Below are 230,686 nucleotides of genomic sequence, written 5' to 3' on the forward strand. Positions count from 1 at the left end.
AGAGATTTTGGTCAAGACTTGGGAAAGTATCCCTGATAGTCAAGATATTGTTTTTGTTTGCTCGCTTTGCGAAGATCAATTTGGAAATTTGGTAGGCGATCGTTTTCCGAAAGATCCTTTAATCTCCAGCATTTTTGATATGCGTTACAAATTCAAAGTGAAGGGTGACAAATGGGGAATGGGCAAAACGGAGATTTATAAAAAGATGAAACTCAATTTTGATGATCTTTCTGGAAAAGGATTTATTCCAGAAGGTGTTTTTCAGTTTCAGTTTGATAAGCTGGGGCTGCATTATTTCATTAATAAAGTGACGCGGATTTACTTCCGGGACAAAGAAGATGAATTCTCTCTTGCCAATCAATTCTATGATGACAAAAATGCATTTGGCTTGGCAGAAAATTACAAGGCTTTTCTCAATACTTATCACAGCAAGTTTTTCAGCAATCCAAAAACACTTGTTAGAAACGTCGGCGGATATTTGAAGTTTTCTATTATTGATGGGAGATCATTTGCTAAAACTATCAACGAGCTGGACTCATCATTAATGAAAACACTGGCGTCATTCTTCTATCCAATTTTTAAAATCATTAATTAAATTATGGGAAAGAAATTGTTGTTCATTTATTATCAAAACATAAAAGCTGGAGGCGTTGCAAAAGTATTAGCTAATCTTGTGAATGAACTGGTGGACGAAGGTTATGAGATTGATATTCTTTTTCTAATGAGGAATCATGAGGATTTTTATCCCATAGATAGCCGAGTGAAAAAACACTATGTAGATTCCTTCGCTCATTGGGCATTTTCTATTTGTACCTTTAATAAAAAAAGACTGCATTTCATTCCAAAAATACAATCTATCAACGATTATATTTATCAAATAGGCGTTACCTTGGTAATGAACAAATGGCTAGGGGATCATCACAGAAATTATGACAACATCATCTCTTGCTGGTACAAGCTTTCCTGCACGTTGGCAATAAACAAAGATGTGAATGAGAAAACGATTGCATGGGAACATATCAGCCACAAGGTTGGCGGCTCGCTGTACAACCGTTTAAAAGCTAAATATAAAAATCTAGATCAAGTTGTCTGTCTTAATGAAGATGATTATGATTATTATAAAGCTATCAATCCGAAAAGCACTATCATTGGAAATATGATGGACAAAGAAATAGAAAGTCAATTGTTTATCCCAAGCGAAAAAAAAGACAATCTGATTACAATGATTGCTCGATTGGATGAAGAAAAAAATGTCTTAGAATTTTTAGAAATCATAAAAGAGTCTGATTTACCTACAGATTGGCAAGTCAAAGTAATAGGAGATGGATCACAAATGTCCGTCTTGAAAGATTACATCAATGACAATTCTTTGTCTAATGTTTCTCTACTAGGACAACTGAATTCTGACCAGGTAAAAGACATACTGTCCAAATCCAAAATCAGTTGTCTTACTTCTTTAAGAGAAGGTTTTGGTGTTGTTTTGATAGAAGCACTATTTTCGTCCAATGCCCTAATCGCTTACGACTGCCCTAGCGGACCATCAGAAATAGTAAATGAAAAGAATGGTTTTTTGATTCCACTTAGAGACAAAGCAACATTTATCGACAAATTAAATGGTCTTGTAAATGATCCAAATACATTAGACAGCTTAATGAAATCTTCTTTCGCAGAATCTCAAAAATGGAAGAAAGATGCGATCATAGAAAAATGGAAAAATGTTTTATCTTAAAGTGAATTTCTTCTTCAGTTTGTAATAATATTTGGGAAACAAATAATAGTAATCACCGTAAATTTTGAAGATTTTATACTTCAACAAATAAGTTTTCATTTTAATAGTCTCAAAACTTGAATCCTTGGAAGTTTTAAAATGATTGTCCTTCAAGAAATCTTTGAGTTGAGGAGAAATATGCAGAAAAAAGGGACCGACGCCAATGTTTTTTGTCAAGCTTTTATATTTCTCATAAAAAACATCAATGTAAGTAATCTCTGCCTTGTCAAAAACACTATGAATACTGATTAAAGCTTCGTGAACGATATTAGTTTTGTTCAAAACTACGAGATTTATTTTTTTTCTCGTAAAAATGATGTTCAGTGGCAAGGTCCCGTTGATACAGACAATATTCTTAGTTCGATTCCAAAGACTTATTTGCTCCCGAAGTGATAACTTTTCCGGAGAAACAGAGACAAATCCATTTTCTAAGAATTTGTTCTCAATCTCAGACTCGCCAAAATCCTTTATCTTGCTGTCTTTTACTTTCTTTCTTGATAGATAAATATTTTCATTAATAGGAAAATTGCAATTCTCATAATCAGAACCCGAGATTACTTTGTCGATCAGACGGATGTATTGATCAGAATAATGATATTCCGTAGCTGAATAGTCTGGTATGATCACTTTCGAAAAGCGAGTTGGTTTTTCAATTTTTATGATGTTCTCTTTCGGAACACCCAAATAACTCATAAATTCTAAGAATACGCCACCGAAATTATCGCCATCCTGACTGATATAAATAATTTTTTGATTGTTGTAATTATCAAGAAGAACCCACATTCTTCCAATTAATTCTATAATGAAATGTCCCCAATGGCTATAATGATAACCAAACCAAATAACTTCCTCATCTACAAATTCTACTTTCGAATCATCAAAGTCATAAGCTTTCCCATATTTTAGATAGCCTTCTCTGGATCCTGACTCTTCAACAAAATTATTTTCTTTATCTGAAACACCTCCTGCTCTTCGAATGGCTCCTGAATCAAGATATACAAATGGTAAGACAACTGCATCATCCAATTCTAAAATTTTCAGATCAGAATCTAAAACCTTTTTATAGTTGGTTTGATGTAAGATGTTAATGTTTGTATATTGTTTTGTTATCAAATCAGAACTTTAATCTCTAAATTTAAGACGATTTTTTATAAAATAAGTTAATTTTTTTATAAAAAGTAACACTCAAAGCATTCTATACATAAGATTATTTTAAGATGCTTATCTTTGCAAAAATTTACCCAACTCCGATATGATCAATATTGCAGCAATAGAGTACTATCTGCCAAAAAACATATTAACCAACGAAGATATTGCAAACGAATTCCCAGAATGGAATGCAGAAAAAATTACAGCAAAGATTGGTGTAGAATCCAGACACGTGGCAGACGCTTCGCAGACAGCATTGGATTTGGCTTATGAAGCTTGTGAAAAGCTTTTCCGAACTTATGACAAAAGCAAGATAGATTTCATTCTGTTTTGCACACAAAGTCCAGATTATTTCCTTCCAACCACAGCTTGTATCTTACAAGATAGACTAGACCTTCCAAAAAATATTGGCGCTTTGGATTTCAATCTTGGATGTTCAGGATTCGTGTACGGATTGACACTTGCCAAAGGATTGATTTCTATTGGATTAGCTAAAAATATTCTATTAGTAACTTCTGATACTTATACTAAGTTTTTAGATAAAAACGACAAGTCCAACAGAAGTATTTTTGGAGATGGCGCAGCAGTTACCATTGTAGAAAAAGACGATTCCAAGGCAGATTTCCAATACGTTGTAGGAACAGACGGAGCAGGATACAACAATCTGATTGTAGAAAACGGAGGCGCCAGAAATGCTTCAGAAAAGCCTGTGCTATATATGAAAGGTCCGAAGATTTTCACATTTGCAATAGAAAACATTCCAGCTCTGATGAATGATACCCTTGAAAAAAACAAACTAAGATTAGAAGATATTGATCTTTTTGTTTTCCACCAGGCGAGTTCTTATATGTTGAATTATCTAAAAAACCTTTGTAATATTCCAGACGAGAAATTTTTCTTGGATATGAAAGACATTGGAAATACGGTCTCGGCAAGTATTCCAATCGCATTGAAATTGGCTCTTGATCAAGGCAAAATAAAAGAAGGTTTCAAAGTGATGGTTGCAGGTTTCGGCGTTGGCTATTCTTGGGGCGCTGGGATTTTAGAATTCTAAGAAAAACTTTAAAATTTGATACAAATGAAGAGAAGAGATTTTCTTCATATTTTTGTTATTTTAGCAAAACCAAATTAAATTCCCTTCCTTCAGTTAATGGAAGAAAATAAAAAGAAAATCCTTATCAGAATTGGTTCTTTGCGTCACGGTGGCGCAGAAAAAGTTTTGGTGACTTTCCTCAAAAATCTTCCGAAAGACAAGTATGAAATTGACTTATTGCTCAATTTATACTCAGGAAAATACCTGACAGATGTTCCGGATTGGATCAATGTGATGTATCTCAACCGTGGCGAGATGATTACGACCAATCGTCCTAAGGACATTCCGACAAAAATATACCGTGTTGTCTATCAACGACTTTTGAAAAAATACCCAAAAATCCTTTACAAGAGAAAACTCAAGAAAAAGCAATACGACATTGAGTTTGCCGCCATTCACGGTTTTATGGATGAAGTCTTGAACAGCCCGTTGAAATCTTCGAAAAAACTGATGTGGATCCACAATGATCTCACACAAGTGAGTGGTTACACGCCGGAGAAAATCAGACGTTTTTTCCATTATGACAAAGTGATGGTAATTTCCGAAAAAATCCAGAAAACGTTTTTGAATCTGGCAAAAACTGAAGCTGAAAAACAGAAAATCGTAAGAATCTACAATCCACTTGACACAGAAGAAATCCTAGTGAAGTCGGAAGCTGGAAGTCAGAAGCTGGAAGATAATAAGACCGAAACCAAGAACTCGGAGCCTGTATTCATTTCCGTTGGCACCGTTTTTCCTCAAAAGGGATTTGACCGATTGTTGAAAGTCCACAAACGACTTTTGAATGGAGGTTTCCCACATAAAGTGCAGATTGTCGGCGATGGATACGATTTCGAAAATGTCAAAAAATTAAAATCCGAATTGGGCGTCGACGAAACCGCGACAATGCTCGGCTTTACAGACAATCCCTATCCCTATTTCAAATCGGCAGATTTTTATGTTTTAAGTTCACGATACGAAGGTTATCCAACGGTTTTATTCGAAGCGATTACATTAAAAAAGAACATTATTGCAACCGATGTTTCCGGCGTTACAGAAATGTTGGAAAATGGAAAATTGGGCTTGATCACAGAAAATTCCGAAGACGGAATCTACGAAGGAATGAAGCTGGCTTTGTCAAATCCCGAACATTTCAAATCTTACCAAGACGAACTTCAGAATTACGAAATGCCTTTCAACCTGAAAAATTCTGTGGATAAGATTATGGAAATCATTGATAATTTGTAATTTTATCCAATGAGTCATTCTACCATTCAAAAAGATTTTTACAGAGAAAGCGGGAAATACCTGTCACATTTTCAGATTCTTAAAAAATGTTTCAGCCCAAATCTGCATTATATCTATTGGCTCAGAAATGCACAGAAATATACCAAATCTTCTCTGATTGGAAAATTATACCGACTCATCCTTCGCCATTATCAAATCAAATATGGTTTTCAAATCTATCCGGAAACGGAGATTGGAGAAGGCTTTTATCTTGGTCATTGGGGACATTTGGTGATCAATCCGAAAGCAAAAATTGGCAAAAACTGCAACATTGCACAAGGTGTTACAATCGCTCAGGCAAATCGCGGAAGAAATGAGGGCGTTCCAATCATTGGAAATGAAGTTTGGATTGGCCCAAATGCTGTGATAGTCGGAAAGATAACGATTGGAAACAATGTTTTGATAGCACCAAATGCTTATGTAAATACAGACGTTCCAGACAATTCCATCGCATTGGGAAATCCAGCAATAATCAGCCCGAAACTGAATGCTACTGAGGGTTACATTAATAATAAAGTTTAAATAATTTTTATTTTTAAAATAGAATATTTATTATTTTCAATATTAAACTTTGTTAAAATCTTGGTTTTTCTAATTTTTATAGCATATTTTTGTTTAATTATTGATTTAGTCTATCAAATTCAAAAATAACTTCTTAGAATCAAATAATTATAATTCTGAAAAACGATTTTATTATGGGAAAATCTTATGAAGCCATTTTTGAAAACAATAGAAAATGGGTTGAGTCAAAACTTGAGCAAAATCCTGAGTATTTTCACGACCTTGCCAAGACTCAACATCCGGACTATCTCTACATTGGATGTTCCGACAGCCGCGCAACGGCGGAGGAATTGATGGGCGTAGGGCCAGGCGAAGTTTTTGTACACAGGAACATTGCCAATGTGGTGAACACTTTGGATATGAGTTCTACCGCAGTGATTCAATATGCTGTGGAACATTTGAAAGTGAAACACATCATCGTTTGTGGACATTACAACTGTGGTGGCGTAAAAGCCGCAATGACTTCTCAGGATCTTGGACTTTTGAATCCTTGGTTGAGAAATATCAGAGATGTTTACAGACTGCATCAGGAAGAATTGGATTCGATTGATGTCAATGATAAATATGATCGCCTTGTAGAACTGAATGTTCAAGAGCAATGCATCAATGTTATAAAGATGGCTTGTGTGCAAGAACGCTACATCGTGGATGAATATCCTATTGTTCACGGTTGGGTCTTTGACCTTAGAACTGGAAAAATTATAGATTTGGAAATCGATTTTGAGAAGATCTTGAAGGACATTCAAAAAATCTACAACCTGACAGATTCTGACTGGGTGATGAGCAAAAAGAACAATAAAAATCTTCTATAAGATTTGTTTTATGAAATATTGGAGTATTATAATGTTAACGGTTTTTCTCAATTTCACAGCGCTTCCAGGAGTGGCCGCGATCTTTGGATGGGAATTGCCGACAACTAATGTTATAATGAATGAGGAAGAAACTCACTCCAACACCTTTGTCCTCTACGAAAAAGATATTCCTAAAACGATGAACATCCATGACTTCCTAAAGTTTCATGAAGCTGTTCCTCAGAAAAAAACGGCGATCAACTGGGAAGAAGGTTCTTACTACTCTCCATTGCTCAGCATTTTTTCGCCGCCTCCAGAGGCATAATCTAAAATCGTTTTTCAATAAAACGTTGCACCTGTTTGCTGTTTCTATTACACAGCAGATCTTACGCTGTATTAAGTCAATCAACTTCTTAAAAGAACATTGGTACTCAGTATCAATCACATCTGTGATTCCTGTGTGGAATTTTCGTGTGGCATTTGCCGGTGAAATACGCCAAAAAATGATGCTAATCCTAAGGCAAATCATCAATATTTTTAATTTCTTATGAAAAAATCAACATCTTTGTTTGGAGGAATCAAGGAAAATTTCCCTTCCGGTTTGGTCGTATTCCTTGTGGCATTACCACTATGTCTCGGGATTGCATTAGCATCCGGAGCACCACCCTTGTCTGGTGTCATTGCAGGGATTGTAGGCGGTATTGTGGTTGGACTTATTAGTAATTCTAACATTTCCGTATCTGGTCCAGCGGCAGGACTTACTGCTATCGTTTTGGTGGCTATCACAGATTTAGGGGCATTTGAATTATTTCTTTGTGCTGGTATTATTGCAGGAGTTTTACAACTAATTCTAGGATTTGTTCGGGCGGGAAGTATCTCAAATTATTTTCCAAATAATGTTATAGAAGGCATGCTCGCTGGTATTGGAATCATTATTATTCTGAAGCAAGTTCCACACGCACTTGGTTTTGATAATGATTACGAAGGGAATCAAGCTATTTTCGACAAAGGTATAAATTTCGGGTATTTTTCAGAATTAGCTGGAGCAATTCACCCTGGAGCTATTGTGGTGACTTTGGTTTCTGTTGGGATATTATTGGCGTGGGATCACTTTTCGGTTCTTAGAAAATTAAAATTGTTGCCTGGGGCATTGGTTGCTGTAATTGCAGGAATTTTGTTGAATGAATTTTTCAAAATGTCGGGAAGTTCTTTGGCAATTACCGAGAAGCATCTTGTGAATTTACCAGTTCCACAATCACTCGATGACTTCAAAAACATGATCACGTTTCCAGACATCAATGGATTTACAAATCCTAAAGTTTGGATCGTAGGTGCAACCATCGCAATTGTGGCTTCTATTGAGACTTTGCTTTGTATCGAGGCTTCTGACAGATTGGACGTCCGAAGAAGAATCACAGATACCAATCTGGAATTGAAGGCCCAAGGCATTGGTAACCTCATCAGCTCTTTCATTGGTGGATTGCCGATGACTTCTGTGGTTGTGCGAAGTTCCGCCAACGCCAATGCAGGTGCCACATCTAAAATTTCAGCGATCATTCACGGGGTTCTGTTGTTGATCTGCGTATTGACTATTCCAATAGTTCTCAATATGATTCCACTTGCAACACTTGCCGCTGTATTGATTTTAGTTGGATACAAATTGGCTAAGCCTGCAACATTCAAACATTTCTGGCACAATGGTAAATATCAGTTCATCCCATTTGTAGCAACTGTAGTCGCTGTAGTGGCGACGGATTTGCTAAAAGGTGTTGGGATTGGGTTGGTGATTTCGATTTTCTACATTTTGCAAGGGAATATGAAGCGTGCTTATTATCTAAGCAGAGAAACTTTGGATGATGCAGATGAGATCACAATCAAATTGGCAGAAGAAGTGTCTTTCTTAAACAAAGCAGCCATCAAAAAAACATTGAAAAACGTAAAATCCGGATCTAAAGTAATCATTGATGCGCAAACGACTTCTTACATCACAACAGATGTTCTGGAAATGATACAGGATTTTGCCAACGTACGAGCGAAAGAAGAAGACATCGATGTAGAATTGATCGGATTCCGAACGTCTTACAAAGATTATGCTGATGATCAAGACTCTCACGTGGTCATCAATCACAAAAGGGCAATGTAATAAATTTATTGCGATTAGCTTTTGGCTTCTTGCTTATTAACAAAGTCATTAAACATTTAATACAATTATAAATCAAAAAATATGAAAGCACATACATTAGAAACACAAACGACCATCACACCTGCAAAAGCTTTGGAAATCCTACAAGAGGGAAATCAAAGATTTGTGAACAATCTCAAAGCAAATAGAGATCTCCTTTCTCAGGTAAATGATACGCGTGCAGGACAATGGCCATTTGCTGTAGTTTTGAGCTGTATCGACAGCCGTACTTCTGCTGAATTGATTTTCGACCAAGGTCTGGGCGATATCTTCAGTGTCAGAATTGCCGGTAATTTTGTGAATCAGGATATTCTTGGTTCTATGGAATTTGGTTGCAACGTTGCTGGTTCCAAACTTGTTGTAGTTTTGGGTCACACAAAATGTGGCGCTCTGAAAGGAGGCTTGGACGCTGCCGCAATCCAAGGAATGGGAATGGAAAACCTGAACCATTTGATTGGTCATTTTGATCACATCATCAATGATATCATTGCAGATGGCGAAGATCGCTCTTCCAAAAACGAAGATCTTTTGGAAAGACTGAATCAGCAGAACGTTAAAAACGCGATCGAGGATATTCGCAAAAACAGCACAACTCTTAAAAGCCTTGAAGATGAAGGCAAAATCAAAATCGTAGGTGCAAATTACGATGTTGAGACGGGCGTTGTAACTTGGTTATAAAAACATTTTTTTTCATACAATTAATTAGGTTCGTAGGCCGGGTAATTTATTTTATCCGGCTTACTTATTTCTTATTTTGAAAATCTGAAAATTAATTTTTGTGGATAGGATTGTTTGATTATCTTTGCAAAAACATACATTGATGAAAAAACTATTCTTCCTTCTGGGCGCATCTTCCCTGGCGTTCGGTCAAAATTTGCTTTTCGAGCAAAAACCTTTAGCTTCAGATTTCTTCGCTTCAATTGATGTCATTTCCTCAGCTAATTATAATGAGAAAATGGGAATCTACGTTGCTGATGATTTCGAATTACCAACAAACAGTACGATCAACAAAATTAAATTTACCGGACATATAGAAGACGGTTTTCTAGATTTACAGAACCTTCTGTCTTGGAGAGTTTCATTTTATAATGACAACGGAGGTAAACCATCCGGCATTCCTGTATGGGTAAATTCTGGAATGAAAATGAGTTTCACCAATTTTGCCACCAATGCCAATGTTGTCATGACAACAGACCCTGCTGATGCAAAAATATTGAACGTTGAGTGGAATATCCCAAGTTCTGTGGTTTACAATGCCAACACCAAATATTGGGTGGTCCTGTACTCTGTTTTAAACAATATGAATGATACAAGCTTCATGACTGCCAAAAAACATTTCTATTGGGCAGCATCTACTATGAATCTTCCAAAACTTGAAACAGCGAAAATCGTAGATCCTAACAATCTTTTGGGTTCAGGATATACAGATTGGACAAATGTGAATCAAGTTTCAAATATGGTTAGCGGAATGGCTTTTTCATTGTACGGCGCCAATGCTTTGTCAACATCCGAAACAGATGCTAAATCGAAAGTTGCTGTCTATCCAAATCCAACATCAGATGAATTAACAGTAACTTATGAAGACAAAAAACTAAAACAGGCTTCCGTGTTTTCCGCAGATGGAAAACTATTGCAAACCTCTTCCAAGACTTTGATCGATGTAAGAAAACTAAAAGTTGGACAATACTTGATCAAAGTTGATTTCCAAGACGGCACATCAACTTCTGCAAAATTTATTAAGAAATAATTTTATTTACCGTTGAAAGCGGTCATTGTGTTCTGAATGCCTGCAAAGACAAAAGATAAACTAGCTTGGGAAAACTTTTCGATTCTTTCGGAGAGTTTTTCTTTTTCCTCTTCATTCCATTTTCCGAGAACGTAATCCGCTTGTTTACCTTCCGAAAATTCTGCAGAGATGCCAAATCTCAACCTTGGATAATTTTGAGTATTCAATTGTGATTGGATGCTTTTTAAACCGTTGTGACCAGCGTCGGAACCTTTCATTTTCATTCTCAAAGAACCGAAAGGCAAAGCTAGATCATCTGTAATGATCAAAATATTTTCTAATGGGATGTTCTCTTTCTGCATCCAGAATTTCACCGCATTTCCGGAGAGATTCACATAAGTATCAGGTTTTAGGACAAAGACTTTTCTGCCTTTGTATTTCCCTTCTGCAAGGAGTCCAAAGTTCGAAGATTTGAAAGGTGCTTCTATCTTCTCAGCAATTTTTTCAGCTACTTTGAAGCCGATATTATGTCGCGTTTCTGCATACTCCTCCCCTTTGTTCCCAATGCCGACGATAAGATATTTCATTGATTACTGATATTTATATTCGATAAAATCTTGTCCTGCAGTACTTTTAGTTGGATAATTCTCGCTGTCGTAAGCGTGAGAAAAAGTCATTACTTCTGTAGTAACACCGCCGTTTGCAATGGTCACTTTTTCAGCATTGTTGGCAGAAAGATAATTCCCTCCTTGTGGCGCAATCCCTATCAAACAAAGATGGTACTCCAACGGAAGAAGTTTGTAAGGTGATTTTTTCGAATCGTAAGTAAAAGAAACAGTCTGCACATCAGGACTCATTTCCAGATCGCCAGTTACAGGATTATAAACACCATTTTTGATCACAGACTTGGCCATATTTTCTCCCTGAAATTCATAAGTCGTTTCAAAATAAGCTTTAATAGGAAAAGGCAAAGAGTATTCTTGTATGGAAATGATTTTCGAAAGCTTACCTCCACTGTATGTGTAAGTTGCAGTCATTTTTGCAACACCCTCCACATCTGTCACAACGGTTGAAAGATTTCCTCCAGAGTAAGAAAAAGCCGAAGTTTGTCCAGTACTCGACATTTTGGAAATCTTGTTGTTGCTATTGTAATCAAATCTGGTCACTTCACCAGAATCGTCTGTGTGCGACGTGAGCTTTGTGCCTGTATAATTGTAGTTAAAAGTAGCATCTTCATATTGTCCCGTGTCATCTTTGAGGTGGGATTTCAATTGTTTCAGCACTCTTCCAGATGTCGTTCCTCCGCCGGTATTTGTATTATTTTGATAGTCAACACCTATCAGAAAATCACCGTTTCCGTCCTGACTTGGATCACAAGACGATAGCATTAATATTCCGAAGACAAGCGTGAGATAATAAAATATATTTTTCATGGATTGATTTTCTGTTTGCAAAGTTAGTTTTTTAAAATAAATTTTAATTTGAAATTATTCAGTAAAATAATACTTGAATTAATGATAATCTGGCAGATAACTAAAATTAGAAATAACATCCTCATTTTCCTTATCAAAGAACAAAACCAAAACAACTTCTTCGTTCTTAACCTCTGTCATAAAATCTTTTAGCATCACAAAATTTTCTTTGATTACATTTTTGATCTCAGAATCTTTAGATGTTCCAAAATCTTGAACAACGGCGATAGATTCTACCTTAGATTGCGCATTGACTTTCAATTTATAAACTGCAAAATTATTTTCGGGTTTTAAGTTTTTGAATTTATGAAAGTAATCGCCTAAAAAATAGAAGCAGTTTGTATTGGTAATTTTCTGACTAATTAAAAATTCCAAAGCTTTTCGTTCTTTATGAATATTCTTACTATCTAAATTAATCTTTGGAGTACAAGCCGACATTCCAAAATTTTCTTCTGCATCTAAATAAATCAAAAACCTATCTCCTTTACTTACAGCAATCTCACAAGCAGATCGATATGCCTTTTCAATTTTTCCTCTGATAAGAATTGAAGAGATTGCCTCGCCTTTGTACAATTTTAAAATCTTAATATCGGCTTTATAAAATCGATCATCTTTATCAGTACTAGAACCAACATTATAAACGTTTAGAATTTCAATTTCTGCAACAAAATTATTGTTGGCAAAATTTTCCCCAAAACTTTGGTAATCGCATTTACACGCAAATCCAAAAATTGATATAAACAATCCGATAAAAACGAAAAACTTTCCCATCTTCAAGAATTAATGATTCAAAATCCTATTCAAAACCAGATTCACCTCATCCACATTTTTCACGTTGTCTTTCCTCATCATCAGCTGATTGTTCTTTTCTTTTAACGTGGCTTCCTTTGGATTTTGTGTGAGGTAGGCAATTATTTTTTTGAATTTATCACTTTGATAGAATTTGTCTTGAGGATTCGCTGGGAAATAACCGAGGAACACTTTGTTTTTCACGACCAACTTTTCAAATCCAATTTCCGCTGCCAGCCATTTCAGCTCCACAGATTTTAGAAGATTGATGGCTTCATCTGGCAATTCTCCGAATCGATCTTTCAATTCATTTTCGAAGTTTGCAAGGTCGTTCGCATTATTGATCTCAGCTAATTTCTGGTATAATGACAATCTTTCCTCGGTCGAACTCACATAATGATCCGGCAACATCAACTCCAGATCCGTATCAATATTCACTTCCTTCGTCGATTTGAATAACTTCTGCCGGTCTTCCTCATTTTCGAAAAGATTTTCAAAATCCTCATCATCCTTCAATTCCTCCAAAGCTTCCTGCATCATTTTCTGATACGTTTCAAATCCCATTTCATTGATGAAACCACTTTGTTCCGCTCCCAACAAATCGCCCGCGCCACGAATCTCCAGATCCTTCATCGCGATCTGAAATCCACTTCCAAGATCAGAAAATTGCTCAATGGCTTCCAGACGTTTCCTCGCATCGGAAGTCATCATATCAAACGGTGGCGTAATCAAATAACAGAATGCTTTTCTGTTGCTTCGCCCAACTCGTCCACGCATCTGGTGAACATCTGCCATTCCAAATCGGTGAGCATCATTAATGAAGATCGTATTCGCATTCGGAACATCTACTCCACTTTCGATGATTGTTGTAGCGACCAGAACGTCATATTTTCCATTCATAAAATCGAGGACGTTTTGCTCCAATTGTTTGCCTTCCATCTGCCCGTGACCAATCACGACTTTTGCATCCGGAACCAAACGTTGGATCAATCCTGCAATATCTTTCAGGTTTTCAATTCTATTATTAATGAAATAAACCTGTCCGTCGCGCTGAAGTTCATACGAAACCGCATCACGGATGACTTCTTCACTGAAACCAATGATACTTGTATCAACGGGCTGACGGTTTGGTGGCGGTGTTTTGATGACCGAAAGATCTCGTGCTGCCATCAATGAAAATTGTAAAGTCCTCGGAATTGGTGTCGCCGTCAATGTCAGCGTATCGACATTGGTTTTCATCGTCTTCAGTTTATCTTTTACCGAAACGCCGAATTTATGTTCTTCATCAATGATCAACAACCCTAAGTTCTTGAATTTCACTTTCTCCGAAGCCAATTGATGTGTTCCGATCACGATATCCACTTTTCCATCTTTCAATCCAGCTAAAGTTTCAGATTTTTGTTTCGCTGTTCTGAATCTATTCAAATAAGAAATATTGACCGGGAAATCCTTCAATCGTTCCTTGAAACTTCTGTAATGCTGGAAAGCCAGAATCGTCGTTGGAACCAAAATCGCCACTTGCTTGCTGTCCGTGGCCGCTTTGAAGGCCGCACGAATCGCAATTTCCGTTTTCCCAAAACCTACGTCGCCACAGATCAAACGGTCCATAACGCCTTCATCTTCCATATCGCGCTTCACATCAAAAGTTGCCTTTTCTTGATCCGGCGTGTCTTCATAAAGGAAACTCGCTTCTAGCTCATTTTGAAGATAAGAATCCGGCGAATATTGGAAGCCTTTTGCTGTTTTACGTTGCGCGTAAAGTTTTATCAAGTCAAATGCGATCTGCTTGACTCTCGCTTTTGTTTTTTGTTTTAATGATTTCCACGCGGGCGAACCAAGTTTGCTGAGGACAATTTCCTTTCCGTCTGGTCCGTTGTATTTTGAGATTTTATGAAGGGAATGGATACTTACATAAAGCAGGTCGCCATTTTTATAGGTCAGTTTGAAACATTCCTGGATTTTCCCATCGTTATTGACCTTCACCAAGCCCATAAATTTCCCAATCCCGTGATCGATGTGCGCAATGTAATCGCCCACTTTCAATGACATCAGATCTTTCAAAGTCAGTTGTTCGGATTTGGCAAACGTGTCTTTGGATTTGTAACGTTGATAACGGTCGAATATCTGATGATCTGTGTAAACCAGAAGTTTATGTTCCAAATCCACAAAACCCTGATGAAGTTCGGATCTAAAACTTTTAAATGGAATTTGATGTCCCAATTCTTCGAAGATCGACTGCAATCTTTCTCTTTGTTTTTCTGATGAGAAAGAGATCCAAGTGTCGAAACCGAGAATTTGTTTTTCCTGAAGGTCATCGATCAACAATTCAAAATTCTTGTGGAAACTTGGCTGTTGTGTTTGGTTGAGTTCCAATGTTGTGATCTTCGGAAGTTCAAATTTGTGTGAACTGAAATCGATGGTTTTGAACTTGATCAGTTTATTCTTGAATTCATTTTCGGAAATAAACAATTCTTCCGGCTTTCTATGACTGATCTCCTTGCTTAATGTTTCAAATTTCTCAAACGATTTTTCATAAAAATCCTTGACTTTCTTAACGCCGAGAAATAGATTCTTCGAAACGATCAAACTGTCATTAGAAAGCAATTCGAAAAAAGAAACCTTGTTCCCAGAAACCGAAAAATTCATGTTGGAAACCAACTGGAATTCCGTGATTTTGTTCAATGAAAGTTGAGATTCGATATCAAAAGTTTTGATGCTTTCCACCTCATTACCAAAAAATGTGATCCGGAAAGGTTTTTCATTAGAGAAAGAAAAAACATCGACAATTCCACCACGAACGGAAAATTCGCCTGGCTCGGAAACAAAATCGGTTTGATTGAATTGGTAATGATTCAGCAACTCATCCACAAAATCAAAATCCAACTGGTCGCCGACTTTTATCTGATGAGAAATCGCTTTGAAATCTTCTTTCTTCAACACTTTTTCGGATAATGCGCCAACGTAGGCCACAATGACTTTTGGAGATTTTCCGGAATTTATTTTATTGATAACCTCAGTTCTCAAAACCAAGTTGGCGTTCTGCGTTTTCTCAACTTGATAAGGTTCCAAATGCGTCGCAGGAAAATAAAGTATATTCTCTTTCCCAAGCAGATCTTCCATTTCTGAGTTCACATAAAGCGCATCTTCCTTGTCATCGACAACAAAAAGAATATTCTTTTTGTGCGCCAGAAACAATTCTGCCGTGAAAATAGAAACCGCCGAACCCGCGCTTCCTTTCACAGAAATATGTTGATTGCTATCTAATTGTGAAAAAATCTCACTCCCAAACTCTTTCTTGAGCAAATCGGGAAGCAGATTTTCATTGATTTTTTTTAATTCCATTCTGAAATATGTGTAAACAGGAAAACGATTCCGAGCTTGTTCCCGGAATCGTAATTCTTGGCAAAAATACGAAAATTAAGCATTCAATTATTAATCCATCTCCGTGATTTTGTGAATGAAAAAACGTTAAATTCGTAAAAAATTAACCTATGAAATCAAATTTCAATTTTGGTTCTATTGTGCTCGTTACACTACTTTCGTTTGTGAGTTGCGGACAAGATTACGTAGATAATTCCAGAGTTTTTGCGGAGGGAAAAATCACGTCCCAAAGTCAATCGGTGAGTAATCTTCCGGTGAGTTTGGAAAATTCCTATTACATCCTTTCGAAAACCACGACGGGAAATGACGGCTCTTTCAGATTGGGCGGACCCGATGCGACGTCCGAAACCGAATTGGTCTTGAACAAAAAAATCCTCAATTTCTCCACAGACCGCACAGGTTATGTATTGAGTTACGATTCACTTTCCATCGTCTTTCCAGAAGGCCGGAATTACGTTAAATTTTCTAACATCACCATAGAATAATGAGAAAAATTCTACTATTAACCGCATTTTTATTCAGCCTTTTTTCATTTGCCCAAAAACCAAAATTCACTTTAGGCGTCAATGCTGTTGGCGTTTTTCCGATGGGTGACAATTATCTGAAAGATGGCGTGAAAAATTTTACAGGCGTTGGTCTGAACTTTCAAACCGTGTTCAAAAACAATATGGGATTTGGAATAGAACTTAGCCGAGCCTTTAGCGAAGTAAAAGACAAAAGCGTCTTCGGAGAATTAGAAAGTCCGAAACTGACCAACTTCACAACCTATTTTCTTTACAAATATCCTTTTACAGAAGCCTTTAACATCGAAGGTCAAATCGGATACAGTTATATGGCATTGACGAGCCGATCTGATTATTTTTCAAATAATTATACAGAAAACGCAAGCGCATTTCTATTGGGAACGGAACTTTCCTACAACTTTCCAAAAGCAAAAATGGTGGAAATCTACGCTTCTCCAAAAATCTATTTCTTCGACTCCGAAGTCAAGTTCGAAGAACGAGACATTGATCGATATTACTCGAGAGCACCGTTGCTGAATCTCAATGTTGGCGTGAGGATCTATTTGAATTAAAAATATTTTTGTCCGGTAATAAATATCATAATTGGTTAATCTTGCGTTTTATAATAAACTTAACTTTGAAATTTACCTTCAAAATATTATCCGTTTTTTGCCTGATGTCGATTCTCTTGACCCAATGCAAAGACGATGATACGAATATTTTCCGTGCTTATGTGGAAGGAAAATTCACCTATTCCGATGGAGTATTTCTTGAGAATCCTATCCATCTTGTTGTTGATAACAAAATAATTGCAGAAACTTATCCGAAAGAAAGCGGAAGTTTTGTATTGGCTGGACCTTACAGCAAAGGCGCGTACAAATTGCAACTGAAAAATTTTAAAATCAAATCTTTCTCCACAGAAACTGCAGGTTGCAAAATCTCCGCAGATTCCCTCAGCATCGAGATTCCGGATGGTGTGACTTACGTTATTTTTAATGATATTACTTTGAAATGATAAAAAAATCTATTTTATTTTTCATCGTCATTTGTTCGATTTCGGTTTCTGCACAACGGAGAAAGCAGGATTGGACGGAGCAAGTAAAGTTTTCTGTAGATCCACACGTGAAAGTAATGGCTTCGCTTGGCAATAATTTCTTGAACGACGCTTTTGGATATTTCTACGGTTTTGGACTTGGACTCAATACCAATCTTTACAAGAATTTCGGGTTGGGTGTTGAATACACATATTTCCTCGCCAACATCAAAGACCGTGATAAGTTTGGTTACCTCGGCGCACCATCGATGAATAATTTTGATTGGTACGTTTTCCATAAAGACAAAATCTCGGAAGAATTTTTCGTCGAGGAAATCTTGGGTTATAGTACTTATAGAATGAAAAGTCCTTATTTGGATAATTCCGGTGATTTCAATGAAGGTAATGGTGGACTGAATCTTGGGGCAAAAGCCATATATGTTTTGGACGCAGAAGGTTTCCAAGAAGTGGTTTTCGGAGCAAAGCTGAATTTCTATAATTCTAAAATCGGAAACCAAAAGCCGGATATTGCGAAGTACTATTCCAAAGCGACTTTGCTGAATTTTAGCGTAGCTTATCGTTTTAATTTTTAATTGATTTTTGTTTCCGCAACCCTAAAGTGAGCAAAAGTTCATTAAAACTTCTAACAATTTAAGCATAGTTTCAAACTCATTATCAACAATTTTAAGGCATTTTTAAGTTATTATAATTTCTGGTTAAAGTTTATTATATTTGATTTTGAATCAATTAATCCTATAAATTTGTCTCATCAAAAACATAAACAATTCAAAATGAAAAATCTTTTAACATCACTTTTGCTGACATTCGGGATTGGAATGGCAAGCGCACAAGTTGCATCTACGGTTGCGACATCAGCTTCTACAACTGCTTTGACTGCATCTACTGTTGCAAAAGCTCAAAAACAAAAAACAAAAAAGGCAGAAGCGAAAGCAGAGAAAAAAGCGACACCAACAGCCGTAAAACTGAAGAAAGACGGAACGCCGGACAAACGATACAAAGCCTCAAAAACCTTGAAAAAGGACGGAACGCCAGACAAGCGCTACAAGGCTAACAAGTAATTTATCTCACTCTTCTGAAGAGAAGGATAATTTAATTTTTCATAACTTTTATTTTTTTAAGACTTTGCATATTTTGTAGAGTCTTTTTTGGTTCGTGATTTGTTTATCTAAACACAACCAATCTAAAAAATACTGTTATGAATAATCCGAAACCAATGCTTACACTGTCGGAAGTGATGGAAAAGCTAAGACAAAAAGGAATCACAAACGAAATACGAATGACCGATGATAAACGTTTTGTAATCAGTGGTACAGAAAAGTCATACCAACCAGAAGATTTGAAAATCATCCGAACCTACAGATTCGAAGGTGCAAGTGACCCGGCTGATAATGTGGCACTTTACCTCATCAAAGACAATTACGAAAATATTGCAATGATCATTGATTCCTACGGCGCCAACAGCAATTATGAAGGTCCGGAATTCGATAGATTCCTGAAAAGAATCCCAGAAGTAGAAGCGAAGGAAGAGTTTGATTTTTAAAATTTCGCTTCGCTTTTCAAAAATAGAAACCTTGTCCGTAAAAAGACAAGGTTTTATTTTTATTAAATCTTGATGATCAGCAAAGTTTTCTTGAGTCCATCCTCAATGCCTTTCCAGTAGAAATTGAAGAACGATCGTTCCTTGTTCCGTTCAACATAGATGTCCACAGATTCCGGAAATTTCTGAGAATCCTTTTTCACAAACAGATTGGCAACGCCAGAGAGGAATTTCTTTTTCTCTTTGGTATCTTTATCTATCAGCGCCACTTTCAAATCTTTATGTGTGATCTTGAATTTGCCATTCATAATATCATTGTTACCTTTGAAATTATAATTAAGACTCGTAATCGTTCCAGTCGCTGTGATATTCATATATGGTTTGATGAATGGATTGATGTCATTGGCCGGCAAATCATTGATATAACCACCAATTGTAAAGTTGTCTCGTAAGTCCGAAGTGTCAAAGTTCCAATTGACTTTCATTGGAGAAACGCCCATAAAATTGCAATTGATGACAATCGGAACTTTCGTATTGGCGCCTTTCTTTTTGTTGGAATTCAGATTTTTGACATTCAAATTGAAATTTGTGAAAAATACCTTTCCAGGTCCGTTGTTGTCTGGCTTGTCTTCTTCATAAACCAATTTTGAATCTATAAGATTCAGATTGTCAACAACTAAAGGGAATTTTATATTTCTAAGAACTTTGGAATAGAGCAACTTTTCTTTTGGATTGTCTTTCGGAATTTTACTTCGGAAAATATTGGCGTCCACATTGTGAAGTTTCGCGGATTTCAAATGAAGGTCGAGTTCTTTTTCAAAAGTCCAATCGACGCCAGAAAGTTGAATCCTGTTTGCTGAAATATTGAACTGGTCATCTTCCATCGGAATTGTTCTTACAAACTCAGCACGCGACATTTTTGGAATCATTTTAAAATTCATCAAATCAATCGATTGCGAAGACATATTGAAGCTTGACAAACTGAGATTGTAATATTTGCCAGAATCGTAGAAAAACGTGTTCCCAATAATTTTGTAATCTTTGAATTTGAAAGGTAATTTGTTTTTCGAAGTTTCGTCATCCATCAAAAATTCTTTCACATTCGCATCAAATTTTGCAAGTGACAAGGATTTTTCGCCGTTGGATTTCAGCATTGATAAGGTTCCATTTTTAATATCAATATTGGCAAAATTCAAATCGATGCCATTTTTCTTTGTATTTTTCGGTTTAATGATTTTCGCATCACGATTTTGAATCACAAATTCGGGATTGATGAACTGCGCATTTTTCAAATTCAGTTTCGTCTTATCAAAAACCAAATCATTGAAAGAAATCTTCTTGCTTTTGATACTGAAAAGACTTTTTTGTTTCGTGAAACTTTTCTCCCAATCTTTAAAGTCCAAAATTGATTTCAACTCAAAATCATTGATTTCCAGTTGGCCATTATTGGTTTTAACATCGCTGGAATTAATCGTATAAACATCATTTATTTTGGCGAAGAAATCTCTCGCGGTAATCTTGTAACTATCCAGCGCAAACGGCAATTCGTTCGGATTATCGTTTAAACTAAGATTCTTGATTTCGAGATTAAGGTTTTTAGCTGAAAAAGCTTTTGAGTCATCCGGATTTATAACATCGATGTTTCCTTTGGCAATGTCAATATTTCGGATGAGAAACGGCATTGGTTCTTTTACGGAATCTTTGGTTTTCTTTTGCGCCAATCTGATTTTGAGACGCGGATTCGTCAATCTAATGGAATTGGTATTGATTTTTTTATTTTTGATTAAATCAATAATACCCAATCTACTGACATTCAAGCCATCAACAAAGCCATCAATCGCCAGGACTTTTTTGTCATTCGGATTTTTGGATTTTATCAAAATATCGTCTGCCGAAATGCTACCACTGAGAATTTCGACATTCAAAGTTTTGTAGGTAATGGCGTAAGGTGTTTTGTTTTTGATGTAATCCGGAAGCTGATACTTGAGCCAAAGCGTGAATCCAACGTTCACTAACAGGATGAGAAGCAAAATACTTCCCAGAACGATTCCGGTAACTTTTAAAGTTTTTTTCATCAATTATTTTATTTTCGGTGGCGGAGGCGGTGGTTCTGGCTCTTTTGTGTTTTCAAGAAATTCAGTTTTTGTAAATGACTTTAAAATTTTTCCATTACTATTAATTTCAAAATATTGCATTCCTTTCCTCGCATAGATTTTATCATCTCCAAAACCTAAGCCATATCCTAAATTTGGTTTCAATTCATCATAAATCAACGGACAGATGATTTTATTATTCAAATCTATAATTCCGAATTTCTTGTTTTTTCCGACAAAAACTTTATCTCTCGCCACGAAAACAAAATCATAAATTGCCGGAATCTTTTCCTTGAAAGTCTTGTACTCCAACATTCCAGATTTGGAGCCGAGTTTTACAATATGTCTATTTTCGGGACCATATTCTACCCAATCGGAAAACTCATCATAAATAATTGGAGAAAGAATTTTATTGTTCAAATCAATAACACCGAATTTTTTATTTTTCTTAACCAAGAATTTAGAATGGTCATAAAAAAGCGGATGAATGGACTGATAACCGTTTACGATTGTTTTATTATTAATATCAACAATCTTTGCTGTATTATCATTTGCGACAATAAAGTAATTTTCCGATTCTTTTGGTTTATCATCAAGCCTATCAAAAACTTCATAGATGAACTGTTTTCCAAAAGGAATTAGAATTTTGTTTTTGGAATCGATGAGACCAACCTCATTATTGATTTTGGCAACTGCGTAATTTTGTCGTTCAAATTGGAGTTCTTCATCATAAACAAAAGGCACTTTTACAGTTCCATTTCTGTCGACAACGCCATATTTTCCTTTTAGATTTTTGAATGAAATTGCTGGATTGTCTGTGCGGAAATTATTATAAATAGGCTCCAAAGATTCTCCAATTTTCTTAAGGTTTTGATTGAAGATAGAATAAACCTTTCCTTTCCTAGCGTTGAAATATTCAGAATAATTTCCGTGGTTGCTGTCGTAAGCTTCAATAAAATCATATTCGAAAGGAACTTTGATTTGTCCATCGGATTTTATCATTCCGTACTTGCCATTTCTTTTTACAATTGCATTTTTAAATCCATCAAAAACCGTTGCAGAATCGAATTTATTATTTGGGAAAGCAGGTTCTATTTTTTCATTAAGGAACTCATAATTCTTTCCTTTCCTCACTAAAACTGCTCCATTTTTAAAATAGGTTGATTGACTCCTGTCAAAAATATCTTTAGAAAAATCATAATGGTTTGTGCTAAAAACCTCATCATAAAGAAAGCCTGACAGCTGTTTTCCTTTGTTATCGAAGAAAGCCCATTTCTTATCTTTCTGGACAATCACAATATCATCCAATTGTTCTGAGCGAGCATCATCGTAAATAACCGGGATGATTTCTTTTCCAGTTTTATCAATGAATCCTGATTTTCCATTTTTGACAACAGAACAAAGTCCGTTAGTTGTGAAATATTGAACCTCATCATAAATTGGTTGGATAATTAACTTTCCTTTCTCATCGATGAAGCCCCATTTTTTATTTTTACGAACCCCTGCTAATCCGAAAGAAAAAATCTTGACTTCATCAAAATCGCCTTCTAATCTTAAATTTCTCTTTGTGATGAAAAATTCCTTTCTTCCAATTTTTGCATAAGCAAGTCCATTTTCAAACGGATTCACAAAATCATACTCGAACGGAATAACGATAGAACTATCTTTATCTATGAAACCCCATTTGTTTTTCTTGTTGTGAACTCGGAACCAACCAGTTTCTTTGTCCCTTTCAATATAATCGATATCTTTCTTAGAAAATTTGGGAGAACTTTCTGTGCAGGAAAAGAAAATGAGCAATAGAAAAAGCAATCCGTTTTTCATACTAAAATTTTAAACCGTCAACTCCACCACATAACCTTCGTGCCCACGAACATTGATGAAATCATCGCCTTCAAAAGCAAGATACTGCCCTTTGATTCCCTTCAAAACACCATTGAATTCTGGTTTTTTGTCCAACGTGAAAACATTGATCTTCTCAGGTTTTTCGTAAGGAAAATCGAGTTTGATGATATTTTCCTCGCTCACCGCAAATTTTTTGAAATCGTTGGGAAAATAGTCTGCAATTTTGTTTCGGAAATCGATCAGGTCTAAAGTGTCCTCGTAATCATCCAAAAGCATTTTCTTCGGATTGGTTTTGTCGGCCACGTGTTTTTTCAGTTCCACCTCTATCATTCCAGCTTCGTAACGGTTTTCCGTGATGGCAATTGGCAACGCAAAAGTCGCCCCTTGATCTATCCATCTTGTCGGGATTTGCGCTTCTCTAGTCACGCCAACTTTCACATCGCCTGTGTAAGCCAAATAAACGATGTGCGGAACCAGTTGGATCTGTTTCTCAACTTCCAGATCTCTTTCGCCCACGCCAAGATGCGCGGTTGACAATTCCGGTCGGATGATCGAATCGCTCGCGTATGGACTTTCGAAGAAGCATTTTTTGCAGAATCCCATTCGGTAGATCTTCTCGTCGCTCCCACAATTCACACATTCGTAGCCAACGTGTTTGACGTGAAGTTCTTTCCCAAAAAGTTGATTCATATTGATGAGGTCGCCATTCAGGTTTAGGTAATATTGGATTGGTTTTCCGTTTTGAGAGATCATTTTCAGGATTTGTCCGGAGAATTGCATTTTGATGTGGATTTGAAATTGGGATTAAAAGTAAACATTATTAATTAATTTTAAAGTTCCCAACTAAATTTCAAAAGAATCGTTTCTGTTTTTGTTTAATTCTTATCTTCGCAACACATTTGATTTTATGAATTATTTAGTAACTGGAGGCAGTGGATTTATTGGTTCTCATTTGGTAGAACAACTTTTGAAAAATGGACATTCTGTCATTAATATTGACAATTTCGACGATTTTTACGATTACAAAATTAAGATTAAAAATACGCTCGAATCTTTAGCCACAAAATCTGAATTTAATTTTACGGACAAAGAAACCGATATTCAAAACTTATCAACTGAAACTAAATCAGACAATTACCAGTTTTACTTTCAGGATATCCGTGATAAAAAAGGTTTGGAAGAGATTTTTCAAAACCATAAAATTGATCTAGTCATTCATTTGGCGGCCTTGGCTGGTGTTCGTCCGTCTATAGAAAGACCTTTGGAATATGAAGAAGTGAATATCCGTGGCACTCAGAATCTATGGGAACTTTGCAAAGAATTTGGAATCAAAAAATTCGTTTGCGCCTCGTCGTCAAGTGTTTATGGCAATAATGAGAAAATTCCTTTCGCGGAAACTGATAATGTGGACAATCCTATTTCGCCTTACGCTGCGACAAAAAAATGTGGTGAAATTATCGGTCACGTTTATCATAGTCTTTATCATATTGATATGATCCAACTGAGATTTTTCACAGTTTATGGCCCGAGACAAAGACCAGATCTGGCGATCCACAAATTCACTAAATTGATTTTTGAAAATAAAGAAATCCCTTTTTACGGCGATGGTTCCACAGCAAGAGATTACACTTTCATTGAGGATATCATTGATGGGATATTAAAATCAATCAAACATCTTGAGACGAATGACAAGGTTTATGAGATCATCAATCTTGGCGAAAGCGAAGTGGTGACACTCAACGAAATGCTGTCTGTCTTAGAAACCACAATTGGCAAAAAGGCAAATAGAAAAATGTTGCCAATGCAACCCGGCGATGTTCAAAAAACCAATGCCGACATTACAAAAGCAAGGACATTAATTGGATATGCACCAAGGACAAACTTCCAAAATGGCATAAAAAAATTTGTGGAATGGTTTTTGGGAAATCCGCACTAATAACTTACGATGACAACAGGAATTTGAATATTAAATAAAATAATTTTTAAATATTGTTGAAAATCAGTAGAAAAGTGTATAAAGTATCACCTATTTTTTTACTTTTGCAAAAATTATAAATTATGTATTGGACATTAGAATTAGCATCTTACCTTAGTGATGCACCTTGGCCGATGACCAAGGCAGAATTGATTGACTACGCCATCAGAACCGGAGCACCTATGGAAGTTGTAGAAAACCTACAAGCTATCGAGGACGAAGGAGAGATCTATGATGCGATTGACGAAATCTGGAGCGACTATCCTACAGACGAGGATTACCTCTGGAACGAAGACGAATATTAAGATAGCAATTGGCTCTTGGCGATTAGCGATTAGCCTTTGAAAATAAAATTATTAATGCGATTAGCCAAATGCTAATTGCCAAAAGCTGAATAAATGAGTTTTTTAAATACCGTTCTTAAAAGTTTTTTGGGAGACAAAAATGCAAAAGATCTTAAAGAAGTAAAAAAAGTTGTCGCAAAAATCAAGACAGTAGAATCTGGAATCCAAGCATTGACCGATGATGGATTGAGAGATAAGACAGCAGAATTTAAAGATAAATTAAAAACTGCAACTGCTAAGTTTACAACCCAAATTGAAGAAACTAAAGAGCAGATAAAAAACTCAACCAACGTTGATGAGAAAGAAGCACTTTTCACCAAAATCGAAGGCCTTAAAAAAGAGTCTTATCAGGTTGAGGAAAAAGTATTGGCTGAAGTTCTTCCAGAAGCATTTGCTCTGGTAAAAGAAACATCCAGACGTTTGGCACAAAACGGAGAAATCCGCGTAAAGGCTACAGACAGAGACCGCGAATTGGCAGCTACAAAAGATTTTGTAGTTCTAGAAGGTGAAACTGCTGTTTGGAAAAACCATTGGGATGCGGCAGGAACGCCTGTTGTTTGGGATATGGTCCACTACGACACGCAGTTTATCGGTGGTGTTGTACTTCACGAAGGAAAAATTGCAGAGATGGCAACTGGAGAAGGGAAAACGCTTGTTGGAACTTTACCAATCTACCTTAATGCACTTCCTGGCCGTGGTGTTCACGTTGTAACCGTGAATGACTATTTGGCAAAACGTGACTCCGCTTGGATGGGACCACTGTATGAATTCCACGGCATGAACATCGATTGTATCGATCTTCACCAGCCAAATTCTGACGCTAGAAGAAAAGCTTACCAAGCAAGCATCACTTACGGAACCAACAACGAATTCGGTTTTGATTATTTGAGAGATAATATGGTGACTTCTCCAACTGAACTAGTTCAGGGAGAATTGAACTTTGCTATTGTGGATGAGGTGGATTCAGTTTTGGTAGATGATGCCAGAACCCCATTGATCATTTCCGGTCCGGTTCCACAAGGAGACAGACAGGAATATGATGTTTTGAAACCATCGGTTGACAGAATTGTTGAAGTACAAAAGAAAACAGTTTCAGTTCTTTTCAATGAAGCTAAAAAATTAATTGCTGGTGGTAACACCAAGGAAGGGGGTTTCAAATTGTTGCAAGCTTACAGAGGTCTTCCGAAAAACAGACAATTGATCAAATTCTTATCAGAAAGCGGAAACCGAGCATTGCTTCAGAAAGTTGAAGGTCAATATATGGCGGACAACAACCGCGATATGCCAAAAGTAGATAAAGATCTTTATTTCGTGATCGATGAGAAAAACAATCAAATCGATTTGACAGACAAAGGTGTAGAATATATGTCAGCTGGTAATGAAGATCAACAATTCTTCGTTTTGACAGACATCGGGACAGAAATCGCTGATATCGAAAAACAAAATCTTTCAAAAGAAGATGAGTTCGCAGCGAAGGAAGAATTGTACAGAGATTTCTCTATCAAATCCGAGCGTATTCACACAATGAATCAATTATTGAAAGCTTATACATTATTCGAAAAAGATGATGAATATGTGGTAATTGACGGCGAGGTGAAGATCGTTGATGAGCAAACTGGTCGTATCATGGAAGGAAGACGTTATTCTGACGGACTTCACCAAGCGATCGAGGCTAAGGAAAATGTAAAAATCGAAGCAGCAACTCAAACGTTTGCAACGGTTACTTTGCAGAACTACTTCCGTATGTACAACAAACTTGCGGGAATGACCGGAACTGCGGAAACAGAAGCTGGAGAATTCTGGCAGATCTACAAACTTGATGTAGTTGTAATTCCTACCAACAGACCAATCCAAAGGGATGACAGACAAGATTTGGTTTTCAAGACCAATCGTGAAAAATACAATGCCGTAATCGAAGAAATCGAAAGACTAGTTGCCGCTGGAAGACCTATTTTGGTTGGTACTACATCGGTTGAGATTTCTCAATTATTGTCAAGAGCATTAAGCTTAAGAAAAATCCCTCACAACGTATTGAATGCGAAACTTCACAAGAAGGAAGCTGAGATCGTAGCAGAAGCTGGTGGCGCTGGTGTTGTAACCATTGCAACCAATATGGCAGGTAGAGGAACGGATATCAAACTGAAAGGCGAAGTGAAAGCCAACGGTGGACTCGCGATCATCGGAACAGAAAGACACGATTCTCGCCGTGTTGACAGACAGTTGAGAGGTAGAGCTGGACGTCAAGGAGATCCAGGAAGTTCTCAGTTCTATGTTTCTTTGGAAGACAACTTGATGCGTCTTTTCGGATCCGAAAGAATTGCGAAAATGATGGACAGAATGGGTCATAAAGATGGCGAAGTGATTCAGCATTCTATGATTTCCAAGTCTATCGAAAGAGCTCAGAAAAAAGTGGAGGAAAATAACTTCGGTGTGAGAAAGAGATTGTTGGAGTACGATGATGTAATGAACAAACAACGTGACGTGATCTATAAACGTAGAAAGAACGCCTTGTTCGGAGACCACTTGAAGTACGACATCGTGAATATGATCTATGATACAGCGGCCGCGATCGTTTCTCAACACAAAGCAACTGGAATCTACAAAGATTTCGAATTCGATATCATCAAATATTTCACAATGGAAGCGCCTGTAACTGAGGCTCAATTTGGAAGCACACCAATTCCTGCGCTTACAGATTTGGTTTTCAAAGCCGCAAAAGAAGATTACGACTTAAGATTGAATCTTCTTAAAGAAAAAGCTTTCCCAATCATAGAGAACGTTTTCCTAAACCAAGGTTCGATGTTCAAAATGATCCAAGTTCCTTTCACAGACGGTACAAAAACGATGACGATTGTAACCGACTTGAAAGAAGCTTACGAAACCAATTGCGACAGTTTGATCACTGATTTTGAGAAGAATATCTCTCTATCTATCATTGATGAAAATTGGAAAACCCACTTGAGAGAAATGGATGATCTACGTCGTTCTTCCCAAGGAGCAGTTTACGAGCAAAAAGATCCATTGGTAATCTACAAGCAAGAATCTTTCTACTTGTTTAGCGAAATGGTAGAAAAAGTGAACAAAGAGATTGTTTCCTTCCTTTACAAAGGCGAAATCCCTGCATAAACAAGGATTTTACGATATAACTAAAAAGCTGTTGATAATTTCAACAGCTTTTTTTGTTTTAACATTTATTAAGAAATGACAAATATCATAATTTATTCTAATTTAGAATTAATAAAAATAATACATTTGCAAAAATTATTATATCAATGAAGAAAGTTATTGTAAGTGCTGTGGTTTTAGTTTCCACTTTTGCATATGCTCAGGAAAATGATTCTATTAACAAATCAAATGAGATTGATGGTGTTGTAGTACACGGATACATTACTAGAGACAGAGAATCGGCAAATAAAATGCCTCTTAAAGATATTGAAAATCCTCAGGTTTATAATACTGTAAACAAAAACGTTATCAAAGAACAAGTTGTTACGAACTTTAATGATGCTCTTAAGAATGTAACCGGTATTACAAGACTTTGGGAATCCACAGGTAGAGGAAATGATGGTGGAGAATATTACACTATGAGAGGTTTCTCCCTTCAGCCAACTTTGGTAAACGGAATGCCGAGCTTAAGCAACGGAACTTTAGATCCTGCAGGTATCGAAATCATTGAAGCAATCAAAGGCCCATCTGGAACTTTGTATGGTGGAAGTGTGATTTCTTATGGAGGTATGATCAATGTTGTTACAAAAAAGCCTTACAATCATTTTGGTGGTGAAGTCAATTATGTGAACGGAAGCTACGGTTTGAACAGACTTACAGCTGACGTAAACGCGCCACTCAGCAAAAACCTATTTGCACGAGTGAACACTGCTTATCAGAAAAACAATACATTCCAAGATGCTGGTTTTAACGAATCTTTCTACATCGCTCCATCTGTAAAATTTGTAGCCAACGACAGATTGACGTTCCACGTGAATACAGAAATCAAAACGTCGGAATCCTCAAATGCGCCAATGATTTTCTTGAACAGATATGCACCGCTTTCTTTTAATTCAATTGGTTTGTTCAAAGACAATTATAAAAAATCATACACCAGCAATGATTTAACTATCAATAACAATTCATTCAATATACAAGCTACTGCCGACTACAAAATATCTGATAATTGGATATCCAAAACCTTAGTTTCAAGAAGCAATACTAAAACGGAAGGTTACTATTCTTACTTGTGGGATCAATCCAATGGTGGAGATTTCGTAAGATTTATTGCTAATGTTGGTGGAGAGACCAATACAACAGGAATTCAGCAAAACTTTGTTGGAACTTTTAATTTTGGAAGTGTAAAGAATAAATTACTATTTGGTTTAGACTATTTCCAAAGAGATTTCATCCAAGGCGGAACAGGATGGATTGGACACGGTGTAGTGAACCTGGTTAATCAAACCGATACAAAAGCAGACCTTCTTACAAAATCTGCAGTTGACTATGAACTAAGAAACGCAGGACAAGAAATAGGAAATGCGGAAGCAAAAATCTACAGTGCCTATGTTTCAGATGTTGTGAACATTCTTCCAAATCTATCTGCAATGCTAAGTTTGAGATTGGATCATTTCACAGGAATGGCAACTGCTTACGCTACAGACAATTCTAAAGAAAAAACCACCCTCTCACCTAAGTTAGGTTTGGTATATCAGCCGATCCAAGACAAAGTTTCAATCTTTGGTAATTATATGAATGGTTTCCGAAATGTTGATCCTTCAACAATTCAAATCACCGATGATCTAGGAAATGTTTTGAATAGTGAGCTTCGTTATTTTGATCCAGAGCACGCCAATCAATGGGAAGTTGGTACAAAAGCAAATTTAGCCGGCGAAAAATTCTCTATTACCGCAAGTTATTACAACATCAATGTAAAAAACAAAGTGATGGGCAATGGCATTAATGTAAATCAAGGCGGAGAAGTAGAAAGCAAAGGTTTCGAATTAAGTGTTTTGGGAAGCCCAATTCCTGGGATGAATTTGATTGCCGGATACAGTTACAATGATAGTAATGTTGTAAAAGGTGACGAAGGATATCCTGGAAATAGGACAGAAGATGCGGGACCAAAAAACCTGATCAACTTCTGGGGAACTTACAAAATCCAAACCGGGACGCTTAAAAACTTCGGCATCGGTTTCGGAGGTAACTCTGCAAGCAGATTTTATACTTTGAACAGAGGTAATATCGGTGCTTTTCCACTTCCAAGTTACATCATTATGAACTCGTCACTTTCTTACACAGAAGATAGATACAGCATTATTTTGAAAGTGGATAACATTGCCAATAAGAAATATTTCTCTGGTTGGTCAACAGTTACGCCACAAAGATTGAGAACACTTTCAATCAGCTTGAATTACAAATTCTAAAAAATAAAAAAGCTAAGTTTGCAGCTTGGCTTTTTAAACTTTTATGAAGAAAAAACATCATCATAAAAAGAAACCCAGTTTCTTTAAAAAATGGACAGCCAAACTACATCTGTGGTTTGGCTTGTCCATTGGTATACTCATTTTCATTATTGCAATTACGGGCGCACTATTCGTGTTCAAAGATGAGATAGAAAACATTTCTCGCAAGGAATACATCTACCACCAAGAGCAAAACATCGATCAAAAACAGATCTTGCCCATCCGCGTCATAGAAAAACTGGTGAATGAGCAGACCAATGAAAAATATCCGATCCACTGGATCAATGTTCCTATTGATAAGAAACTTTCCTATCAGGTCTATTGGTACGAGCACCAGCCAGATCAGTGGAATTATTTTGATGAATTTCCGATTTACAAATTGGCGTACGTCAATCCTTACACAGGAAAAGTTCTTCAGGTTTATGACGAAAAAAACGGATTCTTTGCCATCGTAAAATCCATCCACTGGAGCTTTCTTTTGAAACAAGATTGGGGAACTTACGTCGTCGGGATTCCTGTTGTCATCTTCTTGATTATGCTGATTTCCGGGATCATTCTTTGGTGGCCAAAAAATAAAGCGGCGAGGAAACAAAGATTTGCATTCCAATGGAAGGACACAACAAGATGGAAACGTAAGAATTACGACCTTCACAATGTCTTAGGATTTTACTCTTCTATTTTCGCTTTGATTCTGACGATCACTGGTTTGTTCTACGCATTTTTTGCAGTTCAGGCGATGATTTATGTTGTCTTCTCGGGAGGAGAAACTGTTTACCCAGATTTCTCAGCTATTACGACAAAAGCGCCGATCGAGATGAGGAATGACAATACTTTGGACAAAATCTCTGACAAAGTGAAGGAACTTTACCCAACAGCGTACGCGTTCAGTCTGGATCTTGGACATCCGCATTTGGACGATCACGAACATCCCAATTTTTCGGTTTTTGTAAGACATCTCTCGTATTCTTATCATAAAAACAGCAGTTTGATTTTTGACGAAAACTCCGGCGAACTCTTGCACACACACGATCCGAAAGATAAAAACTTTGGTGAGAAAGTAGTTGCGGCCAATTATGACATCCACGTTGGCGCCATCTTAGGTTTGCCTACCAAAATATTGGCATTCATCGTCAGTATCATTATTGCATCAATGCCAGTCACCGGATTTATGATCTGGTGGGGACGAAGAAAGAAAACACAGATAAATAATTGATATCATAACCTGAATTTAATCATTCAGGTTTTATATTAATTTTAATTCATACTGTTTTAGTATGATAATAAAGTTTTATACTTTTGCTCTCTATTTTTAATAAACTATGAGCAGCAATTCTATTGTCTTGAAAAAGTGGTCATTCCTCTTTTTCACTTTCACATTCGTCCATTCCTTCGCACAGCATTCGATTTACGGAAAAATTCTAGACAGCATCAATGAAAAACCGATCAATTCCGTAAAGATCACTTCGAAGTCTGATAAAAATCTATCCGTACAAACCGATCAGGATGGACTTTTTGTTTTAAATAACATTAATGATTTTCCTTCAGAATTCAAGATTCAAAAATCAGGATTCGAAGTCAAACAATTAATACTAAAGGAAAATAATAACGACACCTTAATCATCAAATTACTGCCAAATGATTTTGTCATTACCGAAGTCATTGTGACAGCAAGACGTAGAGAAGAAACGGCTCAGCAAGTTCCAATTCCAATCAATGTCATCTCTGGCAAAAAAGCTGAGGAAACAGGCGCATTCAATGTCAATCGGTTGAAAGAATTGGTGCCATCGGTTCAGTTTTACAGTTCAACTCCTAGAAACACGAGTCTCAGCATAAGGGGATTGGGCTCTACTTTTGGTTTGACGAATGATGGTTTGGATCCGGGAGTTGGGTTTTATGTTGATGGCGTTTATTACGCAAGACCAGCAGCTACAACTTTAGACTTTGTTGACATCGAGAGGATTGAGGTTTTGCGCGGTCCACAGGGAACTTTATTCGGTAAGAACACAACGGCCGGAACTTTCAATGTGACTACAAAACAACCAAGTTTTACCACGGGTGGGACAGCGGAGATCAGTTTTGGCAACTATGGATTTATTCAGGCAAAAACTTCAGTAACTGGCGCTATCTCGGATAAATTTGCTAATAGATTCTCAGCTTCGGGAACACATCGTGATGGAACCATTTATAATTCGCGAACAAGCCAAGATCTTAATGATATCAATTCCATTGCAATTCGCGATCAGTTGTTATATAAACCAAATGAAAATCTGAAATTCATATTAACTGGAGATTACAACAGACTAAGAGCCAATGGTTATGCACAAGTCATCGCAGGCGTTGTGACCACAAAAAGGGCCGCCTACAGACAATTTGGAAATATCATTTCAGACCTTGGTTACACACTTCCCGCAATCGACCCGTTTAACAGAACTGTCGATACAGACACGCCGTGGAAAGCTGAACAAGATATGGGCGGACTTTCCCTGAATGCTGAGTACACTTTGGGGAAAGGAAAAATAGTTTCTACCTCAGCTTGGAGATTTTGGAATTGGAATCCGTCCAATGACAGAGATTTTACTGGACTTTCTGCTTTGGCAAAATCGCAGGCACCAAGCAAACATCAGCAATGGAGCCAAGAGATCCGTTGGTCAGGAAATTTCAACGAAAAATTAAGTGGTGTTTTTGGCGTATTCGGCATCTGGCAAAGATTACGAGCCGACAAGGAAGGACAGATTGAGGAAGCAGGAAAAGACCAATGGCGATTTTCTCAAAATTCAACGAGCACTTTATGGCAAACGCCTGGACTGTTGGAAGGTTACGGAATCAGATCCTATCCAAGTCTCAACTCTTTCAGTGGGGCGGTTTTTGGGCAGTTGGATTGGAACTTTACAGAAAAAATCAGTTTACTTCCAGGCATTAGAATTAATTATGACAAAAAAGAAATCGACTTCAAAAGATACACTTATGGCGGTCTACAGACGACTGACCCAGCTTTGCTCGCTTTGAAGAATTCAGTTTACAGCAATCAGGAATTCAATGCATCAATTGATGACACCAATTTCTCGGGACAATTGACCTTGGCTTACAAACCAACAAAAAACTACAACTTGTTCGGAACATTCTCTACAGGTTTTAAACCAGTCGGCCTTAATCTTGGCGGATTGCCAACAGATTCTAATGGAAATGCATTAACCGAGCTTGCAGTTGTAAAACCTGAAAGAATCCTTCATTATGAATTGGGTTTGAAATCGCAACCATTTAAGAATTTCATTTTTAATTTGACATTGTACAATTCCAACATCAAAGATTATCAAATTCAAGTGCAGGCGGCAGATCTATCCATCAACAGAGGTTATCTTGCCAATGCAGAAAAAGTAAGAGTACGTGGCATTGAGACTGATCTTTCCTACAGTTTTAGCAATTTAAATTTTTACTCCAACTTGGCTTACACAGAAGCGATCTATACAAAATTCATCAATGCACCGCCTGCTTTGGAAAATACTGGAGGCCCTACTTTTGTTGATATTTCGGGTGGCGTTTTGCCAGGTGTTTCGAAATGGGCAGGATCCACAGGTGGAGAAATCAATTTTTCTGGCAAATTTCTGAATTATAATGGCGATTATTTCTTCGCATTGGATAGTTACTACCGTTCGACATTTTCCTCCAGTCCTACGCCATCTCAGTTTCTGAATGTTCCTGGATATGCGCTCTTCAACTCAAGATTTGGTTTCCGGGTGAGAAGTGGCGTTACAACTTATCTTTGGGTGAGGAATATTTTGAACAGGGACTATTTTGAGCAATTACTTCCTGGCGCAGGCAACGCAGGACATTACGCCGCAGTTTTGGGAGATCCAAGAACGTATGGCATTACGATCAAATATAATTTCTAATTTTTAAAATTAACTGAATATTTAATTCATATTAAAATCCTTTTCTCTAAATTTAGGGTCTTAAAAATTTTGATCGATGTCATTAATTGATTTATCACGACAAATCGCCATAGGTATAGATATTGGCGGCACAAACACCAAATTCGGTTTGGTAAACCACCGCGGAGAGATCCTCGCGAAAGGAAGCATTAAAACTGAAGATTACAAACAGGTAGAAGATTTTATTGATGCTTTATATTCCAATATAAAACCATTGATAGATGAAACCTCTGTCACCAGATTAGACGGAATCGGCGTTGGCGCTCCCAATGCAAACTATTATACAGGAACCATTGAGTTGGCTCCTAACCTTCCTTGGAAAGGCGTAGTTCCATTTGCAGAAATGATGACGAAGAAATTCGGAGTGCCTTGCAAAATGACAAATGATGCCAATGCAGCTGCTCTTGGAGAAATGATGTTTGGCGCCGCAAGAGGGATGAAGGATTTCATAATGATCACGCTTGGAACTGGCGTTGGAAGTGGCATCGTAGCAAGCGGAAGTTTGATCTACGGTCACGACGGATTTGCTGGAGAATTAGGTCACACGGTTGTAAAACCAGGCGGAAGAAAGCATTGGAGCACAGGCTCCGAAGGAAGTCTTGAAGCTTATGCTTCTGCCACCGGAATTGCCATCACTGCAAAGAAATTCCGTGCTGAGTTTCCAGATTCTATGTTGAATCAATACCGTGAAGAAGACATTAATTCTAAAACTGTCCACGAATGTGCAAAAGCAGGCGATCCAACAGCGATAGAAGTTTTCCGATACACAGGTCAAAAGTTAGGAGAAGCATTAGCAAACTTCGTAATGTTCTCTTCGCCAGAAGCTATTTTGCTTTTTGGAGGTGTGATCAAAGCGGGAGATTTCTTGTTGAAACCTACAAAATTACATATGGAAAGAAACCTGTTGCCAATTTTCCGTTCAAAAGTAAAATTGGTATTCAGTGAACTGGATGAGGCAGACGCGGCAATTCTTGGTGCAAGTGCGCTCGTTTGGGAAAATAAATAATTGATATAGAGAAATCCTTTGGTTCTCATTTTTGATAGGAATACTATTTGCTATTAAGAACGAGGAAAATCAAAGGATTTTTCTTGTCTAATAATGAAACAGTATTTATTAATAATTCTAAGTTTTGTGCTCTTCAGCTGTAATGGTCAGGAGAAAAAACAAAACCCATTAAAAAATCAAAAAATGGATAAAAACAATTTGGAATATGCCACTCTGGCAGGCGGGTGTTTTTGGTGCGTGGAAAGTTGTTTCCATATGCTGAAAGGTGTTCATTCTGTAACGTCTGGATATTCCGGCGGACAAAAAGACAATCCAACCTATGAAGAAGTATCAACTGGAAATACGGGACACGCGGAAGTGGTTGAGATTGCTTTTGACCCGAAGATTATTTCTTACAAGCAATTGCTGGAAGTGTTTTGGTTTCTTCATAACCCGACAACGCTCAACAGACAAGGCAATGACATTGGAACGCAGTACAGATCTGCGATTTTCTATCATTCCGACAAACAAAAACAAGATGCAGAAGAGTCTTTGAAAGCATCTGAAGACAAACAGGAATGGAACGGAAAATACGTCACAGAAATAGTTCCTTTCGAAAAATTCTGGTCAGCGGAAGCTTATCATCAAGGTTATTACAATGCCAATCCAAACCAGCCTTATTGTAGTGCTGTAGTTGGACCAAAAATCCAAAAATTCAAAAAGCATTTTGGAGAATTGGGTTGGTTACAAGAAAAAGTGGAGCAATAGGCCCCACTTTTTTATATAAATGTTTATCCGAAATTAAGAGATCCTTCTTTCAAATGCAAAATTGGAATTGGTATTGAATGGTTCAACTTTGCGAAGCACGCCCCGACCTGAGTGGAGCTCTTTTTGTAAGCCTTGGGAAAAGCCTCGGCACAAAAAGCGGGAACGGAGGGCGGATATAGGCGCCCAAAATTTAATTCCCTTCAATATTTTAAATTTCTACTTGGTCTTCCAATCCTGATTGCGCTTGTCATCGGATTTTTTCTTTCCGTTGTCGATGTTGTAGGCAAAGCCAATTCCCAAGGTTTGTTTTAGCTGTGTTTTTCTGATTTGATTGTGGTCATAAAGCAAGTCCAAAGTCACATTGGTGGAGACAAATCGGTTGATTTTCATATTAAGAATCCCGCTGTAGGACAGAACCAGTCGCTCCGGATGATCCAAATAATTGGAGAAAACCGAGGCGTTGTTTTGAAGATTGATATTCTCCATCAACTTCACTTTGTACTGCGCCGTTCCCAAGAATCCGAATTGGAAAAGCATAGAATCGCCGTCGTTTTTCAAGCCATAATTACCTGCCCATTGCAAATCTTTGTCCGTCACGAAAGTGAATCTTGCGTTGGCTGGCCTTAGTGTCATTGTGAAATTTTCATTCGGTCTGTACGTAAAACCAGCGCCGACATTCACATAACCGGGCGACATAAAGCTTGAGATTTTCTTAGCTTCGGGATTGTTGCCATCTTCGTAGCCTGGCGCAAATTGAAAAATCAGGCCAGCTCCAACCGACGCATACCAATTGTCCGAAATCTTGCGTCCGTAATTGGTGGATAGACTGATGACATCCTGCGTTTTTCTGTTGCCGACGCCTTGGGTATTATTCATCCCATAGCCAAGAATGATGATGTTTTCCCAAAGGTCTTTGTCTTTTTCGTAAGTCAAATTGTAGTTGGCACCGGCTTGCCAACCGACGTTATTGGCTCCACCAGCAACCCAGTTTGAAAATGCTGATTGATTGAGCATCAAAGTGTTCTGCCCTACAACAGACCAAGCCTTAACTGAATCTTGAGCAGGCAACTCCTGCGCATAAGAATTGAAAGCCAGAAGCAGGCTTCCACCAAAAAGTAATTTTTTCATCATTGTGTGTTTTTAATTTATAAGAAAGGTTTTATGATTCCTGTTTTTGTGTCTCTTTCCATTTTGTAACCAAGGTTGTAAGTGACGCCTACGCCCAAAGTCTGTTTTCTCTGCAATCTTTTGATCTGGTCGTGGTCGTACATCATATCCAGTGTGATAACCGTCGTAATATATTTGTTGAATTTCAGATTGATGCTTCCACTGTAATTGATGTCCACTCTTTCCGAATGTTCCAGATAATTACTGAAGAGATTAAGTTGATTTACAAAATTGACATCTTTGAAAATTTTGATTTTATAAAGAATATTCATCATCGCACCCAGCTCGGCACGCATACTTTGACCATCGCGCTCCAAACCGTAAGTCCCTTTGGTCTGCAATTTTTCGTCTAATACAAAAGTGAATTTACCATTCGCCGGTCGGAAGATCACTTGGAAATTTTCATTTGGATTGTAGGAGACACCAATACCTAAGTTGAGATAACCTGGCGCCATAAATTTGGAAATTCTGTCATCATAAACAGGATCCGGATTGTTTGCGTAATTGAATCCCGGCGTAAACTGGGACAAAAACTGAAAACCTGTGGAGAGATAATAATGTTGCGCCAACTCATAACCGTAGTTGGTCATAACATTAATGTAATCGTCTGTCTTTCTGGTAGATTGCCCTGTCGAAGAAACAAATCCATAGCCCATCTGGATGTTGTTGTCCATATAATGGCGATTCTTTTTGTAGACGATGTTGTAATTAACTTTTCCGATGACACCGATGTTGTTATTTCCTCCAGCATACCAATTCGCAAAAGATGACTGATTGAAAACCAAACTGTTCTGCCCGAAGAAGAACCAGCGTTTGAGCGTCGGAAGGTTGATGATGGAAGAAGGCGTCAAAGGACTCGTGTCACTGCTATTGGAAACAATGACCATATTATTGGACAATTGTACAGAATCTTTTTTCAGAGAGCGGATGTCGATAATTTTCGGATTCGTCAAACTATCGATGTCCACAGCAATCGAATCCCATCTTCTTTGTGCAATGGAATCGATCAATTTCTGATAATCAGTAATTTGAGCTTTAGAAAAAAAGACCATCATCAATGCAAAAACTACCAATACCTTTCTCATTACTACAAAATTTTGCACAAAAATAACAATTCTAAATTTCTAAAAATCTGACTTTATAACCAAATTCCTAATTAATCGCATTTTTTTTGCGGACAAAATTACCTTTTCGCAAGAATGGCTGTAAAATTGTGATTTTCAAAACTATGTTTTTGAAAACCTTTCATTTAAGATCCTTTTTGGTTCCCATCGCAATGTTGGCGCTGATGTGGATTTTCTTCCTGCTTCAGAATATCGGATTTTTCAGTGGTTGTACAGGTGCAATCATTCCACTTGTGCCCGATGGTTTGAGTGGCGTCATCTTTGCGCCGTTGTTGCACGGGAATCTGGAGCACATCATCGGAAACTCGATGCCTATTGCGATTCTGCTATTTTTATTATTTGAATTTTATCCGAAGATTGCATTCAAAATCTTTTTGATAGGTTGGATCGCCTGCGGATTATTAGTCTGGATGTTGCCTCCCGTGGATATCATCACTGGGAAATGGAATTACAACTGCATCATCGGTGCGAGTGGCGTGGTTTATATGCTGGCTTTTTTCATTTTCTTCAGTGGCGTTTTCCGATGGAATATGAAATTGCTGACCGTTTCTCTTGTCGTGGCTTTATATTACGGAAGTTTGATCTGGGGAATTTTCCCGGAAGAGTTTTTCTCGCAGATGGAAGCGCCTAGCAAAATCAGTTGGCAGTCACACTTGGCAGGAAGTATCACTGGGATTATTTTGGCTTTCATTTTCAGAAAACAAGGCGATAAAAAAATCAAATACATCTGGGAATATCCTGATTACTACAGCGAAAAAGATGACAAAATGTGGCAGGAATATATTATGAATCATCCAGAAGATTTCGAAGATCTGCCTCAATACAAACAGGAAAACATTTGGGAATATCTGGACGAGATTCGGAAAAATGAAAAATAATTTCTAAATTGGTCATACACAAATGACCCTATGAATCCCGAAGAACATCTCTACATCCTTGCGCTGAAACAGTGCAAAAACATTGGCAACATCAATCTAAAAAAGCTGATAAAAAATATTGGCTCCGCAAAAAAGGTTTGGGAATCTACGCCAAAATCTTTGCTTTCGATTTCTGGAATCGGGAAAAACAGCATTCAGAATATTGGTAATCAAGATTTTCTAAATTCCGCCGAGAAAGAATTAAAATTCTGCGAAAAGCACGAAATCAAAATCATTCATCAAGATGAAGAATCTTATCCCAAGCATCTTCTAAATTGTGACGATGCACCGATGATTCTCTTTTACAAAGGCACTTTGAACAATAACCTAAATCCTGTAAGCATCGTTGGAACTAGAAAGTTAACAGCTTATGGAAAACATTTTATTCAGGATTTGACTGCAGAATTATCGGGTTCGAAAGTTTGTACCATCAGCGGGCTGGCTTTGGGCGCAGATTCTTGCGTGCACGAGGAATCATTGAAGCATCAAATTCCCACCATTGCCATTTTGGCGCAAAGCCTTGATAAAATCTATCCAGCTTCCAATAAAACGCTCTCCAAAAAAATTATCGAAAACAATGGCGCACTCATCACAGAATATGCATCATTCGAAGGAATGGCAAAGGAAAACTTTCTGCAACGCAACAGAATCATCGCCGGATTTTCGCCTCATTTGATTGTGGTGGAAACGGCTTATGGTGGTGGATCTGTGACAACTGTCACCGCTTCAAATCAATACAACCGTGATGTTTTTGCTTTACCTGGGAAAATCACCGATGTTTATAGCCAGGGTTGCAACCAGTTGATTGCGAACAACAAAGCGGAATCTATCGTTGATATCAAAACACTTGTCAGGAATTTGAATTTCATCCCGCAACCAGAACTTTTCCCAATGGAAGAGCCGAAAATCAAAATTGATCCTGACAAAAAAGACCACTTAAAATTATTGGAAATCATCACTGAAAATAAGAGCATTTCTCTGGACGAATTAGCGGACAAATCTGGGATTTTGCACCACAAACTTTTACCAATTCTTTTAGATTTAGAGATTTATGGCTATGTCAAATGTCTTTCCGGACGACAATATCAACCAAGCTGAGAAAACAAGACTTATGGAAATTTGAAGTAAATTAACATTAACTTCAAAAATCGTTAACGCAAAAGATGTAATTATACATTAAGCAAAAAACTAAGTTCATATCCTTAAATTTTCAATAAAAATCAAAATATTACTTGCGAAATTCGAAAATAAAATTAAATTTGTTGTCATAATAATCAACCTTTATGGAACACTATAATGTAGAGCAAAAAATTCAGGAGTTTATGGCAAAAGTAGAGGCCAAAAACCCAAATGAACCAGAATTTCTTCAGGCTGTGAAGGAAGTTGCAGTGACAGTAATTCCGTTTATTGCAACCAGAAAACAATACACAGGAATGAAACTTTTGGAAAGAATGGCAGAGCCGGAAAGAACGATTATTTTCCGCGTTCCGTGGGTAGATGACAATGGTGAGATCCAAGTGAACAGAGGTTTCAGAATCCAAATGAACTCGGCAATCGGACCATACAAAGGCGGCATCCGTTTCCATCCTACAGTGAACTTGTCTGTTCTTAAATTTTTGGCTTTCGAGCAAACTTTCAAAAACTCTTTGACGACGCTTCCAATGGGCGGTGGAAAAGGAGGTTCTGATTTTGACCCGCAAGGAAAATCGGATATGGAAGTGATGCGTTTTTGCCAAGCTTTTATGACAGAGATGTGCAAGCATATTGGTCCAGAGACCGACGTTCCTGCGGGAGACATTGGTGTTGGTGCAAGAGAAATCGGATATCTATTCGGTCAATATAAAAAAATCAGAAATGAATTTACCGGCGTCTTGACTGGAAAAGGCTTGGCTTATGGTGGTTCATTGATCCGTCCGGAAGCGACTGGCTACGGCGTTGTTTACTTCGCAGAGCAAATGTTGAGAACCATTGGTGAAGATTTCAAAGGAAAAACAGTGACGGTTTCAGGTTTCGGAAATGTGGCTTGGGGCGTTATCAAAAAAGTAGAAGAACTTGGCGGTAAAGCAGTAACGCTTTCTGGTCCTGACGGTTATGTGTACGACAAAGACGGAATCACTGGTGAAAAAATTGAATATCTATTAGAACTTCGTGCGTCTGGAAACAACCGCGCAGAAGACTATGTGAAAAAATACCCAACCGCAGAATTCCACGCTGGAAAACGTCCTTGGGAAGTGAAATGTGACGTCGCTATTCCTTCTGCTACTCAAAATGAGCTAGATTTGGAAGATGCTAAAAAACTGGTAGAAAATGGCGTAGTTTGTGTGACTGAAGCAGCGAATATGCCTTCAACTTTGGACGCGATCAATTATTTCTTGGACAATAAAGTTTTGTTCTCCCCAGGAAAAGCGTCTAACGCCGGTGGTGTAGCGACTTCTGGATTGGAAATGACTCAGAACTCCATCCGTCTCAACTGGTCTTCTGAAGAAGTAGATGCAAGATTGAAAGAAATTATGATCGGCATCCACAAAGCTTGTAGAGATTATGGAAAAGAGGAAGACGGCTACGTAAACTACGTGAAAGGTGCAAACATCGCAGGCTTTGTGAAAGTGGCTGAGGCAATGTTGGCTCAAGGTGTGGTGTAATCAGTAGATTAGAAGTTAGATTTTAAAAATTAGAATCTAAATAATCATAAAAAATGCAACTAAAAATATTTAGTTGCATTTTTATTTTAGTTGATTTTCAACACTAAAGTTGACTAAGTAATTATCTCGGCAAACCTCTTTTTAAAGCGTGGTTTGCTCTTTCGATGGCTTTTTTCTCTTTCCAATTCATATATTGACCTTTGAATTTGGTTTTCATAAAATTATCAAAACCTCTTTGCACTGTAAGATTCCAGAGAGAATTGGCTTTCACGCCCCAACTTTTGTCCCAAGCTCTCAACGAAAGTGAAAAACTGCCGTCCAGATATTTCATCCAGTGCCACCAGCCAGTAGGCATAAAAAGCGTATCGCCGTGCTCCAGGAAACATTCGATACCTTGAATACCATCCAAAGCAGGATATTTTTCAAAATCCGGATTTTCTATATCAAAATCTTCCAGCGCATAAGTCGCATAAGGCAAGCAGTACAATCTCTCTTTCCATTTTTGTTCGAAAAGCAAAACGTGCTTTCTTCCGTTGAAATGCGTGTGGAAAATGTGAGCCAGATCTATATCGTAATGTAGAAACGTCACAGAACTTTTCCCTCCGAAAAACATACTTGGATATTTGTCGAGAAAACCGCCCATCAATTCTTTTGGAGAGATATAATCATTCAAAATATCGGGTGCGTGTTTAATGGGATCGAAAAAGAAAATCCTGAGATCCGTTGGTTCTCTTTGTATCAGGTCGATGTAATCTGCAAATTTCATCTCCGTAGTTGGCGTATTGATCGGTGCTGCAGGATCTGCTTTTGCACTGTCATACAATGGAACCGTGACATCGCCTACTACTTCTTTGATATATTCCATCGTCCATTTCTGGTAAGCCGGCCAGTTTTTCGCCATATTTTTGATGACCAATGGTTTGCGTGGTTTCAGATATTTTTCGAAGAAATCTTCTTTAGAAATATCATCCACAATATCAATTGGCTTTAAAATGATTCCCATATTAATACAATATTAAGGAGCAAATTTATTAAAATTAAGTATTCATTGTTTATAATTATTTTAAATTAAATCATAAGACACCATAAATAATATATCACAATTTTTCTTTGTCATAGATTAGGGTTTTGCATTTAACTTTTACCTTTTTTGATACTCCAATAAAAACTTTGTAACATTCTGTAATGTTTCTTTACTAATACTTTAGTGATACATTTTAAATAACTATGAAAAAACTTTTATCTTTCATCCTCGTACTTTCATTTTCTTTGGTAGTTTTTGCACAAAAAACAGTTTCAGGAATCATCAATGACTCTGATGGAAAGCCACTTGCCAGCGCCAGTGTAACTATTGAAGAACCTGGAAAAAATGCCATTCTCGCTTATGGAATTTCAAATGCAAAAGGGGAATACAAAGTGACATTCACTTCAGCGGAAAGTGATTTGGATCTTAAAATCAAAGCTTTCAACCAAAAGCCAGTCACAAAATCCATCAAAAATGATGATCAAAAAATGAATTTCTCTATGGATTCTCAGGCAACGGAAATCCAAGAAGTAAGGTTGAAAACCAAATTGATCACGAAAAGAGGAGACACGATTTCTTACGATCTCAAATCTTTCGAAAATAAAAATGACCGAACGCTTGCCGATGTTCTGAAAAAAATCCCGGGAATCGAAGTTGGAAAAGATGGCGCCGTAAAATACCAAGGCGAACCAATTAATAAGTTCTATGTGAATGGAAAAGACTTGATGGAAGGTGGCTACGGAACCATCAACAACTCACTTCCGAAAGATGCAGTTTCAAAAGTTGAGGTGATGGAAAATCACCAGCCAGTGAGCATTTTGAGAGACAAAGTACCATCCGATCAAGCGGCATTGAATATTAAATTAAAAAAATCTGTGACGATGACTGGTCGCGGGGAAGTTGGCGCGGGTTTCAGTCCATTGCTTTGGAATGTGAAATTGACACCGATGTTCTTTGGCCAAAAAAACCAGTGGGTCGTAAATTATAAAGCCAATAACAATGGCGAAAGTGTTGAAAACGAAGGCAATCTATTAGGTTTTGGAAGTCGATGGGAAGGCAGAAGAAGCCAAGCTGGGCAGAAGTCTTGGACAAACATAGAAACGGCTGGTGTTCCAAACATAGGTGAAAAAAGATATTTGCTAAATAATGTGCATTACTTCTCTGCCAACCTTTTGACAAGCCCGTTCAAAAATAAAGAATGGGAGCTTAAGGCAAATGCTTCCTACACAAACAACAGCATCACGAGAGAAGATATACAAACCAGGGTTTACCAAGCGGGATCGCCGACAGTAGAAGAGGGAGGAACTTTTATCTCCTCTACCAACAACAGGTTTTTTGATAACGTGGCGAAAGGAGAATTGATCTTCACAAAAAATGCGAAGAAAGGTTTCTTCAAAAACGTTACAACTTGGAACAGCTTCTGGAATACATACCGCGCAAATGTGGACAACAACCTTCCACCTTTGGAAGGCACTACAGCACCAATCAGAAATATGGCTGATGAATCTCTGGAATCACCTACAGGAACGTTCCAAAACTCATTGAGCACGATAATTCCTTGGAAAGATAAGCTTGTCAACTTTATGAGTTACATCAAATATCAAAAAGACAGACAAACGTTGACTGTTTCTCCAGGTTCATATATGAGTCGATTTGGCTTCCAGGATTTTGAGACAGTAACGCAATATGCGAACTCAGAAACTATGGAGGTCAATCATTCTGCTTCTGTGGGTTTATCTTATAAAAAATGGACTTTCACACCAGAAGTTGGTCTGAATTTGAGCTTTAACAACTTGAAATCAGCAATCACAGGATCTATTGACAACTCAAGTTATTATTTAGGAGTAGATAAACAAAATGATGTAGATTGGAACGAGGTTCGTCCTTATACACAAGTTGGCGTGAACTTCAAATCTCAAAACTTCAACTTGAATTTGAATCTTCCTATGAATTTTTATGGGATCACTTATAAAGATAACATCAGACAAGATTATCTCGATAAAAGCAAAACGGTTTTTGAACCAAACTTGTTTGCAAGTTTAGATTTCGCATCATTTTTCAAAATCTGGGCATTTGCCAATCAATCTTATGATTTTGGAAACTTTGGATTCCTGTATGGTGGAAATATGTTGACAAGTCCTACCAATTTGCAAGTGAGATACAGTGACAATGTGGAAATGCCAGAATATCTATCGAGAATGGCAGGAACGAGATTGGAATATAGAAATCCGTTGAACAATTTGTTTTTCAATGTGAGATACAACTACTCTACCAACAAAAGAAACTTGCTAGAAAGTTATACAACAGATGGTTTCATCTCCAGACTTACATTAGAAGCTTTGGAAAACACAACCAAATCCCAAACAGAAAGTGTGGAAGTTGGAAAGTATTTTCCGAAATTCAAAACCAACTTGTCCATCAATGCATCCAATACAGACTCCAACACTTTTTCAAAATTTAATAATATTTTTGGAGAATCTACCAACAGCCGACAAACTTTGGGAGCCAAGTTCAACAATGCCTACTTCAGTTGGATCAGTGTAGATTACAATATCAGTATGAATTGGAACAAAAACACAAACAAAGTCTTTGACACAGTTCTGAACTCCAGCGGATGGAATCACAATCTAAGTACTTACATCTATCCTAGCGAAAATCATACGTTCGGTTTCAATTGGGACGATCTTTCTACCAGTGCGAGCGGAGAAAACTTTAGAAACTCTTTCTTTGATGTTTCGTACCAATACACTTGGGTCAAAAGAAAAATTGATTTCGAGTTTAAATGGCTAAACATCGCCAACAGAAAAGTTTATGAAACCGTGTCTGTAGATGCTTTCCAACAGCTCGTGACGACCAATCAGATGTACATTCGTCCAAGCCAGTTTATGTTCACTGTCAAATTTAATTTCAAATAACACACTATTTTATATTAACCAAAAAGGTAGCGCAAATTTTTGTCTGCCTTTTTATTTTTCTTAATTTTAAATCACTAAACTTTTAGGTATGAAGAAAACACTTTTATTATTGATGATTTCTTTGGGTTTAATGTCATTTGCCCAAGGAACAAGGATTATGTACGAATACAAATTTGCACCGAACATCGAGAAAAAGGATTCTTTGCAATCCGAATTGATGTATCTGGACATCCGAAAGGACGAAAGCAAGTTCTACAGCAGACAAAAATTTGTGAGTGACTCAACCCGCGAAGCGTACTTCCAAAAACAAATCGCCATGGGATCTACAAATTTCAAGTATGATGGTGGAAAAGAAGGCAAAGTTGCTTATTCTGTCACCAAAAAATATCCTGAATTTGCAACAGTTCTACACACATCGATTGGAGATTCCAAATTCGCTTTGAAAAATGAAAGACCAATAGAATGGAAAATACTTCCTGAGACAAAAAAGATTGACAAATTCGAAGCTCAAAAAGCAACTATTGACTTTGGCGGAAGAACTTGGACCGCTTGGTTTTCACAAGATTTCCCTTTTCAGGATGGTCCTTACAAATTCCACGGATTGCCAGGTTTGATTTTGGAAATGGAAGACTCTACAGGAACTCACGCTTACAAATTTGTAGGAAGCAAAAACTTCGATGATGTAGAAAAAGTCGAGAAAAAAGAAGAATTAGCAGGAATAAAACCCGGAACAGTAATAAGAACTTTTGGATTTGCCAATGGAAAAGAAATTGAAATATCTGAAGAGCAATTCAAAAAACAATGGAAAGATTACAAAAATGATCCTGTGAAAAATATGCGTCAAATGCTTTCTCAAGGCAATATGAAGATGACCGTCAACTACAATGGAAAACAAATGACAGATCCATCCGAAATGTTGAGAACATTGGAAAAATCTCAGAAAGAATCCATCAAAGCTGATAATAACAAAATAGAACCTGCGCTTTATCCTTAGATTAAATTAATTATCCATATTTTTATAGTCCTCTATTATGAGGACTTTTTTTGTGCTAAATTTTAAAAATTAAAAATGAGTTATCTACCCAAATTAAAAAATATAAAAGCCTTTGTTTTCGATGTGGATGGCGTTTTCACAGACGGAAGCGTTTACCTACTTCCAGATAAAAACATGTCACGCGTGATGAGCGTTTTGGATGGTTATGCTGTAGTGCAAGCCATTAAACAAGGTTATAAAATCGGAATCATCACTGGCGGAAACGACCCGATGGTGAAAAACAGAATGGAATATCTCGGCATCCACGATTATTACGCCAAGTCTTCTCACAAAGTTTCTGACTACGAAGATTTCAAATCGAAACATAATTTAAACGACTCCGAAATTCTGATGATGGGCGATGACATTCCAGATATCGGGATTATGAAATTGGCAGAAATTTCTGCTTGTCCTGCGAATTCGGTTGCGGAAGTGAAGGCGATTTCCGATTACATCTCTCCAGTTTTCGGAGGCAAAGGCGCCGTTCGCGATGTCATCGAGCAAGTAATGAAAGTTCAGGGAAAATGGAACTTGGACGAAGAAACAAAATCAGCTTAGTTTATTGATAATGAAATTATTACTAGCTTCCCAATCACCTAGACGAAAAGATCTTTTGTCACAATTGGGTTATCAATTTGAAACCGTCAGTATTGATGTGGATGAATCTTATCCTGATGACTTGTTGCCAGAAAATATCGCCAAGTATGTTTCAGCGAAGAAAGCTAAAGCGTTCGATGTAAACGACACAGAAATATTAATCACTTCTGACACGATTGTTTCATTAAACCAAAAAATTCTTCTCAAGCCAAAGAACGTGGACGAAGCATTTGGAATGTTAAAAAATTTATCCGGAAAAAAACATCAGGTTTACACAGCATTTACCATCAAAACAAAAAAATCCGAGATCAGCAAAACCAGCAGAACAGATGTAGAATTTGGAGAGATGAGTGATGATGAAATTAATTTTTATATCCAAAACTACAAACCGTTTGACAAAGCTGGGTCTTACGGAATCCAAGAATGGCTGGGAATGGCAAAAATCAAAAACATCTCAGGATCTTTCTACGCTGTTATGGGTTTTCCGGTGGATTTGGTCTACGAAGAACTTAAAAAACTGCACTGCTTTCCAGAGAATTTTCAAAACGCAAATCTTTAGATAATTTTCCTTGCAAAATTTCGTTATTTTTACAGATTGAATACTCAATTTCAAATTGGAATTACTTAGATGAGAAAATATTTACTAATCATACTTGCAATCGTCAGCGTATTGGCGTGTAATCCGCGCAAAAAAAAGAAGAAAACCAAAAGTGGACCTGTGAATAGATTCATGACCTATCACAATACTTTGTTCAATAGCAACGAGGCTTTGGTGGCAGAGCTGGAAAACAGAGACAAAGCTCATGTTGACAATTTTTATGACCCCTACATTTCGGTTTACACCACCGAGGACGAGCTTAATAATCCCCAAACAGCAACCTCTGGAAATCAAAACAATTCTGATGATTCCGAAGCACCAATGGGATTTAGAGGAGGCAGATCGGGAGACGGAAAACTGGCAAATAATAATGCTTCTGGTGGTACAAAAGGTGCAACAATTCTTCAAATCACTGAAGCTAAAGCTATAAAAGCCATCACAAAATATTCTGTGTTGGTGAATGGCGTGGAGAAAAACAAGAAAATATTTGATGCTTATATTCTTTTGGCAAAAGCGAGAATGTACCAAGGAAAACATTTGGAATCTTTGGATGCGCTCGGCTATCTCTTCAACACGATGGATAAGGACAAGAGGTTGCCTTTGGCCTATATTTATCGAGCTGCGAATTACACCAAACTACGAGAATATTACAGAGCCGATGAGATTTTCAAAGAGCTCGAGGAAAATCCAAAGATCAAACTTAAAAAAGAACATCTCAGAATTCTAAAAGTTTACCAAGCCGACAACTTCCTGAAATGGGGGAAAAAAGAATTGGCTGCAGAAGTTTTGGAAGAAGCTTTCACTTACAACAAAAACAGAAAGACCAAAAGCAGAATTGCCTATTTGAGAGGCCAAATACTTGCTGGACTTAACAAAAAAGAGGACGCGAGAGAATCATTTGCTGCAGCTTACAAATATGCAAACAGCTACGAATTTGAAGTGAAATCGCAAATCGAAATTGCCAAGACCTTTGACGGAAAAGCAGACAGCTATGACGAAGCGATGGCTTATCTTGCCAAGATTGCCAAAAAAGGAACGTATGCCTCTCGTAAAAATGAGTTGTATTATGCAAGTGGCATCGTTGCAACTTCTGCCGAAAAGGACTCTATAGCTGATTCTTTTTTCAGAAAAGCTTTGAAAGAAAAACAATCCGATCCGCAGATCCGTGGACTTACCTATTCCGAAATTGCCAAAAAATATTTCGCAAAAGACGATTATCTCACAGCTGGTGTTTTCTATGACAGCGCATTGGCAGTGATGACTTACAGACCGGAGAAAGAAAGATTAACGAGTCTTACTGCCAACATCAAAAAGCTTTCAAAAAATTACTATATCGTCAAGAAAAATGACAGTATCCTGAATCTCGCTAAAATGTCTGATAGTGAACAACGTGATTATTTCGCAAAGTACATCGATAAAATAAAAGCAAAAGAAGCAGTCGAAGAATTGGAGAAGAAAAAAGCAGAACGAAGCAAAGGCTTTGACAATGCGGATTACAACGCCAATTCTATTTTTGCAAACAATTCTTCTGATGCCAACAGTTTCCAAAACTTTGGGATAACAGGCGGATCTACATTCTACTTTGCAAATGCCAACAATATCCCGAGAGGTGAAAATGCGTTCCGACAAACTTGGGGAAGCAGAACATTGATGGACAATTGGAGATATTCCGCTAGAACAACAACTGTGGAAGAAATGAAAAATGAAGCGCTGGGATTAGCAAATGCGCCTGACCCAAGACGTTTGGAACCAGAGTTCTATATGGAGCAAATCCCAACTTCAAAAGTAGAATTAGCAAAACTGAAAAAGGACAGAGACACCGCAAGTCTTGGAATGGGAAGAATGTACGAATCGTATTTTGGGAATACAAAACTGGCTACCAAAACACTTTTTGACTTGGTAGATAACAAACCGGAAGAGGAAACAGATTTGATGGCCTTGTACAATATTTTCATTTTCAATTATGAGAAAAATCCGACAGAAGCTGAAAAGGCGAAACAGTTGATTCTGGAAAAATATCCGTACACATCTTACGCAGAATTTGTAAAAAATCCGAAAAGCAAAGACTTCAACAAGTCAACAGCTGATGTAGAAAAATTATATGCAGATGCCTACAAACTCTACGAAACAGAAAAATTTGCCGAATCATCCGCAATTATTGATAAAGCCATCGAAGACAATCCGAAAGATGCATTGGTTCCGAAATTCTATTTGTTGAACGCTTACAATTCTGGGAAAAATGCCGGAAAAGAAATTATGATTCTTCAATTGGAGCAGATCGTTCTCAACTATGCTAAAACACCAGAAGGCCTCAAGGCAAAAGAGCTTTTGAAATACCTGAAGAGCGATGTAAAGCTGGAACTTACAGATGACACTGGAAATGTGATCTCAAATACGCCTCAGCCAGCAACTCCAACCAATGAAGAGGAAGCAAGAATGAAGGAAGAAATTAAGATGAAAGAAGGCAGTTCCATTCCTTCACAAACAAGCGGACCAGGAATCCCTGGAGGCTCTGACCAACAAATGGAACCAGCACAACAAAGAAAAACCAGAACGAAAAAATAAAAAAAGAGAGCAAATATTAATTGCTCTCTTTTTTGTTGATTATATTTTATCCAATTGCACTGTGAAGTGTCTCAGAATTGCTGGTTCTTTAGTTATCTTGTAACCTTTTGTGATCTCGTTTCTCTTTTCAAAAACATTGATTACCGCGGCTGCCACATAATCCATGTGATTGTTTGTGTAAGTTCTCCTTGGGATTGCCAACCTCAGCAATTCCAATTTTGGATAACGGTTCTCTCTTGTTTCTGGATCACGATCAGCCAATAAAGTTCCGATTTCCACACCTCGAATCCCAGCTTCTTTGTAAAGCTCGATGGCTAAAGTTTGTGCGGGAAATTCTTCTCTTTTGATATTCGGTAAAAAGTTGAGCGCATCTATGAAAACAGCGTGTCCGCCAATTGGTTTTTGAACTGGGATTCCAGCTTCCATTAATTTATTTCCAAGATATTCCACTTGCGAAATTCTGCTTTCCAGATAAGGAAATTCTGTCGCTTCGTCTAATCCGGTTGCCAACGCCGACATATCTCTTCCTGCCATTCCACCGTAAGTGATGAAACCCTCGTAGATGATGGTGAAGTTGGAAGCTTGTTCGAAGATCTCTCTATTCTTCAAAGCGATAAAGCCACCGATATTGACCAGACCATCTTTCTTGGAGCTCATTGTCATTCCATCGCCGTAAGAAAAGATCTCTTTACAGATTTCTTTGATGGTTCTGTTTTCCTGTCCTTTTTCTCTTTTTTTGATAAAATAAGCATTCTCTGCAAATCTCGCCGAATCAAACAAAACCGGAATCCCGTATTGGTCTGACAATGCTTTCACAGCTTTGATGTTTTCAAGAGAAACAGGTTGTCCGCCAGAAGAGTTACAAGTGATCGTGATCAAACAAAATGGAATCTGTTCTTTCGGATGTGATTTGTAAACCGCTTCCAATTTCTCAATATCGATATTCCCTTTAAAAGGATGAAGATCATTAATATCAAAGGCTTCATCGATTGTACAATCGATGGCGTGGGCTTTTCGGAATTCGATGTGTCCTTTTGTGGTGTCGAAGTGTGAATTTCCTGGGCAAATGTCGCCTTCTTTCACCATTACCGAAAACAGCACATTTTCTGCCGCTCGACCTTGGTGTGTTGGTAATAAATAAGGAAATCCTGTGATCCTTTCAACGGTACTTTGCAACGCTTCGAAAGAACGTGAGCCAGCATAACTTTCGTCGCCGATCATCAGTGCGCCCCATTGTTTGTCGCTCATTGCGCCTGTTCCACTGTCTGTCAAAAGATCGATGAAAACGTGGGAACTTCTAAGATTGAACAAATTGTAATCGGCATTTTTCAGCCATTCTTCGCGTTGTTGTTGTGTGGATTGGTATATTTCTTCGACCATTTTGATTCTAAATGGCTCTGCGTAAGGTAGTTTCATGATAAATATAAATGATGATTGATAATTGATAAATGATCTTTTATATTGATAATTGATTAACAACAAACCACAATGGAAAACCCATTATAACTTACTGATATTTTAATATGATAAATAATGACTCGCAAGAAATCATTTATCATCTATCAATTATCATCTATGAAAACTACTCCGGTGCTTTGAAAACGTTGTCGTCTGAATGGAATCCGGCCACACCTCCACTTACAGCAAATTTCATTGCTTCGGCGGCGCTCATTCCCGTCACTTCCTTTACATTATCGAATTTGGTGATGATCACCCAGCCAGAAACGGCGTAGGAGTGTGGCAGATAAACGGCAATCATATGCTCGAGATCGACAACAGACATATCGGTTTGCGTCAAAAATCCGATTCGCCAGATCTCCGGTGCTTCATTGGTTTTTACCCAAACCGGTACATTGAATTTTTTCTTATCACCAACGAAAGATCCTAAAACGTCTTTCAAAGAAGTGTAAATAAATTTGATCCCTGGAATATGCTCCAAAACATAATCTACACCGTCGACAATCAATCTTCCGATGATGAATTTGTTCCCGAAAAAACCAATAAAAGTCGTTCCGAAGATAACAATGAAAAATACAAGTCCAGGAAACTTTTCTGAGACAGAAGGCACCAGATTATCGATGCTGAAAACCACGCTCCAAATGACCCAAACCGTGATGGCAAGAGGCCCAATGATAATCAATCCTTGGATGAAGGACCGTATGAAGAGTCGAAGATAATCGTTGAGATTTCTGTCCATTTTAGATTTTAGCCGTGGATGGTTTCTTTGTTTCCGTAGGATTTCATAATGTTGGCCTCATATTCCAGCCATTCTTCCCAACGTTTGTTCACCTTTTCCGGATCGCCCAATTGTCTTGCGAAACCGATGAAAGTTGTGTAATGATTGGCTTCGGAAACCATCAGGTCGTGGTAGAATTGCTTCAGTTCCTCATCCGTGATATTCTCTGTCAACACTTTGAAACGTTCACAGCTTCTTGCCTCGATCATTGCGGCAAAAAGCATTTTGTCGATGATCTGCTCATCGCGATGTCCACCTTTTACGAGGAATTTAATTAGATCATTCACGTAATCGTCCTTGCGTGTTCTTCCCAAAACACCACCTCTTTTCTTGATGATCTCGTGAACCTGGTTGAAGTGGTCCAACTCTTCCTGCGCAATGGCCAAAAGTTCGGTCACCATTTCTGTGTGCTCTGGAACCATTGTGATCAGGCCAATCGCGTTGGTTGCTGCTTTTTGCTCGCACCAAGCGTGGTCGGTTAGGATTTCTTCAAGATTTTCTTCTGCTATATTTGCCCAACGTGGGTCTGTAAGAAGTTTTAGACGGAACATTTTATATTTTTTGTAAAAATAAGGATTTGATAGCTTCTTATTAAATATTTTATTGACTAAATTAATTTTTCGAATTCAATCAATGTAAAGGACTACGATAATCAATTAAATTCATAATTGGCACACATATTGAAAATCCTTCAATAATCAAATAATAAAATTATGAAAAATTCAACTATTACCAATCTTGCTAAATTATTTTTGTTTAGCTTTTTAGCAGTGTTTTCTTCAGCATTAACTTACGCTCAAGATTCAACGGTTGTTAAAACAACAAATGTAACCACTTCTACGGAAGAGTGGCAGACGAATCCCACGTATTGGATTATTGGTGGCGTCGTTCTTATCGTGATCGTCGCAATTGTGGCGATGAGCGGAAGAAAAAGAAATGATTAAAATATTACAAAGCGCTTTTAGGAGCGCTTTTTTTATGGATTCTTTAAAGCTGTTTTAGCTCTCAAAAATTCCAAAGTTTTCCAACCGAGATCATCCACTTTCTTCAAACCAATCGAAATCAGGAATGCCAATAAAATATTAAGCGGATAAATAATCAAAACCAACAGCCACCAACTCATCGAATCTTTCAGAGGAACCACAAGGAAATAAATCAACGAAGAACTCATTCCTTGGGCGAAATAAAAGAAAATCGCATTTTGTCCGACATTGGTTATGAAATTTGGTTTCGTGATTTTCAATCGGTTGTAGAAGACGAAAAGAGTGACCAATGAGAATAAGGTCCAAATGATGTAAGGAATTTTCGGCGGGAATTTTTGTTTATTGATCTTATAGAAAATATCACTTCCATAATTCCAGAACATCCAAGCCAAAGCAACTGCGACCAATCCATACAAAATGGGAATCATTTTGGTTGAGATTCTCCTGCCTTTCATTCTGTTTCCAATCAGAAAAACAGCCATATAAAAAGCCACGTAACCGCCTTGCCCATTCGGATAATATTGGGGGAAAATATTAAAAATCAATGTTAAAACAACACAAATCCCTATAAACCAATTAATATGTTTTGGGAAGAATTTTAAAATCAAAACACCTAAAACCGTCAAGATATAATAAACTTTCAAATACCAAAAACTTCCCATCACCACAGGAAAAGTATCACAATTGGAATACTCGTGCAAATACCAATTTCCCAAAACCTGCCATTGCGGTTCTGATGAAATACTGCTTGGAACATACTTAGTTCCGAATGTAGAATAGAAATCCTTCAACCATTCAAACGAGAAAAAACTCAATCCAAAAACCTTGAAAAAGTAGTCGAGGAAAAAGAGAAATGTCACGAAGATCATATACGTGATCTGCAACTTCAATAATCTGTACAATGTTTTCTCAATATTATTCCCAGAAGTGATTCCGCTCAGCGCATAAAACAATGCTACATCGAAAACCAAAGAAAAAACCCGAACTTCCGTCGGAATGTAAAATTGTCCGCTCCAGAAAGCCGTGTGAATAAAAATAATGGAAATGGTCGCCAGTCCTTTGGCAAAATCAATATAGAGATCTCTTTGCATCGATGTGATTAATTATCTGAAAGTCAAAATTATCATTATTTTCTCAAGTTCTTTATAATTATTTAACTTTTACCACTCGATTGTTATCCTTATTTTTACAAGTTCAATCGTAGAAATGTCAGATATCATTCAGCTTTTACCGGACCACGTTGCCAATCAGATCGCTGCTGGAGAAGTGGTGCAAAGGCCGGCTTCCATCGTGAAGGAACTTTTGGAGAATTCTGTGGATGCCGGTTCCAGTAAAATCCAATTGATTATTCGTGATGCTGGGAAAAACTTACTTCAAGTAGTGGACAACGGCATCGGAATGTCTGAGACGGATGCCAGATTGGCATTCGAACGCCATGCTACTTCAAAAATCCGTTCGACGGAAGATATTTTCAAGATCGCGACCAAGGGTTTTCGTGGAGAGGCTTTGGCATCCATTGCGGCGGTAGCTCAAGTGGAACTTAAAACCAAGCAAAAAGACACGCCAGTTGGAACAAATATTTATATTGAAGGCGGCATTTTCCAATTTCAAGACCCGATACAAACGATTGAAGGTTCTAATTTTTCGGTCAAGAATTTATTTTACAATGTTCCTGCAAGACGGAAATTTTTGAAGAATGACAATGTAGAATTTCGTCACATTATCGATGAATTTCAAAGGGTTGTTCTGGCACACGAGAATATCGAGTTCGAAATGTTCCATAATGACGAGCCAGTTTTCAAACTGAGAAAAGGCGGTCAAATGCAAAGGATCGTGGATGTTTTCGGAAGAAAGTTGCAACCACTTTTGATTCCGATCAAGGAAGATCTTGGATGGGTTCATCTGCACGGTTATGTGGCGAAACCAGAAGGTGCGAAAAAAACACGAGGCGAACAATTTTTCTTCGTCAATGGAAGGTTTTTCCGAAGCGCTTATCTCAGCAAAGCCGTCCAGGAAGCGTTTGAAGGACTCTTGCAACCAGGTTACATTCCGTCATTTTTTCTTTATCTGGAAATGGATCCGGAGAAGATCGATGTTAATATCCATCCTCAGAAAACCGAAGTTAAGTTTGAAGACGAAGCGTTGATTTTCGCTTTGGTTAGATCGACCATCAAACGTTCTTTGGGAATTTATAATGTGGCGCCAAGTCTGGACTTCGAGAGAGATCCGAAAATGGAAGCTTTTTTCGCGCCAAGTAAAAGTACTTACAGTGCACCATCGCCTTCCGCCATTAATGTTGACCGAGATTTCAATCCGTTTTCTGTGGAAAAAACCACGGATGAAGAGCGGATCAATCTGGCTGAACTTTACCAAGCGACAGAAGCGGCGCCATCAAAAATCAATCTTTTCGAAGATGATGATTTGGATGAGGATCTTTTCCGATTGCCAAACGGTTATTGGCTTCTGAACAAAGATGGATTGACATATATGTTGGATCTTGGGAGAATGCACCGCGTGATTATGTCTTCGCATCAGGAAAATCTACCAACGAAAAAAGCGGGTCAAAGTCTGTTGTTTTCTTTAGAATATCATTTGAATGAAATCGAGAAAAACAAATACAAGTCCATCAAAAAATATCTGCCTGATTTTGGTTTCGAAATGACCTTGGCTCAGGAAAATGTCCTCAGAATCGAAACTGTTCCAGAAGCTTTGAAAGAGTCTCAAGTCATCAAATTCCTTGAAAAAATCTTCGAAGTTTTGGAATACCGAACCGAAGATGAGTTCTCCAAATATTTTGAATATCAATGGATTAAATTAAAAACAAAATCCAAGTTTGATTTCATTTATAAAACTGAAGTTGAGCAATTGGTCAAAGACTTTATCGACCTTGGTTTCCCACAATATACCGTAAACGGAAAAAAATGTTGGATGGAAGTTCCATTTGACGATTTTAAAAATAAATTTTAAATTATGTTTCCTCAAATAACACCAGTGACGCGAAATATCATCATTCTGAATGTGATTTTTTTCGTGGCAACACTTCTACTCACAAATATTAATATCAACCTTGAGCCTTTGCTTGCAGGATATTTCCCGCTGTCTCCGAATTTCAATTCTTGGCAAATCATCACGCATATGTTTATGCACGGTGGCATTATGCACATTGTTTTCAATATGTTTACGCTCTATAGTTTTGGGCCAGTTTTGGAACAGGTTTTAGGACAGAAGAAATTCATTATTTTATACTTCGCTGCTGGTTTGGGTGGTTTTGCTCTTTATAATATTTGGAATTATTACGAAGTAAGTCAATTGACAAGTTTCTTGAACAGTCAAGCTTATGACATTCATGAGATTTATAAATATGCTGATATTAATTATTCTGGAGAAATGCCGATTTCATCAGACTCGGAAGCAGTGAGAGATTCAGCTCAAAAGCTTTTCAACATTCTTAGAACCCCAATGGTCGGCGCTTCGGGTGCAATTTTCGGAATCGTTGCTGCATTTTCTACTTTGTTTCCAGATGCTAAATTGATGTTTCTATTCATTCCCTATCCTATCAAGGCAAAATATTTGACACCAATTATTATTGTTGTTTCGATATTCTTGGGATTAAGACAATTCAGTGGTGATAATATTGCACATTTTGCACATCTTGGAGGCGCATTGATTGGTTATCTATTTGTAGCTAACTGGAAGAAAAACCGAGACAGAATCCAATAGATGGGAATCATTAGACTTCTTTTGACGATTTTTCACCTCCTTGTTATTGTTCTTTTATTTGGAACAATAATGAACGCTTACATTCCGCCGAGTGTTTTCGGGATGTTGAATCTCTTGTCGCTGGGATTTCCAATCTTGATTATCATTAATATTTTATTGTTGATATTCTGGATTGCAAGCTGGAAAAAGCGAGCGGTCGTTTTTCTTATTTTGTCTTTATTTTTCATTATTCCAACAAGAAGATGGATCAATTATGCACCCACGAAAAAAGAAACGCCGAATATTAAACTAATCTCTTTCAATGGAAAATTTGGAGGATTGGGCAATGAAAATATTTATGAGTATCTGAACAGACAAAATGCAGATGTCGTATTTTTTCAGGAATATGATAACAAGAAGCCTCTGGATGGATTCCAGTATTTTGAGAACAGCCGGCCTATTGTGAAAATCCAATCCAAATTTCCAATTATTGAAAGTGGCGAAGTGAAAACGGATGTCAGCACAGGAATGTGTCTCTATGCAGACATTAAAGCTAATGGAAAGATCATCCGTTTTGTGAATGTTTATATGGAGCCTTTTTTCCTTGACAAGAAAATGGTAAAGCCGACTAACGACATGAATGTGAACGAGGAGAAAGCCAAAAAAGTCCTTCACATGTTGATTCCAACATTCAAAAAACATCAAACTCAGATTGATCAAATTAAGGAATTCATCAATCGATCACCATATCCGGTGATAGTTGCCGGTGATTTCAATGCAGTTCCAAACTCCTATGAATACTACAAAGTTTCCGAAAATTTGGAAGACACTTTTCTGAAAGTCGGCAAAGGAAGTGGAACCAGTTTCCACGATTTCAAATTCCCAATCAAAATCGATCATATTTTTGCTTCAAAGTCAATAATTCCAATCAGTTACAAAGTTGACAGAAGCGTGAAAATCTCTGATCATTTTCCTGTGATTGCAGAGTTTTTAGTAGAATAAAACCAAATGAACATTATGAAAAAAATATTACTTCCAACAGCAATTTTGCTTGTTAGCTGTTCCAAAGAAACACCCGTTCTGAACAATTCCGACAATCTGGATGCCTCACCAAAAATCACCTATGATACAATAGCGATAGATTCCTTCGGTCCGGGCGCAACTTCCGAAGCTGTGATGGCAAAAATAAATGCCGTTGCTATCAAACGTGAAAAAGACAGTTTAGCCAAAATCGCAAAAGCCGAGCAGGAAAAATTAGACAAAGAAAAAGCCAAGTTGGAAGCAGAAAAAGCCAAGGAAACCAAGAAAGAAACAAAAACCGAAACCAAAACAGAACAAACAACACAATCTACAAATCCATAAAAAAACCCATCAGAACAGATCTGATGGGTTTCTCAATATAATTCTATGAAAAATTATTTATTGTAAAGTTCCTCTACTTTATCCCAATTGATCACATCAAAAAACGCAGTCACATAGTCTGGTCTTCTGTTTTGATAATTAAGGTAGTAAGCGTGCTCCCAAACATCCAATCCAAGAATTGGCGTTCCTTGTTTGTCAGCAACCGGCATTAGTGGATTGTCCTGATTTGGCGTAGAAGTTACCGCTACAGAACCATCAGAATTTTTCACCAACCAAGCCCAACCAGAACCGAATCTAGTTTTCGCCGCGTTAGAAAAATCTTCTTTGAATTTATCAAAACCACCGATTTTCTCGATTTCAGTTTTCACATTTCCAACTGGCTCTTTGCTACCGCCTGGCGTCAAAAGTTCCCAGAAAAGTGAGTGGTTGTAGTGTCCACCGCCGTTATTTCTTACCGCTGGTTTGTCAGTTCCTGTTTTTTGGATTTCTTCAAGAGATTTCCCTTCAAGTTCTGTCCCCGCGATTGCGTTATTAAGATTGTCCACATACGCCTGGTGGTGTTTTGAGTGGTGGATTTCCATTGTTTTTGCATCGATGGTTGGCTCCAACGCATCGTACGCATAACTAAGTTTTGGTAATTCGAATGACATAGTTTGGTATTTATTTGTTAATAAATGAATTGTTCAAAAATAGTCAATTATTATTCCAAGAAGCAAGAATTAGACTTATTTTATAAATATTTAACATCGAAAAATATAATAAAATTTGCCGTAACTTTGACGCATTCTAAATAATTAATTATTATTTGGGCAGCTATTTCCGCCTTCCGCTCCCAATCTTTTTTGCAGACGGTTTCCAGTTCAGTAGAACGTAAGTACACGCAAAAAAGGATTTCCGCTCAAGTCGGGCTGCAAGTTTAGTTATCATATTAAAGCTTTCAAACAATTACAATGTTCGACATCAATCATATTAGAGCCCAATTCCCAATCCTAAACCAAGAAGTCAACGGCAAACCATTAGTTTATCTGGACAACGCCGCAACTTCCCAAAAACCACTTTCGGTCATCAAAACTTGGGAACAATATTACGAAACCATCAACGCCAATGTTCACCGTGGCATCCACACGTTGAGTCAATTAGCAACGGAAGAAATGGAGCTTTCCAGACAGAAAATCCAACGTTTCATCAATGCAAAACACGACTACGAAGTGATTTTCACCAAAGGAACCACGGAAGGAATCAATCTCGTGGCTTATGCTTTGACCAAACAAATCAAACCAAACGACGAAATCATCATTTCTTATTTGGAACATCATTCCAACATCGTTCCGTGGCAAATGCTTTGCGAAAGAACCGGCGCAAAACTCCGCGTCATCCCAATGGACGAAAACGGAATCCTCCAAATCGATGTTTTGGACGAATGGCTGAACGAAAAAACAAAAATCGTTTCTGTAAATCAGGTTTCTAACGCTTTGGGAATCATCAATCCAATCGAAGAAATCATTGAAAAAACAAGAAGACTTTCCAACGCTTACGTCTTGATTGACGGCGCACAATCCGCACCACATTTCAAAATCGATGTTCAAAAACTGGATTGTGATTTCTTCGTCTTCTCAGGACACAAAATGTACGCGCCAATGGGAACGGGAATCCTGTACGGAAAAGAATCTGTGCTTGAAAATCTTCATCCTTTCCATGGCGGTGGCGAAATGATTGCGGTTTGTAGCTTTGAGAAAACCACTTACGCAGGATTACCTTTCAAATTCGAGGCTGGAACACCCAATGTTGGTGGCAATATTGCGATTGGCTCGGCTGTAGATTTCATTGAAAATATCGGTCACGAAAATCTTCAAAACCACGAAAATGACCTTCTAAACTATGCTCAGAAAAAACTTCTTGAATTAGAAGGCATCAAAATCTATGGCGAAAAAGCCAACAGAACAGGCGTTGTTTCCTTCAATCTGGAAGGCGCAGGAATCGCTTCTGACACAGGAATGATTCTCGACAAACTTGGAATTGCAGTGAGAACCGGACACCATTGTACACAACCGATTATGGATTTCTTCAACATCGCCGGAACTGTGCGTGCAAGTTTTGCAGTTTACAATACTTTGGAAGAGATTGATATTCTAACAGAAGGTGTGAAAAAAGCGCAGAGGATGCTGGTCTAAAATTAAGTGACGTACGAACTTATCATTTTTATTTTTCGCCATTTTTTATTTTTATATTCATAAATAGCAGTTTCGTTACAACACATATTTGTGTAGGAAAAAATAACTCTTTTCTTATCAATTGTAAACAAAGGTTTTTCTATATATGCATATGGTGAAAAATTTTTCATTTGTTTACTGCGTTCCAAATTACTTCTGCTACTATGTTGTCTTGCCAATTCAGGATTTATTTTAAGCAATGAATCAATTACTTCTGATTGTCCTTCATAGAATTTCAAATTTTCCTTTTTAAGAGAATCAGAATTAAAAATCTTTTGTTTAAAGTATTTCTTTTCAAGGAAATAATTCTTTTTATCATTTATTTGCTTGGCAATAAACTTCAGGTCTTCTTTTGAAATCAAAGAATCAGATATTATTTTATTTAAAATCAATGAGTCTTTTCTAAGCTTATTACCAATACACTTATACCTAATGAGTAATTTCGATAGATTTTCTTCTTGACTAACTTCCTGATTTGATAAAAAGCTTTGGATGAAAATATTAATATCTTCATTAATAAAAATATCCAATTTATCTAAATTAAGATTTTCTACTGTTTGTTTTTTGGTGCTTTTTCCACAAGAAATGAAAATCAATAAAATGATAGCCAAATATTTCATTTTACATTAGTTTTGATTTAAGAACGAACTGTGACAAATTGTATTGCTTTTCCTATTGGCATATCTCTTGCGAAATTATAGATTCATTCGTAACAGTATTGTTTTTCCATTAAATTGGAGAAACGATTTTTATATTAATTAAGATTAATGACAATATGTCATTCAATATACTATGACAGAATTTGAAAATATCAGTTTTGAGGAAATTCTAGACGAAGGTTTCGGAATCGTGGCAGAAGAAATCAATCTGGACGAGCTCGGCAATCAAGATGCTGACAAAACCCAAACTGTTTTCCCAATTCTCCCTGTGAGAAATATGGTAATGTTCCCAAAAGTCATTACGCCAATCACGGCTGGAAGGGAAAAATCCAAAAAACTTTTGGAAGATGCTCAAAGAGAAAATAAACTCGTGGGAATCATTAGCCAAAAAAATCCTAACGAAGAAAACCCGACCGAGCAAGACCTCTACTCTGTTGGGACTTTGGCAAAGATTCTTAAAATCATCACCCTTCCAGAAGGTAACATCACAGCGATCACGAGAGGTGTTCAGAGATTCAAAGTGAAAAAATTTGTTTCCAATGAGCCATATTTTTTGGCAGAAATTACCAAACAAAAAGATACACAACCCAAAGATAAAGAGGAATTTTCCGCATTGATGGACAACATCAAAGATCTTGCAGAAAAGATCATCAACATCGACCCAAACATTCCGAACGCGGCGCAATTTGCGCTTAAAAACATTGATGGTCAAGAAGATCTGTTGAATTTTGTTTCCGCAAATGGAAATTTTTCTTCAGACAAAAAACAAAGATTGCTGGACGAAAAAACATTGATCGGACGTGCAAAAAACTTGTACGAATTGATGCACGACGATTTCCGTCATTTGGAACTGAAAAGTCAAATTCATCAGAAAACCAGCAAGGATCTGGACAAGCAACAGAGAGAATATTTTCTGAATCAGCAAATCCGAACCATCCAGGAAGAATTGGGTGGAGGCGCAGAATCTGATGCAGACGAGTTCAGAAAAAAAGCATCCAAATTAAAATGGAATGACGAGGTTGAAAAACACTTCGAAAAAGAATTACAAAGACTTTCCAGACAGCATTCCAGCTCGCCGGATTACAATGTTCAGCGTAATTATCTAGACTTTTTCACTGATTTGCCTTGGGAACATTATTCCAAAGACGCCTTCGATTTGAATAAAGCAGAAAAGCTTTTGGATAAAGAACATTTCGGATTAGAAGATATTAAGAAAAGAATTTTGGAACACATCGCTGTTCTAAAATTGAAAAATGATATGAAGTCGCCAATCCTTTGTTTGGTTGGTCCTCCAGGTGTTGGGAAAACCTCGCTTGGAAAATCGGTTGCTGATGCACTTGGCAGAAAATATGTGCGTGTTTCTCTTGGTGGATTGCACGACGAAAGCGAGATCCGCGGACACAGAAAAACCTACATTGGTGCGATGGCGGGAAGAATTCTTCAGTCTATTAAAAAATCGGGAACATCAAATCCTGTAATTGTGTTGGATGAGATCGATAAAATTGGACAAGGAATCCACGGCGATCCAAGTTCAGCTTTGCTGGAAGTTCTTGATCCTGAGCAGAATAATAATTTCTATGATAATTTCTTAGAACTCGGTTACGATCTTTCGAAAGTGATGTTCATTGCAACAGCCAATTCGCTATCTTCGGTTCAGCGTCCGCTTTTGGACAGAATGGAGATCATCAGCATTGCAGGCTACACTTTAGAAGAAAAGATTGAAATCGCAAAACGACATTTGGTCAAAAAACAATTGCTCGAAAATGGTCTGGATGCGAAACACCTTAGACTTGGAAACTCTGAATTAAGACACATCATAGACGCTCATACTTCTGAAAGTGGCGTGAGAACTTTGGAGAAAAAAATTGCAGGAATTGCCCGTTGGGTAGCGCTCCAAATCGCGATGGAGAAAGAATTTGACCCGAAAATTTCTGTTGATAAAGTTGATGAGATCCTTGGTGTTCCAAGACCTAAAACTTTGGCAGAAATCACAGATGTTCCCGGCGTAGTAACAGGTTTGGCCTGGACAAGTGTTGGTGGCGATATTCTCTTTATTGAAAGTATTCTATCGAAAGGAAAAGGTGCTTTGACAATGACAGGAAACCTTGGAAATGTGATGAAGGAATCTGCGACCATCGCTTTGGAATTCATCAAAGCGCATTACGAGCAATTGGGGATTTCTGAAGAAGATATCGAGAAAAAAAACATCCACGTCCACGTCCCGGAAGGCGCCACACCGAAAGATGGACCATCTGCCGGAATTGCAATGCTGACCTCGATGGTTTCAAGCTATAAAAACAAAAAAGTGAAACCGCATTTGGCAATGACAGGCGAGATTACCTTAAGAGGAAAGGTTCTTCCTGTTGGTGGAATCAAAGAAAAATTACTTGCTGCAACCAGAGCCGGAATCAAAGAAGTCATTCTTTGCGAAGCGAACAAAAAAGATGTGGAGGAAATTAAAAAAGATTATCTTAAACATCTGAAAGTCAATTATGTGAATAATATGAGCGAAGTAGTTGAGATTGCTTTGAAGTAAGTATAATTAAGATAATGCTCAAAATAAACATCCGTTCGGGAAATTTCTCGGACGGATTTTTATTTTAGACTTCAATTCATATTTTTATTAAATTCGTTGATTATAACCATTTTATGAAAAAAAATTACTCTGGATTTTTATTTTGTTTATTTGCTTTAAACCTTTTTAATGCTCAGGAAATACTTCCAAAAGGTTTAACAGTTGAAGAAAAGCTTCTTCTTCCTCATTATAAATTTTCTGAAGGCAGAAGAACGCCTGCTCCCGCAACGCCTGTCAGAACTGCAGCGCAATGGGAAGAAGTGGAATATCTGGTGATCCGATGGACTTCATAATACCAGAATGTTCAAAGACAAATCGTGCAGGCGGCAGTGAAAGAATGTAAAGTTTTGATTGCGACCACTTCCGAAGCTTCCGTTCGTACCTACTTGACAAATAACGGTGTTGATTTAACGAATGTTAGATTTTTAAACGCCAACACAAACAGTATCTGGATTCGGGATTATGCTGCCAATACAGTTTATTCTAATGATGTTGGGGAACGCGCTTTGGTAGATTGGATTTATAATCGTCCACGTCCGTTGGACAATACTTTGCCAACAAGTCACGCCGCCTACGCTGGTGTTCAGCTTTATGTGACGGATACTTCGCCGAATGATTTGGTAAACACCGGAGGAAATTTTATGTCAGACGGAATGGGAAATGCTTTTGCTTCAAAACTGATTCTTGATGAAAATAAAGCAGGAAATTCCTACAACGTCAGTGCAAAAACTGAAGCACAAGTTGACAAAATTCTCAAAGATTATATGGGAATCAATTCTTATCGTAAAATGACTGTTTTGCCTTACGACGAGATTCACCACATCGATATGCACATGAAACTTTTGGATGAAGAGACGATTCTAGTAAGCCAATATCCAGAAGGTATTGCGGATGGGCCTCAAATCAAACAAAACATCGATTATATTAAGAATACATTCAAAACACCGTTTGGAAATGATTATGACATCAAATGGATTCCTGCTCCGGCAAGCACAACTGGTGCTTATCCTAATACTGGTGGTGCTTACAGAACTTACACCAATGCTGTCATCATCAACAAAACTATTTTGGTTCCAACTTATCGTCCGGAAGTTGACGAGCCTGCTCTTAATCTTTATAAACAACTAATGCCAGGCTACACAGTTGTAGGAATTGACGTAGATAATGCGGGCGAGGATTTGATCAGCTTGAGTGGCGCCATTCATTGTATTACGCATACGATTGGTGTGGCTGACCCGCTTTGGATTACACATTCCAAACTCAAGAATGCTACCAGTTTTACAGTTCCAATCGAAGCACAGATCAAACATAATTCTGGGATTTTCACAGCCAAAGTTTTTTGGAGAGAATCTGGCGATATTGGTTTTCAGGAAACAAGTATGACGAATTCTGGTGATAATAAATGGGTTGCAAATCTTTCGTTACCGTCAACTTCAAAGCAAATCGATTATTACATTTGGGCTCAGGCCAACTCTGGAAAATCTATTGCAAGACCGATTGTAGCGCCTGATGGCTTTTGGACTTTTGATGTTTCTGCACTTTCCGTGGACGAATTAGCATTTAAAAATATAGAAGGGCCTTTCCCTAATCCAGCTGAGAATAAGGTTCAGTTCAATCTTAAAAATATTTCAGGAGACATTAATATTTCAATTCATAATGTTATAGGACATAAATTATCAGAACAAAAAATCAATAGCACAAATGGAATAATTTCACTTGATTTGAATCCAAAATGGAGTGGTGTTCTATTAATTTCATTTGAGGGAAAATTTGGAAAAGTGACCAAGAAATTAATAAAAAAATCAGACTTGAATTAATACTTTGATTTAATAACATAATATTTTTGTCATCAGATAAAATTAGCAATTATGGGAATTACTGCGCTATTTTTAATTTTACTAATTGTCCTGATATTCTTGGTTTCAAACATTCCCAGACTTTCATTAGGCAAAAAAATACTGATTGTGATTTCTGTCCTGCTGCTGTGTTTTGCCATATTAGCTTTACTTTTCGCAACACAGTTTGATGGTGGCAGAAGACCATTATTAGAGAATGAAGCAATCGAAAGAGATAAGTAACAATTAAAATTATATACTATGAATTACGTTAAGTTTATCGTGTGTCTCCTTTTCGGATTAATGTTTATTAATGCCGGACTGGACAAGTTCTTTCATTATATGCCAATGCCGGAACTAACTGAATCTATGAAAAAATCATTCGCTGCTTTTGAAGAATTGAGTTGGATAATGCCATTGGTTGGTGCAGTGGAAATAATTGGAGGCGCTTTATTTATCTTTCCAAAAACGAGAGCTTTGGGCGCTATTGTAATTTTACCAATCATGGTAGGGATTGTACTTCACAATTTCACCAAAGCACCAGAAGGAATTGTAATTGCAGTGGTTTTCGTCGCAATTAATCTCTGGATTTTAATTGATAACCGCAAAAAATATGAAGCTTTGATTAGTTAAAAGAATAAAGGAAATCAAATTTGATTTCCTTTATTAACTATAATGAGTTGATTGCTTTGAGAATCCTATCCCTATCAACAACCATTGCTTGGATATGTTCTCCAGAAAATTCGATGAATTGTTTTGGTTCCGATGCGTTGTCATAAACCAATTGTCCCTGCTCAAAAGGAATCGTCGAGTCACCTTTGCTGTAGATGAACAATTTCGGAAGGTCTCTAAGTGCTTTCACATCTTCTTTTGCTGAGTAAGGTGAAATTAGCATACTAGAAATCATTTCTTTGTACTGAGGCGCAAAATGAATCGCAATATCCGTGAACGAAGACATTCCGCCATCGATGATCAAACCTGAGATTTTAGACTGATTCTCCTTAGCCAAATGTGTTGCAATCTGAGAACCTAAAGAAGCGCCGTAAAGATAGATTTTCGTATCCCGGATATCTTTTCTGCGTAGTAAATAATTGAACATTTTTTGCCCGTCTTCTGCCACATTTAAGTGGGTTGGTTTTCCAGTGGATTTTCCATAACCTCGGAAATCGATCATTACAACTTGAAGCCCATTTTCAACCAATGGTTTTGTGATGTACTGATAAGTTGTAATGTTTCCCCCAGCGCCGTGAAAAAAGAAAACTGTTTTCTTGATAGACTTCGATTCAGGTTTCAAAACGACTGCTGTGATGGTGTCACTATCGATAGGAAAACTAATTTTCTCAATGTTTTTAAATTCCAAAGGTTTCATTTCTTTGTTCGGCTGGTAGAATTTGTCATCCATCTGAGCTTTGGAGAAAATAGATAGTAAAATGAGGAACAAAGAGAAGAATAATGATGTTTTCATAAGTTTGATTTTTAATTATGATTCAAATTTAGAACGCCAAATCTTCATTATGAAAAACATTAGACCGAATGGTAATTATTGTCGACCAAACCGTCAATTCTCAGGATTAAACAAAAAAAGAGACTTATAAATAAGCCTCTTTAAAATTTTATATTAATGTAAAAATTAATCTCTCATTCTTGCAATGACATCAATCCCTCCTTTTGTCTTGTCGCCGATTTTGCAAAGGATTTCTGTGTCCAGCGGTAGGAAAACATCCATTCTGGAACCGAACTTAATAAATCCAAATTCGTGACCAGCTTTCGCTTCGTCCTGAACATTACAATAGAAAACAATCCTTCTTGCCACATAACCTGCAATTTGACGGAAAACCACTTGATGATTCGTCAAACTTTTCACAGCAACCGTCGTTCTTTCGTTTTCAGTTGAAGATTTCTCGTGCCAAGCCACCAAATATTTTCCTGGATGGTATTTTTTATAAATCACATCGCCACTTACAGGATAACGGCAAATATGAACATTAAGCGGTGACATAAATATCGAAACCTGAATACATTTGTCTTTGATGAATTCATCCTCAACGACTTCCTTTATCATTACCACTTTTCCGTCAACCGGCGCAACCACATTTTCTGTATGATCCAAAATTGCTCTCGTAGGAACGCGGAAAAACCAGAAAACCAATCCCAACATTATCAACAATGGAATCAGGATTACCAATGCCCACATATGCAGATAATAAATTGAAATCGTGCCAATAAACGCAATGAAAAGTATTGCGACAACCAAGGTTCCTTTTGATTCTTTATGTAATTTCATAGTTTCTTATACTAGTTTTTCTAAAATAAAATATAAATAAACAACCGGCACGCAGATGATAAAACTGTCCAGTCTATCCAAAACGCCACCGTGACCCGGAATGATATTTCCACTGTCTTTAACTGCAAAACTACGTTTTAACTGACTTTCTACCAAATCTCCCAACGGAGCGAAGACTGAAACCAGGAATCCAACCATCATCCAGTTGCCTCTGAGCTCTGGAAAGTATTGCTCTACGAAGAATCCCAAAATCAATGTGAGAACTACACCTCCTGCAAATCCTTCCCAGGTTTTCTTCGGAGAAATCCTCGGTGCCATCTTGTGTTTTCCAAAGAATTTCCCTGTGAGATAGGCAAAAGTATCACTGCTCCAAATCAAAACGAAAAGCATAAAAATCTCCAAAGTGAAAGTTTTGCTTGGGTCCAGCGTGCTGAATTTCGGTAAGCCTAATGAAAATGCAAAAGGTAAAGTGACGTAAACGACCGTGAAAATAAGTTTTCCATTTTCGAAGTAAAGTTCTCGCGAATATTTGAAAAGGGTGACCACAGCAATCGGAATCAAGGCCAAAGCCAATATCTCGCTGAAATTAAAGTCAAAGAAAAAACCGTGGTAAAAAAATCGTTTTGTAAATCGGTAATAGATAATGGCGGCGATCGGGAAAACCAGCCATTTGTAAATGCTGTTGTCAAACTTCATTAGCCTGATACATTCGTACAATCCGACAACAAGGAACAATGTAATCAATCCGTAAAAAAGATACTGCTGTTGTACTTGTGGCAGGAAACTGCTAAAGAGATTTTCGCCAAGTGGCGTGGTGCAAATAGCAATTACGAGAACATAAATGACTCCGGAAATTGTACGCTGAATGAAATTTTTATCCAAAACTGAAATTTAATCTTCCAGCAAAAGTAAGAAAAGTTTGGTATTATCCTTATTAGGTGTGTCTAATTTGGATTGACTTCCACTGATTGAGGTCAGATTTTTAAGATTTCCGGCACGTTTTACTTTCATCATCGCCTCGTTCAGATTATTGGCAATCTGAGAAACATTGGCCATAATGATGATCTTACTCGGTAATCTTGAAGAATGGTAATGAAGAATATTGTTGTGAGAAAGCATAATTCTGCCATCAAAAGCGATCAGATATTCGCAAGTGATAAAAGCAGCGTCGTTTTGTTCCGTTAATTCTGGTGTATATGTCGTTTTGATGACATCCAAGAAGTTTCGAAGATCCTGGTCCCAACAGAACACGTCTTTCACCTGCTCAATCTTAATAATCTGATTGAGCGTCTGCAAAGCCTCAGACTCATCTGCGCAATAATTAAAAAATCCCCCAGAATGCGTGAATAGCTGCGCAAATTTATAATCCAAATCTGCATCACGAAGTTGATCCGCCAGTTTGGTAACATCTGGTTGCTCTTCTTCGGGCTGATTCATTATTTTATTAACGAGTTTTTTGAACAGACTCAATTTTTCTATGCTTTAATTAATACAAATGTAAAAAAATAATTATAATCGGCTAAAAACCAAAACTTTATTTTAACAAAAAATCCTAATCAAGTTAGGATTTTTTGTAGTTTATGATGCTTTGAGTATTTTAACTCTCTGTATTTAAGACGTTTCCAGCATCAGCAGGATTATCAAGACTTGATACAGGTTTTTCTGTCAATTCTGGATCCCAAGCCCGTTTTCCGAAAATCTCTTCAAGATCTTCGCGGAAAATCACTTCTTTTTCTAATAATTTCTGAGCAAGTGCGTCCAATTTGTCTCTGTTTTCTGACAGAATATTAACGGCTCTTGCGTATTGCGTTTCGATCAATTTGGAAATCTCTTCGTCGATCAATTTTGCAGTTTGTTCAGAATATGGTTTTCCAAAGCTGTACTCAGATTGTCCCGAACTGTCGTAGTAAGAAATGTTTCCTACCTTGTCGTTCAGACCGTAGATTGTAACCATCGCCTGAGCTTGTTTCGTCACTCTTTCAAGATCTGATAGCGCACCAGTGGATATGTTGCCAAAAACAACTTGTTCTGCAGCTCTACCGCCAAGTGTGGCACAAACCTCATCCAACATTTGTTGAGTCGTTGTCAATTGTCTCTCTTCCGGAAGATACCAAGCCGCTCCAAGTGAACGTCCTCTTGGAACGATCGTCACTTTCAGAAGTGGCGCTGCGTGCTCTACCAACCAAGAAATTGTAGCGTGACCAGCCTCGTGGAAGGCAACTCTTCTTTTTTCAGAAGGTTTGATGGCTTTATTTTTCTTCTCAAGACCACCGATGATTCTATCAACTGCGTCCAAGAAATCTTGTTTGTTTACAGATTCGTGAGAGTTTCTTGCCGCAATCAATGCCGCTTCATTACAAACATTCGCAATATCAGCACCGCTGAATCCCGGCGTTTGCTTTGCCAAAAACTCTCTATCGATGGAGTCGTCCATTTTAATTTTAGCCAAATGAACTTCGAAGATTTGTTTTCTCTCGTGTAATTCTGGAAGATCCACGTAGATAGAACGGTCAAAACGTCCTGCTCTCATCAATGCTTTGTCCAAAATATCTGCACGGTTTGTAGCCGCCATTACGATTACGTTTACATCCGTACCAAAACCGTCCATTTCTGTAAGCAATTGGTTCAATGTATTTTCACGTTCGTCGTTTCCGCCTTGCATTCCGCCTTTTCCTCTCGCTCTACCAATCGCATCAATCTCATCAATGAAAATAATGGCTGGAGATTTGGCTTTAGCCTGAGCAAAAAGATCTCTTACTCTGGAAGCACCAACCCCTACAAACATCTCAACGAAATCTGAACCTGAAAGTGAGAAAAACGGAACCTTAGCTTCACCAGCAACTGCTTTTGCCAACAAAGTTTTACCTGTTCCCGGAGGTCCAACCAAAAGAACACCTTTTGGAATTTTACCACCAAGTTTAGTATATTTTTCAGAGTTCTTCAAGAAATCTACAACTTCCTGAACTTCCTCTTTTGCGCCTTCCAATCCTGCAACATCTTTGAATGTCACTTGCATTTTATCCTTTTCGTCAAATAATTTTGCTTTGGATTTACCTATGCTGAAGATCTGTCCGCCAGGTCCGCCAGCGCCACCGCCCATTTTTCTAAAAATGAAGAAATATAGTAAAGCGAAAAGTCCACCCCAAAGTGCTAAGGTGAATAGCAATTCAGAGAAACCACTTTGGCTTTTACCAAATTCCATCCTAGCTTTGGTTGGCAAATTGGCATTGATACTTTCGAATCTCTCTTGGAAATAACGAAGATCACCATAAGTCAAAACAAAATCCGGACTCGGTTTGATGTTGATCACAGAAAGAGGATCATCTTTTTTTGCTCCTTTCTGCAATTCTGCCTTCGCCGCTTTCGTAAGGTAAACATCGGCTTTGAAGTTGTCTCTATAGACCATCACTTCGCCCACTTTCCCTTTTTCTACATAATCGTAAAATTCTTTCTCATCAATGTTTTTTACCATAGAATCTCCAAGAAGTCCTGGAAGAAATATAAGTAAAATAAGTCCCAGTATAACGGGTATAAACCAATTGAATCCTTTGTTATTCATTCTTATTTTTTAAATATTGATGATGCAAAATTGCATCTTTTAACTTTCTACTTTCGTGATTTTTGCATCACCCCAAAGCTCTTCGATATCGTAATATTCGCGGATCTCTTTTTGGAAAATGTGTACCACCACAGAAACGTAATCCACCAAAACCCACATCGAGTTCTCAGTCCCTTCTACGTGCCAAGGTCTGTCATTGAGGTCGTTTCTTACATTTTTTTGGATATTGCCTGCAATTGCGGAAACCTGCGTGTTCGAGTTTCCACTGCAGATGATAAAAGTTTCTGCTGCTGCGTTTTCTATGCCTGTTAAATCGAAGACTAAAATATCTTCACCTTTTGTATCTTGAATCGATTCTACGATCTTATCGATTAATAATTGTTTTTCTGTAATTTTACTCATTAAAAAAATTGTCTAATTTGCAAATTTATTGATTTTAATCTATTTATCTTTTGTTTCTGACTTTTATTATCTCTTAAAGTTTTCATAAATGAGCCAAATTTTCCACTTAGAAAATTGTTTTTCTACCAACGACGAAATTTTATCCCTTTTAAATGAAGACGAACCAACTGCTGTTTTTACTTTTAATCAAACAAAAGGTCGTGGACAGTATGGGAATATTTGGAAGGTGAATCCCAATCAAAATCTGGCTTATTCTATCGCCATCAAAACTTCAAACATCCGTATTTTCGATACATTCGTCAATTATTATACCGCGATCATCGTCCGAGATTTTCTTGCCAATCTGACCAATGCAAGCTGTAAAATAAAATGGCCAAACGACATTATACTAAATGGAAAAAAAGTCTGTGGCATTCTCATCGAGAAGAAAAAAGTTGAGAATGTGGAATATTACATCCTTGGAATTGGGATCAATGTGCTTCAAACCGATTTCTCAAATCTCCCAAAAGCCGGCTCTGTATTGACTGCCACAGAGTTAAGTTTTGATTTGAAGGAATTCGCCCATCAGTTCCATCAATATTTGATTTCAAGGATACAGGACATCAATCCAGAAGAAGAAATCCTGAATATCTATAACCAATCGCTCTTCCGAAAAGACGAAATCTCTGTTTTTCAGAAAAATGATTTGCGCCAAAATGGCATTATCAAAAATGCTGACAAAAATGGTTTTCTCTGGATTGATCTGGAAAATGAAGGCTTGCAAAAGTTCTTCCACAAGGAGATTGAACTTCTATATTGAATTCGGAAATTTTCCTATTGAACAGATTTTATAATTCTCGATTATGAAATTACTGATTCGCTCTTTTGATGTAAAGATAAGCGGCAATAGGCGCAAAAACGATGTTCGGAAGCCACATTGCCAAGAGTGGTGTCAAGGTTTTGTTCTCGGAAACCACATTTAAAACTTGGAATGAAAAGACAAACAAAAACGCCAAAGCAATTCCTAATGCGAGATTAAGTCCCAATCCGCCACGTTTTTTCTGTGATGATAATGAGAGTCCGAGAAACGTCAAAATAATAATGGAAACAGGCATTGAGGTTCTTTGATAAAGCTCATTGTAAAAGGAAGTTACGTTGTTGTTTCCTTTCATTTTTTCCCGCTCGATCATCGTCAGCAACTCGGGCGTGGTTTTGTTTTGAGCCACCAATTTGTCCGGAAACAATTCCGAAGGTGGCAACTTGAAATCCTGAATCTTCGTTGTTCCGCTTCCAAGGATTTCGGTGTCATTTTTTCCAGCCGTTCGTTCTGTATAATTATTAACAACAAAATGCTTTTTCTTCGCTTCCCACTGGATATCCATCGCCGAGATTTGATAAATAAGCTTTTTGTTTTTGTCAAATTTTTGGTACATATAGCCAGTTCCGCGATTTTCCTTCTTGTTGTAGCTGTTCACAAAAATGTAGTCGGTTGGACTGATGTTTGACGCGATGGTCATATTCCCAAGAAGTTTTTCTCGGTTCATACTGTTGTAAGTATAAGGTTCGAGGATATTTTTCTTGATGTTGGACCAAGGCAAAATGAAATGATTGACCGCCAAAGTCATTATAAATATCAAAATCGATGTGATCAAATATGGTCTTGCAAACCTGTGGAAACTCGCCCCACTGCTGATGACGGCAACAATCTCCGTGTTATTCGCCATTCTGGACGTGAAGAAAATCACCGTGATAAAAACCAGAATCGACATAAAGGTCAGAATCAAATTCAGGATCCAGAACGGATAAAAATTGAGCAAGAAATAACCAACCGTAAATCCATTGCTCTCGATCCTCGGCGTTTTTGCCTGCACATCCACAACCATAATGATGATAGACAAAAGCGCCAACATAAAAATGAGGGTTCCCAAATATTTTTTGATGACGTAAAGGTCTATGATTTTCATCGAGTTATAATTGATAAATGATGATTGATAATTGATTTTCGCTTGATTCTTTTTACTTTTTTCTTAAGTCTTCTAAAGCCTTGTCTTCAACTGTGGAATGATTGAATCTTTCCATTGATAGAAGTCGCCTGCAACGATATGTTCTCTCGCAACTTTCACCAAATCAAGATAAAATGCCAAATTATGGATTGATGCAATCTGCTTTGCCAAATATTCCTTGGAAACGAAAAGGTGACGCACGTAAGCCTTGCTGTAAGCGCTGTCCACAAAACTCGTCCCAAACTCATCAAGCGGGGAGAAATCTTCTTTCCAACGTTCGTTTTTCATATTCATCACACCTTGCCAAGTGAAGAGCATTGCGTTTCTCGCATTTCTGGTCGGCATTACGCAATCCATCATATCCACGCCAAAACCAATACTTTCCAGAATATTCCAAGGTGTTCCAACGCCCATCAAATATCTTGGTTTGTCTTTCGGGAGAATGTCCGTCACTTCATTTGTGATCCTGTACATTTCCGGTTCTGGCTCGCCAACGGAAAGTCCACCGATTGCGTTACCTTCTGCACCAGCCTCTGAAATCACCTCAGCAGAAATTTTCCTTAAATCTGAATAACAAGAACCTTGGACAATTGGGAACAATCGTTGTTTATGACCGTACAATTCTTTATTTTCCTCAGTCCAAGTGATGCATCTTTTCAACCAACGGTGCGTAAGCTCCATTGATGTTTTTACAGCGTTATAGTCGCTTGGATAAGCAATACACTCATCAAAAGCCATAAAAATATCCGCACCAATCTGTCTTTGGATTTGCATCGAAACTTCCGGCGACATAAAATGCAAACTCCCGTCGATATGTGATTTAAACTTCACGCCTTCTTCCGTGATTTTTCTACTTTTTGCTAACGAAAAAACCTGATAACCACCGGAGTCTGTCAAAATTGGCAAATCCCAATTCATAAATTGGTGAAGTCCGCCCGCTTTTTCCATAATGTCCATCGTCGGACGTAGCATCAAATGGTAGGTATTTCCTAAGATGATCTGCGCTTTGATGTCTTCTTTAAGTTCTCTCTGGTGAACGGTTTTCACAGAGGCAACCGTTCCAACTGGCATAAAAATCGGGGTTTGGATCTGTCCGTGGTCAGTATTGATAACTCCAGCTCTAGCTTTTGATTCTGAAGTTTTTTCGATTTCAAAAAATTTCATTCTTATGATTTTTAATCCTTTTTCGATGATTCTCGAATGGAAAACCAGACTGCAAATCTATCTTGCTTGTGGCGGAATTCCAGGATTGTCTTTTAATTTTTTATTGATAAAAGCCTCAGCTTTCGGGTCTTTTGCTTTAATAATTTCCTGCGCCTCGTCCAAGATTTCTTTCATTGTCTCTGGCTTGGTCATATAATATTGATAGCTATCCGTGAAAAGCTGGCCTTTGATTTTATATTTTTTCAAGATAAATCTTGTCGCGTTTTCAGAATTGATATTGGTTCCGATGGTGAATTGCTGTTCATTGATTGCAAAGTCAGCGATGATCTCGGACATCTTTTCTTCATCGAGAATATCTTTCGGTTTTTCTATCGCTTCCGTACAGGACAAAACGCTGAAAATCATCATTAAAGAAAAAACAAAATGCTTCATATTAATTTTTCCACCACATAGGCACAATAGATTTTTAGGAAGAAAATTTTCTTCAAAAGTTAAAATAGCTATTTGTCCTTTTTTGCTCATCTCTGATTTGAAATTTCTATGTTTCTATGTGGTTTTTATAATGTTATAATTTTCCGATCAGGTTTTTCCATTTCAAATTCAGAACACCAAAAATTGCTTCCTGGATGATTCCGCCGTTCATTTTGCTCACGCCTTCTGTCCTGTCTGTAAATATAATCGGCACTTCCACGATCTTCAGATCTTTCTTGAAAACGCGATATTTCATTTCAACCTGGAAACCGTAACCTTTCAATTTGATCTTATCGAGACCAATTGCGATCAAGGTTTCTTTTTTAAAACAAACAAATCCCGCCGTCGTATCGTGAATTGGAAGTCCGAGGACAAATCTTACATATTTCGACGCAAAATAAGACAACAAAACCCTTCCCATTGGCCAGTTCACCACATTTACACCTTGAGAATATCTGGAACCAACGGCCATATCTGCCGATTTGCAAGCTTCGAAAAGTCTTATCAAATCTTTTGGATTGTGCGAAAAATCGGCATCCATTTCGAAAATGTAATCATATTCGTTGTGAATCGCCCACTGGAAACCGTGAATGTAAGCTTTTCCTAAACCGTCTTTGATCTTTCGAACGGTCAAATGCAATTGAAGCGGAAATTTTTCACGCAGATTTTTGACGATCTCAGCCGTTCCATCGGGCGAAGAATCGTCCACCACCAAAACGTGGAAATCCTGTTCCAAAGCAAAAACAGCCGAAATGATCTTTTCGACGTTCTCTTTTTCGTTGTAGGTGGGAATAATGACAAGTTTCTTCATCCGGCAAATAATCCGCAAAGATAATCTTTAATCGTTAATGTTTATTTGGCGCGGTGGAAATTAACTTTTTTTAATAGAAAAGTGATTAATTCTCTACCAATTAATTTATATTTTTTTAATAATTAGCTGTGGCTTCGTTTAAAGAAAAAATGCCAATTATTGAAATTGGCATTTTAAATTATTTTTTTATAAAAGTTTTTTTAAATGTATTTTTTAATGTCACTATTTCAATGTAGTAAGTTCCCGACACCAAATTCCTTACATCTATTTTTTGATTATCTTTTTTATGTTTTACTGTTCTTCCAGATACATCGGCAATTCTCACGGAGAAATTAGATTCTTGAATTCCATCAAATATCAAAAAGTCATTTGTGGGATTAGGATAAACTCTCAAGTATGATGTTTTTGTATCATTAGTACTCAATTGATTATCTCCTTTAAATCCAACTATTGATAATCTGGAATTACCATCAGTCCCAGGAACTAAGCCCAAGCAAATCAATCTATTATTTGACTGAACAAAACCGTCTGAAAAAATCTGAAAAGAATCCTCCCTCTTAATTCCATTTTGGTTGAACGACGCATCAAGACCTGAATTATTAATTCTACTTACATAAGCGCCATTTCCCATCCCCACCAAATAAATTTCGTTATTATTCCTGAATGAGTAGGAATAATATACATTAGTTGATGTGTATGTAAAAGATCCTGTATTGTTGAAACTGATATCTTGCGTTCCGTTACTTTTAAGTTTTACTAATTTTTTGGTATCGTTAGAGTTGCTTGCTGATTTGGCAAGAAATAGATTAATGTTTCCATTTTCATCAATATTTGCAACATTTCCACTGGGAAGATAAAATTCACTATCAATTTCGAATACACCATTATTAGCAAATGAAGTATCCTTGGTTCCGTCCAAATTATACTGTACGAGAGCACTAAAATTATTAAAGACTGTAGGAACAACGCCCAAAATTTTGTCGTTTGAAAGTTTAGTATAACTTAAAGCATTATCTAATGTTAAAATTCCTGCCGTACCAAATACACTGTCAATACTTCCATTGAGATCAAAACGATAGACATTCGTTTTTTTATTATTGACATCTAATAGATTTATGTAGATTTTATTCTGATACAATTCTACTTTCCCATATCTCAAACCACTGGTAATTGACGTTTTCCCCTGGACTCCAAAACTACTATCTATTATTCCAGATGGTGTGTAGCGTTTCAAAAACCAGTCTTGTGTGTTATTTGCATTTTCCAATAGGTAGATATAGCCATTCTTATCAATCCTGAAACTATCCTGCGCATAATTCTGAGAAGTAATCTGTCCCAAATTCCCGAATGTCGTATCTAAAACCCCCTCAGAGTTGTATTTATTAATGCTATAAGATAAAGGAAAATATCCTGTTAGATAGACTACAAAAAAGCTGTCATCCAAATTTTTGTATAAACTTCCCGATCCCGCAGAAATTAGAACACTGCCATTATTAGCAAAGTTTGAATCAATATTGATATTCCCTTTTTGAGAAAAAAGCAAAGTTGAGACAAGTAAAAGAATAAAATAAATTTTCTTCATAATAATTTTTATAATACATATTAGATTACAAAATTATGTATTTGTATCTACATATTTACATTTCGATTCTTAACATTAATTTAGTCAATTATTATCCCCAAATACGTCTCTACTTCTCAAACTAAATTAAAAAGTGATTGTCCTCAAGACGACATAAAATCTAAAAACTCATATTACTCGTATCTAATCTTATCAATAAAATTGAAATGCAAAAACCAATTACAACATTCCTTCTTATAGCTTTAATGACAATCAGTTGCAGACCAACAAGGATTTACAAAGATATTTCCTACACCAAAAACCATAAAGGAGAAGATGTAAAACTGAATATTTTCACACCGAAAACCAGCAAGGACAAAAACTTTCCAATCCTCATTTTTATTTATGGAGGCAACTGGAACACCGGAAATAAAAACAAATACAATCTTCTCGGGAGAAACTTTGCCCGTAAAAATATGGTGGTCGTGATTCCAGATTACACTTTGAGTCCTAATGCCGATGTGAATGAAATGACCAAGGAAATTGCGTCAGCCATTCAATTCACAAAAGTCAATGCGCAAAAATATCACGGAAATCCAGAACGAATTTTCATCTCAGGTCATTCCGCAGGCGGGCAATTATCAACTTCCGCGGTGATGAATCCCAAATATGGAATTCCAGAGAAAACGATTTCGGGAATCATCTTAATTGATGGTGCTGGGATTGATATGAAAAATTATCTCGAAAAATATCCGCCAACTTCAGCAGATAATTACGATATCACGTGGAGCAAAGACCCTGAAATATGGAAACAAGCGTCGTCCATCTATTTCATTAATGAGAAAACGCCACCTTTTATAATCTATGTAGGCAAGAAAACTTATCCTTCCATAAAAGTCGCAAATGAAAATTTTTTGAAAGCATTGAAACCTTTCCAGCCAGATGTGAAATCAATTATTCTCAATAAAAAACACGTTCCGATGGTCTTGCAATATTTTTTACCTTGGAGCAATAGGTTTGATGAAGCTGTCAATTTTATGGATAGTGTGAAATAATTTTCCCATTTAAAATCCAAGCACCAAAAAGAATAGGATGAAATAAACCATAAATGTGATCTCAAAAAACTTCATTTTATATCTATAGATTGCAATGGTGTTGATTATCAAAAGAAAAAGACAGAATAAGGCAAAGAAAAACTTTGTAAAGGATTTGATGTTGTAATAGAACAAATCCCTCCATTTCGATTTCGACTCTAGGGCAATGTAAAATTTATCTTCCTCACTTTCTAAGGTTTCGCTTTCATTAATATAGAAAGTCAGTTTTTTATTGATGGAAGTATTCAAGATCGCTTGGTCATCTTTGAAATACGAAAGCATCCCGTTTCCTGAATTGTAAAAAACACCAGGATATTCCTTGGTCTTGAACATAAAATAAGCAACTCTGTTTCCGCTTTTCCTAACTTCGGTTACCGTTGCGCTGACTTGTTTTAAAGCATTATTCGAAATGAGAATTTTCCCAGGAATATAAAATATGCCGACGACAGACATTAATATGACAAAGGTTTTGAGGCTCATTTTGATTGCGCAAAGTTTTAATCGAATTAAAAATAGAAATAATATCGATGAGAATTAGGATTTCCCTTGAAAAATTATCTGAATGATTTAATAAACAAAATAAACCGATAACAATTTCTAATTCTTATTTTTGCAAAAAATTTGAAGCTTGGTAAGAATAGCAGAACATAACGATTGGGTGGTATATTGTATTCTCGGGAGTATTTTTGCCTATATCATCGTGCTTTCTGTTTTCAACCGAGATGCTAACATCAAGGATTTTCTTTTGCAAAAGATAGAAGACTCCAATAATCTCCTGCCATCTTGGGCGATTATTTCCATCGTGAGAGCGGTGATGATTTCTTTACTTTTATCTCAATTTGTACCGGTCGTTCCAAGGTTTATTTCTCATGTTCAGCTATTTGGATTTCAACTAAATAAATTTGGATTTACATTTTTAGCAGTCGTTTCTTTTGACATGATCAAAAATTTGCTCACGTTTCTTTTCTACAACAGTGTTGGCGATGGCAAAAATCTGAAAGGTCTGGCTCTGATTTCCAGCAAGTTTTTTTTCCTAGAGTCCATCGGATTGATTGTCGCAGGATTTGCACTTTACTATTATCCATTGGATTTGGTACGATATTTTTATGTCATCATTTTCGTATTAATCTCATTATTCGTATTAAAAAACTTGATCTATATTTTTCACAATCAAGCTATTTTGCCAGAAAAATGGTATTATAAATTTTTGTATATTTGCACGCTTCAAATAGTACCCGTTTTGGTACTTTGGAAGTTCTTGTTTTATTAAACATTTTAAGATGAAAATCAAATCTATTCTTGTTTCACAACCCGCTCCTAATGAATCATCTCCTTACTTGGAGATTGCAAAAAAAGAGAAAATCAAAATTGATTTCCGTCCTTTTATTCACGTTCAAGGGGTGGATGCGAAAGAACTCAGAACGCAGAAAATCGACCTTACTCAGTACACAGGCATCATTTTCACAAGCAAAAACGCGATCGATCATTATTTTCGTCTTGCGGAAGAAATGAGATTTACAGTGCCGGATTCTATGCGCTACATCTGCCAGTCTGAGGCAATTGCCAACTATCTGCAGAAACATATCGTTTACAGAAAAAGAAAGATCAGCTTCGGCGAGAAGACTTTTTCCGACTTGGCACCATTGTTCAAAAAACATCCTTCAGAAAAGTATCTTCTGCCATCATCTGATATTTTGACACCAGAAGTTCCAAAAGTTTTGGATTCTTCGAACATCGAATGGACAAGAGCAGTAATGTACAAAACAGTTGCCAGCGACTTGACCGATATCAACATCGACGATTACGAAATGTTGGTGTTCTTCAGTCCGCAAGGAATCAAGTCGTTGAAGATCAACTTCCCAGATTTTGAACAGAAAGAAACGAAGATTGCCGTTTTCGGAACCACAACTCAGGCGGCCGCAGAAGAAGCTGGATTGACGGTCAACGTAATGGCTCCAACGAAAGAAACACCATCTATGACAATGGCGATAGAAAAATACATCAAAAGCATCAATAAGTAATTACTGATAACATAAATCAAAGCCGTCCCGAAATTTTCGGGATGGTTTTTTGTTTAAATTTGTTAAACGGTAAGTTATTTAATAAAAATAATTTCTCGCAGATTTTGCAAATTTAGCAGATCATTTTTCCAAATTAAAATCTGCTGGATCTGCCGAATCTGCGAGAAAATTTAAGTATAGCTTAGTTAAAATTACCTTAAAAAATGAACGCTCCAAAAGCAAAAAAAATAGAAAAACTTCTCGAAATTCACAACGACCAAAGGAACGACCCTTATTTCTGGATGAATGAAAGAGAAAATCCCGAAGTCATCAAATATCTGGAGGAAGAAAATGCCTACACAGATTTTGTGATGAAGGAAACGGAAGACCTACAGAATGACCTTTACGAGGAAATGAAATCCCGCTACAAAAAAGATGACGAATCTCTGCCTTATTTTTTCAATCAATATTGGTACATCGTAAGATATGAGGATGGGAAAGAATATCCGATTTTCTCAAGAAAGTTTCAAACCTTGGAGAATGAAGAAGAGATTCTTTTGGATGCGAATGTTTTGGCTGAAGGAAAGGAATATTTCGATATTGGGAGCATTTCTATCAGCGTTAATAATGACATTCTATCTTTTTCAACGGATGTTGTCGGGAGAAGAATTTATAAGATTTTCTTCAAGAATATAAAAACCGGCGAAATTTTCGGAGACGAAATTGACAACACGACCGGAAAAGCGGTGTGGTCCAATGATAACAATTATGTCTTTTACATTAGAAAAGATGAAAGTCTGAGAGCTTTTCAAATCCATCGCCACGAGTTGGGAACTGAAACTGAAAAAGATGTTTTGATTTTCCACGAGGAAGATGAGACTTTTGACGTTAATGTTTATAAAACCAAGACTTTAGATTACATTTTCATCTCTTCATCAAGCACAAATGAAGACGAGCACAGATTTATTCCTTCCAATGATGTCTTTGCGGATTGGAAAATCATTCAGGAACGAACTGAGGATTTGGAATATTCTGTGGAGCATTATCAAGATGACTTTTACATCATTACGAATGCAGATGATTCGACCAACTTTAAAATTGTAAAGACGAAAGTAGAGAATCCATCAATTGAAAATTGGGAAGATTTTATTCCGCACAGAGAAAATGTACTGTTGGAAGGCTTTGAGATTTTCAATGACTATTTCGTTTTGGAAGAACGGGAAAGCGGACTTCTTCAAATCAAAATCATCGAAAGCAAAACCGGAGATTCCCATTATCTGCCATTTTCCGACCCGACTTACACGGCGTACATCGGAACGAATATGGAATTTGACACCGAAAAATTGCGTTTCGGCTACACGTCTTTGACAAAACCCGCTTCGACTTACGAATACGATATGAAAGAAAAAACCACCAAACTCCTGAAAGAACAGGAAGTTTTGGGCGGAAAATTCGACAAAGAAAATTATATCTCAGAGAGAATCTGGGCAACCGCAAGAGATGGAAAGAAAGTTCCGATTTCATTGGTCTATCACAAAGACACACCAAAATCCGAAAACACGCCACTTTTGCTTTACGGTTACGGAAGCTACGGTCACACGGTGGATGCGAGCTTTTCCAGCGTTCGATTGACGCTACTTGACCGACGTTACATCTACGCCATCGCACACATCCGAGGCGGAGAATATCTGGGCAGAGAATGGTACGAAGACGGAAAAATGCTTCAGAAAAAGAATACGTTTTTTGATTTCATTGATTCCACAAAATACTTAATATCAGAAAATTACACGTCGCCAAAGCACCTTTACGCAATGGGCGGAAGTGCCGGCGGACTTTTGGTTGGCGCGGTGATGAATTACAATCCGGAACTTTTCAACGGGATTGTGGCACAAGTTCCTTTCGTGGACGTGGTTTCGACGATGTTGGACGATACAATTCCTTTGACAACCGGGGAATACGACGAATGGGGAAATCCGAATGAAAAGGAATATTATGACTATATGAAATCCTATTCGCCTTACGATAATGTAGAAGCAAAAAATTATCCTAACATATTAATTACCACAGGCTTCCACGATTCTCAAGTTCAATATTGGGAACCCGCAAAATGGACCGCGAAATTGAGAGAATTGAAAACGGATGACAACATTCTGATTTTCAAAACCGACATGAGTTCTGGTCACGGCGGTGCGAGCGGACGATTTGAAAGTTTGAAAGAAATCGCTCTTGAATACGCGTTCCTTTTGAAGATAGAGGATAAATCTTGAGACTCAGTTCCGAATTGCAGTCAAAATAAAAAATTATATATTTGATATATGAAAACCATCACATTAAATATTCCGGATAGTATAGATATTGAAAACCGAGAGCTTGTCATGCATTTGGCATCGAATCTATATGAAAAAGGCAAACTTTCACTCGGCCAAGCTTCGGAATTAGCTGGCCTGACGAAGCGTAGCTTTGCCGAATTATTAAGCCGTTACAATGTTTCGATATTCAATTATCCATCTTCGGACTTGTCAAACGATGTGAAAAATGCATAGAATAATTATTTGTGACACAAGTTGTTTCATTATTCTATCAAAAATTGGGGAACTCGACATCTTACAAAAGTTGTATGGGGAAATCATCACCACACCTGATATTGCAGAAGAATTCGGAGAAATTCTACCAGATTGGGTAAACATCAAATCTGCAGAAAGTCAAAATACCCAAAGAATCTTGGAAACGCAGATTGACAAAGGTGAATCCAGCGCAATAGCTTTGGCTCTGGAGGTGGCAAATAGCACATTGATACTGGATGATTTCAAAGCGCGAAAGATCGCCCAAAATCTTGGACTAGTATTTACGGGGACAATTGGCATTATCATTAAGGCAAAATTAAATGGTGTAATTCCATCCATCAAACCTTTTTTAGAAAAAATAAAAGCGACCGATTTTAGAATTTCATTTGAAATAGAAATCCAAGCTTTGAAAGAAGCAGGAGAATGATTATGAGCGAAGCAGAAATCTGGAAAAAAGTAGAACGTTTTTTCGAAGTTAATTTTCAAACCGAAAAAAACCCGCCAATCGATACCTTACTTTTTATCATTGGTGTTCAGGAATTAGGAAGCGGACAGCAGAAATTCACGAAAGACGATAAGGTCAATCTTTTGCACATCGCGGTTTGCAGATTGTTGGAGCCTTTTGGTTATTATAAATTTACGCATTACGAAGATGGTTGGCCTCACTATGACAAACTCGACGATTTGCCAGAGTTGAAACCAAACGAACAATCGCTCTTGATGAAAAAAGCGATTATTCAGTATTTTCAGGATGAGGAGATTGATTTGGAGTAAGAATTAAAATTATTTCCCCAGCCCTAGAGGGAGTAATTTTAATTCTGTGACAGTAAATCTTCCAACTGATTCAATCCCATTTTGAAGCCTTCTTCAAATCCCATTTCTACAATTTGAGTCAGTTCTTCTTTTGAATTGAAATGCAGATTGAAGGTCATTCTTGTACCTTCATCGATTCCTGTGAAGCCTATTAGCCAAGTGGTTTGTGGTAAGTCGCTTTCACTTTTCCTTTGTCATCAGCGAAAGCATCTGTCCAGGAAATACTTCTGTGTGGCATTATTTCGCCAAAGTTTGCGATTGCAAATTCCTTCTCGCCTTCTGGGCCGACCATTGCGTACAGCCAATTTCCACCTTCTCGGAAATCCATTTTTTCGGTTTCGCATTTCCACGGTTTTGGCGCCCACCATTGGTCTATCAATTCGGATTGGGTAAAATAATCCCAAAGTTCTGTCACGTCTGCATCATAAATCTTAGAAATATAAGCCGTTGCAGAATCTAAATCGGTGTTGAAAATAATCTCTGAATTCATAACGTTATCTATTTTATAAACTTAATCATAAAAAATCACACCAAACTTTTCTTATGGCAACATATTTGATTATTCACAAAAAAATGTTAAATACGTCGATTTTAAGAAAAATTTAATAATTTCAAACGTGATTTTTTATCACGACATTCTTAAAATCAGTAATTTTAACTTTTCAAACTTAAAAATTAATATGAATAACAAATTCATTCCGATTATTTCTGTATTTATGACAATCTCGCTTATCGTTTTTGTTTCTTTGCAGTTGTATTGGATCAAAGAATTGTATACGTCTTTGGAGCAGGATTTCTCCAACAAAGTTTACTCAGCCCTGGAAACTTCAACTCAAAAAGTAAATCAAATCGAGGTAAACAAATACTGGAACGAGACTTATAACAATGTTGGGAAAGAAGTTTTAGCATCATCAAACCAACCTACGAAAACTTACATTCAGCAAAGTTCTGACTCTGCAGATAGAGCTAATATCCTTTTCCAGACCAGCATTGTTGAAAAACAAAACATTCCGGTTTCAGCGAAAGGTGACACACTATTCACTACAAAACTTTACAAGGACGAAGGTCAATTAAAACTGAAAAGAAGCTCGCCAGAACCGTTGACTACCAACCTCAGCAGAGATATTGACAACAATTCTTATCAGATGAAAGAGTTTGCGAGACTCAGCGCAACCAATCTTCCAATCGAAAAACGAGTTGATGGCAAGATCATCGATTCTGTTGTAACTAAAGAATTGAGACTCAAAGGAATTACCACAAAATTCGGTTACGGTGTCATCAATAAAACAAATAAATTGACGACGGTTGCCAACAACATTTATCTAGACCAAAAAGAAAAAACAAATTATACTTATCCGCTTTTCACAGATAGTAAAGACAGAACATTATACACACTCGCGATCGTTTTCCCGAGGAACGATTTCTCTTTGGTGAAACACAATCTGCCGATGCTTTTGGGAACTTTCATCTCGTTGCTGACGATTCTTGGGATTTATATTATCTCCATCAATTATATGATGCGTCAGAAGAAAATTGCGGAAATCAAAACGGATTTCATCAATAATATGTCGCACGAGTTCAAAACGCCTTTGGCAACCATTTCCGTTGCGGCGGATTCTTTGGCAAACGACCTGATCGCAACCAATCCCGATAAAGTGAAATATTACTCCGGATTGATAAAACAGGAAAATATCCGAATGAAAAAACAGGTAGAAACGGTTCTGAATATGTCCAAACTGGAACGAAACGAAATGCCGTTGCACCTGAAAGAAACCAACGTGAGACAACTGATAAAGAATGTTGCAGAATCTTTCCGATTGATTGTGGATGAGCGAAAAGGAAGCTTGACGACAGATTTTAATGCGACAAAATATAATTTCTTGGTGGATGAGTTTCACATCTCAAATGCACTGATCAATCTTCTTGACAACGCCAACAAATATTCACCAGAAACGCCGGAAATTAAGGTAAGCACAAGAAATGAAGGCAACTTCTACGTCATCGAAATATCTGACAAAGGAATGGGAATGGATGCAACGAATAAAACCAAAATTTTCGAAAAATTCTTCCGAGAAGAAACAGGAAATATCCACAACGTAAAAGGGCAAGGTCTTGGATTGTCTTACGTGAAGAAAATCATTGAAATCCATAAAGGACAAATTTCCGTAGATTCTCATAAAGGGAAAGGAAGTACATTTACCATCAAGTTACCAATGGTTTAAAATATAAATAATAAATGGTGGTTGATAAGCGATTCTGAAAATCAATTATCATTTATCTCTAATCAATTATTAATCAAAGTAAAATTAAAAATATGAGTAATAGAATATTATTAGTAGAAGACGACCAGAGTTTTGGTGCAGTTCTGAAAGATTATTTGACGATAAACAACTTCGAGGTTACCTTGGCAACCGATGGAGAAATGGGACTGAAAGAGTTTACAGAGAAAGAATTTGACATCTGTATCTTCGACGTGATGATGCCGAAAAAAGACGGATTTTCATTAGCAGAAGATGTGAAGAAAATTGATAAAAACACACCAATCATCTTCTTGACAGCAAGAAATATGCGTGAAGACATCTTAAAAGGTTATCAACTTGGCGCAGACGATTATATCACAAAACCATTTGATACTGAACTACTTCTATACAAAATCAAAGCTATTCTACAAAGAAGTGCTGTGTTGGAAAATGAAGACCAAGAGCAATTCAAAATCAGTAATATTTTCTTTGATTCTATGTTGAGACAACTTCGCGTTGGAGAGAATGAATATAAATTGTCTCCAAAAGAAAACGAACTACTGAAGTTGCTTTGCATCCACAGAAACGACTTTATGCCGAGAGATTTGGCACTAAGAAAAATCTGGAAAAAAGAGAATTACTTCACGGCAAGAAGTATGGATGTCTATATCGCAAAATTGAGAAAACTGTTGAAAGAAGATGACGGATTGGAAATCATCAACGTACACGGAGAAGGTTTCCGTTTGTTGGTTAAAAATCCACAGTAAAATATAAAATCCCTTCAGAAGTTCTGAAGGGATTTTTGTTTCTATTAAATTTTATTACAATTAATTCGTCGCCATTTTCTGCTCAGTAGAATTCAGAATCTGGTCTTTTTGTTCGCTGTTTTTCAACCATTCCGAACTTGAAAGATAATTCTGGTCCGGATAATAGATGAACAAACAAGTTCTGTCTTTTATCGTATTGATGATTGGTTGCGCCAATTCTCTCGGCACTGCCGGACAACCCCAACTTCTACCCAATCGCTTTTCAGCTTTGATAAAATCTTCGCTCACATAATTTGCGCCGTGCATCACGATGCATCTTTCCAGCGCCGCGTCGTTGTAACCTTTGTCAACTCCGAATAGTCTTAGCGAATAGCCGTTATCACCATTGTAAGTTTGCTCTGTGATGTAGAATCCGAGACTTGACTGGTGCGAATCCTCCGTGTTGGAAAAATTCATTGCGAACTCTTCGCCTGTTCCCTTTCCGTGCGCTACCAAGGAATTGAACAATAATTTTTTCTCATCAGTATCGATCACCCAAAGGCGCTTCTTGTTGGAAGAAAGGCTGAAGTCACAAACTGAAAGCAAATGCGCTGTTGGTTGCAGTTTGCCAGATTTTTTCAAATTTTGGAATCCTAAAAATGCTTTTTCAAAGACTTCAAAATTCAATTTTTCTCCTTCAAACTGTAGGTTTTTGTACACTTCTTCTGCTTCGTTCACTGGTGAGAAATTCTTCTTAGGACTTAGTTTTGTTTCTTTTACGACTTTTTTTGATTGAGAATGATTCTCAGAATTGGATGGATAAAATGAAGTGGCAATCAAATAAAACAGGCCTAATAACAATTGGAATTTCTTCATAAATTAATAATATTTTTTATTTTTTTAGTGGTGCAAAATTACAATTATATCATTTTCAATAAGTTAATATGACCGTTTTTAACAATTCTTTAGGATAGTTTAACTTAATAAGGGATTTTTGCAGGTGATTTTATTAAGACTTTGTTATGATAATCTTTCATTAAAAATTTTAATGAAAGATTAAAGTCTACCATTAATCATAAAAACGAATTTTAAATTAATAAATTGCATTATAAATATTTAAGAAATGTCAACACTCAAAATCGCAGGTCTAAATCTAGACATCGTCTGGAAAAATAAAGAAGAGAATTTCAGAATGATTGAGAATGAATTTTCAACGATTGAAGCCGATATTTTCCTACTTCCAGAAATGTTTTCCACCGGATTTTGTATGGAGGCTGATGAAGTTGCAGACCGAAATAATGAATCATCGACCTGGATGAAATCTTTTGCAAAATCAAAAAACTCAGCAGTTGCAGGAAGCGTTTCTGTGGAAGACGATGGTAAATTTTACAACCGTTTTTATTTCGTTTTCCCGGATGGCAATTTTGAATATTATGATAAGAGACATTTGTTTTCCTACTCTGGGGAAGATAAAGTTTACACCGCTGGAACCGAACGCAAAGTTGTAGAATACAAAGGTTTCAGAATTCTATTGCAAGTTTGTTTCGATTTGCGTTTCCCAGTTTTCTCCAGAAATCAAGATGATTATGATGCGATTCTTTATGTTGCGAATTGGCCAAGTTCCAGAGTTGAAGCTTGGAAAGCTCTATTAAAAGCGCGTTCCATCGAGAATCAAGCTTTTCTTTTCGGCTTGAATAGAATTGGAACAGATGGCTATAAAAATGATTATGAAGAAAGTTCATTGGTCTATTTCCCCGATGGAAAAGAAATTTCTGAACGGGAAAATAATGTTATTATTTCTGAGTGGAATTTGGACAAATTAAAGGAATTTCGAAATAAGTTTCCGTTTTTGGCTGAGAGAGATAGGTTTGAAATTGAGCATTAAATATGAAGTATTCTGCGACATCAAAAGATTTTAATTATAAGTTGAAAATATTAATAGCAAAAGAAAAATTATTCTGGTTTTTGACACCTAAAATATTTACAGACAAACCTTTCTGTGGTAGTTATGATAAAGATTCTTTTGATTTGAATTTGAATACTTTTATTCCATCATTAAAACCATTTAGAATAAGAGGTACGTACAAAAAAAACAAATCTAATTATAACATTGAATATGAAATTGATACAACAAAGGCATCGAAAATATTTAGCATAATTGTTATAATTATTTCTTTCTTCGTTTTCAATTTATTAGCTTATTCTGAAACAAAAGAACTGTCAATTGCACCAACTATTCTAATTTTTGGATTTGCTTTGTTTGGAATTGTAATGCGAACCTTAATAATTAATTATTTGAAAAGAAAATTCAGAAAAGAATTTAATTTAGAAAATATTAAACAGATTTAATCTTAATTAGAATACTGCTCCAACACGCCAACCAAAGAATTCACATCGTGAACACCGCTTTCTTTCCACAGCATTTCTCCATTTTTGAAAACAGCTAACGTCGGAACACCTCGAACATTATATTGATTGGCGATGGACGGAAATTGGTCGATGTCAATTTTTACGATTCTGGCTTTTTCGCCAACCTTTTCTTTTACAGAATTCAAAACTGAGGATTGAACTTTGCACGGCTGACACCAAGTGGCAAAAAAGTCAATAAGAACAGGTCGTTCGGATTGGATGAGTTCTTGAAATTTTTGTGACATTTTTTAAAGATATTAGAAGTTAGAGTTTGATTTTGCGTTGTCAGGCTGAGGTTCTCGAAGCCTTTATTATAAAGTCTTTGTTTGACAAACAAAATTACTCGTCGGAACATTATCGAATTTCTTGATGGCATTGAAACCGCCCTCCACTTCGGTAAAATTCCTATAACCTCTTGACTGCAAAATACTGGCCGCAATCATACTTCTGTAACCACCTGCGCAATGCAGATGAAAATGCTCAGAATTATCGATGGAATTGACCCAATCATTGATGTAAGCCAACGGTTTGCTGTAAGCCTCATCAATGTGTTCTGCTTCGTATTCTGTCTCTTTTCTAACGTCGATAACTTTTTGATTTTGAGAATATTCGGAAGCAAATTGTTCAGCAGAGATTCTTTTGATCTCATCAATTTCTTTTCCAGAATTTTTCCAGCTTTCAAAGCCTCCTTCTAAAAATCCAACCACGTTATCAAAACCAACTCTACTCAATCTCGTAATTACTTCCTCTTCAGTTCCCAAATCTGAAACCAGAATAATCGGTTGTTGCACATCCACGATCATCGCGCCGACCCAAGGTGCAAAATCACCTTTGATGCCGATGTTTATTGAATTTGGAACAAAACCTTTATGGAAATCTCCCGCACTTCTTGTATCCAAAATCAAAGCGCCGGTTTCTTCAACCGCTATCTCAAAATCTTCTACTGCGATGGGATTATTTCCTTTTTTAAGGACTTTTTCGAAACTTTCGTAGCCACCTTTGTTCAAGGCAACATTCATCCCAAAATATTTTGGTGGCGCTGTCAAACCATCCAAAACCTCAGCAATGAAGCTGTCTTTAGTTGGTTGGTTAAGAGCGTAATTGGTCTTTTTTTGATTTCCCAAAGTGTCCACTGTTTCCTTCTGCATATTTTTCCCACAAGCAGAACCCGCGCCGTGAGCAGGATAAACTGTGATAGAATCATCCAAAGGCAAAATCTTGCTGTGGAGACTTTCATATAACATTCCAGCCAAATCTTTTTCTGTGATTTCGCCGGCTTTTTGAGCTAAATCAGGTCTTCCAACATCACCTAAAAACAGTGTGTCACCAGAAAAAATAGCGGTTTCCTTTCCATTTTCGTCGATCAAAAGATACGTTGAACTTTCTAATGTATGACCTGGTGTGTGAAGGACTTTGATTTGGACTTTACCGATTTCGAAAATCTGATTGTCTTCTGCAATGATCGCTTCAAACTCTGGTTTTGCAGTTGGTCCATAAACGATTGGAGCCTCAGTTTTTTTGGAAAGATCTAGATGTCCAGAAACAAAATCTGCGTGGAAATGCGTCTCAAAAATATATTTGAGTTTTACCTGGTCTTTCTCCAAACGCTCGAGGTAAGGTTTGATCTCTCTCAGCGGATCAATGATCGCCGCTTCGTTTTCGGAGACGATGTAGTACGCACCCTGCGCAAGACAACCGGTATATATTTGCTCAATTTTCATTGTGAATCAATAGGTTATATTTCAAAAGTCAAATCAGTAGATAAGTTTGAACTTTCGTGATTACAAATATGAGATTATTTAAAATAATTATAAATAAATTTCGAATGATATTATTTATGATTCCGATTTAAAATTAAACAAATGCTTGATTTAAATAAACCGAATTTTGAATCAAAGCCGATTATTTTACTAATAAATAAATTCCCACACCAACAGATGCGTAGGCTGCAACTGTGATGATGTCCGCAGTTGGATTTGAGAATTGTCTTTCCGCAATCGTTGATTGGTTGATTTGATTTTTGTGAAATTTCAGAATCTTTTTCGGTTTATGGATCACGTGGGCTACCAGCGTATCACTTTCCCATTTATCAACCTGGATCTTGTGCGATCTTCCCGCCGCTTCGATTTTATAAAACTTGCTTGGTTCAAGCTTGGCTTCAATGCCCGTTCCTGTTGGCGCTTTGGCCTTAGTCTTATTCCTGTCGATTTTAGATTTCTGTGCCACCGCAGACTCAATTGCAGTAAGACTTGCTTGAGGAGAAGCAACGCTTCTTTCAATACTTTCAATATTTGTAGCAGATTTCACGGGTGTTTCACGCTTTTCCTGTGGTTTTTCCTCACCTTCTGCCTTGACTTTGTAGGTATAACAGCTTATCAGAGAAAATGATATAATAAGGAGATAAATATTTTTCATTAGCCAAATTTAAGAATTAAACGGATTATTTCTAATTTTCTTTTAATTAAGAGTAAGCTTATGACTGAAAATTCTAAACACGACAATTATCTCGGTCATATAATCTCTGAATTAATTCGTATTTTAGCGCTTCTAAAATCAAAACTTTGGCTAAGAAAGAAACCCCGTTAATGACGCAATACAACACCATCAAGGCAAGATATCCTGATGCACTTTTGCTGTTCCGCGTGGGAGATTTCTACGAAACTTTTGGACAAGATGCCATTAGAACGTCTCAGATTCTTGGCATTGTTTTGACCAAAAGAGCCAATGGCGAAGGTCATATCGAGCTGGCAGGATTTCCGCATCATTCTGTGGATTCCTACTTGCCAAAACTCGTGAGAGCCGGATTGCGTGTTGCGATTTGTGACCAATTGGAAGATCCGAAAACCGTCAAAGGCATCGTGAAACGTGGTGTGACAGAATTGGTGACACCTGGCGTGACGTTCAACGATCAGGTTTTGAGTTCCAAGAAAAATAATTTCCTGCTTTCTCTTCACAAAGAAAAAGAGAAATACGGATTGGCTTTGGTAGATGTTTCCACCGGGGAATTCTTAGTGAGCGAAGGCAATCTTGAGAAGTTGCTTCATATTGTTCATACTTTTGATCCGAGCGAAATTATCTACCAAAGAACTACTGAACTTCCGAGTCAATTAAAAAACAAAAGCGCTTTCAAGCTGGAAGATTGGGCTTTCCGATATCCTTATGCTTATGAAAAACTGACTTCGCATTTCAAAACGCAATCTTTGAAAGGTTTTGGGATTGAGGAACATAAATTGGGTGTGACTGCAGCGGGAGCTATCTTTGCTTATCTGGTGGAAGATACGCATCACGCACTTTTACAACACATTACAAGAATCAATCTGATTCCGCAAGATGATTATCTGATGATGGATGGTTTCACTTTGAGGAATCTGGAAATCGTTTATTCGGCAAGTCAGCAAGGGAAATCGCTTCTGGATATTATTGATAAAACTTCTACGCCAATGGGCGGAAGATTGTTGAGAAGACGGATCATTCTTCCTCTTAAAAATATCGGTGACATCAACAGAAGACTTAATCTCATCGAGTTTTTGAATAAGGAAGATGCTTTGAAATATGACATCAAGGATCTGTTGAAAGGCATTTCTGATTTGGACAGATTAATTGGAAAATTGGCCGCCGAAAAGATTTCACCGAAAGAATTAGGTTATCTCCGCCAATCGGTTGTCAACATTCAGGAAATCAGAACAAAACTTTTGAAATTTCCAGATGTTTTGGCTTGGCTGGACCCGATTATCAACCTTGATGAGTTAATCGATTTCATTAAGAATCATTTGAATGATGAGCTTCCCGTCAATATCAGTAAAGGCAACGTGATCCGAGAGGGAATTTCCGAAGAACTGGACCATCTGAGAAACATTCAAAGTAAAGGTCGAGGTTTCCTGGATGAGATGTGCCAGCGCGAAATCGAAAGAACTGGAATAACAAGTTTGAAAATCGATTTCAACGGCGTTTTTGGATATTACATCGAAGTTCGAAATACCCATAAAGATAAAGTTCCGGCCGAATGGATCCGTAAACAAACTTTGGTGAATGCCGAACGTTACATTACGGAAGAACTTAAAGAATATGAAACTCAGATTTTGGGCGCAACGGATAAAATCAGCGCGCTTGAATTTAAACTTTACAGAAATGTTTGCGACAATGTGATGATCTATATCGATCAGTTGCAGGAAAATTCAAAATTGATCGGTGAATTGGATTGCGCGGTTGGTTTATCGGAATTGTCGGTTGAGGATAATTATACAAAACCAATTCTAAACGATTCTTTCTCCATCAACATCCAAGAAGGACGACATCCGATCATCGAAAAATCTTTACCTCTTGGCGAATCTTACATTCCGAATGATGTTTTTCTGGACAGAGATTCACAACAAATCATAATGGTCACCGGACCGAATATGGCTGGTAAATCAGCGATTCTGAGACAAACCGCGATTATTTCTCTGCTCGCTCAAATCGGAAGTTTTATTCCGGCGAAACACGCTGAGATTGGAACTTTAGACAAAATTTTTACGAGAGTTGGTGCGTCGGATAATCTATCGGCTGGCGAATCGACGTTTATGGTGGAAATGAATGAGGCCGCGAATATCCTTAATAATATCTCGGACAGAAGTTTGATATTGCTTGATGAGATAGGGCGTGGAACTTCCACTTACGACGGTGTTTCCATCGCTTGGGCGATTGCAGAATATCTCCATCAACATCCAACGCAACCGAAAACGCTTTTCGCAACGCATTATCACGAGTTGAACGAAATGTCCATCAACTTTGAAAGAATCAAAAATTTCCACGTTTCCATCCAAGAAGCAAAAGGAACAATTATTTTCTTAAGAAAATTGATTTCTGGCGGAAGTGAACATAGTTTCGGGATTCACGTGGCAAAGTTGGCTGGAATGCCGTCGAAAGTGGTGAATCGTGCGAATGAGATCTTGAAAACTTTGGAATCCAACCGATCAACACAAGAATCTGGCGACAAAATAAAACGTGTGACCGAAGAAAATCTTCAGCTTTCATTTTTTCAATTGGATGATCCGGTTTTGGAAAACATCCGAGAAGAACTCACAAAAATTGACATCAATACTTTGACGCCAATTGAAGCTTTGATGAAACTGAATTCCATCAAAAAGATGATTGGTAAGTAATTCTGATTTACTTTTTTTCCACCGCGACTGTATCTACTTTTTCATCCGTAGAAACTGCACTCGAATCTACGCCTTGATTTCTCATATGTTCTGCGCTGTGATCGTCTTTGCGTTGTTCGCGCTTGTCTTTATCGGGAATACAACTGGTTGCAAATAATGCTAAGGAACCGATTAATAATAACTTTTTCATCGTGGTAAATTTTATGGTTATATAATCATTAGGTCAAAAATCAAACCGAACTGATTTATCTATCTTATTACATTAATTTCTAATGGTAGTTTAAAAACTTGACTTACAACAGCTCCATTTATTATTGCTGGGTTCCATCTTCCTTTTATTTTTGAAACCGCACGAATCACTTCTTTATTTAAAGATTCATTATCACCAGTTACATTAATGTTACTAATTTTCCCGTTTGTTTCTACAACAAATGAAATCTCACAAAACATGTTTTCTTTTTCTTTGATTTTCTTGAAAGAAATTTTTTCTTTAACTCCTTGTATGAATCCTTCGTTACTTCTAAAATAGGTTGGTTGCGTATCATTCTCAAATTTCATATCTAAAGGAACTTTATATCGAGATCTCACAGCAACACCATTTATCTTTCCTGGAATCCACTTTTCTTTAATTTGTGAAATAGCATTTACTGCTTCGTCATTGAATTCCTTATTATCACCAAAAGCTTTGACGTCTGTTATATTTCCTTCTCTATCAATTACAAAAGTTAATTCGCAATGAATATTTTGATTTCCATTGGACACAATCTTGTCCGTTCTTATGTTTTTAGAAATCATTGTTCTGAATACTTGATTACCTTTGGGAAAATAGGCTTTCTCTTCAATTGCATTCTTTTCTTCACTTTGGGAGTACGCAAAAATGCTTAAGAGAACTCCAAATAATAAAATAAGTTTTTTCATAGTTTTTTTCAAAAGATATTGATTTACAGAATTTGATGGAAGTGTCAAAAACTATTTTTAAATTTGAACATGAAGATTTTATTAAAATTCCTTTTGCTGATTTTCCCTATGATGATGAATGCGCAAGTTCAAAGCGAGGTTTCATTAATCAAATATGAAGATCTCGAAAAACATCTCCAACAGTCAAAAGACAAATTTGTAGTTCTCAATTTTTGGGCAACCACTTGCGCGCCTTGTGTAAAGGAATTGCCAAATTTCATGGAAGTCAACAAAGAATATTCCCAAAATCCGGATTTCAAAATGCTGTTGGTTTCGCTTGATATGGCGAGAGACAAAGAGAAAGTCCTTAATTTTATAAAAACCAAGAACCTGACCGCCGAAGTTGTGATTTTGGATGATGTCAAGCGGATGAACAATTGGATCCCGAGATTCCAAAAAGATTGGGAAGGCGAAATTCCGGTTACGCTATTCTACAAAAATGGGGAAAAAGTCTTCTTCAACAACGGCGAAATGTCGCTTCAAGAATTGAAAACAGCGATCGATAAAAATTATAAGTAGCTTATGGCTGTTGGCTTTTAGCAATTGGCTTTTGAAATTATGATTAATTAAATCAATAAATTATAATATTATGAAAAAAATAAAATGGCTATCGTTTGGATTAATGATGATTTTAGGATTGTTAAGTTTTTCATCAATTAAAACAATCAATTCAGGATATCAAGTTGGTGATGAAGCCACAGATTTCAAATTGAAAAACATCGATGGAAAAATGGTTTCTCTCAGCGATTATAAATCGGCGAAAGGTTTTATCGTGATTTTCACTTGCAACCATTGTCCGTACGCGAAGAAGTACGAGGACAGAATCATCGCGCTAGACAAAATGTTCAAAAGCAAAGGTTATCCGGTGATTGCAATCAATCCGAACGATGCGACGGTACAGCCTCAGGACGGTTTTGCAGAAATGCAGACGAGAGCGAAGGAAAAAGGTTTTACGTTCCCATATTTGGTGGACGAAGGTCAGAAGATCTATCCAATCTATGGCGCTACAAAAACGCCTCACGTTTATATTCTGGAAAAAGAAAATGGAAAAAATATCGTGAAATACATCGGCGCCATCGACAACAATTACGAAAATCCAAATGATGTTTCCGAGTTTTACGCGCAAGATGCCGTGAATCAATTATTAAAAAATGAAGCCGTGAAAACGGAGAAAACTGTAGCCATTGGTTGCACGATCAAAGTGAAAAAATAAAACAATCGAGGTAATAATTGCCTCGATTTTTTGTTATGATTTATAAACTATTCCCGTGAAAATTAATTTTAAATTCAGTCTAAAAAACCTTCTGATTGCCATCGCCATTTTCTTAGTAGAGATTCTGATTGCGACCAAACTCAAAGATTGGTTTTTCGTTAGAGCCTACCTGGGCGACGTTTTCGTGGTGATGCTGATGTATTATTTCATCAAGGCGTTCTTCGATTTTGAACCTGTGAAATTGATCATCGGCATCTTTATTTTTTCTTGTTTGATAGAATTTCTCCAATATTTCCACTTTGCCGAAGTTCTCGGTTTCAAAGACAATCGGTTGATGATGATTGTCTTGGGAAATTCATTTAGTTGGCTGGATATTCTTTGTTATTTTGCGGGATGCGTGGTTTTATTCTTGATTGAAGGCAAAGCCTATCGCCCAAAAGTATCATAATGGTCTTCCGCATACTTTTCGAAACGAGCTAATAGCGCAACATTTTCTTTTTCAAGTGGCGTCAAGTCGGCATCCACATTGTTTGAAACCGGAACATACCAATCTGCATTTTCAAAAAAGCTGCGGTAAGTTTCCTTTTTGAATGAATAGCCGTGACGGGCAAAAACCGTATTTCTGATAATTTGAAGATCCAGTTTTCTAAGGTTCTTCAAATCTTTCTCAGTCAGTTTTTGCTTTGAGGCGTTGATTTTAAAAACACTATCGGAAGCGCTTCTGTAAAAAGTAAGTTCGGAAACTTGCGTTTCGCCTTCATTGTTCACATAGGTATTTTTCTTCGCTTTTCCGTCATTCCAATCCACGGGATTTTCATAATCACTGTCTTCAGAATTATCCTTAGAAAGCATAAAATTTGGATTGTAGGCAAACTCTTTTCTTGTCAGTTTCAAAGTTTTTTCAGGCGATTTGACCGATGATTTATTAAAGGCGATCCAATCTCCAATCAAGCTATCTTGTTTCAATTTCAATTGGAATCTCCCATCCGATTTGTCATTTCCTGGTTCATCAAGAACAAATCCCAATGTATTTTCATTTAGAATTCCTCGGAAAGGTCTTTGATTCCCATTCACAACAGAATAGCCGTAAACACTGTCTTTTGTGATCCGGTTGATCTTCACAGAGATTCTTTTGTACTCTTCTATTCCCTTGTTATATTCTATTGAATTTTCTCTTGTATTGAATTCGCCGGTGTAAATGCCGTACCACTCTTTATGAAATTCCTGCTCTACCTCTTTTTTAGAAACCACAGAATCGGTTTTGATGTTTTCGTTTGTTTTCTCTTCTTTCTTACAAGAAATTATAGAAATTGCGAAAATCAGACTTGCGAAAATTAGATTAATGCTTTTCATCGTTTTTGTTTTTTGATTAGATATTCCACAAATAATAAGTTCGGAACCCAACCAAGCCAAGCAATAATTTGATAAACATCCATCGGATTGGGATGGAATAAATATACTAAAATTACCTTCCACATCCGCAACGTAATTGCAGAAAGCGCCAATGCGTAACTGCGCCACATCCAGAATTGATGTTGCTGAATATTGCCTTTCCTGATTTCAACATAGGATTTATAAGTCGTATAAAACCAAAGTATTCCGAGGATAACAAACGACACTTTCGCCACCAATCCGCCATTAGCAAAAACACCGATGTAAACTCCTGATAATGAAGATAAAAGCAAGGTTGTAAAAACATAGATCCGCCCAGAAAACCGATGCAGATATTTCAGCTTCTTATCAAAAAAAACAGCAATAAATCCTGCCATCAAAGCGAAAATACTGCTGTAAATGTGTATGTAAAAAATGGGAAGATATTCTGGCCGGGAAGTGACTTCCGTTTGTTTTATCATCAGAAAACTTACATTAGAACTCACGGGAACGTAGTCTAAAGTAATTTTCAGCATTAGCCCAAAAAAGTATATAAAAATAATGGCAAGAATCATTCTTACCATTAAACCTTTGGACTTTATAAGCGGGAGCATTGCTCTGGATTAAATAGGAATAAAAACAACCGCTGCAATCGCTGCAATTGCAATAATAGCAGAAACCAAATAATCTGGTTTTTTGATTTCTCTAACTTCGCTTTTCTCAATTTCCACCATTTCGCCTGCTCTGTTTTTTCCGTAAATCTTGGTTGCATCTACTTTCAAAACTTCCACTTTTTGAGATTTTGCATCCTTGGTCTGGATGGTATAAGTTTTATATAGGTCCAGCGAGTTATCCTTCATCGGTTTGTTTGGAGAAACCACTCTCGTAGAGCAAGAAGCGAGAATAAAAAACAGTGATAAAACTAAAGCTTTGGTAATATTTTTTGAGAATTTCATTTTATTTTATAAAAATTAATTATGATGGTAAAGTTAGCAAAAGATTTTATTTATAATGTATTAAGATGTTGCGAAATCAACCAGCCTTCGCTCCAGCAAGCTTGAAAATTAAAGCCACCTGTAACAGCATCTATATCAAGAACTTCGCCAGCAATGTAAAAATCAGAAATAATTTTTGAAGACATGTTTTTAAAATTAATTTCTTTCAAATTTACACCTCCCGCGGTTACGAATTCATCTTTGAAAGTCGATTTTCCTGTGACTTTTAATTTTTTCGCACAAAGATTTTCCAGAATCAAATCTAATTCTTTTTTTGTGATATTAGCGATCTGTTTTTCTGGATTGATATGACTAATTTCAAGGATCTTGTTCCAAAAACGATTCGTCACATCAAATATTTTTGATTTCTCGATAGATCTTTTCGGATTGCTGTTTTTGAATTCCTTCAATTCTTCCTCAGCTTCCGAAAGTGGTTTCGAAATAAAATTCACCTCGATCTCAAAATTATATTTCAGCTTAGCCAAATTTCTCGCTTCCCAAGCCGAAATTTTCAAAACCGCCGGACCAGAAAGTCCCCAATGTGTGATAAGAAGTGGCCCGGATTCTTCGGTTTTCAAACTCGGAATGCTGACTTCTGCATTTTCAAAACTCGTTCCGGGAAGATCTTTCAGCAAATCATCCTTAATATTAAAAGTGAAAAGCGATGGAACTGCCTCCACAATTTTGTGCCCTAGATTCTGAATCAACTTTACAGATTTCGGAGAACTTCCAGTCGTGTAAATCACAATATCTGCTGTGAAATCGCCCTGTTTTGTTTTAATCAAATAAGTTTCTTCTTGTTTAATAATCTCAGAAACAGAAACCTGCGTTTTGACTTCGAAGTTTTTATTTCGGACTTCATCAATCATCGCATTAATGATGCTTTGCGAAGAATCTGTGGTTGGAAAAACGCGATTGTCTTTTTCAATTTTCAAAGGAACATTTCTGGTTTCAAACCAATCCATCGTGTCGCCTGGTTGAAACTTGGTGAAAACACTCAGCAATTCTCGATTTCCCCTTGGATAAAAATTCACCAATTCTCTCGGATCAAAGCAAGCGTGCGTCACGTTGCATCGTCCCCCACCGGAGATTTTCACTTTCTGCAAAACATCGGAGTTTTGCTCGAGGATTGTCACGTAATATTTGTTCTCATCAAGATTTGCCGCGGTGAAAAAACCAGCTGCGCCTCCACCTATGATGATTATTCTTTTCTTTTTTGACATTAATTTAATCTTATAAACCAAGATGTCGCTACGCTGGAGCTTTAAGTTGGTGCTTCTAATTTTTTCTACAAACATATCGCATCTACGTCGATATGTTCAAAACAAAAATTATATTATCTAATTATTCTACCAATATGTCACGACTTCGTCGCTATTATTCTATGCACAAAATTACATTTTTAAAATCCACCTCAAATGGTTAATTTTGAAGAATATTAAAATCAGAAAAATGTCTGTGTATTATCATAAATTTGAAGTGAGATGGAGCGATATCGACGCCAACCGTCATTTGGGAAATTCAACTTATGTTGATTATTGCTCGCAAACGAGAATGGCTTTTCTCAACAAAAACAAAATTGGGTTGACACAACTCAACCGTTGGGGAGTTGGACCTGTGATGATGCACGAGAAATATTCTTTCTTCCGAGAAATCTATGCAGATCAGACGGTTTTTGTAGGTTTGGAAGTGGCTTCAATTTCGGAAGACGGTTCTATCTACCAGTTTGTTCACAAATTTTATCTGCCAGACGGAACGCATTGTGCAACTGCAGAAGCAACTGGCGTTTGGATTGATATTATGCTAAGAAAAATAACAACGCCACCAGAAGATATCATCTTGGTAATGAATGAATTCAAATCTGAGAACGTGAACATCATTACTAGAGATTTTCTGAAAACTCTGCCTTTCCGACCGGAGAATGTTAGTCCGGAAATATTTAAATAAATGATTGATGACAATCGATAAAAGATTTTTTTCGCTTGTCATTGATCAATCATCATTAATCAATTATCATTTATAAAAATGCTCGAAGATAAATCACAAGAACTAACGCCCATTTCCAAATTGGGAGAATTTGGTTTGATAAAACATTTGACGGAAAATTTCCCAATTGTTCAGAATTCTACAAAACTTTCCATCGGCGACGATGCGGCAATTATTGATGCTGAAGGTCAAAAAGTTGTTGTTTCCACGGATATGTTGGCGGAAGGTGTTCATTTCAATTTAGGCTATGTCCCATTGAAACATTTGGGCTACAAATCTGTTGTTGTCAACCTCAGCGATATTGCCGCAATGAATGCAACGCCTACTCAAATCTTGGTTTCTGTTGCTGTTTCCAGTCGTTTCCCGGTGGAAGCTTTGGAAGAAATCTATGACGGAATATCTTTGGCTTGCAAAAGATATAAAATTGACTTAATTGGCGGAGATACAACAAGTTCCAATGCTGGATTGGTGATAAGCGTCACAGCAATCGGACTTGAAAAAGAACAAAACATTGTCAAAAGAAGTGGCGCAAAACCAAATGACCTTTTGGTGGTTACCGGAGATTTGGGAGGCGCTTATCTTGGACTGCAGATTTTGGAAAGAGAACATTCGGTTTTTCTGGCAAATCCAAATATGCAACCCGAAATGGAAGGATTTGATTACATCTTAGAAAGACAATTGAAACCGGAAGCAAGAACGGATATCAAGAAAAAATTAGAGGAACTGGATATTTTACCAACGTCTATGATTGATGTTTCTGACGGTTTGGCTTCGGAGGTTCTTCATTTGTCGGATCAGTCGAAGGTTGGTTTTAATCTTTATGAAGAGAAAATCCCGATGGACGAATCCACGATTCATACAGCTGATGACCTCAACCTGAATCCTGCAATGGCCGCACTAAATGGCGGTGAGGATTATGAATTACTCTTCACAATCTCACCTAATGATTTTGATAAAATCAAGAATCATCCAGACTTTACCATTATTGGTCACGCAACTGAAAACAACGACGGTAATTTCCTGATCGCCAGAGGTTCAAACCAATTGATTCCTTTGACTGCCCAAGGTTGGGACGCGTTCCTGAACAAAGAATAATTTTTGGAATAGAACTTGTAAAACACAAATAATATTTAAAATATAAAACGATGAAAATTTTAAAAATTTCAACATTATTATTAGCTGGTCTGGGAATTACGGCTTGTGTTACCAATCCGGTTACAGGAAGGTCATCCATTCAATTTGCAAATAATGCAGAAATCGCAACCGCTGCCTCTGGCGAGTACAGAAAAGCACTTTCTAGTGGTAAGGTAGTCACAGGAACAGCTGATGCAAACAGAGTTAAGAACGTAGGTGGGAAAATCAAAAATGCCGCTTACGCTTATTATAAATCAATTGGTAGAGAATCTGACTTGGCAAATTACAGCTGGGAATTCAATCTTATTGAGGATAAGCAATTGAATGCTTGGTGTATGCCGGGCGGAAAAGTAGCTTTCTATACAGGAATTTTGCCTGTTTGTAAAGATGAAAACGGTGTTGCCGTAGTGATGGGACACGAAGTTTCGCACGCCCTTGCAGGACACGGAAACGAAAGAATCTCGCAAGCAATGTTAGCGGAATATGGCGGTGCTGCTCTCGGAGGCGCATCCGGCAATTCAAAACTGATGGGTGTTGTGAAGCAGCTTTATCCTTACGGGGCTCAAGTTGGTTTACTTTCTTATGGAAGAAAACAAGAATTGGAAGCTGATAAGATGGGTCTTTACCTAATGGCAATGGCCGGATATGACCCAAGAACTTCTACATCATTTTGGCAAAGAATGCAACAAGCATCTGGTGGCGGAGGAAAAACGCCTGAGTTCTTGTCCACGCACCCAAATCCTGAAAACAGAATTGCCGATCTAAACGCTGATATGCCAAAAGCTTTGGAATATTACAAAGCTGCTGGGGGTAAACTTTAATTCACTATATTAGTAAAAACATTTAGAGATGAAAAGTTTAGTTGTAATAGGAATTATTTTACTGGGACTAGGTGCATTGCTGTTCTATCTTAATGATATGGCAATTGACCTTAGAGTTATTTACGGTGCACTTTCCGGCATAGGAATCGGATTGATCATTGGCGGATTGGTTGGCTACGTCAGCAAAGGCAACGCTGTGAAGGAAGCACAATTGAGAAGAGAATTCAAAACACTTCAGCAAGAAAAGGCGGAGTTGGAGTTGGAAAAACAACGTGTTGAGAATAATCCGAACAGTGGAAGTTATTAATCAAAGGCTTCTAATGAATTGACCAGGCGTCGTCTTGGTATACTTCTTGAAAATTTTATTAAAATAAGTAATATTATTAAAACCTGTAGCATAGCAGCTTTCTGCTATGCTTTTTTCTTGTGAAAGCAGGATGCAGGCTTTATCAATCCTATATCTGTTTACAAATTCCACAAAAGTAATGGAAGTAGCTTTTTTGAAAAAGTTGCAAAATGCTGGCTTTGTAAGATTTGCCAAGTCTGCCGCTTGTTGAATATCAACCTCATTTTGATAGCCATTTTCTACATAGGTGAAAACCGCTTCCAATCTGTTTCTATTTCTGGAAACGATGGTGTAAGGCATTATTTCGGTATTCAACAATTCGTAGTCTTCTGTTTTCGCAAGGTCGTGCAGAAGATCAAGAAGTAGCAAATATCTCGAATAGCCTTCTGTTTCAGTTATTAATTTAAGTTTAGGAATAATTTGATTCTTCACCTCCGACGAGAAAAGAACGCCATAACGTGACATTTCCAATAATCGTTTGATTGAATTGGTTTCTGGCTCCGTATCAGGTAAAGAGAGAATTTCTTCTTTGAATAATATTACGATTTCCTCGTGTGGATCTGTGGCATTAAGTCCAAGCCCAGAGTGAGGAATATTAGAACCAATAAGAGCCAACGCACCATCTTCGAAGTGACTTTTGTGGTAACCAACGTGTCGAGTCCCTTTTCCTTTCAGTACACAAACAATCTCAATCTCAGGATGATAGTGATATTTCCAATGAAGTTCCGAGATCGGAATGTCCTTAATATGGAATACTTTGAAGGAGCTATTGTCGTCCGGCGAAATATGTTCTAGAATTACTTTCATTCCAGTTAATGCTAATTTTATGTAAAAATAAACAAAACATATTAATATTGTTATGTTTTTTATTTATTACGTTAAAAGAAAATTCGCTCAGACCGTCTACTTTTGTAATACAAAATCAATCTCTCACAAGAATTGAGTTTGTGAATTTTTAAGGTCTATATATGAAAAAGGCTGGAAATTAATTTTTCCAGCCTTTTTATTTTTTGTTGTTGACGTTTCTTAGTTGAAGTTATATCCAATACCTAGGATGAACATACTTGGACGGTTGTCATATCTGATCTCTTGTCCTGCAACAGAAGTGAAGATTCTTGTATCTTTGGAAAAAGCACCTTCATATCTTGCATTCACTACAAATTTGGAAAGCGTTGCCTGTGCTCCAAATTGGTAACCTACAGTGAATTCATTTTTTGCATTCTCTTTGAAGCTTGCATAAGTTTTGTCTGTCCCTAAATTATAAGAAGCAACGGGCCCTACAAAAGCGGCCAACTTTCCTAGAAGGAAATTATGACCGACCAACACAGGAACATCTATTCTATCGCTTTTAGCTTCCAATTCAACACCATCTACCGTGTTTTTATTCTTGATAGATGTATAATAAATCTCCGGCATTACAAACCATCCTCCAACTGGAGATCCGATTTTTGCAGCCAAACCTACGTTAAATCCTGTTGCATTGTCGCCTTTGCTATCAATAGCCCCGTTGAAGGTCCCCTTCAGGTTGTCCCAACTTGCAGATGATGTATTGAATAACGCGTTTGCTCTCGCTCCAAATGTTACCTGCGAATAAGCAAATACACTTGCCAATACGCCAATTGTACTAATCAGTTTTTTCATTGTCTTCTGGTTTATCGTTAATTAAACTTGTTTGATGATTTTCTAACATAAATTCTCTCAATTGCTTGAATAATTCTGAGGAATAAACGAAATCTATAAGATTTTTATTTTTTGCTGTCGTCAACATATTTTTGTCACCTTCCCATTCTTTGATTCCTTGTCTCAGATAGAGGATTTTTTCACCAATCGTCATCACAGAGTTCATATCGTGTGTATTGATGATGGTGGTTGTGTTGTATTCCCTTGTGATTTCCAAAAGCAGATCATCAATCACATTGGAAGTGTATGGATCTAATCCAGAATTGGGTTCATCACAAAAAAGATATTTTGGGTTGTTGACAATCGCTCTCGCAATGGCAACCCTTTTTTGCATCCCTCCAGAAATCTCGGATGGATATTTTTTATTGGCTTTATCGAGGTTTACTCTTCCAATTACCTCAAGCACTTTTCTCTTTTTCTCGCGATAAGTCAGATTGGTAAACATATCCAGCGGAAAGCTGATGTTCTCCTCCACAGTCATTGAATCGAATAATGCACTTCCTTGGAAAACGGTTCCAATCTCCGAACGGAGACCTTGCTTCTCTTCCCTTGACATTGACATAATATCTCGGCCATCAAACAAAATCCCACCACTGGAAGGCTCATAAACATTGAGAAGCGATTTTAAAAAAACCGTTTTTCCAGATCCACTTTGCCCAATGATAAGGTTGACTTTTCCGGTTTCGAAAGTTGTCGTAATGCCTTTCAAAACCTCAACATCGCTATTGAAGCTCTTTCTTAATTCTTTAACTTCTATCATTAGCTTAGGAACATCTGGGTTAATAATAAATTCATAATAATTACAGCAATCATTGTCCAAACTACCGCTTGTGTACTTGCACGTCCAACTTCTAGAGATCCACCTTTCACATTATAACCAAAGTAGGCTGGAATGGTTGCAATCAAAAAAGCAAAGACCGCTGTTTTGAGAAATGCATACCAAATAAAGTATGATGGCATATACATCTGGATTCCAGTAATATAATCTCCCGTTGTCCAGCTTCCAGTCGCCCATCCCGCAATATATCCGCCCCAAATCCCAACGACGATACTAATTGCAATCAATATCGGGTTGAAAACCACGCTGGCAACAATCTTTGGTAAAATCAAGAAATTGGGAGAGTTGACACCCATAATATCCAAGGCATCAATCTGTTCCGTAACACGCATTGTTCCAATACTGGAGGCAATGTACGAACCTACTTTCCCAGCAAGAATCACGGAGATAATCGTTGGCGAGAATTCCAAAATCAAAACTGTTTTTGTAGCATATCCTACAAAACTATTGGGAATAGGAAAAGAGGAAGCGTCGAAGTTATTAAACATCTGAATCGCCACAACTGCACCTACGAAAAACGAGGTAAACAGCACCAATCCAAAGGAGTTAACTCCCAAATCATAAAACTCTCTGACGAGGAGCTTGAGATATACATTCCGCTTTTGCGGTTTGCTGATGGCTTTTCCCAGCAACAAAAAATATTCTCCTATGGATGTAAATAGTCGTTTTAACATAAAACAAAATTAGTTCTTTTTCTGATAAAATATCAGCGCGCATTTTTGTCGCCGACGATGAGTAGAAACACGGTTTTTAGAATGATAACAATATCCATACTAAAGCTCCAGTTTCTCACATAAAAAGAGTCGGCAAGGATTCTTTTTTTCATTCCGGTGTTCATATCGCCTTCATCGCCTCGAAATACACTGACTTTAGACGCTTAAAAAAATTAAGGAATGTTCAGGTATTTATGCGTTTGGATGGATGATCTCCATTTCGGGTTTTCCAAAATGAAATCTGTAATTTTCGGATACATGGCATCGCGCTTGCTCCATTCGCTTTGGAGATAGAGTTCGCAATTTTCATTCACTTTACTGCCTTGTTCTGTCGCGAAGTTAAAATCATTATTATTAAAAATAATCATTTTCAATTCGTGTGCTTTGGTATAAATCTCTGCTAATGGAAGTCCTGTTTTCTTTGGCGAAAGCGTGATCCAATCCAAATGGCCGCTCATCGGATAAGCGCCGGAAGTTTCTATGTGAATGGTGCAACCAAGTTCTTTCAGCTTTGAGGTCAATATTTCCAGATTCCACATCAATGGCTCTCCTCCGGTCAAAACGATGGTTTTGCAATGTCTGGCCGCGGTTTCTGCAATTTCTATTGCATTCATCACTGGATGAAGCGTCGGATCCCAACTTTCTTTCACGTCGCACCAATGGCAACCGACATCGCAACCGCCAAGACGAATGAAATATGCCGCTTTCCCAGCATGAAAACCTTCTCCCTGGATGGTGTAAAAATGTTCCATCACAGGGAGAAGGTTTCCTTCTTTCAGTAAAATATTTTCCTCTTCTTTTGTCATTATCCTCTCCCTAAATTCCTTTCCTTTGGAGAGGACTTTTCAGTATCTCCAATATTGAGAATTGGTTATTTTTTAAATTTTAGTCATTATAAACAGACGTTTTGTAGGCAATGATGGTATTCTTCATCAACATCGCCCGCGTCATTGGTCCTACTCCACCGGGAACAGGCGTTATCCACTCTGCTTTTTCTGCACAGCTATCAAAATCCACATCGCCAGCAAGATGATAGCCTTTTTCGGAATCGTCTTCTACACGGGTAATTCCAACATCCACGATCACTGCACCTTTTTTAATCATATCGGCTTTAAGGAAATTTGGATCTCCCAAAGCGGTGATGACGATGTCTGCCTGTTTTGTATATTCTTCTATATGCTCTGTGTAAGAATGCGTAAGCGTAACGGTAGAGTTACCTGGGAAATCTTTTCTCCCCATAAGGATGCTCATTGGTTTTCCCACGATTCTACTTCTTCCGATAATCACACAGTCCTTACCTTTCGTTTCAATATTATATCTTTCCAATAAGGTGAGAATCCCGAATGGCGTTGCTGGTAAAAATGTATCCATCTCTAAAGCCATTTTCCCAAAATTCTCTGGATGGAAACCATCAACATCTTTTCTTGGATCAATTGCCATAATGATCTTTTCCTGATCAATTTGCTTTGGCAAAGGTAATTGAACGATAAATCCGTCCACTGCTTTTGACTTATTCAACTCATCAATTTTTTCCAACAATTCCGATTCTGAAACTGTGCTTGGGAATTTGATCAATGAGGACTGGAATCCAACTTCCTCACAATCTTTCACTTTACTGTTGACATAGGCTTTGCTCGCTCCATTGTTCCCAACTAATATTGCTACCAAATGTGGCGCTCTTCTATGGTTGGCGAGGATTCTTTCAACTTCCTCTTTGATTTCAGCTTTTACCTCTTTTGAGACTTTGAGTCCATCTAGAATTTTTGCCATTTTTACTTTCTTTTTACTTTTTAGATTTATTTACTTTAAGCTTTCCTCATAATAGCGATATCTTGAAAATCGATTCCATTTTTATCTAAAGTGAAGTCACTCCAAAATCCCTTTACATAATCCACTACCTCCAATCCACTTTTTTGAATCATCTCCGAGAGGTAATCTTTTTCTATTGCAATATTTGCCTCTTCTACCTTATCATCTATCAATCTGTATCTATCTTTCAGAACGGGAAATTTGAATCCTGGAAACTGCGTAAGATCTGCATCTTTGTCATAGATAAAAAATGTGGCCAAACAAACACCGTCCTTTTCTAAAACTCTATGAATTTCTGATATATAATTCTTAATATCTTCAATTTTCATATGCGTAAAAACCGAGAAGAGATAAACTTTCTGAAACTTATCATTCTCATACGGAAATTTGAAATCCACCGCTTTTTCAGAATAACTGTTGTAAAGTTCATTGTTAAGCGGAACAAACTTGAAGTTGAAATTCGGAAATTTTGAATTGATGTTTTTGTTACACCAATCCACACCTTTTTTCACCACGTCAAATCCTTCATATTTGCCATTGGCATTCAAATATTTCGTAAGCGCAAAAGCAGTTCTTCCAATCCCCGAGCCAACATCCAAAACCTTATCATCTGGTTTTAAGCTGGCATATTTTTTTAACAATTCTACTTGATGTTTTCCCTGTTTTTCAAAATCTCCGGAGCCAATGAAAATCTCACCTCTGGAAGGCACACCTTTTCCCCTTTTGCCCGTTATTTTTTCATAAAAATCTATTGGGAAATAATAGATTCTACGTGCAATATATCTGTATTCCGGCGGGAGTTTGTAGAAGAAATTACGTTTGTTGCTCATATTACCTGGTTTTTTTGTAGAAATTGATCAAACCATTTGTAGAGCTATCATGTGTTTCCACATTTTCTTCTGCTTCCAATTCCGGAAGGATTTTTCCAGCCAAGACTTTTCCTAATTCGACACCAAATTGGTCAAAGCTGAAAACATTCCAAATCACACCTTGAACGAAAATCTTGTGCTCGTAAAAAGCAATCAATTGTCCTAATGTGAATGGCGTCAATTCTTTGAACAAGAATGAGTTCGTTGGTGTATTTCCTGCAAAAACTTTGTATGGCAAAAGGAATTCTGTTTCCTCTTCAGATTTTCCAGATGATTTTAATTCATTGAAAACCTCATCTTCTGTTTTCCCAAAAGCCAAAGCTTCTGTCTGCGCAAAATAGTTTGCTAGCAAAATATCTTGATGCTCGCCCACTTCATTGGGGGATTTTGCATAAGCAATGAAATCTGCAGGAATCAATTCTGTTCCTTGGTGGATCAATTGGTAAAATGCGTGCTGACCGTTGGTTCCAGGTTCCCCCCAGATGATCGGGCCAGTTTCGTATTCTACAAATTCGCCATTTCTGTCTACCGATTTTCCGTTGCTTTCCATATCACCTTGTTGCAGATATGCAGAAAAACGATCTAGATACTGAGAGTAAGGCAAAATTGCATAAGTTCCTGCGGCGAAGAAATTACGGTACCAAATTCCTAAAAGTCCCATCAAAACGGGAACATTACTTTCTAATTCTGCAGTTTGGAAATGAACGTCTGTATCGTGAGCGCCTCTCAACAATTGTTCGAAGTTTTCATAACCAACAGATAAAACGATACTCAATCCAATCGCACTCCAAAGTGAGTAGCGACCGCCAACCCAATCCCAGAATTCGAAGATGTTCTCTTCCGCAATTCCGAACGCTTTAACCGACTGAATATTAGTTGATAAAGCTACAAAATGTTTTGCAACATCCGCTTCAGTTGCGCCAGATTTTAGGAACCAATCTTTTGCAGATTTGGCATTCGTCATTGTTTCCTGAGTCGTAAATGTTTTGGAAGCGATGATGAAAAGTGTGGTTTCTGGATCAAGGTCTTTCACCACCTCAGCCATGTGATTGCCATCAACATTGGAAACGAAATGAACGTTCAATCTTGTTTTGAAATGCTTCAACGCAGAACAAACCATCACTGGTCCAAGATCTGAACCTCCGATTCCAACATTCACAACATCTGTGATCTCTTTTCCTGTAAAACCTTTGTGAGAACCAGAAATGATGTTTTCCGAAAAAGCTTTCATATGATCCAAAACCTTTTTGATTCCAGGTTTGATGTTTTCGCCGTCTACCAAAATCTCTTTATCAGAAAAATCTCTCAAAGCTGTGTGAAGCACTGCTCTACCTTCCGTTTCATTGATCTTGTCTCCTGCGAACATACTTTTGATCGCCGATTTTAATTCGGTTTCTTTCGCTAGATCAAGCAACAATTCAATAGTTCTGGAATCAGCTAAGTTTTTGGAATAATCGAAAAGATAATTTTCTGTCTCTAATGAAAATTCTTTGAAACGGTTTTCGTTGTACTGAAAGAGAGTTCTCAGTTCAAAATCGTTGTTTGCAAAGTGATCGTTTAGTGCTTTCCAGGCGGAAGTGTTGAGTGGATTTATTTTTGGTAACATTCTTTGATATTTTTAATTAAAAAATAAGCTTACAAGAAATCCTTATAAGACCTGCAAATTTAAGAAAAATTAGCCACTTGATTTTCATTAATTTTTGCATATAAAGACTGCGAATTTCTTAAGAAGTAATTAAGATTTTAATGTCGTAAACTTATTTAATATTGAGATTATCGATAAAACTTTTATAATTAGTCTTAGTTAAAACATATTTATTCCCGCCTCTAAATAATAAATCCAATTCTATTTTACAACGTTTCCATTCATCATCTCCAGATGGAGGTCTAGGAATAACTTCATTAGCTTTATTATCCTTATAAATTGGCTCTAACTCTTGAGTAATTTTAGAATATAAAGTGTCCATCTTTTGTTTTGAAATTTTAGTGGTATCAAAAAGTATTTTATTATTTACATTTTTTTTACAATAAACTAAAAGGCTATCTTTTTCCAAATTTTCAATACCTTTATATTCATAGCTCTCTACGACACCGTATCTTTCGTCATCAACTTGAATCAGAAATTTAAAATCGTAAAAAGACTTTAGCTTTTCATTTTGTTTGTCAACAACTTGTTTTTTGGAACAATCAATAAAAATGAAAATTATCAATAGATACGTAAACTTATTTATCATCGTGCTAAATGCTTTAATTTGACATGAAACTATAATCGTCTGGTTTTCATTATCTGTAAATTTAATAAAATCTAAACATTTCTTTTGCTCAAAATATGACAATTGTCTTGACAAATCACAATTGAAACTTTGAAATTAGAACTAACTTTACCATCAAATAAAGATTATGGATGATTTTATGGCTGCTCGTTCGCAGATGGCAGTTTCTCTGGGATTCCACATCATTTTTGCCTGCGTTGGGATGGTGATGCCTTTCCTGATGGCATTTTCTCACTACAAATACCTCACGACCAAAGACGAAGTTTACAAAGGACTCACCAAAGCCTGGAGCAAAGGCGTTGCGATTCTTTTTGCAACCGGCGCAGTTTCCGGGACAATGTTGTCTTTTGAGCTCGGTCTGCTTTGGCCAAAGTTTATGGAACACGCAGGTCCTATATTCGGAATGCCGTTCTCATTGGAAGGAACAGCGTTTTTCATTGAGGCGATTGCGATTGGTTTCTTTCTTTATGGCTGGGAAAAATTCAACAAATGGTTTCATTGGTTTTGTGGCGTTGTGGTCGGCGTGAGCGGATTAGCTTCCGGAATTCTCGTGGTTGCAGCGAATGCCTGGATGAACAGTCCAGCTGGTTTTGATTATATTAATGGCGAATATCTGAACATCGATCCAATCAAAGCGATGTTCAACGAGGCTTGGTTTCCGCAGGCTTTTCATATGACGGTGGCCGCATTCGCAGCGACTGGATTTGCGGTTGCAGGAATCCACGCCTTGATGATTTTAAAAAAGAAAAATATAGTTTTCCACACCAAAGCGTTCAGGATTGCGGCAGGATTTGCAATCATCGGAGCCGTGTTGGCACCGATAAGTGGTGATGTCGCGGCGAAATCTGTCTCTAAAAGACAACCCATCAAATTGGCAGCGATGGAAGCGCACTTTGAAACCGAAAAAGGTGCAAGCTTCGTCATCGGCGGTATTCCGGATGAGAAAACAGCAGAAGTAAAATACGCGATAAAAATCCCGAAAGTCTTGAGTTTTCTTGCAGATGGTGATTTTAATTCTGAAGTGAAAGGTCTGAAAGATTTTCCAAGAGACGAATGGCCTCCGGTTGCGGTGGTACATTATGCTTTTCAGATTATGATATTTTTTGGAATGGTGATGATGGGCATTGGAATTTTGTATCTCACTGCCAGTTTTTGGAAGAAACATTGGCTCACGAAACCTTGGTTTTTGAAGATGTTCGTAGTGGCAATTCCATTCGGATATATTGCTTTGGAAGCAGGTTGGACAGTGACCGAAGTTGGAAGACAACCGTGGATCATCTATGGGATTATGCGAACAATTGATGCTGTGACACCGATGCCGGGAATCCAATATTCGTTTTACTTTTTTACGTTGATTTTCATTTCGTTGTCGATGATTATTGTTTTTCTTTTATTAAGACAAATCAAAATGGTTCCGAAGTTATATGACCCGACCGATCCGAATTACAAGCCAAAAGAGCATTAGACAAAAGATAATGGACGAATAGATGAGAGACTGTGAGATTACGGTTGAAAAATTAAATTAATGATTTAAAAAATTCAAAATGATATACGTTGTAATTGCATTTCTTTGGGTGGCGATCTGCTTGTACCTCATCACTGGAGGTGCGGATTTCGGAGCGGGAATCATCGAATTGTTTTCGAGAAAATCTTACCGCGACAAGACCAGAACCATAATGCTGAAATCGATTGCACCGATTTGGGAAGCGAACCATATGTGGCTGATCATCGCGGTTGTGATCCTTTTTGTCGGTTTTCCCACAATCTACACTTGTGTTTCCACTTATCTTCATATCCCATTGGTTTTGATGCTGGTAGGAATCATTGCGCGGGGAACGGCTTTCACCTTCCGAAACTACGATGCAGTGGACGATAGTTGGCAAAAACTTTATACTCAGATTTTTTATTACTCCAGTTTGTTGACGCCTTTGTTTTTGGGCATCATTGCGGCGGCCACGATCTCTGGCTCAATTGATACGGAAGCAAAGGATTTCTTGAGCTTGTATGTTTATAGTTGGCTTAATGTTTTTGGGATTTGCGTGGGACTTTTCACCGTGGCGTTGTGTGCTTATCTGGCATCACTTTTCATTCTGCACGAGGCGAAAGACAACGATGCGTTGCCCATTATGATTCGCAAAACCAGACAAACGGCGCTTTATGTTGTCGTTACTGGGATTTTAGTTTTTGTAAGTGCTTATTATTCTGATATTCCTTTGTTGAAATGGATTTTCTCAAAAGCATTGGGAATCATTGCTATTACATTGGCAACCATTAGTTTACTCTTCACCAATGAGGCAATCAAAAAAAGTAAATTTCTGATTGTTAGGATTTTGGGAGGTTTCCAAATTGTGATGATTTTGGTAGCAGCCACTTATCAGCATAATCCCGACGTCATCCTTTTTGCCAATGGTTCGTCTTTGTCTTTGTTTGATGAAAGTGCGGCGTCAAAAACGATTGAAGCCTTGGCCTGGGCTTTGCTGTTGGGAAGTATTTTTATTTTGCCATTTTTATTTTACCTTCTGTTTTCATTTGGTGGCAAAAGAAATAAAGTCTGAAAAAATCCGTTTCTGTAACTATATTTTTAACTTGACTAAAACGAATTATCATAGTACATCAATGCTAAAATTTGGTGCAAGGTGACCATAGAATTTTCAATCAATACTTTAAAATTCTCGAAGCTGTTAAAACTCAGCAAGGTTTTTGTAACGATGATAATCATTAAAAAAAATAGAGATTTGCTTATGAAAAAGATTTTTGCAATTGCAGCAATTAATTTGAGTGTATTTGGCTTTTCACAGGCTTGGACAGGCGCTGGCGACCAGAAAGCACAAGGTGGAATCAATGTCTGGGGATTTGGAACCGGCCCTACCGCAACTTATGACTATGGACTGACCAGTTTGATTTCTGTAGGTGGAGGCGCAAATGTTTACTTTAATGAAGATGATGACAATCCATTTGTGTTTGCCAGAGTAGGTTTCCACTTGCAGGAGACGTTGGCCTTGCCGGCAGAATTAGACATCTATCCAGGCGCTAACGTTGGTGTTGCCGGCAGAAACTTTGGTTTGGCCGTTTATATTGGCGCCAGATATTTTTTCACAGAAAATTGGGGAGCCTTTGTAGAAGCGGGTAACAACGGGAGTTTCGGAGTTTCTTATTCATTCTAAATCAAAAAATTTAATCATATTAAAGCATCTGATAATTCGGATGCTTTTTTTTGTGTTTGATTCTTGCATTCTTGGGGTTTAAAATATTTTTTGAAGGCTTTTGTTTCAAAAAAATATTAGTATTTAAAATGGCCGTTTTATGTATTTTTTGATAAGCAAACCTTTGAGTTTTTATGAACCTTTTAAATAACAATGATTTTTATCATTTTTTCAACATTTTATGCAATTTTCATTTCTCACTTGTTTTTTGAGTGATTTTTTTATCACAATTTTTTATGATAATCCACGATTTTTGAATTAAAACACATAAAATCTGTTAATGCTTCAAAATTTTTCAAGTTGAAAATCAACACTTTATAAAATTAATATTGTTTGTGTTAACATATATGTAACAGTATATTGAAAAAGTGTTAATATAGAAAAAACATTTTTTAGTGCTGTGCAATCGATTGCATCGAATTCAAATTTTAATGAAAAACTCAGAATTATGCCACAAGAAAAATTCACGAAAACAAGTTTACATTTTCGGAAAAAAATTGCAGTTTTCTTTTTATTCTCATCAACAGTTGCTTTTGCCCAAGAAACTATTCCAAGCGACACCGTAAGCAGTCCCGCAAAAGAGATTGAGCAGGTTGTTATCGTTGGTTACGGTAGTGTTAAGAAAACAGACGTTACAGGATCTGTAAACACGATTGATTCTAAAACGATTGAGGAAAGAAACACAACAAGCCCATTGGAAGCCATCCAAGGTAGTACACCTGGAGTAAACATTAATTCTAATACAGGTAGATCAGGAGACGGATTCAGCATGGTGATTCGTGGTAACAATTCTTTGATTGGCAGTAGTCCTTTGTATGTTGTAGATGGTGTTCCAATGGATAATATTGATTTCCTAAACCCGAGAGATATTGCGAGAATGGATGTTTTAAAAGACGCTTCATCTGCTGCAATATATGGATCAAGAGGAGGAAGTGGCGTTGTAATCGTGACAACAAAAAGTGGTTCATCAGCTAGAAGAGGACTTTCTGTACAGTTTGATACATCTTATGGTGTTAAAAACGCAACACGACTGCCAAAGATGATGACTGGAGCTGAATGGTGGAAGTTTCATCAAGTTGCCTATATGAGCGCTTCTCCGGCGACTCAAACGGCAGAAGCATTGGCCAACTTGTACAGTCTTAGAAGCCCCGTAATGGTTCAAAGGGCAAATGCTGGATATAGTTTTGACTGGTACGATGCAGTCCTGAGACCGGGCGCAATGCAAAACCATTATCTAAATCTCTCTGGAAGGTCTGACAATGGGCTAGCATATAATTTGGCGTTCGGAGTTCAAAAAGACGAAGGTTTGATTGATAATGATTCTCAGGAAAAGTACAATTTGAAACTAGGGATCACTCATAAAATCAATGATAAATTTTCAACGGGAGCAAACATTACTGTTGCAAAAATCACTACGGAACTAGGGAGTGATCTCGCTATGCAAGAAGCTTTCAGGCTTAGTCCATTGATGTCGCCTTGGGCGATAGATGCCAATGGGAACGAACTTGTAGGGACAAGATTTTTTCTTCCGGGCAAATTAACTTACCCTAATGGAACTTGGGCAATAGATAAAACAAGTACTCCAAACCCACTTAGTGAAATCGCTAATTCTAGTCAAACTGAGAGAGTCTGGCAAGGTATAGCCAATGTTTTTTTTCAATATCAGGCAAAAAAATGGTTATCCTTTAAAACAACATTCGCCACAGGTTTTACTAATACTCAGCTTGGCGCTGCTTATGGAGCAGAAACCAATGCTGGAGTAGCTTTATCAGGTCTTAGATCTTCTTCCATCAGAAGAATGGACAACTTTAACTACACTTGGGACAATCAAATTGACATGAAGCATACCTTCGGAGATGATCACGATTTCAGTTTACTATTGCTACAAAGTCAGTACTATACAGAGAATGTATCATCATACTCGTATTCAAATGGTCAGCCATTTGACACCGGCATCTATAATTTAGGATCTGGCGTTCAGACCAGCTTTCAAATAAACTCAGGTTATGATAAGAAAACCTTAAACTCATTTGCAGGAAGATTGAATTATGCCTACAAAGGCAAGTATTTGTTAACTGCTTCTACAAGATATGATGGTTCTTCTGTGCTTTCCGAAGGTAACAAATGGACCAACTTCCCATCCGTTGCATTAGGTTGGAGAATTAGCAAAGAATCTTTCTTGGAAAATAATAACATTGTTTCTGATTTGAAACTAAGAGCCAGTTTGGGATATACAGGAAACGACAATGTAGATCCTTATACCACACAAGCCTATCTTAATCAGCAAACTTTTTATGCAAACGGCGCAAATCTAGTGTCCGGATGGCAAACTGAAGCATTGGCGAACAGTAATCTAACCTGGGAGAAGACGCGTGAACTAAATTTCGGTTTAGACTTTGGGTTTTTGAGAAATAGAATCACCGGTACGGTAGATGTGTATGACAGACTTTCTAAAGATCTGATTTATCAGCAACAATTGCCAGCGGAAACGGGCTGGAGATACACCTTCTCTAACGTGGGATCTGTAAGTAACAAAGGGGTTGAAGTTTTATTAACAACTAAAAACATCCAAAGCCAGAAGATATCTTGGGAAACCACATTTACATTCACTAAAAATGTGAACGAGCTGGTTTCTATCTATGGTCAAAATCAGGTAAGCGATATTGGAAATAACTTAATTCTTGGAAGCAGTTTGAATCCAAATTATAATTATGTTTACGATGGTGTTTGGCAGGAAAGCGAAGCCGCAATAGCCGCAACATTTGGTCAAAATCCAGGAATGGCAAAAATAAAAGATCTAAATGGTGATGGTAAATTTGATGCAAGCGACAGAACTGTCATTGGTAGCTCTGTACCAAAGTGGCAAGGTAGTTTTTACAATAAATTGACATTTGGAAACTTTGACTTTAACTTCTCAGTAATTACTAATCAAGGACAAACAGTTTATAGTACATTTCATGCCAACTTTGCAAACGTCACCGATAGAGGAAGACAAAAAATTGCAATGGACTACTTCATCCCAACCAACGGCGCAGGGATAGAGGCTAACCCAAATAATCAAAATCCTAGACCAGGACCGCAAGCAACAGGAGCTGGTGCATTCTGGGCTTCTGGAATGGGATACTACAGAGATGCTTCTTTTGTAAAAGTTAAAAACATATCTTTGGGATACACATTCAGCAATAGTTTATTGAGCGATTTGAAAATCAATTCTTTAAGGATTTATGTAAACGTTCTGGATCCATTTGTGTTCACAAAATTTGATGGTTACGATCCAGAATGGGCAGCATCACCCTTCGGTGTCAACAGACCGGCTTCTATTACGACTCAATTTGGTTTAAGTGCTAAATTCTAAAATATTAAATCTCATGAAAAAATCAATATTCATATTAGGTATCATTGCCACTTTATTCACTTCTTGCAATGATTTTATAGAGGAAGATAACCTATCTTTCGTTTCCGCAGATGACACTTACAAAACAGCGGCAGGTTTCCAATTGCTCGTCAACACAAACTACGCATGGCAAAAAGGAATCTACGGCGGCGATCCTTGGTTGTTTGTTTCAGGAACAGATATGTATGCAGAAGGAAGAGCTCCAGAACCGGCAGGACTCAGCCAATATACCCAGCTGATACCAGCGGCAGAAGGCGTAGAACAACTATACACCACTTGCTATCAACTGATACAGTCGGTCAACAAAACGATCTATTATTCTACGGTTACACAGCAGACTGCAAATCTTCCAGTTTTGGTTGGAGAAGCTAGATTTTTGAGAGCGAATGCTTATTTCTTGTTGGTTCAGACTTACGGAGGCGTTCCTCTTGTGACAGAAAACTTCACTTCGCCTGTGCTTCAATTTGACAGAAACACTGCAGAGCAAGTTTATGATTTCATCATCGCAGAGTTGGAAGCATCTCTTGCAACTGTTGGAACATCTGCCTATAGCAGCACAGGAAAAGTAAACAAAAGAGCGGTAAATGACCTTTTGGCGAAAGTATATCTAACTAGAGGGTATGAAACTTTTGGAAAACCAACAGACTTTGCAACAGCGGCAACCTATGCAGATGCCGCAATTGCAGGACAAGCACTATCTGTTCCATACGACCAAATATTTATGCCCTCAAATAAAGATCTAACAGCCGAAACCATTTTTTCTGTTCAATATGATCTGGCATCAACCTCTACGTCTCCTACTACACTTGGGAATAAACAATTCTATTTTTTTAGTTCCTACTTAGGAGGCGCTGCAGAAACAGGTGCGCCACTTAGAAGCTACAATCTTTGTCCTACAGATTATGCCCTGGGTCTTTTTGAAAAAGGCGACTTAAGATGGAATGCAACTTTTATGACCGAGATATTAGAATTAAAACAAGGTGATAAAACAATCCTGTATTACCCTTACTATCGAAACGCCGGAGATGCGAATTTGAAGGTTCGTCATTTCTATGCGCCGAAATGGTTCACTGCGGCAGACAAAGCAGCTTGGATGACAGCTAATGCCTCCAGATTATCTTCGTTATTTGTCTATCATGACTGGGGAACATACTCTGCCGCTTATACTTTAATAGTAAACATTGATGCCCAAACAATTCCTGTGAAAAAATTTGATGATCCATCAACAACTACTCCGGCAACTACAGGTCCTGTAAGCACAAGAGACATCATCACTGCAAGATTGGGAGAAACTTATTTGGTTGCAGCAGAAGCTTATCTTAAAGCTGGAAATCCTTCTGTAGGTTTACAAAGACTGAATGCCGTGAGAACAAGAGCCGGCGTAACGCCTGCAACAGTTGGTGAATTCAACATCGACTATATCTTGGACGAGAGAGGTAGAGAGATGCTGGGCGAATACACAAGATGGTTTGACCTGAAAAGAACTGGAAAATTGGTTGAGCGCGCAGTTCTTCACAATTACAAAATTCCAAGTGCTGCAAACTTCAATGGAAATGGTGGAAATTTAAAGATCCTTAGACCTATCCCACAAATTGTGATAGACCTTAATCAAAACAAAAACTTCCCGCAGAATCCTGCTTATTAATTTGATTTCATAATCATACCCTATTTTATATTAACAACAAAAGCATTCCAAATTTGGAATGCTTTTGTTTGTTTTATATAATTGGGGAAATTTTATTTACGGATTTCTTTCTCGATTTTTTCTATCATTTTTTCTGCATTTCCATTGGTTCCACCAAGACTGATCGCTTTTGTATAACTGCCTAATGCCAAATCGTACTGCTTATTGGTAAAATAGGCTTCTCCCAAACTATCGAATAGATTAGCATCTTTAGGAAATTCTTCTGTGGCCAATGTGAATATGATTATGGACTCATCATTTTTTCCCAGTCTTAACAGTTCATATCCTAATTTATTAAGTTCACCTGAGTTTTCAAAACTGTAGTCATTTTTAGATTTTTCTTTGAGTGAGTAATAATGCTCAACAGCTCTATTCACATCTTTGAGAGATTCCTTTCTTATCGCTTGATAAACAGATTTTTTAGGAATATTATAATCTTTCCCTAACATCAAATCGTGTACAATATGTCCCAAATCCCAAACTCTATTGAGGTTGTTGGAAACTAGAATTATCGTCATATTATTTTTAAAATCGTTTAAAAAGATGGATTCAAATTTATACGAAACGCCATTGTGCCTTTGCAATTCTTCCTTTTCAAAATATCTACCAAGTGAACCGCCTTCGTCTTTGGCGTAGGGATTATTCAACAGCGTTTGAAAGGATTCTTTGGATATTAAACGGTTATGATTCATCGCATCAATCCATTTGTATAAATCATTGATGTCAACCCAAAGCCATCCACTAATGAAATTCATTTCCGGGCATCTGACATTGTCAAAATCATAGCAAGAGGTTCGATTTTTATAACCAGATTTGGGGTCAAAAACCGAATTTGTCATTTTCAAAGGTTTGACAATATTTTTAATGACAAATTCTTGGAATGACATTCCGCTTACCTTTTCGATGATTCTTCTTTGCAAAAATACGTTGCCATTGTCATACTTGTAATTGGTTCCTGGTTCAAACAATAAGCTATCACTGCTTCTCAAAATTTTCCAAGCATCTTCATCGGTTACTGTAGTCAAGCCTGATTCTATTTTAGGAATACCACTGGCATAATTAATGAGATGACGTATGGTGACTTTCTCAGCCCACTTTGGTAACCCTAAATTAAATTTGGAAATGGGGTCATCAAGCTTCAGAAGGTTTCGTTCAACCAAAATCATTATGGAAACTGCATTAAATTCCTTTGCGATAGAGCCAATGTTAAATATTGATTTCTCAGTTAGAGCTGTCTGTCTTGTTTCATTAGTAAAACCAAATGATTTTTGATAGATGATTTTATTATTTTTAGCAACAAGGACATTTCCGTTGAATAAACCTCTTTCATAAGATTTTGCAATTACAGAATCAATTTGATTGATATAAAACGATTCATTTTCCGATATGCCTCTATTTTTTAAGTCATTCACAGTTTGTGCAAAAGCTTTGATAGATAGAATAAGGATAATGATTAAATGTAGTTTTTTCATTTTACGACTAATTTTTTAGTTATCAATATGACAACTCAGAAAAAGCTTTTATTACATACAGACCTGCAATTTTTTCATTTAATCAATATTAAAATGATGCAACCAAGAAAAAGGAAAAGCATTCCAAAATTTGGAATGCTTTTGTTTGTATCTAATTGATCTCAATCGGATTGTTATAAGATGAAATCTGCTTTTTAAGTCGGGTTTCTTCTTCCTTTAGTTTCTTCATTAGTATCGCATCTTTTTCATCAAACATTTGCATCATCTGTCCCATCGGATTGTTACTATATTCCTGCTGGCGTTTCAAGAAAGCTTTCTTTGTGATTTTTTTAGATATCATTCCCTGTTCTTCAAGATAATTGAGCTTGTTGGAATTGATGTTCTGTTTTAGTTTTTTATTGCCTTCCAAATTCCAAATGAAATTTTTTCCAGAATCTTCCATTTTAACGATCAGACCGGGCAAACCTGAAAATTTATAAGGACCATCTTGAATCGGAATTTCCGAAGTGAACCAAGCCGTCCAACTTCTTCCTCCATAATCTGTTGTTGCTTTTTGCACGTTATAAGATCCTATTTTTTCTTTATCTGATGAGATTTCCCATTTCAAATCTGGATTTTCATTATAGTTGTAATTTTCGGAAACCCCGACAATATCTTTATAATTGAGATTTCCTGATTTCAATTTAATGATTCTAAAACCAAGATGCGGAGGATTCGCAAACTTTGACATATCAAAACTAGAACCTAATTCTTTTTGTTTTTTGATGCTGGCTGTTAACAAAGAGTCATACTGTAGTTGCTTATAAGGCAAAAAAACCGACTCATCTTTTGCAACATCCAAGACCATCATTTCCTTCTCTGTCTTTACAGAATCTTTGTTTGGCTTATAGGTCAATTCATAGTAAAACCGGTGAACTTGCGAGTTCACAGAAGTTAAAGTTACTAAAAAGGTTATGGTTAAAAGTTTCTTCATCGTCTATTTTAATTTAAGATTCTTATGCTGTGGCGGAAGCGGAACGTAGCCGTCATCATTGATGACTTTCGGGAACTCGTGGTTTTCCCATCTCGTTTTGGCTACCTCGATTTTTTCTTTTTCTGAGGAAACGAAATTCCAATAGATGTTCCGAGGTTCCGGAAATGGCTCGCCTCCGAAGATGTAAACCGTAGATTCTGGCTTCAAAATGAAATGACAAAGTTTTGCATCTTTCGCGATTAGGATGTGTTTCGGATTGTAAAGATTGCCTTCACTTTCTATGTTGCCTTCTAATATATAAAGAGAAGATTCACCAAAAAGGTAATCCCCAAGAATGATTTCCTGATCTTCCACAGATGTATTTTTCACTTCCAGAAAGTAAAGTGGCGAATAGGTGGGAACCGGTGATTTGCGACCGAGGATTTCGCCTGCAATCAATTTGTAATCTACGCCATTGTCTTTCCAGCTCGGGATGTCTTCTTTATTGATATGAAAAAACTCCGGCTCCATATCTTCCAATTCTTTTGGCAAAGCGACCCAAATCTGCAATCCGTGGAGATTCTTGTCGGTGGTTCTAAGATATTCCGGCGTTCTCTCGGAGTGTGCAACGCCTTTTCCTGCGGTCATCCAGTTCACAGCGCCTTCTTTGATTTCAATTTCTGTCCCGATGGAATCTCTATGCATAATGCTTCCTTCGAACAAAAAAGTCAACGTGGAAAGTCCGATGTGCGGATGCGGTGGAACATCCAGATTTTCATAATCTTTGAGTGCCGCGGGCCCCATATGGTCGATGAAAACAAAAGGTCCAACACTTCTTTTCTGGGAAAACGGCAACAATCTGCCAACCAAAAAATTCCCAATATCTGCGGCGCGCTCCTCAATTATCATTTGAATATTTGACATAATTTCTATTTTGATTTAAGATTTAAAATTAATGATTTTATAGTTACTATTTGTTTTTAGAAAGGTTATTCGGTTTTTTGTGTTTTTGGGACAAATTGTTGTTTGTCTACTGAATCTGCAGCCCGACTTGAACGGAAATCCTTTTTTGCGTCATCTCAAGTTCTATTTAAAATGAAATCGTCTGCAAAAAAGATTGGGAGTGGAAGGCGGATAAAGCTGCCCAAATAAAAACGGTGATTCTGAGATTGAAAATGACTTTCTGACAACAATTTTACTTTGGTAAAGTTTCTTACTAATTGATTACCTTTGCCTACTTATAATTTTAAAACATATTAATGGAATTAGCATTAAAAATATTTCAGTTCGTACTGAGCATTTCTATCCTTGTAACATTACACGAAATCGGGCACTTCTTGCCAGCGAAATGGTTCAAAACCAAAGTAGATAAATTCTTTTTATTCTTCGACCCGTATTTTTCCATTTTCGCGATGAAAAAAATCAACGGAAAATGGCAATATAAATTCCTTTCTAAAAACCAACCGACGGAACAAGAAGTTGAAATCGACGGGAAAACCGTTTTGGTCCCTATCGATGTTTCAAAACTTCCGGACAACGACTGGAGAAAACACGAAGGTGTGAAATACGGAATCGGATGGCTTCCATTCGGAGGTTATGTGAAAATCGCCGGAATGGTGGACGAAAGTATGGACACGGAACAATTGAAAAAACCGGCAGAACCTTGGGAATTCCGCGCAAAACCGGCTTGGCAACGATTGATCATCATGCTTGGTGGTGTAACGGTCAATTTCTTTTTGGCTTGGTTGATTTTCGGTTCGTTATCCTATTTCTATGGCGAAGAAAATTACGATACCAACCGACTTGGTGGCAAGATGTACTATTCTGAACCTTCTTTGAAAATGGGTTTTGAAAACGGCGATAAGATTTTGAAAGTTGATGGCAAATCGCAAAAGGATTTTGACAAATTATCTTTGGATGTTTTGTTGAGTGACAACATTACTGTTCTCAGAAACGGAAAAGAAGTGACTTTCCCAACTAGCGACGAAGGAAAAGCGATGGTGTTGCAAGCAGACGTTCCGAAAGCTTTCCTGATGCCGAGAATTGCGCCAACGGTTGACACAATTATACAGAAACCAACGCTGGATGCAGGTCTTAAAATTGGCGATAAGATCGTGAGCATCGACAATCAGAAAATCGAGTACTACGATGAGTTAGCGCCGATCGTTTCCAAAAAAGCAGGCTCAAACGTTGATTTTGTTGTTGAGCGTGGGCAGACTTTGGTTCCATTGTCGATTCCTGTAGACAAAGAAGGAAAAATTGGAGTTAACTCCTACAAAGCCTACAAAAAAATGATGACGCTAAATCATTTTACTTTTGCGGAATCCATTGGCAGAGGTTACACAAGAACTATTGAGAGTTTGACTTATCAGGTAAAGCAATTCAAATTGATCTTCAACAAAACCATCAAAGGTTACAAAAAAGTTGGTGGCCCCATTGCGATCGTAAACAATATGCACGTGGACAAAACCAAAGATGGCGACCTGTCTATCAACTGGCAACAGTTTTGGTCTTTTACGGCTAAGTTTTCGATCTGGTTGGCATTCCTTAATTTGATTCCGATTCCAGGCTTGGATGGCGGTCACGTTCTGTTTACATTGTGGGAGATCATCACAAGAAAACCAGTTCCGCAGAAAGTTTTGGAAAATGCGCAAATGGTGGGTGTAATTTTCTTGTTGGGGCTAATGGCGTTAATATTTGGAAATGATATAGTTAAGCTGATAGTGCAAGCTATAGGCTAAAAAAATTAAAAAAAGTTTCAAAAAAAGTTTTGGAGTTTTTAAAAAAGTTTCTATATTTGCACACGCTTAAAGCAAAAAGAAACATTCCTCTTTAGCTCAGTTGGTTAGAGCATCTGACTGTTAATCAGAGGGTCGCTGGTTCGAGCCCAGCAAGAGGAGCAAAACCATCACAGAAATGTGGTGGTTTTTGTTTTTATATAATATTAAATCTCACAACTACAATTTTAACATAGATTGGCAAAGAAATTGTGTAGTCCATTATGTACTTAATAACTAACAATTTAAAACTGACCACTATGAATATTTCTTACTACGATTTCAAAAATTTGCCGAATGAATCTCAGTGTGACATCGTTTTGAACCAAGGTCATCTGATGAACGAAACCATCAAAAATGAACTGAAATTTGTTCTGTACGAGATTTCGTCCTTCACCGTTGAGATTGTTTACAATAAAAACAACAGGATTGCGTCGATGAACGTCTTCCAAAACAAATCAGCCTACGCTAACTAAATATAGAAAACACTATCAGATTTTGATAGTGTTTTTGCTTTCATAAAGATTCCGATTTCTAAAGTCGCTTCTGCTCGTCCGTCTTGTTTCCAGCCTTCGCCTCTTTCACTTTTTGATTTCCAAAATTATATTTCAGATTGATGATGAAATACCGCGTGTCCCGATAATCCTTGAAATATTGATTCTGATTCGCATAATTTGTCGAAATTGTATTTCTATCTGTTTTGAAAATATCATTGAAAACCAATCCCGCTTCCAACTTCTTATCAAACATTTTTTTATTAATGATAACGTAAGTATTCTGCGAAGAACTGATATCAAAAGAACCTTGAATCGTCTTCGAATTATAGACATAACCCACATTCAAATCCCAGGTTTTTGCTTTGTCCAAAGTGATTTGTGTTGATAGATTCGTATTGTAGAAGAACACATCATTTTTGTAAAGGATTTGGTCCACGCCCAAAAAATAATTTTCCTGAAATTCTCCCATCACAAAAACATTCAGCTTCCAATATGGCTTTATAGAGAAGCTTTTAGAAACATTCGCACCCACGTTTTTCCCGTGGTCGATGTTTGTGAAGTTATAGACCGTTTCAAAAGTTTCAGGATTTTGGATTGAAATTTCCATCGACGGGTCTTTGATGTAACTGAAATACGTTTCGAAGTTCCAGTTTTTCACCGTGTAAGTCAAACTCAAGTTGTGAATGATGGTCGATTTCAAATTCGCATCGCCTTGAAAATAAGAATACAAATTATAATAAGACCTCGATGGATTCAGGAAATCGTAATTCGGTCGGTCGATTCTTTTGCCGTACGAAAATCCCAATTGCTGGTCATCGTTCAAAGTGTACATCGCATAAAAAGTTGGGAAAAGTCCAGTTCGCGTTCTGTTGTTTTCAACTGTTGGATTGTCAGATTTTGTTTTGATAGCGGTTGTTTCCGACCTTAATCCAGCTTTTAGTTCCCATTTTTTCAATTTATACTCTGATGAAACGTAAACGGCAAAAATATTCTCTTTATAATCAAACAAATTGCTTTTCAGAGGATTATAGATGATGGATTCCCGAGTTCCATCAAAAAAATCAAGGTCATTTTCATTGTGCACAAAACTATATTTAATTCCACCTTCCAATGTGAATTTTTCCTTTGTCAATCGGTAATCCAACTGCGAAGAGTACAGCGAAATGTCCTGCATATTCTTACTTCCAAATCGGTTGTAATCTTCAGGCTGGTCCACAAAATTGAGTTGCGTTTCAATGTCCTGATTTTCCTTATATTTTTTCGTACTGAAATTATTTGTCCAAGTCAAATTCTGGTCACCCAATTTCTTATCAAAAACCAGATAGGAATTAAAACTATTATTAAACTCATTTTTCTGATTCGATGTCAAATAATTGGACTGCAATTGACCATCTTCCGTACTATAAATATTCGTCGGAACCTTGTAATGACCATTATTATTCGGGGCATTGTAGCCATCAAAACCAAACTGAACGGTTGACAAACTATCCAAACTGTATTGCCCGGCGAAATTGTAAATATGTTGTTCGTGCGCGTGCGTTTTCCTCGTCATATCGCTTTCCCAGCGTGTTTTGTCATTGTTAAAAGTGACGACATCGAAATTTTTCCGAACGTAATCGCCCGTCACAAAATTGTAATTCCCGCTCAGTTGCCATTTTCCCGTGTTGTAAGATTGCGCCGTTCCAATCATTCCTTTCGCATAAATCGATTGATGATAACGCGTCGAAATCCGTCCTTTGTAACCAGAAAGGACATTTTTTTTCATTTTGATATTAATGATGGCGCTTCCCTGAGCTTCATACTTCGCAGGCGGATTGGTGATGACTTCCACAGACGAAACGTTGTTGCCATCGGTGTTTTCCAAGAGTTGTTTCAATTGCTCCTGCGTCATCAAAGTTTTTTTATCATTAATGGTCACGATGATTTGCGAATTCCCACGAACACTCAATTCTTCATTTTTCACCAAGACATTTGGTGTGCTTTTCAAAATATCCCAAGCGTTCAGATTTTGAAGTGGCGTATTATCGATATTGAATTCCAATCGGTCGATTTGCCTTTTCAGCAAAGGTTTATTTGCTTTGATTGTGACAGCTTCGATGTTGTTCAAAGTATCTTTTTTAAGGATAATATTCAACGACAAATCACTTTCCTCGAGCGTCAATTCATAATCCCGAAAACCAGATTTTTTGATGATTAATGAAACTGGAAACGCTGAGATTCCATCAATCACAAAATTTCCTTGCGCATCAGAATTGTAAATTTTATTTTCATTGATTTGAATAATGCCGTCCGAAATCGGTTCCTGATTTTCATTTTCAAGATGTCCTTTGATGCTTTGACTCCAAACCAAAATTGGGAATATCATTAAAATTGTGATGTAATATTTCATTTCATTAATTTTCTCCAAAATTGAGACAGTTTGCATCAAAGTTTTGTTAATGAAGGGTTAACGGACGGTTAATGCTATTTTTGAAAGAAATTTGATTGTATTTTTGACCTTAGAAAATTTTACACAAACCAAAGTCCCATCGGGACGACCATATCCCAACATAGGAATTCATTCCTATAAAGAACTATGAATCGCAAGAGAAACATCACCATCATTTTGTTCACATTCAGCCTGATTATTTTGGTTGCGCTTCAGGCGTATTACATCCAAAACTCGTACAGACTGGAAGAGAAGGACTATAATAGGCAAGCGAAAGAAATCGCCGGTAAGGTAATGGACGAAATGGACAAATTCGACACCGATGCCAATGACAATCGACTTGTGGGTGATTTTGAACGGTTAAAATTGGGAGTTACTTTTCAGGATGAGCAAATAAAATTTCCCGATAAGATTTACTCATCAGAAATCCAATACAGCCAAAAAATGGAATCTCTACTAAAGAAAAATGTTGGAAATTCCGGATTTGAAATGGCGATGAAGAATGAGATTTATTCAGTTTTGGATGAATTGAAGAATGAAGAACTTCTTCCAAAAGGTAAATCGATTACGCTCTTCCAAACGATTAACAAGGTTGAAAAACCGATGTCGCTGACGGAAAGTATTTGGTCAAGCCACCAATCAAAAACCAATACTGATTTGAATGTTGATGAACGTTATAATTATTTGGTGAAGTCAAAAGCGACTTATCAATTGTTGAATATTCAGTATTTGGTTTTGAGGAAAATTATTCCTTTAATTATCATTAGTTTATTGATTATAATTCTGATTATTTATTTGTTCAGAAACAGTATTAAAAACTTAAATAGACAAGAGAAGAAAATCTCGCAACTTCACACCACCATCGATTCCATCGCGCACGAACTGAACACGCCAATCACAACGTTGAAATTTTCAATCGTCCAAACCTCAGATTCTGAAACCAAAGCTCTGCTGGAACGTCAAATCAAACGTCTGGAAAATATTGTAAAATCCATTCACCATTCGGATTCTGAGGATATTTTGATTGATAAGATTGAAATAGAAAATTACTTTTCAAACATAAAAAAAACTTATAAAGACATTAACTTTAAGATTAATCTGGATTTATTTAAGAATAAAATTCTTCGTCAAACTGACTTCACACAAATGATGGACAATCTTATCGATAATTCAGTAAAATACGGCGCGAAGAACTTAGATATTATCATTAATGACAATCTTGAAATCGAAATCTCCGACGACGGAATCGGAATTCCAAAAGACGATTTGAAATTTATTTTTGACAAATATTACCGTGTTTCCAGAACCGAAAACCTGAACATCAATGGTTTGGGCGTTGGTTTATTTTTGGTGAAATCTATCGTTGATAAATACAAAGGGAAAATCTCTGTAAAATCCAATCCTGACAAAGGCATAACTTTTAAAATCCAGATTCCAAATGAAAACTAAAATCATTTTGGTAGAAGACGATGCAGACTTGGGAATGGTTTTGAAACAGTATCTGGAATTCTCAGATTTCGAGGTCAATTGGATTCCTAATCCCGAACTTATCATTGATAATAAAGAAATCATCCAAGATTATCAATTGGCGATTTTGGACGTGATGCTTCCTTTTATGGACGGTTTCGAACTGTCAAAAGAAATCAGAAAAACCTCTGATATACCATTCCTGTTTCTAACCGCAAAAGGTCAAAGTATTGATAAAATCTTAGGTTTAAAACTCGGCGCCGACGATTATATCACAAAACCCTGCGAACCGGAAGAACTGATTCTGCGCATCAAAAACATTCTGAAAAGACAGCGAAATTCAACAAATGAAATTATTAAAATTGGGCATTATTCCTTCATTCCGTTGCAATTCCAATTAAGATTTGAAACCGAAATTTTTCAATTGACAGAGAAAGAATCGGAGCTTTTGCTTTTACTTTCAAAGAACAATCACAAAATAATCAACCGAAAAGAAATCCTAGAAAATCTCTGGGGCGAAAATGATTATTTTCTCGGCAGAAGTCTGGATGTTTTTATGACCAGACTTCGGAAATATCTTCAAAAAGATGAAAGGATCAAGTTCGAATCCGTGCGTGGAATCGGCTTCAAAGTAGAATTTCCTTGATTATTAATTAAAATTGATAATACAACATCACCGCCAACATCATCAGAATAAGCATTATAATGTGACTTAAAATTGACCGGATAATGACATTTCCCATTTTCATCTGGTTGAAAAACTGAATATTGGTCCAAAAATTCAGCCCCAAATCTACCAAATAGATGAACAACATTATGGTTCCGATGCTCATCGAATGTTTTAGCACGAAGATGAAAGGCAGGAATGCAAGCTGAACTATCAGCCTCTGTCCCGCCTTGAATGTGTTCAGAATCAAATATTCTACGAAATTGTAACCTCTGTTGTAAAAACACAAAAATGTCCCTGCCGTGTAAAGTGGAATCGTTGCAAGCGTGAGCCAGCCGTAATGTTCCAACATCCATTCATTTAGCAGAATCGTTTTATCATCGGACAAGATCTTATCAGAAGAATTTGCAGATAATTCGAAAAGGTTGATGTGGAACAAATGGCAAAGCAGAATGTAAAATCCAGCCAATATCAAAATGAAGGAAAGCGGTTGGCTGTGATTCACCCTTTTCCCTTCCAGATACTCGCGGATTGCGTGTCCAGGTCGTATGAACAGTTGTTTACTGGTGTAGAAAAGTCCAGCATTCACGTGGAAAAAACTATGCGGAATCTCGTGTTTCAAATAATGAAAATCGATTCTTTCCGTTTCCACTGTTTGTCCGCAATTGTTGCAGAATTTCCCTTCAAAACGATGTCCGCAGTTTTTACACGTTTGCATAATTTTCAGTTTTAATTTGTTTTCTTATTCTTCTCCTCGATCCAGCGACTCATATATTTCGTCGAATTCAGTTGATGATGTTGCAGGATTTTTCCAAGATAATTTTCAGTTCTGTGACTTTCCAAATTTTCCATTAATTCTGAAACTTTATTAATGAAAGAATCGACAAATAAATCTTTTCTAAACAAAGAATCCAAAATTCGATAACCATTCTCCTGAGCAGGATTCCAAAGATTTTCATTTTGATAAAGTTCAATTGCTTTCAACACAAAAACCTCATCAGAATCTTTAATAAAACCGTTCCAAGGCAAATCTCTATGCATCGCTTCTGCACCTATTGAACTTGTCACATTGGGTAAACCAAATTTCATACTTTCCCAAAGTTTACCTTTTAAACCTGCTCCAAAAGGAATAGGCGCAAGAAGAACTTTTACTTGATTAAAAACATCTTCAACAGAATTCGCTCTTCCTTTCACCAAAAATCCATCTTTCTCATTGTGAAGTTCCAAAACTTTCTGACTGGTGTAAGCACCATAAATATGAAGTTCGGCTTCCGGAAGTTGTTTCTTGATCGATTTCCAGATCTGTTTCAACTTCAAAACCGTTTGCCAATTCGGTTCGTGCAAGAAGTTTCCGATGCTCACAAAATGTTTTCTGTCTTCAAAAGGTGTTTTACTTCTCTCAAAATGTTCAGTTAAAAACGGAATATAAAACAACATATTTGGATTGATTTTAAAATCATCAACCAAAAAATCATATTCAAATTCCGAAATAATCAGCGACAGATCACAACGCAAAATCGACGCAATTTCCCGCACAAAAATATCATTAATGAAATCCTTCTTCTCAACATTTCGTTTTTCAACAAAAACCTTTCGCCTTGCTTCTCTCAGAAAATGCAAATCTTCCGTATCAACGATTTTTAAAGCATTCGGACAATTCTCAGAAACACGCCAACCGAACTGTTCCTCAGTCACATAGCGATCAAAAAGAACAACATCAGGATTCAGATCTCTGATTTTCTCATCAAAACTCTCATTATTGATTTCAATTTTTTGAATCTCAATTTTTTCTGAAAATTCGATATTATTTGAAGCGGTCAAAAAAGTGATTTTATAATCTGCTTCAGAAAAAACCTGGATCAACTGCATCATCCGATGACCAGCTGCAGTAGAAGCTGGCTCAGGAATCACAAGACCAATAATAACGAGATGTTTCATGTGGAACAAAAATAGAGATTCTTATTTGAATATTTTGGGTAGCTATTTCCGTCTTCCACTCCCAAACCTAACGAAGTGATTCATCGATTCAAATAAAAAAATATAAACTCTGAGATAGGTCGGGCTGCAGGATTCGATAAAAAAACTTCGGTAAAAAACCCAACTTTGTCATTTCATAGAAAATCTAACGTAGTAGTTCGACTAAGTCAATCTCAGCTATATAGATTCCATAGGATGACAAAAATGATCGTTAGTTTAGTGTTAAAACTGAAAACGGACATTTACACAAGCTATTTTTATATAACTTTTTGAAGCTTTAATTTTAAATTTTCTTTTGTGACTTTTGTGGTTCAAACTCTTACTTTCTCTTCAAAATCTCCCGATTGATTTCACTAATCAACTCCGGACCTTCGTAAATAAACCCTGTGTAAAGCTGAACCAGACTCGCGCCAGCATCAAGTTTTTCAATCGCATCTTGCGCTGTGTGGATTCCGCCAACGCCGATGATTGGGAATGCTTTTCCACTTTTTTCGGATAAAAATCTAATAACTTCTGTCGAACGTTTTGTCAATGGTTTTCCGGAAAGTCCGCCGGTTTCGGTTTTGTTTTCTGAGATTAAATTTTCTCTTGACAAAGTCGTATTCGTCGCAATCACGCCAGCGATTTGAGTTTCTTTAATGATATCAATAATATCCAAAAGTTGCTCATCTGTCAAATCTGGTGCGATTTTCAGAAGAATTGGCTTTTGTTTTGGCTTTGCAAGATTGAGGTTTTGAAGCGTTGACAACAATTCTGTCAAAGGTTTTTTGTCCTGAAGTTCGCGGAGATTTGGTGTATTCGGCGAACTGACATTCACAACGAAATAATCAACGTACGGAAATAATTTATCGAAACAGATTTTATAATCGTTGACGGCTTCTTCATTTGGCGTCACTTTATTTTTTCCGATATTTCCGCCGATGAGAACGTTTTTGTTTTTCTTCAATCTTTCGATTGCTTCGTCCACACCGCCATTATTAAAACCCATTCGATTGATGATAGCAGAATCTTCCTTCAATCGGAACAATCGTTTTTTATCATTTCCAGCCTGAGCTTTCGGTGTCAAAGTTCCGATTTCTATGAAGCCAAATCCGAGGTCAGAAAGTTCATTGAAGAGTTTGGCGTCTTTATCAAAACCAGCCGCCAAACCAACCGGATTTTTGAATTTCAATCCGAAAACTTCACGCTCGAGACGTTTGTCAACAATTGGTTTTGGTAAAAATAATTTGGCCAGAAAACCGAAATTCTTGAGAGCAGAAAATGTAAAGTGGTGAACTTCTTCTGGGTCGAATTTGAAAAGAAGCGGACGAATTAGGCTTTTGTACATCGGAGAAAAGTTTTACAAATCTACAAAATCATAAACGAAAAAAGCCCAATCGCGTGATTAGGCTTTGATTTTATTTGTTTTTGATTGCGTTGATAATGCCCTCAAGATTTTCATTGAATTCTAAAAACTGGGCAAATACTTTGTCGTCTTTTCCGAGTCCGCCGTGCTTGTTGTTCTTTTTGAAAATCTCTTTGATGTCTTCCCAGCGTTGTTTCTCATCATCGGTCATTAATCCCGCTAATTGTTTCAATTTCAATAGATTGCTTTCCGTGTCCGCGGTCAAAGTCTGTGACTCGTTTTCGTAATGGGAAAGGATGAGCTGGTCTATTTCCTCGTCATTCATCATCGGAACGACTTGCGTAACCAATTTGCTCATATTCCTGTAAGAACCTTGCATTTTGAAAGGCGGTTCCGTTCTGTAAGAATCCTGCATCGCCGCAGATTGGATGTAGTTCTGATTGACTTTGATGACCACATTTCTGATTTTCAAAATATGTCTCAAAACTGAATTAAAATCGTCGATTTCCTGCTTCTGATAATTGCCTTCCAAATCCGGAAGTTGTTCTGCTCCAGATTCTACAAAGTTGGTCAAGGCGTAAAAATCTTTGAAGGATTTGCTGGCGATTTTTTCCAGATTCGGATTTTCAATCGACGCATTTTCAATCAAACTTAAATTGAACAAATGTTCCGTATCACCGATGACATCACCCAAATTGTACACATCTGCACGGTTTGCAAGCATATCCGGAATTTGGAATTTCGAACCGCTTTCTGTGTACGGATTTCCCGCCATCACGATGCAAAATCGCTTTCCACGCAAATCGTAGGTTTTACTTTCACCTTGGAAAATCCCGTCAATTTTTCTTTGTCCATCGGCCAATGAAATGAATTTCTGCAAAAACTCTGTGTTCAAATGCTGAATATCATCCAGATACAACATCACATTATCCGCCATTTCGAAAGCGAGATTGATTTTTTTCAATTCTTCTCTTTCGCCGGAAGTTTTGGCTTCAATCGAGTCAATGGAAGTGATGGAATGTCCGATGGTTGGACCATTGACTTTCACAAAATGAAGTCCCATTGTTTTGGCAAGATATTCCATCAAGGTTGTTTTTCCGTAACCTGGAGGAGAAATCAAGAGCAACATTCCCATTCTCGCCGTACGTTTGTTGTCTCCAGCTGTGCCCAATTGCTTTGAAAGATTGTTTCCTATCAATGGAAAATAAACCTCGTTGATTAATTTGTTTCGAACGAATGACGTTAAAACTTTTGGCTCGAACTCGTTGATTTTAAGTTCCTTTTCGTAATTTTTGCTGAGCTGTTCTTTTAGTTTTAAGAAAGATGCGAAACGAGGAACTTTAACAGTTTCAAAAAAATGTAACTTATGAATGAAAGCATAATAGTCAAGTTTTAAATTTCCGTTTTCCAGCGTGGGATGATTCCCTTTCAAGTCTGTGATTTCTGCTTCATCTTTTCCAAAAATCAGTTGATATTCGTCCTTTGGGAAGAGTAAAGAAGTGGCTGTCTCTTCTGTGTATTTTCGGTAAATTTCCAGATTTTCGTTTTCATCGATGAAGGAATTGAGCCAATTCAAAACGAGATAGAAACGGTCTGTCAAAGAAAATTGCTCATTCTCCAAATCATTTCTGAAATCTGTCAAAGCTTTTTTCGATTCCAAAAGGCGAACAAATTCCTGATTAAAATGGTCGGAAGATTCGCTAATCGCAAACTTTCCGAATTTTGTCAACGTTTCAAAAAGATATTTTGCAACAATTCGCGAATCCACGTTCGTCAAATCCAATGTCGTTTGCCAAGCTAAAAACTCAGTCGATACTTCATTAATGACAGATTCGAATCTGGTCGAATTTGGGAAAGTCTTCAAAACGGCATTTGTGGAATTCATCAACGCTTGCAATTTTGTTCGTCGCTCCTCTGGAAGATGATGCCAAAACAGTTGCGAAGTGGCTCTCAAATGCGAATCGTAGCGCAAAAGGTCTAACTTTTCGTCCATCGCTTTCAATGCATTGTAGATTTGCAACGCATCAAAATTGTGAACGCCTTTCACATAATTCTCAGAATAATTCTGCTCAATGGTTTGGTTGATGAACTGCTCTGCGTCGAAATCTTTAGAATTCTTGGAAGCCAGAAATGTTTTGTAAGCCAAATATTCGCTTCGATAAACTTCTCCATTTTCCGAAATCAGCTCCTGCTCCCAAATATCCTTGAACGCTGTAATCTCATCATTATTGACTTTCTGATAAAAACTGGTTCCCGTCAAATGATAAAACAACTCGCCGTTTCGGTTCAGCAAAGTGAGGCTTAATGATTGATTATTGACCGAAAATTTATGTTTTCCGAGTGCAATAATATTTTCGCCGTCAACGTACAATTCGGTTTTATCTCTCAGAATTCTCAATGCATCTTCCTGAGATTTTTTGATTAAGTTTTCGAGGTTTTCTGCCTTCGAAACATCATCCAAAGTCTTAAGCTCGGAAACCAACTGACGGATTTTGTCAATCATTAAATCTGAAGCGTAGAAACTCAGGATTTCTTCCCTCGTAGCAAAGGTTTTGGATTTGTTCTCGATGTTTTTGAGAACGCGAAGTCCAATCTGCTCCAAAGAAGAAGTTCGCTTGTTGACTTGCTCGACGATTTGCTCTCTTCTGGTGTTGAAAGCCTTGATGACCTCATCTCTTTTATCTGCAATCTTCAGCGCAAAATCATCAAACTCAGAAAACTTGCTTTCCAATTCTTCGAGCTGAACCACAATCTTGGTGTAATATTCATCCACTTTTTCTGTAGATGTGGAAAGTTCCATATAATTGGCAACGGATTGTTCCAAAAGCGTCATCTGCGCTGTAAACGAGGCAACGGCTTCGGTACTTCTCAGCGACGTCAATTTTCTGGAAAGCGATGCCCGAATTTCATTCAACGAAGAAAAAATAACAGCAATCTTCTCAATGATTTTCGTGGTTTGTGTGGCGTCCTCGATTTTCAGGCTGTTGAGAATATCAATCAAAAGTTCCAGTTCGCCGGAGATTTCGTCGTTGATGGTTTCTACTTCTTTTGCATCAAAAACTTTGGTGATTTCCAGAACTTTCTGCTTCTGAAGTTCCACTTTTTGCTCATAAGGTAAAAGCGCTTCCTCTCGCAAAAGAAAGGCGATGGTTTTGTCCGACAAATCGGTGTTGATTTCGCCTAATTTTTCAAGAAGCGCGTCAACTCCGGAAATATCAATGTAGCGCACATTTTTCAAATCAATCACTTCGCCCTGCAATTTTCTGGCATCGGCAAGCTGATGAACCATTTGGTCCAAAGTTTCGACCGTGGTGCTATTGATTTTGAAAATTAATTCTTCTAATTTCTTATCGGTAACAGACAGAATTTCTTCCGCGTGTTTCCGCTGGGTCTGGACTTTTACAAATTCATCAATCGCTGTGTTGGCAATTTCTTTGATCTGTTTCAAAGGTTCACCTAAATTTTTAAGTGAAGCATCTTTGATCCAAAAATAAGAATCCAAAAGCGTGTTCGATCTGCGAAGAATATCCTCGTACAAACCTTCATACGAATCTTCTTTATTGATCAACTGAATCACCTCCTGCGCTTCCGCCATTGCCTGAACAATCTGCTTGTTCCCCACTTTGTAGAGCGGGTCGTTTTTCTTTTCAAGATTTTCCTTCAGAACAGCCATATACGGCGTTTCCCAAATCTGAACCTGATGATGTCGCGTTGCTTCGGCCTCGGTTCGGAAATAGATCATATTCCCATCATTGAAAACCGTAAAACCATTGCAGATAATCGGTGTTTCTACGGATTGCTGAATGATGTTGTACGACATCAGAATGTAGGTATTGCTCTCCGGCTGAGTAAAGATGTAAAGAAAATCTTCCCCATTTGGCGATGCAATTTTGCGCAGGAACTGGACGTTTTCCAGATGCGCATCGAAAATCTTGTGAACGCCATTTTGCAAATAATAGCCATTCGAAAAAATGATGCCTTGATTGTCCGGAAGCAGAATCGCCGATTCCTTCAGCGAAGGTAAATTGATGACTTCCTTTGTTCTGACATTGAAAACGTAAGTCCGAAAATCCTCCTGATATGGCTTGATTCTAATGGCAATCAGATTTCCGAGGTCTGCGTAATAGTAATCTGCATCGTCCAATTGCTGATCAAGATTGGTCACTTTTTCAGAGTAGATTCCTTTGCCAGAATCTGTGTTGTCCTCGATTTTAAAAGTGATATCGCCCCCCATCGCTTCGATAAAAACCTTGTCCAGAATAGAAACGTGCGGGAATTTGCCCAAACGTCTGTCCTCCAACGTCGTTTTTTTCCATTCAAATTCCAGTTGAGCCGGCGGTTTTACCTCGTGGATGCTTCTATCGTCCTGATAAATCAGTTTTCCATCTTTGATGAGCCATTTGAATGCTTTTAAGTCATCCGTATTTTTGCTGATCTGGAAAATCATATAGAGATAATTCTCCGTTCTTCTGAACTTGGAGAAAATAGAATCGCGGTAATATTTGTAAAGATTCTGATAATCATTAATGAAATTGGCATCAGAGATCACATCCAAAGACTGAGGGATAAATTGCTCTCCATCAAACTGATAGATACTGAAAACATCTTCCAGACGAATCTCTGTCCGAAGTCCAAAATGAACATTGTACCCGAAGATGCAAATGCGGTCGATCGCGATAATTCCTCTCGCTACGCAAGTGTTTTCTGTGTCAATTCTTTGGTTGGCCTTTAGAACAAAATTGGTAGAACTAAAGACTTCTTTTCTTGAAACATTCAGTTCCTGCAAACGTGAGATCAGATCATCTTTCTGCGTCTGCAAACGCTTTCGGATGATTTCGTACGCACCGGAATCCAACTGAATATTTTGATTTTTTGTTTCTTCCATTATAAACAATTTTGAGAATTGTTCTTTGAATTTTTGTCGAAGTTTAATTTGACAGTCGTGCAGTTTCTGTGCGCTTTACCGATTGAAAAGCACACAGATATTTGCACTGGCTTAATATGGTTATCCTAATTTTCTATTGGAAATCCCAAGGTTTTTTGCCATTCCGAAAAGGGAATTGATAAAATTGGTATCCTCCGTATTTTCAGCTGATGAGGAGGCTTGTTGAAGTTTGATCAACGCTGCAGAAACTGTCAGGTTTTTGATGTCGTTGGATGAGATTCCATATCTTTCTGCAAGATTTCTGACTTTTTCTGCCAAGTCACCTTTTCCGTCTGGTCCCATCAAAGAACTTTTGATGTCCAAAGCGTGTTGTGAATTGTTGATCAAGTGGTCAAAACCTTTGGAGTTGGAAACTTGTCGCACGATATTCTCAAAGAACATTGTCTCACCACCAACGATGTCTATCTTCGCAGTTTTCAAAGCTTCAGAAAGCACTTCAGCCTGTGCAGATGCGATATCTTTTTGGATGTTGATTTGAGCCAATTCCACGTCTTTTTCTTTCTGCAACTGTAGCTTGAACTCCTCGTGAGATTGTCCCGCTTCGTTAAGTTTTTTCATCGCGTCAGCTTTTCCTTCGATGCCTTTTGCCTCTGCTAATGCTTTTTCACGAACAACCTCAGCCTGAGCCAAACCTTCCTTGCGAACAGCTTCAGCTTTTTTCTCGATCACAGATGCTTCTTTTTCACCCTGAACTTCCTGAGCTTCTGCCTTGGCAATCATTACTTCTGCTTCTGATAATCCAATTGCCGCTTCTTCTTTAGCTTGTGCTTCCGCGATGATTTTTCTTGCTTCTGCTTCTTTCGTCGCCGCTTCTTTTTTCGCCTCGGCATCAATGATTAATTCTTGAGCCTTTCTTTCTGCAACACTTTTCTGTGCATCGGCATCAATGATTTTCTTTTCCTTTTCCTGCTCGGCGGCAATTCTTGAAGCTTCTGCCGCTTTCACCGTTGCAACCAATCTTTCTTCTGCCTCCTGACTTGCAGCGATAACGCCAGCTTGTTTCTTGCGTTCTGCATCGCGGTAGATTTCTACATCTTTCACGTTTTGTTGCTCTTCTACCACGCCCTTTTCCAATTGTACGCGTTCTTTAATGACATTTTGGATGGATTTTTTCTCCGTTTCGATGGTTCTTTCCTTTTCGATCTGAGCCAGCGTCACGATTCTTTCTCTTTCGGTTTGCTCCAATGCGCGGTCTTTTTCAACTCTTTCGGTTTCTACGGCATCTGTACGCAATTTGTTTTTTTCTGCGATGATGATTTGGCGAAGTTTATTTTCTTCCTGCACTGCAAGCGTTTCCTCGGTTTGGATCCTCACGGTTTCGGATTTCAAACGCTCTTCTTCGTTCACTTTCAGAATCTCGGCATTTTCTCTGGCTTTGATATTTTCGATTTCACGTTTTTGACGTTCTTCTTTTTCTGCCAATTGTCTTTCCAGTTCCAAAATCGCCTCGCGCGCCTCCACGTTTTGTTTTTTGATGGTCTTTTCTTCTGCTCTGCGGATGAGATTGGCGTTCATATTTTGCTGTGCGGTCAATTCTGTGATCTTTCTGATCCCCTCAGAGTCCAAGATATTCTCTGCACTTAGGAAACGCAATTCTGTCTGTTCAAGATAATCAATGGCGCAATCATCTAAGATATAACCATTTAAATCTGTTCCGATGATATTCAGAATCTCATCTCGGAATTCTCTTCTGGCTTCATACAATTCAATAAAATCGAATTTTTTTCCTACTGTTTTCAAAGCTTCAGAAAACTTAGCCTCGAAAATACTTTTCAAAGTTTCTGGGTCAGAGGCTCTTTCGCAACCCAAGTTCTGTGCAACGCTGATGACATCATCCACAGATTTGTTCACTCGCACGAAAAAAGCCACTTTGATGTCTGCACGGATATTGTCTTTACAGATCAATCCGTCGTTTTCCATACGGGCAATGTCAATTTTCTTAACGGAGATGTCCATTATTTCCATCTTATGGAAAATCGGAACCACGTACATCCCTTTGTTGAAGGCAACATTGGTTCCACCAACTCCGGTTCGGACAATGGCTTTTCCTTGCGGAATTTTTTTATAGAATGAACTTAATACTACCAAAAAGGCAATAAAAAGGAAGACGATTATTCCAACGATGAGTAGCATAATATTGCTCCCACCAATCGCTAAAATGGTCATTTGAGTCATAGTTTATTGATTTTTAATGTTATGAATGTTAATTTCTTTTTTTACTAGATATATTCTTTTGTCCTTAGTTTCATCGATGATGATAACGTCGTCATTATAACCAATAGATGCTCCATCGATGCTTTTTACATTAAGCCGAATCACATCTTTGTTGATGACAAATTCTGCAGAACCAATCTTCTCACCTGCAAGACTGGATTTCATAATTCCCGTTCTTCCCAAATAATCGTGTGGTTCTTCGCCTTTGTAGCCGATGCTTTCGTAGAATTTCGCAATCGGTTTTGTGAGCCAGTGCATAATGAAGTAGGTCACGAGAAATATGGGAATCAAAATCAGCAAAGACCAAAACCCGAATTGTCCAATTGAAATAAACAACGATGAGACAATCGTGATAATCCAACCGATGAATTTAAATAAGGTGACAATCACCATCAACGGTGCTTTCCCGATATTGATGAAATCCAAAGCCTTGGAAAAAAATCCTGGCTGGTCGTGATGCACGTCGCCGTCCACATCATTCACATCACCGATTCCCTCAGCGTCCAGATCCGCATCCATCCCGAAATCCAAGCCGTCTCCGGAGAAAAGCACGAAAACCCAGTACAGCAATGAAACACCTGTAAGTACGGTCATTACGCCATTTGGAAGCGGATGAAACAATAGATTAAAGAGTTCTGTCATAGTTTTATTTTTGTGATTTCAATGATACCTTAAATCTCTCTCTTGAACGTGTAATGGAATCCGTAAGCCGTTCCGCTCATATCCCGGCTGGCAACCGAAACCAGTTCCCAGCCGTCCATTCCATACTTGTTAAGCACCTTGTCAATTTCTTCGATGTCGAATTTCCAAGACCAAGTTCCCTTTGGTTTGATCTCTATCGTTTTGTATTCAAATCTTTTTTTCATTATTTATAGTTTTTGTTGTTAAATTCCGAGTTGCCTTTTCAAATCTTCCAGATCTTTGTCCACAGAATTGGTTCCGAGCGCTTCATCTATTTCATCTGTCACGGTTTTGTTTCCCGTAGCCATAGAACCATAAGCCTGTGACAAAGCTTCGTCCTCTTCCACTTTTTCCTTCATTCTCTCCAACATACTGATGGTGGAATTTGAATCGATCTTCGCCATTTGTCGGTTCACTTCTTTGGTCGCGTTGGAAACTTTCACTCTCGCTTTCAAAGTCGAAAGTTCATTTTCCCATTTGTTGATGTTAAATTTAAGAACATCAATATTCTTTTGCAACTCATTGACAGATTTATCATGAACCTCAGCTTGTTTTGTTAATTCCTCAGATTCAGAGACCAATTGTTTTTTTAGCATCAAAGCCTCTTTCGCCAGAGCTTCCGCTTTTTCAGTTTCCAACTCGCTGGATTGTGCTTTTTGCAACAATAGAATTGCTTTTTGCTCAAACTCTTTTGCTTCTTCGCCTTTTTTATCCGCATTGTTTTTGGTGCGGATCGCCAAGGCTTTCACTTTTGCATAAGCTTCCAGAGATTGATCAAGATCATCTCGCATTTCGCGGATTCCTTGTTCCGTCATTTTGATCGGGTCTTCCATCTTTTCGACTACGGAATGAATCTCCGCTTGTCCTATTCTAAAAATTTTTTTAAAAATATTCATTGTATTTGGTTTTAAAGTTTTGAAAATTGAATCAGTTGCTCGTAATATTCACTTATTAGGAGACTCAATGAATTGATGGCTGCCTCGAACTCATTGAAATCCAAATTGTGAATCTGCAAGGTATATCGGAAAATCACTTTTCTACCATCTTCCGTGATTGCAAATGCACCGTGGATCATGTCTCTGTTCTTCATCAGCAGGGATTTGAACATTTCCATCGAATCTGTCGTAATCGTAAAAAGATACTGCTCAAAAATGATGACCGGCGGTGCGATGCCCACAATCAGATTATGGATGCCATCCAAAGAATTTTCTATGACGAAAACTCCCGATTCTTCAGACTTGTGCACTATTTTGTAGTCAAGATTACGAATATATTGCTCTACAGTTTTAAAGTCCATTGTTAGTTACTTTTATAGTTTTTGTTTGTATGTTTGATACAAATATAATACATTTGCTAAAATAATTAGCAACTTTTTATAAATATTTTTGCAAAATGAGCCAAATTGGACATAACATCAAGAAACTCAGAAAGGTCAAAGGCTTTAGCCAACAGGCTTTTGCGGAACTTTTTGAACTTTCGAGAGGAAATATTTCTTCTTATGAGGAGTTAAGAGCCGAACCAAAGATTGACGTTGTGACAAAAATTGCCAATTATTTTAGCATTCCGCTTGACCACTTGTTGAACAATCAACTTTCCGTCAATGAAATATTAAACTTCAACGACCATTTTGAAACTAAAGAACAGGAAATTATTTCAGATTTCAAGACCATTCCCTTCATCGACCGCAATCATATTTCTCAGATTTTGGATTTCCACGACAGTCTGGAATCATTAGCAAAAATCCAATTTCCGATTTACAGCCCGAAAGATTTTCTTGCCCTGGAGTTGGATGAATCTGTGAATCACCATTCCGATTTTCAGTTTCGTGAAACAGATATCGCCTTCTTCAAAAAACTTGAAGTGGATTTGCTTCATACGTTGGACAATCAATACGGTTTATTTTTCAGCAAGGCATCTTTTTTCATTGGGCAATTCCGAGTGAAGGAAAAGCAGATTTTCCTCGTTTTGAATGACTGGCACGAAGAGGAATTTTCAATAGATGACATCGATAATTTCTGGAAATATTACGGCAAATTTGAGAAGTCTGTTTAAGGCTGAAATTTCACTCATAATAATTTATTTTTAGTTCCATTAATACAATTCAAATAATGCAGGAACTAAATCTTTATTATCTTTACTTGTTTTTAGCCAAAAAAGTAAATGATTCCAAAGTGTTTTCGTAGAAATTTAGTTCTTATAATATTTCTGCTTTTGTTGCCTTTTCAGATTTTCGCCATCGACCAAAAAGATTGCGAGAAAATGATCATTGAAGGTGTGGAAGCGATGAACAAAAAGGATTACGCCAAATCTCTTCAAATCCTTACCAAAACCCGAAAAATAGCTCAGGAAAACAAATGGTACCGAGAGGAATTCCTGGCTACGAACAACATCGGCGCGAATTATTATATGCGATTGGACTACGGCGAAGCACTCAACAATTATCTTGATGCCTACAAAATTGCCGTTGCCCATTTGGATGAAAAATCGGAAATGACGGTTCTCAACAACATTGCGATTCTCTATTCCCGAGACAAAAAACAGGACAAAGCGGAAGATTATTTTTTGAAAGCTTACGAACTCGCAGGAAAGGTTAACAATAACATTTCCAAAGGATTATACGCCATCAATCTTACCATCGTTTCCAATGAAAAGAAAGATTACAAAACGGCGAAGAAATATATTGATGAAGCATTGAAACTCACGTCAGACTCACCGTATTATCTTTTGGCGAGATCTACATACGTCGAAACGCTTGTGAATCTGAAGCAATTTGATGAAGCTGAGAAGATATCCACCGAACTTTTGCCCAAGCTAAACGGCGTAGAACATTCGGAATATAAAACCCAAATTTTCTACAATCTCTCTACCATTGCGGAACAGAAAAATGATTTGCAGAAATCTTTTCATTATTTGAAATTGGCGGAAGCAAGCAATCTGAATTACGATTTCAAGGAAAACATCTTCGAGAAGTTCAGCCAATTGTACAAAAAAGAGAACAACATTGAGCGTGCTGTTTCTTACAAAGATTCCATTATGGTCATCAAAGATTCTGTGAACAAAATCAAGAATGGACAGCTTTTCGAAAATAGCAAGATTAAATTTGAACTTCAAAATTCACAGAAGAATTTGGCGGAAAGTCAGGAGAAATTGACAACCGAACGTTCATTTTTCATCAAAGGAATTTTGCTCGCCATCTTTGTATTTGTGATTGTTTTCTGGGCGTTGCGAAACAGCATCGTTAAAAACAAACAGCAGAAGATCATCGAACAAAGCAATGCTGAGATTGCAAAACTGGAACTTGAAAAAGAGAAAAAGAATAAGGAAATCCTTGAAAATCAATTAAAAGAAAAAGAAGTCCTGGCATTGTTGGAAGAAGAAAAATACAAGAATGAGATCGAAGCCAAGAACAGGAAACTCACAACCAAAGCGCTCCAACTCACCACAAAAATTGAATTGATAGACGACCTCGTGAGAACGCTTTCTAGACAAACAGATGATTTTGAGAATCAGGACGTCAGTAACATCATCAAGCAACTTAAGATTTTCCAGAGACAAAGCAGAGAAGAGGAAAGTTTTTTCATCCATTTCGAAGAGGTGAATCAAGGTTTTATTTCGAAAATTAAAACGCTCCATCCAGATCTTAATTCTAATGACATTCGGTTTCTTTCCTATGTTTATATGAACTTGTCGATGAAGGAGATTTCTTCGCTGTTGAGCATCACAACAGAGGCTTGCAGGAAGCGAAAAGAGCGGATCATCAAGAAAATGGAGCAAGATGATAACCTTGACCTATATAACTATATTACAAGCATTTAGCAAATTTGTCACACTATTTCTGATTGCTCGTCCTACTATTTCCGCCCTTAATTTTTGAATTGCTAATTTTTATCACAACATTTGAGTATAAAATTAGATATATGAGAAAATTTACTGTTTTAGCTGGCCTTTTGTTTGCGCTTTTTGCAACGAATGCCAATGCCCAGACTGACGTTTTGGGAAAAAATGAGTTCGGAAGAATCTTCGACCTTACTTACAGCGTACAAGAACAAAACACGATCTACGCCATCACGCTTTCGAGTCACATTGTGGTTTCCAAAGACAACGGAAACACTTGGGAGGTTTTCTATTCTCTTCCAGAAATTGGCGGAGGCGTAAGTATTTCAAAATTGAATATCAGCAAGGACGGAAGTTTCCTCTCATTTACTACCGTGCAATATGGTGTTGGCGTTTTGCATATTTTGGATATCCCAACCAAAACCATTACGAAGACTTACACCTTACCAAATTCATCTGAAATCCCTTACGTTAGCGCCTACAACTTCTTCGAAAGCGACAAAGACAATTTGATCATCAGTTCTCAATTTCCTTATGGTTGGGGAACTGCTAACCGCGTTTACACAACCACAGATGGCGGTGCAAATTGGAAAGAAATCTACTTCTCCGCAGAGGATAACAACAATATCATCACGAGTTACGTGGCATTTGCACCAACCGACAAAAACAAAATCTACCTTGCCAACGGAAACGGAAGCGAAGGCGTTTCGGGAGGATTGATGATTTCTAATGACGCTGGAGACACTTTCACAGAAAAATTGTCTGGAAGCGTTTTGAGCACTTTGGAATTCAATCCAAAAGATCCCAACGAAATCTATGTTGGAACGGGAATCAGCTTCGGAATGGCACCTGAGAAAGTTCATCATTCTAAAGACGGAGGTGAAACTTGGGAAGATAAAAACATTACGTTCGGAACCAATGGAATACTGAACGACATCATCGCCATCAAATTCAATCCGTACGATACAAAGCACGTGATCGTTTTGGAGGAAGACGAGATCATCTCGACAAAAGATGGCGGAAATACTTGGCAAAATGTAGAATATCCGTACGACAACTTGGACAGCTACTACTACGGAATCAAGGCGAGTTTCAATCCTTACAAAGAGGGAGAATTATTCATTACGGCGAATTACAAACCTTTGTTTTCTTCGGATAATGGAGAGACTTTGACGCAAATCCAAACACCATTTTACAGTTCCACAGGCCGTGTGAATTTCTTCGAGAATGAAACTTCAAAACATTTATATTACAATGTTCAAGGTGGTTTTGTCCACAGAAATCTTGCAGACAATTCCGAAACACCTCACAACATCGTACCGCTTAATATCTTTAGTAACAGCGGTGGAACAGCATATCTTGCAGATTCTAAAAAAGAAGGCCGTGTTTATTCTTTCGAAGGTGGATTTATGGGAGCTACGTTATCGGTAAGTGATGATTTTGGCGCCAATTTCAAATCAATTCTAGAAACTTTTTCTGCTGGCTTAACGAATGTGATTCCAGATCCTCAAGTTACCAATCAAGTGTTTACAACTTTTAACAATTGGGATCAAGGCGAGTTGAACAAGGTCAATTTCAATGATGAAAATAATATCGTTGTTACCAATATTCCTTTGCCTACGCAGAATCCGGTTTTCAAATTATTACATCAAAATAATATTTCGAATGAATTCTTGATCTTGATTGGATCCGAAGTTTACTCGACAAACAATGGCGGAGAGACTTGGACGCCGGTTACGATCGGAAACGAGATCACGCCGGAAACTGCCATTTTTGACATCACTCAAGATCCTAACAATACCAATCGTTTGGCGATAGGAACTTCGGTGGGCGTTTTCACCTCTCTTGACAAAGGATTGACTTGGACCAAAGTTTCAGATTTTTTCGCAAACCAAGTCGCTTATTCTGATGTGAATACAGGTATTTTGATTGCAACGACCTATACGAGTCAAGATGATATTTTCAACATCCATTATTCTGTGAACAATGGTGAAATTTGGGAAACAGTTGACAGAGACGAAACTTTGCAAGCGGAATCCAATTCTATCACGATAGATTTCTCCGACAAGAATGCCTACATCTACATTGCAAGTTTTGACATTGGTCTTTTGGGCTACAATTTGAATCTTGATGTTCTTTCAAATAATGAAGTTCCGGCTGAAAAAGCAAAAGTTTTGGTGTATCCAAACCCCGTGGTTGACGTTGTGAAAATTGACAGCAAGAACCTGAAATCGGCATCGCTGTACGATATGAATGGCAAAAAACTATTGGAAAGCAACAAAACCGAGATCAACGTTTCTCAGCTTCCAAAAGGTGTTTATGTTCTTAGAATCGTGACTTCTGACAACAATGTGGTGAGCAAGAAAATCATCAAAAAGTAAAATAAATAGTAAAAATGATTGGAAAGCTTCTCAGAATTTGAGAAGCTTTTTCTATTTGTAGTCTTCAAAATCAAAACCCAATATTTTTCCGATTTGCAAAAAATCAGGATTCACATTGAGACTTGCGTTGATGGAAATATGTTGATTTGTAATGGGATGTTTAAAATTGAGCTGGTGAGAATGTAACGGCATTGCAGTCACATCAAAACTATTGAGCCACAGCTTGTTTTGCTTGTTGCAACCGTGTTTTCTACAACCTAGAATCGGATGCAAAATATGTTTGAAATGTTTTCTGAGTTGATGAAATCTTCCGGTTTCGGGAACTGCCTCTACCAAAGAATAGCGCGAGGTTGGATGTTTTAGAAATGGCAAGTCAATTTCCGAAGTTTGCAGACGACGATAGTAAGTGATTGCATTTTGAACGATTTCGTTTTCATTGGTCAAATCATAATCGATCGTTTCTTCCTCTTTTGTCCAACCGCGGAGAATTGCCAGATATTTCTTTTCCACTTCTCGATTCATAAACTGGTCGCTCACTAATTTGAGTATTTCTTTATCAAAAGCAAATAATAGAACGCCTGATGTTTTTCGGTCCAAACGATGAACAAGATGAACTTTTTTTCCTATTTGATTTGTCAATTTCTCCACGGCATATTCGTCTGCTGGACCAGCATATTTTGATTTATGAACCAAAAGCCCACTCGGTTTGTTGATGGCGATAAGATAGTCGTCTTGATAAAGAATTTCTAACATTGGGCAAAAGTAGAAATTCTCACCATAATTAATTCTTTAAAGAATAATAAAAAGATTTTATCTTCACTAAGATTGTAACATTTTTGGTTGAATGTTCTCTAAACTCTAAAAACGACCAATGCAGAACTTAAACTTCGAAGGCATATATCACGATTACTGGAAGAAGATATTTCGGCTTTGTATGGGATATGTGAATGACGATGAGCAGGCAAAGGATCTTTGTCAGGAAACATTTGTCGCGGTTTTCCAACAGTTGCCAAAGTTCCGACAGGAATCTGCAGTTGGGACTTGGATCTACAGGATTGCGACCAACATTTGTTTAAGGCAAATCAATATCGAAAAACGAATGCCTAAAAGCGAATTGCCTTATCAAATGAAAGATAATTCTGAAAAAGACAACAAGCTGGAAAAAGATCAAATGACGGATTTCCTCTATCAATGCATTTCGGAATTACCGGAATTGGAGAGGATTATTATTTCGCTTGAACTTGAAGAGATGAGACAGGCCGAAATTGCGGAAGTCGTCGGAATCTCGCCAGCGAATGTAAGAGTGAAAATCCATAGAATCAAAGAAAAACTAACCGAAAAATTTAAGAATTATGCAAACAGATAACATCAATTTCCGAGACATCTGGAACAAGAAAAATGCGGAAATTCCTAACATCCAAGAAATAAAATCTACCGCTGATAAGTATAAAAAGAAACAATTACAATCTACAACGTGGCACATCTTCAGTCTTTCGTTTACGACTGTTATGATTATCTTCATTTGGAATTTGATTGATTTTAAAATGTTTACGACCACTTTAGGAATCATTTTGATTTTGATTGCTTTGGTACTTTACATTTATTTGTTTTCTCAGGATATCAATGTCATTCGGAAAATCAATCCGTCGATCAGCAATCAAGAGTATCTTGCTTCTTTGAAAAAATTACAGCGACAAAAATTATATATGCAGACTAAGGGAATCAGCATTTATTATATTTTATTGACTACTGGTTTTGCTTTTTACTTATATGAATTTGCTTTGTTGATGCCCAGAATCGGATGGATATTGGCTTACGGCTTGACATTTTTGTGGTTGGCCATTGTCTGGTTTTTTCTAAGACCACGACAGATCAAAAAACAAAACGAGAAAATTTCAACCGTGATTGATTCTTTGGAACTGCTTGAAAAGGATTTGGATTAAGAAGCTTTTGTTTGAAAATGAATACATAACTAGGTATGGAATCTGCATTTTTTTAGTTGAAAGATGATGGAAATCCTCAACATAGCCCCGATAGGAACGGCATCCTTTTTTGTAATTGTGATGCTAACGTGGATCAAAGGATTTTCTGCCGTTCGCAATTACAAAAAAGATATAGTGGATAGCGGGTTGGAAAGGTGAAAAGAAATTGAAACGTCTTGCTCCTAAAAAAACAAAAGGCTCTTGAACGCGTCAAAAGCCTTTGTAATATTTTTATTATCAATGTTTTAAGTCAACATTCCGCCGTCCACATTCAGGACTTGACCGGAAATGTAGGATGACATATTGCTCCCGAAGAAAACGCACGCATTGGCAACGTCCTCGGGCTGTCCGCCACGTTTCAACGGAATCCCGTCTCTCCAGTTTTGAACGGTTTTTTCGTCCAGTGCAGCGGTCATTTCGGTTTCGATGAAACCTGGTGCGATGGCGTTGCAACGGATGTTTCTTGAACCTAACTCCAAAGCGATAGATTTTGTGAAACCAATCACTCCAGCTTTAGAAGCTGCGTAATTTGCTTGTCCAGCATTTCCTTTCACGCCAACCACGGAAGTCATATTGATGATGGAACCGGATTTTGCTTTCATCATTGGTTTAATAACGGCTTTTGTCAGGTTGAAAACGGAGTCCAAGTTCACTTTGATAATCATATCCCAATCGTCTTTTGACATTCTCATCAACAGATTGTCACGCGTGATTCCTGCGTTGTTTACCAAGATGTCAATCGCTCCGAATTCTGCCAAAACATCATCTACCAATTTCTGAGCGGCATCGTAATCTGACGCATCTGACTGATAGCCTTTGATTTGAGTCGTTTTGCTCAATTCTGCTTCCAATTCTTTGGCTTTCTCAATAGAACCGGCGTAAGTGAACGCAATCTTTGCTCCTTCTTTGGCAAAAACTTCAGCAATTCCTCTTCCGATTCCTCGGGTTGCACCTGTGATGATTGCAACTTTTCCTTCTAATAGTCCCATATAGTTGTATCGTATTTTCTATTTGTTATGGCAAAAATAGTATTTTAAGAATTATTCACAATCAAAACAATCTCGCCTTTCAAAGTTTTGCTTTTGGAAAATGCAATCAACTCATCAATACTCCCACGTTTTGTCTCTTCGAATTTCTTGGAAATCTCCCTGCTCAAACTGACTTTGGTCTCATCGCCGAAGAATTCTTTGATTTGCTCCAAGGTTGTATTGATTTTGTGAGGACTTTCGTAGAGAACGATGGTTTTCTTCTCTTCTGCCAATTGTTTCAGTTTGGTTTGTCGTCCTTTTTTCTGAGGAAGAAATCCTGCGAAATAGAAATCGTGATTTGGCAATCCGGAAACCACAAGCGCTGGAACAAAGGCTGTTGCGCCTGGTAAACATATCATTTCCAAATCTTTATCCGCACAAGCTTTTGCTAAAAGATAACCTGGGTCAGAAATTCCTGGTGTACCTGCGTCCGTGATAATCGCAATCGTTTGTCCGTTTTCCAAATCATTAATGACTTTCTCCGTCATATTGTGCTCATTGTGCAAATGATAGGACTTCAAAGGTTTTGAAATCTCGTAATGCTTCAGGAGAAATCCCGAAGTTCTGGTGTCCTCACACAAAATATAATCAACTTCTTTCAGCACTTTAACCGCACGGAAGGTCATATCTTCCAGATTCCCGATTGGCGTTGGTACGAAATATAAAATTCCACTCATTTATTTCTTTTTTCATTTTCGTTGGAATAAATTCCCACGTTAACATTTTGTTGGAATAAATTCCAACTCTAAAATATCTTTGGTCTACATTTCGTTGGAATAAATTCCAACGCTAAAATATCAGTTGTTCCTACGGAACTATTCTTTGTAGCCACAGTCGCAGAGCGACGACCGATTTTCCAACCTGAGATTTTAATCTCAGGATATCATCAACAGCTTAAGCCAAGTCCTCAAACCAAAAATTTTCATCATAATCCACTTCAAATTTTTTCAACAATTGATGATATTCATCTTTGAAAGTTTGATTTTTGTGATGTTCTTCTTGATTTTCAATATATTTATACACTTTATCAATTGAAGATTGGTTATAACTAAAACCACCAAATCCTCTTTGCCATTCAAAACGTTCGTCTAATAATCTGCTTTCATTAACCCATTTTGAAGACTTTGCTTTCACACTTTTCATCACATCAGAAAGAGAAAGCGTAGTTTTTAACGTGAAGAAACAATGAACGTGGTCTTCAACGCCATTAACAATGATGGTTTTACAACCAGTTTCGTTTATCAAATTTCCAATGACCGCAAACAACTCTTTTCGGAAACTCTCTTTTATCAAAGAATTCCTATACTTAACTGCAAAAACTGCTTGCACATAAAGTTTTACATAAGTGTTTGACATATTACTTTTTTTCAACTTTTCTTGGTTGGAATAAATTCCAACCTTGGGAAATCAATCGTTCCTATGGAACTCAAAGTCGCAAAGCGACGACCGATTTCCCAACCTAAGATTTTAATCTTAGGGATTCACAGTAATCTACAAAAACCGATTCTCCACCAAAGTCCACAACCTTTGCGCATAACTATCCACTTTTTTCCAATCTCTTTCGTAATAGATATCGCTCAAAAATTCTTGAGCCTTATCCAACGAAGTAAAAGAATTAAGAACCGTAACCACTTGATTCAATTCACTTTGACTTCCGTCAAAAAGATGTTGGGAGAAAGCGATTCTATCATTAAGGTCGAGCTTGAATTCCGGTTTTGGTTTTGGCGCTTCCATATAATCTGTCGGCACATTGTTTTTCAAAAGGCTTCCGGATTCCTGTTTTGGTTGATGTTGCTCCATATCTTCCAAATGGTCATCATCGAAAAGCGATTTGGCCACTTTCAAACCTTTGATATTTGCGAGCTTGAATTTTTTATCCGGATGTTCGTCCTGCGTTTCGTAATCTTGCCTTGGCTTTTCCTGTGGAACTGTATTTTTGGAAAGCTCCACAATTTTTCTACGGTTCTCTTCTAATTCTTTTAGTTTAGCTTCTTTCTCAGCAAGTCGTTCTTCGTAATTTTCTTCTTTCGGAGCTTGAACTTCTTCTCTGTTCATCGCAAAAGAGAACTGGCTGTCTTGCATCGGCTCTAATTTCTGAGAACTGTCTTGTAACAGATTTTCCTCAATTCCAGAAACAAATTCGTTTTCTTCAATTTGTTCCTCAAGCTTATTTTCTTCAGAATTGTTTTGGTCAAAATTCGAAACAGATTCAACAGATTTATTTTCTACGATATGCGAATCTTCACCGTGAATTTCATCCTCACTCTGCTCTTCTTCAGAATTTATTTCAGCGAAGTTTGAAACTTCTTCCACCAATTCATTTTCCTCAGAATCAATTTCTGAAAAACTGGAAACTTCATCTATAGATTCATCTTCTAAGACTGAAATTTCTTCAGATTGAAATTCCTCTTCAACTTCATTTTCTTGAGATTCGATTTCTGCAAAATTGGAAACTTCCTCAAGCACATCTTCCTGAGAATGCTCTTGCTCATCAATTTCTTTAAATGAATGAACTTCCTCAACATCAGGAACATCATCAAAAATATCGTGAACCTCAGTTTCTGCCACAATGATTTCCGCCACTTTATTTTCATCCTCAAATTCCTCAACAGAAATCAAATTAGAATCAAGGTTTGTTTCTTGATTTTCAGTAACTTCTAACGCTTCATTTGTGGTTGGCGAAAAACCAAATTCATTCGAAATTTTCAGAAAAGAGAATTTTTGATAAAGCTGATTCAGCTGATTTTCTTTGGTCAAAAGATTTTCATAGGAATCGGCATTCGACAATTCTGTCAGTAGAATCTTGATTTCAACGAAAATTTCTTCGTATGGATGTTGCAAGTTTTGCATAATAAATCTTATTAATTTTTACTTAAATTTGATGTTTATAAATTTAAGAACAATTTTGTTCTGTAAAAGGATTTCGTTAAGTTTTTCTTAATTGAATTTTAAAACAATTTTTTGCTAAATTAATAATGTTTTTAGAAAATACAATCAATCATTCCAAACAAAGTGGTTGGATGGAGGTTATTTGTGGCTCGATGTTTTCCGGCAAAACGGAGGAATTGATTCGAAGGCTTCGCCGTGCAGAAATGGCTGGTCAAAATGTGGAAATTTTCAAACCGAAAATCGATACGAGATATTCTGACGAGGATGTGGTTTCCCACAACCAAAATAAAATCAGAAGTACAGCTGTTGAAAGTCCATCCGAAATACTTTTGCTGGGTTCAAATTGTCACGTAGTGGCGATTGACGAAGCTCAATTTTTTGACGAAAGCGTTGTTGACGTCGCTAATCAATTGGCAAACAACGGAATAAGAGTCGTGATTGCTGGTTTGGATATGGATTTTCTTGGACGACCATTTGGGCCAATGCCAAATCTGATGGCCACTGCAGAATATGTGACCAAAGTTCACGCAATTTGCCGACGAACAGGAAATTTAGCCAACTATTCTATGAGAACTTCTGCCGGACAAGACCTTGTGGAATTGGGCGAAACTGAAGCGTATGATGCAGTCAGCAGACGTGTTTTTGTAGAAGAAGTTATCGAAAAAAATAAATAGTTTACTCTTTGTAAATCAATGAATTACACCATCAAAGAAATCACAGACATTACCAATTCCGAAGTTATCGGAAATGGCGAAATCAAAATCAAAAATATTGCTTTTGACAGTAGGACGATTTATTCTACGAAGCACACTGCATTTCTTGCCATCAATACCAAAAAAAATTCAGGTCAGAAATATATTGATTCTGTCATCGAGAAAGGGATTGAGACGATTATCACTGAAAATCAAATTGATAATTCTTCTATCAATCAAATCATTACAAAAAATTCGGTTGAGTTTTTACAGACTTTGGCAAAATATCATTTTGAAAATTCTAATATCAATTCAATTGGAATTACCGGAAGTAATGGAAAAACTATTTTGAAAGAATGGCTTTATCAATGTCTGGCAAATGAATTCGTGACGGTGAAAAGTCCGAAGAGTTTTAATTCTCAAATTGGTTTGCCTTTATCTTTACTCCAAATCGAGAAAAAACACGAGTTGGGAATCTTCGAAGTTGGGATTTCCAAGACAGATGAAATGCAAAATCAGGAAAATATTTTCCATCCCAAGATTGGTTTGTTGACACATATTGGTTCTGCACATTCGGCGAATTTCAGTTCTGAAGAAGAATTGATTAATGAGAAACTAAAGTTGTTCAAAAACTCAGAAATTATATATTATAATGCTGATAATTTATTGACAGTCAAAAATATAAATGAATTATATTCAAGTAAAAAATTAATATCATACGGATTAGAAATTAGTAATGATATTCATATTATTTCTGATGTGAATGACAGAACCCAGGATATTCAAATCAAATATTTTGATGAAATTATCACGCTTCCAATTTTCCAGAGAGACGAAGCAACTTTGACAAATGTTCTCGCCTTGATTGGAATTTTGAAAGAATTAAAAATTTCAAATTCTGACATCAAAGAAAAAATTGATGCTCTGAAAGCGATTGAGATGCGTCTGGAAAGTATTGAAGGCATTAGAAATAATTTGATAATCAATGATTCTTATAATCTGGATTTGGATTCTTTGAAGATTGCCTTTCAGTTTATCGGTGAATATAACAAGCCTAAGAAGTCGCTCATTCTTACTGATATTTTAGATTCCAGTGAGAATCTACAAGAACTTTATTCTGAAGTTGCGGAGCTTGTAAACGAGCAAAAATTTGATAAAGTCTTTCTAATTGGAGAAGAAATCAGCGCGTTTTACGAATTGTTTAAATCTGAAACTTTTACTTTTAATAATACAAATCAATTCATTGATAGTAAAATCATTAATGAAATTGAAAATCAAGTTATTCTTCTTAAAGGTGCAAGAAAATTCGAGATTGAAAAAATCAAAGAAATTCTTGAATTGAGGAAGCACGATACAGTTCTGGAAATTAATTTGAATGCGATTCTTCATAATATCAATTTTCATAAATCATTACTAAGACCGGAAACCAAAATGATGGCAATGGTAAAAGCAAATGCTTATGGATTAGGAAGTTATGAGATTTCAGAATTCTTACAATTGCATCACATTGATTATCTTGGTGTTGCTTTTGCGGACGAAGGCGTTGAACTTCGAAAAAAAGGAATCACTACACCAATTATCGTAATGAATCCTGAACAACACAGCTATGATGCGGTGATTGAATATAATTTGGAACCAGAAATCTACAGTTTGAGAGTTTTAGAACTATTCAATGAACAATTAATCAAATCTGGAAATCAGCAGAAATATCCGATTCATATAAAGCTGGAAACGGGAATGCATCGTCTTGGTTTTAAGGATTTTGAATTGGATGAATTAAACGAAAAACTAAATACGATGAATGTCAAAGTTCAAAGTATTTTCAGCCATCTCTCGTCGTCTGATGTTCCAGAAGAGAAAGAATTTACATTAAACCAGATTGAAACTTTTGAGAAAAATTCAAGTTATCTCATCAATCAACTTGGTTACAAACCTTTACGACACATTTTGAACTCAGCAGGAATTTCAAATTATTATGATTATCAATATGATATGGTCAGAATCGGAATCGGAATGATTGGCGAATCTTCTAATAGAAAGATTAAAAAACAACTTCAGGATTCTGTTAGTTTTAAAACTGTTGTGTCTCAAATTTCTGAGGTAAAATCTGGCGAATCAGTTGGTTACAGCAGAAAATTCAAAGCGGAATACGATACAAAAATTGCGACAATTCCTGTCGGTTATGCAGACGGAATCCCGAGAATGGTTGGAAATAAGGTCGGAAATGTTGGCATTAATAAAAAACTTTGTCCAATCGTCGGGAATGTCTGTATGGATATGATGATGATAAATGTGGATAATGCGAATGTAAAAGAAGGCGATTCTGTGGTGATTTTCAATTCGCATCCAACCTTGGAAGAATTTTCAAAATATTGTAATACAATTACTTATGAAGTTCTAACTTCTATTTCTCCGCGAGTAAAAAGAATTTATATAAAAAACTAAAATGATTAAGAAACTCTTTTATCTGGTAATTTTTTTGGCTTATCTGACGATAAATTCTCAGGTAAAGGAAAATCTTGTCATCCCAAAAAATCCAAGAATCGGACTTTCATTGTCTGGCGGTGGAGCTAAAGGTTTTACGCACGTTGGCGTTTTGAAGGTTTTGGATTCTCTTGGTGTCAAAATTGATTACATCTCCGGAACCAGTATGGGCGCGATTGTCGGCGGTTTGTACGCTTCAGGATACACAGGAAAAGACATTGAGAAAATCGTGATGGATACGGATTTCTACTCGTTGATTACGGACCCAAAAACGCGTCAAGAAACGTCATTTTTCAACAAAAGTGTGGACAAATATCTGTTGACAATTCCGCTTAGAAATGGTAAAGTTTCCTTTCCATCGTCCATCAGTACAGGTCAAAGGAACATTTATCTCCTCAAAGAATTGATGAAAAACGTCTCGAACATTGATGATTTTTCCAAATTGCCAATTCCATTTATGTGTGTGGCTACGAATATCGAAAGTGGCGAGATGAAGGTTTTTGAAAAAGGTGATTTGGTCTCTTCCATATTGGCGAGTTCGGCTTTTCCTTCGCTTTTGGAGCCTGTGAAAATCGGAGATAGTATTTATGTTGATGGTGCGATGAGCGTTAATTATCCATCAAAACCCTTGAAAGATAAAGGGATTGATATTGTAATTGGCGTGGATTTAAATCAACCTTTAACGAAGCGTGACAATCTAAACAGCGTTATTTCAATCCTTAACCAAGTCATCGATTTTGGTATTCAAAAAGAAACCAAAAACCAGTATAAATACACAGATATCAATATCAAACCAAATCTTACAGGAATCACGGCGACCAGCTACGACAGCAAGCGCCAAATCCTGGACAGCGGTTACGTGGAAGCTCTAAAATACACGGATATCCTGAAAGAATTACCAAAACGAAATTTCGAAAGGGTCAGGTCTTCCATCAACCCCATCTTCTCAAATGTCTACAAAATTGACAGTCTTGTGGTCGACAACGCCAAAATCTACAGGTCGAACTACATTCGTGGAAAAATGGGGCTCAAAATTCCTTCTATGCAGACTTATGGAAGCATCAATAAGATGCTGGATAAGCTCTATGCGACCAACAATTACAAGTTCATCAATTACGATATCGTGCAGGAGAATAACAGCAATTATCTCAAGCTGAACGTCACCGAAGACGAAACCCGCCATTTCCTGAAAATCGGTCTGCATTACGATGAGATTTTCAAAACCGGATTACTTCTTAATTATTCAGCAAAACGACTGCTATTTAGAAATTCGAATCTTTCTTTGGATATTGTCGTTGGAGATAAACCTCGATATTATTTCAATTATTTTATCGATAATGGCTACATTCCAGGATTCGGGATTTACTCTTCAGCAATGAGTTTTGATTTGAAAAATTCGGATAACAACACGATAGAAAGTTGGGACTGGTTCAGAAACGAAGCTTTTATCCAATCCGTTTGGAAAGATAAATTTGCAATGGGAGGCGGACTCAGCTACGATTATTTCGAAAGCGATAAAAATGGCGCAGATAAAAAAGACGCCAAATTTATGAATCCGTATGTTTTCCTGAAAAGTGATACGCAGAATGACAAAGATTTCCCCACAAAGGGATTTTATTTCAATGCTGAAGGGAAAATCATCGACTTGTTCAGCGATGAAATAGATAAGAAACCATTGCTCGTTAAAGCAGACATCAAAATGAATTTTTACATCTCTAAGCTTTTTACGTATCGCCTGAATTTATACGGTGGAATCACAATTGGAGAAAATCTCCCATCATTTTACCAATACAGAATCGGAGGAATCTTTGAACAGAACATTGTCAATTTTAAAAGATTTGCAGGTTCACAATTTGGATTGCTTAATGACGAAAATGTCTTTATGGCATCAAATGATTTCCAATTACGCTTCAACAAAAACTACTTTTTGATAGGTAATTTTAGCATTGCAAATATGTTCAGCTCTATCAAATTTGAAGATGCTGTTAAACTAAATTACAGTTCAATCGGACTTACGGCGGGCTACAAATCGCCTTTTGGACAAGTCAAACTTAACGTCAGCAAATCACTCAACAAACATAAAGCAATCTTAAGTGTGATTTTAGGACACTGGTTTTAACATTATGATCAACTATTTTTTCGAAAACATCGACCTAAAAAAGATAGATTCCAACATTTCAATTTGGCTGGAAGATTTGATTCTTTCCGAGAACAAAAAGCTTGGCGACATCAATTACATCTTTTGTGATGACGAGTATCTTCTCAAGGTCAATCAAGATTATCTCGACCACGATTATTACACCGACATCATCACGTTTGACTATGTGAAGGGGAAAACCATCTCAGGAGATATTTTCGTATCTTTGCCCCGCATTTTGGACAACGCTTCTACCCTATCGCAGGATTCAGAAAAGGAGTTTCGCAGAGTTTTGGCTCACGGCATTCTTCATCTCTGCGGTTACAAGGACAAAACCGAGGAAGAAGAATCTACAATGCGCCAAAAAGAAGATTTTTATATCACCAGATATTCAAATTTTTAGGAGCTAATTCTGCTTTCCGCTATATCTTTTTTGTTTTTTCAGAACATTTGTCAATCCAATAGAAGTGATTGCATAAAAAAAACAAAAAAGGATGCCGCTGCAATCAGGGCTAGTTACAATTAGTATTTTAAAAGAAATTTTCGATAATGTTTCACGTGGAACATATCGATTTAAATTATCAAATTTTATTGCTATTAGCGATTAGCTACTAGCCAAAAGCAAATAAAATGATTACAGAAATATACGACGTTATCGTCGTTGGTGCAGGCCACGCAGGTTGTGAAGCCGCAGCTGCGGCAGCCAATTTAGGTTCCAAAACCCTTTTGGTCACAATGAATATGCAAACCATTGGACAGATGAGTTGCAACCCGGCAATGGGTGGCATTGCCAAAGGACAAATCGTCCGTGAGATAGATGCAATGGGAGGATATTCCGGAATCATTGCGGACAAATCAGCCATCCAATTCAAGATGTTGAACCTTTCCAAAGGTCCGGCAATGTGGTCACCAAGAACCCAAAACGATAGAATGCTTTTCGCCGAAGAATGGCGTCTAGCACTTGAAAACACGCCAAACCTTGACTTTTTTCAAGATATGGTCAAAAGTTTAATCATCGAAAATGGTAAAGCTGTCGGCGTTGTTACAGGTTTAGGAATAGAAATCAAATCAAAGTCTGTAGTTCTCACAAACGGAACATTCCTTAATGGTTTGATTCACGTTGGAGACAAACAATTAGGTGGTGGAAGAATGGGCGAACCAAGAGCTTTCGGAATCACAGAGCAATTGGTTTCATTAGGTTTCGAATCTGGAAGAATGAAAACAGGAACGCCTCCAAGAGTTGACGGAAGAAGCCTCGATTATTCCAAAATGGAAGAACAAAAAGGCGATGAAAATCCTCAGAAATTCAGTTATTTAGATACACCTAAGTTAACCAAACAATTAAGCTGTCACATCGTTTACACCAACGAAACAGTTCATGATATTTTACGTGAAGGCTTTGACAGAAGCCCAATGTTCAACGGAACGATTCAAAGTACTGGACCAAGATATTGCCCGAGTATTGAAGATAAAATAAACCGTTTTGCAGAAAGAAACAGACACCAACTTTTCGTAGAACCAGAAGGTTGGAAAACCGTTGAAATCTATGTGAATGGTTTCAGTTCTTCACTTCCGGAAGATGTCCAAATCAAAGCAATGAGACATATTCCAGGTTTCGAAAACGTCAAAGTTTTCCGTCCTGGTTACGCGATAGAATATGATTACTTCCCTCCTACCCAACTATATCATACGCTCGAAACTAAGTTGATTCAAAACTTATATTTCGCAGGTCAAATCAACGGAACGACTGGTTACGAAGAAGCAGCCGGACAAGGCTTGATGGCGGGTATTAATGCGCACAACAAAGTCCACGACAAGGGTGAATTTATTCTCAACAGAGATGAGGCTTATATCGGCGTTCTAATCGATGATTTGATTACAAAAGGAACTGAAGAACCATATAGAATGTTCACATCCCGTGCAGAATATAGATTGCTTCTAAGACAAGATAATGCAGACATTAGATTGACAGAAAAAGCTTACAATCTTGGTTTGGCAAAAGAAGAAAGATTAAGAAATGTGCACGAAAAAATCACAAAAAGTGATGAATTGGAAGCTTATTTAAGAGAAACTTCTTTAAAACCAAGTATTATTAATCCGATTCTTGAAACAATCGAGTCATCTCCTGTTGACCAGGCTTACAGAGCGTCTCATTTCTTAACTCGCCCTAATATGACTTTGGATAAATTAGACGAGATTCAAGCGATTAAAGATATTACTTCAGCCTACAAGGAAGAAGTGCGAGAACAAGCTGAAATCAACATCAAGTACAAAGGTTACATCGAGAAAGAAAAGGAAAATGTAGCCAAACTAAATCGCTTGGAAACATTTAAAATTCCTGAAGATTTTGATTATTCCAAAATAGCTTCATTATCCACAGAAGCTAAGCAAAAGATGACCAAGGTAAGACCTTCAACAATTGCTCAGGCTGGAAGAATCAGCGGTGTTTCTCCTTCTGATATCAATGTTTTATTGATTTATTTAGGAAGATAATTTACAATGTTCCACGTGAAACATCGAATTGTACAATGTAAAAAGTAAGAAGTACATTGTACATAATACATACTACTTTATACAATTATGAAGATTAAAGACCATTTTCTCTCTCAGGAAGAATTCGAAATCATAGAAACTGAAACAAAAGGTGTTTTCAAAACAGCTCCTATCCCATCGAATATTTCAAAATATTATGAGAGTGAAGATTACATTTCGCATCATCAGGACACTGGAAGTTTAAAGGAAAAAGTTTATAAATTTTTACAATCTTTCAATTTGCAGTATAAGAAAACGATTCTTCTGGACAGAATAAAAAAGGATTCTAAAGTGTTAGATTACGGTTGCGGTGCAGGAGAATTTGTAAAATATATCGAAAATGATTTTGAAACTTTCGGGTTTGAACCAAATTCGGACGCAAGAAATGCAGCGATAAATAAGACGTCAAAGGCAAAACTTATTGATGATTTAAATTCAATAGAAAATCAAAGTCTGGATGCCATTACACTTTGGCACGTTTTCGAACACATCGAAAATCAAAAAGAAATGCTGGAGATTTTTCATTCAAAATTAAAGGAAAAAGGTTTGCTGATTATTGCAGTTCCAAATCCGACTTCTTACGATGCGAAACATTACAAAGAATTTTGGGCGGCTTATGATGTACCAAGACACATCTATCATTTTTCAAAAAACGGAATGGAAAATCTCATTTCTAAAAATCCGGACTGGAAATTAAGAAAAATCAAACCGCTCCTACTCGATTCATTTTATATCTCGATGTTGAGTGAAAAATATAAGAAATCACCTCTTTTTTGGCTAAAAGCTGTCATCCACGGAACGATTTCTAACGTAAAGGCACTTTTTAACACCGAATTTTCGAGTTTGATATATATTATCGAAAAGAGATAGAAAATCGATTTTTGAGTAGTTTGTGAAGGTCAATTTTCAGACATTTTGTTCAAAATTTGTTAATAATTACAAAAATCTAGGAATTTGACCGAATTTCTAAATTTTACAAAAGTCCTTGAGAATCGCTTAAAATATTTTTCTTGAACATAATTCAAGTACAGACAAAAATAAAACCGACAAATTGCTTTGTCGGTTTTTTTATATTTTAGAAAATATATTCTTATTTGTTGATTGCGGCAACGCCTGGAAGTTCCAAACCTTCCAAACTTTCCAACATTGCTCCTCCTCCAGTCGAAACATAACTTACTTTGTCAGAATATCCGAATTGTTTCACAAAAGCAACACTGTCTCCTCCTCCAACTAATGAGAATGCACCAAGTTTTGTAGCTTCAGCAATACTTTCACCTAAAGCTTTAGTTCCATCAGCAAAATTTGACATTTCGAAAACACCGATTGGACCATTCCAAAGAATTGTTCTGGAGTTTAATAAAACATCATTGAAGATTTCTCTTGATTTTGGACCTGCATCCAAACCTTGCCAATCTTCAGGGATTTCTCTGATGTCAGCTACTTTCTTATCAGCTTCATTATTGAAATCATCAGCAATCACAACATCTGTCGGAAGATAAACTTCTACATTGTGTTCTTTTGCTTTCTCGAGAATTTCAAGCGCTAAACTCAATTTATCATCTTCAACAATTGATTGTCCAATTTTTCCACCCAATGCTTTGATGAATGTGAAAGACATTCCACCACCAATGATTAAATTGTCAATTGCTGGAAGAATATTTTCGATAATTGTAATTTTCGTAGAAACTTTAGAACCTCCAAGTATCGCAGTTACAGGCTTTTCACCAGATTTTAAAACTTTATCAATGGCAATTAATTCATTTTCCATCAGTAAACCGAAAAATTTAGTAGAAGGGAAAAATTCAGCAATAACAGCTGTAGAAGCGTGTGCTCTGTGGGCTGTTCCGAAAGCATCATTCACATAAGCATCACCTAATTTTGATAACTTCTCTGCAAAAGCCTCATCCCCTTTTTCTTCCTCACTATGAAAACGAAGATTCTCCAACAAAAGAATTTCGCCAGGTTGAAGTTCAGCAGAAGCTTGCTCAGCCTTCTCTCCCATTGATTCATCCACAAATTTCACTTCTTTACCAAGAACTGAAGAAACTTCATCCAGAATATTTTTAAGGGAATATTTGTCGTTTACTTCGCCTTTTGGTCTTCCAAGGTGCGTCATTAGGATTACAGAACCGCCATCAGCAAGGATTTTATCAACAGTTGGTTTTACAGAAACAATTCTGGTATTATCCGTCACTTTCAGATTTTCGTCCTGAGGAACATTGAAGTCAACGCGTACTAAGGCTTTTTTGTTTTTAAAATCGAAATCTTTTATCGTTTTCATTAAATAATATTTTTAAAGTTTTTATTAAAAAGAACAGAATAAATCCTGCCCTCTTTGTTTCACAAATTTAAAACTTATTCTTCCCTTTCAAAAATTTAATTTGCAAAAAGAATCCACAAACCTTCATTACATTATTATACATCTCTTTTTCTTTTTATTAAAAAATAATATTGTAGTCTATTGTTGTAGTGTGGTAGTATGCGGAGAAATAAAACTTGATTATTTCATCACACGAAATGTGGATTAATGAGTAGGTTTTTAACATTAATTTAATATTGATAATCAAATCATTATGATTGTTATCAACAAATGTTTGTAATTAATTTCCGTTGCCAATATTAGAAACCATTCTGGGGATAAACTTCCTTGAAGTGAACCAAAACTAATTTGAAATAAAGAATTGAAGTTGTCATAAAATAGTCCATTACTAAAAATTATCAGTTATAAAAAGAAATACTTGGCAGAAGTTATCCACAGGTTTTCTAACAATTTCTAACATTCTATTATCTTTTTATTAATGATTATAAAATTTGATTATTTAATTATCATTGTTAATTTTATATTGTTGATATTTAAATAATTAATCCGAAGTATTATTGATAATTGTATTAAAATAGTATGCCAACATTAATAAAATATGTATTAATTTTATCCTTGAAATAAATCTATAAATCAAACGAAATGAAAAAGATTGCAATAGCCTGTGACCACGCGGGTTTTGAGTATAAAGAACTAATCAAAAAATACCTCGAAGGTAAGTATGAAGTCCAAGATTTTGGCACCTACGCTGCTGATTCTGTTGATTATCCGGACTTTGTACATCCATCTGCAACGTCTGTAGAAAATGGAGAAAACGAATTGGGAATTTTGATTTGCGGAAGTGGAAACGGCGTACAAATCACAGCTAACAAGCATCAGAAAATACGATGTGCACTTTGCTGGATGCCGGAAATTGCGTCTTTGGCAAGACAACACAACGATGCGAATATGATTTCGATTCCTGCGAGATTCATTTCAAAAGAATTGGCATTCGAGATTGTAGATAAATTCCTGACCACTGATTTCGAAGGTGGCAGACATCAGAACAGAGTTGATAAAATTGCATTTTGCTAAACATAAAAAGCCTGTAATTGCTAAGATTACAGGCTTTATTTTTAAAGTTATATCTTTGCAACGCATTTCACAGAGAAAGTTCTTTCTCACGAAACCATAAATTAATACAAAGGTTTCCCAAACTCCCCTATTTTATTTTATCTTTATTAACTAATTTATAAAACTAATTTTTTTTCTATGACTGAAAATGAATTACATCTTTTCCTGAAGAAAAATTTTCCTAAAGAGGATGAGAAATGTGAGTGGAAAGAGTTTAAAAACTTAAAGCATTCTGTTTCTGGTCATTTAGGCGAAGATATTATTTCTTATATCTCAGGAATTTCTAATTCAGGTGGTGGAAATCTTATAGTTGGAATTGAGGATTGTACTTTAAATATTGTAGGAATTCAAAACTTTCACGACTATAATATTGATAATATTAAATTCAGAATATTAGGTAATTTGACGCATTTTGATTCTGATAATTTTGAAATTGAAGAAATAAAGACGTCAGATACAAACAAGACTATATGGATTTTTAAAATCCCAAAACATCCTTTTAGACAATGTGTTTTTGCTCATAAAAAAGCTTGGCAAAGAATTGGTGAACATCTGATTGAGATTAGAGATGAACGAAAAGAAGCCATTATCTATGAAAATGTATTGATTGAAGATTGGTCAAAAGAAATAATTGAGGAAGCTACAATTGATGACTTGGACGAAAATGCCATTATAAAAGCAAGACAAGAATTTATAAAAAGAAATCCAAAATATAACGATGATATTGATTCTTGGGATAATGCTAAATTTCTAAACAAAGCTAAGCTAACAATCAAAGGAAAAATTACCAGAACTTGCTTTATTCTTTTGGGAAAAGAAGAAGAGGAGCACTTTTTGGATTCTGCAGTTAAAATACGATGGAATCTAAAAACTGTTGATAATCAGGACAAAGATTTTGAAATTTTCTCTATTCCATTAATTCTTTCGGTTGATGAAATTTTTTTAAAAATCAGAAATCTTAAATACAGATATCTGAGAGAAGGAACCTTATTTCCGGATGAAGTCTTGAGATATGACCCCTTTGTAATACGAGAGCCTTTGAATAATGCTATTGCGCATCAGGATTATAGCAAAAAATCCCGCATTAATGTTGTGGAGTTTGAAGATGACCATTTGGTTTTTTCTAATTATGGAACTTTCCTCCCAAATTCCGTAGAAGACGTTGTTTTAAAAGATACACCAGAAGAATCCTATAGAAATCCTTTTTTGGTCGAAGCGATGAGAAATCTCGGAATGATTGAAACACAAGGTGGTGGAATTAGAAAAGTTTTTAATTTCCAGAAACAAAGATTTTTTCCGTTGCCGGATTATGATTTTGCTGACGGAAAAGTGAAAGTTACAATTACTGGTAAGGTAATCAACAAAGATTTTGCTAAAATTCTCATTAAAAATCCTGAGATTACATTAGAAGATACATTAGTTCTAGATAAGGTCCAAAAGAAAAAAAGTCTTGATGATGTTGAATTTAATTATCTTAAAAAGAAGAGATTCATAGAAGGAAGAAAAGGCAGTAATTATATATCTTATAATGTAATTGAACCAACAAAAGACAAAGACCTTTTAGCAGAATATATTAATAACAGAAGTTTTGATGATAAGCATTTTAAAGAAATCATTTTAGAATTCATATCCAAATCTGGTGAAACCAAAAGGCGAGATATAGACAACCTTATAATTCCTAAACTTTCTGCAGTTTTAACAGAAGAACAGAAAAAAAATAAAGTCAAAAATTTTCTTTTTTCATTAAGCAAAGAAGGTAAAATTGAAAGTATAGAATATGCAACTTGGAATATTAGGAAATGAGTTTTAGCTATCTTTAGACAAGTTTAGCCATCTTTTTAGACAAGTTTAGCCATCTTTTAGATGACTTAAACATCCTAACAAACAATTAAATTAAATGAAAAACAAAAAAAATACATCTCATAAAAACGAACAGAAACTTCTGGATTTAGGAAGAACAATCCTTCGTTTTATGAATCAGAAAACCTCCAAAATCTATAATTACAAACAGATTGCGGATGGCATAGATTACAAGAATCCAAGACAAAGAGAACTTGTAATCCAAGCGCTTCACAGATTGCAGGCGCTACAGAAAATCAAAGAAACCGAGAAAGGAAAATACATTGTCAATCTCAATATTGAAGGGACTTTGACAGGCGTCATAGACTTCAACCAATCCGGAAATGCTTATGTGAAAGTTGAAGGAATGCCGGACGACATCTTCGTACATCAGAAAAATGTGAAAGATGCTTTGCAAGGCGACAAAGTCCTTTTGGTAACTTACAACTTCAAAGGTAAAAAAGTGGAAGGCTCCGTTGCAGAAGTTCTGGAACGTGCAAAAGATACTTTTGTTGGGATTTTCCAGCAGATTGCAGAGAAGGATTTCGGATTTGTAGTTTTCGAAAAGAGAACGATGAATACAGATATGTTCATCTCAAAAAATCATTTCAATGGCGCACAAGACGGCGACAAGGTCATCGTCAAAATGCGTGAATGGAGACCTGGAAGTAAAAATCCAGAAGGTGAAATTATAACCGTTCTTGGAACGCCTGGCGACCACGAAACAGAAATCCACGCGATTCTTGCCGAATATGGTTTGCCTTATAATTTCGAGCCAGAAGTGGAGCACGACGCAGACCAAATCGACAGAAGCATCAATGATGAAGAAGTCGCAAAACGTTGGGATATGCGTGATATTTGCACCTTCACAATTGACCCGAAAGATGCGAAGGATTTCGATGATGCATTATCCATTCAGAAATTAGAAAACGGATTGTGGCAAATCGGCGTTCATATCGCAGACGTTTCGCATTACGTGAAACCGGGAACTATTTTGGACGACGAAGCTTACAAAAGAGCAACGTCGGTCTATCTGGTAGATAGAGTAGTGCCGATGCTTCCGGAGGTTTTGAGTAATGATGTTTGTTCACTGCGACCAAATGAAGATAAATTCACGTTCTCAGCCGTTTTCGAACTGGATGAAGATGCGAAAATTCATAAAAAATGGTTCGGCAGAACGGTAATTCACTCAGACAGAAGATTCTCATACGAGGAAGCTCAGGAAAGAATCGAAACTCAGGAAGGCGATTTGACAACAGAAATTCTTCAACTCGACAAATTAGCAAAAATCCTAAGAGCCGAAAGAATCAGAAATGGCGCAATTACGTTTGACAGAAGCGAGGTAAGATTTAACCTTGATGAGAACAGCAAACCAATCGGCGTTTACTTCAAAGTCAGCAAAGATTCCAACCATTTGATTGAGGAATTTATGCTTTTGGCCAACAAAAAAGTTTCTGAATTTATTTCATTAAACAAAAGAAACGAGCCAACCGGAAACACCTTCATCTACAGAATCCACGACGACCCAGACCCAGCGAAATTGACCGCTTTGAGAGATTTCGTAGGGACTTTCGGTTACAAAATGGACTTGGCAAATACCCAAACCGTTGCACAATCTTTAAATAGATTATTAAGCGACGTCAAGGGAAAAGGCGAAGAAAATATGATTGAAACCTTGGCAATGAGAAGTATGAGCAAAGCCGTTTATTCCACCGACCCGATTGGACATTACGGACTTGGCTTCGAATATTACTCGCATTTCACATCGCCAATCCGCCGTTATCCCGATTTGATTGCGCACAGATTGCTTCAGCATTATTTAGACGGTGGAAAATCGCCGAATAGGGAAGAAGTGGAAACACAGGCCAAACATTGTTCAGCAATGGAAAGATTGGCTTCTGAGGCAGAAAGAGAAAGCATCAAATTTATGCAGGTCAAATTTATGGAAGACCACGTGGGAGAAGTTTTCACGGGCGTTATTTCCGGCGTTGCAGAATATGGTTTTTGGGTAGAAATCCCTGAAAACGGTGCAGAAGGAATGATAAAACTTCGAGATTTGGTAGATGATTCCTACTCGTTGGATGCAAAGAATTACGCAATTATCGGTTCCAGAACCGGCAACACTTTCCGACTTGGAGACGAGGTGAAAATCAAAGTGGTAAAAGCTAATTTGATTGCAAAACAACTCGATTTCAAGATTGTGGAGTAGAAAAGATTAACCACATAGACACATAGAAAAAGCTAAAGTAGAAAAACTTCTATTTTAGCTTTTTCAGTTTAAAACGATGTTCTATATCATTGAAGATTTCAAGTTTACATTTTCAAATCACATTATTTAAAAAGTAAAATGTATTTTTGTCTTCGTCTTTCACAAGATACATTTTGCTTTTCACAAAAAACTAAGAATGTTAGAACTCATTTTATACGCAGTCGGCCTGGGAATTATGCTTAGTTTGGTGTTCATCGGACCCATCTTTTTCCTGCTCATAGAAACCAGTTTTTCCAGAGGTCCCAGACACGCGATTGCCTTGGATATTGGTGTGGTCACTGCGGATTTACTTTGCATAGTTGTCAGTTATTACGCCAGCGCGGATTTAGTGAGCCTCATCGACAAACATCCAGGATTTTACCGGATTTCCGCCTTCCTGATTCTCATTTATGCCATTTATATGCTCCTTTCGAGGACCAAAATGCACATCGAAGGCGAAGAAAAACTCATCGACCAAAACTACATTAAAACCTTCCTCAACGGATTTTTACTCAATTTGCTGAATATCGGCGTCGTCCTTTTCTGGCTCGTAACGGTCGTTTCCGTCCGAAATGCCTATCCAAAAGTGGAAGATTTTGTCCTGTACATTGGAATCGTAATCGGAACTTATTTGTTGATAGACTTGTCCAAAATCATCTTAGCCAAACAATTCCACGACAGACTCAACCAACGCGTGGCCAACAAAATCCGAAAAGCTGTTGGTTGCATCCTAATGATTTTCAGTGTATTTATATTTATGCAAAGCTTCAAAAAGTTCAACAAGTTCGAAGAAAAATTAGAAAAAGCAGAGAAACAACAACCGAAAATTAAATAATAATTTGGGCGCCTTTATCCGCCCTCCGTTCCCGCTTTTTTGTGCCAAGGCTTTTCCCGAGGCTTACAAAAAGAGCTCCACTCAGGTCGGGGCGCGCTTCGCAAAGTTGAAGATTTGTCACGAATTGACACTACTTAAAAAATCGAATTTAGTCATTATTGTAATCAAAGCAAATTTTTCATTCCGTACGAATTTCAGCAGTTTAGATTCCTACGGATGACAAATATTACACATTATTTTAGATAAAAACATCACGATCTTCCAAAAAAAATATCCTAATTTTGAAGTATGCGAATAGAAAACGAAATCAAGTTGGGGTTCAAAGATGTGATGTTTCGACCGAAGCGTTCTACACTCAAATCCCGTTCAGAAGTTACGATAGAAAGAGAATTCACTTTTCTTCACACCCAGAAAAAATGGAGTGGCGTTCCTTTGATCGCTGCGAATATGGATACTGTCGGAACTTTCGAAATGGCAGAAGCCTTATCCAAAGAAAAAATAATCACAGCCATTCACAAACATTATTCAGTTGAAGAATGGAATCAATTTTTAGCTGGAAAATCTGATAAATTCTATCAATACATCGCACTCAGCACAGGAACAGGAAAAGCGGATGAAGAGAAAATCAAAACCATTTTGGATGCCAATCCGAAAATTCAATTTCTCTGTATTGATGTTGCGAATGGATATTCTGAACATTTTGTTCAATTTGTAAAAAAAGCAAGAGAAAATTTTCCAGATAAAATCATCATTGCTGGAAACGTCGTAACCGGCGAAATGGTAGAAGAATTGATTTTGGTGGGTGCAGATATCATCAAGGTAGGGATTGGTCCAGGTTCGGTCTGTACAACACGTGTAAAAACCGGCGTTGGCTATCCACAGCTTTCCGCAATCATAGAATGTGCTGATGCAGCGCATGGTCTCGGCGGACAAATCATAGGAGACGGCGGTTGCAAAGTTCCCGGTGATGTGGCAAAAGCTTTCGGTGGCGGTTCAGATTTCGTAATGCTCGGCGGGATGTTTGCCGGACACGATGAAAGTGGTGGCGAAATCGTAGAGGAAAATGGAAAAACTTTCAGGTTATTCTACGGAATGAGTTCTCAAACTGCGATGGATAAACATTCTGGTGGCGTTGCAGAATATCGAGCCTCGGAAGGAAAAACTGTGAAAGTAGAATATAAAGGTCCCGTTTCTGACACTGTGAAAGATATTCTTGGAGGCGTTCGTTCGACTTGCACTTATGTTGGCGCTTCAAAACTGAAAGAACTTTCAAAGAGAACGACTTTTATCAGGGTTCAGGAGCAGGAAAATCAGGTTTTTAACGGTTAGTTATTTTAAATTAAAAATAAAGTTTTTAACTAAAAAATTAAATAGAAAAAAGTCTCATCGTAAAAGATGAGACTTTCTATTTAACTACTACTTCTTATTATCAGTTTGGAAATCCAAACTTACAGAATTCATACAGAATCGCGTTCCAGTTGGTGGCGGACCATCATTGAAAACATGTCCTAAGTGAGAATCGCATCGCTTGCAAAGCACTTCGATACGTTCCATTCCGTGGGTGGAATCTCGTTTGTAGCTCACACCTTCTTTGTCCGCTTCGAAGAAACTTGGCCAGCCACAAGTGCTTGCAAATTTGGAACTTGAGCGAAACAAATGATTGCCACAAACTGCGCAATAATATTCGCCGAGTTCATCGAATTCATTGTATTTTCCGGTGAACGGATATTCTGTGTTGGCTTCTCTTGCGATGGCGTAAACTTCTGCCGGAAGGATTTTTTTCCATTCTTCGTTGGAGACGTTCAGTTTGGTTTTATCGGTTCTTGAGTAGTAGGGATTGTTTGTGTGTGTATTATCTTCCATTGTTTTTTGTTGTGGTTGTTTGGTTAAGTCCACTTTTTTCTGCGTACATTGTTGCAAAAATAAGGTCATTAATATTAAAAAAACTAATTTTTTCATCTGAGTAAAATTAAGAAATCTATTAGAAGATTCCATTATCATAAGTTAGTTAAACAAACGCACTCATCCCCGTAATCGAACGTCCGACAATCAACGAGTTGATTTCTTTGGTTCCTTCGTAAGAATAAATGGCTTCTGCATCGGCAACAAATCTGGCGACATCGTGCTCGAGCAGAATTCCGTTTCCGCCCATTACTTCTCTGGCTTGTGCGACAACATCACGCGTTCTCAAGCTACAGAAAACTTTTGCCAATGAAGCGTGTTCGTCTTTCAAAATATCTTGGTCCTGCATTTCCGAAAGTCTGAAAACTAACGTTTGCATTGCTGTAAGATTGGACAACATTTCTACCAAATGTCCCTGAATTAACTGGAAAGACGCAATGGGTTTTCCGAATTGTTCACGTTTTCTGGTGTAGTCCAAAGCGCTTTCATAAGCACCTCTTGCGCAACCAGTCGCCATCCACGCAACGCCCGCTCTCGTCATTTGAAGGACTTTTGCGGTGTCTTTGAAACTGTTGGCGTGCTCCATCTTTTGGGAATCTGCGACGAAGCAATCTTTCATCGTAATCAATCCGTTTTGGACAATTCTGAGCGCCATTTTTCCCCGGATTTTTTCAACTGAGAATCCAGCGGTGTCTTTTTCAACAATGAAACCTTTGACCTGATTATCTTCGACATCTCTTGCCCAAATGACGGTCACGTCTGCAAACGTCGCATTTCCAATCCATTTTTTCTGTCCGTTCAGAATCCAGCCACCATCTACTTTTTGACAAGTCGTGGTCAATCCGCCAGCCGCGCCGGAACCAACTTCTGGTTCGGTCAATCCAAATGCGCCGATCAAATCGAATTGTTGCATTCCTGGGAGGTATTTCTGTTTCTGTTCTTCAGAACCGCACATATAAATTGAACCCATTGATAATCCGGATTGAACACCGAAAAACGTTGCCAATGATGCATCAACTCTGGCGATTTCCATTGCGATGACGCCTTCCATCAGGAATGGTAAATTCGGGCAACCGTAGCCTTCGTAAGTGACACCGCAGAGATTAAGCTTTTTGAATTTTGGGATGAGTTCGTGCGGGAAATCGTCCGTCAACCAATATCTGTTGACCAAAGGTTTGGCTTCTTTTTCCATAAATTCACGCACTTTTAGCTGAATGGCTCGTTGTTCGTCCGTCAGTTTCAAATGCAGTTCATAAAAATCGCCGTTGATGGGTGGCAATTCTCTTTTCTTGCCAGAAGAATCCAGCATTTTGGTCAAACTATTCAATTGATTTTTATCAAGTTTTGAAAACTGATGCATCAATTTTGGAAGGTCGACTTTTTGTGAGATTTGGGAAAGTTGGTCTATGTCGATATTTTTTAAAAGGTTGAAAACGCCTTTAATCTTGGAGATTGTGCTGTTCATAGATTCTGTTTTTCTAATTAATGCAATTAATATTCCTAAAAAGAACTTACAATTCTAATCTTATCGACTATTTTCTGAAAATCTATTTTACAAAAAACTGATTGTCAATATTTTAAAATCTGGATTGATTTACAATTAGTTTCGGATTGATTTGCAGAATTACTTTCATTTTAATTATCAATTTTGGGAAAGAAGGCTTCAAACAATTGGAAAACTTTATTGAAACCAGAAACCAGAAACCCGACTTGAATGGACTCTTCGAAAACCTCAGAGTGACAGATTGGGAGTGGAAGGCGGAAAAGTTGCCCAAAATTTTTAAAATTTAATCTCTAAATAATCTATTATGAAAACGAAAATCTTATCAATTTGCTTAATCCTTATGATTATCGGCTGTAAAAAGACTGGCAATGTAGAATCTGCGTATGCTGATTATGGTGTGGATAGCACCGCAAATGTTTCTGACAGCATATCGTTGGCAGCAACCCAAAATATCAAAGACCGCCAATTTGTGAGAAATGCCGATGTTGATATGGAAGTAAAAGATGTTTATGACGCAACAATTTCGATTGAAAAACAATTACAAACAATCGGTGGCTTTGTAACAAATAGTCAAATGGAAGCTCAAACTTTATCAGAAAATACGTACAACACTTCCAATGAATCTGCGATGCTTGTTAGAAAATATCAAAATCAAAATAGAATTCAGGTAAGAGTTCCCACTCAGAAGTTGGGAGAGTTTTTGGATTTCATCAATGATAAAAAAGTGTTTTTGAATTCCAGAATTATCTCTGCTGAAGATGTTTCTGCCGGAATCCGATTGGCAAAGTTGGAATCCGAAAGACAATCGAAAACTAAAGCTAATATTTCAAAACTAAAATCAGGGAAAGACAAAGTGGATTTAGACGACAAAAATATGTCCGAAGCTAATAATCAAAAATATTCTGATGAAATTCTAACTGACAATTTGAGATTCTCAACAGTTGACATTTTCATCAAAGAACCAAAAACAAGCGTTGCGAAAATCCCAATTGTGAACACCAAAAACATTGATAACGATTACAAATACAATTTCTTCTTCGATGTTAAAAATGCTTTTGTGGAAGGCTTCTATTTGATTCAGCAGATTTTTGTTTTCCTGATTTCTATCTGGCCGATTGTTTTGCTTGGCGGATTGGTATTTTATTTTTGGAGAAGGAGAAAAACTTTTCAAACTAATATCGAGAAGTAAATTTTGAACCACAAAGACACGAGGTTTTTCACAAAGTTCACGAGGTTTTAAATTTGAATTCTTGCGTTTACAAAGACTTGTATTCCTTGTGAGAATCTTTGTGCCTTTGTGGTTAAATTAAATTTCCTAATTTTGCAAAACGATGTTGAGAAAACTGCAACTTTTTTTTATGATTTTCTGTTTGGGGATTTTTGTATTTCCGAAGCAGAATTTCAATGCGCAAGTGGCTCAGAGTTCTTGTTGTGAATCTCAATCCAATAATTCTGACTGTTGCGAGAAAGAAGATGCATCATCCAAATCTTGCAGTCACGATTCCAAAAAAGAAAAAGACTGCAAAGACAATTGCACGACTTGCAAAACCTGCAGTTCCGGATTCGTATTTTCCGTTGTGCTGAATAACTTCGACAACAAACTGAGAACACCAATTTTCCAAATCGAAAATCAATATTCTTACTATTCTCAATCGCCATTAGCGCGAGCATTCATTATTTGGCAACCGCCTAAACTTGGTTAATTTTAAATTATTTTCTCTCGCTGATTAAGCAAATCTTGCAGATTTTTATTCTAAAAGTTAATCTGCTAAATCCGTAAAATCTGCGAGAATATAAATTCAAGATTTATTAAACATAAATCAAATAATTAAAATTAATCAAAATGAATACAATCATAAAATCAGGAATGTTGTTCCTATCTATATTTCTATTTTCAAACTTTTCTGCACAGACAAAAACCTTCAAAGCCAAAGTGGAAGGCAACTGCGGAATGTGCAAAGACCGCATCGAAACTGTTGCAAAGTCCGACAAGAACGTAAAATCTGCCGTTTGGAGCGTGAGCAAAAAAACCTTGACTGTAAGTTATGACGCTTCCAAAACCGACAAAAAAGCAATCCTAAAAAGCATTGCGGAAGTTGGTCACGACAACGAAATGTTCCGTGCGTCCAGCAAAGTCTATGACGATTTGGAAGTTTGTTGCCAGTACGACCGTCCGGACAACAGCAAAAAGTTGGCGAAAAACTGCGACCCAAAACAAGTTTGCGAACTTAAATAATCCATTCAAAATTTTTGACGATGAACAATTTAAGTAAAAAACTAATGTTTTTTGTGCTGTTGCTGACGTCTGTTTTTTCCTTTGCACAAGCTGTTACAGAACAGTTTTTGGTGAAAGGGAACTGCAATATGTGCAAGGCCAGAATAGAAACTACTGCGACAAAAGCAGGCGCAATCTCTGCCAATTGGAGCGCGGAAACTCAAACCTTGACAATAGTTTTGGACGAATCCAAAGTCACTTGCGACACAATTCTAAAACAAGTGGCAGAAGCCGGACACGACAACGAGAAATTCAAAGCGTCGGAAGATGCGTACAAAGCTTTGCCTGCGTGTTGCCTTTACACGAGAGGTTCTGATAAAAATGAAAATGTCCACACAGATTCGGATGAAAAGCAAATCGAAGGTGTGAAAATTACCCGAGAAAAGGAAGCAACCGCAATCAGCAAAAAGGAAGCAGGCTTGATTTTCAATATCAGTTCCAAGGAATTGTTGAAAGCGGCGTGTTGTAATCTGTCCGAAAGTTTTGAAACCAATGCGACTGTGGATGTTTCTTTCAGCAATGCGGTGACCGGAACCAAGCAATTGAAAATGTTGGGATTGGACCAAAAATACACGCTTCTAACCAAAGAACAATTGCCGGAAATCCGTGGTTTGGCTTCAGCTTATGGTCTGAATTTCATTCCAGGAAAATGGATTGGCGGAATCCAATTGACGAAAGGCGGAAGCACGGTTGTGAACGGCTACGAAAGTATCACGGGACAAATCAACACAGAACTTTTGAAGTCCCACGATGATGATAAAAAATCGGAAACGGAAATCAATTTATTTTCTGATAACAACGGACGTGTTGAAGCGAATGTGACCAGCACTTCACCAATTTCTGACAAATGGAATCAAAGTGTTTTGTTGCACGGAAACGGAACTTTTGGTGACACAGATATGAACGATGATAACTTTCTTGACCGACCAAAAGGAAGTCAGCTAAATGTAGCTTATTTGTTGAATTACAATGACTTGGAAAGCTCTGGATTCGCTTCGCATTTTGGAATTAATTTTCTGAAAGATGAGCGAACTGCCGGACAAATTGGATTTAACAAAAGGATTCCACAAAAGGAACAATCACTTTATGGCGTTGGAATTGATATTTCGAGGTTTCAATTGTGGAACAAGACGGGTTACATTTTCAAAGGGAAACCCTATCAGAGTTTAGGCTGGATGAATCAACTCACTTATCATCAGCAAGATAGCTTTTTCGGATTGAGAAATTATTATGGAAAAGAAACGTCTTATTATTCTAATTTGATTTTCGAAAGCATCATCGGAAATACGAACAACAAATATAAAGTTGGGGCGAGTTTCCTTTATGACAAATACGATGAAGATTACCTTTTGGACAATTACAAAAGAACTGAAACCGTTCCAGGATTGTTTGCGGAATATACTTTGACAGGCGAAAAATTCACTTTGGTAACGGGCGCTCGAGTGGATTTTCACAATCTTGCAGGAACGCAGTTTACGCCGAGAATGAATTTCAAATATGATTTGACACCAAAAACCATTTTCAGAATTTCGGCCGGAAGAGGTTTCCGAACGGCGAATATTTTTGCGGAAAGTCAGTCTTATTTCGCTTCGAATCGAGAAATTCAAGTTATCAATGATGGCGGAGAAATTTATGGTTTAAAACCAGAAATCGCTTGGAATTATGGTGTGAGTTTACAACAGGAATTCAAATTATTTGGAAGAAAATCAACTTTGTTAGCTGATTTTTTCAGAACAGATTTTCAAAATCAAGTCGTAACAGATTTGGATGAATCGGCTCAGAAAATTTTGTTTTATAATCTTGAAGGAAAATCATTTGCGAACAGTTTCCAGACGCAATGGGATTTCCAGCCTTTGAAAAATCTGGAATTTCGAGTGGCTTACAAATATTATGATGTGGCTTTGGATTACTTGAGCGGATTGAAAAAAGTGCCGTTTATGGCGAAACACAGAGGATTTGCGAACTTGGCTTATTCAACCAACAAAACGGAGAAAGGCAGATTTTGGAGTTTTGATACGACCTTAAATTTAGTCGGAAAACAAAGACTTCCAAACACAAAATCGAATCCTGAGGAATTCCAGATTGGGGATTATTCGCCAAGCTATTCTACTTTGAATGCTCAGATTTCCAGGAATTTTTCTGAGAAAATCAGGGTTTATTTGGGTGGTGAGAATTTGACGGGTTATCAACAGAAAGTTGCGATTTTGGACGCCGGAAATCCATTTGGAAATTACTTTGATGGCGGAATGGTTTATGCGCCAATTATGAAACAGAACTTCTATGTTGGTGTGGATTTTAAGTTTTAAAACTAATTCCTAATTAATAATAGAAAATTTTATTAACCACATAGACACATAGTTTTTTGTATGGATTTAAGAAAAAATAGATGTGCATTCTATTTCTTCTTTATCAAAGTATATTTTACATTTTTCTATGTGCCTATGTGGTTTTATTATTCTAAACAGTATTTTAATTTAAAAATCTTAAATTTGATAAAATTAGAAAATTGAAAAAAATAACAATCCTTATAGCAAGCGTTGCACTTTTATATTCATGTGACAAAGCAAAGACAAGCACGGCCGAAGCGGAAGTTGTGAAAAGCGATTCTGGAGTTGTTGGAAATGAATCTGTAATTTCAGTTTCTGCATCTGAAAATGCGGTAACTCCGACGCCATTGAACGCTTCTCCTGTTGCTTCAACTTCTGGAAAACCAGCTTTGAATCCGGAACACGGACAGCCTTATCACCGTTGCGAAATTGCCGTTGGAGCGCCAATCGACAGTGCGCCGTCTCAGCAACAAGCAACGCCACAAGCGCAAACGCCATCTATTTTAAGTCCAAATGTTGCGCCTGCACCGCAAGCTCAGTCAATCGGACCAAAACCAACTTTGAACCCAGCTCACGGCGAACCTCATCACCGTTGTGATTTGGCTGTTGGTGCGCCTTTGACTTAGATTTATTGAAAATTCAGATAAATAAAATGCAACTTGTGAAAAGTTGCATTTTTTGTTTTGTTTTAAATATTTGGAATTAAATTTTAACCTTCCTGATTATAGAAACCTTCCATCAATTCATTCGCTTTTTCAAAATCATTTTCGGAGACTTTGAGCTGAACACCTCCGCTTGTCGTGTTGAACAAATTGTAAGTATTAGCCAAAATATTCCCGAAGACAAAGGTTTCTACGCCATTGGTTTCTAGGAAAATCTTGAGCATTTCCGCTTCTATTTCTGTATTGAATATTTTGAGTGTGACTAGTTCCATATTGTTTTTTCTTAATTAAATTATAGCCTGTTGGCATTCTCGTTGACCGCTTTTTCCTTGTAATTTGATTTTTTCAATTTTCCAAAGTTATATTTCGCAGAAAGCGATACGGTTGGAGTATTCCCAAAAAAGGTGCCAGTTGAAGCGATTTTGTCATAAGACATTTTTTGGATGTAATTCATTTGATTGAAAACATCGTTGTATCGAACAGTAAAATCAAAATCGGAAACGGAAGATGTCAAACCAAGATTCACCAAGCACATTGCATTGTTTTCGTACAAACCTTCCACACGTTTTGTGATGTAAGAACCATCCAGCAAAACAGATAAATATTTCCAAACATTCACCGTATTGTTGGTGGAAAAATAAACGTAAGGTGTCGACTTTTTTAACACTGCCAAAGAATCTTCGACTTTGTCATAATTCACGGAAAGGCTGTTTTGCGAAGTCCATTTTTTCCATTGAACAGGCACATCTACACCCAAAGAAACGCCCGATTCTTCATCAAAATTAACCGCCGTGAACTTCGAAATATTTCTGTCATCGTCATAAACCAAAGTGTAACCCAGCGGATTTTTACTCGTGTAAGCCGAGGCGTTGACAGATATTTTATTGAGATTGGTCGTGAAAGTAAGGGTGTTGGTGTAAGTTGGAATCAAGTCCGGATTGCCCTGATATTCGACATACGGACTTCCGTACAAACCGCCGGAAGACAAATCTCCATAGTTGGGACGGGAAATACTTTTTCTGAAATTCATAGCATATTCATAATTGTCATTTTGCTTGAAACTGATTTCTGCGTTTGGAAACCAATCCAAATAATCTCTTTTGATTTTAGTTTGATTTTCAATTTTATCAAAACCTTCTGCATTGGTTGATTCCGTTCTCAAACCAGCATTAATATTCCATTGGTCTGCATTAAAAGCGAGATTTGTGTAACCCGCAAGATTTGCTTCCTTGAAATTGTATAGATAAAGTTCCGGATTTTGATTATTCTGATAAGTTGTTCTGTTATCGTTTTTGGTTTCAGCTTTGGTGTAATTTCCGCCCAATTCCAGACGGTAATTTCCGCTCAATTTTTTTTCAATATCAATTCTTCCCGAATAAACATTCCCAGAATATCGCTGAACTCGAAATTGATTGAACTCGTAACCCGAATTGTTGGTATCATTGAAAAATTGATAATCTACATTTTTGCTTTCCCGTTTGAACTGAAATCCGGTCAAAATCTCAGCATCCCACTCTGTTATTTTCTTCTTATAATTAAAGATAGAGTTGATTGTCGCTCTTTTATTATCTTGCTGATTAAGCGTTTTGACATCTTTGGAATTCCCATTTTCTGAGTAGAAAGTGTTGGTATTGTTATCACCTTTGTCCGGTCGGAAATTCCCATTTAAACTGACTGTGATGTAGTCGCCATCGTCATTCAATTCCTGATACAGGCTCGCTCCAAAAATAGTTTGTGGCCGTTTTGTAATCGATTTAATCACATAATCAGAACTAATATTTCTACTCGGAACCGAATAATCAAAACCGTTGCTTTCCCAATGGTTGATTTGGTTGTAGGCCGTATTCAGCTTCCACTCAGTCTTATTTTTCTTTTGCTGAAAATTGACTCCGAAATAATTGCTGAAACGCTTCTGGAAAGTTGCCGTTTCCGTAATACTTAGCTGTGACCCATCTTTCCTGCTTTTTTTAAGATTGACTTTTATAACCGCTTTTCCCTCGGATTCATATTTTACAGAAGGATTTCTGATAATTTCCACAGATTTGATATCATCCACCGCGATTGCAGATAACATCGCAAAATCAACTCTCTGATTATCAACATAAAGCAAAGGTGTTCCTTTTCCGACAAACGATAATCCTTCGCCATTGGCGTCCATCATTACAAGAGGTAATTTTGACAATAAATCGGTGGAAGTTGGCAAGGTGTTCAAGGGAGAATTGGCAACATCGAGCGTAATATTTCCATTTTCTACTTTGAAAATCTTTTTCTTAGCACTAATGGTCACTTCTTCAATCTGCGAACTTTTGGGTTCGAAAATGATTTTTAAAGCCAGATTTTTTTCAAGACTAAATGGCTTTTCATTTTGAATAACATCATCCGAAGATAGCTGAATATGATAATTCCCCGATTTTAATTGGTCAAATTCAAACTTTGAATCTTGTGCAATTGTTGTTTTTAATAATTGATTTTCAGCACCAAACAGATAAACCGCAATCGGCAATGCGACTTTTTCTTGGTTTGAATTAATGATAATTCCGTCAATCTTAAGATTTTGCTGAGCCGAGAAAACAGTTGAGATGAGAATAAAAAACAGTAAAATGCTTTTTGTCATTGATAATGAGTTTTGAATGGTTGTTTTTGATAAAACAATTAGCATCTTTGTTTTATTACATCTTTTCAGAAAAAAAATTGTTTTGAAAACCACAAAAGCTATTATGAATATCAACAATCATAATTAAATTTTTCACAGTCTGTTTGTCATTACGCAGGAATCTAAATTGCTTTGTAAACATAGGATGACAAAATTTCTTTCTAATATTTTATTGCTGAGAAACGCTTCTGCGAATCTTAAAATATTTTCAATAAAATAAAAAATCTTTGCGACCTTTGCGTAAAAATAAACCAACACAAATGCAAAACACCACTTTCCCAAAATCCCTAAAGAAAGGAGACAAAATCGCCATCATTTCCCCAGCTGGTTCTGTTGAAGAAACTCAATTGGAGAAAACTTTAGCTTTAATCAAAAGCAAAGGTTGCGAACCCGTTTTAGGCGAAAATCTCTACACAAAATTCCAAAACGGCTATTCATACGCCGGAACAGAAGAACAACGGATTAAAGACATTAATTGGGCTTTGAACGACTCAGAGATTTCCGCAATCTGGGCTTCCCGAGGTGGTTACGGTTGTCAGCATTTGGTTCAGCATTTGGATTTGAAAGGATTCAAGAAGAATCCAAAATGGTATATTGGATATTCGGATAATACAGTAATTCAAAGTTATCTGTTGAAAAAGGGTTTTGCATCCATCCACGGACAAACCATCAAAACGTCAAGCTTTGGCGTAACCGACGAAAGTTATGATTTGACATTCGAAATTCTGAAAGGAAAATTCCCAACCTACAAAATCGAATCCACAGAAAACAATAGAGTAGGAGAGGCTTCCGGAACTTTGGTTGGTGGAAATCTCGCGTTGATTTATGCACTTTTGGGAAGCAAATATTCTTTCGATTTTCAGGATAAGATTTTATTCATAGAAGACATTGGCGAGAATTTCTACGCAATGGACCGAATGATTATGAGCTTGGAATTAGCCGGCGTTTTCAAAAAAATAAAAGGACTCATCGTTGGCGGAATGACCAATATGGGAAAAGAAAACGAGAACAAAAGCTACGAAGAATCTTTCGACCCATTCGTCAACCAACAGATTGCAAACCGAGTTTCCCAGTACGATTTTCCGACAGTTTTCAACTTTCCAAACGGCCATATCTACGACAACAGACCTTTGATTATTGGTTCAGAAATTACAATGGAAGTAGGGAAGGATGTGAAGATTAAGTTTTAATCATAAATATCTTTACGATGGCCAAGGTCTATGATGTCAATTACAAGCTCCATATCAAAAATTTCGTAGATTACTCGGTAATTTCCTACACGAATTCTACACGCATCTCTACCCTTCAATTTTTTATAACCAAATGGGCGTGGATTTTCTGATAAGCTAAGAATTGATTTTTTAATATTTGAATAGAAAGGCTCCGAAATATTTTGTAAACTTTTACTCGCTTTTTTAGAAAAATTTACTTTATACATCAGATTTTTTCTTCTTTTCGATAGCTTTAAAAACCTCGTCCATAGGAATTCTTGTTCCATCATCTTCTTTTTTTGCTTCATCATAAAGACGAATATCATCTGCATCTTCCAACTCTTCCAGAATTTTTTTATATTCTTTTATTTTCAAAATAACAGCGGTTTTTTTCCCATTTTTGTCTGTTATATATTGTGGATTTAAAGTGGTCATTATAGAATGTATTTGGTTATTCAAATATAAATAATAAATTTATTTAAAATTTTACATAAACTATCATTTATCGACTATCATTCATCATTCATAGGATATGGCAGACCACAACGAATTTGGAAAAATAGCAGAAGACTTAGCTGTAGATTTTTTGGTTAAGGCCAATTACAAGATTCTTGCCCGCAATTTCCGCTACCTAAAAGCAGAAGTGGACATCATCGCAGAATTTGAAAATCAAATCGTGGTTGTAGAAGTAAAAGCCAGACATACAGATGCATTTTTGGAACCTCAGGAAGCGGTTAACAAAAAGAAAATCAAGTTGTTAATTTCAGCAACCAATTATTACATCGAAGAAAATAATATTGACAAAGAAGTTCGTTTCGACATTATTTCCGTTCTTCCAAATCAGCAAAAGACGTTGGAAATCACCCATATTATTGACGCTTTTCAGAGTTTTGAAATCTAAAATTTATTTAAAAGATTGATAATTAAAGGTTAACAAAATGTTTTACGTGAAACATTGACGGTTCGGTTCAGTAAAATTACCATTCAGTCAGAATTACTTTTTATTGATGCTTAGCTCAAATATCTTTGAATCAAAATTATGAGATATGAAAACGCATCGCAAAATATTCGGTCTATTAGCAATTTTGATGAGCATCTGCATTTGGTCGCAAATTACGATTTCTGGAAAAGTGACTTTCAAAAACAAAGCTTTGAAAGATATAAATATCACTTTGAAAGACACTTATGATGGCGCAACTTCCGATGCCAATGGAAATTATTCATTTACAACCACAGAAGCAGGAAATCAAATTTTGGTTTTCTCTGGCAACAATTACGAGTCCTTAGAAATCCCAGTGAACATCGAAGGAAAAGACCTTTCTGTTCCGGCAAATTTGAAATCGCAGATTAATGAAATCAATGCCGTTGTAATTACAGCAGGAAGCATCGAGGCGAGCGATAAAAAACGGGCGACGGCTTTGCTTACGCCTTTGGATATTTACACGACGGCTGGCGCAGATGGTCAGATTTCTTCGGCTTTGGGTTATCTGCCGGGCGTTCAAAAAGTGGGAGAGACGGAAGGTTTGTTCGTACGAGGCGGAACTGGTGCGGAGACCAAGATTTTTATGGACGGGAATCTCATCAACAATTATTTCACAAATTCGGTTCCGGGAATTGCTGGGCGAGATAGATTCAACACGTCGCTTTTCAAAGGAAATATTTTTTCAAGTGGCGGATATTCAGCGGTTTATGGGCAGGCTTTGTCATCCGTTTTGATTTTAGAAAGTGTTGATTTACCGGAAACTACGTCATTCGACTTTGGTGTTTCTCCGATTTTTATCAGTGCCAATTATCAAAAATTAAATCAAAACAAGACCTCTTCTTGGGGCGTTGCTGGAAGTTACTCAAATCTTGGTTTGATGGGAAAATTATTCAATTTCAATACAGATTTTGGTAAATATCCACAAGGTTATGGTTTTGATGGAAATTTCAGAATTAAAACTAAAAAAGGTGGTTTCATAAAATATTACGGAAGTGTGGACGAGAATCAATTATCCGTTGAATCCGAAAGTTTGGAGAAAGATTTCGACAGAAATAATGTGAGTTTGAAAGGTCAAAATACCTATCATAATTTGTCTTACAAAGAAAGATTTGGGAAATATCTGGTGAATATCGGCGGTTCTTACACGTACAATTCAAACGATTTGGATTTTGCAAACCTTCTCAATAATGTGGAAATTAATCAAACAAAAATCAACAGCCAGTCCAATTACATCAATGGAAAATTGGTAGTCGAAAGAAAAGTCGGAATCAATACTTTGAGAGCTGGAGTTGACTTCAACAATGCGGATGAGAAAATGAATTATGGCTTTTACGAGAAGAATTACAAAGATTTGATTTCCTCGGTTTTTGCAGAGACGGATTTGATTTTCACCAATGATTTATCAGCAAAAATCGGAGCAAGAACAGAACATTCTTCGTATCTCGACAAATGGAATTTCTCACCCAGAGTTGCTTTGGCTTATCGGATTTCCAATCAATGGACAACGTCTTTGGCTTACGGAATGTTTTACCAAAATCCTGAAAGCAGATATTTGATTTCAAACAATTTTGATTTTCAAAGAGCCGACCATTACATTTTTCAAGTTCAGAAAAATGCTGAGGGCAGAAATTTGAGGTTCGAAGCTTTTTATAAAAACTATGATAAATTGATTAAAACTTCGTCTATCTCCAACGAAAGTTCATCATCGCCAAATAATCAATACACACAGTTTGCAAACAGCAATTCCGGAGGTGGTTTTGCAAAAGGAATCGAGCTGTTTTGGCGAGACAAGAAAACCTTCAAAGACATTGATTATTGGATTACGTATTCTTATCTGGATTCGAAAAGAGACTTCTTAAACTATCCTTTTAGTTTAGCGCCCAATTTCGCTTCAAAACACACTTTGAATGTCGTGGCGAAAAAGTTCATTATGGATTGGAAGACGGGTTTCAATATGTCTTACACTTACGCGAAGGGCCGTCCTTATTATGATATTATTTCTGACAACGGCGAAAATATTCTCAGAAATCAAGGCAAACTGAAAGACTTCAGCGGACTCAACTTCAGTGTGAATTATGTTCCTAATGTTGGGAAAAAAGATTCCAAATCATTCACCGTTTTTGTTTTGAGCATCAATAATATTTTGGGAAATAAAAATGTTTACGGTTTCAATTATTCCGCGGATGGAAATACTAGAACTACTGTGAGACCGCCAGTTAATACCTTTGTTTTTGTTGGTGTTTTTGTGAGTTTCGGAGTTGATAAAACGGATGATGCGATTAATAATAATTTGTAAATCCATATCTAAGAATATTATTTTTTCTCGCAGATTAAGCAAATCGTGTAGATTTATTTTAAATATAAAATATGAATAATCTGCCAAATCAGCGAGATTTTAAAAATTTAAACAAACTCTAACAACTCAGTCATCAAAAACAACAATTCAGCAGAATAAAATTTTAACCGAAGAAAACTCATTCTATCTTTGAATCAGCAAATTAAAACAAATAAAAATCGACGATATGAAAAAATTAATTTTAGGACTCATAATGTTGTCCATCAGCTTTACAGCCTTTGCTCAAACGGTTTATGAGAAGGCAATGACAGAAAAAGTGGCCAAAGTGGAAGAGCAAAAATCACCAGAAGAATTCACTGCTCTTGCCAACGATTTCGACAGAATCGGAACCAAGGAAAAAGCGCAATGGTTACCGTATTACTACGCCGCTTTCGCGACGATTCAGAAAGGAAGAAGCTTGATGAGGTCTGGCAAAACTGCAGAATTGGACCCAGTTGCAGAGCAGGCAGAAAATTATATTGAAAAAGCAGAAGCGCTTAGCCCAAACAATGCGGAACTTTTTATTCTGAAGAAAATGACAAGCGGTTTCCGAATGATGGTTGACCCGATGTCGCGCTATATGCAGGAATCTCCAATTGCACAAAAGGCGATTGCGAAAGCACAAGAGTTGGATCCAAACAATCCAAGAATCACCATCCTTTTGGCCGAAGATGCTTATTTTACGCCGGAACAATTTGGCGGAAGCAAAGCGAAAGGCCAAGAACTTTTCAAGAAAGCGTTGGAACAGTTCAAAACGTACAAACCAAGAACGGCGTTGGATCCGAATTGGGGAAAATCTGAGGCAGAATATTTCTTGAGCCAGAAATAGATTACGAACATTCCATATTTACATCATTCCTTCGCAATTAGCGAGGGAATTTTTATTAATTTTGGGAACATTCAAAAAATTAGAAATGAAAGTAAAATCAATTTTTGCAACAGCAGCTGTTGTTTTCTATGTTGGTGCCAATGCTCAATCTATGTCAAAGTCAAATTATCCCAAAGCAATCAAAGGAAGCCAAACCGATAACTATTTCGGAACGTCGGTTGCAGATCCTTTCCGTGATCTGGAAAACGATTCCGAAGCAACCAAAAAATGGGTGGATGAGGAAGTTGCTTACAGCCAAAATTATCTTTCCAAAATCCCTTTCAGAGAAACCATCAAAAGTCAATTGAGAGACATCTGGAACTACGAGAAAATCTCTGCACCGTTCAAAGAAGGCGATTATACTTATTTTTCCAAAAACAATGGATTGCAGGCGCAATCTGTGATCTACAGAACTGGTCTTAAAACCAAAGATATCGAGGTTTTCCTTGATCCGAACAAATTCTCTGAAAAGGGAACAACCTCGCTTTCCAATCTTTCGTTCAACAAAAAAGGAAATCTTGCCGCTTATTCTATCTCAGAAGGCGGAAGTGACTGGAACAAAATCATCATCATCGATGCCATCACCAAGAAGCAAATCGATGAAACGATTGTTGATGTGAAATTCAGTGGAATCGCTTGGCAAGGTGACGAAGGTTTCTACTATTCAAGCTACGACAAGCCAAAAGAAGGAACTGTTTTGTCTGGAATGACCGACAAACACAAGGTTTATTACCACAAATTAGGAACGAAGCAATCCGAAGATAAATTGATTTTCGGAGGTGAAAAAACACCGAGAAGATATCTTTCTGCTGGTGTTTCAGAAGATCAAAGATTTTTGATTATTTCCGGCGCCAATGCAACCAACGGAAACGAGTTGTACATCAAAGACTTGAAGAACGGAGGTGATTTTGTTCAGATCAACAAAGGTTTTGACATCAATGCCGATATTGTAGATACGCAAGGCGACGACCTTTTCATCTTCACAGACAAAGACGCTCCAAATATGCGTTTGGTAAAAGTGAGCATCAAAAATCCAAGCCCAGAAAACTGGAAAGACGTCATCCCACAATCTGAAAATGTATTGAGTATTTCTGAAGGTGGCGGTTACTTTTTTGGGAAATATATGAAGGATGCCATCAGCATTGTGAAGCAATTTGATAAGACTGGAAAAGTAATCAGGGAGATTGCTTTGCCAGGAAAAGGAACAGTTTCCGGTTTTGGAGGTAAGGAAAAAGAGAAAGATATCTATTATTCTTTCACGAATTACATCACGCCTGGAACGATTTACAAATACAATGTAGATTCCGGAAAATCAGAAATTTACCAAAAACCGAAAGTGAAATTCAATCCAGAAGATTACGTTTCTGAGCAGGTTTTCTACACCTCCAAAGATGGGACAAAAGTTCCGATGATGATCAATTATAAAAAAGGAACCAAGCTGGACGGAAAAAATCCAACAATCCTTTATTCTTACGGTGGTTTCAACATCAGCCTTCAGCCAGGTTTCTCCGTTGTGAATGCGATTTGGATGGAAAACGGAGGCATCTACGCAGTTCCAAACATCCGTGGTGGTGGAGAGTATGGAAAGAAATGGCACGATGCGGGAACGAAGCAACAGAAGAAAAATGTGTTCGATGACTTCATAGCGGCGGGAGAATACTTGCAGTCGAAAGGTTACACTTCGAAGGAATTTATGGCACTTTCTGGCCGTTCCAACGGTGGACTTTTGGTTGGTGCAACGATGACGATGAGACCAGATTTGGCAAAAGTGGCTTTCCCAGGCGTTGGCGTTTTGGATATGTTGCGATATAACAAATTCACGGCTGGCGCAGGTTGGTCGTACGATTACGGAACGGCGGAAGACAGCAAAGAAATGTTTGAATATTTGAAGTCTTATTCGCCAGTTCATCAAGTAAAAACAGGAACTTGCTATCCATCAACGATGATCATCACAAGCGATCACGATGATAGAGTAGTGCCGGCGCATTCATTCAAATTTGGTGCTGAGTTGCAGGAGAAACAAGCTTGCGGAAATCCAATTCTCTTGAGAATTGAGAAAAATGCAGGTCACGGCGCAGGACGTTCTACAGAACAAGTGATTGGCGAAAATGCTGATTTGCTGAGTTTTGCATTGTTTGAAATGGGCATTAAAGCTTTGAAGAAATAATTAAATAAAATCAAATAGAATCCCGAAATTCGTTTTCGGGATTTTTTAATTTGGACAACAATTTGCTACAAAAACAGTCATCAATCAAAATCTTATAACAAATGAAAACAACTATTCTATTTTCCAGCTTTGCAATCGCTTTATCAATGATTTCTTGCAAGAAAGAAAAACCAAAAACCGAAGTTTCCTATTCTTACAAAGCGGAGGACGGAAGCCGTGCAAAGGCAACTTTCATAGAAGAAGGAAAAGATAAAACCGTTACTCTGGAATCCAATCACAACAAGTTTGTTCTGGATTTCAAGAAGAAAACTGCGGAGGGAGAATTCTATGAGAGAAGCACCATTTCTGCCGAAACCAAAGGCGATTCCTTGCTTATTTCGCAGGATGATCAGGTGATTCATTTGGTAAAAGACAAATAATAAAAATCCCGATTTTGAATCGGGATTTTTCATATATTAATTTGACGTGTCAGTCAGAGGTTCTCAAAGACTTAGATCTTCGCAAGCAAATTCCTGAAACTCGTTTTCTCATCAATGATCCTTCTCAAGTCAGCCACAGGAACTCTTTCTTGTTTCATCGTATCACGATCTCTTATGGTCACGGTATTATCTACCAAACTACCGTGATCGATTGTGATACAAAGTGGCGTTCCGATTGCATCTTGTCTTCTGTAACGTTTCCCGATCGCATCTTTCTCTTCATAAAACAAGTTAAAATCATACTTCAGATCGTTGAAGATCGTCTCAGCGTATTCTGCCAGACCGTCTTTTTTCATCAACGGAAGAATCGCTGCTTTTACCGGCGCCAAAGCTGGTGGTAAACTCAAAACTGTTCTTTCAGATCCATCTTCCAAAACTTCATCCTTAAGACAAGTCGAGAACAAAGCCAGGAACAATCTGTCCAAACCAACGGAAGTTTCCACTACATAAGGCACATAATTCTCATTTCTTTCCGGGTCAAAATACTGTAATTTTCTACCAGAATGTGCTTCGTGAGCCTTCAAGTCAAAGTCAGTTCTGGAATGAATTCCTTCCAATTCTTTGAAACCAAACGGGAAATTAAACTCAATATCTGCTGCAGCATTGGCATAATGCGCCAATTTCTCGTGGTCGTGGAAACGGTAATTTTCAGAACCCAATCCAAGAGCCAAATGCCAGTTTAGACGCTTTGTTTTCCACTGCTCATAGAATTCCAGCTCCGTTCCAGGCGCTACAAAATATTGCATTTCCATTTGCTCAAATTCTCTCATTCTGAAGATAAATTGTCTCGCAACAATCTCATTTCTAAATGCTTTTCCAATTTGCGCGATCCCGAAAGGTAATTTATGTCGAGAAGTTTTTTGAACATTCAAATAATTCACGAAAATCCCCTGAGCTGTTTCTGGTCTCAAGTAAAGATCCGTCGCCGTATCCGCGGAAGCGCCCAATTTGGTCCCAAACATCAGGTTGAATTGTCTCACTTCCGTCCAGTTTTTAGAACCTGTGTCCGGGTCCGCGATTTCCAATTCCTCAATCAAAGCTTTTACATCGGCAAGATCTTCGTTTTCCAAAGATTTCGCCATTCTTGTAAGGATTGTCGCTCTTTTCGCACGATATTCCAAAACTCTTGGATTCGTAGCTTCAAACTCAGCTTTATCAAAAGCGTCACCAAATCTCTTGGCCGCTTTTTCTATTTCTTTATTTTCTTTATCCTCAATTTTCGCACAATAATCCTCGATCAAGACATCCGCACGGAATCTCTTCTTAGAATCCTTGTTGTCGATCAATGGGTCGTTGAACGCGTCCACGTGTCCGGAAGCCTTCCAGATCGTTGGGTGCATAAAGATGGCAGAGTCGATGCCCACGATGTTTTCGTTCAGCTGAACCATCGCTTTCCACCAATATTGTTTGATGTTGTTTTTCAGTTCCGCACCGTTTTGTCCGTAATCGTAGATTGCAGAAAGTCCGTCATAGATCTCGGAACTTGGGAAAATAAAACCATATTCCTTTGCGTGAGAAATCACTTTCTTGAAAACATCTTCTTGCTTTGCCATATTTAGTTTAATTGAAGTGCAAAAATAAGGATTTTGCCGGAAGTGAGATGATGGAAGATGGAAGTTTTTAAAAACCACGGAAAATTTTACATTTATTTCATATTTTTTACTAAGATTTTGGAATGTAGAGAGATTCTTGTCATCACTCTCAGCCATAAATATGTTAGAATCCAATCAATTCTAAATTCCAAAAAATGTTATTCTCATTAAAATATCATCATCGAATAATTTCTGGATTTTTCCTCTTTCATATTTTTATGCGTTAATTTTGTACATCCAAATCTAAAGTAAATTGAAAACAATATTCATCACCGGAGCTACTTCCGGAATAGGAAAAGCAACTGCAATCCTATTGGCAAAACAAAAAAACAGAATCATTCTCTGCGGAAGAAATAAAGCCGTTCTCGAGGAATTGAAATCAGAATTATCAAAAGAGACTGAGGTTTACACTTTGAGTTTTGATGTCCGAAATTCTGATGAGGTTTTCGAAGCCATCAATTCTCTTCCAGAAGATTGGAAAAATATCGATGTTTTGATTAATAACGCTGGAAATGCCCATGGTCTAGATTCAATCGCAGAAGGAAACATCGACGACTGGAACGCAATGATGGACGGCAATGTAAAAGGTTTGCTCTATGTTTCTCAGCCAATCATTAAACTAATGAAAGAAAAAGGGAACGGACAAATCATCAATATCAGTTCGGTCGCGGCAAGGCAAACTTATGCAAATGGTGTTGTGTATTGCGCATCCAAAAAAGCGGTTGATGTAATTTCGGAAGGGATGAGAATTGAGCTGACAGAATTCGGAATTCGTGTGACCAATATCCAACCTGGTGCCGTTGCAACAGATTTCTCTAAAATAAGATTCAAAGGCGATTCCGAAAAGGCGTTTGCTGTTTACGCTGGATACGAAGCTTTACAAGCGGAAGATATTGCTGATGCGATTGCTTATTGCATCAATGTTCCAGAGCGTGTTTCGATTGCGGAATTCACGATTTATCCGAAGGCACAGGCTGAGCCGAGAACGATTTACCGAAATGTTTAGTTTAAGATGAAATTGCTGTCATTTTTACTTTTGTTCAATTGTGTCTGGGGATTTTCGCAGACTTATTCCAAAAATGGAAAAGCATTGATAACGCAAGTTTCGAAGCTTGATTCTTTGATGCAAAATAACGATTCAAAAATTCTCGAATTATTTTCTAATGACGTTTCGTTCGGACATTCCAACGGTTGGGTTCAGAATTATCAGGATTTCAAGACAGATTTTGAATCGGGAAAAGTGAAATACCAGTCCGTCAATCAAACCGAATTGAAAGAATTTAAAATTAAAAATAAATTCGCAAACATCAGAAGAATCATCGTTGTAAAAGGACTTTACAAAAACGAAATCTTCGAAATGAAACTTTCCGTCTTGGAATTCTGGATTAAACAAAGAGGGATTTGGAAACTGTGGAGCCGGCAAAGTGCGACTTTGAAATCGTAAATATTATTATATTTTTGTTTTAAGATTTATAAAACACAAAAAATGTTTGACCAAGCTAAACAATTTTTAATTTACAGTTTGCCCAACGATGAAGTTCGGGTAGATGTTTTTTTGCAAAACGAAACGCTTTGGCTCACACAGAAGGCGATGGCCGCTTTGTTTGACGTCGCCAAGTCTACTATCAGTGAGCATTTGTCAAATGTTTATGCCACAAATGAACTTACAAAAGAGGCAACTGTTCGGGAATTCCGAACAGTTCAAAAAGAAGGAGAAAGAAATGTCACAAGAAGCCTTGAATACTATAATCTTGACGCCATAATTTCTGTTGGTTACCGCGTGAATTCTGCGAAGGCAACGCAATTTAGGATTTGGGCAACGAAAACCTTGAAAGAATTTATCATCAAAGGTTTTGTGATGGACGATGAACGATTGAAGCAAGGACAAACTGTTTTTGGTAAAGATTATTTTAAAGAATTATTGCAGAGAGTTCGTTCGATTCGAGCAAGTGAAAGGCGGATATATCAACAAGTGACAGACATTTTTGCAGAATGCAGCATCGATTATAATAAGAATTCTGATGTGACAAAAAACTTTTACGCCTCGGTTCAGAACAAATTCCATTTTGCTATTACTGGAAGCACCGCTGCAGAAATTATTTATAAAAAAGCAGACAGCGAAAAGGAAAATATGGGCTTGACGACTTGGAAACATTCTCCGGACGGCAGGATTTTGAAGTCTGATGTCGTGGTTGCTAAAAATTATCTGGAAGAAAAAGAAATCCAGCAACTTGAAAGAACCGTGACAGGCTATTTTGATTATATCGAAGGTTTGATTGAAAGAGAAAATACATTTACAATGGAATCTCTAGCGGAAAGCGTCAACAAATTTCTGAACTTTAATGAATATAAAGTGCTGGAAGGAAATGGAAAAGTAGCAAAAGTTGTTGCAGATAAAAAAGCCGTCACAGAGTATGATACATTCAACAAAACTCAAAAAATAGTTTCTGATTTTGATAAACAGGTTAAGAAATTAGGAAAGAAAATTTAAAATTAATTCTCAGAATTACTATCAATTATGAAAATCCTCCACATAGAAACCTCGTCCAAAAACTGTTCAGTTGCCATTTCGGATGGCGAAGAAATCCTTTGTCTTTGCGAGGAAGTTTCCGATAATTATAAACAGTCCGAAAGTTTACATTCCTTTGTAGAATGGGCTTTGGAAGGCGCAGAAATTTCTTTGAAAGAATTAGACGCGATTTCATTAGGAAAAGGTCCTGGTTCTTACACGGGACTTAGAATTGGCGCGGCTTCTGCAAAAGGATTTTGTTATGGGTTGAAGCTTCCTTTGATTGCCATTAATTCGTTGGATTCTATGGTGGAAGAATTTGTCAATCAAGGTTTTGAATTGATTATCCCATTGATTGACGCCCGGAGAATGGAAGTTTACACCGCATTTTTCGATGGAACTTGTGGCGAAATGATAAAAGAAACTGAAGCCAAGATACTTGATGAAAATTCTTTTTCAGAACTGGCTGACAAGAAAGTTTTGTTTATCGGTGATGGCGCAAAAAAATTCCAAGATTTGCTCTCCTCCTCTAGAGGAGCTGGAGGAGGACTTCCAAATGCTGAATTCAAATCCGATATTTATCCATCTGCAAAAGGTTTAATTAAGAAATCTGTTGAGAAATTTAATCAAAAAGATTTTGAAGACACTGCTTATTTTGAGCCATTTTATCTAAAAGATTTTCAAGGTGTTAAGAAAGCAGACCGCATAAAAAAATCCTGAAAGAATCAGGATTTTTAAGTTTTATTTTTTAGAAACCTTATAAAGTTTTCCGCTATCGGTGATTCCGTAGAGGTTGCCGTCTATTCCGTTCAGGACATCTCGGAATCTTTCTTTCTGGTCACGAAGCAAACGTTCTTCGCCAACCACTTTGTTATCCTTGATCACAATCCGGTTGATGTGTTGACCACTTAAACACGCGATGAATAGGTTGTTTTTCCATTCGTCAATATTTCCTGTGTAGAAAGTCACACCGCTTGGCGAAACCACGGGGTCCCAATAATAAACGGGCTGTTCTGTTCCAGCTTTCTGAGTTGTTCCATTGTTGATTTTTCCACCTGTGTATTCAATTCCATAAGAAACATCGCCCCAACCATAATTTTTTCCAGCTTGGATCAGGTTGATCTCGTCTCCGCCTCTTGGTCCCATTTCGATGTCCCACAGTTGACCTTTTTCATCCAGGGCCAAACCTTGTGGACTGCGGATTCCATAAGCAAAAATCTCAGGTTTGTAACCCGCTTTCCCGATGAACGGATTTCCAGCGGCAGGTTTTCCGTCTTTTGTTATTTTTAATATTTTTCCTAAATAATTATCTGGTTTTATGGCGTGAACTCTCATCTCTTTGTCCGATCTTTCGCCTGTGCTGACAAATAGATTTCCATCCTTATCAAAAACCAATCGGCTTCCGAAATGTTTATCGCCATCGTAAGAAGGTGTAGCGCGGAAAATCACTTTCACGTCAGAAATAGTTTTCAGGTCAGCAGTAAGTTTTCCTTTTGCAACGGAAGTCAAATTCCCGTCTTCAAAAGGTTCTGAGAAAACGAAGAAAATCATATTGTTTGTTTGGAAATCTGGGTCCAAAGCTACATCTAACATTCCGCCTTGTCCTTTGGAATCTACTTTTGGAAAGCCATCGATTTTTGAAATTTGTTTTCCGTCTGAAGAAACGATATTCATAAAGCCTGACTTTTCTGTAATCAAGAATCTTCCGTCAGGCAAATTAATAATCCCCCAAGGTTTTCCGAGCGAAGTATTCAGAACTTCTACGTTGTAAGGTGTTGTGGTTGTTACAGGTGTAGCCCTTGTTTGTCCGGCAAATGCGGGCTTATAATCTGTGTTTGGTTTTTCTTCTTGAGCCGTTGGTTTGCTTGGTTGCCCTTTCCAATTGCATGAACAAAGAAGGAAGAATGTGCAAAAAAGAGTTGGTATTGTGGATTTTAACATAAGATTTATTTTCAAAATACTATGAAAAAATAATGCCACCCAAAAATCATATTTTTGATTCGTGATTTTTACTAAATATTAAAATTATTTGTATTGACCCCTATGTTAAATGGGGTTTGATTTGAAAATAATATTTATTTTGACATAAATTGTTATTTATTTCAATGCTTGTTTGAAAAAAAGTATAATTTTGACTAAAATTAGAACTATGTATATCGGAATCAAAAAAATTAGTGTTGTTTTCTTTCTTGGGGCAAGTACTTTGTATTTTGCACAGTCAACGTCTGACACGCTTTCTAGAGAAACTTCTCTGGATGAAGTAACTGTGATAGGAACTCGAAATAAAAAAAGGACAGTTACGGACACTGCAGTTCCTGTGGATATGATTGATGTAAAACAAATCAGCCAATCGACTGGTCAAGTAGATGTCAATCAGCTTTTGCAGTTTGCAGCGCCCTCTTTTAATTCTAATAAGCAATCTGGATCCGATGGTGCCGATGCTGTAGATCCTGCAACTTTGCGAGGTTTGGGACCAGATCAGACTCTGCTTTTGTTGAATGGAAAACGCTACCATCAATCCTCTTTAGTCAATATCTTTGGAACTAGAGGCCGTGGAAATACGGGTTCGGATCTGAACACCATTCCTGTTGCGGCTATAAAAAGAGTTGAGATCCTGAGAGATGGCGCTTCAGCTCAATATGGTTCTGATGCCATTGCAGGCGTTATCAATGTGGTTCTGAATGACAGAAATCACGGTTTCGAAGGTAGTGCGTTCTATGGTGCGAATCTTTTTAAAAGTCCTGGAGATAATGATGTGGTTTCAGATAGAAAATTGGATGGAAATACTTTTGATTTCAGTGGAAATCTTGGAACGAAAATCGGAACCAAAGGTGGTTTTGGAAACTTTACGGTAGAATTTGTTAATAAAGATTATGCTATTCGTAATGCAAATCCAGACAAGCACGACGCACCGAGACAAAGATTTGGCGATGCAAAATCCAACAATATCTATTTCTTTGGAAATATTGAAGTGCCTTTGACAGACGGGTTGACTTTTTATTCTCAACCGGGATTTTCTTATCGTAATACGAAAGCATATGCCTGGACCAGATCGGCGGATGCAGACGGTAATATTCCTGAAATCTATCCTGATGGATTCAATCCGGTTCAGAACACTAAGATTTCTGATTTTACATTTGATAATGGCTTGAAGTTCAAGATCGGAACTTGGGACTTTGATTTCTCCAATGCCTTTGGTAATAACAGATTCATTTATCAGATTGACAATACAATCAATGCAACTTTGGGTGTGAATTCGCCAACAAGTTTTGATGCAGGCGGGCATTCACTTTCTCAAAACGTAACCGGAATTAGCACGAGTAAAGCATTCGATTTCCTAGAAGGTTTTAATCTTGCACTTGGAACAGAATTCCGTTATGAAAAATTTAATATCATCAGAGGGCAAGAAAGTTCTTATGCGATGTATGATGTTAATGGAAACGTGGTGACAGCAAGTACAAATCCTGATTTACTAGTAATTAATCCATTGACTGGCGATGTAAGACCTGGCGGATCTCAAGGATTTCCGGGATATTCTCAGGAAGTTGGAAAAAGCAGAAACAATTTTGCCGCCTATGTGGATACAGAGCTTGACATCACAAAAAAATGGATGGTAAGTGCAGCTGGAAGATTTGAAAATTACAGTGATTTTGGAAGTACGGTAAACGGAAAATTTGCCACCAGATATGCTATTACGCCACAGCTTGCTTTTAGAGGATCGGTTTCTACAGGATTTAGAGCGCCATCTTTGGTTCAGAAGTATTACAGTTTGCAGTTCACTAATTTTCAAGGTGGAGAATTGGTGACCGTTCAGCTGGCTTCCAATGATAGCGAGTTGGCACAAAAAGCTTTTATTCCAAAACTGAAACAAGAAACTTCTCTCAACGGAAGTGCGGGATTTACTTTCAATACAGGGAAATTCACGGCAACAGTTGATGGTTACTATATCAAAGTAAAAGACAGGATTGTTTTGACGGGAACATTTGACCAAAGTGATGATGTCATTGGACAAACGCTTGCCGATTTAAAAGTGGATCAAGCTCAGTTTTTCAGTAATGCTGTTGACACAAAATCCAAAGGGATAGATGTGATTTTGAATTACACCACAGATTTAGGCCCGGGAAAATTGTCCACAACATTGGCTGGAAATTATAATGAAATGGAAATTACAGATGTTCATACGCCTGCACAGTTGGCAGGGAAAGAAGATGTTTTTTTAGGTGCAAGGGAACGCGCATTTATCTTGGCTTCTGCCCCGAAGACCAAAATCAATCTGAATTTGAATTATAAAATCCAAAAATTCAATGCGAATTTACAATTGGTGAGATTTGATAAAGTGACTTTGATTGGCTACAATGGACCAGACGATTTCCAAACTTACACACCGAGAGTCACCACGGATTTTTCTGTAGGTTATGATTTTACCAAGAGTCTATCTTGGACTATTGGTGGGAAAAACGTCTTCAATAGATATTCTACATTGCAATATGGTGCTGTTTCTGAAGGGAATACAGAATCTGGCGGTATCTTTGATCCAGTTCAAATGGGTTTCTCCGGAAGGCAGATTTTTACTCGACTTAGTTTTAAATTCTAACTTAACTAGCTACTTTTTTTTTAAAGGATTCAAATATTTGAATCCTTTTTTTTGTAGAAAATTTGCTCAATCAAAATTTAATTCTACATTTGTAGAACAAAATATAATGTTGTAGAATGAACGAGCAAAAACTGACAGAAACCGAAATGATTTTAATGGAAATCCTCTGGAAAAAAGAAAAGGTTTTTATGAAAGATATTTTGGAAGATTACGCCGATCCGAAACCTGCGTCAACAACCATCGCAACTTTGTTGAAACGAATGCAGAACAAAGATCTGGTGGGCTACAAACTTTACGGAAACTCGCGAGAGTATTTCCCGAAAGTGAAGAAAGAAGATTATTTCCAAGGCGAAATGACTTCTATGATTGACCGTTTTTTTAATAATTCTGTGACCCAGTTTGCATCATTTTTTACCTCGAACGCAAAACTTTCCCAGAAACAATTGAAAGAACTTCGAGACATTATCGATAAAGAAATAAAGTGATATGGAAACTGTTATTTTCAAAGTAATTCTTTGTTCATCGTTGTTGATAGCAATTTACTATTTGTTTTTACAAAGAGAAAAGATGTTCCGCTTCAATCGGTTTTACCTTTTGGTCGCGTTGGTCTTTTCTTATGCAATTCCTTTTGTTAAGATTAGTTTACCTGCTGTTCGGGAACAGAAGAATCAATTGGTTTTTGAAGAAATCCAGACACAGCAATTGATCCAAAATTCATCTCAAATTTCAGAATTCAATTGGCTGAATTTAATTTTAATTATTTACAGTTTGGTAACTTTTATTTTGATTATCAAAGCCTTGATTTCAATTTTTAAAATTATAAATCAAAAAGGAATTGATTTGGTTTATGAAAATCAAAATATCAAATTGATAGAAAAAAATTTACCTCCATTTAGTTTTTGGAACAAGATTTATCTCAACAAAACGCACTTCGAAAACCAAAAAATTGATAACTGGATTTTCCTCCACGAGAAAACACATTTGATTCAAAAACATTCTCTGGACTTGATTTTTGTTGAATTTCTAAAAGCCGTTTCCTGGTTCAATCCTGCGATTTATCTCTATAAAAAAGCAATCACAGACAATCACGAATTTTTGGCAGATGAGGTGATCATAAGCAAAGAGTTCAATGTCAGAGATTATCAAAAATTGATTTTGGCAGAAGTGTTACAAGTTCAGAATCTGTCATTGATCAACCCATTCAATTTTAACAATACCAAACAACGATTTATTATGATGACCACCAAAAAATCAAAACTCGAAAACCTAAAAAAGATTTTTGCAGTCTCTGTAATTGCAGTCTCCAGCTTTTTCTTTGTTCAAAAAGTTTACGCTTCAGGAAATACTAAAAATGATCTTCTGAATCCAGAATTTCAAATTGACAATTCTTTAAAGACTGATACAGTAGTAGTTGTAAAAGATTTTAAGAATGAAAATTCCAAAGTCAAAAAATCAAAAAAATATAATTCTAAAAAACAATTTGAAGATCACGAACTTCCAATTCCGCCACCGCCACCGCCGGCAGTCAATTTTAGCAATGCAGAGTTTCCGGAGGGACTGAATGATTTGAGGAAAGGAATTGCGGACGCTTTCGATTCTTCATTCATTGGAAAAGATGAAAAAGTAACGATGAAAACGATGCTTTATGTGACAATCAACAAATATGGAGAAGCAGTTGAGGTAAAGCCAGATGGGGCTCATCAGAAATTCAATGAGGAAGCTGTAAAAGCATTCAGGGCTGCAACAAAAGGTAAAATCTGGAAACCGGCTACCGAAGAAGGCAACCCAACAGCGACCGTTTTCCAACTTCCAATCACAATGCAGTTTCAATAAATGACGGGAAGAACTATCGGAGTTATTTTGGTGATTATAATTTGTCTTTGCTTTAATTCTTGTACATCTTTTAATAAATATTCAAAATTCAACAAAGTTCAAAATTGTGGAGAAGACAACATTTTTCTTTGTATTACCAACGATGGTTTGAAAATCAAATATCAATCTTTTGGAGGTTTCGATTTTGCAAAGAATTCCAAAGAATACAAAAAATTGAAGGTCGGAAAAAAACGGAAATTCAAGAATATTTTGCTTTATGGACAATCGAAAATCATCAACACAGAATATTATATTTTGATTGATAACAAAGAAAAAAAGACTGGTTTTGTTTATAAAGATACGATCATCAACAAGATTCCAATATCCGTCGCGGTGAATGATTCTTCGAATAAAATCAATAAAGAATTTCTGCTGAAAGGGCTTCTGGATTTTGATGAATAATTTCCAAAAAATGTCAAACTTTCCAAAATTGGGACGTTTTTTATTTCGTATTTTTGTGTTATGCAATTCAAACTTCAATCAGAATATCAACCCACTGGAGATCAGCCAAAAGCCATCGAGAAATTGGTGGAAGGTATTAATATTGGCGAAAAATATCAAACCCTTTTGGGAGTTACAGGTTCCGGAAAGACATTTACGGTTGCCAATGTTGTGAATCAAGTTCAGAGACCGACTCTGGTTTTGGCACACAATAAGACTTTGGCCGCTCAGCTTTTTATGGAGTTCAAGGAGTTTTTCCCGGACAATGCGGTGGAATATTTTGTGAGTTACTACGACTATTATCAGCCGGAAGCTTTCATTGCTTCCACAAATACTTACATTGAGAAAGATCTGAGCATCAATGAAGAAGTGGAGAAACTAAGACTTTCTGCCTCTGCAAGTTTACTTTCCGGAAGACGTGACGTTTTGATCGTAGCTTCGGTTTCCTGTATTTATGGTGTTGGAAATCCGAAGGAATTTGAAAAGTCATTAATTACAATAACAAAGAGTGAAAAGATTTCTAGAACGAGATTGCTTAATTCTTTGGTTAGTGCATTATATTCCAGAGCTTTGAATGAATTTCAGCGTGGAACTTTTCGTGTAAAAGGCGATGTAATTGATGTTTATCCAGCGTATGCAGACACAGCGATCAGGCTTCAATTTTTCGGTGATCAGATTGAGACGATCCAAAGTTTTGATCCGGTTTCAGGAAATGTCACTTCGAATTTTGATACGATTAATATTTATCCAGCCAATCTTTTCGTAACCACGCCTGAGACGATGCAAGGGGCCATTCGTCAGATTCAGGATGATATGGTGAAGCAAGTAGATTTCTTCCGAGAAATTGAAAAGCCATTGGAAGCAAAGCGTTTGGAAGAGCGGACAGAATTGGATTTGGAAATGATCCGTGAATTGGGCTATTGTTCTGGAATCGAGAATTATTCGAGATATATGGATGGGCGTTTGCCAGGATCAAGACCTTTCTGTTTGTTGGATTATTTTCCGAAAGATTTTTTGATGGTCATTGACGAAAGTCACGTGACGATTCCGCAGGTTCACGCAATGTACGGAGGCGACAGAAGTAGAAAGGAAGTTTTGGTGGAACACGGTTTTCGTTTACCGGCAGCGATGGACAACCGACCTTTGAAATTTGATGAGTTCGAGACGATGCAAAATCAAGTGATCTATGTTTCTGCGACGCCTGCAGATTATGAACTGGAGAAATCCGGCGGAACTTATATCGAGCAGATCATCCGACCGACAGGACTTTTGGATCCAATCATCGAGGTTCGTCCGACGATGAATCAGATTGATGATCTCATCGAAGAAATTCATAAAAGAGAAGAAGCAGACGAGCGTGTTTTGGTAACGACTTTAACCAAAAAAATGGCGGAAGAGCTGACCAAGTATTTCACGAAAGTTGGAATCCGGACAAGATATATCCATTCCGATGTGGAAACTTTGGAAAGGATTCAAATTATGCAGGATTTGCGTCTTGGTTTGTTTGATGTTTTGGTTGGTGTGAATCTTTTGAGAGAAGGATTGGATTTGCCGGAAGTTTCCTTGGTGGCGATTTTGGACGCTGATAAAGAAGGAATGTTGCGTTCCAGAAGATCGATGATCCAAACCGTTGGTAGAGCGGCAAGAAACCTGAATGGACGCGCAATAATGTATGCCGACAAAATGACGAAATCGATGCAGGCCGCAATAGATGAAACCATTTACCGTCGAGAAAAACAAATGCAGTACAACACCGAGCACGGCAAGGTTCCGATGGCATTGAACAAAAAAATCAGTGAAAATCTAGTTGGTAGAAGCAAGGATTTCCCAGACGAAAAATACACGCAGAAAGTGCTGATGCAGGAAGTTGCCGAAACCAAAGCCAACTATGCAAGCGAAGACATCGAGAAAATTGTGGTCGCAAAACAGAAAGAAATGGAATCTGCTGCCAAAAACCTTGACTTCATAAAAGCAGCAAAATTAAGAGATGAAATTGCAGCCTTGAAAGCTTAGCGTTTTTTGAAAAAGAATTTATAAAACTTCAGAATATTTTTTGCCTTGCGTTTAAACGCTTTTTTCTTCGTAAAATCTAAGATTTTATTATAACAAAATTCAGGAGATTGTGCAGATAATCTTGCATATTCTGTGCTGATTATTTTGATGATTTCTTGCTCATTGGTCAATCTTTCGAAGTTGTGAAGTCTTTTGTTGAGGTCGATTTCTTGGTGGAAATTCATTCGGTTGAGGTCAACCAAAAAGAAGCGATATTCACCCTCAACTTTTTTGATTAGGAAATTGCCGCCAGCATTATCAATAAAAATAATTCCATTCTCGTGAAGTTGGAAAATCAACTTAGTGTAATCCTTAATAATCCTTTCTCTGTCAGGAAATGAATGATTGTGAAGGGCATCGCTCAAGGTGAAAACATCTTCCAATTGATCACTCACATAATAACTAGAAGTCACGCCGATAAAATCATGATTTTCAATAAAGGCAACAGGCTTTGGCGTAAAGAATCCCTTATCCAAAAGCATTTGCGCGTATTCGTAAGATCTTCGGGATTTGGATTTCCGGTAATATTTGTAAACGTGACGATTGATAATATTATGTTGCTTGAACGATTTAAAATTGAATTTCAAACCATCTACCACAAAGTATTTGACAACATTTCGATTGCCGTGACCAACTACGACGCCATCATTTTTAAAATTCTTTAGAATGTTTAAAATATCATTTTTGTACTGCGAATACGCCTCGGAAAGAACAAAGTTCATAATAATTGGGTTATAGTTTTTAAAAGTCCATTCGGAGTTCTAATATTATAAAGACGTTTTGATGAGGTCGATTACTTTATCCTGATCCACATTATTTGTATTGATGGAAAAACTTTTGTCGTTATAAGGTTGGTACATCGTCTCATCCGTTACTTTGAAAAGTCCTATAGTCGGGACGTTTACAGAACTTGCAAGGTGCATCACGCCATTATCAGCCGCTACAAAAAGCGCACAATTTGCTAAGAAACCTCCCATTTCCCGAATGTCTGTACTATAGAAATTGGGGATTTTGAAATTCAATTTCGATATGTTTTCGACAGGCAAAAGTTCGATGATATTGTAATCAGGAAAGGCAGTTTTGAGTTTTTCATAGAAAGTGTTCCACCATTCTTCCGAATAGATTTTGGCGCCCGTTGCGTTGGTAAACAGACAAATTGTTTTCTTGTTGTTTTGAACGATTTTCTGAACATTCGCTCTACCTGTTTCAAGTTCTTCTTGGTCGAGAATTATTTTTAATGGTGGGATTTCAGAATTGTTTTCGGGAAAGCCTAATTCGGTCAGATATTTTCGAAGATTGTAAATTGTCTTCTTTGCATCGTGGTTGTAATCCGGATATTTTGAGTTCAGCTCGTCATCATGATCACCAAAAAACTTGTATGTCGCATTGGTAGCAAGAATCGACAATCTCCCTGAAGACGAGCCCGGATTGGAGTTGATCGCCAAGTCATATTTCCGAAACTTCAATTGAAACCAACCTTTGATGTATTTGCCTAAACTGCTAAAAGGTTTCTTGGGAAGCTGGTTGTAGCGATGAATGTTTTTGTAATTTTTGTAGATGATCGGAGTCACACCACCTTTTACAAAAAGATCGATTCTGCTATCTGGAAATGTATTGATAACTTCCTGAACCAAAGGTGTTAAAAGCAAAAGGTTTCCTAATCTGTGATTGGGTCTTGAGATTAAAATTCTTTGGATTTTAGTATTTTGATTGTTTTTAATACCTGCATTAGATTTACCAATGTTTTTGGTGAGACGTCTCATCAGAGATCGTCTGGCAGTATTAATTTTTTTTTTAATTTTCATTAATTAAAACTTATAAGTCGTTTTTTTATCTTTAGAATAACTGACTTTTCCACGGATCGGAGTTAACAAATCCATCAAACCATTGATCTTGATTTCGTAGATTGTAGATAGTTGCATTCCCAATTTCCCCTTCGGCATTCCTTGACTTTGAAACCATTCAAGATAATTGATCGGCAAGTCTGCGAGAATTGTGTCTTTGTATTTTCCAAAAGGCATTCTGACTTGGCAGATTTCTTTTAGAATTTCAGGATTCAAACCTTCCATTTTTAAACAATTAAATCAATTTTATCTTCGAGATCATCTTTATTAGCAGGCAATTGTAGAGATGGCGGGGTGTCTTCATCAGAGAATTCATCTCTATAAACTTGGATCAGTAAAACTGTAATTGACATTAAAATAGGACCAAAAACCAATCCCATAAATCCAAACAAATTGATACCCAAAATAATTCCGAAAACTGTCACAAGTGGATGGATATCTTCCAATCGTTTCAATAATGTAAATCTCAACAAATTATCTGTAAGCCCAACAACAATAAGTCCGTAGATCAAAACGCCGACACCTTGTCCTGTTTGTCCTTCTGCAATCATATAGATCGCAACAGGAACATAGACAATCGCAGCTCCAACCACGGGAAGCATCGATGCAACGGCTGTCAGAGCAAACAAAAGGATGGCACTCGGTGCTCCAAAAATCCAATAACCAATCAATGCTACCACACCTTGGCCGATGGCTACAACTGGAATTCCAATCGCATTTGCCATCACTAGTTTTGTGAACTTATTACCTAATAATTGTGTGTTGGATCTTTTGAAAGGCATTGCTTTCGCAACGATTCTCTCAAATACACGTGCTCTCACAAACATAAAGTACAAGATAAAATACATCGACATAATGACTGTAAATGTATTCACCGTCGTGCTAAGAGCCTTTGTAGATAAGCCTCCGGCAAAGTTGGTAACTTTCGTTATATTTTCTTTGCTTAGAATATCAAATCCAACTTTCTGATAGATAAATTGATGAATCTTCTCCAGAAAAACATTGAACTTTTCCATATAAACCTGTGCATTATCCATCTTCTGTACCAGCATATCTACGATAAAATAAACAGGCAGGATGAGGATAATCAAGGAAGCAACCATAATTACGGTTGCCGCAAGCCAAGGTTTCCAGTGCTTTTCTTCTACAAGGTAATTGTTGTACTTTCTACAAACGATGTAAAGCGTAACAGCTCCTAAGAAAGATGGAATGAACAAGGCCAGATTCCAACAAATCAAACCGACAAAAACGCAAATTAAAATAATTAAAGCAATCTGTTTAATAACAACAGAGTCAATTTGTTTCTCGGAATCTGACATAGTTTTAAAGTTTATTTGATGTTAATCTATTTGTCTTGGCGCACCTTGGTAAGCACAATAAGTAGAATACATTGCAATGTAAACGAAAGGAATAGTAAGGTAAACTCCCACGCAACAAAGAATGATTCCGGCAATGCTAATAAGTCCGGCCAACAATGCAGTAATTAAAACTGTGCCATAATTTGCCTGAACGATAGCAAAAGATTTTTTAAGCGCATCAATAGCACTTGCCTTTTCAAAAAGTAAGATCGGATAACCAAGGAAAAAGAAAGGCATAATGAAGATTGCTGGCAAAACACACATTATTAATAAAATAAACAGTGCAATCTGCGTAATCAAAGCATAGATAAGGATGTTGATAAAGTTTTGTCTGTAAGCAAAAAAGATATCAGAAACCACAATTGGTTGCTTGAAATTTGATTTGTTGGCAACATAGATCAAACTCACAAAAATAGGCGTCAGAAGCAATGTTAAGAAAAAATTGGCACCACTGTATAATGCAAAACCAGGAGCGGCTATGATATCTGAGTAGCCAAAACTTCCTCCAGCAGCCTGTGCTTCTTCTACCAATGATCGAGAATCAAAGCCAGTCAACAATTGAATGACAAGACTTAGCAAAAAGTAGATCACGACCGCAAGAAAGCAGTACAAAAAGCTGTTCTTGAAGATTTCTAATGCGTGAGAAATGATGTTTCCGGTTTCCTGCGTTGGTACGTTGGCAGGCGAATCGAATTCGGTAAAATTTTCCATATAGTTTGATTTTGTAGTTTATAATCAAATCTACACAAAATTTTCTTGAATCAAATTAACTCATAAACAATTATTCTTCAAAATCCCCGATTAAATGTTTGTAAAGGACATAGATCATCGCGTTCCAAAACGGAAACGTGATGAATATTCCAAAGAAAAACATAATAAAACCGCTATAAGAAAACAGAATTGAAACAATCATAGCAATAAAAAGAAGAACGAAATTTTTTTGAAAAGTCTGCACACTGATTTTGAAAGATTGAAAATAATTAAAACCCTTGAAGAAAATCAAAGCCGGAACAAACAAAGCCATCGGAATCCACAGTAAAGTAAAGACGGAAAGGAAATTATTGACCAGACTCCACGCAAGCGAATAGGTCACAAAAACGAAAAAATAACTCCCTTGAAATCCTGCAAAAAGGTCGCTTGTTTCTGGTTTCTCGCCAAGATCCAACTTTCTGTAGATCTTCAGAAAACCGATATTCAAAGGGAAAATCACCGCTTTGACGACAATCATCACTTGCAAAAACAAAATCGCATTGTCGGTTTGCATCAGCTCGCCATATCTATTGAAAAAGGCTTTTCCATCCGTATAGATCAAGCCCTGAAACTTCTGAACTTCTTCAAAAAGTCCGTAGTATCGGAATGCGTAAGAGCCTGCAAAAAGCGTTATAGCAAAATAAATCACACAAAACAAAAACTGAAACGGCAAAGTTTTCATCCAATATTCGTATGCTTCTGTCAGTATTTTCCCGATTTCCGGTTTTGGCGTCGTCATTCTCAAAATTTTTTGCAAAAGTAACCATTAATTAAGGACTATCGCAATTGACGATTTTATTTTGGGCAACTTATCTGCCTGTAGTTTATCCTGAGCGAAGCCGAAGGGTTCCCAATTGTCACTCAGAGGTTCTCGAAGAGTCCACGCAGGCAGGGTTGCGGGATTTGTTGTTCTTAACAACCATTTCCAATTTTTTAGAAGACTTTTCTCTATTTTTGTTTAATGTTTCAAAATCCACAGTTTCAAAGAATGAACGAGTTGTCAGAAAGAAAAGAACCCTTTTTTTTCTTAATCGATTTTTTGATGGATGAAGTTAGGATTTTCACTCAAACTGATATTCAAAATAATAGTTTATTAATTGATTTTCAAAATATTACAAACGTTTCCAATGAGTACGCGACAATTCCAAACTTTGAATGGAAATCATTCCCAGAAACACTAGAAGATTATCAAAAAGGATTTAAAATTGTCCAGGAAAATTTAAAAAAAGGAAATTCCTATCTCACCAATTACACCCGAAAAACCGAAATTGAAACCAACTTGACCTTGGAAGATATTTTCAAATTTTCAAAAGCCAAATACAAAATCCTGGTTCCAGATGAATTCGTCTGTTTTTCCCCTGAAACGTTCATCGAAATCATTGATAATAACATTTTTACGCATCCAATGAAAGGAACAATCGACGCGGAAATCGAAAATGCAGAGAACATTTTGAAAAATGACCCGAAGGAAAAAGCGGAACATTACACCGTTGTCGATTTGCTGAGAAACGATTTGAGTATGGTAGCCAACAACGTTCGCGTCAAAGATTTTCAAAGAATCGATTTCATCAAAACAAAACAAAAAAATCTCCTCGCAATGAGTTCCGAAATCGAAGGCGAAATCAAACCAGAATTTCAAAACAAAATTGGTTCAATTCTCCAAAAACTCTTGCCAGCTGGTTCTATTCTCGGTGCTCCAAAACCAAAAACTTTGGAAATCATCCTCGAAGCTGAGAAATATGACCGAGGTTTTTACACCGGAATTGCAGGCTATTTTGATGGAAAAAATCTTGATTCCTGCGTGATGATAAGATTTATTGAAAAAGAAAATGGAAAACTATTTTTCAAAAGTGGAGGTGGAATCACGCACCAAAGCGACTTAGAAAGCGAATACGAAGAAATGAAAAACAAAATTTATGTCCCGATTTATTGAAAGCATCAAAGTGGAAGACCAGAAAATCTTCCTGGCAGAACTTCATCAAAAAAGAATGAATGAGACATTTTCCCATTTCGGAAAATCGTGTACAATTGATATTAAAAGTTTATTCTTAAACCTCGAACACGATGAAGATGGACTTTACAAATTCCGAATCGAATATGATTTGGAAAACAATTTCAAAACGCAAATTCTTCCGCACGCCATTTCGGAACACGATGATTTTGAATTGGTCATAGATAATGAAATTGATTACAGCTTCAAATCAGCCGACAGAACGCAATTTCAAATATTAAAAGAAAAAAGTGGCGCCGAAGAAATCATCATCATCAAAGAAAATCAAATCACAGACACGTCCTATTCCAATCTCCTTTTCCTGAAAGATAAAACTTGGTTCACCCCGAAAACTTATCTTCTGAATGGCATAATGCGACAAAGTTTATTGGCCTCGAAAAAAATTAAGGAAACCGAAATTACAATCGAAAATATCAAAGAATTTTCTCATTTTCAATTGATTAACGCTTTGAATGATTTTGATGAAATGTTTATTTATCCAATTGAGAAAATCATCAATCTGCCGAAAGAGGAAACGGATTTGGAGTTTTGAATTTCTAAAGAATCTTTAATTCTCGCAGATTTTGCAAATTTTGCAGATTTTTAAAATCTGTGTAATCTGCTGAATCTGCGAGACAATTTACTTCAATTCCGCAAAATACTGCTTCAAAATATCCGCATTATTACATTCCGACGTCATTACTTCTAAAATCTTTGGTTTCGGATTGGGTTTGAAGAAGTTGGGTAACACTCTGTCCAAGGTGATTTCGTCTTCCACTTTCGTATAATCAAAGCCAAAGTTTTTCGCCAATAATTCTGCGTTTCTGTTATGTTTCGTGGCGATAAACTCGTCCAAAGCATTGGTTCCACTTGGTCCAGGAATGATTTTGAAGATGTTTCCTTCTGCATTGTTGAAAATCACAATTCTCGTGTAAGGTGGAATATATTGGTTCCAAAGTCCGTTGATGTCGTAGAAAAATGACAAATCTCCAGTTATCAAAATCGTAGGTTCATCTTCCATCATCGCAAATCCCATCGCGGTAGAAGTACAACCGTCGATTCCGCTGGTTCCTCGGTTGCAATAGACGTCGTGCTTCTGATAATCAAACAATTGCGCATATCGAATCGCTGACGAATTGGAAAAATGAATCTTGTAATTTTCAGGAATTTGAGTGGACAAAAGCTTAAACAAATAAAAATCTGAGAAAGGCGCCTTGTTCAAAAACTCCTCGTGTTTCGCATCTTTTTTATCCTTCAAAACGTCCCAAAGATTGAAAAATGGTCTTGGTTCCAAGTTGATGGCTTTCAACAATTTGGAGAAGAAAATCTCAGCTTTGGTTTCTATTTTTTGCGTTAATGCGTAGTAAGTATCTGGTTGCCAATACTCGTCAATGTGCCAATGTTGCAGTGGTTTGGCTTTTCGAAGGAATTGTTTCACGCGTTTTGAAACAACATTTTGCCCGATTGTAATTAACAAATCTGGCGCATAAGTCCTGAAATCTTCTTCAGTAAAATCTGTAATATATCGGTCGATGTGGGCAAAAAATTTCTCGTGCTGAAGATTGGAATTCATTTCCGTTAAAATTACAACAGTATGATTTTTAACCAATTGAGAAAGTTGCGCTTGTAATTCTGGATTTGGCGCCAATGTTCCGGCAAGAATCAAAATTCGTTTGGAAGTGTGCCAATCTGCGACTAAGTTTGTCGGAAGTTCGTAAGTCTTTTTCTGAATTGTTTTTTCGACGGTTGGCAAAACCGGCAATTCATCTACCAAGTTGTAAAGTGGCTCTGTCAAAGGAATATTGATGTGAACCGGACCACTTTTTTCGATGCAAAGTTCAACCGCTTTTTTGATGGTTTCGAAGTTGTAATCTTCTGCGCCATCTTTCTCATCTTCCAGCAATTCGAAATCGCCGTAGGAATGTTGCTGGAAAATATTTTTTTGTCTAATCGTTTGTCCATCAAATAAATCCACAAAATCCGAAGGTCTGTCTGCGGTCAAAATCAAAAGTGGAATGTTTTGATAAAAAGCTTCCACAACAGAAGGGTAATAATTGGCAACCGCAGAACCACTTGTACAAGTAAGTGCAACAGGTTTCTTTATAGATTTAGCAATTCCTAAACCAACAAATCCGGCCGACCTTTCGTCCACAATACTGTAACATTGGAAAGCATCAATCTCAGAAAAATGAATCGACAAAGGCGCATTTCTGGAACCTGGAGAAATGATGATTTTATCGATGCCGTATTGTTCAAGAATATGTGCGAGAATTTGGATGCTTCGTTTTGCGGAATATTGCTTCATTTGTGAAAACTTACTATAATAAATATATTATTTTAAACCACATAGAAACATAGCACTATTTATACTTGAATTTTAAGTTAAAATAGATTTTGCAGATAAATACTATTGTGTCTATGTGGTTTTTTATTATGCAAATCTAATCAAAAGCATTGGAAATTCTGCCTAAAACAATCGCAATTGTTGCGTTCTGCTTCCCGTGAAATGTTCGGTTGTGAGACTCGCTCTTTCCTGATTTGCAAAAAACTTTTTCTTACCAATTTCAAAGGTCTTATGAATCATCTCTGCAATATTTCCTTCACCTTGATAACGCTGGAAATATCTTTTCTCGCCAAGATTTCCACCTCGCATCGAGCGGATGAGATTCAGAACTTTATCTTTTCTATCAGGGAAATGGGTTTCCAGCCATTGGATGAAAACGGGTTCAACGGTGTCATTCAATCTGACCAAAGTGTAACCGCAACTTCTCGCGCCTGCTTCGGAAACCGCTTTCATTATCCCAAGACTTTCGTCGCTTGTTAATCCTGGAATCACGGGAGCAATCATCACATTTACGGGAATGTTTTTCGATGATAAAACTTCTATGGCTTTCAGTTTATTTTTTGCAGTTGAAGTTCTTGGTTCCATCACACGTCGAAGTTCTTCATTGATGGTCGGAATGCTGAGCGAAACGGAAATCAAATTTTTCTCCGCCATTTTTTCGAGAATGTCAATATCTCTCAGAACCAAAGCGTTTTTTGTAATGATGGAAACCGGATGTCTGTAATCCAAACAAACCTGAAGCAGTTTTCGCGTGATTTCAAATTGTCTTTCAATCGGCTGATAACAATCTGTGTTGCCAGAAAGCATAATGGTTTTCGGAACGTAAGATTTCTTCTGAAAAGTTTTCTCCAAAAGTTCCGGCGCATTTTTCTTGACCATCAATTTTCTTTCGAAATCAACGCCTGCACTGTAACCCCAAAATTCGTGAGTCGGTCGGGCGAAACAGTAGGAACAGCCGTGCTCGCAACCTTGGTACGGATTCATAGAATAATCCATCATCAGGTCTGGACTTTTGATGACATTGATGATGCTTTTCGGGAAAACTTCTGTGACTTGTGTTTTGATTAAATCCAATTCAAAATCTTCCGGTTCGTGCGTGAATCGGTCAAATTTGTTGACGACATTTCGTTGAGCGCCTTGCCCTTTTGGGATGAAATCTGACATTGGAGTTTTAATTTTCTCGCAGATATAATTGATTTTAGCAAATTTTCAATGAGAAATAATTTGCTGAATCTGCAAAATCAGCGAGAGAATAATTTCAAAATTATCATTAGAAAAATAAAATCTCTCTTAAAATTCCGGAAAGTTTTCCACAAAAAAATCCGGCTCGTGAGAACCGGAAATCTGTATAATTTAAATAGTGTGTGTTTCTATAAGAATGCGTCTAATTCTACGCCATCATTGGGATTTGCATAAGATTTTCGCTGATGCCCGAATAAGAGATGATGGTCTGAATAATCGCTGTTGTAAATCCTGTTTTTTAAATATTTTCTTGCTACCAAAATGCCAAGAACAGTTGCTGTTCCAAAGATTCCGGCAAGAACTATTTCTACATTTCTGTTCATATTATATTCCTTTGTGATTTTTTCAAAAGCAAAAGATGTTCCTTTTTGAAATTTTGTTTCAAATCTTTAGGATAATTTAAGATTTCAACTGTGCTTTTTACAGTTCAGTCGGTTTTTTTAACAATTCGGTCATATATAATTGCTTAACTTTTCATTCTATCCTAATTTTGAACCAAGAAATTAAAACAATGAACAAGAAAAGTATCATATCGCTATTTTGGGTTGCCTTCGGTGTCAACATTTTTTTCTTCATCTTAGATACGGATGAGAAGACGGTAGAGAATTTTTTCTTCGGATTGTTGGTTTGCTTGATGTATTCTTTTTTCATTGGACTTAGCAACGGGTTTACAAATGAGCAGTTGAACAAGAAGTTTTCCTGGACGGAGCAAACGAGAACGCGCGTTACACTTGGAATCATTTTGGTCATCGTGGTGAATGTTGTCGTGAGTTATTTGTGTGGCTACATCAATTTTGTTTTGATTCAGAAAACGGCTACGACGGAAACTTTCTTCTCTGTAAAGTACAGTTTTGTGAATTGGTTTACGATAAATATTGCCTTGTTGATTTCCGCTTTTCTCCACGCCAAAGGCTTTATGGAAGAGCTGAAAAAAACTTCGAAGAAAGAAGTCGTTCAGCAAAAGTTGATTGCCAATTCTGCCAATGCACAATTCGAAAGTCTTAAGAATCAATTAGATCCGCATTTTCTTTTCAATTCTTTGAATGTCTTGTCAGCTTTGATTGATGAAAATCCGAATCAGGCTCAGAAATTCACATCATCGATGTCGAAGATTTACAGATATGTTTTGGAGCAAAAAGATAAAGAATTGGTAACGGTTTCAGACGAGATAGAATTTGCAAAAACCTACTGTAACCTTCTGAAAACCAGATTCGAAGACAGCGTAGATTTTGAATTCGAAGTGAAAATTGAGGACGAACAGAAATTCGTGGTTCCGCTGTCGCTCCAGCTTTTATTGGAGAATTGCATCAAACATAATTTTGCGACATCCAGCAAACCATTGATCATCAAAATATATTCAGAAGACAGTTATCTCTCGATAGAAAATAACCTTCAGAAAAGAGAGCAACTGAAAGAAAGTGCCGGAATTGGTCTCGCCAACATCGTTCAACGCTACTCACTTCTTACAGACCAGAATGTTTTCGTAGAAGAATCAGAAAGTAATTTCAAAGTCAAAATCCCAATATTAACAGAAAAAAAATCTCAAAAAATGAATACTTACATCTCTCCAGACACAGAAAATATCGCTTACGAAAGAGCGGTGAAAAGAGTAAAGGAACTGAAAGGTTTCTACGGAAACTTGATTTCTTACTGCATCGTGATTCCATTTTTGATTATCATCAATCTCTTGACTTCTCCGGACCACATTTGGTTTTATTGGGCAATGCTCGGCTGGGGAATCGGTGTTGTGGCGCACGCAATGAACGTCTTCGCTATTGGAAAAAACTGGGAAGAAAAGAAGATCCAGGAAATAATGAGTAAAGATAACTTCGGAAAATAAAGGTGTGATGGAAAATGATAGTTATAAACTTAGACTGAAACTGGCAAAAGCCAGAATGAAAGAAATAAAAGCTTTTTACATAATGCTTTGTGGAATCGTAATTCTTGTGCCTTATCTCATTTATATCAATATGCAGACGACGCCCGACCTGCAATGGTTTTGGTTTCCTGTGATCGGATTTGGAATCAGCATTTTGGGATATTCAATCTATCTTTTTACAGGTAAAAACTGGGAAGACAAGAAGATCAAAGAATTACTTAACAATCAAAAATAATTTTAAAAAACTAAAAAAATGGAAAATACCAACGAAAAATTACGCTATCAAATGGCATCGGAAAGAGTCAGCAAAATCAAAAAATTCTACACCAGTTTGGCTGTGTTCTTCATCGTTCTCTTTTTGCTTTATGGATTTAAATATCTTAAGTACGGTTTTCCAAACTGGAGCAATATGCAGTTCTCGGCCATATTCGCCATCTGGGGATTGATTCTTGCCATCCGAGGCATCAAGTTATTTTTCTTCAATTCTGATTGGGAAAAAGATATGATCAACAAAGAACTGAAAAAACAAAGCAATGGAAATTATCAACGATAAAAACGAGATTACATATCTTGAAGCCAAGAAAAAAGTGAAAAAACTCAAAGGCTTTTATTCTCATTTGACGATTTATGTTCTTGTAAATCTGTTGATTGTGTTTATGAATATTCAAGATTTGAAACCTGGCGAAAGTTATTTTCAATATAAGAATTTCATCACCTTATTCTTTTGGGGAATTGGTTTGCTTGCGCACGCACTGAGTGTTTTTGTACCTCAATTTGTTTTGGGAAAAAATTGGGAAGAGCGAAAGATTCGAGAACTAATGGATAAGGAAAAATAATATTTTACTTAATTTCGATTAACTTTTAAGGAAATTTATAAAAATGATAAGAACGATCATCATCGAAGACGAAAAACCAGCGGTAAGAAGACTGGAGAAATTATTGAGTTTGTTTTCTGATTTACAAGTTGTTGCAAGCCTAAATTCTGTGGAGGAATCAGTAGAATGGTTTCAGAATAATGAGCATCCACAATTGATTTTTTCAGACATCGTTTTGGGTGACGGATTGTCATTCGATATTTTTGATAAAGTTTCTACGAAGGCATTTATCATTTACACAACGGCTTTTGACCAATATACTTTGAAAGCTTTCAAACTCAACAGCATCGATTATCTTTTGAAACCAATTGAGGAAGAAGATTTGGGAAAAGCGATTGAGAAATTCAAATCGTTCTTGCCGGAGGAAGGTTCTGTTAATTCACAGGAAATCAGACAAATCGTTAGAAAAGAAAAGTCAACGCTTTCAAGGATTTTGGTGAAGATTGGATATAATCTGAAAGTTGTTTCCATTAATGACGTCACTTGCTTTTTCAGTGAAAATAAAATCGTTTACCTCCAAACCAGCGAAAGAACGTTCCCGACAGATTTTACGTTGGACGAATTGGAAAATGTTTTGGAAGAAAGCAAATTTTTCCGCGTGAACAGGCAGTTTATCATCAGTTCGGATTACATCAAAAATATCCACACTTCCCCTAATTACAAAGTTGAGTTGGAGTTTCAGCCGGATGAGGAAATTACGGTGAGCCGAGATCGAGTGAAGGAGTTTAAGGATTGGTTGGCTGGGAATTAAAAGAAACAAGCTCTACGGATTTTCGTAAAGCTTGTATTTATTTAAGTCTATTAATTTCTAAGAAATCACACCACTTCCAATCAATTCATCCTCCAAGTACCAACTTGCAAATTGCCCTTCAGCAATTGCCGACTGTGGATTTTCAAATTCCATATACAATCCGTTTTCGAATTGATGAATTGTTGCTTTCTCCAAAGTTTGACGATAACGGATTCTTGCCAAAACGTCCATAGATTCGCCATTTTTCAATCTCAAATCTTCTCGAACCCAGTGAACTTCTGAATTATCGATTTTCAAAGCTTTGCGGAAAAGTCCAGGGAAATTTTTCCCCTCACCTACGAAGATGATGTTGTTTTCCATTTCTCTCGAGATGATGAAACAAGATTCCTTATGACCTCCAATTCCCAAACCTTTACTTTGACCAATGGTGAAAAACTGCGCCCCTTGATGCTTGCCAATCACTTTTCCGTCCTCTTTCTTATAATTGATTTTCGCAGACAGATATTCCAGCTCTTCTAATTTTGAATTAAAAGTTGGCGTTTCTTTATGGTATTCAGCAAAATCATTGAAGATTTCTACAATTTCACCTTCTTTCGGAACCAATTGTTGCTGAAGAAAAGTTGGTAAACTCACCTTTCCAATAAAACAAAGTCCCTGAGAATCTTTCTTATCAGCCGTTACCAATCCGATTTCTTTAGCGATTTCACGAACTTCAGGTTTCGTCAATTCTCCAATTGGGAACAACGCTTTTGATAATTGGTCTTGGCTTAATTGACAAAGGAAATAACTTTGGTCTTTGTTATTATCTTTTCCAGCCAAAAGATGAAAAATTTCTTTCCCGTTTTCATCAAAAGTAGAAGTCAATCGCGCGTAATGTCCGGTCGCAACTTTCTCAGCACCAAGCGATAAAGCTGTTTTCATAAACACATCGAATTTCACTTCGCGGTTGCAAAGTACATCAGGATTTGGCGTTCTACCTTTTTGATATTCGTCAAACATATAATCCACGATTCGCTCCTTGTAGAGCTCGCTCATATCGATGACCTGATAAGGAATTCCTAATTTTTGTGCGACGAGAAGCGCATCATTGCTGTCTTCGATCCAAGGGCATTCGTCTTCCAATGTTACCGATGCATCGTTCCAGTTTCGCATAAAAAGTGCAATAACTTCGTGACCTTGTTGCTGTAAAAGATAAGCTGTCACACTGGAATCTACGCCTCCGGAGAGGCCAACTACTATTTTCATTTGATTTCAATTTTACGAAACTCTTGACGGGAGTTCTTAGTTTGAGGATGCAAAAATACGATTAAAAAGTTTCGCAAAAAAACCTTAATTTTAAGCATCGATAAAAACAATCTTATGAAGAAATTATTTACTTTAAGTTTAATTTTGCTGAGTCTTTTCTGCTTTTCCCAGATTGCAATGAGTCCACAAGCATCGGCCAACAGATGGACTTTTGGTGGCGGATTGGGTTTGGGTTTTGGAAGTAACAGTTCGTTTAACCTGCAAGTTTCTCCGAGAGTTGGTTATAAAATCACAGATCAGTTGGAAGGCGGAATGGTTGGAAATGTTTCCTGGCAAACCTCAGATTTCTACAAATCGACGATGTTCGGCGTTGGGCCTTTTGCGAATTATTACTTTGCACGCTCGTTTTTCGTTGGCGCCAATCTTCAGCAGTATTTCATTAATTCAACAGAAAAATTTAACAATTACAAATATTCTACAGATGAAACTGCACTATATCTCGGTGGTGGATATATGCAATCCATTGGGAATAATGCGTTTGCACAATTCGGCATAATGTACAATGTGCTTTGGAAGGAGAGAAGTAGTATTTTCAGTAGTGGATTTATACCAAGTGTTGGCTTTGTGATAGGATTATAAAAACAAAACCCTCTACCTTAGCCAATGACCTTAAACTAGGTTAATCTGTCTGCAACATTTGATGCATGAATTTTAAATTCATTGGTTACTAAAAATAAAAGATGCTTCGCCAGTGGAATTACATCTCTTACGTTCAAATCCATAATGTAAAAAAGACCACCTTTGCGGGTGGTCTTTTATAGATTTGAAATGATTTATTTTACGATTTGCTCTTCTTTCACAGTTTCGCCTTCCAAACCATCTTTGGCTTCATTGACTTTCAGTACAACGGTTTCGCCTTCTCCAAATTGCTTATTGACAAGCATTTCGGCCAACAAGTCTTCGATGTATTTCTGAATCGCACGTTTCAAAGGTCTAGCTCCGAAATCTTTATCCCATCCTTTTTCTGAGATGAAATCTTTCGCTTCTTCTGTCAATTCAACTCTGTAACCTAATTTTTCAAGTCTGCTGTAAAGTTTTCCAAGCTCAAGATCAATGATTTTTTTGATGTCTTTCTGCTCTAAAGAGTTAAAGATTACAATGTCATCAATTCTATTAAGGAATTCAGGTGCAAATGCCTTCTTCAAAGCGTTCTCAATCGTAGACCTTGCTCTTGCATCGGTATTTGTTTTCTTCGCATTGGTTCCGAATCCTACACCATCTCCGAAGTCTTTCAGGTCTCTGGTTCCGATATTCGAAGTCAGAATGATGATTGTATTTCTAAAATCAATTTTTCTACCTAATGAATCCGTTACAAAACCTTCGTCCAAAATCTGCAATAAGATATTGAAAACATCCGGATGCGCTTTCTCGATTTCGTCCAAAAGTACGACTGCGTAAGGTTTTCTTCTGACAGCTTCTGTTAATTGTCCACCTTCTTCATAACCAACGTATCCTGGAGGCGCACCAACCAATCTTGATACAGCAAATTTCTCCATATACTCACTCATATCGATTCTGATTAATGATTCGTCAGATTCGAATAATTCGCGAGCCATTACTTTGGCTAATTCGGTTTTACCAACACCAGTTGTTCCAAGGAAAATGAATGTTCCAATTGGTCTGTTTGGATCTTTAAGACCAGCTCTGTTTCTTTGAATGGCTTTCACCACTTTTTTCACAGCGTCTTCCTGACCGATAACTTTTCCATTAAGTTTCTCATCCATCTGAGCCAGTTTATCAAGCTCATTTTTACCAACTTTCGTTACAGGAACGCCACTCATCATAGAAACCACTTCCGCAACACTTTCTTCGGTCACTTCTTCTTTTTTCTCTTTGACGTCTTTGTCCCACTGTTCCTGAGCAAGATTTAATTCGATTTGAAGTCTTTCTTCCTCGTCTTTCAGTTTTCTTGCTTCAAGGTAATCTTGGGCTTTCACTGCTTGCTGTTTCAATTCCTTCACTTCTTCGATGCGTGTTTCGTGCTCGATGATCTCAGAAGGAACTTTCATGTTTTTTATGTAAACTCTAGATCCGGCTTCGTCCATCGCATCAATCGCTTTGTCTGGTAGGAATCTGTCTGTGATATATCTCGCTGTCAAATTCACACAAGCTTGGATGGCCTCATCTGTGTAATGAACATTGTGATGGTCCTCATATTTATCTTTGATCTGATGAAGGATCTGAATGGTTTCGTCTACCGTAGTTGGTTCTACCATCACCTTTTGGAAACGACGTTCCAAAGCTCCATCTTTCTCGATATATTGTCTGTACTCGTCAAGCGTTGTAGCACCAATACATTGGATCTCACCTCTTGCCAAAGCCGGTTTGAACATATTGGAAGCGTCCAAACTTCCGGTAGAACTTCCAGCGCCAACAATCGTGTGCAACTCATCAATGAAAAGGATGACATCGCGGTTTTTCTCCAATTCTGTCATGATCGCTTTCATTCTCTCTTCGAATTGTCCACGATATTTGGTTCCAGCAACTAAACTTGCGAGATCAAGAGTAATAACTCTCTTTCCATAAAGAACTCGAGAAACTTTCTTCTGCTGAATTCTCAAAGCCAAACCTTCTGCGATGGCTGATTTACCAACACCGGGCTCACCAATCAAAAGCGGATTGTTTTTCTTTCTTCTTGATAAGATTTGAGAAACCCTTTCAATCTCTTTTTCACGACCGATAACCGGATCCAGTTTTCCATCTCTTGCGAGAGAAGTTAGATCACGACCGAAGTTGTCCAAAGTTGGGGTTTTACTTTTCTGAGCGCCAAGATTTCCTGTAGGCTTTTTCATTTGGCTGTAAGGTTCTTCTTTTTCCTCGTCATCGTCGTACGCACTATTCTGTGGCAACTGATCGGTGTTTTTCAACATCGTTCTGTATGCTTTTTGGACCGCGTCATAATCGATATCGTAAGCCTGTAAGATATTGGCCGTTGGATCCTCTTGTTTATAAAGAATACCTAACAACAGGTGCACCGTATTGATATCGGAAGATTGATATTGGCGACATTCCAATTCAGATCTTTTCACGGCCTGATCGGCCATTTTTGTAAAAGAAATGCTTCCCATATTCGCTGTAAACGGATTTGAGTTTACAGAGCTCAGGGTTTCTATTTTTCTCTTTATCTGGGTAAGATCTGCGCTTAGACTTTCGAGGATCTCCTTTGCAGAATTTTCAGTTTTGATGATTCCTAAAAGGAAATGTTCAGTATTCAGAAATTCACTCTGCAAACGCCTTGCTTCATTTTTGCTTTGCTTGAACACGCGGTTCAAACCGTCTGAAAATTTATAATCCATAATTAAAAATTATACACTAAGTTATGTTTTTTATGATAAATCCTACAATTAATTATTGTAAAATTTAAATATTTGTTTGCAAATAGATTGCCATTAGAAAAAAACGGACTTTATGACTTGATTTTTTTATAAAATTGTTTAGGTTTGTAAACCTCAAAAAACACCAGATGAATAATTGGTCCGAATATGTTGGTTACTTGGCCTCGATTTTCGTGGTAGTCAGCTTTTTGCTTAAAGATATTAAAACGATAAGAACCGTCAATTTATTGGGTTGCATCTGTTTTGTTATTTACGGGATCTACAGTGGAATGCTTTTGCCAATCATCATTCCCAATGCTGTGCTTGCAGTGATCCAAATCTATAATATTTTGAAAAAGAATTAAAATGAAAGTTATCGTCAGTGTTTTTAATAATCTGTATACCGACCAGCGTGTGGAAAAAGTATGCAAAACACTTTGTGATAATGGTTACGAACCTGTTCTGATTGGATGCAACTGGCTGGGAGCGCCGGAAATGGAACGACCATATTCTTTTTTCAGGATTGAATTAAGATCAAAAAAACTGCGATTTGCCTACATCGAATTTCAGAGAAAATTGTACAAAGAAATTTTAAAAAATACTGACAATAAGACCATTTTACTGGCCAATGATCTGGAAACTTTAATGCCAAATTATCTGATTTCCAAAAAACTCAACATTCCAATCATTTTCGACAGCCACGAGATCTTCACAGAAATGCCAACCATCCAAGGCCGTTGGGTGAAGCACGTTTGGAAGAAAATTGAAAAGACATTTGTCCCGAAAATCAAAAGAATGATCGCGGCAAGTAATTCCTACGCCAATTGGTTTGTAAAAGAATATGATATTAATAAACCAGTTGTCATCAATAATTTACCAAGGAAAATCGAGTTTACAGGAATCAAAGAAAACTCGAAAAAAGTAATTCTTTATCAAGGTTGGTTGAATTATTCAAGAGGAATCGACAAAGCCATTCTCGCAATGCAATCGATTGACAATGCTGAGCTATGGATTGCTGGCGGTGGACCAATGGAATCGGAATTTAAAAAAATTGCGGAGGATGCAAAAGTGGAAGATAAAGTAAAATTCTTGGGAAAACTGCGACCTGCAGATCTTCGTGAGATTACGCCGAAAGCTGACGTGGGATTGAGTATTGAGGAAAATAAAGGACTTAGCTATTATTATTCTTTACCAAATAAAATTTCAGATTACATCCAATCGCGAGTTCCTGTAGTGGTTTCTAATTTTCCAGAAATGACAAACATTGTTAACAATTTCGGAGTGGGAGAAATTATAGAAAATCATTCGCCAGAACATCTTGCTGAAAAAATAAATTTGGTGTTAAAAAATGGAAAAGCATTCTATCTTCACAACCTGAATGTGGCTTCTGACGAGCTTTGTTGGGAAAATGAAGAAGATAAAATATTAAAGCTTTTCAGTGAGGCCAGAAAAGATTTGGAACGCAGCCATTAACCTTTCCGCTTTTATCACATCTAAAAGTTGCATCATTCTTGCATCTATAACTTTCTAAAACAATGAAAATGAAAACAATCATATTAATATTCAGTGTAGCATTAATGACTATTAGTTGTGGAAGTACAACTTATTTGGATCAAGCGAGTTTGAGTTCTGCCATCGAAAAGAGGGAATTCAACTACAACGCAACAAAAGCATTTCCTCTGGACAACAATAGTGTGAACAATATTCTAAATTCATTCCCTGGAGGAGCAGGCGCTGGGCGACTAATGAATCTGGATCCCGGCTATGGTTTTAATCTAAAAAAAGATTTGTTCAGCGTGTATTTGCCATATTTCGGAAGAGCGTTTAACGTAAGCCCGGCTGATGTCAACAATGGTGGAATACGATTTGAATCCAAAAAATTTGCAATCAAGCAATCTTTGACCAAAAAAGGCAATACACTTTTGGTAATCACGCCGGAAGACCATAAAGTTGATTTTGTTTTTAATTTGGAGATTTTCAAAAATGGAAGCGCGTTTCTTTCTGTTAATTCTAATGACAGACAACCAATAAGTTACGACGGTAGTCTTTCGGTTGGCGGTAACTAACTTCCAAACAATTTTTTAACAAATTCTCTTGCTTCTGAACTCGAATTTGATTTGAGATTGGAAGCATTTTCTTTATGTTCGAGGTAAGAATTTTCCAATGAATGATCTCGCTTGGCTTTTTCCAAAATATATTTCTTAACCCAAAATTCAAATCTTTTTTCAGCTTGATTTTTTCGGTTTTCCAGAAAAGTTCCATTCTTATTTTTGAGTGAAATGAAGTTTTCTATCTTTTCAAAAGTTTCCGTCAATCCTTCGTTTTCTAAGGCTGAACCTAATATAATTGGCACTTTCCAATCTTTTTCTTTTGCTGTGATGAATTGTAAAGCTCGGGATAATTCGGTTTTAGTGAGTTTGGCTTTTGCAAGATTTTCGGGATTGACTTTATTAATGAAAATCAAATCTGCCATTTCCATGATGCCTCGCTTGATGCCTTGAAGTTCGTCCCCGCCGCCTATGATCTTCAGAAAAAGGAACACGTCCGTAATATCATTGACCAAGGTTTCACTTTGCCCGACGCCAACGGTTTCTATCAAAATGTAATCGTAACCCGAAGCTTCACAAATCAAGAGACTTTCGTAAGTCGTATTCGCAATGCCACCAAGAAATCCAGAACTTGGACTTGGGCGGATAAACGCATTTGGGTCTTTCGCCAATTCTTCCATCCTGGTTTTGTCGCCAAGAATGCTGCCTTTGTTAATAGATGAACTCGGATCCACGGCCAAAACCGCGACCTTTTTTCCTTTTTCAATCGCTAATTTTCCAAATGTTTCTATAAAAGTAGATTTTCCAGCGCCGGGAACGCCAGTAATTCCAATTCTGATCGACTTTCCAGTGAGAGGCAGAATCGCTTTCAAAAGTTGGTCGGCCAGATCTCTATGCTCTGCTTTTTTACTTTCGATGAGTGTAATGGCTTTGCCAAGAATCCGTTTGTCAGACGCTTTGATTCCTGCGATGTAATCGTCGATACCGAATTGCTTTGCCATTTTGGAAATTTGGAATTGTTACAAATTAGTGACCAGCGATAGAAGCTGTCATCAAATTAATTACTTTTGAACTAAATCAAATTCAAAAATAATGAAAAAATACTTATATAGTCTCTGCCTTGTTGGCGTTATCGTTTATTCTTGTAAAACGCAACAAACGACGACCACAACTGAAACTTCCACAGCAACCGCAAATCTTACAAATGAAGAAATGCTTAAAAAAGGAGAGGATTTATTTAATCTAAGATGCGGAAGATGCCACGACTTGCCAAAACCATCTAACTTTACAGTAGAAGATTGGAAACCAATTATGGCCTCCATGGCACCAAAAGCAAAACTGAATGCAGAGGAAACCAATTGGGTCTTGGCTTATGTGAATGCAAATGCTAAGAAATGATTTTAAATATTTTGTGAATAAAAAAGGAAACCTCAATTGGTTTCCTTTTTCTTTTTAGCTGATTTTTTCCTCAGCTTTTTTGGCATTTTTGATTTGACGAATTGCTCTCTGGCTTTCAGAAATTCAAGCATTTCCTTATTATAACTGAATTGCTTTGCGTCATTTAAAAACTTCAAAGCATTCGCAAGACTTCCTCTCATCTCAGAAAGCATAGCTCTGTAAAACCATAAAGTCGATCTGTCAATTCCTTTGATTTTTAAAGAATAGTTAATCAGTTTTTCTGCTTCCTGAAAATCTTCGTTGTCCAAAAGACATTTAATGTAATATTTTGGCGTATTCAGATTGGTCACATCACATTGCATTGCTTCCTCGAAATAGAGTTTTGCTTTTTCATAGTCATCGAGCATTTCGCTGTAGATTCTTCCCATCAGACAAAGTGAATCTGCATCTTCTGGGTCGTATGAAAGCGCATAATTCAGTGCTTCCAGACAATCCGGCAAGCTGTATGGATAATTATCCAGCGCTTCAAAATAATATTTACTTTTAGTTAAGGTCATTTCTGTAGTTTTTTAATTCGTTTTTCAGTTGATTCCTCTCTTTTTTGAAAGTTTTCTCCTGATGATTCTTTTTAAAATCGGTTCCTGAAAAAGTTCGGATAGGATTTCCTCTCTGAACATTCAAATGATTGTTCCAGGTTTCCTGCATTTGTTTTTCCAGTTGCTGGATGTGAAATTCCATCACTTTTTCTTTTAATCTGATGATTGAAATTTTCTTGTTTTCCAGTTGCGAACGGGAATCCTGCACGAAAACACTCTGTCCTGTCTTCGGATAGGTTGCACGTACTGCGGTTTCCACCTTATTCACGTTTTGTCCACCACTTCCTTGACTTCTTGCGGTCTGAAACTGAATGTCTCTTTCATTAAAATCCATTTTCTCCAAACCTTCCAGTTCAAAAATCCCGATAAACCAGTTGCTTCGTTTATGGAATTTTCTAAAAGTGCTTTTGCCAATCCAGAGAATGCTTCCGAGCCAGTTTTTCAGAAATTCATTAGCTTCTTTTCCTTTTAAAACTAATGTCGCAGATTTCAAAGTCAGGTTTTGGTCGCCATTTTCGCGGTGGATGATTTCGTAACCAATTTTATTTTGTTTTGCTTCCTCAAGAAAGACCTTCAGAACTTTGGCAACTACCCACTGACATTCCAAAGGTCCTCTTCCCGAGGTGATTTGTATTATTTTGTCCATTTTTTATAGGAGCTTAATCCCGCTTTCCGCTGTATCTTTTTTTGCCCTCGCTTTTTTCAAGCCCTTGCAAAAAAAAGGATGCCGCTGCAATCGGGGCTATGTTTTTACTCCTTTGTATTACTATTTGTTATAAATTATTTAATGATTTTTGAAAGAATTAAAATGCAGGTATTTGACATCAAACACCCAACATCCCGCATCCAACATCAAGCATTATTTATCCATCCTCACAATTCGGGGTTGGAAAGTTCCGAGAATATCGACCAGTTCACTTTGCGCATTCATCACTTCATTGATGTCTTTGTACGCCATCGGTGCTTCTTCCGCATTTCCGCCCATCAAGGTGACATTTTTAAGTTTTAATTCTTTCTTAATGTCATTTTGAGTAAAACGGTTTCTGCATTCACCTCTTGAAAAAGCTCTTCCCGCTCCGTGTGAAGCCGAGTTCAGCGAATCCGGATTTCCTTTTCCACGCACGATGAAACCTTTTGCCGTCATCGAGCCGGGAATCATTCCCAACTCGTTTTCATTTGCCGGAGTTGCGCCTTTTCTGTGGACAATCACTTCCTTTCCGTTGTGAATTTCTTTCCATGCAAAGTTGTGATGGTTTTCGATTCTGGCTTTTACTCTTCCGCCGACCGCTTTCACCAGTCTTCTGTGAATATCGTCGTGACAGGCCGAAGCATAATCTCCCGCAAGATTCATCGCCGTCCAGTATTCTAAACCGAGATGCGTGTTCAAATCCAGCCAGGCAAAATTTTGCGCTTCTTTTGGTAACGGACATTGTTCGGTCGCCACTCTCGAATAGTACTGAGCGATTTCTGCTCCCAAACCACGCGAACCACTGTGAGAAAGAATTCCGAGGTATTTTCCTTTAGGAAGATTGATTTGCTCGTCTTCTTCCGTAATTTCCACTTCCCCGAATTCCACGAAGTGATTTCCTCCGCCGGAACTACCCATTTGTTTGATGGCTTTACCTTTTAATCTTCTCAAAATCGGAATTAAATCAAACGTGTCTCGGTCGAAAATCTCGTGGTCAACGTGAGATTTATGTGTTTCATACATCCCGAATTTGGTGTGTTCGGCAAGTGCTTTTTCATATTTGTCTCTTGCGCCGTCGAGATATGAAATTGGCGTATCCAAAATACTGAGCGACATTCTGCAACCGATATCCATCCCGACTCCATAAGGAATCACGACATTTTCTACGGCGAGAACTCCACCGATTGGAAGTCCGTAACCGCTGTGGGCATCGGGCATCAAAGCGCCTTGTGTTGCAATTGGCAGTTTCAGTGCAGTGTAGAGTTGGTTTTTTGCTTCATCTGAAATATCAATTTCCGAAAATTTGGAAAGACGCCCGGTTGGTGTTGAGCATTCTTTTCTCAGTTTTCTTTGATGAAAGCAAAGCTTCTGCAATTTGTCCGAAGGTTAAATCTTTCTCGAAGTTCTCCGGATTTTGGTGGATTTCCTTGAGAAGCGATTTCACATAATGAATATTTTTGGTTGCAAAATTTCTTTTCATTACATCCAAAGCGATGTTGACGCTCTGGTTGTTTGGATAGCCTAATTTTAATATATCTTTTCCTTTTAATTTTAAATTTCCCATTTTTATATAATTGATGAATGATGAGAGATCATTGATTTTCTCGCATCTGGCTTGCCAACTGAAATTTTAGTTGGTTTTATTCAATCCTTCAAGGTTTTTGAAACCTTGAAGGTTTATGGAAGGAGTTTGTCCTAGCCCCGATGGAAACGGCATCCTTTTTTTTGCGTGGGCTTGAAAAATAGCGTTGGCGAAAAAAGATACAGTGGACAGCGGGAAATTGCTCCTTAAAAAAAATAATAAGTAACAATTCGACGTAGTCAAATAGCTCCTGATAAAAAATTTGATTTCGGGGAAACGTTTTGAGTTTGAAATATTGCGCAATAAAAAACCCGAAATCTTACGACTCCGGGTTTTGATATTTCATTATACTGTTGTTCTAAGAATGTACCAATCCACGAAGCCTCGCCTTTGCAAAAGGCAATCCTACTGATGTATGTAAGTTGTATTTGAACATTGCTTCGTTGTTATTTTTATTGGTTGAAATTGATTTTCAGGTGCAAAGATAGAAATAAATTTTAATTACAAGATTTTAAGACAAAAATTTCTCCAAAATCTCCACAGCACTTTTCGGCAAATTAGTTCCCGGCCCAAAAATATGATGCGCCCCATTTTGATACAAAAATTCATAATCCTGTTGCGGAATTACACCTCCAACAACGATTGTAATATCATCTGCACCCAATTTTTTCAACTCTTCCACCACTTGCGGAACCAAAGTTTTATGTCCAGCCGCCAGAGACGAAACACCCAAAATGTGAATGTCATTTTCCACCGCTTGTTTCGCAACTTCTTCCGGCGTTTGAAATAACGGCGCAACATCGACATCAAATCCCATATCGGCAAATGCGGTTGCGACTACTTTTGCACCACGGTCGTGACCGTCCTGTCCCATTTTTGCGACCATAATTCTTGGTCGTCTTCCTTCTTGGTGTTCAAATTTTTGGCTTAAAGCAACTGCTTTTTCGAAGTATTCATTTTTGCTTGCATTCATTGCGTAAACTCCTGATATGGTTCTGATATTGGCTTTGTAACGCCCGAAACTTTCCTCCATCGCATCGCTCATTTCGCCGAGAGTGACTCTTCTGCGAGCGGCTTCGATGCAAAGTTCTAGAAGATTTCCAGTTCCGGTTTTTGCTGTTTCTCGAATTTGATTTAAAATTTCTTCAACCGATTCTGAATTGCGTTCGGATTTAATTTTGTCTAATCTTTCGATTTGTTTTCTGCGAACTTCCGTATTGTCGATGTCGAGGATTTCTATTTCGGTTTGTTTCAAATCTGATTTGAAGGAATTGATGCCGATGATGAATTCTTCTCCGCTATCGATTTTTGCTTGCTTGATGGCCGATGCTTCCTCTATTCTCATTTTCGGAATTCCGGCTTCGATGGCTTTCGTCATTCCGCCTTCTTTTTCTACTTCATCGATGAATTTCATTGCTTCCTCAATCATTTGTTGCGTTAAAGTTTCAATCAAATGACTTCCGCCCATTGGGTCAACGACGTCGCAGATTCCGCTTTCTTGTTGAAGGATAATCTGTGTATTTCTCGCAATTTTCGCTGAATAATCTGTTGGTAAAGCAATCGCTTCATCCAAAGCATTGGTGTGCAAAGATTGTGTTCCGCCCAAAGCTGAAGACAAAGCTTCAATCGTTGTTCGGGTAATATTGTTGAAAGGTTCTTGCTCTGTCAAGCTCCAGCCAGATGTTTGCGAATGCGTTCTTAGGGCTAAAGATTTTTGATTCTGAGGATTGAATTGTTTTAGAAGATTTGCCCAAATATATCTCGCAGCGCGCATTTTCGCGATTTCCATAAAATGATTCATTCCGATGGCCCAGAAAAAGGATAATCTTGGAGCGAAATCATCGACGTTCATTCCGGCTTTGATTCCGGTTCGCACATATTCCAAACCGTCGGCTAAGGTGTAGGCCATTTCCAAAACCGGCGTTGCACCAGCTTCCTGCATGTGATAACCCGAGATTGAAATCGAGTTGAACTTTGGGATATTCTTGGAAGTGTATTCGAAAATATCGGCGATTATTTTCATTGATGGCGTTGGTGGATAGATGTAAGTATTTCGAACCATAAATTCCTTCAAAATATCATTCTGAATGGTTCCGGAAAGCTTGTCCATCGAGATTCCTTGTTCTTCTGCCGAAACAATATAAAAAGACAAAATCGGCAAAACCGCCCCGTTCATTGTCATCGAGACTGAGATTTCGTCCAATGGAATTCGGTCAAACAAAATCTTCATATCCTCAACCGAATCTATTGCAACACCTGCTTTTCCAACGTCACCCACAACTCTTGCGTGGTCGGAATCGTAACCACGATGTGTTGCCAAATCGAATGCTACGGAAAGACCTTTTTGTCCAGCTTGGAGATTTCTTCTGTAAAATGCATTAGATTCTTCTGCTGTGGAAAATCCAGCATACTGGCGGATTGTCCAAGGTTTTTGAACATACATCGTGGAATATGGACCACGAAGAAAAGGCGCAATCCCAGCGGAACCGGCTTTGATGTCTTTGTTTTTGACATCTTCGCAGGTGTATTTTGATTTCAGTTCCAATCCGTCTTTTTCAAAAGTGTAATTTTCTGAATTGGAATCGAAGGTAATGTTCTTGAAATCAGGGTTTTGATTTTGGATTTGGTGGCGCATTTTGGATTTGTCTTGATGAAAGTAAATGTAAGGATTTTTTTTAACCACAAAGAGCGCAAAGTTTTTGCACAAGGTTCACGAGGGTTACTTAGGTTTTTAACGCAAAGCCTGCTAAGTTCGCAATGATACTTTGATATGCTATGCATAAACTTCAAACTCGTCAATTAGCACAAAGTGTTAGATTAGAAATAAGAATTGTGTGCTTAGTGGAATCTTTGTGTATTTGTGGTTTTTACCAAAGCGACAATTTGTCATTAATTGTTGGATGGTCTTTTTTTTGTGAAATCTTGATGGACCGTGGAAACCCGCGACAGGGATAGTAGTGGAAATCCTTTTGCTTGGGAAATGCGTCAACGGATGACAAATCGTGATAAGCAAAAGATTGTAGCGGATAGCCCGGTGACAAAATAGCTCGGGGAAAGTTTTGGCTTTTGGCAGTCGCCCGAATTATGACTGATAATCGATAAATGATTATGATTGGGGAATTGAAATTTTAAATAAAACAAAAAATAATATAAATATGTCAACAGGAAGTATTAATGTGTCGGTGGAGAATATTTTTCCGCTGATCAAGAAGTTTCTTTACAGTGATCATGA

General features: G+C 37.2%; 213 protein-coding genes, 1 tRNA gene and 1 pseudogene (2 of these 215 only partly in view). 122 read left to right on the forward strand and 93 right to left on the reverse strand.

Annotation, left to right across the window (positions count from 1 at the left end; translation table 11 throughout):
• Both IO90_RS01795 and IO90_RS01800 read left to right on the forward strand, forming a co-directional pair.
• Positions 1-595: the 3' portion of a glycosyltransferase family A protein gene (locus IO90_RS01795; RefSeq protein WP_034963356.1), read on the forward strand. Its footprint begins 305 nt before the window's first position; only the last 595 of its 900 coding nucleotides appear in the window; the start codon falls outside the window, past its left edge; it ends in the stop codon at positions 593-595.
• A 3-nt stretch (positions 596-598) separates the two neighbouring features.
• Positions 599-1,729, forward strand: a complete 1,131-nt coding sequence (locus tag IO90_RS01800) for a glycosyltransferase (RefSeq protein WP_034963358.1) — start codon at positions 599-601, stop codon at positions 1,727-1,729.
• Here the strand turns inward: IO90_RS01800 and IO90_RS01805 are convergent.
• Entirely contained in the window at positions 1,721-2,881 is a 1,161-nt protein-coding gene (locus tag IO90_RS01805) for a glycosyltransferase family 61 protein (protein WP_034963360.1), read from the reverse strand. The two genes, IO90_RS01800 and IO90_RS01805, sit on opposite strands and share 9 nt — an antisense overlap.
• Positions 2,882-3,020: 139 nt before the next feature.
• On the opposite strand from IO90_RS01805, the gene IO90_RS01810 reads away from it, so the two are divergent.
• The 8 genes from IO90_RS01810 (at position 3,021) to IO90_RS01845 (ending at position 10,557) form a co-directional block, all read left to right on the forward strand.
• The gene (locus tag IO90_RS01810) at positions 3,021-3,971 is read left to right on the forward strand and encodes a 3-oxoacyl-ACP synthase III family protein (protein WP_034963362.1); all 951 of its coding nucleotides are present in this window, start codon (positions 3,021-3,023) and stop codon (positions 3,969-3,971) included.
• A 96-nt stretch (positions 3,972-4,067) separates the two neighbouring features.
• On the forward strand, positions 4,068-5,237 hold the full coding sequence (locus tag IO90_RS01815) for a glycosyltransferase (protein WP_034963364.1): 1,170 nt from the start codon (positions 4,068-4,070) through the stop codon (positions 5,235-5,237).
• Between the two features lie 9 nt (positions 5,238-5,246).
• Positions 5,247-5,798, forward strand: coding sequence for a serine acetyltransferase (locus IO90_RS01820; RefSeq protein ID WP_034963366.1), 552 nt, complete (start codon positions 5,247-5,249; stop codon positions 5,796-5,798).
• A 173-nt stretch (positions 5,799-5,971) separates the two neighbouring features.
• Positions 5,972-6,649 (forward strand): carbonic anhydrase, encoded by a 678-nt coding sequence (locus IO90_RS01825; protein WP_034963368.1) that lies wholly within the window; start codon positions 5,972-5,974, stop codon positions 6,647-6,649.
• A gap of 10 nt (positions 6,650-6,659) precedes the next feature.
• Positions 6,660-6,953: a hypothetical protein gene (locus IO90_RS01830; RefSeq protein WP_034963370.1), complete on the forward strand. Its 294-nt coding sequence runs from the start codon at positions 6,660-6,662 to the stop codon at positions 6,951-6,953.
• A gap of 222 nt (positions 6,954-7,175) precedes the next feature.
• Positions 7,176-8,771 carry a SulP family inorganic anion transporter gene (locus IO90_RS01835; RefSeq protein WP_034963372.1) on the forward strand — a complete coding sequence of 532 codons (1,596 nt, stop codon included), beginning with the start codon at positions 7,176-7,178 and terminating at the stop codon, positions 8,769-8,771.
• Between the two features lie 81 nt (positions 8,772-8,852).
• On the forward strand, positions 8,853-9,488 hold the full coding sequence (locus IO90_RS01840) for a carbonic anhydrase (protein ID WP_034963374.1): 636 nt from the start codon (positions 8,853-8,855) through the stop codon (positions 9,486-9,488).
• 142 nt (positions 9,489-9,630) lie between these two features.
• A complete protein-coding gene (locus IO90_RS01845) occupies positions 9,631-10,557 on the forward strand; it encodes a T9SS type A sorting domain-containing protein (RefSeq protein ID WP_034963375.1) in 927 nt (308 codons plus the stop codon).
• A 2-nt stretch (positions 10,558-10,559) separates the two neighbouring features.
• Here the strand turns inward: IO90_RS01845 and pth are convergent, their stop codons facing one another.
• The 4 genes from pth to mfd form a co-directional block, all read right to left on the reverse strand.
• On the reverse strand, positions 10,560-11,123 hold the full coding sequence (pth, locus tag IO90_RS01850) for an aminoacyl-tRNA hydrolase (protein WP_034963378.1): 564 nt from the start codon (positions 11,121-11,123) through the stop codon (positions 10,560-10,562).
• Positions 11,124-11,126: 3 nt separating this feature from the next.
• Positions 11,127-11,969 carry a hypothetical protein gene (locus tag IO90_RS01855; RefSeq protein WP_034963380.1) on the reverse strand — a complete coding sequence of 281 codons (843 nt, stop codon included), beginning with the start codon at positions 11,967-11,969 and terminating at the stop codon, positions 11,127-11,129.
• A gap of 78 nt (positions 11,970-12,047) precedes the next feature.
• A complete protein-coding gene (locus IO90_RS01860; RefSeq protein ID WP_034963382.1) occupies positions 12,048-12,779 on the reverse strand; it encodes a hypothetical protein in 732 nt (243 codons plus the stop codon).
• A 9-nt stretch (positions 12,780-12,788) separates the two neighbouring features.
• Positions 12,789-16,139: a transcription-repair coupling factor gene (gene mfd, locus IO90_RS01865; RefSeq protein ID WP_034963384.1), complete on the reverse strand. Its 3,351-nt coding sequence runs from the start codon at positions 16,137-16,139 to the stop codon at positions 12,789-12,791.
• Between the two features lie 149 nt (positions 16,140-16,288).
• Between mfd and IO90_RS01870 the strand changes: the two genes are divergently transcribed.
• The 6 genes from IO90_RS01870 (at position 16,289) to IO90_RS01895 (ending at position 19,275) form a co-directional block, all read left to right on the forward strand.
• Positions 16,289-16,663 carry a hypothetical protein gene (locus IO90_RS01870; protein WP_034963386.1) on the forward strand — a complete coding sequence of 125 codons (375 nt, stop codon included), beginning with the start codon at positions 16,289-16,291 and terminating at the stop codon, positions 16,661-16,663.
• Positions 16,663-17,253: an outer membrane beta-barrel protein gene (locus IO90_RS01875; RefSeq protein WP_034963389.1), complete on the forward strand. Its 591-nt coding sequence runs from the start codon at positions 16,663-16,665 to the stop codon at positions 17,251-17,253. Before IO90_RS01870 ends, IO90_RS01875 begins: the two co-directional genes overlap by 1 nt.
• Before the next feature lie 65 nt (positions 17,254-17,318).
• Complete coding sequence (locus IO90_RS01880; RefSeq protein ID WP_131450801.1) at positions 17,319-17,696, forward strand: hypothetical protein; 378 nt, start codon at positions 17,319-17,321, stop codon at positions 17,694-17,696.
• Positions 17,693-18,307: a hypothetical protein gene (locus IO90_RS01885; RefSeq protein WP_034963394.1), complete on the forward strand. Its 615-nt coding sequence runs from the start codon at positions 17,693-17,695 to the stop codon at positions 18,305-18,307. The genes IO90_RS01880 and IO90_RS01885 overlap by 4 nt, the downstream gene beginning before the upstream one ends.
• Before the next feature lie 198 nt (positions 18,308-18,505).
• On the forward strand, positions 18,506-18,793 hold the full coding sequence (locus IO90_RS01890) for a hypothetical protein (RefSeq protein WP_034963396.1): 288 nt from the start codon (positions 18,506-18,508) through the stop codon (positions 18,791-18,793).
• 137 nt (positions 18,794-18,930) lie between these two features.
• Positions 18,931-19,275, forward strand: coding sequence for a hypothetical protein (locus IO90_RS01895; protein ID WP_034963398.1), 345 nt, complete (start codon positions 18,931-18,933; stop codon positions 19,273-19,275).
• Positions 19,276-19,337: 62 nt separating this feature from the next.
• Here the strand turns inward: IO90_RS01895 and IO90_RS01900 are convergent, their stop codons facing one another.
• From IO90_RS01900 to IO90_RS01910, 3 genes are read right to left on the reverse strand one after another with little or no spacing between them, the layout of a single operon-like run.
• Positions 19,338-21,347, reverse strand: coding sequence for a hypothetical protein (locus IO90_RS01900; RefSeq protein WP_034963400.1), 2,010 nt, complete (start codon positions 21,345-21,347; stop codon positions 19,338-19,340).
• A gap of 3 nt (positions 21,348-21,350) precedes the next feature.
• Positions 21,351-23,189 (reverse strand): WG repeat-containing protein, encoded by a 1,839-nt coding sequence (locus IO90_RS01905; RefSeq protein ID WP_034963401.1) that lies wholly within the window; start codon positions 23,187-23,189, stop codon positions 21,351-21,353.
• 9 nt (positions 23,190-23,198) lie between these two features.
• The gene (locus tag IO90_RS01910) at positions 23,199-23,990 is read right to left on the reverse strand and encodes a DUF2797 domain-containing protein (RefSeq protein ID WP_034963402.1); all 792 of its coding nucleotides are present in this window, start codon (positions 23,988-23,990) and stop codon (positions 23,199-23,201) included.
• A 127-nt stretch (positions 23,991-24,117) separates the two neighbouring features.
• On the opposite strand from IO90_RS01910, the gene IO90_RS01915 reads away from it, so the two are divergent.
• The 8 genes from IO90_RS01915 to msrA all read left to right on the forward strand — a co-directional run bounded on the left by IO90_RS01915 (position 24,118) and on the right by msrA (position 36,661).
• Positions 24,118-25,146: a GDP-mannose 4,6-dehydratase gene (locus tag IO90_RS01915; protein ID WP_034963403.1), complete on the forward strand. Its 1,029-nt coding sequence runs from the start codon at positions 24,118-24,120 to the stop codon at positions 25,144-25,146.
• A 122-nt stretch (positions 25,147-25,268) separates the two neighbouring features.
• Positions 25,269-25,490, forward strand: a complete 222-nt coding sequence (locus IO90_RS01920; protein WP_027382805.1) for a DUF2795 domain-containing protein — start codon at positions 25,269-25,271, stop codon at positions 25,488-25,490.
• Between the two features lie 93 nt (positions 25,491-25,583).
• Positions 25,584-28,655 (forward strand): preprotein translocase subunit SecA, encoded by a 3,072-nt coding sequence (gene secA / locus IO90_RS01925; RefSeq protein ID WP_034963404.1) that lies wholly within the window; start codon positions 25,584-25,586, stop codon positions 28,653-28,655.
• A gap of 146 nt (positions 28,656-28,801) precedes the next feature.
• The gene (locus tag IO90_RS01930; protein WP_034963405.1) at positions 28,802-30,940 is read left to right on the forward strand and encodes a TonB-dependent siderophore receptor; all 2,139 of its coding nucleotides are present in this window, start codon (positions 28,802-28,804) and stop codon (positions 30,938-30,940) included.
• A 43-nt stretch (positions 30,941-30,983) separates the two neighbouring features.
• Positions 30,984-32,192, forward strand: coding sequence for a PepSY-associated TM helix domain-containing protein (locus tag IO90_RS01935; protein WP_034963406.1), 1,209 nt, complete (start codon positions 30,984-30,986; stop codon positions 32,190-32,192).
• A 106-nt stretch (positions 32,193-32,298) separates the two neighbouring features.
• Positions 32,299-34,869, forward strand: coding sequence for a TonB-dependent receptor (locus IO90_RS01940; protein WP_034963407.1), 2,571 nt, complete (start codon positions 32,299-32,301; stop codon positions 34,867-34,869).
• 76 nt (positions 34,870-34,945) lie between these two features.
• Positions 34,946-35,914 (forward strand): ROK family protein, encoded by a 969-nt coding sequence (locus IO90_RS01945; protein ID WP_034963408.1) that lies wholly within the window; start codon positions 34,946-34,948, stop codon positions 35,912-35,914.
• A 93-nt stretch (positions 35,915-36,007) separates the two neighbouring features.
• A complete protein-coding gene (gene msrA / locus IO90_RS01950; protein WP_034963409.1) occupies positions 36,008-36,661 on the forward strand; it encodes a peptide-methionine (S)-S-oxide reductase MsrA in 654 nt (217 codons plus the stop codon).
• Between the two features lie 216 nt (positions 36,662-36,877).
• Here msrA and IO90_RS01955 read toward each other — a convergent pair whose 3' ends face one another.
• Positions 36,878-37,789, reverse strand: coding sequence for a DUF3078 domain-containing protein (locus IO90_RS01955; protein ID WP_034964205.1), 912 nt, complete (start codon positions 37,787-37,789; stop codon positions 36,878-36,880).
• A gap of 17 nt (positions 37,790-37,806) precedes the next feature.
• Complete coding sequence (locus tag IO90_RS01960) at positions 37,807-38,913, reverse strand: DUF3078 domain-containing protein (RefSeq protein ID WP_034963410.1); 1,107 nt, start codon at positions 38,911-38,913, stop codon at positions 37,807-37,809.
• A gap of 143 nt (positions 38,914-39,056) precedes the next feature.
• Between IO90_RS01960 and IO90_RS01965 the strand changes: the two genes are divergently transcribed.
• From IO90_RS01965 to gdhA, 3 genes are all read left to right on the forward strand, one after another.
• On the forward strand, positions 39,057-39,830 hold the full coding sequence (locus IO90_RS01965; RefSeq protein ID WP_034963411.1) for a rhomboid family intramembrane serine protease: 774 nt from the start codon (positions 39,057-39,059) through the stop codon (positions 39,828-39,830).
• 30 nt (positions 39,831-39,860) lie between these two features.
• The gene (gene dprA / locus IO90_RS01970; protein ID WP_034963412.1) at positions 39,861-40,967 is read left to right on the forward strand and encodes a DNA-processing protein DprA; all 1,107 of its coding nucleotides are present in this window, start codon (positions 39,861-39,863) and stop codon (positions 40,965-40,967) included.
• A 185-nt stretch (positions 40,968-41,152) separates the two neighbouring features.
• On the forward strand, positions 41,153-42,511 hold the full coding sequence (gene gdhA, locus IO90_RS01975; RefSeq protein WP_034963413.1) for an NADP-specific glutamate dehydrogenase: 1,359 nt from the start codon (positions 41,153-41,155) through the stop codon (positions 42,509-42,511).
• A gap of 121 nt (positions 42,512-42,632) precedes the next feature.
• On the opposite strand, the gene IO90_RS01980 is transcribed toward gdhA, so the two are convergent.
• Positions 42,633-43,514, reverse strand: coding sequence for a cupin-like domain-containing protein (locus IO90_RS01980; RefSeq protein ID WP_034963414.1), 882 nt, complete (start codon positions 43,512-43,514; stop codon positions 42,633-42,635).
• Between the two features lie 224 nt (positions 43,515-43,738).
• Between IO90_RS01980 and IO90_RS01985 the strand changes: the two genes are divergently transcribed.
• From IO90_RS01985 to IO90_RS02005, 5 genes are all read left to right on the forward strand, one after another.
• On the forward strand, positions 43,739-46,450 hold the full coding sequence (locus IO90_RS01985; RefSeq protein WP_034963415.1) for a carboxypeptidase-like regulatory domain-containing protein: 2,712 nt from the start codon (positions 43,739-43,741) through the stop codon (positions 46,448-46,450).
• Between the two features lie 88 nt (positions 46,451-46,538).
• On the forward strand, positions 46,539-47,444 hold the full coding sequence (locus IO90_RS01990; protein ID WP_034963417.1) for a GLPGLI family protein: 906 nt from the start codon (positions 46,539-46,541) through the stop codon (positions 47,442-47,444).
• Positions 47,445-47,519: 75 nt separating this feature from the next.
• Positions 47,520-48,041 (forward strand): KdsC family phosphatase, encoded by a 522-nt coding sequence (locus IO90_RS01995; protein ID WP_034963419.1) that lies wholly within the window; start codon positions 47,520-47,522, stop codon positions 48,039-48,041.
• A 10-nt stretch (positions 48,042-48,051) separates the two neighbouring features.
• A complete protein-coding gene (locus tag IO90_RS02000; protein ID WP_051878193.1) occupies positions 48,052-48,639 on the forward strand; it encodes a Maf family nucleotide pyrophosphatase in 588 nt (195 codons plus the stop codon).
• Between the two features lie 69 nt (positions 48,640-48,708).
• Complete coding sequence (locus IO90_RS02005) at positions 48,709-51,243, forward strand: tetratricopeptide repeat protein (RefSeq protein WP_051878194.1); 2,535 nt, start codon at positions 48,709-48,711, stop codon at positions 51,241-51,243.
• Positions 51,244-51,282: 39 nt separating this feature from the next.
• Here IO90_RS02005 and IO90_RS02010 read toward each other — a convergent pair whose 3' ends face one another.
• The 3 genes from IO90_RS02010 to IO90_RS02020 all read right to left on the reverse strand — a co-directional run bounded on the left by IO90_RS02010 (position 51,283) and on the right by IO90_RS02020 (position 54,030).
• Positions 51,283-52,659 carry a tryptophanase gene (locus tag IO90_RS02010; protein ID WP_034963421.1) on the reverse strand — a complete coding sequence of 459 codons (1,377 nt, stop codon included), beginning with the start codon at positions 52,657-52,659 and terminating at the stop codon, positions 51,283-51,285.
• 166 nt (positions 52,660-52,825) lie between these two features.
• The gene (locus IO90_RS02015) at positions 52,826-53,440 is read right to left on the reverse strand and encodes a DUF502 domain-containing protein (protein ID WP_034963423.1); all 615 of its coding nucleotides are present in this window, start codon (positions 53,438-53,440) and stop codon (positions 52,826-52,828) included.
• 8 nt (positions 53,441-53,448) lie between these two features.
• A complete protein-coding gene (locus tag IO90_RS02020) occupies positions 53,449-54,030 on the reverse strand; it encodes a tRNA-(ms[2]io[6]A)-hydroxylase (RefSeq protein ID WP_034963425.1) in 582 nt (193 codons plus the stop codon).
• Positions 54,031-54,192: 162 nt separating this feature from the next.
• Here IO90_RS02020 and IO90_RS02025 point away from each other — a divergent pair, with 162 nt between their 5' ends.
• On the forward strand, positions 54,193-54,423 hold the full coding sequence (locus IO90_RS02025; protein WP_034963427.1) for a hypothetical protein: 231 nt from the start codon (positions 54,193-54,195) through the stop codon (positions 54,421-54,423).
• Between the two features lie 32 nt (positions 54,424-54,455).
• Here IO90_RS02025 and IO90_RS02030 read toward each other — a convergent pair whose 3' ends face one another.
• The gene (locus IO90_RS02030; RefSeq protein ID WP_034963429.1) at positions 54,456-55,553 is read right to left on the reverse strand and encodes an acyltransferase family protein; all 1,098 of its coding nucleotides are present in this window, start codon (positions 55,551-55,553) and stop codon (positions 54,456-54,458) included.
• Positions 55,554-55,668: 115 nt separating this feature from the next.
• On the opposite strand from IO90_RS02030, the gene mutL reads away from it, so the two are divergent.
• From mutL to IO90_RS02050, 4 genes are read left to right on the forward strand one after another with little or no spacing between them, the layout of a single operon-like run.
• Entirely contained in the window at positions 55,669-57,429 is a 1,761-nt protein-coding gene (gene mutL, locus IO90_RS02035) for a DNA mismatch repair endonuclease MutL (protein WP_034963431.1), read from the forward strand.
• 3 nt (positions 57,430-57,432) lie between these two features.
• On the forward strand, positions 57,433-58,182 hold the full coding sequence (locus tag IO90_RS02040; protein WP_034963433.1) for a rhomboid family intramembrane serine protease: 750 nt from the start codon (positions 57,433-57,435) through the stop codon (positions 58,180-58,182).
• Complete coding sequence (locus tag IO90_RS02045) at positions 58,183-59,163, forward strand: endonuclease/exonuclease/phosphatase family protein (protein WP_034963435.1); 981 nt, start codon at positions 58,183-58,185, stop codon at positions 59,161-59,163.
• Positions 59,164-59,178: 15 nt separating this feature from the next.
• The gene (locus IO90_RS02050) at positions 59,179-59,523 is read left to right on the forward strand and encodes a hypothetical protein (RefSeq protein ID WP_034963437.1); all 345 of its coding nucleotides are present in this window, start codon (positions 59,179-59,181) and stop codon (positions 59,521-59,523) included.
• Positions 59,524-59,576: 53 nt separating this feature from the next.
• On the opposite strand, the gene IO90_RS02055 is transcribed toward IO90_RS02050, so the two are convergent.
• Positions 59,577-60,173 carry a superoxide dismutase gene (locus tag IO90_RS02055; RefSeq protein ID WP_034963438.1) on the reverse strand — a complete coding sequence of 199 codons (597 nt, stop codon included), beginning with the start codon at positions 60,171-60,173 and terminating at the stop codon, positions 59,577-59,579.
• A 300-nt stretch (positions 60,174-60,473) separates the two neighbouring features.
• Between IO90_RS02055 and IO90_RS02060 the strand changes: the two genes are divergently transcribed.
• Entirely contained in the window at positions 60,474-61,694 is a 1,221-nt protein-coding gene (locus IO90_RS02060) for an aminotransferase class V-fold PLP-dependent enzyme (protein WP_034963441.1), read from the forward strand.
• A 2-nt stretch (positions 61,695-61,696) separates the two neighbouring features.
• Here IO90_RS02060 and IO90_RS02065 read toward each other — a convergent pair whose 3' ends face one another.
• Positions 61,697-62,353, reverse strand: coding sequence for a hypothetical protein (locus tag IO90_RS02065; protein WP_034963444.1), 657 nt, complete (start codon positions 62,351-62,353; stop codon positions 61,697-61,699).
• A 172-nt stretch (positions 62,354-62,525) separates the two neighbouring features.
• On the opposite strand from IO90_RS02065, the gene lon reads away from it, so the two are divergent.
• The 5 genes from lon (at position 62,526) to IO90_RS02090 (ending at position 67,435) form a co-directional block, all read left to right on the forward strand.
• Complete coding sequence (gene lon / locus IO90_RS02070) at positions 62,526-64,928, forward strand: endopeptidase La (RefSeq protein ID WP_034963447.1); 2,403 nt, start codon at positions 62,526-62,528, stop codon at positions 64,926-64,928.
• A 113-nt stretch (positions 64,929-65,041) separates the two neighbouring features.
• The gene (locus IO90_RS02075; RefSeq protein ID WP_034963449.1) at positions 65,042-65,260 is read left to right on the forward strand and encodes a hypothetical protein; all 219 of its coding nucleotides are present in this window, start codon (positions 65,042-65,044) and stop codon (positions 65,258-65,260) included.
• 24 nt (positions 65,261-65,284) lie between these two features.
• Positions 65,285-66,784, forward strand: coding sequence for an agmatine deiminase family protein (locus IO90_RS19210; RefSeq protein WP_034963451.1), 1,500 nt, complete (start codon positions 65,285-65,287; stop codon positions 66,782-66,784).
• 51 nt (positions 66,785-66,835) lie between these two features.
• Complete coding sequence (locus tag IO90_RS02085) at positions 66,836-67,045, forward strand: hypothetical protein (protein WP_034963453.1); 210 nt, start codon at positions 66,836-66,838, stop codon at positions 67,043-67,045.
• An 18-nt stretch (positions 67,046-67,063) separates the two neighbouring features.
• Positions 67,064-67,435 (forward strand): DoxX family protein, encoded by a 372-nt coding sequence (locus tag IO90_RS02090; RefSeq protein WP_034963456.1) that lies wholly within the window; start codon positions 67,064-67,066, stop codon positions 67,433-67,435.
• Between the two features lie 37 nt (positions 67,436-67,472).
• On the opposite strand, the gene IO90_RS02095 is transcribed toward IO90_RS02090, so the two are convergent.
• The 6 genes from IO90_RS02095 to rsfS form a co-directional block, all read right to left on the reverse strand.
• Positions 67,473-68,267 carry an alpha/beta hydrolase gene (locus IO90_RS02095; protein ID WP_034963458.1) on the reverse strand — a complete coding sequence of 265 codons (795 nt, stop codon included), beginning with the start codon at positions 68,265-68,267 and terminating at the stop codon, positions 67,473-67,475.
• A gap of 165 nt (positions 68,268-68,432) precedes the next feature.
• The gene (locus tag IO90_RS02100; protein ID WP_034963461.1) at positions 68,433-69,086 is read right to left on the reverse strand and encodes a phosphatidylserine decarboxylase family protein; all 654 of its coding nucleotides are present in this window, start codon (positions 69,084-69,086) and stop codon (positions 68,433-68,435) included.
• A gap of 6 nt (positions 69,087-69,092) precedes the next feature.
• Positions 69,093-69,968: a phosphatidate cytidylyltransferase gene (locus IO90_RS02105; RefSeq protein ID WP_034963463.1), complete on the reverse strand. Its 876-nt coding sequence runs from the start codon at positions 69,966-69,968 to the stop codon at positions 69,093-69,095.
• A 9-nt stretch (positions 69,969-69,977) separates the two neighbouring features.
• Complete coding sequence (locus IO90_RS02110) at positions 69,978-70,556, reverse strand: LUD domain-containing protein (protein ID WP_034963465.1); 579 nt, start codon at positions 70,554-70,556, stop codon at positions 69,978-69,980.
• 127 nt (positions 70,557-70,683) lie between these two features.
• The gene (ftsH, locus tag IO90_RS02115) at positions 70,684-72,645 is read right to left on the reverse strand and encodes an ATP-dependent zinc metalloprotease FtsH (RefSeq protein ID WP_034963467.1); all 1,962 of its coding nucleotides are present in this window, start codon (positions 72,643-72,645) and stop codon (positions 70,684-70,686) included.
• Between the two features lie 39 nt (positions 72,646-72,684).
• On the reverse strand, positions 72,685-73,047 hold the full coding sequence (gene rsfS / locus IO90_RS02120) for a ribosome silencing factor (RefSeq protein WP_034963469.1): 363 nt from the start codon (positions 73,045-73,047) through the stop codon (positions 72,685-72,687).
• Between the two features lie 88 nt (positions 73,048-73,135).
• On the opposite strand from rsfS, the gene IO90_RS02125 reads away from it, so the two are divergent.
• Positions 73,136-73,846 (forward strand): biotin--[acetyl-CoA-carboxylase] ligase, encoded by a 711-nt coding sequence (locus IO90_RS02125; protein ID WP_034963472.1) that lies wholly within the window; start codon positions 73,136-73,138, stop codon positions 73,844-73,846.
• A gap of 49 nt (positions 73,847-73,895) precedes the next feature.
• On the opposite strand, the gene IO90_RS02130 is transcribed toward IO90_RS02125, so the two are convergent.
• The 5 genes from IO90_RS02130 to IO90_RS02150 form a co-directional block, all read right to left on the reverse strand.
• Positions 73,896-74,990, reverse strand: coding sequence for an LptF/LptG family permease (locus tag IO90_RS02130; RefSeq protein ID WP_034963474.1), 1,095 nt, complete (start codon positions 74,988-74,990; stop codon positions 73,896-73,898).
• Between the two features lie 72 nt (positions 74,991-75,062).
• Complete coding sequence (gene tgt / locus IO90_RS02135) at positions 75,063-76,193, reverse strand: tRNA guanosine(34) transglycosylase Tgt (RefSeq protein ID WP_034963476.1); 1,131 nt, start codon at positions 76,191-76,193, stop codon at positions 75,063-75,065.
• A gap of 57 nt (positions 76,194-76,250) precedes the next feature.
• Positions 76,251-76,625 carry a DUF4296 domain-containing protein gene (locus tag IO90_RS02140; RefSeq protein ID WP_034964213.1) on the reverse strand — a complete coding sequence of 125 codons (375 nt, stop codon included), beginning with the start codon at positions 76,623-76,625 and terminating at the stop codon, positions 76,251-76,253.
• Between the two features lie 133 nt (positions 76,626-76,758).
• Positions 76,759-77,475 carry a polyprenol monophosphomannose synthase gene (locus IO90_RS02145; RefSeq protein WP_034963477.1) on the reverse strand — a complete coding sequence of 239 codons (717 nt, stop codon included), beginning with the start codon at positions 77,473-77,475 and terminating at the stop codon, positions 76,759-76,761.
• A 178-nt stretch (positions 77,476-77,653) separates the two neighbouring features.
• A complete protein-coding gene (locus tag IO90_RS02150; protein WP_034963478.1) occupies positions 77,654-79,057 on the reverse strand; it encodes a T9SS type A sorting domain-containing protein in 1,404 nt (467 codons plus the stop codon).
• 206 nt (positions 79,058-79,263) lie between these two features.
• On the opposite strand from IO90_RS02150, the gene IO90_RS02155 reads away from it, so the two are divergent.
• Complete coding sequence (locus IO90_RS02155) at positions 79,264-80,091, forward strand: alpha/beta hydrolase (RefSeq protein ID WP_034963479.1); 828 nt, start codon at positions 79,264-79,266, stop codon at positions 80,089-80,091.
• A 9-nt stretch (positions 80,092-80,100) separates the two neighbouring features.
• Here IO90_RS02155 and IO90_RS02160 read toward each other — a convergent pair whose 3' ends face one another.
• Positions 80,101-80,610 (reverse strand): hypothetical protein, encoded by a 510-nt coding sequence (locus IO90_RS02160; RefSeq protein WP_131450803.1) that lies wholly within the window; start codon positions 80,608-80,610, stop codon positions 80,101-80,103.
• A 148-nt stretch (positions 80,611-80,758) separates the two neighbouring features.
• On the opposite strand from IO90_RS02160, the gene IO90_RS02165 reads away from it, so the two are divergent.
• From IO90_RS02165 to IO90_RS02190, 6 genes are all read left to right on the forward strand, one after another.
• Positions 80,759-81,400 (forward strand): DUF4271 domain-containing protein, encoded by a 642-nt coding sequence (locus tag IO90_RS02165; RefSeq protein WP_034963482.1) that lies wholly within the window; start codon positions 80,759-80,761, stop codon positions 81,398-81,400.
• A 10-nt stretch (positions 81,401-81,410) separates the two neighbouring features.
• Entirely contained in the window at positions 81,411-82,151 is a 741-nt protein-coding gene (locus IO90_RS02170) for a uroporphyrinogen-III synthase (protein WP_034963484.1), read from the forward strand.
• Between the two features lie 203 nt (positions 82,152-82,354).
• On the forward strand, positions 82,355-84,397 hold the full coding sequence (locus IO90_RS02175; protein ID WP_034963485.1) for a S9 family peptidase: 2,043 nt from the start codon (positions 82,355-82,357) through the stop codon (positions 84,395-84,397).
• A 48-nt stretch (positions 84,398-84,445) separates the two neighbouring features.
• Complete coding sequence (locus IO90_RS02180; protein WP_034963488.1) at positions 84,446-84,673, forward strand: UPF0175 family protein; 228 nt, start codon at positions 84,446-84,448, stop codon at positions 84,671-84,673.
• Complete coding sequence (locus IO90_RS02185) at positions 84,666-85,121, forward strand: DUF3368 domain-containing protein (RefSeq protein WP_034963490.1); 456 nt, start codon at positions 84,666-84,668, stop codon at positions 85,119-85,121. The genes IO90_RS02180 and IO90_RS02185 overlap by 8 nt, the downstream gene beginning before the upstream one ends.
• Before the next feature lie 2 nt (positions 85,122-85,123).
• On the forward strand, positions 85,124-85,468 hold the full coding sequence (locus tag IO90_RS02190; RefSeq protein WP_274275665.1) for a hypothetical protein: 345 nt from the start codon (positions 85,124-85,126) through the stop codon (positions 85,466-85,468).
• Between the two features lie 190 nt (positions 85,469-85,658).
• Here the strand turns inward: IO90_RS02190 and IO90_RS02195 are convergent, their stop codons facing one another.
• Positions 85,659-85,997, reverse strand: coding sequence for an SRPBCC domain-containing protein (locus tag IO90_RS02195; RefSeq protein WP_228374634.1), 339 nt, complete (start codon positions 85,995-85,997; stop codon positions 85,659-85,661).
• A 190-nt stretch (positions 85,998-86,187) separates the two neighbouring features.
• Here IO90_RS02195 and IO90_RS02200 point away from each other — a divergent pair, with 190 nt between their 5' ends.
• Positions 86,188-87,729, forward strand: a complete 1,542-nt coding sequence (locus IO90_RS02200) for a sensor histidine kinase (protein ID WP_034963494.1) — start codon at positions 86,188-86,190, stop codon at positions 87,727-87,729.
• Positions 87,730-87,821: 92 nt separating this feature from the next.
• A complete protein-coding gene (locus IO90_RS02205) occupies positions 87,822-88,514 on the forward strand; it encodes a response regulator transcription factor (RefSeq protein ID WP_034963495.1) in 693 nt (230 codons plus the stop codon).
• Positions 88,515-88,574: 60 nt separating this feature from the next.
• Here IO90_RS02205 and IO90_RS02210 read toward each other — a convergent pair whose 3' ends face one another.
• Complete coding sequence (locus IO90_RS02210) at positions 88,575-89,369, reverse strand: murein L,D-transpeptidase catalytic domain family protein (RefSeq protein ID WP_034963497.1); 795 nt, start codon at positions 89,367-89,369, stop codon at positions 88,575-88,577.
• 247 nt (positions 89,370-89,616) lie between these two features.
• On the opposite strand from IO90_RS02210, the gene IO90_RS02215 reads away from it, so the two are divergent.
• Positions 89,617-90,378, forward strand: coding sequence for an amidohydrolase (locus IO90_RS02215; RefSeq protein WP_034963499.1), 762 nt, complete (start codon positions 89,617-89,619; stop codon positions 90,376-90,378).
• A 2-nt stretch (positions 90,379-90,380) separates the two neighbouring features.
• The gene (locus tag IO90_RS02220; protein WP_034963502.1) at positions 90,381-90,842 is read left to right on the forward strand and encodes a hypothetical protein; all 462 of its coding nucleotides are present in this window, start codon (positions 90,381-90,383) and stop codon (positions 90,840-90,842) included.
• A gap of 2 nt (positions 90,843-90,844) precedes the next feature.
• Here the strand turns inward: IO90_RS02220 and IO90_RS02225 are convergent, their stop codons facing one another.
• The 3 genes from IO90_RS02225 to IO90_RS02235 all read right to left on the reverse strand — a co-directional run bounded on the left by IO90_RS02225 (position 90,845) and on the right by IO90_RS02235 (position 93,317).
• The gene (locus tag IO90_RS02225) at positions 90,845-91,147 is read right to left on the reverse strand and encodes a thioredoxin family protein (protein ID WP_034963504.1); all 303 of its coding nucleotides are present in this window, start codon (positions 91,145-91,147) and stop codon (positions 90,845-90,847) included.
• 66 nt (positions 91,148-91,213) lie between these two features.
• Positions 91,214-92,623 (reverse strand): MBL fold metallo-hydrolase, encoded by a 1,410-nt coding sequence (locus IO90_RS02230; protein ID WP_034963506.1) that lies wholly within the window; start codon positions 92,621-92,623, stop codon positions 91,214-91,216.
• A 181-nt stretch (positions 92,624-92,804) separates the two neighbouring features.
• Entirely contained in the window at positions 92,805-93,317 is a 513-nt protein-coding gene (locus tag IO90_RS02235) for a hypothetical protein (protein ID WP_034963508.1), read from the reverse strand.
• Positions 93,318-93,487: 170 nt separating this feature from the next.
• Here IO90_RS02235 and mutS point away from each other — a divergent pair, with 170 nt between their 5' ends.
• A complete protein-coding gene (mutS, locus tag IO90_RS02240; protein WP_034963510.1) occupies positions 93,488-96,043 on the forward strand; it encodes a DNA mismatch repair protein MutS in 2,556 nt (851 codons plus the stop codon).
• A gap of 7 nt (positions 96,044-96,050) precedes the next feature.
• Here mutS and IO90_RS02245 read toward each other — a convergent pair whose 3' ends face one another.
• The gene (locus tag IO90_RS02245) at positions 96,051-96,233 is read right to left on the reverse strand and encodes a hypothetical protein (protein ID WP_034963512.1); all 183 of its coding nucleotides are present in this window, start codon (positions 96,231-96,233) and stop codon (positions 96,051-96,053) included.
• Between the two features lie 59 nt (positions 96,234-96,292).
• A complete protein-coding gene (locus tag IO90_RS18250; protein ID WP_131450804.1) occupies positions 96,293-96,961 on the reverse strand; it encodes an energy transducer TonB in 669 nt (222 codons plus the stop codon).
• Between the two features lie 69 nt (positions 96,962-97,030).
• Here IO90_RS18250 and IO90_RS02255 point away from each other — a divergent pair, with 69 nt between their 5' ends.
• From IO90_RS02255 to IO90_RS02265, 3 genes are all read left to right on the forward strand, one after another.
• Positions 97,031-97,519 carry a TlpA family protein disulfide reductase gene (locus tag IO90_RS02255; RefSeq protein WP_034963514.1) on the forward strand — a complete coding sequence of 163 codons (489 nt, stop codon included), beginning with the start codon at positions 97,031-97,033 and terminating at the stop codon, positions 97,517-97,519.
• Between the two features lie 70 nt (positions 97,520-97,589).
• A complete protein-coding gene (locus IO90_RS02260) occupies positions 97,590-98,213 on the forward strand; it encodes a thioredoxin family protein (RefSeq protein WP_034963516.1) in 624 nt (207 codons plus the stop codon).
• A gap of 55 nt (positions 98,214-98,268) precedes the next feature.
• Positions 98,269-98,661, forward strand: a complete 393-nt coding sequence (locus IO90_RS02265; protein WP_051878201.1) for a DUF2809 domain-containing protein — start codon at positions 98,269-98,271, stop codon at positions 98,659-98,661.
• Here IO90_RS02265 and IO90_RS02270 read toward each other — a convergent pair.
• From IO90_RS02270 to IO90_RS02285, 4 genes are read right to left on the reverse strand one after another with little or no spacing between them, the layout of a single operon-like run.
• The gene (locus tag IO90_RS02270) at positions 98,640-99,566 is read right to left on the reverse strand and encodes a YARHG domain-containing protein (RefSeq protein WP_034963518.1); all 927 of its coding nucleotides are present in this window, start codon (positions 99,564-99,566) and stop codon (positions 98,640-98,642) included. The genes IO90_RS02265 and IO90_RS02270 overlap by 22 nt on opposite strands.
• Positions 99,563-100,198: a DUF2306 domain-containing protein gene (locus tag IO90_RS02275; protein WP_034963520.1), complete on the reverse strand. Its 636-nt coding sequence runs from the start codon at positions 100,196-100,198 to the stop codon at positions 99,563-99,565. The genes IO90_RS02270 and IO90_RS02275 overlap by 4 nt, the downstream gene beginning before the upstream one ends.
• A gap of 9 nt (positions 100,199-100,207) precedes the next feature.
• Positions 100,208-100,540 (reverse strand): bacteriophage spanin2 family protein, encoded by a 333-nt coding sequence (locus IO90_RS02280; protein WP_034963521.1) that lies wholly within the window; start codon positions 100,538-100,540, stop codon positions 100,208-100,210.
• A gap of 50 nt (positions 100,541-100,590) precedes the next feature.
• Positions 100,591-101,802: an NAD(P)/FAD-dependent oxidoreductase gene (locus tag IO90_RS02285; protein WP_034964221.1), complete on the reverse strand. Its 1,212-nt coding sequence runs from the start codon at positions 101,800-101,802 to the stop codon at positions 100,591-100,593.
• Between the two features lie 229 nt (positions 101,803-102,031).
• Here IO90_RS02285 and IO90_RS02290 point away from each other — a divergent pair, with 229 nt between their 5' ends.
• From IO90_RS02290 to IO90_RS02305, 4 genes are all read left to right on the forward strand, one after another.
• On the forward strand, positions 102,032-102,526 hold the full coding sequence (locus tag IO90_RS02290) for an acyl-CoA thioesterase (protein ID WP_034963523.1): 495 nt from the start codon (positions 102,032-102,034) through the stop codon (positions 102,524-102,526).
• A gap of 78 nt (positions 102,527-102,604) precedes the next feature.
• Entirely contained in the window at positions 102,605-103,660 is a 1,056-nt protein-coding gene (gene thiL, locus IO90_RS02295) for a thiamine-phosphate kinase (protein WP_034963525.1), read from the forward strand.
• A gap of 50 nt (positions 103,661-103,710) precedes the next feature.
• A complete protein-coding gene (locus tag IO90_RS02300; RefSeq protein ID WP_034963527.1) occupies positions 103,711-104,520 on the forward strand; it encodes a M48 family metallopeptidase in 810 nt (269 codons plus the stop codon).
• A gap of 28 nt (positions 104,521-104,548) precedes the next feature.
• A complete protein-coding gene (locus IO90_RS02305; RefSeq protein ID WP_034963528.1) occupies positions 104,549-104,827 on the forward strand; it encodes a hypothetical protein in 279 nt (92 codons plus the stop codon).
• On the opposite strand, the gene IO90_RS02310 is transcribed toward IO90_RS02305, so the two are convergent.
• The 10 genes from IO90_RS02310 to IO90_RS02350 form a co-directional block, all read right to left on the reverse strand.
• On the reverse strand, positions 104,828-105,673 hold the full coding sequence (locus IO90_RS02310; RefSeq protein ID WP_034963530.1) for an AraC family transcriptional regulator: 846 nt from the start codon (positions 105,671-105,673) through the stop codon (positions 104,828-104,830).
• 219 nt (positions 105,674-105,892) lie between these two features.
• Positions 105,893-106,507, reverse strand: a complete 615-nt coding sequence (locus tag IO90_RS02315) for an outer membrane beta-barrel protein (protein ID WP_034963532.1) — start codon at positions 106,505-106,507, stop codon at positions 105,893-105,895.
• On the reverse strand, positions 106,491-107,306 hold the full coding sequence (locus IO90_RS02320; RefSeq protein WP_034963534.1) for an ABC transporter ATP-binding protein: 816 nt from the start codon (positions 107,304-107,306) through the stop codon (positions 106,491-106,493). Before IO90_RS02320 ends, IO90_RS02315 begins: the two co-directional genes overlap by 17 nt.
• The gene (locus IO90_RS02325; protein ID WP_034963536.1) at positions 107,306-108,058 is read right to left on the reverse strand and encodes an MlaE family ABC transporter permease; all 753 of its coding nucleotides are present in this window, start codon (positions 108,056-108,058) and stop codon (positions 107,306-107,308) included. Before IO90_RS02325 ends, IO90_RS02320 begins: the two co-directional genes overlap by 1 nt.
• 32 nt (positions 108,059-108,090) lie before the next feature.
• Entirely contained in the window at positions 108,091-108,222 is a 132-nt protein-coding gene (locus IO90_RS19215) for a sugar transferase (protein WP_117596573.1), read from the reverse strand.
• Positions 108,223-108,270: 48 nt separating this feature from the next.
• Positions 108,271-108,903 (reverse strand): 7-carboxy-7-deazaguanine synthase QueE, encoded by a 633-nt coding sequence (locus tag IO90_RS02330; RefSeq protein ID WP_034963539.1) that lies wholly within the window; start codon positions 108,901-108,903, stop codon positions 108,271-108,273.
• A gap of 79 nt (positions 108,904-108,982) precedes the next feature.
• Complete coding sequence (locus tag IO90_RS02335) at positions 108,983-109,867, reverse strand: bifunctional 5,10-methylenetetrahydrofolate dehydrogenase/5,10-methenyltetrahydrofolate cyclohydrolase (protein WP_034963541.1); 885 nt, start codon at positions 109,865-109,867, stop codon at positions 108,983-108,985.
• 35 nt (positions 109,868-109,902) lie between these two features.
• On the reverse strand, positions 109,903-110,736 hold the full coding sequence (locus tag IO90_RS02340; protein ID WP_034963543.1) for a class I SAM-dependent methyltransferase: 834 nt from the start codon (positions 110,734-110,736) through the stop codon (positions 109,903-109,905).
• Position 110,737: 1 nt separating this feature from the next.
• Positions 110,738-112,381 (reverse strand): glucose-6-phosphate isomerase, encoded by a 1,644-nt coding sequence (gene pgi, locus IO90_RS02345; protein ID WP_034963545.1) that lies wholly within the window; start codon positions 112,379-112,381, stop codon positions 110,738-110,740.
• Between the two features lie 151 nt (positions 112,382-112,532).
• Positions 112,533-113,123, reverse strand: a complete 591-nt coding sequence (locus tag IO90_RS02350) for a hypothetical protein (RefSeq protein ID WP_131450805.1) — start codon at positions 113,121-113,123, stop codon at positions 112,533-112,535.
• A gap of 52 nt (positions 113,124-113,175) precedes the next feature.
• On the opposite strand from IO90_RS02350, the gene IO90_RS02355 reads away from it, so the two are divergent.
• From IO90_RS02355 to IO90_RS02375, 5 genes are all read left to right on the forward strand, one after another.
• On the forward strand, positions 113,176-114,513 hold the full coding sequence (locus IO90_RS02355) for a cytochrome ubiquinol oxidase subunit I (protein WP_034963549.1): 1,338 nt from the start codon (positions 113,176-113,178) through the stop codon (positions 114,511-114,513).
• A gap of 79 nt (positions 114,514-114,592) precedes the next feature.
• The gene (locus IO90_RS02360) at positions 114,593-115,603 is read left to right on the forward strand and encodes a cytochrome d ubiquinol oxidase subunit II (protein WP_034963552.1); all 1,011 of its coding nucleotides are present in this window, start codon (positions 114,593-114,595) and stop codon (positions 115,601-115,603) included.
• 186 nt (positions 115,604-115,789) lie between these two features.
• Complete coding sequence (locus IO90_RS02365; RefSeq protein ID WP_051878266.1) at positions 115,790-116,212, forward strand: DUF6646 family protein; 423 nt, start codon at positions 115,790-115,792, stop codon at positions 116,210-116,212.
• Positions 116,213-116,699: 487 nt separating this feature from the next.
• Positions 116,700-119,606: a SusC/RagA family TonB-linked outer membrane protein gene (locus IO90_RS02370; RefSeq protein WP_081871758.1), complete on the forward strand. Its 2,907-nt coding sequence runs from the start codon at positions 116,700-116,702 to the stop codon at positions 119,604-119,606.
• Positions 119,607-119,619: 13 nt separating this feature from the next.
• A complete protein-coding gene (locus IO90_RS02375; RefSeq protein WP_034963555.1) occupies positions 119,620-121,290 on the forward strand; it encodes a RagB/SusD family nutrient uptake outer membrane protein in 1,671 nt (556 codons plus the stop codon).
• A 92-nt stretch (positions 121,291-121,382) separates the two neighbouring features.
• Here IO90_RS02375 and IO90_RS02380 read toward each other — a convergent pair whose 3' ends face one another.
• The 3 genes from IO90_RS02380 to IO90_RS02390 form a co-directional block, all read right to left on the reverse strand.
• A complete protein-coding gene (locus IO90_RS02380; protein WP_034963557.1) occupies positions 121,383-122,801 on the reverse strand; it encodes a serine hydrolase domain-containing protein in 1,419 nt (472 codons plus the stop codon).
• 151 nt (positions 122,802-122,952) lie between these two features.
• Positions 122,953-123,774, reverse strand: a complete 822-nt coding sequence (locus tag IO90_RS02385; RefSeq protein ID WP_034963560.1) for a GLPGLI family protein — start codon at positions 123,772-123,774, stop codon at positions 122,953-122,955.
• 3 nt (positions 123,775-123,777) lie between these two features.
• Positions 123,778-124,677: a pirin family protein gene (locus IO90_RS02390; RefSeq protein ID WP_034963562.1), complete on the reverse strand. Its 900-nt coding sequence runs from the start codon at positions 124,675-124,677 to the stop codon at positions 123,778-123,780.
• Between the two features lie 335 nt (positions 124,678-125,012).
• On the opposite strand from IO90_RS02390, the gene rseP reads away from it, so the two are divergent.
• From rseP to IO90_RS02405, 3 genes are all read left to right on the forward strand, one after another.
• Complete coding sequence (gene rseP / locus IO90_RS02395) at positions 125,013-126,494, forward strand: RIP metalloprotease RseP (RefSeq protein ID WP_034963563.1); 1,482 nt, start codon at positions 125,013-125,015, stop codon at positions 126,492-126,494.
• 85 nt (positions 126,495-126,579) lie between these two features.
• Positions 126,580-126,653: transfer RNA gene (locus IO90_RS02400), tRNA-Asn, on the forward strand.
• Between the two features lie 137 nt (positions 126,654-126,790).
• Positions 126,791-127,006 (forward strand): hypothetical protein, encoded by a 216-nt coding sequence (locus tag IO90_RS02405; RefSeq protein WP_034963565.1) that lies wholly within the window; start codon positions 126,791-126,793, stop codon positions 127,004-127,006.
• 58 nt (positions 127,007-127,064) lie between these two features.
• Here the strand turns inward: IO90_RS02405 and IO90_RS02410 are convergent, their stop codons facing one another.
• Complete coding sequence (locus IO90_RS02410) at positions 127,065-129,416, reverse strand: outer membrane beta-barrel family protein (protein ID WP_034964227.1); 2,352 nt, start codon at positions 129,414-129,416, stop codon at positions 127,065-127,067.
• Positions 129,417-129,602: 186 nt separating this feature from the next.
• Here IO90_RS02410 and IO90_RS02415 point away from each other — a divergent pair, with 186 nt between their 5' ends.
• On the forward strand, positions 129,603-130,904 hold the full coding sequence (locus tag IO90_RS02415) for a sensor histidine kinase (RefSeq protein ID WP_034963567.1): 1,302 nt from the start codon (positions 129,603-129,605) through the stop codon (positions 130,902-130,904).
• A complete protein-coding gene (locus IO90_RS02420; protein WP_034963568.1) occupies positions 130,894-131,568 on the forward strand; it encodes a response regulator transcription factor in 675 nt (224 codons plus the stop codon). The genes IO90_RS02415 and IO90_RS02420 overlap by 11 nt, the downstream gene beginning before the upstream one ends.
• 7 nt (positions 131,569-131,575) lie before the next feature.
• Here IO90_RS02420 and IO90_RS02425 read toward each other — a convergent pair whose 3' ends face one another.
• From IO90_RS02425 to IO90_RS02465, 9 genes are all read right to left on the reverse strand, one after another.
• Positions 131,576-132,307 carry a DUF3667 domain-containing protein gene (locus IO90_RS02425; protein ID WP_081871759.1) on the reverse strand — a complete coding sequence of 244 codons (732 nt, stop codon included), beginning with the start codon at positions 132,305-132,307 and terminating at the stop codon, positions 131,576-131,578.
• An 11-nt stretch (positions 132,308-132,318) separates the two neighbouring features.
• Positions 132,319-133,527 carry a glycosyltransferase gene (locus IO90_RS02430; protein ID WP_034963570.1) on the reverse strand — a complete coding sequence of 403 codons (1,209 nt, stop codon included), beginning with the start codon at positions 133,525-133,527 and terminating at the stop codon, positions 132,319-132,321.
• Between the two features lie 358 nt (positions 133,528-133,885).
• Positions 133,886-134,893, reverse strand: a complete 1,008-nt coding sequence (locus IO90_RS02435; RefSeq protein ID WP_034963571.1) for a quinone-dependent dihydroorotate dehydrogenase — start codon at positions 134,891-134,893, stop codon at positions 133,886-133,888.
• A gap of 70 nt (positions 134,894-134,963) precedes the next feature.
• A complete protein-coding gene (locus IO90_RS02440; RefSeq protein ID WP_034963572.1) occupies positions 134,964-139,796 on the reverse strand; it encodes a DNA repair ATPase in 4,833 nt (1,610 codons plus the stop codon).
• A gap of 120 nt (positions 139,797-139,916) precedes the next feature.
• A complete protein-coding gene (locus IO90_RS02445; RefSeq protein ID WP_051878205.1) occupies positions 139,917-142,031 on the reverse strand; it encodes a flotillin family protein in 2,115 nt (704 codons plus the stop codon).
• A 3-nt stretch (positions 142,032-142,034) separates the two neighbouring features.
• A complete protein-coding gene (locus IO90_RS02450) occupies positions 142,035-142,712 on the reverse strand; it encodes a hypothetical protein (protein WP_034963573.1) in 678 nt (225 codons plus the stop codon).
• Positions 142,713-142,741: 29 nt separating this feature from the next.
• Complete coding sequence (locus tag IO90_RS02455; RefSeq protein WP_034963574.1) at positions 142,742-142,936, reverse strand: DUF4177 domain-containing protein; 195 nt, start codon at positions 142,934-142,936, stop codon at positions 142,742-142,744.
• A gap of 18 nt (positions 142,937-142,954) precedes the next feature.
• The gene (locus tag IO90_RS02460) at positions 142,955-143,647 is read right to left on the reverse strand and encodes a PspA/IM30 family protein (RefSeq protein ID WP_034963577.1); all 693 of its coding nucleotides are present in this window, start codon (positions 143,645-143,647) and stop codon (positions 142,955-142,957) included.
• 11 nt (positions 143,648-143,658) lie between these two features.
• Positions 143,659-144,048: a hypothetical protein gene (locus IO90_RS02465; RefSeq protein ID WP_034963579.1), complete on the reverse strand. Its 390-nt coding sequence runs from the start codon at positions 144,046-144,048 to the stop codon at positions 143,659-143,661.
• 95 nt (positions 144,049-144,143) lie between these two features.
• On the opposite strand from IO90_RS02465, the gene IO90_RS02470 reads away from it, so the two are divergent.
• From IO90_RS02470 to IO90_RS02480, 3 genes are all read left to right on the forward strand, one after another.
• The gene (locus IO90_RS02470; RefSeq protein ID WP_034963580.1) at positions 144,144-144,803 is read left to right on the forward strand and encodes a helix-turn-helix domain-containing protein; all 660 of its coding nucleotides are present in this window, start codon (positions 144,144-144,146) and stop codon (positions 144,801-144,803) included.
• 108 nt (positions 144,804-144,911) lie between these two features.
• Positions 144,912-146,567: a tetratricopeptide repeat protein gene (locus IO90_RS02475; protein WP_081871760.1), complete on the forward strand. Its 1,656-nt coding sequence runs from the start codon at positions 144,912-144,914 to the stop codon at positions 146,565-146,567.
• A 101-nt stretch (positions 146,568-146,668) separates the two neighbouring features.
• Positions 146,669-148,966, forward strand: coding sequence for a T9SS type A sorting domain-containing protein (locus IO90_RS02480; protein ID WP_034963585.1), 2,298 nt, complete (start codon positions 146,669-146,671; stop codon positions 148,964-148,966).
• Between the two features lie 51 nt (positions 148,967-149,017).
• Here the strand turns inward: IO90_RS02480 and IO90_RS02485 are convergent, their stop codons facing one another.
• Complete coding sequence (locus tag IO90_RS02485) at positions 149,018-149,719, reverse strand: pseudouridine synthase (protein ID WP_034963586.1); 702 nt, start codon at positions 149,717-149,719, stop codon at positions 149,018-149,020.
• A 118-nt stretch (positions 149,720-149,837) separates the two neighbouring features.
• Here IO90_RS02485 and IO90_RS02490 point away from each other — a divergent pair, with 118 nt between their 5' ends.
• Both IO90_RS02490 and IO90_RS02495 read left to right on the forward strand, forming a co-directional pair.
• The gene (locus IO90_RS02490) at positions 149,838-150,332 is read left to right on the forward strand and encodes an RNA polymerase sigma factor (RefSeq protein ID WP_034963588.1); all 495 of its coding nucleotides are present in this window, start codon (positions 149,838-149,840) and stop codon (positions 150,330-150,332) included.
• Positions 150,319-150,909 carry a hypothetical protein gene (locus tag IO90_RS02495; protein ID WP_034963590.1) on the forward strand — a complete coding sequence of 197 codons (591 nt, stop codon included), beginning with the start codon at positions 150,319-150,321 and terminating at the stop codon, positions 150,907-150,909. The genes IO90_RS02490 and IO90_RS02495 overlap by 14 nt, the downstream gene beginning before the upstream one ends.
• Before the next feature lie 284 nt (positions 150,910-151,193).
• Here the strand turns inward: IO90_RS02495 and fabG are convergent, their stop codons facing one another.
• The 4 genes from fabG to IO90_RS18255 all read right to left on the reverse strand — a co-directional run bounded on the left by fabG (position 151,194) and on the right by IO90_RS18255 (position 154,826).
• Positions 151,194-151,937 carry a 3-oxoacyl-[acyl-carrier-protein] reductase gene (gene fabG / locus IO90_RS02500; RefSeq protein WP_034963592.1) on the reverse strand — a complete coding sequence of 248 codons (744 nt, stop codon included), beginning with the start codon at positions 151,935-151,937 and terminating at the stop codon, positions 151,194-151,196.
• Between the two features lie 44 nt (positions 151,938-151,981).
• Entirely contained in the window at positions 151,982-152,653 is a 672-nt protein-coding gene (rsmI, locus tag IO90_RS02505) for a 16S rRNA (cytidine(1402)-2'-O)-methyltransferase (protein WP_034963594.1), read from the reverse strand.
• Positions 152,654-152,870: 217 nt separating this feature from the next.
• Positions 152,871-153,332, reverse strand: a complete 462-nt coding sequence (gene tnpA / locus IO90_RS02510) for an IS200/IS605 family transposase (protein ID WP_034963596.1) — start codon at positions 153,330-153,332, stop codon at positions 152,871-152,873.
• Positions 153,333-153,467: 135 nt separating this feature from the next.
• Positions 153,468-154,826, reverse strand: coding sequence for a hypothetical protein (locus IO90_RS18255; RefSeq protein ID WP_051878207.1), 1,359 nt, complete (start codon positions 154,824-154,826; stop codon positions 153,468-153,470).
• Positions 154,827-154,951: 125 nt separating this feature from the next.
• Here IO90_RS18255 and IO90_RS02520 point away from each other — a divergent pair, with 125 nt between their 5' ends.
• The 6 genes from IO90_RS02520 to IO90_RS02545 all read left to right on the forward strand — a co-directional run bounded on the left by IO90_RS02520 (position 154,952) and on the right by IO90_RS02545 (position 163,580).
• Positions 154,952-155,539 carry a thymidine kinase gene (locus tag IO90_RS02520; protein WP_034963598.1) on the forward strand — a complete coding sequence of 196 codons (588 nt, stop codon included), beginning with the start codon at positions 154,952-154,954 and terminating at the stop codon, positions 155,537-155,539.
• A gap of 18 nt (positions 155,540-155,557) precedes the next feature.
• On the forward strand, positions 155,558-158,002 hold the full coding sequence (locus IO90_RS02525) for a bifunctional UDP-N-acetylmuramoyl-tripeptide:D-alanyl-D-alanine ligase/alanine racemase (protein WP_034963602.1): 2,445 nt from the start codon (positions 155,558-155,560) through the stop codon (positions 158,000-158,002).
• Position 158,003: 1 nt separating this feature from the next.
• Positions 158,004-160,160 carry a patatin-like phospholipase family protein gene (locus tag IO90_RS02530; protein ID WP_034963604.1) on the forward strand — a complete coding sequence of 719 codons (2,157 nt, stop codon included), beginning with the start codon at positions 158,004-158,006 and terminating at the stop codon, positions 160,158-160,160.
• A gap of 4 nt (positions 160,161-160,164) precedes the next feature.
• Entirely contained in the window at positions 160,165-160,581 is a 417-nt protein-coding gene (ybeY, locus tag IO90_RS02535; RefSeq protein ID WP_034963606.1) for an rRNA maturation RNase YbeY, read from the forward strand.
• 227 nt (positions 160,582-160,808) lie between these two features.
• Complete coding sequence (mnmG, locus tag IO90_RS02540; RefSeq protein ID WP_034963608.1) at positions 160,809-162,671, forward strand: tRNA uridine-5-carboxymethylaminomethyl(34) synthesis enzyme MnmG; 1,863 nt, start codon at positions 160,809-160,811, stop codon at positions 162,669-162,671.
• An 87-nt stretch (positions 162,672-162,758) separates the two neighbouring features.
• The gene (locus tag IO90_RS02545) at positions 162,759-163,580 is read left to right on the forward strand and encodes a class I SAM-dependent methyltransferase (RefSeq protein WP_034963610.1); all 822 of its coding nucleotides are present in this window, start codon (positions 162,759-162,761) and stop codon (positions 163,578-163,580) included.
• 220 nt (positions 163,581-163,800) lie between these two features.
• Here IO90_RS02545 and IO90_RS02550 read toward each other — a convergent pair whose 3' ends face one another.
• Positions 163,801-164,991 carry a phosphoglycerate kinase gene (locus tag IO90_RS02550; protein ID WP_034963612.1) on the reverse strand — a complete coding sequence of 397 codons (1,191 nt, stop codon included), beginning with the start codon at positions 164,989-164,991 and terminating at the stop codon, positions 163,801-163,803.
• 681 nt (positions 164,992-165,672) lie between these two features.
• On the opposite strand from IO90_RS02550, the gene rpiB reads away from it, so the two are divergent.
• The 5 genes from rpiB to IO90_RS02575 all read left to right on the forward strand — a co-directional run bounded on the left by rpiB (position 165,673) and on the right by IO90_RS02575 (position 172,394).
• Positions 165,673-166,104 carry a ribose 5-phosphate isomerase B gene (rpiB, locus tag IO90_RS02555; RefSeq protein WP_034963614.1) on the forward strand — a complete coding sequence of 144 codons (432 nt, stop codon included), beginning with the start codon at positions 165,673-165,675 and terminating at the stop codon, positions 166,102-166,104.
• A 177-nt stretch (positions 166,105-166,281) separates the two neighbouring features.
• Positions 166,282-167,946 (forward strand): ATP-binding protein, encoded by a 1,665-nt coding sequence (locus IO90_RS02560; protein WP_034963616.1) that lies wholly within the window; start codon positions 166,282-166,284, stop codon positions 167,944-167,946.
• Between the two features lie 94 nt (positions 167,947-168,040).
• Positions 168,041-170,191, forward strand: coding sequence for a ribonuclease R (gene rnr, locus IO90_RS02565; protein WP_034963619.1), 2,151 nt, complete (start codon positions 168,041-168,043; stop codon positions 170,189-170,191).
• A 196-nt stretch (positions 170,192-170,387) separates the two neighbouring features.
• The gene (locus IO90_RS02570) at positions 170,388-171,065 is read left to right on the forward strand and encodes a LysE family translocator (RefSeq protein ID WP_034963621.1); all 678 of its coding nucleotides are present in this window, start codon (positions 170,388-170,390) and stop codon (positions 171,063-171,065) included.
• A gap of 288 nt (positions 171,066-171,353) precedes the next feature.
• Entirely contained in the window at positions 171,354-172,394 is a 1,041-nt protein-coding gene (locus IO90_RS02575) for a GMP reductase (protein ID WP_034963623.1), read from the forward strand.
• Positions 172,395-172,481: 87 nt separating this feature from the next.
• Here IO90_RS02575 and msrB read toward each other — a convergent pair whose 3' ends face one another.
• Positions 172,482-172,928 (reverse strand): peptide-methionine (R)-S-oxide reductase MsrB, encoded by a 447-nt coding sequence (gene msrB, locus IO90_RS02580; RefSeq protein ID WP_228374635.1) that lies wholly within the window; start codon positions 172,926-172,928, stop codon positions 172,482-172,484.
• A 145-nt stretch (positions 172,929-173,073) separates the two neighbouring features.
• A complete protein-coding gene (locus IO90_RS02585) occupies positions 173,074-174,432 on the reverse strand; it encodes an acyl-CoA dehydrogenase family protein (protein ID WP_034963625.1) in 1,359 nt (452 codons plus the stop codon).
• 343 nt (positions 174,433-174,775) lie between these two features.
• On the opposite strand from IO90_RS02585, the gene IO90_RS02595 reads away from it, so the two are divergent.
• From IO90_RS02595 to IO90_RS18260, 5 genes are all read left to right on the forward strand, one after another.
• A complete protein-coding gene (locus IO90_RS02595; RefSeq protein ID WP_034963629.1) occupies positions 174,776-175,660 on the forward strand; it encodes a DUF4349 domain-containing protein in 885 nt (294 codons plus the stop codon).
• Between the two features lie 169 nt (positions 175,661-175,829).
• A complete protein-coding gene (locus tag IO90_RS02600; protein WP_131450806.1) occupies positions 175,830-176,174 on the forward strand; it encodes a hypothetical protein in 345 nt (114 codons plus the stop codon).
• 140 nt (positions 176,175-176,314) lie between these two features.
• Complete coding sequence (locus IO90_RS02605) at positions 176,315-176,707, forward strand: heavy-metal-associated domain-containing protein (protein ID WP_034963633.1); 393 nt, start codon at positions 176,315-176,317, stop codon at positions 176,705-176,707.
• A 20-nt stretch (positions 176,708-176,727) separates the two neighbouring features.
• A complete protein-coding gene (locus IO90_RS02610; protein ID WP_034963635.1) occupies positions 176,728-179,052 on the forward strand; it encodes a TonB-dependent receptor domain-containing protein in 2,325 nt (774 codons plus the stop codon).
• A 200-nt stretch (positions 179,053-179,252) separates the two neighbouring features.
• On the forward strand, positions 179,253-179,699 hold the full coding sequence (locus IO90_RS18260; RefSeq protein ID WP_051878209.1) for a hypothetical protein: 447 nt from the start codon (positions 179,253-179,255) through the stop codon (positions 179,697-179,699).
• 83 nt (positions 179,700-179,782) lie between these two features.
• On the opposite strand, the gene IO90_RS02620 is transcribed toward IO90_RS18260, so the two are convergent.
• Together IO90_RS02620 and IO90_RS02625 are read right to left on the reverse strand one after the other, a co-directional pair.
• A complete protein-coding gene (locus IO90_RS02620) occupies positions 179,783-180,007 on the reverse strand; it encodes a putative signal transducing protein (protein WP_051878212.1) in 225 nt (74 codons plus the stop codon).
• 20 nt (positions 180,008-180,027) lie between these two features.
• Complete coding sequence (locus tag IO90_RS02625; protein WP_034963636.1) at positions 180,028-182,349, reverse strand: outer membrane beta-barrel family protein; 2,322 nt, start codon at positions 182,347-182,349, stop codon at positions 180,028-180,030.
• A 299-nt stretch (positions 182,350-182,648) separates the two neighbouring features.
• On the opposite strand from IO90_RS02625, the gene IO90_RS02630 reads away from it, so the two are divergent.
• Entirely contained in the window at positions 182,649-183,578 is a 930-nt protein-coding gene (locus IO90_RS02630; RefSeq protein WP_034963637.1) for an LD-carboxypeptidase, read from the forward strand.
• On the opposite strand, the gene IO90_RS02635 is transcribed toward IO90_RS02630, so the two are convergent.
• Positions 183,575-183,826 (reverse strand): type II toxin-antitoxin system RelE family toxin, encoded by a 252-nt coding sequence (locus tag IO90_RS02635; RefSeq protein ID WP_034963639.1) that lies wholly within the window; start codon positions 183,824-183,826, stop codon positions 183,575-183,577. The two genes, IO90_RS02630 and IO90_RS02635, sit on opposite strands and share 4 nt — an antisense overlap.
• Positions 183,819-184,034, reverse strand: coding sequence for a hypothetical protein (locus tag IO90_RS02640; RefSeq protein WP_034963643.1), 216 nt, complete (start codon positions 184,032-184,034; stop codon positions 183,819-183,821). Before IO90_RS02640 ends, IO90_RS02635 begins: the two co-directional genes overlap by 8 nt.
• A gap of 97 nt (positions 184,035-184,131) precedes the next feature.
• Between IO90_RS02640 and IO90_RS02645 the strand changes: the two genes are divergently transcribed.
• From IO90_RS02645 to IO90_RS02665, 5 genes are all read left to right on the forward strand, one after another.
• Positions 184,132-184,500 (forward strand): YraN family protein, encoded by a 369-nt coding sequence (locus IO90_RS02645; protein ID WP_034963645.1) that lies wholly within the window; start codon positions 184,132-184,134, stop codon positions 184,498-184,500.
• Between the two features lie 145 nt (positions 184,501-184,645).
• Positions 184,646-186,877: a TonB-dependent receptor gene (locus tag IO90_RS02650; RefSeq protein WP_034963647.1), complete on the forward strand. Its 2,232-nt coding sequence runs from the start codon at positions 184,646-184,648 to the stop codon at positions 186,875-186,877.
• Positions 186,878-187,103: 226 nt separating this feature from the next.
• On the forward strand, positions 187,104-187,745 hold the full coding sequence (locus IO90_RS02655; protein WP_034963649.1) for a tetratricopeptide repeat protein: 642 nt from the start codon (positions 187,104-187,106) through the stop codon (positions 187,743-187,745).
• Positions 187,746-187,830: 85 nt separating this feature from the next.
• Positions 187,831-189,951 carry a prolyl oligopeptidase family serine peptidase gene (locus IO90_RS02660; RefSeq protein ID WP_034964246.1) on the forward strand — a complete coding sequence of 707 codons (2,121 nt, stop codon included), beginning with the start codon at positions 187,831-187,833 and terminating at the stop codon, positions 189,949-189,951.
• 101 nt (positions 189,952-190,052) lie between these two features.
• Complete coding sequence (locus IO90_RS02665; RefSeq protein WP_131450807.1) at positions 190,053-190,370, forward strand: hypothetical protein; 318 nt, start codon at positions 190,053-190,055, stop codon at positions 190,368-190,370.
• A gap of 71 nt (positions 190,371-190,441) precedes the next feature.
• Here the strand turns inward: IO90_RS02665 and IO90_RS02670 are convergent, their stop codons facing one another.
• Positions 190,442-191,983: a glycine--tRNA ligase gene (locus IO90_RS02670; RefSeq protein ID WP_034963654.1), complete on the reverse strand. Its 1,542-nt coding sequence runs from the start codon at positions 191,981-191,983 to the stop codon at positions 190,442-190,444.
• Positions 191,984-192,275: 292 nt separating this feature from the next.
• Between IO90_RS02670 and IO90_RS02675 the strand changes: the two genes are divergently transcribed.
• The 4 genes from IO90_RS02675 to tsaB are packed head-to-tail and all read left to right on the forward strand — an operon-like array spanning position 192,276 to position 195,251.
• Complete coding sequence (locus tag IO90_RS02675) at positions 192,276-193,028, forward strand: SDR family NAD(P)-dependent oxidoreductase (RefSeq protein WP_034963656.1); 753 nt, start codon at positions 192,276-192,278, stop codon at positions 193,026-193,028.
• Positions 193,029-193,034: 6 nt separating this feature from the next.
• Positions 193,035-193,466: a nuclear transport factor 2 family protein gene (locus IO90_RS02680; RefSeq protein WP_034963658.1), complete on the forward strand. Its 432-nt coding sequence runs from the start codon at positions 193,035-193,037 to the stop codon at positions 193,464-193,466.
• Between the two features lie 42 nt (positions 193,467-193,508).
• Positions 193,509-194,513, forward strand: coding sequence for a virulence RhuM family protein (locus IO90_RS02685; protein ID WP_034963660.1), 1,005 nt, complete (start codon positions 193,509-193,511; stop codon positions 194,511-194,513).
• Positions 194,514-194,540: 27 nt separating this feature from the next.
• Positions 194,541-195,251, forward strand: a complete 711-nt coding sequence (tsaB, locus tag IO90_RS02690; protein WP_034963662.1) for a tRNA (adenosine(37)-N6)-threonylcarbamoyltransferase complex dimerization subunit type 1 TsaB — start codon at positions 194,541-194,543, stop codon at positions 195,249-195,251.
• Positions 195,252-195,272: 21 nt separating this feature from the next.
• Here the strand turns inward: tsaB and IO90_RS02695 are convergent, their stop codons facing one another.
• Positions 195,273-196,472, reverse strand: coding sequence for a PQQ-dependent sugar dehydrogenase (locus IO90_RS02695; protein WP_076768750.1), 1,200 nt, complete (start codon positions 196,470-196,472; stop codon positions 195,273-195,275).
• Between the two features lie 208 nt (positions 196,473-196,680).
• On the opposite strand from IO90_RS02695, the gene IO90_RS02700 reads away from it, so the two are divergent.
• The 5 genes from IO90_RS02700 to uvrB all read left to right on the forward strand — a co-directional run bounded on the left by IO90_RS02700 (position 196,681) and on the right by uvrB (position 203,451).
• On the forward strand, positions 196,681-199,125 hold the full coding sequence (locus IO90_RS02700; protein ID WP_228374636.1) for a TonB-dependent receptor plug domain-containing protein: 2,445 nt from the start codon (positions 196,681-196,683) through the stop codon (positions 199,123-199,125).
• A gap of 116 nt (positions 199,126-199,241) precedes the next feature.
• Positions 199,242-199,610, forward strand: coding sequence for a BlaI/MecI/CopY family transcriptional regulator (locus tag IO90_RS02705; protein WP_034963666.1), 369 nt, complete (start codon positions 199,242-199,244; stop codon positions 199,608-199,610).
• 1 nt (position 199,611) lies between these two features.
• Positions 199,612-200,958 (forward strand): M56 family metallopeptidase, encoded by a 1,347-nt coding sequence (locus tag IO90_RS18265; RefSeq protein ID WP_051878213.1) that lies wholly within the window; start codon positions 199,612-199,614, stop codon positions 200,956-200,958.
• On the forward strand, positions 200,959-201,399 hold the full coding sequence (locus IO90_RS02715) for a hypothetical protein (RefSeq protein WP_034963668.1): 441 nt from the start codon (positions 200,959-200,961) through the stop codon (positions 201,397-201,399).
• A 60-nt stretch (positions 201,400-201,459) separates the two neighbouring features.
• Positions 201,460-203,451, forward strand: a complete 1,992-nt coding sequence (gene uvrB, locus IO90_RS02720) for an excinuclease ABC subunit UvrB (protein ID WP_034963670.1) — start codon at positions 201,460-201,462, stop codon at positions 203,449-203,451.
• Here the strand turns inward: uvrB and IO90_RS02725 are convergent.
• From IO90_RS02725 to IO90_RS02750, 6 genes are all read right to left on the reverse strand, one after another.
• Complete coding sequence (locus IO90_RS02725) at positions 203,448-204,212, reverse strand: lipopolysaccharide kinase InaA family protein (RefSeq protein WP_034963672.1); 765 nt, start codon at positions 204,210-204,212, stop codon at positions 203,448-203,450. The genes uvrB and IO90_RS02725 overlap by 4 nt on opposite strands.
• Positions 204,213-204,257: 45 nt before the next feature.
• Positions 204,258-205,295, reverse strand: a complete 1,038-nt coding sequence (locus tag IO90_RS02730; protein WP_034963675.1) for a glycosyltransferase family 9 protein — start codon at positions 205,293-205,295, stop codon at positions 204,258-204,260.
• A gap of 3 nt (positions 205,296-205,298) precedes the next feature.
• Positions 205,299-205,550, reverse strand: coding sequence for a DUF3820 family protein (locus IO90_RS02735; RefSeq protein ID WP_051878268.1), 252 nt, complete (start codon positions 205,548-205,550; stop codon positions 205,299-205,301).
• Between the two features lie 11 nt (positions 205,551-205,561).
• A complete protein-coding gene (locus tag IO90_RS02740; RefSeq protein WP_034963677.1) occupies positions 205,562-206,653 on the reverse strand; it encodes an AI-2E family transporter in 1,092 nt (363 codons plus the stop codon).
• Between the two features lie 21 nt (positions 206,654-206,674).
• Positions 206,675-207,403, reverse strand: a complete 729-nt coding sequence (locus IO90_RS02745; protein ID WP_034963680.1) for a beta-carotene 15,15'-monooxygenase — start codon at positions 207,401-207,403, stop codon at positions 206,675-206,677.
• Positions 207,404-207,473: 70 nt separating this feature from the next.
• Positions 207,474-208,181 carry a hypothetical protein gene (locus IO90_RS02750; RefSeq protein ID WP_034963682.1) on the reverse strand — a complete coding sequence of 236 codons (708 nt, stop codon included), beginning with the start codon at positions 208,179-208,181 and terminating at the stop codon, positions 207,474-207,476.
• A gap of 249 nt (positions 208,182-208,430) precedes the next feature.
• Between IO90_RS02750 and IO90_RS02755 the strand changes: the two genes are divergently transcribed.
• Together IO90_RS02755 and IO90_RS02760 are read left to right on the forward strand one after the other, a co-directional pair.
• On the forward strand, positions 208,431-209,375 hold the full coding sequence (locus IO90_RS02755) for an aminodeoxychorismate synthase component I (RefSeq protein ID WP_410492582.1): 945 nt from the start codon (positions 208,431-208,433) through the stop codon (positions 209,373-209,375).
• Complete coding sequence (locus IO90_RS02760) at positions 209,359-209,985, forward strand: aminotransferase class IV (protein ID WP_034963686.1); 627 nt, start codon at positions 209,359-209,361, stop codon at positions 209,983-209,985. Before IO90_RS02755 ends, IO90_RS02760 begins: the two co-directional genes overlap by 17 nt.
• A gap of 87 nt (positions 209,986-210,072) precedes the next feature.
• On the opposite strand, the gene menD is transcribed toward IO90_RS02760, so the two are convergent.
• The 3 genes from menD to IO90_RS02775 all read right to left on the reverse strand — a co-directional run bounded on the left by menD (position 210,073) and on the right by IO90_RS02775 (position 213,341).
• Positions 210,073-211,737, reverse strand: a complete 1,665-nt coding sequence (gene menD, locus IO90_RS02765) for a 2-succinyl-5-enolpyruvyl-6-hydroxy-3-cyclohexene-1-carboxylic-acid synthase (RefSeq protein ID WP_034963687.1) — start codon at positions 211,735-211,737, stop codon at positions 210,073-210,075.
• Positions 211,738-211,899: 162 nt separating this feature from the next.
• The gene (locus IO90_RS02770; RefSeq protein ID WP_034963689.1) at positions 211,900-212,940 is read right to left on the reverse strand and encodes a PA0069 family radical SAM protein; all 1,041 of its coding nucleotides are present in this window, start codon (positions 212,938-212,940) and stop codon (positions 211,900-211,902) included.
• Positions 212,941-213,146: 206 nt separating this feature from the next.
• Complete coding sequence (locus IO90_RS02775; RefSeq protein ID WP_034963691.1) at positions 213,147-213,341, reverse strand: hypothetical protein; 195 nt, start codon at positions 213,339-213,341, stop codon at positions 213,147-213,149.
• A gap of 188 nt (positions 213,342-213,529) precedes the next feature.
• Between IO90_RS02775 and IO90_RS02780 the strand changes: the two genes are divergently transcribed.
• From IO90_RS02780 to IO90_RS02800, 5 genes are read left to right on the forward strand one after another with little or no spacing between them, the layout of a single operon-like run.
• Positions 213,530-214,858, forward strand: coding sequence for a 2TM domain-containing protein (locus tag IO90_RS02780; RefSeq protein WP_034963693.1), 1,329 nt, complete (start codon positions 213,530-213,532; stop codon positions 214,856-214,858).
• Positions 214,859-214,865: 7 nt separating this feature from the next.
• On the forward strand, positions 214,866-215,132 hold the full coding sequence (locus tag IO90_RS02785; RefSeq protein WP_034963695.1) for a 2TM domain-containing protein: 267 nt from the start codon (positions 214,866-214,868) through the stop codon (positions 215,130-215,132).
• An 18-nt stretch (positions 215,133-215,150) separates the two neighbouring features.
• Entirely contained in the window at positions 215,151-215,450 is a 300-nt protein-coding gene (locus IO90_RS02790; protein WP_034963697.1) for a 2TM domain-containing protein, read from the forward strand.
• Positions 215,431-215,733, forward strand: a complete 303-nt coding sequence (locus IO90_RS02795; protein ID WP_034963699.1) for a 2TM domain-containing protein — start codon at positions 215,431-215,433, stop codon at positions 215,731-215,733. The genes IO90_RS02790 and IO90_RS02795 overlap by 20 nt, the downstream gene beginning before the upstream one ends.
• 43 nt (positions 215,734-215,776) lie before the next feature.
• Positions 215,777-216,523, forward strand: a complete 747-nt coding sequence (locus IO90_RS02800) for a LytR/AlgR family response regulator transcription factor (RefSeq protein WP_081871762.1) — start codon at positions 215,777-215,779, stop codon at positions 216,521-216,523.
• 57 nt (positions 216,524-216,580) lie between these two features.
• Here the strand turns inward: IO90_RS02800 and mnmA are convergent, their stop codons facing one another.
• The gene (gene mnmA, locus IO90_RS02805) at positions 216,581-217,768 is read right to left on the reverse strand and encodes a tRNA 2-thiouridine(34) synthase MnmA (RefSeq protein WP_034963701.1); all 1,188 of its coding nucleotides are present in this window, start codon (positions 217,766-217,768) and stop codon (positions 216,581-216,583) included.
• A 114-nt stretch (positions 217,769-217,882) separates the two neighbouring features.
• Between mnmA and IO90_RS02810 the strand changes: the two genes are divergently transcribed.
• Positions 217,883-218,407 carry a hypothetical protein gene (locus IO90_RS02810; RefSeq protein WP_034963703.1) on the forward strand — a complete coding sequence of 175 codons (525 nt, stop codon included), beginning with the start codon at positions 217,883-217,885 and terminating at the stop codon, positions 218,405-218,407.
• Positions 218,408-218,601: 194 nt separating this feature from the next.
• Here the strand turns inward: IO90_RS02810 and IO90_RS02815 are convergent, their stop codons facing one another.
• Entirely contained in the window at positions 218,602-221,124 is a 2,523-nt protein-coding gene (locus IO90_RS02815; protein WP_034963704.1) for an ATP-dependent Clp protease ATP-binding subunit, read from the reverse strand.
• A gap of 167 nt (positions 221,125-221,291) precedes the next feature.
• On the opposite strand from IO90_RS02815, the gene IO90_RS02820 reads away from it, so the two are divergent.
• The 3 genes from IO90_RS02820 (at position 221,292) to IO90_RS02830 (ending at position 223,208) form a co-directional block, all read left to right on the forward strand.
• The gene (locus tag IO90_RS02820; RefSeq protein WP_034963706.1) at positions 221,292-221,507 is read left to right on the forward strand and encodes a hypothetical protein; all 216 of its coding nucleotides are present in this window, start codon (positions 221,292-221,294) and stop codon (positions 221,505-221,507) included.
• A gap of 1 nt (position 221,508) precedes the next feature.
• Positions 221,509-222,615, forward strand: coding sequence for a glycosyltransferase (locus IO90_RS02825; protein WP_034963708.1), 1,107 nt, complete (start codon positions 221,509-221,511; stop codon positions 222,613-222,615).
• Positions 222,616-222,683: 68 nt separating this feature from the next.
• The gene (locus IO90_RS02830) at positions 222,684-223,208 is read left to right on the forward strand and encodes a DUF4251 domain-containing protein (RefSeq protein ID WP_165570235.1); all 525 of its coding nucleotides are present in this window, start codon (positions 222,684-222,686) and stop codon (positions 223,206-223,208) included.
• Here the strand turns inward: IO90_RS02830 and meaB are convergent.
• On the reverse strand, positions 223,205-224,191 hold the full coding sequence (gene meaB / locus IO90_RS02835) for a methylmalonyl Co-A mutase-associated GTPase MeaB (protein ID WP_034963712.1): 987 nt from the start codon (positions 224,189-224,191) through the stop codon (positions 223,205-223,207). The two genes, IO90_RS02830 and meaB, sit on opposite strands and share 4 nt — an antisense overlap.
• Before the next feature lie 91 nt (positions 224,192-224,282).
• Between meaB and IO90_RS02840 the strand changes: the two genes are divergently transcribed.
• Entirely contained in the window at positions 224,283-224,588 is a 306-nt protein-coding gene (locus tag IO90_RS02840) for a hypothetical protein (protein ID WP_034963714.1), read from the forward strand.
• A gap of 32 nt (positions 224,589-224,620) precedes the next feature.
• On the opposite strand, the gene IO90_RS02845 is transcribed toward IO90_RS02840, so the two are convergent.
• From IO90_RS02845 to scpA, 4 genes and pseudogenes are all read right to left on the reverse strand, one after another.
• Positions 224,621-225,145 carry a tetratricopeptide repeat protein gene (locus IO90_RS02845; RefSeq protein ID WP_034963716.1) on the reverse strand — a complete coding sequence of 175 codons (525 nt, stop codon included), beginning with the start codon at positions 225,143-225,145 and terminating at the stop codon, positions 224,621-224,623.
• Positions 225,132-225,830 (reverse strand): peptide chain release factor H, encoded by a 699-nt coding sequence (prfH, locus tag IO90_RS02850; RefSeq protein WP_034963717.1) that lies wholly within the window; start codon positions 225,828-225,830, stop codon positions 225,132-225,134. Before prfH ends, IO90_RS02845 begins: the two co-directional genes overlap by 14 nt.
• A gap of 213 nt (positions 225,831-226,043) precedes the next feature.
• Positions 226,044-227,436, reverse strand: a pseudogene (locus IO90_RS02855) (RtcB family protein).
• 529 nt (positions 227,437-227,965) lie between these two features.
• Positions 227,966-230,089 (reverse strand): methylmalonyl-CoA mutase, encoded by a 2,124-nt coding sequence (gene scpA, locus IO90_RS02860; RefSeq protein ID WP_034964263.1) that lies wholly within the window; start codon positions 230,087-230,089, stop codon positions 227,966-227,968.
• A 520-nt stretch (positions 230,090-230,609) separates the two neighbouring features.
• Between scpA and htpG the strand changes: the two genes are divergently transcribed.
• Positions 230,610-230,686: the 5' portion of a molecular chaperone HtpG gene (htpG, locus tag IO90_RS02865; protein WP_034963718.1), read on the forward strand. The gene runs 1,813 nt beyond the window's last position; 77 of the gene's 1,890 nt are visible here — the first part of the coding sequence; its start codon is at positions 230,610-230,612; its stop codon lies beyond the right edge, outside the window.

The sequence above is a fragment of the Chryseobacterium sp. FH1 genome, from assembly GCF_000735135.1.
GTDB lineage: Bacteria > Bacteroidota > Bacteroidia > Flavobacteriales > Weeksellaceae > Epilithonimonas.

Excerpts from the sequence above, each read along its gene's own strand:
- IO90_RS01800 (WP_034963358.1), top strand. The coding sequence starts at position 599 with ATGGGAAAGAAATTGTTGTTCATTTATTATCAAAACATAAAAGCTGGA.
- IO90_RS01810 (WP_034963362.1), top strand. The coding sequence starts at position 3,021 with ATGATCAATATTGCAGCAATAGAGTACTATCTGCCAAAAAACATATTA.
- IO90_RS01815 (WP_034963364.1), top strand. The coding sequence starts at position 4,068 with ATGGAAGAAAATAAAAAGAAAATCCTTATCAGAATTGGTTCTTTGCGT.
- IO90_RS01820 (WP_034963366.1), top strand. The coding sequence starts at position 5,247 with ATGAGTCATTCTACCATTCAAAAAGATTTTTACAGAGAAAGCGGGAAA.
- IO90_RS01825 (WP_034963368.1), top strand. The coding sequence starts at position 5,972 with ATGGGAAAATCTTATGAAGCCATTTTTGAAAACAATAGAAAATGGGTT.
- IO90_RS01830 (WP_034963370.1), top strand. The coding sequence starts at position 6,660 with ATGAAATATTGGAGTATTATAATGTTAACGGTTTTTCTCAATTTCACA.
- IO90_RS01835 (WP_034963372.1), top strand. The coding sequence starts at position 7,176 with ATGAAAAAATCAACATCTTTGTTTGGAGGAATCAAGGAAAATTTCCCT.
- IO90_RS01840 (WP_034963374.1), top strand. The coding sequence starts at position 8,853 with ATGAAAGCACATACATTAGAAACACAAACGACCATCACACCTGCAAAA.
- IO90_RS01845 (WP_034963375.1), top strand. The coding sequence starts at position 9,631 with ATGAAAAAACTATTCTTCCTTCTGGGCGCATCTTCCCTGGCGTTCGGT.
- pth (WP_034963378.1), bottom strand. The coding sequence starts at position 11,123 with ATGAAATATCTTATCGTCGGCATTGGGAACAAAGGGGAGGAGTATGCA.
- IO90_RS01855 (WP_034963380.1), bottom strand. The coding sequence starts at position 11,969 with ATGAAAAATATATTTTATTATCTCACGCTTGTCTTCGGAATATTAATG.
- IO90_RS01860 (WP_034963382.1), bottom strand. The coding sequence starts at position 12,779 with ATGGGAAAGTTTTTCGTTTTTATCGGATTGTTTATATCAATTTTTGGA.
- mfd (WP_034963384.1), bottom strand. The coding sequence starts at position 16,139 with ATGGAATTAAAAAAAATCAATGAAAATCTGCTTCCCGATTTGCTCAAG.
- IO90_RS01870 (WP_034963386.1), top strand. The coding sequence starts at position 16,289 with ATGAAATCAAATTTCAATTTTGGTTCTATTGTGCTCGTTACACTACTT.
- IO90_RS01875 (WP_034963389.1), top strand. The coding sequence starts at position 16,663 with ATGAGAAAAATTCTACTATTAACCGCATTTTTATTCAGCCTTTTTTCA.
- IO90_RS01885 (WP_034963394.1), top strand. The coding sequence starts at position 17,693 with ATGATAAAAAAATCTATTTTATTTTTCATCGTCATTTGTTCGATTTCG.
- IO90_RS01890 (WP_034963396.1), top strand. The coding sequence starts at position 18,506 with ATGAAAAATCTTTTAACATCACTTTTGCTGACATTCGGGATTGGAATG.
- IO90_RS01895 (WP_034963398.1), top strand. The coding sequence starts at position 18,931 with ATGAATAATCCGAAACCAATGCTTACACTGTCGGAAGTGATGGAAAAG.
- IO90_RS01900 (WP_034963400.1), bottom strand. The coding sequence starts at position 21,347 with ATGAAAAAAACTTTAAAAGTTACCGGAATCGTTCTGGGAAGTATTTTG.
- IO90_RS01905 (WP_034963401.1), bottom strand. The coding sequence starts at position 23,189 with ATGAAAAACGGATTGCTTTTTCTATTGCTCATTTTCTTTTCCTGCACA.
- IO90_RS01910 (WP_034963402.1), bottom strand. The coding sequence starts at position 23,990 with ATGCAATTCTCCGGACAAATCCTGAAAATGATCTCTCAAAACGGAAAA.
- IO90_RS01915 (WP_034963403.1), top strand. The coding sequence starts at position 24,118 with ATGAATTATTTAGTAACTGGAGGCAGTGGATTTATTGGTTCTCATTTG.
- IO90_RS01920 (WP_027382805.1), top strand. The coding sequence starts at position 25,269 with ATGTATTGGACATTAGAATTAGCATCTTACCTTAGTGATGCACCTTGG.
- secA (WP_034963404.1), top strand. The coding sequence starts at position 25,584 with ATGAGTTTTTTAAATACCGTTCTTAAAAGTTTTTTGGGAGACAAAAAT.
- IO90_RS01930 (WP_034963405.1), top strand. The coding sequence starts at position 28,802 with ATGAAGAAAGTTATTGTAAGTGCTGTGGTTTTAGTTTCCACTTTTGCA.
- IO90_RS01935 (WP_034963406.1), top strand. The coding sequence starts at position 30,984 with ATGAAGAAAAAACATCATCATAAAAAGAAACCCAGTTTCTTTAAAAAA.
- IO90_RS01940 (WP_034963407.1), top strand. The coding sequence starts at position 32,299 with ATGAGCAGCAATTCTATTGTCTTGAAAAAGTGGTCATTCCTCTTTTTC.
- IO90_RS01945 (WP_034963408.1), top strand. The coding sequence starts at position 34,946 with ATGTCATTAATTGATTTATCACGACAAATCGCCATAGGTATAGATATT.
- msrA (WP_034963409.1), top strand. The coding sequence starts at position 36,008 with ATGAAACAGTATTTATTAATAATTCTAAGTTTTGTGCTCTTCAGCTGT.
- IO90_RS01955 (WP_034964205.1), bottom strand. The coding sequence starts at position 37,789 with ATGAAAAAATTACTTTTTGGTGGAAGCCTGCTTCTGGCTTTCAATTCT.
- IO90_RS01960 (WP_034963410.1), bottom strand. The coding sequence starts at position 38,913 with ATGAGAAAGGTATTGGTAGTTTTTGCATTGATGATGGTCTTTTTTTCT.
- IO90_RS01965 (WP_034963411.1), top strand. The coding sequence starts at position 39,057 with ATGTTTTTGAAAACCTTTCATTTAAGATCCTTTTTGGTTCCCATCGCA.
- dprA (WP_034963412.1), top strand. The coding sequence starts at position 39,861 with ATGAATCCCGAAGAACATCTCTACATCCTTGCGCTGAAACAGTGCAAA.
- gdhA (WP_034963413.1), top strand. The coding sequence starts at position 41,153 with ATGGAACACTATAATGTAGAGCAAAAAATTCAGGAGTTTATGGCAAAA.
- IO90_RS01980 (WP_034963414.1), bottom strand. The coding sequence starts at position 43,514 with ATGGGAATCATTTTAAAGCCAATTGATATTGTGGATGATATTTCTAAA.
- IO90_RS01985 (WP_034963415.1), top strand. The coding sequence starts at position 43,739 with ATGAAAAAACTTTTATCTTTCATCCTCGTACTTTCATTTTCTTTGGTA.
- IO90_RS01990 (WP_034963417.1), top strand. The coding sequence starts at position 46,539 with ATGAAGAAAACACTTTTATTATTGATGATTTCTTTGGGTTTAATGTCA.
- IO90_RS01995 (WP_034963419.1), top strand. The coding sequence starts at position 47,520 with ATGAGTTATCTACCCAAATTAAAAAATATAAAAGCCTTTGTTTTCGAT.
- IO90_RS02000 (WP_051878193.1), top strand. The coding sequence starts at position 48,052 with ATGAAATTATTACTAGCTTCCCAATCACCTAGACGAAAAGATCTTTTG.
- IO90_RS02005 (WP_051878194.1), top strand. The coding sequence starts at position 48,709 with ATGAGAAAATATTTACTAATCATACTTGCAATCGTCAGCGTATTGGCG.
- IO90_RS02010 (WP_034963421.1), bottom strand. The coding sequence starts at position 52,659 with ATGAAACTACCTTACGCAGAGCCATTTAGAATCAAAATGGTCGAAGAA.
- IO90_RS02015 (WP_034963423.1), bottom strand. The coding sequence starts at position 53,440 with ATGGACAGAAATCTCAACGATTATCTTCGACTCTTCATACGGTCCTTC.
- IO90_RS02020 (WP_034963425.1), bottom strand. The coding sequence starts at position 54,030 with ATGTTCCGTCTAAAACTTCTTACAGACCCACGTTGGGCAAATATAGCA.
- IO90_RS02025 (WP_034963427.1), top strand. The coding sequence starts at position 54,193 with ATGAAAAATTCAACTATTACCAATCTTGCTAAATTATTTTTGTTTAGC.
- IO90_RS02030 (WP_034963429.1), bottom strand. The coding sequence starts at position 55,553 with ATGCAAAGAGATCTCTATATTGATTTTGCCAAAGGACTGGCGACCATT.
- mutL (WP_034963431.1), top strand. The coding sequence starts at position 55,669 with ATGTCAGATATCATTCAGCTTTTACCGGACCACGTTGCCAATCAGATC.
- IO90_RS02040 (WP_034963433.1), top strand. The coding sequence starts at position 57,433 with ATGTTTCCTCAAATAACACCAGTGACGCGAAATATCATCATTCTGAAT.
- IO90_RS02045 (WP_034963435.1), top strand. The coding sequence starts at position 58,183 with ATGGGAATCATTAGACTTCTTTTGACGATTTTTCACCTCCTTGTTATT.
- IO90_RS02050 (WP_034963437.1), top strand. The coding sequence starts at position 59,179 with ATGAAAAAAATATTACTTCCAACAGCAATTTTGCTTGTTAGCTGTTCC.
- IO90_RS02055 (WP_034963438.1), bottom strand. The coding sequence starts at position 60,173 with ATGTCATTCGAATTACCAAAACTTAGTTATGCGTACGATGCGTTGGAG.
- IO90_RS02060 (WP_034963441.1), top strand. The coding sequence starts at position 60,474 with ATGTTCGACATCAATCATATTAGAGCCCAATTCCCAATCCTAAACCAA.
- IO90_RS02065 (WP_034963444.1), bottom strand. The coding sequence starts at position 62,353 with ATGAAATATTTGGCTATCATTTTATTGATTTTCATTTCTTGTGGAAAA.
- lon (WP_034963447.1), top strand. The coding sequence starts at position 62,526 with ATGACAGAATTTGAAAATATCAGTTTTGAGGAAATTCTAGACGAAGGT.
- IO90_RS02075 (WP_034963449.1), top strand. The coding sequence starts at position 65,042 with ATGAAAAAAAATTACTCTGGATTTTTATTTTGTTTATTTGCTTTAAAC.
- IO90_RS02085 (WP_034963453.1), top strand. The coding sequence starts at position 66,836 with ATGGGAATTACTGCGCTATTTTTAATTTTACTAATTGTCCTGATATTC.
- IO90_RS02090 (WP_034963456.1), top strand. The coding sequence starts at position 67,064 with ATGAATTACGTTAAGTTTATCGTGTGTCTCCTTTTCGGATTAATGTTT.
- IO90_RS02095 (WP_034963458.1), bottom strand. The coding sequence starts at position 68,267 with ATGAAAACATCATTATTCTTCTCTTTGTTCCTCATTTTACTATCTATT.
- IO90_RS02100 (WP_034963461.1), bottom strand. The coding sequence starts at position 69,086 with ATGAAATTACATAAAGAATCAAAAGGAACCTTGGTTGTCGCAATACTT.
- ftsH (WP_034963467.1), bottom strand. The coding sequence starts at position 72,645 with ATGAATAACAAAGGATTCAATTGGTTTATACCCGTTATACTGGGACTT.
- rsfS (WP_034963469.1), bottom strand. The coding sequence starts at position 73,047 with ATGAGTAAAATTACAGAAAAACAATTATTAATCGATAAGATCGTAGAA.
- IO90_RS02125 (WP_034963472.1), top strand. The coding sequence starts at position 73,136 with ATGAGCCAAATTTTCCACTTAGAAAATTGTTTTTCTACCAACGACGAA.
- IO90_RS02130 (WP_034963474.1), bottom strand. The coding sequence starts at position 74,990 with ATGAAAATCATAGACCTTTACGTCATCAAAAAATATTTGGGAACCCTC.
- tgt (WP_034963476.1), bottom strand. The coding sequence starts at position 76,193 with ATGAAATTTTTTGAAATCGAAAAAACTTCAGAATCAAAAGCTAGAGCT.
- IO90_RS02140 (WP_034964213.1), bottom strand. The coding sequence starts at position 76,625 with ATGAAGCATTTTGTTTTTTCTTTAATGATGATTTTCAGCGTTTTGTCC.
- IO90_RS02145 (WP_034963477.1), bottom strand. The coding sequence starts at position 77,475 with ATGAAGAAACTTGTCATTATTCCCACCTACAACGAAAAAGAGAACGTC.
- IO90_RS02150 (WP_034963478.1), bottom strand. The coding sequence starts at position 79,057 with ATGAAGAAAATTTATTTTATTCTTTTACTTGTCTCAACTTTGCTTTTT.
- IO90_RS02155 (WP_034963479.1), top strand. The coding sequence starts at position 79,264 with ATGCAAAAACCAATTACAACATTCCTTCTTATAGCTTTAATGACAATC.
- IO90_RS02160 (WP_131450803.1), bottom strand. The coding sequence starts at position 80,610 with ATGAGCCTCAAAACCTTTGTCATATTAATGTCTGTCGTCGGCATATTT.
- IO90_RS02170 (WP_034963484.1), top strand. The coding sequence starts at position 81,411 with ATGAAAATCAAATCTATTCTTGTTTCACAACCCGCTCCTAATGAATCA.
- IO90_RS02175 (WP_034963485.1), top strand. The coding sequence starts at position 82,355 with ATGAACGCTCCAAAAGCAAAAAAAATAGAAAAACTTCTCGAAATTCAC.
- IO90_RS02180 (WP_034963488.1), top strand. The coding sequence starts at position 84,446 with ATGAAAACCATCACATTAAATATTCCGGATAGTATAGATATTGAAAAC.
- IO90_RS02185 (WP_034963490.1), top strand. The coding sequence starts at position 84,666 with ATGCATAGAATAATTATTTGTGACACAAGTTGTTTCATTATTCTATCA.
- IO90_RS02190 (WP_274275665.1), top strand. The coding sequence starts at position 85,124 with ATGAGCGAAGCAGAAATCTGGAAAAAAGTAGAACGTTTTTTCGAAGTT.
- IO90_RS02195 (WP_228374634.1), bottom strand. The coding sequence starts at position 85,997 with ATGAATTCAGAGATTATTTTCAACACCGATTTAGATTCTGCAACGGCT.
- IO90_RS02200 (WP_034963494.1), top strand. The coding sequence starts at position 86,188 with ATGAATAACAAATTCATTCCGATTATTTCTGTATTTATGACAATCTCG.
- IO90_RS02205 (WP_034963495.1), top strand. The coding sequence starts at position 87,822 with ATGAGTAATAGAATATTATTAGTAGAAGACGACCAGAGTTTTGGTGCA.
- IO90_RS02210 (WP_034963497.1), bottom strand. The coding sequence starts at position 89,369 with ATGAAGAAATTCCAATTGTTATTAGGCCTGTTTTATTTGATTGCCACT.
- IO90_RS02215 (WP_034963499.1), top strand. The coding sequence starts at position 89,617 with ATGTCAACACTCAAAATCGCAGGTCTAAATCTAGACATCGTCTGGAAA.
- IO90_RS02220 (WP_034963502.1), top strand. The coding sequence starts at position 90,381 with ATGAAGTATTCTGCGACATCAAAAGATTTTAATTATAAGTTGAAAATA.
- IO90_RS02225 (WP_034963504.1), bottom strand. The coding sequence starts at position 91,147 with ATGTCACAAAAATTTCAAGAACTCATCCAATCCGAACGACCTGTTCTT.
- IO90_RS02230 (WP_034963506.1), bottom strand. The coding sequence starts at position 92,623 with ATGAAAATTGAGCAAATATATACCGGTTGTCTTGCGCAGGGTGCGTAC.
- IO90_RS02235 (WP_034963508.1), bottom strand. The coding sequence starts at position 93,317 with ATGAAAAATATTTATCTCCTTATTATATCATTTTCTCTGATAAGCTGT.
- mutS (WP_034963510.1), top strand. The coding sequence starts at position 93,488 with ATGACGCAATACAACACCATCAAGGCAAGATATCCTGATGCACTTTTG.
- IO90_RS02245 (WP_034963512.1), bottom strand. The coding sequence starts at position 96,233 with ATGAAAAAGTTATTATTAATCGGTTCCTTAGCATTATTTGCAACCAGT.
- IO90_RS18250 (WP_131450804.1), bottom strand. The coding sequence starts at position 96,961 with ATGAAAAAACTTATTTTATTATTTGGAGTTCTCTTAAGCATTTTTGCG.
- IO90_RS02255 (WP_034963514.1), top strand. The coding sequence starts at position 97,031 with ATGAAGATTTTATTAAAATTCCTTTTGCTGATTTTCCCTATGATGATG.
- IO90_RS02260 (WP_034963516.1), top strand. The coding sequence starts at position 97,590 with ATGAAAAAAATAAAATGGCTATCGTTTGGATTAATGATGATTTTAGGA.
- IO90_RS02270 (WP_034963518.1), bottom strand. The coding sequence starts at position 99,566 with ATGAAAAGCATTAATCTAATTTTCGCAAGTCTGATTTTCGCAATTTCT.
- IO90_RS02275 (WP_034963520.1), bottom strand. The coding sequence starts at position 100,198 with ATGCTCCCGCTTATAAAGTCCAAAGGTTTAATGGTAAGAATGATTCTT.
- IO90_RS02280 (WP_034963521.1), bottom strand. The coding sequence starts at position 100,540 with ATGAAATTCTCAAAAAATATTACCAAAGCTTTAGTTTTATCACTGTTT.
- IO90_RS02285 (WP_034964221.1), bottom strand. The coding sequence starts at position 101,802 with ATGTCAAAAAAGAAAAGAATAATCATCATAGGTGGAGGCGCAGCTGGT.
- IO90_RS02290 (WP_034963523.1), top strand. The coding sequence starts at position 102,032 with ATGTCTGTGTATTATCATAAATTTGAAGTGAGATGGAGCGATATCGAC.
- thiL (WP_034963525.1), top strand. The coding sequence starts at position 102,605 with ATGCTCGAAGATAAATCACAAGAACTAACGCCCATTTCCAAATTGGGA.
- IO90_RS02300 (WP_034963527.1), top strand. The coding sequence starts at position 103,711 with ATGAAAATTTTAAAAATTTCAACATTATTATTAGCTGGTCTGGGAATT.
- IO90_RS02305 (WP_034963528.1), top strand. The coding sequence starts at position 104,549 with ATGAAAAGTTTAGTTGTAATAGGAATTATTTTACTGGGACTAGGTGCA.
- IO90_RS02310 (WP_034963530.1), bottom strand. The coding sequence starts at position 105,673 with ATGAAAGTAATTCTAGAACATATTTCGCCGGACGACAATAGCTCCTTC.
- IO90_RS02315 (WP_034963532.1), bottom strand. The coding sequence starts at position 106,507 with ATGAAAAAACTGATTAGTACAATTGGCGTATTGGCAAGTGTATTTGCT.
- IO90_RS02320 (WP_034963534.1), bottom strand. The coding sequence starts at position 107,306 with ATGATAGAAGTTAAAGAATTAAGAAAGAGCTTCAATAGCGATGTTGAG.
- IO90_RS02325 (WP_034963536.1), bottom strand. The coding sequence starts at position 108,058 with ATGTTAAAACGACTATTTACATCCATAGGAGAATATTTTTTGTTGCTG.
- IO90_RS19215 (WP_117596573.1), bottom strand. The coding sequence starts at position 108,222 with ATGAACACCGGAATGAAAAAAAGAATCCTTGCCGACTCTTTTTATGTG.
- IO90_RS02330 (WP_034963539.1), bottom strand. The coding sequence starts at position 108,903 with ATGACAAAAGAAGAGGAAAATATTTTACTGAAAGAAGGAAACCTTCTC.
- IO90_RS02335 (WP_034963541.1), bottom strand. The coding sequence starts at position 109,867 with ATGGCAAAAATTCTAGATGGACTCAAAGTCTCAAAAGAGGTAAAAGCT.
- IO90_RS02340 (WP_034963543.1), bottom strand. The coding sequence starts at position 110,736 with ATGAGCAACAAACGTAATTTCTTCTACAAACTCCCGCCGGAATACAGA.
- pgi (WP_034963545.1), bottom strand. The coding sequence starts at position 112,381 with ATGTTACCAAAAATAAATCCACTCAACACTTCCGCCTGGAAAGCACTA.
- IO90_RS02355 (WP_034963549.1), top strand. The coding sequence starts at position 113,176 with ATGGATGATTTTATGGCTGCTCGTTCGCAGATGGCAGTTTCTCTGGGA.
- IO90_RS02360 (WP_034963552.1), top strand. The coding sequence starts at position 114,593 with ATGATATACGTTGTAATTGCATTTCTTTGGGTGGCGATCTGCTTGTAC.
- IO90_RS02365 (WP_051878266.1), top strand. The coding sequence starts at position 115,790 with ATGAAAAAGATTTTTGCAATTGCAGCAATTAATTTGAGTGTATTTGGC.
- IO90_RS02370 (WP_081871758.1), top strand. The coding sequence starts at position 116,700 with ATGCCACAAGAAAAATTCACGAAAACAAGTTTACATTTTCGGAAAAAA.
- IO90_RS02375 (WP_034963555.1), top strand. The coding sequence starts at position 119,620 with ATGAAAAAATCAATATTCATATTAGGTATCATTGCCACTTTATTCACT.
- IO90_RS02380 (WP_034963557.1), bottom strand. The coding sequence starts at position 122,801 with ATGAAAAAACTACATTTAATCATTATCCTTATTCTATCTATCAAAGCT.
- IO90_RS02385 (WP_034963560.1), bottom strand. The coding sequence starts at position 123,774 with ATGAAGAAACTTTTAACCATAACCTTTTTAGTAACTTTAACTTCTGTG.
- IO90_RS02390 (WP_034963562.1), bottom strand. The coding sequence starts at position 124,677 with ATGTCAAATATTCAAATGATAATTGAGGAGCGCGCCGCAGATATTGGG.
- rseP (WP_034963563.1), top strand. The coding sequence starts at position 125,013 with ATGGAATTAGCATTAAAAATATTTCAGTTCGTACTGAGCATTTCTATC.
- IO90_RS02405 (WP_034963565.1), top strand. The coding sequence starts at position 126,791 with ATGAATATTTCTTACTACGATTTCAAAAATTTGCCGAATGAATCTCAG.
- IO90_RS02410 (WP_034964227.1), bottom strand. The coding sequence starts at position 129,416 with ATGAAATATTACATCACAATTTTAATGATATTCCCAATTTTGGTTTGG.
- IO90_RS02415 (WP_034963567.1), top strand. The coding sequence starts at position 129,603 with ATGAATCGCAAGAGAAACATCACCATCATTTTGTTCACATTCAGCCTG.
- IO90_RS02420 (WP_034963568.1), top strand. The coding sequence starts at position 130,894 with ATGAAAACTAAAATCATTTTGGTAGAAGACGATGCAGACTTGGGAATG.
- IO90_RS02425 (WP_081871759.1), bottom strand. The coding sequence starts at position 132,307 with ATGCAAACGTGTAAAAACTGCGGACATCGTTTTGAAGGGAAATTCTGC.
- IO90_RS02430 (WP_034963570.1), bottom strand. The coding sequence starts at position 133,527 with ATGAAACATCTCGTTATTATTGGTCTTGTGATTCCTGAGCCAGCTTCT.
- IO90_RS02435 (WP_034963571.1), bottom strand. The coding sequence starts at position 134,893 with ATGTACAAAAGCCTAATTCGTCCGCTTCTTTTCAAATTCGACCCAGAA.
- IO90_RS02440 (WP_034963572.1), bottom strand. The coding sequence starts at position 139,796 with ATGGAAGAAACAAAAAATCAAAATATTCAGTTGGATTCCGGTGCGTAC.
- IO90_RS02445 (WP_051878205.1), bottom strand. The coding sequence starts at position 142,031 with ATGACTCAAATGACCATTTTAGCGATTGGTGGGAGCAATATTATGCTA.
- IO90_RS02450 (WP_034963573.1), bottom strand. The coding sequence starts at position 142,712 with ATGACAGAACTCTTTAATCTATTGTTTCATCCGCTTCCAAATGGCGTA.
- IO90_RS02455 (WP_034963574.1), bottom strand. The coding sequence starts at position 142,936 with ATGAAAAAAAGATTTGAATACAAAACGATAGAGATCAAACCAAAGGGA.
- IO90_RS02460 (WP_034963577.1), bottom strand. The coding sequence starts at position 143,647 with ATGAATATTTTTAAAAAAATTTTTAGAATAGGACAAGCGGAGATTCAT.
- IO90_RS02465 (WP_034963579.1), bottom strand. The coding sequence starts at position 144,048 with ATGGACTTTAAAACTGTAGAGCAATATATTCGTAATCTTGACTACAAA.
- IO90_RS02470 (WP_034963580.1), top strand. The coding sequence starts at position 144,144 with ATGAGCCAAATTGGACATAACATCAAGAAACTCAGAAAGGTCAAAGGC.
- IO90_RS02475 (WP_081871760.1), top strand. The coding sequence starts at position 144,912 with ATGATTCCAAAGTGTTTTCGTAGAAATTTAGTTCTTATAATATTTCTG.
- IO90_RS02480 (WP_034963585.1), top strand. The coding sequence starts at position 146,669 with ATGAGAAAATTTACTGTTTTAGCTGGCCTTTTGTTTGCGCTTTTTGCA.
- IO90_RS02485 (WP_034963586.1), bottom strand. The coding sequence starts at position 149,719 with ATGTTAGAAATTCTTTATCAAGACGACTATCTTATCGCCATCAACAAA.
- IO90_RS02490 (WP_034963588.1), top strand. The coding sequence starts at position 149,838 with ATGCAGAACTTAAACTTCGAAGGCATATATCACGATTACTGGAAGAAG.
- IO90_RS02495 (WP_034963590.1), top strand. The coding sequence starts at position 150,319 with ATGCAAACAGATAACATCAATTTCCGAGACATCTGGAACAAGAAAAAT.
- fabG (WP_034963592.1), bottom strand. The coding sequence starts at position 151,937 with ATGGGACTATTAGAAGGAAAAGTTGCAATCATCACAGGTGCAACCCGA.
- rsmI (WP_034963594.1), bottom strand. The coding sequence starts at position 152,653 with ATGAGTGGAATTTTATATTTCGTACCAACGCCAATCGGGAATCTGGAA.
- tnpA (WP_034963596.1), bottom strand. The coding sequence starts at position 153,332 with ATGTCAAACACTTATGTAAAACTTTATGTGCAAGCAGTTTTTGCAGTT.
- IO90_RS18255 (WP_051878207.1), bottom strand. The coding sequence starts at position 154,826 with ATGCAAAACTTGCAACATCCATACGAAGAAATTTTCGTTGAAATCAAG.
- IO90_RS02520 (WP_034963598.1), top strand. The coding sequence starts at position 154,952 with ATGTTTTTAGAAAATACAATCAATCATTCCAAACAAAGTGGTTGGATG.
- IO90_RS02525 (WP_034963602.1), top strand. The coding sequence starts at position 155,558 with ATGAATTACACCATCAAAGAAATCACAGACATTACCAATTCCGAAGTT.
- IO90_RS02530 (WP_034963604.1), top strand. The coding sequence starts at position 158,004 with ATGATTAAGAAACTCTTTTATCTGGTAATTTTTTTGGCTTATCTGACG.
- ybeY (WP_034963606.1), top strand. The coding sequence starts at position 160,165 with ATGATCAACTATTTTTTCGAAAACATCGACCTAAAAAAGATAGATTCC.
- mnmG (WP_034963608.1), top strand. The coding sequence starts at position 160,809 with ATGATTACAGAAATATACGACGTTATCGTCGTTGGTGCAGGCCACGCA.
- IO90_RS02545 (WP_034963610.1), top strand. The coding sequence starts at position 162,759 with ATGAAGATTAAAGACCATTTTCTCTCTCAGGAAGAATTCGAAATCATA.
- IO90_RS02550 (WP_034963612.1), bottom strand. The coding sequence starts at position 164,991 with ATGAAAACGATAAAAGATTTCGATTTTAAAAACAAAAAAGCCTTAGTA.
- rpiB (WP_034963614.1), top strand. The coding sequence starts at position 165,673 with ATGAAAAAGATTGCAATAGCCTGTGACCACGCGGGTTTTGAGTATAAA.
- IO90_RS02560 (WP_034963616.1), top strand. The coding sequence starts at position 166,282 with ATGACTGAAAATGAATTACATCTTTTCCTGAAGAAAAATTTTCCTAAA.
- rnr (WP_034963619.1), top strand. The coding sequence starts at position 168,041 with ATGAAAAACAAAAAAAATACATCTCATAAAAACGAACAGAAACTTCTG.
- IO90_RS02570 (WP_034963621.1), top strand. The coding sequence starts at position 170,388 with ATGTTAGAACTCATTTTATACGCAGTCGGCCTGGGAATTATGCTTAGT.
- IO90_RS02575 (WP_034963623.1), top strand. The coding sequence starts at position 171,354 with ATGCGAATAGAAAACGAAATCAAGTTGGGGTTCAAAGATGTGATGTTT.
- msrB (WP_228374635.1), bottom strand. The coding sequence starts at position 172,928 with ATGGAAGATAATACACACACAAACAATCCCTACTACTCAAGAACCGAT.
- IO90_RS02585 (WP_034963625.1), bottom strand. The coding sequence starts at position 174,432 with ATGAACAGCACAATCTCCAAGATTAAAGGCGTTTTCAACCTTTTAAAA.
- IO90_RS02595 (WP_034963629.1), top strand. The coding sequence starts at position 174,776 with ATGAAAACGAAAATCTTATCAATTTGCTTAATCCTTATGATTATCGGC.
- IO90_RS02600 (WP_131450806.1), top strand. The coding sequence starts at position 175,830 with ATGATTTTCTGTTTGGGGATTTTTGTATTTCCGAAGCAGAATTTCAAT.
- IO90_RS02605 (WP_034963633.1), top strand. The coding sequence starts at position 176,315 with ATGAATACAATCATAAAATCAGGAATGTTGTTCCTATCTATATTTCTA.
- IO90_RS02610 (WP_034963635.1), top strand. The coding sequence starts at position 176,728 with ATGAACAATTTAAGTAAAAAACTAATGTTTTTTGTGCTGTTGCTGACG.
- IO90_RS02620 (WP_051878212.1), bottom strand. The coding sequence starts at position 180,007 with ATGGAACTAGTCACACTCAAAATATTCAATACAGAAATAGAAGCGGAA.
- IO90_RS02625 (WP_034963636.1), bottom strand. The coding sequence starts at position 182,349 with ATGACAAAAAGCATTTTACTGTTTTTTATTCTCATCTCAACTGTTTTC.
- IO90_RS02630 (WP_034963637.1), top strand. The coding sequence starts at position 182,649 with ATGCAAAACACCACTTTCCCAAAATCCCTAAAGAAAGGAGACAAAATC.
- IO90_RS02635 (WP_034963639.1), bottom strand. The coding sequence starts at position 183,826 with ATGTATAAAGTAAATTTTTCTAAAAAAGCGAGTAAAAGTTTACAAAAT.
- IO90_RS02640 (WP_034963643.1), bottom strand. The coding sequence starts at position 184,034 with ATGACCACTTTAAATCCACAATATATAACAGACAAAAATGGGAAAAAA.
- IO90_RS02645 (WP_034963645.1), top strand. The coding sequence starts at position 184,132 with ATGGCAGACCACAACGAATTTGGAAAAATAGCAGAAGACTTAGCTGTA.
- IO90_RS02650 (WP_034963647.1), top strand. The coding sequence starts at position 184,646 with ATGAAAACGCATCGCAAAATATTCGGTCTATTAGCAATTTTGATGAGC.
- IO90_RS02655 (WP_034963649.1), top strand. The coding sequence starts at position 187,104 with ATGAAAAAATTAATTTTAGGACTCATAATGTTGTCCATCAGCTTTACA.
- IO90_RS02660 (WP_034964246.1), top strand. The coding sequence starts at position 187,831 with ATGAAAGTAAAATCAATTTTTGCAACAGCAGCTGTTGTTTTCTATGTT.
- IO90_RS02665 (WP_131450807.1), top strand. The coding sequence starts at position 190,053 with ATGAAAACAACTATTCTATTTTCCAGCTTTGCAATCGCTTTATCAATG.
- IO90_RS02670 (WP_034963654.1), bottom strand. The coding sequence starts at position 191,983 with ATGGCAAAGCAAGAAGATGTTTTCAAGAAAGTGATTTCTCACGCAAAG.
- IO90_RS02680 (WP_034963658.1), top strand. The coding sequence starts at position 193,035 with ATGAAATTGCTGTCATTTTTACTTTTGTTCAATTGTGTCTGGGGATTT.
- IO90_RS02685 (WP_034963660.1), top strand. The coding sequence starts at position 193,509 with ATGTTTGACCAAGCTAAACAATTTTTAATTTACAGTTTGCCCAACGAT.
- tsaB (WP_034963662.1), top strand. The coding sequence starts at position 194,541 with ATGAAAATCCTCCACATAGAAACCTCGTCCAAAAACTGTTCAGTTGCC.
- IO90_RS02695 (WP_076768750.1), bottom strand. The coding sequence starts at position 196,472 with ATGTTAAAATCCACAATACCAACTCTTTTTTGCACATTCTTCCTTCTT.
- IO90_RS02700 (WP_228374636.1), top strand. The coding sequence starts at position 196,681 with ATGTATATCGGAATCAAAAAAATTAGTGTTGTTTTCTTTCTTGGGGCA.
- IO90_RS02705 (WP_034963666.1), top strand. The coding sequence starts at position 199,242 with ATGAACGAGCAAAAACTGACAGAAACCGAAATGATTTTAATGGAAATC.
- IO90_RS18265 (WP_051878213.1), top strand. The coding sequence starts at position 199,612 with ATGGAAACTGTTATTTTCAAAGTAATTCTTTGTTCATCGTTGTTGATA.
- IO90_RS02715 (WP_034963668.1), top strand. The coding sequence starts at position 200,959 with ATGACGGGAAGAACTATCGGAGTTATTTTGGTGATTATAATTTGTCTT.
- uvrB (WP_034963670.1), top strand. The coding sequence starts at position 201,460 with ATGCAATTCAAACTTCAATCAGAATATCAACCCACTGGAGATCAGCCA.
- IO90_RS02725 (WP_034963672.1), bottom strand. The coding sequence starts at position 204,212 with ATGAACTTTGTTCTTTCCGAGGCGTATTCGCAGTACAAAAATGATATT.
- IO90_RS02730 (WP_034963675.1), bottom strand. The coding sequence starts at position 205,295 with ATGAAAATTAAAAAAAAAATTAATACTGCCAGACGATCTCTGATGAGA.
- IO90_RS02740 (WP_034963677.1), bottom strand. The coding sequence starts at position 206,653 with ATGTCAGATTCCGAGAAACAAATTGACTCTGTTGTTATTAAACAGATT.
- IO90_RS02745 (WP_034963680.1), bottom strand. The coding sequence starts at position 207,403 with ATGGAAAATTTTACCGAATTCGATTCGCCTGCCAACGTACCAACGCAG.
- IO90_RS02750 (WP_034963682.1), bottom strand. The coding sequence starts at position 208,181 with ATGACGACGCCAAAACCGGAAATCGGGAAAATACTGACAGAAGCATAC.
- IO90_RS02755 (WP_410492582.1), top strand. The coding sequence starts at position 208,431 with ATGAACGAGTTGTCAGAAAGAAAAGAACCCTTTTTTTTCTTAATCGAT.
- IO90_RS02760 (WP_034963686.1), top strand. The coding sequence starts at position 209,359 with ATGTCCCGATTTATTGAAAGCATCAAAGTGGAAGACCAGAAAATCTTC.
- menD (WP_034963687.1), bottom strand. The coding sequence starts at position 211,737 with ATGAAGCAATATTCCGCAAAACGAAGCATCCAAATTCTCGCACATATT.
- IO90_RS02770 (WP_034963689.1), bottom strand. The coding sequence starts at position 212,940 with ATGTCAGATTTCATCCCAAAAGGGCAAGGCGCTCAACGAAATGTCGTC.
- IO90_RS02775 (WP_034963691.1), bottom strand. The coding sequence starts at position 213,341 with ATGAACAGAAATGTAGAAATAGTTCTTGCCGGAATCTTTGGAACAGCA.
- IO90_RS02780 (WP_034963693.1), top strand. The coding sequence starts at position 213,530 with ATGAACAAGAAAAGTATCATATCGCTATTTTGGGTTGCCTTCGGTGTC.
- IO90_RS02785 (WP_034963695.1), top strand. The coding sequence starts at position 214,866 with ATGGAAAATGATAGTTATAAACTTAGACTGAAACTGGCAAAAGCCAGA.
- IO90_RS02790 (WP_034963697.1), top strand. The coding sequence starts at position 215,151 with ATGGAAAATACCAACGAAAAATTACGCTATCAAATGGCATCGGAAAGA.
- IO90_RS02795 (WP_034963699.1), top strand. The coding sequence starts at position 215,431 with ATGGAAATTATCAACGATAAAAACGAGATTACATATCTTGAAGCCAAG.
- IO90_RS02800 (WP_081871762.1), top strand. The coding sequence starts at position 215,777 with ATGATAAGAACGATCATCATCGAAGACGAAAAACCAGCGGTAAGAAGA.
- mnmA (WP_034963701.1), bottom strand. The coding sequence starts at position 217,768 with ATGAAAATAGTAGTTGGCCTCTCCGGAGGCGTAGATTCCAGTGTGACA.
- IO90_RS02810 (WP_034963703.1), top strand. The coding sequence starts at position 217,883 with ATGAAGAAATTATTTACTTTAAGTTTAATTTTGCTGAGTCTTTTCTGC.
- IO90_RS02815 (WP_034963704.1), bottom strand. The coding sequence starts at position 221,124 with ATGGATTATAAATTTTCAGACGGTTTGAACCGCGTGTTCAAGCAAAGC.
- IO90_RS02820 (WP_034963706.1), top strand. The coding sequence starts at position 221,292 with ATGAATAATTGGTCCGAATATGTTGGTTACTTGGCCTCGATTTTCGTG.
- IO90_RS02825 (WP_034963708.1), top strand. The coding sequence starts at position 221,509 with ATGAAAGTTATCGTCAGTGTTTTTAATAATCTGTATACCGACCAGCGT.
- IO90_RS02830 (WP_165570235.1), top strand. The coding sequence starts at position 222,684 with ATGAAAACAATCATATTAATATTCAGTGTAGCATTAATGACTATTAGT.
- meaB (WP_034963712.1), bottom strand. The coding sequence starts at position 224,191 with ATGGCAAAGCAATTCGGTATCGACGATTACATCGCAGGAATCAAAGCG.
- IO90_RS02840 (WP_034963714.1), top strand. The coding sequence starts at position 224,283 with ATGAAAAAATACTTATATAGTCTCTGCCTTGTTGGCGTTATCGTTTAT.
- IO90_RS02845 (WP_034963716.1), bottom strand. The coding sequence starts at position 225,145 with ATGACCTTAACTAAAAGTAAATATTATTTTGAAGCGCTGGATAATTAT.
- prfH (WP_034963717.1), bottom strand. The coding sequence starts at position 225,830 with ATGGACAAAATAATACAAATCACCTCGGGAAGAGGACCTTTGGAATGT.
- scpA (WP_034964263.1), bottom strand. The coding sequence starts at position 230,089 with ATGCGCCACCAAATCCAAAATCAAAACCCTGATTTCAAGAACATTACC.